The organism is Spiroplasma sp. NBRC 100390, from assembly GCF_001886495.1.
Classification (GTDB): Bacteria; Bacillota_I; Bacilli_A; order Mycoplasmatales; family Mycoplasmataceae; genus Spiroplasma.
The window spans coordinates 865,073-1,095,758 of the sequence record NZ_CP018022.1; the positions used below are offsets into that span (position 1 = coordinate 865,073).

A 230,686-nucleotide genomic window follows, 5' to 3' on the forward strand; every position below is an offset into this window, starting at 1 on the left:
CGGAGTAATAGTAAAAATTGATGTCGCTAACACTAATAACTTTAACATTTTTAATTCACAACCTTTCTATCATCTTTACGTCCTTGTACCGAAGTAATATTCGCATTAATTCATGCCATAAAATCATTTTTGTTAAAAAAAGGTATGCTCACCAAATTGAAAACTATTCATTGTCGCATCAAAATTTAGGGTTTGATAATTAAGATGATTTCATAAATAATTTCGTGCTTGTTGTTCTGACATAAAGTATTTTTGATCACCATAATAATCTAAGACATAAATATCAAACTTAATTCCAAGATAATCGGATAAAGTTTCATAATGTGATGTTGTAATTAAATCACTATTAATTACTTCTTTATTATCAATAATCTCATTGTTATTAATAAAATTAATAATTTCTTCTTTACTATTAGCAAAAAACTCTTTTCCTACTCTGGTTTGATAACGATACGAAACATCAAAGTTAGCTAACGCAACATTCTCCGTTAAACTAGCTAATGCCTCATCTTTACTTAAAAAATAATTTCCAAAACCATCTAGATAAAAACTTTTCTGATTTGGGACAAAATAACTGGTAAAGATTTGATTAATAAACTTATCTTTTTCAACGCTTAGCGTTGAATCATAATCAACTTGATTAATACAATCGTTATCATTAGCTGTTGTTCCACAAATATTAGCATTGCTAATTGTTTCGGGTAATCAATATGGAACATCTTTTGCCATAATACTAATCATTAATTTCTTATTTGTAACATAACGTTCCGGATGCAAATAAATTTGACGAATTAAATCCGCTTTTGCGGCATCTTTTGATAAATAATAATGGTCATTAAATTCATATAGTTTTTGCCCTTTTGCATCTTTACCATCTGGTAACATATAATTTAATGCTGAAGTTGCTAATGGAGTTACCATTGTTTTTGGTTGCGAAGAAGTTAGCGCAATATCAAGAATTGGTAATTTAAATGTTGGTGTCACATAATATATTGAATTATTATGATCAATTTTATATTCCATTGTTTTTAAAGAAATAAAACTAAAAGTTTTACTTAACTCTCATATCCCACTAAAAATACTTGCAATTGGCAATGCTTTACCAACAAGTTTTAACTTACTTAAAATTTTACCAGTCGAACTACCAATAGCCCCTTTTAAATTATGACTTAATTGGTTTCGTCCAGCTTGAATTTGGTTATCACTAGTATTACTATTTTTATAAAGACTTTGATAACCATCAGCAATCTTATTGGCTCCATCAACAACAGACATTATATTATCAATTGATGATTGGATCTTTTGTGCAATATTTCACATTTTACGATTATTACCCCCGTCTTCAAAGAAAGCACCTTGGTTCAAAAACATATTATAAATATCATCAAAAGAAACACCATAGTCAAGAAGTTCATCTGCTCCCTTATTAGAATTGAATAAAACACCCATTGTCTCTTTATTATTATTTAAAATATCAACAATAATTTCCTTAAAAGCATTCCCTAATTTTGTTGCAGCATTGCCAACTGATGAAGTATAAACTTTAGTATAAGTTAACATTCGTTTCATTGCTACTAATAACTTATGAAAATCAGTAAAACTAGAATCATTAATATCTTCTAAATTAGATACTGAATCTTGAATTATATTGTCGGGAAGTTTCAAAAAGTTTACAATATTCATTAAATTTTCATAACTTTTTCTTGAAATAATTTTATTATCTTCATATAAATAAATTAAATATTTTTCAAAATTGTTACTCTTTCACTTAAATTTTTGAACTTTTTCTTCAAAAAGAAAAGTATTAATACGATCAATTGTCTCAAATGCTAATGGTGTAAAGAAAATTGAAGGTGTAAAAGAACTAACTTCTTTAAACTTTAAACTTCCTGGTAACTTCTCTGCTGTTTCAACATATTTTGGACCAATAAAATAACTATTTAAAAAATCAGCATTCTTATCTTGTGAGATTCAATAAGAATTCTTATCCGGATTAACAACTTCTTTGACATATTTATTAACTGTATATTCATCAATATTATTCATTACAGTTAAAAATTCTGAAAAATTATAATCAGAAAAATATTGTCCACGATATTCAAATCCATTTTTAATACCACTACGTAACCAATTCTTAATTTCTTGTTCTGTTTGACAAATTGCTCCTTGTAAATAACAAGTTGTTTTACCTGTTACAGCATCTTCTAATTTTTTCTTAATCGAATTTTCATATAACTCTCTGGCTTCATATTCATTGTAACGGATTTGTCCTTCAATGTTATACACTTTCTGATAATTATAGAAGGTACTTAACGCCTCATCTTTTTTTAAATAAGCACTCCCATCATTTCCACGATATACCATAGTTGGTTTTTCATATGATGCGTTTAGAACATCACGCGATAATTCTCCACCACTGTTAATGGTATATTCCCCTGGGTTACGATTTGTTTTAATTCTACTCATTGGAAATCGCTTTTGAATATGATCATTTAATTTTGATTGCATACTAAAAACTTGCCCCTCAAAAAGATAATTATTAGTATTATAACCAAAATTCCCTTTTTGTGTATTGTTCATTGCATATGTAACAGCTGCTGTCTTAGTACTAAAATATTTATTATTAAATTGATAATAAGTTTGTACATTGTTATTTTGAGTTGCTAAAATACATCCTGTTGTAATACCAGATGCAACTAATAATGTAACGCTAGAAATTAAACCAATAAAACGCTTTGATTTTCAAAGTGATCTTTGTTGTACACCAAAAATTTTATCAACGATTTCTCGCACAGATAATTTTTTTTTGCCATAAATATATCCTTTTCCTTTTCTTACTAAACGTATGAAATATCTAAAGCTAATTGTTCATCAATTGTAACATCTGAAAGAATATCACCCATCTTTAATGTTGTTTTAACATTAACTATCAACATATCATTATGATATGTTCGTGAATCTGACCCATAAACATAATTCATTGCTGCATCTGCTTTAATCTCCGAAGTTAAAACCGCTTTAACTAATGATACATCAATATCAAAATCATCAAAAACAATGGGCATATAATTAAATATATTTTTAATTATATTATCTTCTATAAAATTATTTTTTAAATTCTTTAGAATAATAGTCTTATTTTGATCAAAAATAATATCATTATTGTGAATTTCTTTAACTAAATTTTTAGAGGAAAAATCAGTTTCTCTAAATGTGACACTAGGAATGTACGGACTCATCATTAAAAATTTACGATAGTTTCCATTAAAAGTCTTAATTGCAGTAGTATTATTTAACATTTTTGCCAAATAATTTATTCGTTTTCTATCATCATTAATAAATTTTTTTTGATTAAACAAAATATAATTTTGGATATTCTTGCCTTTAATTTTGTATTGCCCAAAAGTTGAACCTTCATAAAATCTAATTATGCCAGTTTTAACATTAGCACTTAAATTATTGTTATCTAATAAATCTTGAAATGGAATATCTTCCAATTGTTTTAGATTATAACTTACATCATAATTAAATGCTACCTTTTCATTCTTTTGAATAGCACTTTCTAATTGAGAACGGTCGCTAAAAGAAACAACAGCTGAAAAAGAAAAATCAGGATAATGTTTTATTAAATCAGGAATATCCTTTAATAATTGTTGTAAGACCAAATCACTAATCAATTTATTAAAAAATGTTCAATACTTAGAATACATTGTTCTACTTCAACCTTGAATTTTATCTGTTGGTTGCGAATAGTCAGTAATTCAGTCATCATCAAAACTGATTGTATTCTGTAATGATTTTTTAATTTGATCATGAATTGTTAATTCCTTTTGTGCTGGTTCTACACAACTTATAACTGGTATTACACTTGATGCTGTTAACATTGTCATACCTAAAATAGATAAGAGTCTCTTCATTGATTAATATATCCTTTCATATAATAATTTAATTGATATTATTTAACTTTATATTTTAAGACGTTCATCTTATACATAAAAATATTTTTGATACAGACTGATTGATTTTTTGATATATTATTTAAATTAATCCTTATTTTTTCTTATTTGCTAAAGATTACCTTTTAAATGTTATCAAAAGGGCCACAATAATCATAACATAATTTTAAAAATTACAAATTAAAAAATATTTTATTATTAATGAAAATCATATTATCATTCATATAATAAAATATGTTTTTAATTTTTAGAAGCATTAAGATAATTTGAATAATTAGCAATTGTTAAATTAACAGGAATATAATCGGTCATTCCAACAATGAAGTTATTTTCTTTACTAAATATTTTAATAAAGACAACAAAACTATTAACATTTAAATCATGATTTTTAAAAGCTTCGCCTGTTTTGTTTTTAAAAATTTGATAAGAATAATCATTGGTTGTAATATTAATATTAATTTTTTGAAACATTTTTAAAATTACTTCATCTATTTTTTCTCTAATGTCTCCAATACTGATTGTTGCATTTTTAGCTGTAATGGAAATCACTTTTTCATCAAGACCTGTTCATGTACTAATATTTATTTTTTGTTGACGATTAAAAGAACTTGGTTGTAAGCGAGTTGCTGGTGTTTTTGATTTTCACATTGAAACACCCATATATATAAATCATACAATTGTTAGGATAGTACAAATTGTAACTCCTATTTCCATTATAATGCTCCTTTTTGCAAAGTTTACTTGCTTATCTACATTATACTTGAAAAAAATAAAAAATATTATCTCCCGCTTTTTTAACAATTTGCTTGCAACAACTTCTAATTAATGCAAATTATTTGATATTCATATATTTTTATTTTCAAAGTAATATCGATAAAAGATAACGCTATAATATTAATTAAATATTTATTCACTAAAACAAAAAAATATGATGATTTTTTCTCTTAATAAAAATAAATAAAAATTTTTTTAAATCATTATTTAAATATTTATTAAAGAATCATCATATTTTTAAATTAAAAATTTTTTATTTTTGAACTTTAATTTTTAATACGTTAGGAATAAAGTTATCTGGATGGTCAATTAATTGCAAATGATATTTTTTTCAACTATAACATAAAAAGGGAATTAAACATAATGAAGAAACAAAATCAATTGCCCCCATAAAGATAAAGTAATAAATTGAATTATTAAATCAAATACTAACACCATACCCTAAACAAATCATTGGAATTGCAATAAAGATTGCTCGGAAACTAGTTGTCACACTTGCTAAAGTTGTTTTATTAATGCCTTGATAAAGCGTAAAACAAATAAAAGTTGTCGCACAAAATGGATATGAACAAACACAGAGCACTAATCATCATTTATATTTTTCAACATACTGAATTGGAAAAGCAAACATTAACATCATTTCACGATTAAAGATTATTACTAATAAAAGCATTAAACAAAATCAAATAATTAGTAAATAACTAGTAATTTTTAAAACTTGTCAAATTCGATGATACTTTTGCGCGCCATAATTATAAACAATGACCGTTCGTGCTCCTTGCGTCAAACCAATTCCGGCGGATAAAATTAATGTTATTCAAGGATTTAAAGCGCTTAATAATTCCTGTAAGACAGAAACACCATTGTACTGTTCTTGATTAGGTAATAACACAACAAGCACAGTTGATAAATAAGAACTAACAACTAAGGCAAAATTTGAAATAAAGTTAGATAAACCTGCTTTAAAAAAAGCAGTAATATTGGATCATTTAATTTTTACAACATCTTGTCATTTAAATTGTGAATAACTACTTTTTGAACAAAAGACAATAATGAAACCAACAATAATTTGTCATAATCAGGCAACAACTGTTCCTAACATTGCTCCTTCCATTTTTAAATGGCAAACCTTCATAAAGAAAATTCCAGCCCCCATATTAACGAAAACAGAAACTGTAATCAACAACAACACATAATTAGTTCGCCCTTCATTACGAAGTAAAGAAACAAAATAATAACTTAAAAACATTAAAGGTGTTGTTAACAACATTGGATATGAGTATTCTCATGCTAAATGATTAGTAATATTGTTGTACATTCCTCCCATTTGACTTGTGATAAAAACAGCATGTCAAGGTGGAAAAATTAAACAAAACATTAATAACGAACTAACAATTGAAAATAAAATAGTACAAGAAAAACCATTTCCAGCAATTTCACGCATTTGCAAAAGATCTCGACGACCATAAGCTAATGAAAAATTAATAGCACAACCCATCCCGGTAATTAGGGAAAACGATCACAACAAACTATAAATTTGTGTGGTGTATTGTGTTGCAACATTAATAAAAGCTTGCATATCTTTTAAGGGGATGCTTGTAACATTGTGCTTTGTAATTAAATTATATTGCTGAATATACCAAGGATCTTGACGCAAATCAAGGGCAGCAAATTGGAGGGCTAATTCTTTGTCAATAATATTATAAAAACCTTGAATAAGCATTATTAAAACAGTTGGAATTGAAAAATAGGCAATTGCTAGTCATGGTTTAGCATACCGTAACTTTTGTTCACGAATTGTTAAATCGACTGTCTTCATCTTTTTTCCTCCTTTCCGTTTAAGTTAAAATAAAAGATAATAATAAAAACAATGAAACTTTATTATTACCTTTTAGTTTAAGATTTAAATTTGAAATAGATTTTTGGATTAAGATTATAAATATTCTAGTTGTTAGAAAGTTTTAACTATGGTAACTAAAAGGGTCAATTACCAATAAGGTATCTGGTTCTTCTCGCGTTCCTAATTTGGAATCCAAATCATAATAACTATTATTTGCCATTTTAATTCAATCAATAATATCTTTTATTTCTGCTAATTCTTCATAAAAATCAATAATAAATCAATCATAAAATTTATAAGTTACTAAATCATGTTGCTCTTTTGCATTATTTGCTAATTTAGTAGTTAGATTACTAAAATACTGACGATATTTTTGGTAATGTTCCATTAGCATTAATAACGAATCACATTGTTTATTTTCATTATCTATTTTAATATTATTAATACAATAAGTCCCATCACAATCAGCAATAAAATTAATAATTCGACGTTGATGTAAAATTTCATCTTGTGCTTGAACTTTAAAATAATGCGCAAAACCAGGAAAACCTAACCGATTGGCTTCATCGCTTAAATTAAAACATTGTAATTGCATTTTAATATGTTCGGTTAAATATTCTTGTAAATCATTATTACTATTTTGGTTTAATAATTTGGTCATTTCTTCACCTCCTTTTATTTATAAATATTATAATTAAATAAAATTAAAAAGCAAGGTTATTTATACCAATTATAAATAATTATCTTAACACCGCTGTTGCTCATCAGTTAACCTTTCTTCATCATCGATGAAAAAGTCATGTTCTAACTGGGTTAAGATTTGTAACACCGTTTGATAATCTTTTGCATTATTTTTTTGATGATAATATTTTAGATAACGTAATAAAATCTGATAAATGTGTTCATAAACAAGTTTTGATTGACTAATTACTTGAAAATTTTGTTCAATTTTAGCTTGCTGTTCTGGAAAACATAATATGCGTTTACAATATTTCACGCGATAATAAGTAAAATACCAAATTGTAACAAAACTAATTGCTGTTCCAATAAAGATAAACTCAATAAGACCAGAAATTAAAGCACTTTGATAAGTCGCTTTGGTTGCCGTTAAAATATTATTAATTAAAGTATAATAATGTCAAATTAAAACAAAAAACAAAATTAACATTGTAATTGGTACCACAATTCATTCTCATATTTTTAACTTCATTTGTTTTGTTATTCCTAATTTAATCGCAACAGCAAACATCATTGCATAAATAAAAATCGTGATTGCAGAAGAAGCTGCTATTAATGAGGCTCCAGTAAAGGGTTCATGATAAGTTAATGATTGTGCAATCGTACACATAAAACCATATTCTCTTGTTAAGTTAATTCCCTTGATTAGATCTGGAATAATTAATCAAATAAATAAACTAAGAATTGTTAAACTCATATGTAATAAAGAAGCTTTCGTAGAAATATTATCATGATTTAATTTTTGAAACCGATCAGGAAGAAACCCCTCATAAGCTAATGGTTGCAACGAGGTTCCCCCATATAAACTATCTTGCATAATTAAATTAATCTTTAATGTAATTACGAACATAATCATCATAATCGTGCCCCCATAAACAGCAAATTTATTATGAAAACTATTTCAAGTTCCCATATTCATATTTTGCACAAAGTGATTAAAAGCAGCAAAGAAAATAATGGCAATAATTAAATGCGATAGAACATTAATAATTAAAACAATAATAACTCCGATCCCAATGTTTTTACGCGCTGACGCAATATTACGACCAGCAGTTGTAAAAACTTCAAAGCCCGTAAAAAAATAAAAACATGAATTAAAGGCTTTAACAAAACCATTTAAATTTAAATGACTATTAGTACTTCAATATTTGAAATTATCATGGCCATTTTGAAAAGCTAAATAAAGTCCTGCCAAAATTAAAACACTTGCTGCAATTAATTTTAAACTAGCTGTTAAATCATTTAAGCGTTTATATAATTTCATCCCGCCAAAAATAACAAAGGAAAAAAATAAATAAATAACAATTCCAATTAGATCCATCCATAAATCACCAAAAGCACCAAAATTAAAAGCATATCAGGGAATGACAAGATGATGGTGTTGATCATAACCAGCGACCCATGGCGCACTAAAAGTTCCGCGTAATAACATCATAATTTGAAATGTAATTAAAAATGGTAATGTTATGTATTGCATAAAGGCAACAAAAATTCCTCAAAAACGTCCAAAACTAGTGCGCACAAAAATATAAATACCACCATTATTATAACTATGATGAATTCATGCTAACCGCGAACAAATATGCGCACAAACCCCAACAATAAGTCCTTCTAAAACAATGATTCATAAAACATTAATCCCAATTGCATTGGGAGCATCTAAATTTGATAATGTCGCAAAAGTTCCAACAAAAGTAATGCTGACAACATAGTTACAACCAAGTCAAATAAAATAAGATAAACCAAATTTATTATGCGTATTATTCTTCTTAAGCATTTGACACCTCCTTTCTTATTTATAAAGATTATAAATAGTTAACAAAAAAAAGCAACCATATTAAGCAAATAGTTGCAATAAAATTTAACATAGTAACTAAAAAATGATCTGAAAGAATTAATTATCAATTCAGATCAAAACTTATAATATCCTGTTTTTAAAGATTCATAATTATATCAAAAATAACAAAAATTCTTCTTAATTATAATTAACGACAAAATTCTTGAATTCGTTGACTTGGTTTTGTTTTAAAAGCGCCAACAACTTTACAAATTAACTCGTCCTTCCAATTTAAATTTTTTAATGGCATTTCTAGTAAAATTTCGCGAAAAGACTGATTGTTTTTAACCCCATTTTCTGTAAAATTCGCACTACCTGACCAAAAAGCTAACAATTCATTTTGAGCATTATATCAAGCATATAGTTTGGTATGTGTTTTTGCTGTTGTGTTTTTAATAAGACCTTGATCATCTTCAATACTTCCTCGTGGATGTTCACGAATGATATTTAATCGATTACTATACTTTTCATCGGCAATCATTTGTTTTTCCAAAATTGGTTTAAAACCAACCGGGCTATTTCCAACAAAAACATCTAAATTAATATTGTCCGCTGCTGTTTGATCTAAATATTCTTTAATAACTTCAGTTCCCCCATCACCAGATAAAATTAATAACCCCTTTGCCCCTTTTAACTTGGGATTCTGTTGATGCAGATTAACAATATCATTAAATTGTGATTTTACTTTAATAGCATTTTGCCCAGATTGATAAGTTTCTTTTTTATCAATATCAAATCCGGCACAATTTGCTTGATAAATTTGACTAAGTCGGGTTGTCTTTGTCTGTTGTGTTGCATTAATTCCGCCACAAAAAAGATCACGGCCAATCCCTTCATAATTAGTAACATCATATAAAACTTCCTTATATGAAGGTGCATTTAATAATGCGTTGTTAGAAAAATTACCACTCCCAGTTAATGCCCGAATCATTTCCTTCTTATCATTAAATCAAAAATATGATTTCATATGTGATAACTCCATCGCTTTATCAATAACATTCGCATATTTTGTTACATCCCCTTTTAAAAATTGCTGATTATACTTCGCAACTTTTTCCTCTTCATCAGGAGCGTGCCCAGTACTTTTATAACTACGAATAATATCAACAGAAAACTTGCCCTTAACATTTTCCATTAAATATTTTTCAACAATTGAAGTTCCAACAAAACCATTAATAAAAACAGCATGCGCCGTATCAGCTGGAGTTGCTGTAATCATATCCCATAATTTTGTTTTTTCCGCTGAAAAAGCAACATTATCATGGCCACTAACTCTTAACCCAAAAATCAGTCCTAAACTTAATCCTAATACTGCTAATAAACCGGCACTAATTCAACCAATAATTTTACCTTGTTTTTTTATATTTTTTCGCATCTTTTTCACTACTTTCTTTTTAATAACCCTTACTTTAATTGCCAGAAATATTTACCCTTACTTTAATTTATTTAAATTATATCTTGTTATTATAATTTTTTACAAAAAGAAAAAAATAAAATAACAGCAACCTAAGATAAAAATTTTATTATTTTTTAATAAATTAAAAAAGGTAAGCGCCTAGATAATTCCGTGACCCATACCCTACAAATATAAACATCAAGAAACAAAATACACAAATCCTCAATATTTATATAACAATTATTTAATACATAACTAAATATGTTTAAATTAATAAAATTATATTACTTTTAGTATCATTTTTATTTTGCATATATTTTTAATATCAATAATATTTAAAATAACTAAAAAATATTTTTTTCCTTTTTTTCATTAAAATAATTTATCTTAAAAAAATTCCAAGATAAATTATATCTTGCAAATAATTTGATGTTTTTCTTAACCTCTAGTTTTATAGGTTATAATAAATTATGTGTAAAAATTTACACACTCTACACACAAAAACTTTTGAAAATAAGTTATCAAAGGCAACTGATAAATCTTATTTATAAATCAGCCAAGGTTTAAAAATAGAAATTACAAATAGGACCGTAACCACTATTCTTAACGCAATTTAATCTTTACTTGAAAAAGAGATTACTACTTGGCAAAGATTTTGAGTAACAAAAGCACCCTTATTTAATCAATAAAGGTGCTTTTGTTTTATTTTAATTTTAAAGAATCTCCTTTACAATTGAGCACTATTATTTCGAGCAAGAATATTTGCTTTTCATAAATCAATTTTTAAAAATTTTGTTAAAACCTTTTTAACAACATTAACATATGGTCCAGAAATAAAAATAAAGGCCATTGTCCCAAAACTAAAATTAGTAAATAAAAAATTCCACTTATCATCATTTAATGGTAGAAAAGCTCAGAAAATAAATCCCGGAATAACCATCATTACATCTAATAAAATTCGAGCAACAGGAAATTTTAATTTTGTTAATTTAATAAATGCTTCACAAATATGATTATAAGGACCATATCAAGTCTTACTATAAATTCAAATTGCTAACCCAACACAATATAATGAAAAACCACCTAAAAATAATCATGCTGCAATTCCCCCAGAACTCTCCGCTCACTGTTGAATAGCATCCGCAGAAATAATATACTTTCAATTAAAATGAATTAACAATGGTAACAACCACGCTAAAACTAAATCACCAAAAATCATAATTATAAATTTAACTCAAATTTGGCGATCTTTTGTGTTACGATATGCTTTTATGTTTACAATTAACATAAAAATAATTGTAAAAAAAATTAATACCAAATAATACATCAATAAGACTAATGCATAATGTGCAGTTAAAACCGTGTCATTTAAATGACCCGCCGTATAATTACCATACATTAATGCTAATAAAGCAAAAACCGTGAAATCAATTTGACTAGCACCCGTACTAGTTGGAGCATAAATTGCAATCCCTAATGATGTCAAATAGATTCCAACAAAAAACAAAAAACCTTGTAATAAAAAGATATGTCATAACTGTTGTCACTGTCATTTAATTTTACTAAATCATTTTTTCATAATATCCTCAATAGCTTTCTTTTTTTGGTACTTTAATTTTACTAAGCGGACAAAGAAATGCAAGGTTATTTAAAATAAAAAGGATAAAAATCTTATCCTTTTTATTCTTTATAAATAATATTATCTCGATGTCAATACTTATATTTTTTAGATTTATTAATGTTAGAAGTTCTAACTTTGGCCACAATTCATAAAACCCCATCAATATTAATAAATAAAATTGTTTTCTTACCATTATTTAATTCAAACATATGATATGTTTTATTTTGTTTATTTCATATAAATGATAAAATTTTATAAATTACATGATCAACCACATAAACTATGCCTTTAAAAAATGTTAGTAAAACTATTAAACTAAACATTAAATCTGTTAAGTAATGTGTTCTTGAAAGAATTTGCATAAACCCCATCATTGCAATATTTGCTATAAAGAAACCAAATATTAATCATTTTCATCACGTAATATTTTGTTTTCGTTTTTCATTCATGAAATATAATAAGAAACCATAAACGGGCATTGATGATGAATTCATATGACCAGAGGGAAATGCTTTATCACTTCAGTGATGAGTTCCTTCTCCCCCTTTACCTAATAAGAAATTTCAGTACTCAGCTTTAAAGCCTTGAATTTGTCATCAATCTAAATATTCGGCATTAACAATATTCGTTGGTTTGTTTGTTCAGTTATTTGGTAAGTGATCAATAACATATTGATAATCAACATGGACTCAATACGGGCGACCAAAGAAAGTTTTTAAAAGCGGATCAAAAGTAACACCAAAAAGAGCAAACACCACAAATATTTTTAACGCATCAATTCAATAATTATTAGTTAATAGATCATCTCTTTTTGCAAATTTAATTCTTAAAAAGCAAGCAATTCCACACATTAAGATAACTTCAATCCCAAGTTGAATCGTCATTACTACAATGGTATTTGTTCCATCAAGGCCAAATCAATAATCCCTTCCTCTACCACCAAAGGCTTCAAACGTTGATTGTTGATAAATCATTCTACTAATAATTAATGTAAATAAAATGATAAAGAGAACATAAACTATCATAATGATAATTTTAAAAAATTTAAATTTGGATTTAAATTTTATATTGATACTTTCTAATAATACCCCAACTCCGGCGAACATAAACGGTACTGTCATTGTATAAGCTAGTTTATCTCAAAATAAACTTAATCAACTTGCAAATCCATTATCATTTAAATCACCAATCGCCTTTGCGATTTGACGATCTCAAATACTTCCTACTATAAAAAGCGTAATAACAATAGTTAACGCAACAATTTTCAATATTTTAAAAACAAATTTAGATTTATTATTTTTATTGATGAAGGCAGAACCATCAACATAGAATTTTTCATTTGTTTTTCCCATAAAATTTACCATTTTCATAAAAATATTATACCATAGTAAAAAAAGACCCCTCCATATTTCTTGAGATTTTATCTATTTTGTTATCCCAATAGATAACTTACAAAACGCTAAATAAAAACCTTAATCATTTGTTTCTTCAAAAATAGTTTGAATATTATTTAATAAATTTCCTTTAATATAAGTTAATTCATTATCTAATAAATGACAACTTGTTTTGACATCATATCATAAAACATGATCATTAATAGTGGTTTTTCTAAAGTTAATTTTATTAATATTTTCTTTTAATAATTCTAATAGTTTAGCACTTTCAAGATGATCAATAATTAAATTAATTGCTTGTTGATTTGAAGTGAATTTATATCCTTCAAAAAAATTAATAAAATTGATAGCATATTCTTCTTTTCATTTTGGGTTGGTTGAAAAAATATAATCTTTAAATTCAAATAAATGCATTTTTTGGTTAAATGTCCAATAAAAAGTTTTAATTTGATCAATAACATCAGGACTAATTTCCAATTTCTTTTCATTAACATTAAATGTTAACGTTAAAAATTGCATAAATAAATTAATAATAATATTTTCCGCTGCTTTTTTAACCTCTTTATGATATTTATTAAGATTTTTTTGAATTAACGGAATATCATAAAATAAATTATAATCAATTAAAAAAGCATATTTGATTCGATTCCGTAAATAATTATCATAAAAAGCGGCATAAATTTTCTTATTAGTAATTGCCATTTCATAATAATTCGTAATTAATTTATCATTAATTGGTAACGCTAATAAATAATCAATAAAAAACTTATTTAAACCTTGGTATTGAAATTGAGTAATTTGATGATACGATAAAAAATACTTTCGATATTGACTAATACTCATTTTTCGTCAAATTGCTTCCGAACTAGTGGGATTTGAAAGATCAAAAGCTATTTTTTCAGTTTTAACTGGCTCAGGAAATTCATTAGTTTCTTCCACCATCACTTCATCAGACTCATCTTTTAAAATAATATTTCGTTTTGTTGGGTCAATATAATTTTCATCATCATTCACTGTTACATTTTTTCAGCCTTCTTTAGCATATTTTTCTGAAGAATTAAGATTATTAAAAGCCAAATCAGGAATATCAGCTAAAGCAATTTTGGGTTTTTCTTTTTCATTTTTAATTGGATATAACACTTGCATAAAATTACGATAACGGTCAGGAAAAGATAAACTACTAACATCAATTGTTTTTCGAGTCAATATTGTTTTTGGTTTTAATTCCATTTTTGGTTTTTCTTTTTGTTTGGCAGATGGTATCTTTTTTTGACATGCTGCTGGTGGGTCAAGAACCTTTGCTTGTTCATTTTCTTCAGCATCTTGTTGACGACAACCAAATGATTCTAATGTTTCATTGCCAACATAACCATAACCACGCAGAAAAACAACACGATTATCTTTTAATAATGTAATAAATTGATTTGCTTGCTCTGATGTTACAGTTGGAAAATATGTATGAATTAAATTTAATAACTCAGCTTTAATAATTCGATTACCATTTTTTGGCAAATATGTTTTAAATAAATATATTTCTAAATCCTTTAGATTTTTCATTTTCTTAATTTTAGCTAAATCAAATTTCATAAGGCCTCCTATTTACCAATAATCTTTTGTACAATGGTGTTAATAATATCTGCTTGCTGATTTTTTGCCATTCAATTACTAGATAAAATTGATTCAATCTTTCAACCGCGGTCAAACAAATACTTTTGACGATAAAAATCATATTCTTTTTGTTCAACCCCAATTGGATATGTTAAATCATCACAAATAATTCCTAAAACATAATGATCCTTATTTTGATCATAAATTGTAACATCAATTTGATAAGTTCCTTGTACGGTATGCGTTGCAATTTGATAACGATCATATTTGCTTAATGCAGTTCTTAAAGCATCTGCCACTTCTGATACAAATTGTCGATTAAGTTTAGAACCTTGCTGTTCTTGATGATAACTTTTAGCTGTTGTTAACTTTTCTAATACTTTATGTTCTTGATCTTTGCCACGATTTAATTGCTCAACATATTCCAAATAATATTTAAAGTATCGTGGCCCAGGGTGTTTTGAATCCTCTGAAATTAATGATGACGGAAATGATTTAACAATATAAATCTTTTCTTTTGCCCGGGTAACAGCAACATTTAAACGGTTTTCACCTCCTGCTTGTGATAACGGTCCAAAAAATTGCATAAATTTATTACTTTCATCACGAGCAAAACCAATTGAAAAAATAATAATATCACGTTCATCACCCTGAATATTTTCAATATTTTTAACAAATAATCCCTCATTACGTCCATCATACACACGATGTAACTCTTGTTCTAGTTCGGGTGTTCTTTCAAATTCTTCAGTTAAATATTGTCAAATTAAATTTTTTTGAACTTCATTGAAGGTAACAACTCCAATTGTTTCTTGATGTTTTCGCGTTGTAATAATTTCTTTTATTAAAGCAACAACTCGCTTTGCTTCGGGAACATTACCCCGATTTTTTCAAACTCCATCGGGAACTTCAATTAGTTTTAATGGAAAATCTTTTTTTGTTTTATTGGAAATCATAATTAAATTATTATCATAAAAAGCAGCATTTGAAAAATTAATTAATTCACTATATTTTGACCGGTAATGAAACCGCAACATACTAGAATTATATTGTTTGCTAGCAAAGTCAAGTAAACTTTTATCTGTTAAGTTTGTTTCAATTTCTAATAATTCCGCACTATTTTCCAATCCTTCATAATCAAACCGCGATGAAAAAAAGTTTGTTGGTCCTAATTGTTTTTTATCACCAGCCACTAAAATTCGATTAGCACGATAAATAATTGGAATTGCCCGTTCAATAAAAATTTGTGATGCTTCATCAAAAATTAATTGATCAAACTCCTGGTGCTTTAATGGTAATAATTGCGAAGCAATATCAGGAGTTACCATAATTACTGGAAATAATGTTTTAATTAATTCATAGTTGTTTTTAAAAAAATAAGTAATTGATCTTTTTGTTTTCTTTTTACATTCTTCAATAATTTTTGGTAAGGTCTCAATGAAGTTTTCTTTAATAGAATCACGAATTTGTTGATGATATAAATAAGTTAAATATTCTGTAGTATTAAGCATGGATTTATCACTTAAATTAGTTAGTTCTTTCCGTCAATTTAAAGTTCCAACTTTTAATAATGCATCATGTTTAAGTTCATATTGATGAACAAAATAATGTTGATAAAGCAACGGAATATCTTCTTCCCCGGTAATAATTGGTCCTAAATAAGCATATAAATCATAGTTTTTATCTTCGCGTTGTAACTGGTCATTTTGATCAATTAAATCTAATCGATTAACAAAATAATCAATATTTTTAAATTCTGTTGTTAAAGCTGCAATTAATTCTTGTTTTTCAACTTTAAATAAGTTAAATTTATTGTCATCAACACTATTAACGGTGTAACTAACAAGATTATTATTTAATAAATTAAAAATTAGAGCTAAAAATTTTTGTGGTTTTAATCCTTCCGCCCTTTTTAACATTTTTTTAAATTCTTTCGCACTAAACCGATGATAAATTGTACCAAAATTTGGAAAATCATTAAATAACGCCAAAAACTTCTGAACAACCATTGTATTCTGATATATCCGATGACAATGTCGTAAATAATCATCATATTCCAATTCAAAAAAATAAGAGCGACTTAATAACTCAAAATCTAATGTCATTGGGTGCGTTTTAACATTATCTAAAAATTGACGGTAGTCTTGATACTCATTTTGACGCGCAAAAACCTTGTATCTTTTAATATCATCAAACAGAGTGTCCATTTTGTTTAAGAATGTTGCGCTTTCAACTGGTGGGTACAACTGATTAATATTATTAATACTATCTAAAATTTTTTGATAAAAACTTTCTTTTTCTTCTAAGTTCGTAATCATCAAAGCATAATTTTGAATTTTTTTCATATTATTATAAACAACCTTAATTGCGTCCTGTTTTTCAGCACAAAAAAGAACTCGTTCACCACGATATAAATTATTAACAATTAAATTACTAATTGTTTGTGATTTTCCCGTTCCCGGTGGTCCTTGAATAATAGTATTTTTTTCTAAAGCTTTCTTAATCGCCACTTTTTGGGAAATATCATAATTATTAATCGCCATAACGGCACTTTCTGTTAATTCTTCTTGATATCGTAACTGATTTTCTTTTCAATCTTCTTCAACATTATATTCATTTTCAAAAATCCTATTAACAGAATCATCAGGCACTTTTTCTAAATCACAATAATCACGATATAACGTTGTTGAAGAAATGTTATACATTCCAAGATAACCATCAAGAACTAAACCTAAATTATTATTTTGATAATTATTGTTTAAATAACTATCTAAGTTGCCATCAAAATTAAAAAATAACTGTTCTTGTTGTTTATAATAATTCAAATTATATAAATGATTAATTTTATCTTCATTTTTAACCTTAAACCCTAATGTTTTTAAATCAGCAATTGCCTTCATAAAAATATCGTCCGTTAAAGTTAATGAATCAAAACTAAATTCTGCAACATTATAATTACCATCTTTAATTTGACTTAAACGAATAGCAGAATTTAATAAGATTTCATCGTGTTTTGTTGCAATAACAATTTCATTTTTAGTCCGACTAATTTCATTAATTGGTCATAATAATAATGGTGCTCGAAAAACTTTTTGTGATTGTGTTAAACCTTCAATATATGGTCACCCAATATATAGGGGATTAATATTTTTTTCAAATAAATATAATTTAGCATCTTGTAAAATTCGCGCAAATTTATTAAAAGTTTTTGTCGTTTCTTCAGTAATAATTTTTTCTAATTTTAATAAGCTTTCTTCACTGATTTTTTTCCCCTCTTTTTTTATAAACAACGTAAAAATAAACTCAAGAATTTTTGAATAATGCAGAATTGGATACTTACTAAAACCATGTTGTTTTAAATGCAAAGCAAATTCTTCATCGTTTTTACTTTTATTAATAATTCCACCAACATAACCACAAATTTCTTTAATTGTTTCTCCTGATAATTTTGTAATAATTAAATTTTCTTTTTTACTAATATTTTTTCAAACTTTTTCCGGGTTATGATTTGACAAAAATAACAAATCTAACAAATTAATAATATTTTTACTTTTTGTATTGATTTTTGTTAAAAAAATGTCTCCTACTGATTTATCATTTAATAGTCGTTTTTTATACTCACTCAAAATTGTTAAAATATTTTTTTTCATAGTTTTTCTCTTCCTATTAATCTTAATTATACTAGCACATTTGCTAAAAGTTGTAAAATATTAAAAAATATAGAAGCCTTTTTTAAAACAAAAAGTAGTATTTTTGGTTTTAAAAATACTACTTTTTTCTAAATTAAAAGTTATTGAGGTATAAGTTATTATAAAAAATGATCCTATTATAAAGTTAATGGTGAAATAACCTTTGAACTTCACTGCGCAGTGAAGTTAATAATAATACTGGAAAAATAACACCATAAAGAAATGAAAGAGCTAAGAAATAAGAAACCATACTTACAAATAATTGCACTTTTTTACTTTTTGAGTTAATGGCGACTAATCCTAATCAAAAAGAAATTAAACTTGCAATAAAAAGTATTACAATTGTTAAAAATGTTTCAAATGACATTTTTATTACCGGTAAGTCCACCTTTCTTGTGATAAAAAAATTAAGCCCTGATGGTAATAAAATAACATAAAGTAACCATACCAACATTACTAAATTAAAAATTCAAATCCCATGTTTTCCAACTTTGTTATATTTATCATTATAACTTTGTAAATCAAACGTATAACTTTCTTGACAACTAGGATCAAGATATAATAACACACTAGGAAAAAACATTATAATTGAAGGTAGCACACTAATTAAAATCAAGATTGGTCGAATAAATTTTGCTTTTTTAGTTTTAATACAAAAAATAACAATGTTACAAATAAAACCAAAAAAAGTAAAACTAACCAAAATCATGCAATATGCCCACACTAACGAATAATTAAAATAATAACTTGTTATCTGACCACCGCTTGCTACTACTTGATAAAATAAAAAGAATGGAAAAACTGCTAAAACACTAACTTGATAAAGCCCTATTATTCACATGCCTCATAAAAATAAATTATAATTTTTCATTATGACAGTTTTTTACTATTAACGATGTGAAAACCAAACTGGAGTCACCAAATAAAAATGAACTATCATTCCATCATCAGTGTTTCAATCATTACCAATTAAACTTAATATTCCACTAGCAATTGCTATAATTGTACCATACGGTGTTTGTGATAACCCATCAGCAAAAATGCTACTAGCATTACCACCGTTTGTTAATAAATTATAGACTTGGTCACATCTTCATTTTGCAATATGTAGTTTCCAATATCCAAACCAGTATCACTTTGTCTCTTGCATAAAACCATTATGCCAGCCATATGCAATGTCATTAGCAAAAAATGGTCCATTAGCATTAAACTTAAGAATACCCAACTGGTCCATTACTTCTAAATAAGCAAGATACTCTTTACTTGTTAAAAGTTGATAAACGACAGTACTTCATAACCTTTGTTCCAATTGTTCAGGATCAATTTCAATTTTATTTTCTACTTTTCTAATTGCAGTTAATAAATTATTGTGTTGTTCAACACTAATTAAATTATCATCCTGCGCTATCTTTTGATCAGAAGTTATCTCACTTGTTGGTAGGCTCATCCGTTGTTTTGTTTTTGTTTCTTGTTTTTGTAAATTTTCATCTGTTATATTAATTGTTAGGGTTGTTAATGAAATGATACTAAAAATCATTAATAACTTTTTCATTATTAAACTTCCCTTCTCTATAAGCTTAATATTATTTTTTAGGAACTTAAACAATTAATAAACAATTATCATAATTTCTTCTTGATTTTATTGTAGCACAAAAAAATGATTCTTATTGGTTGCTCCAATAAGAATCATCATAATTTATTAAATTATCAATTTTTTTTCTAAAAAATTTAAATCTCATTTTCTAGCAAACGCTAGTGTTTTTTGTTGATATGCCTTCTGATCAACCGCAAGTGCTCCAGAGTGTTCAGCCTTATTTACTAAAAAGATTTCACTCTTCTGGCTTTCCTGCTGTTGTAAATAATACATCACAACGGAATTATGATATTTTACGAAACTATCTTTTGTTCCATGAATAAATAAAATTGGTAAATCTTTTATCCGATCATTTTCTTTTAATAAATTCATATGCTTTAAATCTGTTTTTGAATGCTTACGAAAATTACGATTAATCCCTAACGACATTAATCATCACGGTAACTTAACATATTTTCGTAAAAAAGCACGAATTTGCTGCACTGGTTGTGAAAAAGGACAATCAACAATTAATCAATCAATTTTATTTTCATAATAAAACTGATGCGCAAATCATAATGCTGTTGAAGCACCCATACTAATGCCAAAGACACCAATTACACTTGGGTTTTTATTTTGTTTTAATCATGTAATTAAAAAATTTAAAATAATTGAATTAGTAACACCTAAATCAGATTTATTACCATAAGTATTTCCATGAGCATAAGCATCAAATGTTAAAATATTATATCCCGCTTGATAAAAATGATAAATATTTCGTAACCCAATATATTTATTTCGTTTAAAGCCGTGCAACCCTACAACTCATTTACTTGAAGTTGGATGTTCTAACATTAAGGTACTAATTTTATTATTATTGAACTCAATAAATGATTCTTGTAAATCACTTTCATTAATAACAAAATTTTTTAGTTTTTTTGCTTTAACATCTGCTTCTAATTGTTGCAATGTGTTTAATTCAACATTATTTTGATCAACGCCACTCCGTTTATAATTAAAAAGATATGGAATAAATACTCTTGAACAAATAAAAGACAGTAATAAAACAATTGGGAAAAAGATAATTACTAATAAAATTTTAAGGAAAGTATAATTATATTGTCTTAGTTTTCGTAAGCTTTTTTTGTAATTTGCCTCCATAGTTTCACCACCAATTTGCTATTTAATATATAATCATTAATTATACAACAAAAGAAGAGAAAAATCTTAATTTAGTTAATATTTTTTGCATTATTTAAAATTATTTTTATTAATTTATTTAGAATATTCTTGTTCTTTTTTGTTAAGATACTCTTCAATTTCAAGTGCTTTTTTATATTCTAACTTTTTATTACAAAGTTCATATCATTTTTGCGCATATTCATCTACATGGATTAAATAGGAAATATAATTCTTACACGTTTTTTTATTATCTGCACTATTTTTTAATTTAAAAGAAAAACCTTCTTTATTTTGATAAATCTTAGTATCTAAATTATACATATCTCAAATTTTTTTTGATATGAGAAACAACATTTTATGAAATTGAGATATTTCTAATAAGTCATAAAAATCTTTTTCCTCTTCTAAGATATCTAACATGATTGCTTGTAATGGCATATTTAAAATCTTTGCAATTTTATTAATAATGTTTCTAATTATATACACAAATTTAAAAAAATTTATATTATTATACTTACTATTTATTTTATTGAATAACTTTTCATCATATGTTTCTTCTAAATTATCATAATCTTTAAAAATATAATCAGAATCCCCAACTGAAAATATCGGAACAATATCAACTTTAAATTGGTTTTTCCCAATAATTTGCATTGACCTATTTTTATTTTCTACTTCCTCACCTTTTCGAATATTTTTTTTCAAAAAAATAAAAATATCTGCTTTTATTTTTTTAAATTTTTCAAGATTTAATTTATTTTCAAAATATTTTATTGAAATATCTAAATCGTTATCGTTTAACCTTCTTTTAAAGGTAACAGTTTTTGTTTTTACTGAACCCTTTAAGGCTATTTGATTTTTAGAAATAAAATTATTTTTAGTTAAAATAGATTCAATATCCTTAAATCTTTCTAACATTCTTTTATATTTAAAATTAAAATGACTGTTCTTTTTAAATTCTTTATATAACCATATATATGTCATGAATTTATTCTCCATCTATTTTTAACATTTACCCTTAATATATATAAAATGTTCTTTAAATCAATGTAGAATTTTCATAGTCTTTAAAATAATATTATCATTTATTTATTTTTTAAATAAGATTTTTATCCTACTTATTTTTAAAAATTATTATAATTGAGCTCAACAACCTTACCAAAAATTATCAAAAAATAATACTAAATAACATATTTGTTAATAATTTTTAACACATTATTTGTAAATATGTTGTTTAATATTTATAAAAGGAAGGAATTTATTTATGTTAATTGCGCATCGAGGTTTTCGTAGTCCCACCGGAGAAAATCGTATGGTTGATTTTATTAATGCATTAAAAACTTGTCCTGGAGTTGAATTTGATATTAGGATGACGAAAGACCATCAAATCATTATTTTTCATGATCATAATTTTAAAAGAATTGGAAATGTTAATGAAACTGTTCGTCATTTTACTTATCAAGAAATTAAGAATTTTGAATTCTTTAAAAAAAATCCCGAATTTTTACCACCTTTATTTATTGATGATTTTATCAATAAAATTGCAGAACAATATCAAGTAATTAATGTTGAAATCAAACCAGATCGTTATAATGAACAAGAATTTACTTTAATCAAAAAAGCATTATTATTGTTACAAACAAAAACAAAAGCTGAGATTATTGTTTCTTCGTTTGGCCATGAAGCTTTAAAATTTATTAGTACTTTAAGTAGCCCTTTTAAAAAAGGTTATTTAATTGAGAGTTTAAAAGATATTGATCAAACTTTAATCACCAAGTTTGATTATTTACACCCGTCAATTGCAACAGTAAAACAAAAAAAGAATATTGCAATTATTAAAAACCTTAATCTACCATTAAATATTTGAACTTTTAAAAATGAAAAAGATCTTAAAATTATTAATAATTTATATCCCCAAGATTTTATTCATAGTTATATTAGTGACATTGCAACTTTAAATCCCGCCTTAAAATAATAGTTTTATTTTGAAAGGAAACAAAATGGAAACATCAGAACAACAGAAAAAAATTAGTAGCAAAACAATATGAATTATTGCCCTTTTAGCACTAGCTGATGTCTTAGTAATGGCAGTACCATTCTACTTAAAAAACGTTATTTCTTCGGTAAAAATTTCAGAAGGATTAGGAATTAGCGCATCGCAGTTTTCCCAAGCCAATGCTATTTATGGATACGTAGCATTATTAAGTTATTTTCTTGGCGGTTATTTTGCTGATCGCTTTAATTTAAAAAAGTTAACCTTAATTGGCTTAGCAGGAATTGGAGTTGTTAGTATTTGATATGGCTTAATTCCTTTTATTACTAGTGGAAAAATTATTCAAGTTTATGTTATTTTTTCCTTATGAAGTTTTATTACTTGTTTTATTTTTTGAAGTGCCCTATGAAAATTATTATCAGAACAAGGAACTCCCGCTGAAAACGGTAAACTAAATGGAATTCATGGAAGTTTAAATGGATTAATCGGAACGGTTTTAATTGCGATTGCTTATTTAGTATTTTGATTATTTGAAAATGTTTGAACAGAATCATTAGGGCACTGAGCTTTTAGTGCCCTTGTATTTATTTTCTCGGGGTTGATTTTTATTAATTGTATTTTATTATGAAAATTTGTCCCTGATTTAAATCACAATTCAAATCAAAATAATAATTTTGATATTAGAGAATTAGGTAAAACATTAAAGAATTTTAAATTATGAATTGTTACTTTATTGATTATGGGAGTTTATATGTACCAATCTGGTTTAAGTGTTTTTGTGACTTTTATGCAAGATGCTTTAAAGATTATTCCAATTATTGTCGTTGTTGTGGGAATTCTCCGAACATATTTCTTCCGGTTTTTATTTAGCGCTCCTGCTGGTAAATTAGCTGATCGTACCCAAAAATATATTTTATTTATTGTAATTGGGTTAAGTTTAGCTTCTTTAATCACCATTGCTGCCATCAGTTTACCTGGTTATTATGAAACCTCATTTGAGGAACTGTCATCAACTTGAAAAATTGTTATTCAAACCTTAATTATTATTCTATATTTGACATTAGGAATTATTTGTTGAGCATTAGTTACCAACCGTTGAGCAACAATTTATGAAATTAATATTAGTCAAAAAGAATATGCTGCTTCGGTTGGATTAATCTCCTTTATTGCCTTTTCACCTGATGCCTGGTTTTGACAAATTGATTCAATTCTGTTAAAAAATTATGGTACTGAAGCAGGCTATCTAACTAATAAATTAGCAAACCAAATTAGTTTAGCAATTATTACGGGGATTGGTCTTTTTGCCGCCCTCGCAGGAATGGTATTATTGTTAGTTCTAAAAAAAGAAAAACAAGCAAAGCAACTTGCCACCCTTTAATCTTAAAAATAAAAAGAACTGTAAACGACAGTTCTTTTTATTAAATAACATTTATTTTATTTTGTTTCAACTGGTTCTTGTAAATCTCCTTCGGATTGATACGCTTCCTGGCGAATATGTTTAGCATCCTGATAATTTGAATTATCTTGCGATTGATAAATTTTTTGATTTCGAACTAAATAACGATCTAATTCAGTTTGAATTTCTTTAACAACATAATTTCAATCATCAGTTACAGTAAAGGGAGCATCCAATGCTTCTTGTAATTGTGGGTTTGTTTTTAACCGTGCCTGATATTTTTTTCAATAGTAGGTGTAATATCAAATAACAGCAAACATAATCACCCCAACAATATAAGCAATTTCTAATGTATTAGAAACAATAGTTGCAATTGCTTTTGAAGAGTCAGTATTTAATTGATTAATCGCCGTGTGATATGAACGCCCTAAATCAACAAAGAATTGGACAAATTGTCAAATTAAGAAAACTAACACTAATGATCAAGCAATCATTTCTCAAATTTTTACCCGCATTTTTTTCGTAAATCCTAACTTTAAAGCAACCATTATCACAAACGAATAAATAATAATCATAATTAATGATGCTTCCCCAGTAATTGCAGCATACGAGAATACAGCATTACCACCTGTTGCTCCTTGAATAATATCGGGAATAAATAACCAAATCATGGCAAAGATAAAAGTAATAATTAAATTTAAAAATGAAGCTTTAAAGGGAATCCCATCCTTATTTAACTCTTGATATTTACTTGGCATTAAACCCTCCACTGCAAATGGTTCTAAAATGGCCCCCGAATATAAAGCATTTTGCATTCCAGCATTTGCTTTTAACGAAATGGTACAAATTAACATAATAATAACACCAGCATAATAAATTCACTGCCCAACATGATTACCTAATAAGCGAAAAATCTGTAAATTTGGATTATTGGTAAACGCTCCAGCAATTGCCCCTAACATTAAAATGGTAACAATAACATAAAAGATAATTGCTAATGCCATTGTTCAAATAATACTACGGCCAATATTACGTTCCGGATTACGAACATTTTTTCCAATTGTAGCATATGTCTCAAATCCTAAAAAGAAAAAGAAACACGAGGTAAAAGCAATTGAAAAATTAGTTGGATTTAAGGTGGTGTACTTTGAACTAGCATTAACATCCCAGGCCGAAGTTCCATTAATAATAAATAAGGCAATTAATGCAATAATTAATAATCCCGTTGAACCTCATTTAATATAACTAGAAGCATTTAAATAACGCTTTAATAATAATCGCATTCCTAAAAATAAGGTACATGATACTAACATGTAAACAGCAATTCCAATTGCATCTCAAATTAAGTTTGCCCAATTACCTAACATATCTTTTGTATCAAGAAAGGTTCCTGAACCAACAAAGTTTAAACGAATCATTGACACAATTTGTGATGTAACAATAATTGGTAATGTCGTATATTGTAAAAATGAAATTAATCATCCTCAAAATTTTCCAAAGTTTGTTCGAACATAAATATAACTAGCCCCATTTCCAGCGGGGTGCACTTGTGATAACTTATTAAATGCTCAAGCACAAGTTCCAGCTACTAGTCCTTCTACTAAAAAGATTCAAATCATATGCATTCCTAAAAATTGGCCTGTTTTATCAACTTCTGAAAACATCATTGTTGCATAAACCGAGGTAAAAGCAATTCCACAAGTATAATTAAACCCTAATCAAACTAATTCTGGCAAACTAAACTTCTTGCTCTGAGCAATCGCTTTCTTTTGTTCTTTCATTTTTTGTGGCCTCTTTTCTAGTTTTTCCGAAATATAAAAGCATTATATCGTTTTTTTAAATATTTTTTAATAAAATTAATAATTTTTTAATTATAACAAGTAAATTGTTAACAATTCCTTTACAACTAACAAATTATTTTCCAAATAAAAGTTATTTAGAAAACTTTTTCTGTGCTTTTCTTGTCTTTTTTAATTGCTGTAAATTATGCGCTTCAATTAACATAATGTCTGTTACTTTCTCATGACCATTAAAAATAATTAACGCTGTAATTAAACAGAAGACTGGCCCAACAATTCAAATTCATGTAAAGAACATCAATGCAATCATTAACAATGCTCCGGCAATTCGAGCACCAATTTTACCACGTAAAGCAAAAACAAAACAAGTAATAAATCCAATTAAAGCTAAAATAGAAATAAAAATAAAGGCAACCAAGACACGAGCATCAATTTTGTATTGATTTATAATTTCAATCCCGTTAATTGATTCAATAATGCCTTCATTAATAGAAGCAGAAATAACATAAAGAATATTAATGCCAATATTAAAAGTTAATACAATAATACCAATAATAAAACCCGTAATTGTCACCTTATTAGTTCGCATCACATATTGAATTGGTACAATTTTCACATTCTTATTACGATAATAACGGAAGTATAATAAATTATTAATAAAAATATAAAAGTATTGTAATGACACAGCAACAACACATATCACAACCAACGCGGTTGCAACCATAATATCGCCACCCGGCTGGAAGTAATTTAAGAAAAAGTACGGAAATAATGTGTTTGGATCTTTGCCATCTAAATGTCGATAAGTTCCGCGGAAAAGAATAATTGTTAAATACAGCACCATATATAACATGATTAACCATAATCATTTTTTATGATGATCTTCATAATAGTAATAATGATCACCTGTTGTCAAAACATAACTAGTAATCATTGTTACGGGCATAACTAAATGTAAAATAATTGTTGCAACCCAATGATAAGGACGATATTGATGGGCCTGGTCTTTTTGACCAACAATCCCAATTCAAAAGACCAACATTGTAATGGTAATATATGTTGTAACTGCTAATTGAATAATATAATGTGGTTTTGTATTTTTAAATTTTGATTCAAATAAATATAAGAAAAAGTACAAGGCAACAATATAATTTGTTTGTGTTGTAAAAAATGAATAATAATTTGAAACCCGCTCACCATAACCTAAATGCGCAAATTTTGGTTGTGGATAATAAATTGCCATTATCAAATCAAATAATAAAAATAAACTCAATAAAATTAACGTTGCTAAACGTAAATAAAAATGTACCCGGGGATTTCACTTAAACATGCCAAGACTCCTTCATAGTCAATAATAGTTATATTTTAGCCTTTTTTATCCTAAATCACAAGTAAATACAGGGAAAAATGTAAAGATGTTGCACATTTTAAATTACTTAAATCTTTGAAATAAATTTCGAAAGATTTAAGTAATAATAAGTATTATTTTAGAAAATGAATTATATAAATTACATTATCAATTTAAAAAAATGGTGCATAATTATAAATATGCATTAGTTACTTTGCTTTGCATTAATTAGCAATATATTTTGTTCTTGTGATAAAATAAAAAAATGCAATGAACTCTTTTAAATTAAAAATGATACTAGTTTATCATAAACTAGTATCATTTTTTTAATCCTTATTTAATAAATTCTATTCCTTGTCCAATATTCATTCACATTCCTCCACCACTAAATGAAGAATATGTTTCACCATACTGATAAATTAATACTTGCATATTCCAGTTAGATTCAGCATCTCAATAAAAAGTTAAACCTACATGTTGTTTTGAATTCATTTGAGCACTACCAGCGTAATCATATTTATGTAAAAGATGACTATTAGTATACCTATAAACATCATAGTTTCCTATTGCTTTAAAATTATAAAAGACATCTCTGACTTTAGTATTTTTAAATTTATCAGCAAATGAAGTCCCATAATATGCAACATTACCTCAACTTGTTTTTGTATACGATGCATCATTATTATTAATTACTCTAATTTTAGAATAATCTAATGGCATTATTTTATCAAGTTTTACATTAATTATTTTGTAACTAGTGTTTTCATTCCCATATCCAACATATGATTCATAACTTTGTTTATCATTCGAAAAATAAACTTTTGTTACTTTTTCAATATTTGAATTCATAAAATTTAACATTGTTGGTAAAGCGGCACTAGAACTAATAGCCACAGTTGATAAAGTTATTAAAATTGCTTTCATACTTATCGTTTCCCTCTTTCTTGTCAATATAAAATTTTATAAATTTGCTATTATAGATTTTCATAGTAATTTCAAGACATAAGTTATCAAACTTACTTTTTTATTGTAACAACATAGTAAAAAAAGTAAACAAATATTGTTGTTTTTTTAAGAAATAAAATTACCTTAAATAATTGATTTATTTGAATTGAGCAAAATAAATAAAAAAGACTTAATATAATTATATTTATTAACCAAAATATGTTAAATAATATTAAATCTTAATAAAAAAACTTTTTATGTTTATAAAAAGTGATAAAATTATATTCAATAAAGAGGAGGATTTAAAATGTTTAATTTTAACAATGAAAAATTAAACCAGTTAATTGTGAGTTATATAAATTACAACATTGACCCTAAGCATGATAACAATTTGCAAATAACAAAGTTTGATAACAGTAATTTATTTTACCAAATTGATACTCGTCAACTAAAAGATAGTATTAACGGCGTTGTTAGTTTTCATTTAACAACATCAGAGCAATTCGCAAAAGCAGGTGAAATTATTGATGAATTTTATTCAGAAAAAACACCGTTTATCTGATGTACCATTACAATTGATAATACCCAAGGTGAACGATCATTTTTTGAAAAAAGTGGATTAAGTCATTGGCGAACTGGGAATGGTATGTTGTTGGATCTAGCAAGTTTTACTACAACAGCAGATCTATCAGAAAGCGAAAAATTTATTACTGCAACAGATTTAAAAGCTCTAAAAGAAATTAATGCTACCAAGCTTACCAGTGCTAATAATCTTAAAATTGTTAATGATAATGAATTACCGTTAAAAGATTTACCAGCACCAACAAGTACTTCTGCTTTGGACCAAACTTGCAACCTGTGTTATGTTGCAACATTAACAAAAGATGACATTCCCGTTGTAACTGGTATTATTTATTTTGAAACAGAACTTGCTGTAATTGGTGAAATTGTAAGCTATGATAACGAACATCCTAATGATGAGAAAAAAATGTTAAACCATTTACTAACCCAAGCAAAAAAAGCAAAATATCAAAGTGTTGGGATTGTTGCACCGATTGATAAAGTGCCCCTATACCAAGAACTAGGTTTTAAACCCCAAGATTTATATTTCAACACTTACGTTATGCATTATTCAAAATAATGCATTTTTTATGGAAATAAAGAGATAAGGATGACAGAAAAGATGAAAAGTAACCTCTAATTAGAGGTTACTTTTCATTTAAAACTGATCTTCTGTTGGAATTAATTTTTGCTCAAGCGCATCACGCATTAAAAATGGTTTATTATGGCCAGGTAAAACCTGTCATGTTGGTTCTAAATTCGTAATCCGACGTAATTCTGTTACAAAGTAATTATCATTACACATTGCGCCAGTATACCCTGGACTTGTTTTATCAGGCATTAAACTTGCTCCTGTTGTCACTAAGTTCAATGCTTTAATTCGTAACATTTGTGTCCCAGCAGTATGACCGGGAATATGAAAGATTTCAATTTGATAACCTATTTCTTCCACCACGGTATCACCACTTAACGGAACAAGGTTTGTTAATGGATAAACAATTCCTGGTCCTAGAATTTCACCAGTTGCATCATCAACTTTATGTTGTGATAATAATCGTAAATCGATTTTTTGAATATAAATTTTTAAATCTGGACATTGTTGTAAGACATCGTCAATCCCATCATAATGGTCAATGTGACCGTGAGTAATAAATAAGGCTTTTAAATTCAGATTGTTTTGTTTAATATATTCAATCGCATCTTTTGCCGCATTTGAAGCATCAATCATAATTGCTTCATTTTGATCATTAATGATTAAATAAACATTTTGATTATCATAAGTTGCATCTACAAAATTTTTCATCTTTGCCATTAGCTAATTCTCCCTCCTGTCTTATTCTTCGGTTTCTGTAAACTCTTCAATAAAGTAAGAGTTCGCTTCAATGTAATTCAACAAATCTTCAATTAAAAACAAAACATCATTAATATCATCATGATCTAGACCTTTGATTTTACTAATATTCATAACATATAACTTTTGTAATAATTCGTGACCGTCATCTTGATTTTCAAGGCGATATCCAAATCAACGAGCAATCCCTAATGCAGCACCACCTAATAAATGACTTAAGAAAGATTTAATATTAGGATTATTAATATGTTCATCGTAAAAAGTAGTACGGATATAATTAGTTTTAATTACTTCAGAAATAATTGTTAACAACAAATTAGCATAATCGGTAATCGCAATAATGTTTTCCCCATAGGTTTGAATTTCATCATCAATTTTAACAAAAACATTCATAACTCCTTTATACAATGCTTTAAAAGAAACAACTCCTTTTACTTCATCATTATTTGGAATCATATCATGATAACGATTAAAACCAATTTTTGTTCCTCACACTGCAGCAGAATAAATACTTTCAAAAACTTCCTGGGTTGGACGATATCATTTAAAACGTAAACTAATTTTTGGAGCAGCCACCCCTGTCTCTTTTGTCAAAGCTTCTTGCGTTAATGTCATTGCCTGCTTATAATTTAATTTTGCATCTTTTTTTGCTAATACTTTTATTACGTATGTTTTCTCCATAAAACTTCCTTCATTCTCTTAATTCTATTCTTTTGATATTATACCATTTTTTAAGTAAAAAGTCTTGTTCTAAAATAAAATAAAAACCCGCTAAAGCGGATTTTTATTTTATTTTAGAAAAAACAAGCATTAATTAGTGAATGAAAACTCACGTACACTATAACGCATTTTTCCAGTAAAATCATTAAGATTTTTTCGATAAGTAATGATCACTGATTTAAAATTATCTAAATCAAATTCAGCATTAAATCTTTCTGCTAAATCATTTCACACTACACATTGCACTTCTTCACCATTATCTAAAACTCAAAATTCACATAAATCTCTTGTTTGGCCGTCTTTACTAGTTACTGTTTTTAAAGTAGGTTGTTTATCTGCTAATAAAAACTTTTCATCATTAATAATATCATCAGATCTTTTGGCAAATTTTTGATTCGGTCTATTATTATACACTTTTACGGTCCTCCTTTCTCTTATTCAAATGAATACTTAAAATCATACCTTACATTTTAATTGAAAAAAAGAAAGATTTATTATATTGTCATATGAACAAAACCATTATATCATTAAAATAATTTTAAAAAAAATTATTTTGAAAAAGGTTCATCTTTTTCTATTAAATTATCCTTTATTCGCTGCTGTGAACGCTCTTTTTTAGCATTTCACTTTGTTGCCAACCATTTTTTCAAATAATAGAGGGGATAACCACTAAGCATTATTCCAAACACAATAAAACAATTTCATAATTCTCACATATTTGCAGTTACCGTTGCATAATAATACATCGCTAAAATTGAACCAATAAAAGTGATTGTACATGAACTTAATGCTAGAATAACTAAAATAATGAAAACTGGTTTGGGATAAAGTGGTTGATAATTAACATCTTTCTGTCGTAAATATATCAAACTAATCATGGTAATAAACTTTAAGACACTAACAGCAATAATAAAATAATTTGTTACATTGAGCAGTGATGTTCATAAAATATAAATAATTGCTAACCCTACTAAAAATAGGATTGCTAAATATGGCATATTAGTTCGCTTAGTTGTTCTTTGAAAAAATGCAAAAAAATCCTTTTCTTCACTCATTTTAAAAATTAATCGTGAATGATACACTAAAAATGAATTTAGTGATCCCACAAAAATAAAAATTGCTAAAACTGAAAATACATATTTTAAAAATGATGGAATGGTGCGATTATTACTAATCGCATAATATCATACATTATTAAACTTGCCAGTTGGTCCTAACCATTTTTGTGGTTCATTAATCGTTAAAAGTCCAATTGCTAAAATAATATATAGTAATACAATGGCAATTGTCGAAATAATCATTGCTCGTGGAATGTTTTTACGAGGATTAATGACTTCGCCACTAACATATGTAATCGCTTCCATCCCAGAATAAGCAAACATTGTCATTGCTGTTGCTGGTAATAATAAAAATGATGAAAGATAAATTTGACTTAAATTTTTATTAATCGTATCATCTGTAAAACTAGCAGTATTACCATAAACCATTGCAATAACTAAGACCAAAACAATTGGCAACCCTTTCAATAAAACAAAAACAATTTGTGAATAACCACTACTCTTTTTAAGAAAAATCTGCATAATAACTAATACCAATAAAATTATAATCCCAAACAATTTACCATATCATTCGTTATCTAACTTTAGTAGTGTAATTAAAATATCACCTAGTGCTAAACAAGCAGTTGCAACAGCGGTGGCGCTAACAAATAATACCATAATTCACCCAAATCAAAATGAACAAGCATTTCATTTTGCACGTTTAATTCAATAATAACTTGTACCATTTTCGGGGTACGAAGTGGCTCCTTCGGACAGTAATAACATTTCTGGTAAAACCAATAAACCTCCTAAAATTCAAGCAATAATAATTAAGATGGGATTGAATTGTGCTTGAAAAGCAACTTGACCAAACGACACTAAAATAGAAGAACCTAGTGTCGCTGAAATTGCTAACGCTAAAATCTGTCAAAACCCATATTTTTTCTGTAATTTCATCCTTATTTCCTTTCTTGTTGTGCTAAAAATGCTTTAATAGCTGTAATATAGGTTTGATGTCCCTTTGAAATTGCTTCAACATGGTTAATATTTAATAATGATACTAATTGACTTTGGCCACTTGGCTCAAACTTTGCTTTTTGAGCAAAAAATTCTTTACTCATAAAGTAAGGAACAAAATCATCATGATCACCATGAATAATTAACATTGGAAAATCTTTTAACCGGTTGGTATGCTTTAATAAATTGTATTTTCGTAAATTAATGCCAATTTCTTTGTTAAATTTCTTTGTTAACCCAAAACTAGTTAACCATCATGGATGTTGATAACGATATTGCATTACATACCGAAATTGGACTAATAAATTACTAAAGCCACAATCACTAACTGCTCAATGCACTAGTGAATTTTGATAACCTTCATCAATTAAATATTTTGTCAAGCAAGCAGCTCCCATACTATTTCCAATTAATCCAATTTCTTCAACACAATAATTATCTTGAAGTCATTGAATAACATCACTTAAATTTTGCGCATTTAAATAACCAATCCCAGTATAATCTCCAGCACTTAAACCGTGCGCAACACTATCAAAAGTTAAAACATTATAACCTTGTTGGTAAAAATGAAATACTTGTCGTAACCCTAAATATTTATTTTCTGTTCAACCATGCAACCCAATTACTCATTTTTTTGCATTAGGGTGCTGTAAATAAAGGGCACTAATTGGAGCTTGATGGCGATTTAAAATCGTCATCGTTTGCATTGCTGCTTCTTCTTTTTCACTAAAAACAAAATTAAATTGATCTAATTTTTTTGCAATAACATCCTGACGATATACTTCAAAACTATTAAAATCAAAAGTTGTTGTTTCAATTGTCATTAACCCTTTTCGTTGATAAGTTTGGGTAAATGTAAAAAAATTTTTAACATATTTTTTTGATAAAAAATAAACTAACGGAAATAATACTATCACACATAAAATGCGTCATCAATTTCAACAAAATTTATGATAACCATCATTTAATGTTTGCTTACTCGGCGTTTTTTCAATTACTTTCATTTTTTCTTTCCCTTTTTAATATTCTTACTTTAACAAAACTTTTGCTAAAAAACAATTTAAAATGCTATTTTTGTGTAAAAAAGTTAGCAAAATGAAATTTATTGCTAACTTTAAGACTTTTTAATTATTATTACTCAAAAACTACTGTTTCAATTACTTTTGCAATCCCATCATGGTCATTATCATCAGTTACTAAATTAGCAATTGCTTTGACATCATCGGGGGCATTCCCCATTGCCACCCCAATTCCCGCTCACTGTAACATAGCAACATCATTATGTTCATTCCCAAAAGCCATGACATTCTTTGCTGTTAACCGATATTTTTGACAAATTTGTGCAATACCACTTGCTTTATTAATATTACGACTAGTAATTTCTAACGCTGAACGATCACCACGGATTTCTTGCGAAATTTCAATTTTATCCTTTCATTTTGCAACAAAACGATTAATATCGGAAGTATAACTACTAATATAGATTTTATTAACATTAACCTTAAAATTATTCGTATATAAACACGCTGTTACTTCATCTTGAACTTCAGTAAAAGATGATAAATAATGTTTGGTCATTTTATCTTCAAAACCCTTACAATGTAACAACATTTTATTAAACGAAGAATGATCAGCATCAAACATAATTAAGGTGTCTAAATCAAATGCCAAGACATCAGCATAAAGTTCTCGTAATAATTGTTGATCAAAATAATCACAAAATAAAATTTCTTCAGTGGCATTATTTGCCACAACCGAGCCATTTAAACTAACAGTAAAATCATTCTTATCCGTTAATCCTAAATTTGTGACAATATGCTTTGTCTGATATAATGGCCGCCCAGTCGCAATTACTAATTTAATATCCTTTGCCGCTAGTCCTTGCAAAACTTCTAACGTATGTGGTGACATTTCACCAGTTGAATTTAAAGCTGTTCCATCTAAATCAACAGCAATTAACTTAATTTCTGTCATAATCAATATTCTCCTATATATAATAATTTTAATCTATTTTCTAGTACTTGTAAAAGATATTGCTAAAATTACAATAATTATCGCTTAGTTTTAACCTTATTGATAGGAGTAAATAAAAAAGTAATCTTGAAACCCTTTCCGAGTTAAAATTTTTGGTTTATAATTAAACCGTAAAGCATCACGCTTTCATTTGAATTAGCGGTAAACACTTAAAAATGTTTTGAAAAGGGAATTGAGTTAATATGCTCAAGCTGTCCCAGCAACTGTAATGATGATGAACATTGTATTTACTCACTGAAAAAATTTTTTGGGAAGAGACAATTAGTAAAATGATTCTAAGCCAGTAGACCTGCCGTTAACTCTTGGTAAAATAAATATCCCTGGGATTGTGATATTTGTGAGTAAATAATTTATTATCGTTAAATAATGATTTACCTCTCATAAATATAATAATTTTTTCCTCAAGAATGGGTTTTTATTACCACTATTTTTGAAAGGAATTATTAAAAATGAAAAATTTTTCATGAAAAAAATATTTACGTTATCTTCCCTTAGCGTTAATTCTTTTAGTTGCCATTGTTTTAAACCTTTATTATATTCCAAAATACTACCAAGAACGACACAAAAATAATTACCAAGGTACTTATACAGTAACTGTTCTTGGTCAAAAAGAAGATTTTAGTCTTTATTTTACAAAAGGTTTAAATGTTCAACATGTTGCTAGCCTTGCTGATGTCTTAATAAACTACCCCAATGATTTTGGATTATCTCCTGGCACAATTGGCACCTTTGTTAAACGAGTTGGTCAAATTGAATTAAATCCCAAAGTAAAGTATTTTGACATTCAAAGTGGTGATAATAATCAACCAAGTGCCGAACATATTCATAAGGATTGTCATGGCCCAAACAATTCTTGTAGTGTTGGGATTGACTTGCTGTGATTAACACCAAATACTGACAATGTCTTTCGTTTTGTTATTAGCAACGTAATTTAACCTTAGAAACGAGTGATGAAATATGAAAAAAATTAAGAAAGAAGATATTTGACCTTCAACTTTAAAAATAACCTTAAAAATGACCGTCATTGCTCTTTTTAGTGGTTTAGCTTTAGGGCTAAAAATTGCTTTTGCTTTTTTACCAAACATTGAATTTGTTACCTTTATTTTAATGTTTAGTATTATTTTCTTCAGAATTGAAGTTGGTTTTGGCATTATTAATGTCTTTTGTGCTTTAAATATGGTTTATTTTGGGGTCGCTGATTGGAGTATTATGTACTTTATTATTTTTAACTTATACGGTGTAATTATGTTTCTTTGTAAACCCCTTGTTTACTGAGGGTGATGAATGATAATTATTATTTGTGGTTTAATGGGCTATTTGTTTGGAACATTATATGCCCTTCAAGTAACCATCCTATATGATCAAAGTGTTGGGTTAGCATACTGAATAAAGGGCCTTACCTTTGATGCAATTCATGGTACCAGCAACATTGTTATTTGTGCCGTGTTCTATCCAATTGTTTACAAATTAATGCAAACATTATATCCAAAATGACCTTACTTATTTAATAAGAAATTTATTAAATATCTTCAAAAAGATAAACCCCAAATAGAACCAGCAACAACCGTGCCACTTGATTCTAATAATAAAAAAATACCAGTTGAATAACAACTGGTATTTTTTTGGTTGGTCAATAATCACAAATTTATTTTAAATTTAACTGGCTAATAATATCAATTTATTTTTACTCAAAATAATCAACAGGTAGTAAACATTATTACATTAATATATAGTTTCATCATCTTTACTGATTAATAAATAGAGGTCTAATTAAAAAGGATATTCTATTAAAATATGCAGTTTATCCTTCTTTAAAATAAATTTATAATTATTATATATATTATACTCTTTTTTCTTGGAAAATGAAATATTATTTTGTAAAAATAATATTTCATCTTTTATTTTTTAATTAATAAATCCTAAATAATCACAATTAAATTTAAGCACAAATTTAAAAAAAGCAATTATTATTGCTTTTTTAAAACTTTATTAAATATTATAACCCACATTTTAACTGAACATTGCAGTTATTACATGTAACACAGCCACCAGCATCAATCATTGTTCCTTCTTTACAAATTGGACAAACATCACCAACTTCAGCACCAATGTTACGGTCTTGATTAATTCCACGTAATTTTCCAACTGTTTCAAGATTTTCCGTTACTTTTTTATTTGGACGATTATCAACTTCAACCCCCAAATCATCTAAGTTTAATTGTTCTAATGCTGGGTGGTTTTCATCGGTTGTTAATGATAATACTTGTGAATCACGTGAACCATCAACATAGACCGTTCCCCCTTTGGCACCACCTTTATATAAACGGGTATAAATTTTTTCAACATCTTTTACCGAATATCCTCGTGGAGCATTAACGGTTTTTGAAATTGAGGAATCAACTCAACGTTGAATAATACATTGGGTATCCGCATGATCTTCTGGGGCTAAATCCATTGCGGCAACAAAAATATCTGGTAATGTTTCTGCCGTATATTCCGGATTATATTTTAATCATTCATCAACAATTTTAGCATTAACTTCAATGTTTTTTCCTAATCGTCCTGAACGGTAGAACTTAAAGCCAAAGTATGGTTCTAATCCAGTTGAAACTCCAACCATTGTTCCAGTTGAACCAGTTGGTGCAATTGTTAATAAGTGTGAATTACGAATTCCATGTTTTAGAATTTCTTGACGAATATCTTCTGGCATTTTTTTCATATAACCAGTTTCAATGAATTTTTCACGAGATGATAAAAATGGAAATGACCCTTTTTCTTGAGCTAAAACAATTGATGCTCGATAAGCTTCCGTAGCAATTAATTCAAATATCTTATCAACAATTTTATTTCCTGCTTTGCTTCCATAACGAACACCATGGAAAATTAACAAGTCATGTAATCCCATTACTCCTAATCCAACTCTTCGTTCACCTAGCGCTTGTTTTTGGTTAGCTTCTAAGAAATACGGTGTTGCATCAATTACATCATCTTGCATACGAACACAAGTTTCAACAGTTGTTTTTAGTTTATCATATAAGATTTCTTTTGTTGCTTTATTAACAAAATTAGCTAAGTTAATCGCTGCTAAGTTACATACCGAATAAGGCGCCAATGGTTGTTCTCCACAAGGGTTTGTGGCAACAACTTTCATCCCATAAGCTTTGGCATTTGTCATGTCATTTGCAGTATCCAAGAAGAAAATTCCTGGTTCTGCTGAGTAATTAGCACAGAAATTAATTAAGTCTCATAAATCACGAGCACGCATACGATAATATGTCTTAACTTTATATCCCATTGCTTGTCATTCATTAATATCACCAATTTCAGCTCATTTTTCATCATAAAAAGCTTTTTCTGCTTTGGTATAGTTATCTAAGTCCGGAAATTGTAGTTCTCATTCAACATCATCTTCAACTGCTTTCATAAATTTATGCGTTAAAGTTACTGAAATATTTGCTCCCGATAAGAATGAAGGATTATTAACTTCCCAAGCACCACCTTCTTCTAACTTGATGCGAGCTTCATTAATAACACGATCATTACCAATTTCAGTTTCATTATTTAAAGCATATTCATAAAGATTACGATCTAATTCTGATAATGGCGCAAACTTAATTTTTCGACTTGCTTCATCACGAATTAATTTGTCTTTTGAATTTTCTTTTAATCAACGTAAAATTTTTGGGTTTTGCATTTTAGAAATAATAAATTCAATCACATCTGGATGCCAATCAGCCATCATAATCATTTGAGCACCACGACGTGATCCCCCTTGTTCCACTAAATGGGTTAATGTTGATAAGTCATTTAATCATGATACGGCTCCCGATGAACGACCACCAACACTTTTAGCCACTGTTCCACGGGGACGTAATGTTGAACCATTTGTTCCAACGCCACCCCCATGTGACATAATTTCCATCACTTCTTTTCGATGGATTGAAATTCCTTCCCGTGAATCTTTAATAAATGGCATTACGAAACAGTTAAAAAAAGTAACATCACTATTACTTCCAGCCCCATATAATACCCGTCCGGCAGGAATAATATTTAAATCTTTTAATTCATTAAAAAACTGGTCACGATAAACATTATGCTTTTGTTCATTTTTACTAAGGGCATTCCCCACCCTTCAGGCAATTTGTTCGTAAAAGATTTCTAATGGTTTTTCAACCATATGCAAGTTTTTTCGAATTATATTATTTGAATTATTAATTAATAAATCGGGATCAATGCTATGAGCATAATCATCTTCAATTTGAATATCAACAGTATCGTTTTTACGATCAACAGCAACAACATTCCCAATTCCCCGCGTTGGAAATCAACCATCATCTTTAATTACAGTTAATACTAAATCATTTGCTTTTAATGTTTTTAGTTCATTATCTTTTTGAGCATAACGATCAAGCACGACCATTCTTGAAACCCCAGCAAAAACCATATTATAATTCTCTTCGATTTCTTTTAAATGGGGAAAATGTTCTCTGATATCCTTATTTAAACTATTAATTAATTCTTTTGAGTACATCTTGTTCTTCCTCCTTACTCATTCCATTCCTATTGTCAAAGACATAAAATAAGTATACCAAACTTTACTAATAAATTAATATTTTTTCAAAACGTAATAATAATTTAAACATAATTTAAAAATAGTCACAAAATATATTTATTTTTTGGAAAAAAAAAGACGCCAACAATGTCTTGTTTTGTCTCTTTCTATCTTAAATAAACTTAAGTGCTTTAGAAGGTTCTAATAAATCTATTAAAACTCCTTCCTTTTTCAAATTTATTATTAAATTTGTTTTTTCATTAAGTAACAGTTTTGTTTTTGTTAAATAAATCTCGCCATTATAACGCTGATACAAATAATTATCAATTAATAAACTATAACGTGGAACAACTAACTGATGATTATTCCATGTGTTAATATTTGCATTATTGTTATGTAACCCACGGCTTTCCACAAATCGTAAAACTTGGCTATTAGCATCATTCCGAATATGATAAACCTTGTTTTTTAATAGTGCCGTAATTTGCTCTGGTAAATTATTATAGTCTAATCTAATGGTCAATTCTGGACTGTTATTAATTTCTACTAAGAACTTTAAGTCAGAATCATTAATCATTGTATCACTAATAATACAATTTTCAACCCCAAAATGACGATATCATTGTAATTGCACATATGGTGGAACTTGACGAAATTTTTCAATTGTTGGTAACCCCTGAAATAAAGGACCACGGGGATATTCTAAAGTGGCAAGAAAAACAAAAATTGGAACATCATATTTCTGCAATATTTTTGTTCGAAAAATAAACTCACTAATATCCATACCAGTATATGGTTTTGGATAAAAATTATAAGAAATTGCTAATCGTTTTGTCCCTCGTGCTTCAATAATTTCTGATAAATCTCCTAACTGGTTATCACTGCCATTTAGTTGAATATCACATTGTAAATTATCAATCAGATTAATAATTTCTGATGTTGAAAACCCAAAATCTAATCGTAATGCATCGGGAGCATAATTTTTAACTAAGTCATAGCTAAAATAAGGTTTACTAATATCTAAAATTGTATATAACCCCAATTTACGGGCATATTTAATTAGTTCCTTTAAATCAGTATCATTATGGTCTTTTTCAAAATAATGACCACTATAAAATACAGTTTTAAAACCAGCCTGGGATGCTTTTTGCAAATATTCCTTGTTCTTTTCGACTGTAATCCCTTGGTTTGTATAAATTGAAATCCCTAACATCATATCTCCTCCTCTTTAAAAAATAAAAAACATCTTAAAAATTAAGATGTTAAAGAATATTTGTTACTTATCATTAATTACCTTTGTTACTAAATTATCATATTCTGCTAATAATGTTTCACTTTCCGCATAAGAAACATTTTTTAAAATCATAATAATCGCATTTTTACATGCATAGTTTGCTGCAGTTAATGCTTTAGCAACATCATCATCACTAGCGTTTGTTACTGCTTTGACAATTCGTGCTGTTCGCACTCTTAGTTTTTCATTTGTAGCAATTAAATCAACCATTAAGTTTTGATATACTTTTCCTCATTTAACCATTAGAGTTGTTGAAATCATATTACATACTAATTTCGTTGCTGTTCCCGCTTTCATTCTTGTACTTCCAGTCACAACTTCCGCTCCTGTTTCAATTGCAATAACTTCATCAGCAACCGCTAACATTTCCGAATTTTTTGTCATACATAAACCAACCGCTAAAGCACCAATTGTTTTTGCGTATTCTAAACCAGCTAAAACATAAGGTGTTCGTCCTGACGCTCCAATCCCAACAACAGTATCTAATGGTTGCAAATTTAGCGCTTTTAAATCAGTAACACCTAACTGACGATCATCTTCAGCTCCTTCAGCTGGGGTTCTAATTGCATCATCACCACCAGCAATGATGCCAATAATTTGATCAGATTTAAGACCATAAGTTGGTAACATTTCTGAAGCGTCAAGAATACCAAGTCGCCCTGATGTTCCAGCCCCCATATAAATTAATCTTCCGCCTTGATTAAAACGAGTAAAAATTAAATCAATTACTTTTGTAATTGTTGGCAATTGTGCTTGCACTGCCGCGGCAATCTTAGCATCTTCATTATTAATGATTGTTAAAATGCCCATTGTATCAACTTGATCAAGTTCCATGCTATTTGTATTTCGTTGTTCCGTGTCTATTTTTGACAAATCAATTTTTTGCATAATATCTCTCCCTTACATATTAATTTTATTCAACTTTAACATGGGCCATTTTACTACGTTCTTCTTTTGGTAATTGATAATATGATACTGTTCAGTAAATAAAAATTCCAATAATAGTAATAAAAGCTAATGTTCATAAAATTTTTTGATATAGTTTATATTTTCCATCTTTGCGGTATAGTTCTTTCATATCTTTTCCGCCGGCTTTAACAATTCGGGAATAACCAAACATTGTAATAAGCCATCCAGCGGCAACGGAAATAACCGATCCCACCAAATAAATTCCAACTGCTAATGGAATATTCCCAGTATCAGTTGTCATCATAAAGGTTGCTAAGATTCCTGATGGACCAAACATTGCATTTAATCCAAACGTAACGTGTCCTCACATATAAACAGCACCAATAAAGAATCCCCCAAAACCAGCTCCAATCGATGCTGTTACAAAAGGACGAATTCGTGGTAAAGTTACCCCGTAAATCATTGGTTCACCAATTCCAAAGATTGCGGGGATTAAAGCCCCTTGAATTTGACGACGTAATAAACTTCCTTTTGTTGCCATAATTCATAAAGCAATTCCAGCTCCAACTTGGGCCATTCCCGCCATTCCTAAAATTGGGAATAAACCATTAACCCCAGTTTCTTTAATTAAAATTCCATAAATTGGAATAAACCCCTGATGAACACCAAAGGCAACCGCTATTAAGAATATCGCTGCTAAAACAAATGCTCCAAACGGATTAGTATATAGATGAGCAAAGAATCATGCTACAGCTTGATATAAATATCCTGAAATTGGAATTAATAAGAAAATATTTAATAATAATAGACCAAATAATACCAAGGTTGGTGTTCCAATTGTATCTAAAACCCCTGGCATAAACTTACGAACCCCGCGCTCCATTCATAACGCTGCAGTTGCTGTTAATAATGCCCCTAAAATATTTCCTGATGGATTACCAAACACTAATTTACCATTAACTAGTTCGGGACGAAACCCAACTGTTAATCAGTTTGTTAATGGGTTACTAATGTTAATTCCTAAATAATTAACATGATTAGCATCACCAACAACTAGCATTGGAACAACGCTACTTACAAATACTGGTGAATAAATGGCAGCTGTCATCGCTCCCAAAACACCACTACCACCTCATACTTCACAAGTTCTTCAACCAACAATGATAATAAAGGCGTTTTTTCAAATATTTAAAATTAAATTTAAAGCATTAAATCATGACACTGCAGCTGCTGGAGCGTGATTTGTGTCCATCACTCCCCCGTATACTGATTGCATAATCCCAGCAATCCCTGATAAAATCCCAGCACCAATAAACCCAATAATCATTGGTGAAAAGATTTTTGAAAATTTAGTAAAAAAAGTTTGTACTCAATTTTGCTTTGCTTTCATTTCACCTTTAACTGCTTGAGCTGCTTCTGCTGCTGTCACAAACTGGTCAGTACCATCATTTTCGTTATAAGCTGTTTTACCAGCATTAACTAGTTTCCCAAATGCTTGTGTAACATTTGCAACAAATCCTGGTCCTAAAACAATTTGTAATTCAGTTGGTGAAGGTGTTAAAATTCCCATTACATTAGGAGTTGTTTTTAGTTTTTCTAAATCAACATTTGCTCCTGGCTTTAAATTAAGCCGTAATCTTGTTAAACAATTTGTATATGAAACAACATTATCCGGTTTGACAATATCAGCAATATCTTTGGCTGTCTTTTTCGGATCTTTTGCCATATTACTTTCCTCGCTTTCTCATTAAAAAATATCATTATTTTTAATACATATGTATATCATAAAAGAAAGCATTACAATTACAAGGCAAACCTTATCATCTGTAATTTAATCTCAAAATTTGTAAATTTTAAAATTTAGGCACCAATGTTTGTTCTAAAACATGACGATAATGTTCTAAATCAGTTGCTAACAACGCAAAATAAATCATATCTAACCCAAATAACAACGCAAAACGACTTGTTGTTGAAATTAAACGTTCAATTGATTCATTACTACTAATTGTAATTTCATAATTAGCTAAATTAGATAACGTATTATTTGATTGACGACAAACAACAACAATTGGAGTTTGATTTTGTTGACAAACTTTTGCTAATTTAATTAAATCTAATGTTTCACCAGAATATGAAACAAAAAAAGCTAAATCATCAGCATTTAATTGCTGTGCTAAAAAATAACCATTATGAAAATCATTCACCGCAATAATATTAAATCCAACCCGAAGAAGTTTTTCCTGAAAATCCTTCGCCACATTGTAAGTTCCTCCAACGGCAAAAACAACAATCCGCTGTGCTGTCTTTAAATTAGTTATTACTTTATTAATGGTCTCTTTTTGTTTTAGTCCTAACCGAAAGGTTTCATGTAAACTACGAATAATATTATGATAAGTATTAAACATTAAAGCATTATTACTTTCCCCAGCCATAATACTTTCTTCTCCAGCAAGGTTATGATTAAAATATTTAATAATATGAATTAATTCTTTATACCCGTCTAACTCTAAAAATTTAGTAAAGCGGTTAATTGTTGCAACTGACGTATAAGTATATTCAGCCATTTCTTTAATTGTAATATCTGGGACAATAATTAAATTTTGTAAAATATATTTTGCAATAAAAGAAAAGCGATGATCAGTATCAATACTAATTGCTTTAATTTTACGAATTATTTCATTTTCGGTCATTATTATCTTTCTCCTTGCCCTTTTTTCTTATTATATCTTTCAAATACAAATCAAACAATCATTAACACAAAAAAACCAATCCCAGCAATTGATAATAAAACAATGGCGGGAATTAATAATTTTAAAAAATAAAGCAATAAACCAAGCAATGCCACTAGTGTCAATCCTAAAAGGCCACCATTAATAATTCATTTTTGTTTTCTTGTAAAGTTAAACATTTCAAACCCTCATTAAAAGATAAATTATATTATTTAAAATAATATCTTCTTTTTTAACTATACCTTATTTCTTGTTTTTTGCAACGAATAAGAGTTTAATAAATAATGACAATCAAAAATAAAAACTATGCAAGCAGCATAGTTTTCCTAATTAAATTAACTTTCCATTAACACAATTTCTTGAATATTTAATTTATTAATTTTTTTCATTGAAACAAAGTATGAGAAAACATATAAAATAATAATTCCTCCTAAAATAATTGGCAAGGTAATTAACCCCGTTCCAATCGGAACATAGAGGTTAAAGAACATTAGAACTTTTTGAGTAATTGTTCAGGCTAATCCTCATGTAATGAAATAACCAATTAACCACCCAACAATTGCAAAGGGAATAAAAATTCCTAATGTTAAATTATTAATTTCTCACCGACTATAACCTTGTACTTTCATTGTGGCAATGATCTTAATAAACTTCTTAATAAACAGATCAATTGCAAAGTAAATTGTAATAACTGAAACCATAATGATAATAACAATAAAAATTAGGGCAACGGATAAAGCAATAACAATAACGCGATTCATCACTTGTGATTTAATCCCAACATAATCTGCCGACAAGACAGATGATGTATAAGAAGTTGTAAAGTTATTTAAGGATAAATCACCATTGGTCGATGATAAAGCATAACGATTAATTTGATCAGATGGTTGCAATTCAGTTGTATATTTTCCGTTATACCATTGCATTACATTAGCCTGACCATTTAATTTTGTTGTTGGGAATAAATTAATTTTATTTGCATTTTGCATACTAACAAATAAGCGGGGATTATCATAAGTAGCAATACTTTTTACAATTTTAACTTTCACTGGCAGTGCTGTTAATGACGGTGCAACTTTAATAAAATTATTATCAACCGCTGCTTGATATCACGTTGTTGGAATACCATTTACAAAGTCACCACTATATGAACTATCAAAGTTAAAATCATATGGTTTAATAACTCAATATTCCTGACTATTAACTGTCTCTTTTCGCACTATTTTATTAGTCCCTGTTGATACTTCCAATAATTTCCGTTGTTGACCATTATTCAACGTAATTACTTTATTCGTTCAAATTTGTTCCATTGCCAAATTAGATGGAATCCATAATTCAACATTATTTAAATTATAATATTCACTCTTTCGATCTGTTGAAGCATAATACTTCGTATTAGCACTTGTATTATAAGTAAAATAACTTTTATCTAGAGAATATAGGCTTTGATAATTACTTGGATTTCATGAACCCGAATTACCACTAAGGTTATATTTCCAGCTTTGGTTAACTAAGGTGGTATTATTATTACTAAACTCTGTTCACTGATTTGGACCAACATTATATTGCAAGGTTGATAATTGTGGAGTTAAAGTAATCTCTTGTCCAACCCATAGATTTAGTCGTTGGAGTGCTGTCACATTTGCAATTGCGTTGATAACTTGGCTATTATTAGTTGTTAAAGCAGCGCGATCATCTGCTGATAATTTTAACATTTTTGTATTAGCATTAATCCCGTAAACTGGTAAGTTTTTTTCATTATATGCTGCATCAAAACTCGTGAAAAGATCATCAGTTGCATTGTTATAACTCATTGTCCCAATTCCCAAGGCAAAGTGATTTGCTCGATCAGGATTTTTATTTCAATCTTCTTTGACCGAAGCAGGAATAATTCCATTTGTTGCTTTACTAAAACAAGTATTTCATAAAGCAACATAATCACCTTTATCGGGAAACGGTGGATATGGAATCGCCCCAATTCCAAGCGCTTTTGGCAAAACAGTACATAAAATTTCAGAAATTAAAGCGCGAACACTATCACCGGCTGGTGAATTTTTTACTAGTTCATTAAGATAATTAAAAATTCCTAATGACAGGTTAGTTCCTGATAAAGTAACAAAATTATATGACAACATATCTTTTAAAATTCCAGCTACCGTTGGTTCTTGGCTTACTGCTTTTAATGGTTTAATTGTTTGACCGCCATTAATACTATAGTAATTTGCTAACGGTGTCATTCCCCCAATTGGATATAAATAAGAGTCAACTGGATCACCAGTGTTTGGAACATTATTAATTCCATTTCATGCATAAGTTTTATAATATGACAATGGACTATTACTAATGACATTACTATATTTAACCTCACTACCATACTTAATATTTTTATAATAGTTTGTATTAAAGTTTTTGACATAAACTGGTGCTAATAATGATACCGTTAAAGTAAAGGTCACTAAAGTAAAGATTCCTAAATAAGTAAAGGCTTGTTTTAAGGAGGTTGATAAAACCACCATTCGGAAGCGACCAACAAAGGTTTTAAAGTGTAAACTACGAACAGAACGTGCTAACTTACTATCAACATTTAATTCACGCGTTGGATAAATTAAACTTAATACTTCTGTTTTACTAATTGAAAAATAACAAGTAACAAATGTAATCAACGATAGAAAAGCAACAAAAAACACCAGTAAAAAGATTAGAATCATTCAGTTTCAAGTAAAGGTTCAATTAATAATAAAGAATAAATTAAATAACTTTACAACAAAGAGTTGGAGCGTGATACCGACTAACCAACCGGTCGGAACCGCAATTAAAACACTAACCATTAAAATACTTCAATAAGATAAAGAAATTTCACGAAGATAATATCCACCCGCTTTTAACATTCCAATTTGTGATGATTCGCGTTTAATCATTTCTTTAATAATAATATATGAAACAACAAATAATGTTATCGCAAAGATAATAATGAAAAATAACCCAATATAAATATAAACGTTAATTGTTTTTGCTAGTAAACTATAGCGCCATGTTAATTGGTTTGTTTCATTTTTAGCTTCAAAAGTACCAATTGAAGGATCAGTTCCTTTTTGATTATTACTTATTTGTAATCCTTGCGCATAAACATCTAATTGATTAGGATTGTTAGCATAATATTTTTTAAAAAGAGCTAAATTACCTGCTGGTTGACCAGCTAAACTTTTTAAAAAAACACGTGAATTATCTTTTAAACTAATTAATCCTTTATTATTATCCTCTGATAATAACGACATACCATATGAAGACAAGTACACAACAGTATCTGTTTTAAAATTAGGAATAAAGTCTGTTTCATAAATTGTTGGATAAATATTTAACGTGTCTCCCCCTGTCGCACCAACTGTGAAAGTTTGCTGGCCAATCTTAATATCATCGCGTAACTTCTTCTTCTGAATTTTTAAATAATTTGGACTAACAACAGCATAAGAATTACTTAATATTGATTCATTAAGCGATGGTCCTTCTCACTCCCAAACTTTATCAAAGATCTTCAATTGATTATCTTTTATTAGATCATGTCAACCAATAACCTTATATTTTGAATTATTAACAATATCTCATGTTGTAACTTCTTGACGCATTGAAATCACAAAATTACTAACAATTCCTAGCATCTTGTAATAATTTTGAACAAAATTAATAAACGAACTTCGTTCACTATAATTTCCAAAAAAAGGAACCTTATTAAACAAATCACCAATAACCATTCGCCCTTCGTTAATTCCAGTTTGGTTTAATTTATCAATGTATTGATAAGGAGATTGGCCTAAATATTGAATTCGTTGTTCTACATTACCAGCACTATCTGTTACAGTATAACGTGATGCAACACCAAAACTACCCCGTAAGCCTTCATCAAACAAAGTATTTGTGTTAACAACATCAATCGTTTTATTGTCTTTCCCTAACGTTACCATAACATCTGGCATATCAAAATGTTGAAAATCATTGTTTGTTGTTTTTAAGTTTCAATGTCAACGATTAATCGCTTTCAAATTTTGATCAGCTTGCCCATTAGTAAAAACAGCAATCGCATTTTGAATCTCAGCTGTTGTTGACGTTGGATGCTTTGATAAAAAATCTTTATTAATATAATCAGTAATAATTCCTAAAAAGTTTTTATAAATTTGAGTTGTTTTAAAAGCGGCAAAATATTGGTCAGATAACGCATTCTGCCCCATTGCCCGTAATTTTGCAATTAATGTATTTTGATAATTAGGTGCTGATAACCGAATTTTTAGAGCCAACCCTAAAGCAGTTATTTCTCCAGAAGGTAATTTATCAAACGTAATGTCTTGTGGCGTTAAAGCATAAAAAACATCACTATTTGCGGCTCCAATTGTAATTTTTGGATATGTTAATTTATTATCATTGTTTTCTACAAGAACATATTCTGAATCAAATGCAAAACTCGGCGTAATTGTTTGCATATTTGAATTTTCAAATTCCATTGCTGAATAATGGAAAGAATAATTATAATCAAAACTGCCGTATCCCATTTGACGGTTCGCTGCTTGTAAACTAGTTACCGTTGTAAATAAACAAGAAGTGATAATTGAGCAAATAAAAATTAAAAGGAGCAATGAAATAAATTGTCCTTTTGCTTTAATTATTCCTAAAATTCCTTGCTTCATTAACAATGTCTTTTTCATGCTTAATCTTATACCACTATCTTAATCATTTTGAACAACATCATAATAACGTTTTCATTGTCCGCCATTATCTTTTGCAAATCATTGAATATTAGAAATTACTCAGTATTGATGACTATCATCACCAGGGTTAACATTTGTCCAAGTAATAGTATATTTATAATTAACTTTTTGATAATTATTTCCTAAACCATCATACTTTGCAAATCAGTCTAAATTATTATTTCCTAATGCTTTTAAATAAGCAGCATTTAAATCTTGGTATGTTTTAATGCCGTCTTTTGCCACATATCATTTTTCATGCAGATTTAAATTGGTTGCAACATCAGCATCTCCCATTCCCTTATATTCAAGGTCATATTGCATATTATTTTCATTTAAGAACTTCCCATTATTAATAAATCAATTTTCACCTAATAATAATGTATTCGTATAATCATATAATGCATTATTAATTGCCAATAAGTCCTTACGCGTTTCTGAATTAGGATCAAAATATAATTTATTTAATAATGAACGAACTGGTTTGGTTCCATCATTAAACCACGTAAAGGCTGTGTCCATAAATGAACCAGGGGCTGGTTTGCTTGGATCCTCACTACCTGTTAATAATTTTGCAATTTCGGTTTGATTTTGTTCTTGATTGTTTGGATCAGATCATGAAATTTGACTAACTTTTGTTAATGCATCAGCACTATTTAAAATTCCTTGTGATAAGGCAATAACAAACTGATTCATATCATTAATTGTTAAGGTTCCTAAGCCCCCATTCGCTGGTATCATCATCATTTTGGCCATGGATTGTAAGACTACTTTAAATCCTGGTGTAACTTTTTGTGCTGCAATTGTTAAAAATGTTCCAACTGCATTATTTGCTATCCCTTGTCGTTCTGTTGTTGCCTTTGTATACCAATCATTAACTTCGTTTCCAAATTCAACAAATAATTCAGCTAACGATTTTGAAGTACTATCCTTTTTAAATAATAAATCAGCAAGCTGTAATTTTGGGGTCTTACCATTTCACATTGCATCACGATTTTTATATTGATCTTCTGGTTTTGTTAAATCTAAATCATCTTGCATTGGTTTTGTTAATAATAAGTCAATAAAAACTTGTCCTTGTTCATCAAAAAACTTATTAACTCTTGTTTCAATTTTTTGTTTTTCATTTCCTGTTGCACCCAAATTAGTTAACGCCAATGAAACACCTTTTTTTGCCAATTCATAATTTGGATTCTTTTCATTTGGATTATTTGGCATTGTTGGCGAACCAAAAATTTGAAAATAAATTGCTCCTAAAATACTTCCTAAAAAATTCCCATCCGCGTCTTTTGACAATGGTAAAAATTTGTTTAACTGATTAATATATGTTTTTGATTGTGAACGGTCCGTAAACATATCAGCCATTAAAATTAACTGTAAAATTACCATTAATTTATCTTGTTCTTCTGATTTTTGTGCAGTAATAAATGATTTACCGGTCGCAAATTTTTCGCCATTAATAACAAAGTTTTGATTTGTATCGGTGTCAAATTTAATATCTTTTGTTGCTAACGGATTATAATTCATATTTAAATCGTAAAAGTAAGTTGTTCGTGGTAACTCAAACATTGCTTTATTATAAGCATCCTTAATTGTCTTATGTAACCGCGCATCGCCCTGCTGTGTTGGCAAAATTTCTTTAGCAATTGAATAATTTGATAATGGTCCACCATCATATCAGTAATTTAACATATTACTATTTGCTGCTAAATTAGGCATTGATGGTAATAAATCATTTTCAGAATATCCTGGAATTTTTGGTTTTGCTTGATTTTCCGTATTATATAAGTCATTACTTAAAATATTCATATAATCATAACTTGATGTCAAATTATTTAATGGCACTCCATCTTTTTGATTTAAATAACGACCACGATAATAATCAACGTCAACTAAATTACCATCTTTATCCTTATATGAATCTGGTAATCGTGTTAACATCTGTAAAGTTGATGGTGTATATCCATTTAAATTTTCATGGCGATTAGCAATTGCCATTTTAGAAAATAATGTTGTTTGTAAAATCTTTGATTTTAATGGTCCATTCGGCATTTTTTCAACTTCTGAATCTTTGTATTTATCACCAGTTTGTGATTTTCCCTTGTTTTTACAACTAACAACAGTAATAACTGGAGTTGTTGCTAAAACTGTAGCAGCTAAAATATTAAGTAACTTACGCATTCTTGCTCCCTCTTTCCTTTTTTATTGATAAGTTGTTTTTGTTAATAATTAGTTTTTAAATCATTGAATTAGTTAATTCAAACATTATTTTATTCTTGTAAAGACCCCATTCAGCCATTAATTTCATTTTTTAAAAATTTATTTGGTAAACTTTCTAATCCATTTTTTTGACTAATATTAAAAAAATGAAGGGCATTTAATAATAATGAAAGTTCAATTAGTTCAATTGTGTCATTATCAGTAATTTCTCATAAATTTTGCATTGTTTTTTTGACAGTTTTCATCAAAAAAAACAAATCTAACAAACATAGAACTTTAATTAATTTTAATAAAATTTTTAAAAATAACGAATGTTGTAAAACCTTTAAATCATTTGAGCGACTTTCAAAATTACTAATTGTTATTAAAAAAATTAGCAAATGAAAGGCAAATTCATGTAAAAATGTTGTTTTTAAATCAAATAAGTAAAAAAATGTAACAATAAAGCCGGTTAAAATACTTCATGTTAATCACAAGACTAAGATTTGACGATTATGAATTTTATCAAATCAAATCAATAATTGTTTTCCCATTAAAAATGAAAATAACAGTGAAATAAAAATCAACATTATTAGTTTAAAAAGATAATTTAAAAATTGCTTGTTCATTAAAATAATAATGCCCATCAGAAATTGAAAAACTAAAACTATTTCACCCGCAATATGAGCAGTAATATCATTATTTAATGCATAAATTTTTATGAAAATCATTTGTAAAATTATTGCCATAATAAATTCACTAATAATTAATACGGCATTAAAAAAATATTTTGTTGCCAGTACTCCTAATTTTAATTTAATTGCATAAATTCTAAAAAAACAAGTAACAACTTTTAACATAATATAAAATAAAATAATACTTGCCAGAAAAAATATTGCAACACGTTCTAATGAGAAATTAAAGAAAAAATAAATTGAATTTGGGATATTAAAATTTGACAATCCATTTCATAAATTCATTTTTTTCTCCTCACAAATTTTAAATAGTCCGTTGCTGCTTATTGAATATATTAAAGCAAAAAAAAAAAAAAAACAAGTGGGTACACTTTGTTTTTTTGTAAAAATTAGACTTTTAATTATCGAAAAAGACTTTTATTATAAAAATTTAAGATATCTTGATAAATTTCTTGTTTAATTGGTTCATTTAAAATCTCATGACGGGCATTTGGATATAATTTTACTTTAACTCTTTTCCCTGCTTTTTTATACAATTCAACCGTTTGTAATACTGTCTTCCCATATTTTCCAACCGGATCATCTTGTCCCGCAATAAACAACAGTGGCAAAGTATTTGGTGTTAACTTAATATTTTTTTTATTGGTAATAAACAATAATCCCGTAAACATATCTTTAAAAGCACTTGTTGAAAAAACTTGGCCTGTTAACGGATCATTAGCAAATGCCTCTTGCACAGTTTTATCCGTTGCCAGTCATTCTGTCCCCAAGTTACCTTCATCTTTATAGCGAACATTTAATGGGGCATAAGAAAACTTATAAATAAAATTATCTTTTGATTTTGGTCCCTTAATTTTTTGACCAATTCTAGCCATTTTAATTGAGAATTTTAATAATCTTTTTGGATAATGCGCTGTTCCACAAATTACTAAAGCTGCAATATTTGTTCCATATTTAATAGCATAATGGCGAACCATAAATGACCCCATTGAGTGACCAAACATCACAATTGGTCTGTTCGGATAACAATGTTTAATATAAGTTGTTACTTCATATAAATCATCAATAATTTTTTCTCATCCTTCTTCTTCGGCAAAAAACCCCAAATTTTCAGAACAAGTCGCTGTTTTCCCATGTCCGCGATGATCCTCTGCAACAACAGCATAATTGTTTGCAACTAAAAACTTTGCAAAATCCTCATAACGTAAAGAATGTTCAGCACTACCATGAACTAACTGCACCACTCCCCTAATGTCTTTGTCGTTTGCAGGTTTTCATTCATACATTTGTAATTCTGAACCATCACGTAATTGTTGTTTTCACTCTTTGAATTTCATATTTTTTACCACCCTTTCATTTAAAAACAAATTTGCTATATTTTACCATTTTCATATTGCTATTAAAAGCATCTTATTTAAAAATAGTAATTTCAACTAAACAAAAAGAAAAAGTGTCATTTAACACTTCTCTTTTTAACGGCCTTGATTTCCAGCACGATGAAGTTCACGGAACGGACCATCAATTGTAATTAATTCATCATATTTTCCACTTTGAATAATTCCTTGTCCTTTTCCCAAGACAAAAATTTTATCAACATTTTTAATCGTACTCAATCGGTGGGCAATTGAAATTGTTGTTTTACCAACCATAATTTTTTCTAATTCAGCTTGAATTTCTTTTTCAACAATATTATCTAACGCACTTGTTGCTTCATCTAAAATTAAAATTTGAGGATTTTTTAAAATCATCCGTGCAATAACTAATCGTTGTTTTTGCCCTCCAGACAACATAAATCCACGTTCACCCAGAATAGTATTATAACCATCTTTTCAGCCCATAACTAAATCATGTAAATTAGCTTTTTTACAAGCTTCAATAACTTCTTCTTCGGTTGCATTAAACATTCCATAACGAACATTGTAAATAACATCACCAAATAAAATTTTTGGTTCTTGTTCAACATAACCAACATGTGTTAAATAACTTGCTAAATTTAAATCTTTTAAATTGGTATTGTTAACAATAACTTCTCCACTGGTTGGATCATAAAAACGTAACAATAATTTTGAAATGGTTGATTTTCCACTTCCAGTTTCGCCAACAAAAGCATAACTTTTTCCTTTTTCAAATTTCACCGTTGTTTTTGGTAAAATAATGACTCCCGGTTTTTCTGGATATTCAAAAATAATATCTTTTAAAACAATATCCCCCGTAATTTCATTAACATTAGATGCATCACGGTTTGGGTCAATTGTTGTATCAACACGAATTAGTTGAATAATTCTTTTTGTTGATGCTGTTGCCCGCGCTAATCCTGGCACTAATCCAGTTAATGTTCAAATTGGGAAGGCTAAAGTGTTAACCCCCGTAATAAAAGCTGGTAAAACTTTCATAATGTGGTTAGTACTTTCTGTCCCCTTATTACCATATAAAATAATACTTGATAAAACAACGATAACAGTTAAACTTAATGCACAAAGAATAATAATTGTTGTCATTCGCGCTTGAATGCGGTTTAAACGACGATTAATACGGTAGTATTCCTTATGAATTTGTTCAAAACGAACACGTTCATATTCTTCTGTTCCTGTTGCTTTGATTAAGGCAATTGAAGCAATGCGATCAGTTACATCCCCATTAACATCAGTAATTTTAGCACGAACATTTTCTGTTTCTGATGCTTGTGAACGGAATGTTACAGCAACTGCTGTCATAAATAAACTGGTTGCTCCTAAACAAATTAATGCTAATTTTCAATCAATATTCAACAACACTATTGCACTTCCAATAAAGATAATTGGAATACTAATTAAGTTAGCTGGCGTTAATTGTGATTCATCTCCAATAATTTGCGTATCATTAATTAATTTTGTCATTGTTTCTCCAATTTTTTTATCAGAATAATAACCAATGTTTAAATTAACTAAGTTATTTAAAACGGCATTTCGAACATCAATCTCAATATTCCGTCCCAACATTCCTCCAACCCGTTCACGAATGTTTGTTGTGACAACACCAATTACCAAGACAACACCAATGATGATTAATCAAATTCATCAGTCTAATCCAGTTGTTACTGCCCCCGGGTCATTTCCAAATTCAAATAAAATTTGGGTCATTAACTTATTTATTAAAAGGGTAATTGTTACAATTGATGTTGAACTTAAAACTAAAGTAAATAAAATTGTAAATGAACGTAATAAATATCGACGATAATAAATTGCAACTAACTTAAAAAAACCGATTCGCGGTGCTTTAATCTCCTTCATCATTTCTAATGGCGTTTGCTGCTTACGAGTCTGATTTTTGTGGTCTAATTCGTTATACTCCAAGTTTTTTTCAATCTTATTAATATCAATTAACTCTTTAATTTTACCCATAAACTCACCTCTTATTCTAAATAAGTTTTATCAATAAACTTTCTTATCTTTATATTATAACAAAAAATAAAACTTTTTTAATGTTTTAAAAAAGTTTTTTAGACATATATTCCATATCGATCAACCAACTGTCTTGTTCGTCGTTCTAATAATAAAAATAATGTAGCATTAACAATATATTTTGCGGTAAATATTCCAAAGAAAATTCCAATAAAAATTAAGGTGTGCTGTCATGATTCAAAAATGGAAGCCATTCCACTGTTGTCATGATCATGGTCATGACCAGCATGAGCAACACTAACACCATCTGATCAATTAATAATTTCATTCGGTGTGCTAACTGTTGGTGCTAACATATTAATCCCATGTTTAATCATATGAACATGTTCTTCTTCTAAATGTGAATGACCAGTATTTACTAAAATTTTTGCAACAATTAGAAACGATAATGCTTCAACTAAAGCACATAATGGAATAATAATTACAAATGCTAAAATTTTTTTGGTTCAAGTAATACTAATAATTTTATGATGGTGATCATGGGCTTTTTTAACATGATGATATTCATGAATTGCATGATCACCAACATCTTCAGGAACCTTTACTTTGTAATAAGCATTAAACAAAATATAATAAATAAACCATGTAATAAAAATAACCAGGATGTTAGAAATCATAAAAAACGCCATTTCTATTCAGGTGTGGTGACCATCAATTAGATTATGAATCCAAGGTAAAGCTATCCCCTCTAATAAGGCAAACCCTAATCCAACAATTGAAATTGAATAAATGATCACTAATGTATCAAAAAAGCGTAACCCAAAGGTTGCTCCTCAGGGGGTTGGAATATTAAAAATCTCTAATAAACTCAAACCAACAGCAACTGCTAAAAAAATTGCTGATACTGTAATTTTAAAAGTAATCGACCTTTGATTATATAATTCTTTGTGAAATAATGATTTTTTAATCCGAACCCAAATCTTATCGTTCTTCACGGTTAAATCATTGTTACTATTTTTCTCCATATCTTTTTCCTTTCTTATTTATAAAAATTATAATTTATTTTTTTAAAAAGTCAAGCCCTTAATAAATTTTTAACAAAATAAATTAAAATCAATTTTAATAAAGAAAAAAAATAAAAATAGAAGTCCTATTTTTATTTACAAAGTCATAACATCATAACCCACGTTCTGTTTTTTATTTAATAAAATAAAATACTAGTTATTTATCTATCAATTTGTTAAAATTGATCTTCTTATTTTCTTCTGCTTTGAAAAAAAGAAGTTCCCTTACCAAAATTTAGGTTTCTCGCTTGTGGGGTTTACCCGTTCCATTTTTTAAATTTCTTTAAAAACTCGTTTCTGTGGCACTTTTATAGAAAAAATTCCATATTAATAAATAACTTAGGATTTTTTTCAGCCGTCATAAGGATCCCTTATGCCTAATCTTATGAATTAAATTAGCACAAACACTACAATCATCGCAGATTGTGCGAGCGTGGAGTTTCCTCTATTAACTGTTGTTAATAGCAACTAGTTCTGTTATAACTCATAATAATTATACTATATCTTAAGAATAAAATGCTAATTTTGCTAATAACTAGTTGTTAAAATTTAGTCATTATTTATCTTACCTTCTAAATTATGGATTCGTTTTATTAGATCAGCTTTTGAAAAACCTTCTTCTTCTAACCGTGCTTTTTGGGCTTTTGTTTCATCAAGTTGTGCTCTTAAAACATCATTTTTGTCTTGCAAATCATTTATTTGTTGACGCAAATATTTAATTTCTTTATTAAAATCATTCGTAATTCCTTCAAAAACTCGATAATCAGTGGCAATCATATCTAAAAACATATCAACTTCATTCGGATCATAACCTTGGTAATCAACTTGAAATTCCTTATTAATGACATCAACTGCTCGCAATTTAATTGTTTTCATTTTAACACCTCTTTTACAAGGAACAAGTGTCCTTTTTTGTTAATTATATTATAAGGAGGAAACAATCATGCACCTGCCCAATAATCGTGGAATGTTTTTAGAAACTTTACTTAATTATACTATTCAAAAATATTTTGATCATAATATTGGTCTCTTTTTTAAACGAGTAGTCAATATTATTCCATTGGAAAAAAATCAGCATATAATCACAAAAAGTTATTTTAAAGAAAAAACTGGTTGTGATTATTATGGTCTTTATCAAGGCCATTATATCGAATTTGAAGCAAAAGAAACCAACCAGCAAAAATTCAACTTAAACAATATTAAAGCACATCAGTTAAAACAATTAGCTTTAGTTAAAAAACATCATGGCATTAGTTTTATTATTATTTATTTTCATTACTATGATCGTTATTTCATCTTATCATATCAGAAATTAACAGAATGAATAAAACTAATACCAACAAAACAAATCCCAGTTTCTTTTTTTGAAGAAAATGGTTATGAACTTTTTCTGACCCTGCCTAATTTTCTTGACTTTAAACCAGTTCTTAATCAATTAATCAATTGTATTTAGTTAATGATTTTGGTTTATTTTTAAGATAATTATCAATAAACTTAATAAGTTCTTTAAACGTCATTTTTGTTTCTTGATGATTAGTAATAATTAGGGTTAATTGAAAATCAGAAATTTTATTCTCTAAGTAAGTATTTAAAGTAGCTTTATCGTGTTCATTTAAAGGTTCTTGCAAAATTTGATTGACTTGATCAAACAAAATCTTTTTTTCAACATTTAACTCTAAATTTTCGATTGCAATAATAATTTTGTTAAAAATTGGTGACAAATCCATTTCCAAAACATCTTTTTTCATCTTAATATCAATAAAACCATCTTGTTTTAATTGGTCTAACATATTTTTTGCTTTTGTTTCAGTAAAATTGGAATGATTAGCAATTTCTAACGGAGTGATGAACCTTTTATCAGAAGAAGAACAGTTCATAATCAACATGATTAACACTAACTGTTCTTCTGACAAATTTATTAATTTGTAATGGCTCAACAAAAATCGCCACTTATTAATACTGCCCTTGTTAAATAAATTATTTAACATTACAGTTAAACCTTAACTAACTGCTGATTAGTTTAATGCATCTTTTAATTGTTTAGCTGCTTTGAATTTAGCTGCTTTAGAAGCTGGAATTTTAATTGTTTCCCCAGTAGCTGGATTTCTTCCTTCTCTTGCTGCTCTTGCTGATACAGCAAATTTCCCAAATCCTGCAATTGCGACTTCATTTCCTTTTACTAAAGTTTCTTTAATTTTATCAAAAGCAAAATCAACAATTTCTCCCGCTTGCGATTTTGATAAATTAAATTGGCCTGCAATTAACTCTGCTAGTTCTTTTTTTGACATCATTACACCTCTTCTAATTAAACCTTATAATTTAGGTTTATATTATCTTACCGAATTTTATTTAAAATGTATACCTTTTTCAAAAAAAACATTAATTTTGCAAGACTCCTCTTATCTTAATTAATTTGTCCAGTTTTTAAACTAATCAATGCTACAATATTATAGTAGTAATTGCAGAAATATTAGAATTACTACAAATCAACCAAGAATCAAGGAGAAATAGTTATAAATGACTTTAAAAATAAAATTAATTTGAAAGCAGATTTATAAACTATTTTTTGCAATAGTTGGAATTGCCATCTTAACATGAGCATTTGTCAATGGGATTCTCAATCAAAATGATATTATTAACCGTTACCATGGTGATTACACAGTATATACATTAGATTTTTTTACAACTTTTACTTGTTTATCAAACTTAGGAATCTTATTCTGATTCTTAATTAGTGGAATTCGCCATCATCAAGAAAATAAAAATAAAATTCAATCATATCCAGTTGCGCTAGCCGCCGCTTGTTATATTACCATTACTTTTATTATATATAATTGCTTACTATTACCAACACAACCCTTGCCAGGAAGTGCCTTGGGATGAATTACAACTGTTATTGATCATATGACAAATCCAATTGCATTTGTCGTTTATGTCCTATTTTTTATGGAAAACAAGCAAGAAATTAAATTAAAACAATTTTTTCACACAAACTTTTGAAAATATGTCCTTGTTTTACTAGGATATTGTGCTTACGCAATGATTAGAGGTGAATTACGTCGTCTTTCTGGTGATCATTTTACTTGACCTGGAAACACACCTGGCGTAACTGAAAATCGTTGATATCCATATTTCTTTTTAAATGTCCACGGGACCTTTTTTGGTTTGCCAGGATATGTGTGATTTATCATTGCTTTTATCGCAATTTTAGGAATTTTAATTGGTAGCATGTATTTATATAATTACTGTAATAATAAAATCATTAAAACAAAATTTTACCAAACTTTGCAAAAAATAAGTACTACAAAAAAACCATCATAAGATGGTTTTTATTTTTTTAAAAATGAAAATAATTTCCTAAATTTAACCAATATAATTATTTGATAATTCCGAAACCCTTCAAAAAAGAAAATGATTTTTTACCTTTTTGCGAGATAATAAAAGTGGTGATCAGAACATTATTATTTAAAATTAATTATAAAGAACTACTTACAAAACAAAACCGAATACATTCTTGTTACCTTTTGTTACTTTAAATATTAAATTTTAAATCCTAAAATATTTATTAAATAATAATGTGACACCAATTCATTCTAACGATGCTGCAAGAATGAAGAAAAAATGGTTAATACTTTATAATAAATATTATGCTGCTGAATATTATAAAGTACTGTATCAAAAACAGTAGAAACCTTTTACAATAAAAATCTATTGACAATATTTTCCTACCTAATATTTTCTTTAGGCAACAGGCAATCCCCCTTGCTTGTTTATTGTAACCTTTAAAATAATATTCATTTAATTGATTAAAACCTCTTAATTTCTTAAGAGGTTTTATTTTTTTAATTCAACTTGTAATACATATTCTTTTGTGACGTGTGGTGCAAGATGATTAATTCATGGTTTTTGATCAAATGGTGTTGTAGCATAATTAATATCATCTTGATGTCCATCTCATGGTTCAACACAAATATATTTTGCATCATTTTGACATTTTCAAATCAAGACATTAGGATATCCCTTTGTTGTTAAACGAACAACCCGTGTTGGATCAACAATTAATACTTGTTCGGTTGTTTGATTTAACAAAGCATAACATTGTCCTGTTGTAAAATCATACTCATCTAATTCGATTTCATTTTTGATCTCCGTTGTCATTGCTGTTCCTAAAAAAGATCCACCCGGAATATGGGTAACTGTTTGGGGTTGATCAAATATAATTTTTCCTAAATGATCATCACAAATGAACGCTGGATGCCATCCAAAATTATAAGGTAATGGTTCTGAATCAAGATTAGTAATTTTAACCTTATTAATTAATTCCGTTCCTACTAATTGGTATGTTACTTCTAATTTAAAAGTAAAAGGATATTGTTCATAAAAAGTTTTTGTTGCAACATATTTAACAACTAACATATCAGTTGTTTGTGTCACAACAACTCAATCAGTAATAGCACGAAAAAAACCATGTCCTGTCATGTGATATGTTTTATCAGCAAGTTGATATTGATCATTAATTAGTTTTCCTGTAATTGGAAAACAAATTGGTCATGATTTTTTTCAAGTACTATCTTGCTGATAAACATATTCCTTGCCACTTTTTTTTAACGAAATTAGTTCAAAAGGATTTTTACTGATTTGTGCCTCTAAATTATCATTTTTTAATATGTACATTCTTTCGTCCCCACTGTTCTATTTATTTTAATTAATAACCTACTAAGTGTGTTTTATCTTGCATAATCGCAACACCACCACTAGTTCCAATTCGAGTTGCTCCTGCGGCAATCATTGCTAAAACATCGGCTTTGCTACGAACACCCCCAGCCGCTTTAACTTGTAAACGATCACCAACTGTTTCTTTCATTAATTTAACATTTGCCACTGTTGCTCCTGCTTTACTAAAACCAGTTGACGTTTTAACAAAATCAAGTCCTGCTTGTTCTGCTAATTGACATGCCTTAATAATTTCTGCTTCTGACAATAAACATGTTTCTAAAATAACTTTAACAACAGCTGTTCCCGCCGCTTTTTTACATGCCGCCATATCAGCTGCTACTAAATTATAATTGTTTGACTTAAACTGACTAATATTCATTACCATATCAATTTCATTCGCTCCCTCTTGCAAAGCATTAGTGATTTCTGTTACTTTTGTTGCTGTTGTATTTGCTCCTAATGGAAAGCCAACAACAACACAAACATTAACAGCACTATCTTGCAATAATTTATGAGCTAATGACACATATGTTGGATTAATACAGACTGAAGCAAAATCATATTGTTTTGCTTCAAAACATAACTGCTTAATCTCACTAGTTGTAGTATCTGGTTTTAATAAAGTATGATCAATATATCTATTTAATTTCATTTAATAGTTCTCCCTGTTGTTCTTCGTTAACTTGTACTGCTTCTAAAATGCGAATTGCTGCAATAGAATAATCTAATAACCGCTGCATTTCAGGATAATTCCCTGTATTTATTATATTCACAAAATGTTGTAATTCATAATACATTTTATTCTGATGTTCAGCTGCTAATGGAAGCATCATTGTCTTGTTTGTTAACCGGTTATATATCATAATTGTTTCTAATTTTGTTAAATTAGTAAAATTAATTGTTGCATCATAACTTAAAATTTCACTATCACTAATTCCGACCGCTGCTTTTGAACAAACAATATTTGTTAAAATATTATTGTGATGACGTAAAAGAACAACGTTATTAATATCAACACCATTTTTTAACTTGTGACTCATTGCTTTGACATCTTTAACTGGGCCAAATAAAGCAACTGCTAATTCTACCGGATAAATTAACATATCATACAATGAACCTTTCCCTAAGGTTTCATCAAAAACAGAATTATAATCATCTAATAAAACTTCTTTCATTCGACTTGAATATTGGTTACAATGAAAAGTTGCTAAAAACGGATGTATTCTATTAACATTTTCTTGTAAAACTTGGTATGCTGGTAAATGAAGTGGCTTAAAAGCCTCCATTAAAAAAACATTATTAATAATTGCTACTTCTCTTAATTCAATTAACTCTTGGGCTAAAAAAGTTGCTGGTTTTTCAATTAAAACATGTTTTTGTTGTTGTAAAAAATACTTTGCTTGTTGATAATGTAACCCATTTGGTGATGCAATATAAATAATATCAATATGATCTAACATATCTTCAAAATTATCAACTATTCGTACTGATAAATTATTTTTTAACGCAAAAATTTTAGCTTTTTCTAAACTACGTGAGTAAAGACAACTAACTTCAACTCCCGATACTTCCCGACAAGCTTCAATAAATTCACTAACAATATTCCCAGTTCCAATTGTTCCAATCTTTAACATAAAAGCACCTCACTATGTACCTTTCATTCTTGTTAAGTAGTTGGTAAAATTATTAATTAATAACTGTATTAAAAACAAGATCACTAGTTGCAAAGAATTCACTTGTTGCACCATCGGCTGTAACAGTAAAAGTATTAGTGGCTTTATCATATGTTCCCCTTAAACCAAGTCCTGCTAAATCACTTTTACCTAGTGCATGTCCGCCTAAAGCGTTAAAAGCTGCTGTTTCTAATTCACCTTCTGCTTTAACTTTTAATGTTCTTTGTCCTTCTGGTTGTCAATCTTTTATGTTAGGACGAAGATCAACATATGCTTTTGGTGTTGCTTCTAAGTTTCCCCACATTACTGAACCTTTAATTGATTTTGCCCCATCTTTTGCCTGCATTTTAAGATATACTTGTTTAAAAGTTGCTGGTGTTTTACCAATTGTAACTGTAACATCCACTTCATTTCAAGGCAAATAAATTGGGATAATATTTTGAATTCCTTTTGTTATCCCTGATTCTAAATTAATTTGATCATTTACAATTACATTATCTTTTTTCAAACTAAATTTATTGTTTTGCATTTTATCAAAAGCAAATAAACTTAAATCTAATTTATCTCCAATAGCATCGTTCCCATTTTTTGGTTGAGGTATACATGCAACAACATTGGTACTAACTACTGTTGCTAATGAAATGCTAGTTAGTAGAACTAAAAATTTCTTCATTTTTTCATACTCCTTTATTAATTATCCTTTTACTAATTATAAACTAATTACTATTATTATCATCATCAAAAAAAGGATTTTGTGTTTTTTTTGTAGAATCATCTTTTTCTAATGCTAAGTCAGCATTATCTTTTTGCTGTTCTTTTTCTCATAATTCAGAATCTTGTCAATTTTTCTTGACAATAAAAATTCGTTCTTCAACACGAACAATTGATTCTAAAACTGAGAAAACAATCGTTCCTACAAAAACAGTTGGAAACCAAACATATCAAAAAATACAAATTTGAGCTGGATTTAAAACTTTTGTATTAGCTAAAATTAAAAAAAACAAACTAATAGCAAAAATTAAATATTGTCCAATATAAAAAACTTGCATAAAAATAATATGTTTTCGTAATAATTGAAATGGCGTTTTTTTCAGTTCATGAATTCGAACTAAATGGTAAATAATAAAAATAACAGTTGCAAAACCAATTAAGACATAACCAATTTTATATCCCGTTACTGCCGCAATATTTCATTTTTGTAATCCTAGAATTAAAAAAATTAATACTAAACCGGTATATAATATTACATTTGCGACACTAACTAGTGCTTTAATCGATACTACTTTTGTCATCCTTACCTTCTCCTATAACTCTTTTTCATACATAATCATTGTTAAAATAGCCAATGGCGCTGTCTCTGCCCGTAAAATTCGTTGCCCCAATGAAACTGAATGATAACCATACGTTGTTAAAACCGCAATTTCTTCTTCGCTAAACCCACCTTCTGGTCCAACTACAATCGTAATTGTTGTAAAATCTTGGTGTAAAAAGTTTTTTAATTGTGAATTTGGTGCAGCTTTTTCATAACAAACAAGATTTACATCACTTTGATATTTTTGTAAAACTTTTAAATCACTTTCAACATCTTTTATTAACGGAATCTGATTTCGATATGCTTGTTCACTAGCTTCTTTACAAATTTTTGTTCAACGTTCAATTTTTTTAACGTTATTTTCACCTTTTAATTGTACCACACAACGTTTAAACTGAAAGGGAATGATTTCATTAACCCCTAATTCAGTAGCTTTTTGCAGTAAATAATCTCATTTTGTATTTCGAATTAAACCAGCAATTAAACGAATCTTAATTGGACTTTCATGATTTTGTTTCAATTTTTTTGTTAATTTAAACAAATAATTCTGTGGCGAAACAACTTTAATTGTTGTTAAATAATGTTCAGCATTATAAATACAAATAATTTGTTCATTATCTCTTAAACGTAAAACTTGTTTAATTTGTTTAACATCATCAGCTGTTAAAACAAAATAATCATGGTCTAATGTAGTTGCAAAAAAACGATGCATTATTGTTTATCTCCTAATATTTCTTTCATTATTTTATCTAATTGGTCATATAAAAATTGTAATGATTCAGTGGTTTCAATTTGATAATCTGGTTTAATATCTTTAAATAAATTCTTTTGAATTTTTAATAATTGTTTTGTTTGTCCTGCTGGTTGCTGATCACGAACCGCAATCCGTGCTAAAATGGTTTCCTCCCTAGCAGTAATTAAAATCTTAGCTTTAAAAGTTACAGGTAAAATATTAATTCCCACCGCTTCAATTAAAAAATTTTGCAATGGATTATCATTAATTATTGTTAATATCTTGTCGCTTACTTTTGGCCACAAATAATTATTTAACTTAGTATTAGCTGTTTGATTAGTAAAAATAATTGTTCGTAAATAAGAACGATCTAAAACCTCATTTTTAACAACTCCTGGAAAAGTTTTGTTTAAGAACATTAAAGTTGTTTTTTCTTGCATAATTTCTTTGGCGATTTGATCAGCATTTAAATATGTTAAATGATATTTATTTTGGAGATATTCACAAGCGCTAGTTTTTCCAGTTCCAATATAACCATAAATGCCAATAATCATTCTTATTTATTCCTTTCAAAATGTTTGACAAATATAGATTAATTTACTGCTAACAAATTGTCAGTAACAATAATATCAAAAATGGCTTGTGCTACCGCTAAAGTTTCCGCTGGCGTATAATGAATCCCATCATATTTTGTTTGATCTTCTAAATGCGGATTAGCAGTTAATTGTAAATTAACAATAGGAATCTTTAAATTAGCAAAATGTTCTTGATAAGCCCCTGGTAATGAAGTTAATAATTCACCATCATGCATCGTTAATGCTTTTGGTGGACAAACAACTAATACTTTATAATTAATTTCTTCATGATTATCATGATGAAAATTTTTCATTTGATTAATTAATTGTCCTAATGAACTAACAATCTTTTCTTCAATTGGATAGTCTGGTATTTCTTTTAATTTTGCATATGCATCATAACCAAAATAATCGTTTGTTCCTAAAAAAATAATAAACAAATCAAACGGACTTGCTTTTTGATATAACGCTAATAAATTGTCCATCCCATTATCTTGTGGAAATCCAAAATCAATTAATGGTTTAATAATTGTTCGCCCTGGTTGGGCATCAGTTTGAATTTCAATTTCTGTTGTTTGATAATGTTGAGTTAATAAATTTGTTAATTTTGCTGGTCAATTATCTGTTTCTGACATTTTACCAATGCCCATTGGTAAATAACCAAATGTTAATGAATCCCCTAAAATTGCAATTTTTTTCTTCATTGAAACCACTCTCTCCTCTATACCATTATTTTATCTTACTTATAATTAATTATGCTTTAATTTTTAAAACTTTTTGAAAAAAGGAAATAATTCATGCTAAGCCAAATAAACTTCGTAATGCATTATTTAAATCCTGATAGACTCGCAAATATTGGACTAATGTATAAATTAAAAATATTAGCGCAATAATGATAGAACAAAAAATTCATAATAACATCACAACCATAATATTTACTCACTCAGTCTTATTGTTTTCTAGTTGATCAGAAAATTCATCTGTAGTGTGAAATCGAGCTAAAAAATAGCCTAGTGGCCATAATAAAAGATATCAAAAATATAACAGTGGTGATAACAAAAAAAATAAAATTACTTTTAAAAAAATAAGTCCTGCCGGTTGTTTCACTATTTATCGCTTCTTTCTTATTATTAATTTTATAATGTTCTTAGTAAGAATACAATACAGATTATTTTTTTAAAAGTAATTTTTTTAATAAGATTAAAATTATAAATAAAGTTTTCGTAAAGCATAAGCCACCGGCGGAAAAATTGCAACCGCTAATGCCATCTCGGGTAAGTAATTTGTTGCTAAAATAAGCCAAGTAAAAGTTTTAAAAATAGCTTGTTGATCAGGATTAGTATAAATTAAGGGACCAATAAAATACATAAAAACTAAAACAAAAATAGTATTTAAGGTTGCTGTTGTAAAAGCAATAATTACATTATAAATTTTTAAATAGTGGCGTTGATATCATGTTAATTCAGTAACTTGGTTCGCATAAATTTTTGCTTCAATTTTATCCGAAATCTTTGTTAAAAAATAAGCTAAAAGGCCAACACAAAGTCCCATTAAAACCCGCGGAACAACAGAAAATAACGGATTAATAAAAATAAAAGCTGTTATTCCTGGTGAAATAAATGTTTGGACTAACGAAGACAAACCAAAAACAAGACCATAAATCAAACCTGATCAAATTAAATTTAGATTCATTGTGACATATAAAGCATACATTCCAATTAAAAATAAAATGTGCATTAAAGTCAGATTAACTGGACCAACTGCAATATATCCCAATGAAGGAACTAATGCAAACAATAAAAAAATGGCAATAATAATACTATTAATTGTAATCATTCTTGTTGTAATTTTTTTCATTTATGCCTCCAATAATAATTTCACACTTACTATTATTGTTTAATTATTTTTTTGTTCCTCATTGTCATGTTTTTAATTTTTCCGGATCAGCAATTGCAATATATGGTAAATTTCGTAAACGATCTTCATAATCTAATCCAAAGCCAATTAAGAACGCATGAGGAACATCAAAGCCATATCAATCAGCAACTAAATCCACTTCCCGTCCCGCTTTTTTATCTAATAAAGTAACAACTTTAACACTACGAGCTCCTTTTAAATATAAATATTCTTTAATCATTTTAACTGTTTTACCACTATCAATAATATCTTCTACTAACAAAATATCACGGTTTGTGACTGGAATTGGTAAATCTAGTAAAATTTGTGGAACACTATTACTTTTGACCCCACCAAAATATGATGAAACAACCATATATTCAGTTTCACATTCTACCCCAACTAAATGGGAAATAAATTTTGCCATAAAAGGAATACAACCTTTTAATAACCCTAAACATAAAATAGTATTATCTTGAACTGGATATTCATTAAGATAATAACTACTAATTTCTTGTCCTAATTCTAAGCATCTTTGTTCAATTTCCTCTGCAGTAATTAAAACTTCTTTTACCAGTGGATGTAATTTCATTTTTTTGCCTCACTTAATATTAATAAGTTAATTATAATATAATCAAGTCCTAATTAAAAGGTCCTTAGTTTTAAAATTAAATTTATTATTATTTTTAATTATGATAAATTAGTGTTATTTGAAGGTTTACAAAATGCTATTAATAAAGTTTTGACATCAAAAAAAGAACAGATTTTACCTGTTATGAATAGAGAACACCAGAAATTAGTCCATAAAAATGTTTTAAAGTTTCCGGAGGTAGTTTCAAAATCAATTGGTGCGGAAAACAATCGGGAAATTGTTCTTAAATATAATTATAAGAAATAGGGACTATCTTAACCAAGAGCAAGGCTTATTTTTATGCTTTAAAATTAACTAATATTTTTATTAATTTTTACTTTAGGTTCATAATTATTAGCTTCCGTTTTTGCAGATATGATACCAAATATTGAACCAATTAATAGTAAACTACTGCTAAAACCAAAAAATATGAATAGCATTACTAGAACAAAAATCATTAATTCATCACTAATACTAGCCGTTTTGATAAAGATTAAAGGCAGAAAAGAAACACACAATAAAAGTAGACCACTGCCAATACCGAAAAAATAACCTAATCTTTGTGTAGCTGATTTTCTTGAATTAATTAATATTATTCCAATAAGGATTATTACAATAAAAAACAACGAAAAAACAGTTAAAATAATTCCGACGTTTTGAATTGAAGTTAAACTAGCATGTAAACTATTTTGAATTCACCGAAATAAGCTACCAGAAAATTTTTCAATTTTGCTATTAATAAATCTTTTAATTAATATTAACAAAGTTGCAATAATAAGAAAATGTAGTAATGTTATCATTAATAAATAAATACTTAAATTTGAAATTGTCTTTGAAAATCTGTTCATCCGATACTCTCTCCTTTATTATTTTCATAGTGATTTTAATAATGTAAATTGTAAATGCAAATGCAACAAATTTATTGATTAAATAATAACATATTTTATATAAAACAAAAAATGTTATTTATTCAGAAAACACTTATATCTTAGATTTCAACTTCAATGAAAATCTTTGTATCTATTAATTATTGTTAAAAATTTATCTAAATTTTTCTTATTAACTATTAACATAACTACTATTTTATGTGTTTTTTGTGATTAACCACATTATTTTCTTGTAATTCTTTATCAATTAAATGTTTTTGATAATCAATTTTTTGAACACTTAATTTTTTGAACATTCTTGTATATCCGCGATTAGATCATCATCCCTTATTCATTTATAATACATGATTAGTATAATTTCTAATTGTACTATTGTGTTTGATTTCTTCCATCTCTTTTCTCTTATTTTTTTCAATATATAAATACTTATGCTCTTTTATATAATCATCAATTTTAGTTAAGTTAATAAATAAGAAAATATTATTATATTTTTCTAATAATTTTTCCAAAAAAAAAAAAAAAAAACTTGGTTAAAATAAAGGTAGTAACAAACTTAATAGGAGAATTCTAAAATGAAAATTGAAATTTATCACAAAATTATTGATTGCTTAGAAAGCATTCGCATGCATTTAAAATTAAGTCAATTAAAATTTGCAGCATATTTTTCCTTTACACGGGAAGGATACCGTCTTGCTATTGCAAAAGATACTAATAAAAATAAAACTTATGTTAAAATTGATTTAATCCATATTCTAACAACAATCTTATACAATTTAGAAAATTATGATATATGAAAGAAAAAATCTTCTTTAATTATTAAGGAAATTACATCTTGTTTTACCAAATATTACCAAAAATTAATTACTTTCCAGTAATTTGCTAAAAATTATTAGCAAGTTATCGATAATTCTTTTATTTAAATTAATTGTAGAAAGGGGGAATTTATTATTAACTTAAAACATAATAAAATCTGATTGAAACATCACACTTTACAAATTTGAAAGGAAAATAAATATGACAAATACTCAATTATTTTTTCAACATTTTGGTTTAGAACTGTTTGGAACAATGCTCCTAATTATTTTGGGAAATGGTGTTGTTGCTAACATTTTATTAAAAAAAACAAAAGGAAATGGACAAGGTTTTTTTGCAATTACCGCTGGATGAGGTTTTGCGGTACTGGTTGGGGCAATGGCTAGTAGCGCTTTAAAGGGCGTTGCCCATTTAAACCCCGCCGTAACATTTGCAATGGTTGTTCAACAAACTTGATTTATTAACAATGGCTGATTTTTATTACCAGCCTTATTATTAGGACAAGTTGCTGGTGCTTTAATTGGCCAAATTATTGTTAATATCTTTTATTGAAAACATATCAAAGATACCGTTAGTGATAACCCCGATTTTGTTCTTGCAATACATGCAACTGGACCAACTTATCGTCCTGCCTTCTTTAACTTTTTTGCTGAATTTATTGGAACATTTGTGTTAGTTGCTGCAATTTTAGCAATTGGTAAATATCAGACATTTAGTTTAGGGTCATGAGGACCATTATTTGTTGGTTTAACAGTTTTTGGAATTGGAATATCATTAGGTGGAACAACCGGTTATGCAATTAACCCTGTTCGAGACTTAATTCCACGAATTGTTCATTTTGTCTTACCATTAAAAAATAAAGGACACTCGGATTGGAGTTATAGTTGAATTCCAGTTGTAGCACCAACATGTGCTGGACTTGCTACTGGTGGAATCTTCTTACTATTTTAATCAATTTAATAGAAAGGATATTATAAATATCATGGAAAAAAAATCTAGTTATGATGTTTGTATTATTGGTGGTGGCGTTATTGGCGCGGCAATTAGTCGTGAATTAAGTCGTTATCAATTAACAACCATTACAATTGAAAAAAATAAAAAAGTAGCAATGGAAACCTCCGCTGGAAATTCTGGCGTTATTCATGGAGGTTTTGATCCAACGCCAGGGAAATTAACAGCAAAATTAAATGTCGAGGGACATCACCTTTATCAAACAATTTTTAAGGAACTTACTATTCCCCACCAACAAGTTAATTCACTTGTTATTGCGTTTAATGATGAAGAACAAAAACACTTAGAAATGCTATATCAACGTGGAATTACAAACAATGTTGATCCAAAGCATTTACGTCTTATTAATCAAGCAGAAGTTCATACCTTAGAACCAAATCTAAGTCCTGAAATTCAAGGAGCATTATTATGTACTTCTTCATATGTTGTTGACCCCGTAGTCTTAACACAAAGTCTTTTTTCAAATAGTATTAAAAATAATCAACATTTACGGTTAGATCACCTGGTAACAAATATTCAGTACCACTCTGATCAGAAACACTTTAAAATTACAACTTTGCATCAAGAACAAGAAGTTACTTATTTTGCAAAATATTTAATTAATGCTGCTGGTCATTACTGTGATATTCTTGCTGCAAAAGCTGGTTATCCTGATTATGAATTAGTTACTAAGCGTGGAGAATATCGTGTTTTAGAAAAAAGTGAGGGCAACTTAGTAAAAAATATTATTTTTATGGTCCCAACAATTCATGGCAAAGGTGTTATTGTTGCCCCAATGTTAGATGGCCATCTCTTAGTTGGCCCAACTGCGGAAGACAATATTCCAAAGGCAGAAACGCGCCTTGTAACACCAGCAATGTATGAAAAAATTGGTCAAATTGGAACTAAAATTATTCCAAACCTTAAAATGGAAAAAACATGTCAAACTTTTGCGGGATCACGCCCAATTGAACCTCTATCCAAAGATTTTTATTTAAAACCAGCACATAACAATCCAAAATTTATTAATGTCGCTGGAACAAAATCACCTGGATTAAGTAGTGCTCCCGCGATTGCCAAATATATTTGTCATTTACTAACAGCTGCTGGCTGTGAATTAATCACAAACCCGCATTTTGATCCTATCCAAACTGAAATTATTCCAACAATTTAACGAAAGGAAACGTTTATAATGTCAAAATATATTATAAGTTTAGATGAAGGAACAACAAGTTGTCGTACGCTTGTTATTAATTATAAAGGTGAAATTGTCGCAAGTGATGCATTAGAATTTAGTCAAATTTTCCCAAAAGCTGGTTGAGTTGAACATGATGCTGTTGAAATTTGAAACTCACAACGAACAACATTAGTACAATCAGTTAATAAAGCAAAAATTAAACCCGAAGATATTGTCGGGATTGGAATTACTAACCAACGTGAAACAGTTGTAATGTGAGATAAACGCTCTGGTTTACCAATTTATAATGCTATTGTCTGACAAGATCGCCGTACTACCAAATATTGCGATGAATTAATTGCCCAAGGAAAAAGTGAATTAGTTCAAACAAAAACAGGTTTAATTATTAACCCCTATTTTTCGGCGACAAAAATAAAATGAATTTTAGATAATGTTGAAGGTGCGCGCCAATTGGCAAACGATAATAACTTACTATTTGGGACAATTGATACTTGATTAATTTATCGTTTAACAGGTGGTAAAACACATGTTACCGATTCAACGAACGCTAGTCGAACAATGCTATTTAATATTCATACTAAAGAATGAGATGAAGAATTATTGAACTTAATGGATATTCCAAAAGGAATTTTACCAACAGTAAAATCTTCTTCCGAAGTTTATGGTCATACTTTTCCAGGATTATTAAGTAAAGATACTGACATTCAGATTCCAATTGCTAGTGCCATTGGTGATCAACAAGCAGCCTTGTTTGGACAACTTTGCTTAGAACCAGGAGAAGTTAAAAATACCTATGGAACCGGATGTTTTATTTTAATGAACACTGGACAAACCCCAATTAAATCAAATAACGGTTTATTAACAACAATTGCGCTTGATTATAAAGGAACAACAACTTATGCCTTAGAAGGTTCTGTCTTTGTGGCGGGAGCTGCTGTGCAATGACTACGTGATCAAATTAAGATTATTTATCATGCCAGTGAAACTGATTGATACACAAATCTTGTTAACGATGACCAACAAGTCTATGTTGTTCCTTCCTTTACTGGATTGGGATCGCCATACTGGGATTCTTATTCACGAGGAGCAATCTTTGGTTTAGAACGCGGAACAAAACGTGAACACTTAGTAAAAGCAACATTAGAATCATTAGCTTATCAATCATATGATGTTATTATGGCAATGGCTGAAGATCTGAAAAAACCAATTAAAAGAATTAAGGTTGATGGTGGTGCTAGTCGTAATGAATACTTAATGCAATTCCAAGCTGATATTACGCAAGTGGAAGTAATTCGCCCGAAAAGCATTGAAACAACAGCAATGGGCGCAGCTTTTTTAGCTGGTTTAGCTGTTAATTTCTGAACATCACGTGATGAAATTAAACAAATTCTAATGGTTGATAAAAAATATAATGCTAAGTTAGACCAAACAATTGTTCAAAAATTACTAAAAGGTTGAAAAGTTGCTGTTAATCGAACATTAAATTGACTAAAAGATATTGAATAAAAAAATAACCGTAAGGTTATTTTTTTAAATGTAAAACATGTTTTTTCAAATTATAGAATGTTTTAATTCCATCATATTCAGCAACTGTTCCTAATTCATCTTCAATTGCTAATAAACGATTATATTTTGCAATACGGTCACTTCGTGACATACTTCCCGTTTTAATTTGACCAGTATTTAAAGCAACTGCTAAATCAGCAATTGTTGAATCTTCGGTTTCTCCTGAACGATGTGACACAACTGTTGTTCATCCTGCTTTTTGTGCTAATTGAATTGTATCAATTGTTTCAGTAACTGTTCCAATTTGGTTCAATTTAATTAAAATTGAGTTAGCGGCTTCATTAGCAATTCCTTCCGCCGTAATTTTTGGATTTGTAACAAATAAATCATCTCCAACAATTTGAATTTTGTGTCCCATTGTTTTAACTTGTAACTCAAAACCAGCTCAGTCTGCCTCTGCTAAACCATCTTCGATTGAAATAATTGGATATGTATCAACTAATTTATCAAGATATTTGATTAATTCTTCTGTTGTCATTGCATATTCTTTCCCAGTTACCTTTTCAATTTTTTTAAAGTGGTATTTTTTGTCTTCAAAATACAATTCTGATGATGCACAATCCATTGCAATCATCACACCATCTTCACCCGCTTTATACCCCGCTGCTTTAATTGCTTCAACAATTAAATCTAAGGCAACTTCTGCTGGTGTTTTTGCTTGGAATGATGCTAATGATTGATCTTTATATGCTCAATTAAAATGTGGTGCAAATCCCCCTTCATCACCAACAGCAGTAATATCTCCTTTATCATGTAAGATTTTTTTTAATGTATGGAAAATTTCTGATGCTCATCGTAACGCTTCTTTAAAAGTTGGTGCTCCAACTGGCATAATCATAAATTCTTGGAAATCAATTGCACTATCAGCATGTTCTCCCCCATTAATAATGTTTAACATTGGCACCGGTAGTTTTTTAGCATTAACTCCTCCTAGGTACTTATATAATGGTAATTCAACTTCACAAGCTGCTGCTTTAGCAACCGCCATTGAAACTCCTAACATTGCATTAGCTCCTAAATTCTTTTTAAAATCTGTCCCATCTAAAGCAATCATTGCTTTATCAATTGCAACTTGATCAGTTGCTTCCATTCCAACAAGTTCTTCAGCAATTTTTGTATTAACATTATTGACAGCTTTTAAGACACCTTTCCCTTGGTAACGTCCTTTATCACCATCCCTTAATTCTAATGCTTCACGACTTCCGGTTGAAGCTCCTGATGGTACCATTGCTGAACCATATCCTCCAAATTCTGTTCAAACTTCAACTTGAACAGTTGGATTACCTCGTGAATCAATTACTTCACGAGCATAAATTTTCTCAATTTTTGACATAATTTTGTACTCTCCTTCTAAGTCTATACAGGTATTATATTATTTGTTCAAACAATAGTAAATAAATTACAGAAAAAATTCAAGAAAAAACATCATTTTTCGGTGTTTTTTGATGGCAAAGAGAAAATTATTTGCTATGATATTACTAATATAGTATTAATTTTAGAACAGGACGGAAAAAAGATGGACGGAAAAAAACCAACAATTGTTTCAGGAATTACTGCCACTGGACAATTAACATTAGGAAATTATATTGGCGCAATTAAAAATTTTATTGAACTACAAAAAAATAATAACTTAATTATTTTTGTTGCAAACTTACATGCGATTACAATCCCCATTGGAAAAGAAGAATTACAAAGTAATATTAAAAATATGATTGCGTTATATTATGCTTGTGGATTAGAGCCCAACAATGCAATTATTTATGTCCAATCAGATGTCTTAGAATTAACACAATTAAGTCATATTTTATTATGTAATACCACTGTTGGGGAATTATCACGAATGACTCAATTTAAAGATAAGTCAATTAAAATGAAAGCCGAAAATGGCACGGAATTTATTCCAACTGGTCTATTAACTTATCCAACTTTAATGGCCGCTGATATTTTATTATATGATGCTGACTTAGTTCCGGTTGGAAAAGATCAAAAACAACATATTGAATTAACACGAAACATTGCCGAACGAATGAATAATCGTTACCAACAAGAACTTTTTAAACTCCCTAATGATTTTATTCCCCCAGTTGGTGGTAAAATTATGGATTTACAAAACCCAACTAAAAAAATGAGTAAGTCATCAAATGATCCGAAATCTTTTATTGGACTATTAGATGCACCCGATGTTATTCGTAAAAAAATTCGTTCAGCAATAACTGACTCTGATGGAAAAATTGCTTATGATCCTGAACAAAAACCGGGAGTAAGTAATCTTTTAACAATTTATGCTGTTTTAAAAAACATTACAATTGAATCTACTGTTAAAGAATTAAGTAATTGTGATTATGGACAGTTAAAAGAAGAAGTAGCAACAGCTATTATTACAACCTTAGAGCCAATTCAAACAAAATATCACCAATTAATTAAAGATGACACCATTGACCAATTAATTGATGCTGGCGCAGAAAAAGCCCGTTATCTTGCCAATAAAAAATTAACAAAAGTTAAAAATACAGTTGGTTTAAATTATAAAAGAAAATAAGATACAATAATTATTCTTACCGAATTTCATATTTTAACTTGTTTAATTGTCAACGATAATTATTTTTTTGATCACTAACATTAAAATTAAATTCCCCTTGGTTACCAATTTGTTTAGTATCTAAATTATTAAACTGAAAATTAATTTTATCTGTTAAATAAACAACTAAATCAGAAATATTTTTAATTGTTTTAATATTGCTAATTTTAAAATTATTAGAATCAGTATAAACATTTGTTAACCATCTTGTCATAATTGCTTCGTCAGTTATGTTTTGTGAAAAAATAAAACTTGGATTAGTTTGAATATAATTAATTAAATAATTTGATAAATCTTTATTAATTTCATAATTTCAAAAAACATTACTATTTAAATTAATTGTTAAATAATAAATTATTGTTGTTAAATGCTCTCCTTCAATTGTTGTTTCTTGCATTGTTGTTTCACCCGTTGTATAACTATATGCAGTCGTGTCGCGAATTAAAGGAAACAGTTGAAAATCACGATACAATTGTTCTGGTGCTGGTAACTTTGATGGCATTGTCACAAGATATGTTTTAAATAAAACATTTTGTTTTGGTAATTCAAAAGCTGAAACTGTTTCTGAATTATTAAAGGCATAATTAATAATTGGTGCTAAGGTATGCGCTTCTTTATCTTTATTAAAAGTTGTAAAAATTAAATCATCATTATTATGTTTTACTCAATAATCACCTTCATCGTTAAATGCTTGCAAAGTAAATTGTGATAAAAACTGACTAACATCTGCTTCCATATCGGTATTTCGCGTTGGAACATAATGTTTTACTTCTTGTTGACAACTAATTATTGTTGTAACAGGTGTCACAATCATTGTTATAGTTCCCAATACACTAATTATTTTTTTCATCATATCATTCCTTTTGTTAAGTTATATTGTAAATTATAACAAAAAAATAAAAAAAGATTTTTAAAATTATTGGTTAATAATTTTAAAAATCAACATGATTTGGATCAGGACCCAATCTTTCTTGTGATAATGCAAATAATGTTGTCATATCTTCTTCATCTAACATAAAATCATCTAACTGCGTATTAGCAATCAGACGTTCTTTATGCGTTGATTTTGGAATAACAACAATATTTTGTTGCACTGCTCATTTTAAACAAATTTGTGCCGGGGTTTTTTGATGTTTTTCAGCAATTTTTAGGATTGTTGAATTTGTCGTACATTTTCCTTGCATTAATGTTGCTCATGACTCAACAATAATCCCATTTTGTTGACAAAATTGAACAACAGCAGTATTGTTTAAACCTGGATGTAATTCAATTTGATTAACCATTGGCTTAACTTCACTAATTGCCATTAATTCTTCTAAATGACTAACTTCAAAATTACTCACCCCAATTGCTCGAATTTTTTTTGCCTTATAAGCGGTTTCTAGGGCGCGAAAACATTCATTACGATCAGCAGTTGGCCAATGGACTAAACATAAATCTAGATAATCAGTATCTAATCTTTGTAAAATATTATCAACTTCTTGTAACGCAGCATCATATTTATGATTTGCATTTCAAATTTTACTTGTAATAAAAATTTCACTACGGGGAATCCCACTATCTTTTACTGCCTTTCCAATGATTGCTTCATTGCCATAATACTGCGCTGTGTCAATATGACGATAACCACTCTGTAATGCCGTTAAAATAGTTTGATAAGTTTCGGTTTCATCAGTTAGTTTATAAGTCCCCAAACCAATTAATGGTATTTTAACGCCATTTAAAAGGCTTAATTTTGTTTCAATTAATTTCATTTTTATCTTTTCTCTTTTCCTAGGCCTTTATTATATAAATAAATTATACACTAAATTATTCAAGGATATGAAGGACAGCATTGCCTAAAATATCAAATAAAAAAACAGAACCACTAATAAAGTAGTTCTGTTTTTTTATTTAATTATATAATCTAATACTATTCCCAAGGCTTATTTTACTTTCTAAACTAGCATAAGAAGCTCTTCAATCTAATAAATGAAAAAGAATTAGTTGGAAATAATAATTACCTTTATATCAATAAAAGTTTATCCCAAATTTTTGTTTTGTTCCCATTCAAGCAGAATAGTAATATGTATCAATTTCTTGAATTGTATTTGCTGCTACTTTTTCAATTTCTTGAATTGGTGTTACACCACTAATATTATTGTTATTTGTAATAATATTTTCTAATAAATTATTTTCTGTTTTTAATAAACTATTAAAAGTATGATTTATTTTTGGAATCGTATATTCATATTTTACTTTATCTCTACCTTCATAAGGATAACCATATTTTGTTTTGCCTCAAGATGTAACTGCTTGTGAAGTAACTTTATTAAATTCAATATACTTATAATTTAATGGGTTTATTTTACCAAGGTTAAAGGTAAAAATATCAAATGATTTAATATTATTACTAGCAGTAAAAGATATTGTAACGTCTTCTTTTTTACTATTGAAATAAAGAAATAGTTCTTTTTTCAAATCTCTACTTTTTAAATTTTGCATTAAACTTGAACTTAATTCTTGTGAATCTAAATGATAAATCTCACCAATATTATTAAGAACAAAAGCTCCACCTTTACCATCTTCCACAATATTAACGATTGGAGAATTTAAATTAGTAAATTTATGACTTCTTTCTCCTTTTTGAACATAATTTAAAGTAACACCATTATTTGTTCCAATATAACTATCACCCGCTTGTAAGCGTCCACCTTGTGTGTTTTCATCTAAAACACTAATAACATTTTTAACTTTTTTTCCACCATTAAAATTATCATTATTGTACGTTAAACTTGTTTCTGAAACTGGAATTTGTTGCAAGGCAGTTGCTTCGGGTTGTGGTGTATTATTAAAATTTTGTTGTTCATCTGAATTGTTTGGTGAATCAAATTTTTTATTTTGTGATTGCCCTGAAATATTGTTAGTTACAACCTTAAAATTAAATAAAACTCTTACTGAGCCAAAATATAATTCATTATTATTTGTTGAAACTATCACCTCAGTATGTGAAATGAAAGTAACAAAAAGCGGTAAATTATTTAATAAAGGATTCAACTGATATATTCTTGGCAGAAGTTCTTGTGGAGTAATGGTTCCTAAATCCGTGTTAATAATTATTGAATTTAAATCAATTCTGTTTGGGGTGAAAGTTACGACAATTTCCCCTTCATATTGCGAAAATTTTGGTGCAATAATTGCATCAGAATGACTATAATGTAATAGATAATAATTACCTAAAAAATTACTTCTATTGTGGTTTGATAAATAACGATCAATATTGCTTATAATTGTATCTAACTGATTATCAGGAATTATCCCTAAATTAATACTTGTATGGTCATTAAATAAAGATGAAGTCGGAGTTGAAAAATTTTTAAAAAGCGAGGAACTATCATTGCTTTGTCTTAAATGAACTTGATCAGAACTGCAATAAAATACAGAATTCCCCACTCTAATTTCAACATCACCTTGAGTCTCAAAACTTACTCAAATAAAATTATTTTGATAAAAAGTATTATTTTCCAAGTCTTCTCGCAACACAATTTGCGCTTGATTATCCAATAATCTTGCAATAGCAATATTGTGTCTTCTAGCATTTCTATTTAAGGCAAAAACTCGTTGTAAAATATCTTCTTCACTATTTGTGGAAATTTTTCCTAAATTAGTATTTTTTATTAATTCTGGTAAAAATATGGGGTGATTTTCCCGTTTTATTTTGTGACTTGTTTTAAAATCATTTATTTTTAAAAAATCATCGGTTTTATTTTTGATCTTGGTTTCTCTTTTTCATAAACTAGCAGCAGTTAGAATTGGTAAGGTACTACTTGTAATTGTGGTAACTAATAATAATTGTAAAAGTTTTTTCATTTTATTGGTTGTCCCTTTCTGATATTCTTTTATTAAATTACAAAAAATTATATTTTTACAAATAAAAAATATAAAAATATAAAGTCTATTTTTATAAATGTTCTTTGATACAGGTTATTGATATTTAATATAATTAATATTGTTTAAAATTTATTTATACTATAAAAACAACCTAAACCTTCTTTGATTTAGTAATATTATTTTACCATACATAAGTAAACACAATTAAATTAATTAAGAAATATTGTCCCTTTAATTAACTTGAAAATTGTCGTCCTAAATAATACCTATTTTTTATCCTTTACCTTGTACTAGTTACCTAAACTGTTATGATTCTAAAAATTCTTTTTGAACATAACAACTAGTTCCCAACATTAAATTCGCTAAATACGTTGTTTTAAATTTAATAACGCTACCAACGGTTAATTCCGCATGATAATCAGTAATATCTAAAATAGTATGATCACTTGATTGTCCCAAAATAGTAATACCTTTTTCAAAAGGTGTTAATTCTTCAAAAGGACAATCTTGTCGTCCTAATGCAATGATTGCTTTTACCCGTTCACCAATATCATCAAATTCTTTTATCCGACCAAAAGCATCTAATCCTCGCTCACCAATTGATGCACTTGGTTTTGTTTGTAATTCAATAATTTCAGCTTCTAGTCATAAATTATTTTGTTGTAAAAAAAGAATTGGTTCATCATTTAATCCTAAACCCATTAATAAGGCTGTCCCACTCCGAATTTGATTAATTGCTGGATTCAATTGCGGATTATCCCAAATTGTAATATGGCTTGAGTTACCACAGCTAATAATTGGTAATTTAATATTAAAATGTTGTTCTAATTGTTGTTTTAATTGTACCAATTGATTTAATTTTTGAACGGTGGGAACTGTTGCACCGAAACAAGCAAAATTAGTTCCTAAGCCAGTTAACTTAATATGTGATAACGATAATACCGTTGCAACTGTTTGAAAAATTAATCCTTCATCTCATAATCCTTCTCGAATATCACCAGTTTCAATCATTAAGATTATTTCAAATTTCTTATTAATAACTTGTGCTGCTTGATTTAAAGCCTTAATTGTCACAATTTCAGAAACCAAAGCACAATCAGCATTGTTAACAACCGTTGGAACTTCACTTAACATTGGTAATCGCAACAACATTTTTTTAACTGGCAAATGAGCAAATTGCTGTAAGTTTAAAATTCGAGAATCTGCAATTGTTTTAATTCCACTTTCTATTAATGTTGATACAATTTTTTGTTGGCCTGCCCCTAATTTAACAACGCCAACAAGGTCCAAGTTCCTAGCGGAACATTCTTGCACCATTATCTGACAATTTGTTTTAATACGGGCTAAATTTCATATTAGTTTTGGATACATAGTTTCTATTCTTTCTTTTTATGTTAGTTTTCATCAAGCGGTTGTTCTAATTGTTGGTCATTTAAAATTTTGTTATATTGACTATGAATTTTATGATGAGTAGTATTCAACTGATCAATATTACCATTTAATTTTATAAAGTTTTTTGTAAATTCTTCTCATCGCTCAACTCATCGATCAAATTCACCTTTTATTCGTAATAAATTATTTTTAATAACTTCTAGGTTTTTATTAAAAGCAACTTCACGCATATGTTTTTCGAGCACAAATAAAATAGCCGACAAAGTTGTTGGTGAAGTAACTCATACTTTCTTTCGAAAGGCAAAAGTAATAATTTCTTCTGGAAATTGCCCATAAATAAAAGCAAATAAATCTTCTGAGGGAACAAACATAATTGCACTTGAAATTTCGTTTTCTAAATTAATATATTTTGCAACTTCATTAACACGATCCTTTAAATCCTGTTTAAATAAATTCAAAAATTTATCTTTAATTGTTTTTTCACTAGCTTCTAAATATTTATTATAATTTGTTAACGGAAACTTAGCATCAATCGCAATATTTTCCTTTGCCCCACCAGTTTTAACTAACGCATCAACTAGGGTCCCTGTTGGTAAACGATACTGACGTTCTCACCCTTGGTGCCCTTCACCATACATATCACTCAATACTTTTTCTAACAAATATTCTCCTAAATTACCTCGTTTTTTATTATTTAAAAAAATATCATTTAATGCTTTAACTTTTTCTTCCACTTCTTTTAAAGTTGCTGAGGATTCTTTTAAAACATTTAGATTTGATAAAACATCACTAAACGATCTTGAAATAAATTGACCCTGATTATCTAAGTTATTTTTTAAATCACTGTCTTGCTTTGACAAATTACTTTTAAAACTATTTAAACCCTCATTTAAAATTGCAATATTACGATTAAACTGGCTATCATTGTCTGTTGAAGAGCGTTGAAACTCACTAATTAATTTTAATAACTCCTGTTTTTGTTCTATAAGTTGTGTTTGTAACATTGTTACTTGTTTTTCTAAAATTTCTTTTGATGCTTGAATATCTTTTTGTAATAATGCTGAATCATTATTGGCCATTGTTTTTTTACTTGATTTAAACAAATAAATCCCTAAAAAAACAACTAAAATAAATAAAATAATTCCTAATAAAACATACGAAATTGTTGTCATTATGCTCCCCCTTTAATTTTACAAACGATCATTAATATGTCCTTTTAATTATAAACTGTCTTAACAAAAAAAGAAACTCATTAACACATGCGTTTCTTTTTTTCTTTTAAGAAAAAGTTACATTTAAAGTATACGATGGAATCTTTGTCATCAATGATGCTAATGAATCTGATGCTGCTAAAATTTTTGATCCTGGCTTAGCATTAACCGTTGCCCCAGACTTATCTTCTTTAAAGGTTACTCAAATTTCATCATATCAGATATCTTTATATTGATCTGCAAATTGTTGTCCTAATAATTTTGTCACAAGATCATAACGTAAGTTATCAACTGTTTCTGCACTATAACTTTTATCTAATGTCACATTAATTGTGCTACCACTTGTTGGTTTAGCATCATTGGTATTTAAAAATTTTCGTGGTGTTGAATGAATTGTAAAATTAGCTGTTAATACTGACTTATTAATAACTCCTGCCGCACTTGCTTCAATTTTTAAACTTCCTTCACCATTATTTGTATTAATTGTTAAACTAATTCCATTATTACTCATTGCATCCATCATTACTGCCAGCATTGTACCTTTATATAAAGCGGCAAAACGGTTACGATCACCAACAAATTCCATAATAGCAGCCGTTAAACTTGTTTGTATTGACTCATCGCTCGGTTTGCTTTTATAAGCATTCCATAATTCTTCAGCAATATAAATATCACCAATATTTGTTAAAGGAAATGCTTCTGAAAAGGTAATTGGTTCATTAACAATTGCTATTGCTTCTCCCGTAAAATTTCCACCCGCTTTTGGAGTAATTGTTGAATTATAACTAGTTTGATCAACTTTAACATCAACATCATTAAGCGTAAATTTTGTTCCATTTAAACCATTAACAGCATCTAATACAGTTTGGGCTGGCAAAGTTTTTCCCATTGCAGCATCATATGGCATTGATGTCACTGTAATAATTTTAGTAATATCATTGGTTGGTCATGTTAAATCCATTTTTTTTGTTAAATATGGCTTGTTTGGTGCATCTGGCATGAAACGAATCGTTGCTGTTTTCATTCCTGGTGCTAAATCAACATCTAAATTATCAACATTGTAATTTTCTTGTTTTAATTTTGCTTTAATATTAGAAACTGTTGGAAAAGTTCCGTCCGTTTGCCCACCTTTATTGTTAACATCCTTGCAAGCAACTACAGCCCCCGCAATTGGTGCTGTTAATGCTAAAGAAGTTAAAACTATCATTAATTTTTTCATTTTCTTTATCTCTCCTTTGTTTTCATTTTAATAAATTTAATTATAACTATTAAGTAACATAAATAATAAATCAAGTTTTAATAAAAATATTTCCCTTTATAAAATCAGATTAAGTATTAACATTTGTGGTGGGGTTGTTTCCTTTTTAAAAATAAGTAAACGATAACTTTTAATTATATTGGCAATTAAAAGCGATATAATTATTAATTTCTTTAATAAAAAAATAATTAAATCATTAAATCGATACTTAACAAAAGCATATGACCCTAAAACAATAAAAAACAATGTTAAATCCATCAACGGATTAAAATAAATTAAATCATTAATTTTATATCAATAAACTAAATAAACTCGAAAGATAATCAAAGTAACAAAAAAGGTAATAACAAATAAAGCATAAAAGAAATAAAATGAAATTAAAATTGATTGATAAAACTGATAGTAAAATTTTGTGAATCGATTAAACAAAACTGTTGCAGAAGTATTAACATAAACCTTATATGATAATAATAAAATATTAGCTATTCATAATAATAGTACAATAATATTGATTTTCAAAATATTATCTCATTGCAAAATAATTCGTTTATAATGCTTAAAATTTTGTAAAACTTGAATTAAAATTGCTAAGAAAAATAAAAAAGCACTCGTTATTAAAATAATATAAGTTAAATTTAAGGTCACATTAATAAAAGCCCAATTAGCATAATGACGAATAAAACGAGTTAAAAAAAATGAAATTGCAAAATATAAAATAAATAATATTGAATATATATTAAAAAATGTTTGAAAATACTTTTTAAAATTTGTTTTCATTTTAATCACCTATATAACGTTGCATAGTTAATATTTATTATATCTAACTTTATTTAATTAAAAAACCCTTGTGAACTAATAGTTAAAACCAATTAACAATTATTTTACTTATTAATAATAATGTTCAGAATAATTATACCGTGAAAATTTTTAAAATAAACGAAAAAAATAATTTTTTATGATGCTTTTTTGACATATAATGAAAAAGAATGATAACTTTTTCCTAAAAAAGAATGGAGCCAATATATGCACCAAAAGCAAATAAGTTTTTTTATAAAGAAAAGCGGTATTTTTTGATTTTTTGCCATCCCATTATTAATTATTGTTGTTGTTAGTATTGGTGTTTTAATTGCAACAGGATGATATACTATTGATTATCAAATTGCCAAAGAATTTGCAAAAGGTTTAACAAATGAGTTTGCAAAATATTGAGTCCGTTTTTATGATCAATTAGGAAATACAGAATTAATTGTAGTCGTAATTATTTACCTTGCCATTTTAATTGAAACATGGTTTTTGTTAAAAATTAATCAAAAAAAGATGAAATTTGAAAAATACTATTGAATAACAACTACTTATTATCTTTTTGGTTTAAGCGCCTGAATAATTGGGAATATCGTAAATTTAACATTAATTCCTAGTACTGATGAAGGATTTGGTCCTGGAATTGATTTTATCTTATTTGATAATTACCATTATAAATTAACAAGTGCAATTTTAGTTTTCTTTTATCAAACAATTCTCTTAAGTCTTGGTTTATACTATATTCGTTATTGCTTGGTCAAAAAACAACGATTATTAATTGAACAACATTGATTAAAGGCAGTAAAAGCCTTGAGTTTTTTAATTGTGTCTTATTTTGTCATTGTTATTATGAAGGGGGCAACCCATCGAATTTACTATTATAATGCTATTTTTGGTGATTTAATACAAGAACACCCTCTCTTTTTAGACCACTATTTACAATCATCTTTTCATTATGGTTATAATCTTGGAAATGGATATCTTAATAATATTCCCCCAGAATGACAATATCCATGATGAAAACCAGCATTTTCCTTATTTAATAACCCAAATATGCCAACATTTAAAACACCGTGAGAATATGCTTTTCCTAGTGGCCATATTAATGCAACATACTGCAGTGGTTCAATAATGCTCTTATTTTTAAAAAATAAGAATAATAATAAAATTAATTGAAAAATAAAACTATGCTTTGTCTTATGATTAAGCCATATTTTATCAATGAATTTTGCCCTTATTGTTGAGAGATTTCACTGAATTTCAGACACTGCTTTTACTTTTATTTTCTCAGCGCTCATAATTATTATTATTCATTTTAGCGTTAATAAAATCTTTGCTAAACATCTTATTTTGTAATAAGAAAAAGGGTTTAAAATTTTGTTTAAAATTTTAAACCCTTTTTAATTTTTTATTTATTAATTAAATGATATGTATCTTCACAAATCATCACTTCTTCATTTGTTCGCATTGCATACACTGGACAACTTGCTTGTGGTGTTGAAATTAAATTTTCATTTTCATATGAACTTTGATTTGCTTGTGCTGATAATTCTAAATTTAAAAGTTTAACTTCATTAATTACCAATTGTCGCATATCACTTGAGTTTTCACCAATTCCGGCCGTAAAAACAACTGCATCAAGATTGGTTCCTAAATCATTAGCATAAGCAACAATATACTTTGCAATTCGTTTTGCACTCATTGTTAAAGCTAACTGACTACGGTTATTATCTTTGCTACTTTTAAAAACATCGCGTAAATCTGAAGATACCCCTGAAATTCCTAATAAACCAGATTTTTTATTTAACGTATTAGTAATGTCATCTAATGTAGTACCAGTTTGGTTGGCAATAAACTGATGAATTGAAGGGTCAATATCCCCACTACGTGTTCCCATAATTAACCCCTCTAATGGTGTTAATCCCATTGAAGTATTGAAACTTTTTCCATTTTTAACCGCACAAACAGAAGCCCCATTCCCTAAATGACAAATAATTGTATTAAGGTTAGCAGCAGGTTTTTGTAAAACCTCTCCTAAACGTTTTGTAATGTAACGATATGAAATTCCATGAAAACCATAACGACGAACTTGATGTTCAGTATATCATTCGTATGGCACTGAATATAAGTAGTTTTCCTCTGGAATTGTGGTATGAAACGATGTATCAAAAACAGCCACATTTGGCACTGAAACAATATTACGGAACGCTTCAATTGCCGCAATTGCAGGTGGATTATGCAATGGTGCTAAAGTAACCATTCGTTTAATTTCACCAAACACCTCGTCAGTAATAACTGTTGATTGTGTAAACTTTTCCCCGCCATGAACAATACGGTGTCCAATTCCTTGAATATCAGCAAAATCTTGAATAATCTTATGCTCTTTTAACTTAGCAATTAAAACCTTTGCTGTTGCACTATGGTCTGGTAAATCTTCATTTGTTTGAAACTCTTGGCCATTAAATTTAATTGTAAAAATTCCATCAATATTAATTCGTTCTGCTAAACCTTTACAAATTACTTCATAATTATTATCAATTACTTTATACAGTTGGAATTTCATTGAACTACTTCCAGCATTTATTACTAAAATCATACTATTTTTTCTCCTTCACTTAATTATTTTTATTATTTATGCACACATAAATATGCTGTAACAAGAACAGTATTATAAATATCATTAATTGTTGCTCCCCGTGATAAATCATTAACCGGACGATCTAATCCAATCACAATTGGACCAACTGCTTCAAATCCCCCTAAGCGTTGTACAATTTTATATCCAATATTCCCAGCATCTAAATTTGGAAAAACAAAAATATCGACTGGAGCTGTTAAAGCTGATGTTGGTGCTTTCTTATTACGAATCGCATCATCTCATGCAGCATCAAATTGAAATTCACCATCAATCCGACAATCTTTTAATTCTTTTCCTTTTAAAATTTCATATGCTTCACGAACTTTATCAACAGAAGTTCCACGCCCTGATCCTTTTGTTGAAAATGATAATAAAGCCATTTGTGGCTTTTTAAATTCAAAGACTTGACTTGCTTCATATCCTAAATAAGCAATATCTGCTAGTTCTTCCGCTGTTGGGTCAATATTTAATGCACAGTCAGTAAAAATATAACGTTCATCATTACGAACCATTAAAAAGAATGATGAAACTAATTTAACCCCTGGTTTTGCTTTAATAATTCGTAACGCTGGGCCAATAATATCTTTAGTATCATAAGTAATTCCACCAACCATACCATCAGCTAAACCTTTTTTAACTCATAATACGGCTAAATAATTACATTCACCAACTAACCGTCTTGCTTCAGCAATTGAAACTTTTCCTTTTCGTAAATCAACTAAATATTCAGCTAGTTCTGATATATTTTGTTCTTCGGCAACTAAAACTTCTGCCTGATAATCAGCAATAGCTGTTGGGACTTCCGCACGAGTTTTAAAAATAAGAACTGGTGTAATGTTTGTTCCAATTAAACGTTTTGCAACTTCTTGAATTCGTTCTGAATTTCCTTCCGGAAAAATGATTTTAATTCTTTTTGAAAATTCATTAATTTTTTTAAGTGTATTTTCTAATACATTCATTTTTAACCCTCTTTCTCATTAAATCTTTACCAAATAATTATATTACTTTTTTTAATGATTTTAGAAAAAGTGTGCGATTAATTGGCAATTATAAAATAATTTTTGGTATTTTAATTAAATTTTTGCTCTTTATTGTAGTTGCTGTAATTTTGATAAACTAATCGTTGTTTTTCATGTTTCATCTTCACGAACAGCACTGCCCAAGTGAATGGCATCACAATACTGACTAATTGTTTGATAATTGGTTAAATTAATTCCGCTCCCGCCTTGAATTTGAACACCATAATTTCGCAATGTCTGTAAAGTTGCTAAATTCTCCCCAATTGGCGCAATTCCCCCTTGGGTTAGAATGGTTTTAACCCCTAACCGTGCCAACTGTTGAACCGCTACGATTTTATCGAGAATTAAATCAAATGCCCGATGAAAAGTAACTGCTAACGGATGTGCTAAGGTAATTAACTCTTGCATTCGAACAAGGTCAATTTGATTGTTGGGTGTTAAAATGCCAACAACAATCCCTTCTGCTTTAGTTGTTTTAATATAAGCAATATCCTTTTTAATTTGCTGATATTCATCATCTGGACAATAAAAATCATCATCACGATGACGAACCATGACACGAATTGGAACCTTAATTTTTTCGGTGCTTTCTTTAATAACATCGTATGGTGGGGTTAAACCCCCACGATTTAAATCAGTACATAATTCGATTCGGTTAATATTCCCTGCTTGTGCAATAATTTGACAATCTTGATAATTTGTTGCAATAATTTCAATAAACATTTATTCTTGCTCCCCACTAATAAATTTAATACGATTAATAATTCCGTTAATTTTATTATTATATGTTCCTAATTTAATATTTAATAACAAAATGTTATTTACCTTTAATAAATTTGCATAATCTTTATAAATACCAGCAAAGGCTGTAATACTAATTTCACCACTTTCATCATAACAGTCTAAGAAAGCCATCTTATTATTATTTTTATCAATAATTACTTTAATTCGTTTTACTAACACTAAAACATTTGTTGATCCTAAACTTAATCGTAAATTACTAATTAATGTTGTTTTAGCTTGATAACCTTCCTTTTCACGAATATACTTTAAAGGATGGTTTGATAAATAAAATCCTAAGAATTCATATTCTTTTTCTAAGCAAATAACCTCATCATCTGGCTCAATTACTAACTCTGGCTTTTCAGCTAAAGAAAAATCAACAACTAAGTTTTCATTTTCTTCTTGGGTTTTAATTAATTCAATATAGGTAATAATCTGTTGGTAGTTATTAAACAAAGTAATGCGATTCATTTTAAACAAATCTAATGCTCCCGAAAAACATAATGCTTCATAAGTTTTTCGATTCAACCCTTTTTTATATAAACGAATAAACAAATCATATAAGTCAACAAAAGGACCATTTTTTTGATACTCACTAGCAATTTTTTTAAAGAAAGCAAAACCAATTTGTTTAATAATTAATAAGGGAACACAAATTTGATTATCAACAGTATGATATTGTCGATATGGCGCATTGATATTAGGAGGAACAATTGTTAAATGATTCTTTTTTGCTAAAGCAATATAATCATTTGTTTTATGTTCATCACCAATCACATTTGTTAATAAACTAGCTAAAAACTGGGAAGGATAATTTGCTTTTAAATATGCCATTTGATAACCTAATAATGAATAAGCAACAGCATGACTACGGTTAAAACCATAGGCAGCAAATTTATAAATTAATTCTCAAATTTCTTGGGCTGTTTTTTCAACATAATGGTTTTTAACCGCTTCTTTAATAAATTCAGCTTTCATTTGAACCATAATACTTGCATCTTTTTTCCCCATTGCTCGTCGTAAAACATCCGCTTTGGCTAGTGAAAAATTAGCAACTTTTTGCGCTATTAACATAACTTGTTCTTGATAAACAATGATACCATAAGTTGGTGCTAAAATTTCCGTTAAGCGATCATCAATGTAAGTAACTTTTGTTAAATGTTTTTTTCGTTGAATAAATAGTGGAATATTATCTTGTGGTCCTGGCCGATATAATGAGGAAGTTGCTACAATGTCTTCTAGTTGATCAGGAACCATATCAACTAATACTTTGGTCATTCCTGGTGATTCTAATTGAAAAATTCCTTTCGTATCTCCTTGGGCTAACAGATGATAAGTTTTTTGGTCATTCAATGGTAATTTATTTACATCTAATTTTACTTTTGTCTCTTGATAAATATTATTAATAACATCATGCAAAATCGTTAAATTTCGTAATCCTAATAAATCCATTTTCAAAATCCCTAATTCTTCTAGATAGTTCATTGAATATTGAGTTTGATAAATTCCATTATAACCTTCTTTAACTGGAATAATTGTTTGTAATCGTTGTTGTGTTAACACAACTCCCGCCGCATGGGTTCCTGTTTGTCGTGGTAAACCAATAATTTTTTGTAAATGCAAAAATACTTGGGGGTATTTTTTTTGATAAATTTCAAAAACAGGATTAGAACTAATTGCTTGCTCATAATGATAATTATGTTCCAAAGGAACCGCCTTACTCATCTTATCAGCCTCTTCAATTGCAATATCAAAAATTCGACAAATATCACGAATTGCCATCTTCATTCCAATTGTTTGAAAAGTAACAATATGAGCAACATGATCACTACCATACTTTTCAAACAAATATTCAACAACCATTTCGCGCTTATCATCTTGAAAATCAATATCAATATCAGGCAAACTTTTTCGCTCTGGATTTAGAAAGCGTTCAAAAAGAAGATTATAAGCAATCGGGTCAATTGTTGTAATGTCTAACAAATAACTAACTAAACTTCCAGCCGCGCTTCCTCGTCCTGGACCAACAAAAACATTTTGTTGTTTAGCATAACGAACATAATCTCATACAATTAAAAAATAATCATTAAAACCCATTTTATTAATGACATCTAATTCATAACTTAACCGTGCCTCATATTTTCCATAAAAACCATTTACCTTCTTTGCTTTTAACGCTGTTTGACAAATTTCTGCTAAAAATTGTTGCGCTGTTTGACCACTCGGAATTGGATATTGTAATAAATTATCAAAAATAGTCCCTTTGCTTAATGAAAAAATTTCAATATCAGTAATAAAATGCTTAATATTTTCAAAGTATTGTTGATAACGACTTGGTGGTGCTACTCAACCATATCAATCATTTAATTTACTTTCTTTAAACAAAGTTTGTGTTTTAATCGTATCAACAACTTTATACGCTGTAAAATCATCACTGGTAAAATATTGTACTTTATTATTCCAAATAATTTGTTCTTCTGGTCCTAAAGTTTGAAAGGAATCGATTAAGGTGGCATTACCATTATTAATTCCTAAAAATAAATCACTTGTGTTAACTAAATTATTTTTTAAAGTTTGAAATACTTCTGGCTGATAATTATCAACAGTATAATTAATAATGATTTTTAAGTCTGTTGTTAAGAACTTACTAAGATCATTAAAAGTTAATGTTGTTTTATGTTCAGCGTTAATCATTATTAATGATGAAATTTCAACTAAATTAAAATACCCATTTTGATTACGGGCAAATAAATTCAAATTATAGGGTTCGTTATCAAATAAAATTATAACATTTAATCCAATAATTGGTTTAATGTTATTTTTTTGTGCAAGTTGATGAAACTCATAAACTCCAAACATATTACTATCACAAATTGCTAAAGTTGATAATCCATTCGTCATTGCATAATTAAAATATTTATCAAACGTAATTAAGGATGATAATAAACTATAACTTGTTCGAACATTTAAATGGGGAATCATCATACTTATTACCTCTTTCTACTTTCATTTTAACGAAAAAGAAAATAAAAACCACAGTTGTGGCCTAATTTTATAGTTTAATAACAATAACAATAATCATTACAACAATTAAAACTGCTAAAATTCCAAAAACTAAAAAACGCCATACCCGAGGTTTTTTCTTTGGTGTCATTTCTTGTAACAATTCTTTTTCCAAATCAATTGCATTTTCATTATAAAAATTATTTTTTGTTTTATTCATATTTACAACTTTAATATCATCATCTTTAAAATCACGAATAATTGAAAACTCTTCATCAATTAAAATTGTTTCTTCTAACAAATTAGTTCGTGAACGTTCTGCTGTTCGCAATTCTCGTTCATTAACTAACGTCTTTGTTGCTTCTTTCTTTTTTTGAAAAAGATTAGCTTTCTTCATAAATTTCATCCCTATCAATTACATATGTCTTTATATTCTTCCTAATTATAACATCAATTATTTCCTGTCACATTAAATTTTGTTCTTGAAACTCTGCTTGAGCTATCCGTGGTTTTGTCACGGGATTTTTTGGTACAAAAAGACTGCAACAATCTTCAAACGGTAAAATTGATGTTTGATAAGTATCAATTTCTTTTGCAATTGCAATAATTTCATTTTTATCAAAACATAAGACTGGCCGTAACACTGGTAGTGGTGAAACAGTATTGATAACATTAATACTTTCAATTGTTTGTGATGCAACTTGCCCTAATGATTCACCAGTAATAATTGCCTGACAATTTCATTTTGCCGCTAAAATATTTGCGATTCGATAAAACATGCGGCGCATAATCGTAATCCTGTAACTTGCATCAGGGATATGCATTAGTTCGTGCTGTAACATTGAAAAATTAACAACATGCAAGCGTTGTTGATTTTGACCAGTATAATGATGCAATTTTTGAACTAAAGTTTTAACTTTTTCTAGTGCTTCTTCACTTGTATGGGGTGGTGTTGCAAAATGTAAATATTCAACATTCATTCCCCGTTTCATTGTTAAGAAAGCGGCAACTGGCGAATCAATTCCGCCCGATAACATTACTAACCCTCGTCCAGAAATTCCAACTGGTAAACCACCAATGGTTTTAATTTTATTAATAAAAACATACGTAAATTGGTGCCGAATTTCAACATCAATTTGTAAAACTGGATGATGAACATCAACTTTGACATTTGTTTGTTGTAAAATCTTTGGTGCTAATTGTTGTTTAATTTCAGTTGAAGTTAAGGGAAAAGTCTTATCACTTCGACGAACTTCTAATTTAAAAGTATCTGGTTGATAGTATTGTACTAATGTAATCGCACAATTAGCAATTGTTGTCAAATCACGATCAACACGTTTTGCTAATGACAATGATGACGAACCAAAAACATTTTTAACAATATTAATAATTGGTTGACTAACGGTTGGATCTAATAATTCAATAAATAACCGATCAAATTCTTTCTTTAGTTGATATTGCTTTTCATATTCTCGTAACTTATTTTTAATATTATTAACTAACACTCTTGTAAAATCATTTCGATTTTTACCCTTCGTTGTTAACTCTCCATAACGAACTAATATTACATCAAAATTCATTTTATACTCCATTTCTTATTTCTTTTTTCCTCGTTCTTCATCAATAATTTTTAATGTTAAAAACAATGATCCATCATAATCGCCATCTCGATACGCAATTTGGGCGTTTCGTAACTGGTCATCAACTTCATCATCTGTTAAAATATATTTTTGGGCATAAACTAATGTTTCTTGCGCTAATAAATCTAATAAAATATTATTTTTAATTTTTTCAAATAATTTTAACACTTCTGTTTTTAACCGGTTTAGTTTCCCTGTTACTTCATCAACTTCATAACGATTATTAACATCAAACGAAAGTTGTTTAACCTTTTCAAGGGCTATTCGATAATCATTAATTGATTTCGCATATTTTGTTAATAATTTTTTATATTGTAATTGATTTAACCGTACTTCAGCTTGTAATAAAACAACTTCTAATAAATGAATTGTTTTTCGAATTTCAGTTTCCGCAAAATTACGCTTTTCAATAATTTTCACAACATTTTCTAATGCTTCTTGAACAGCCACCGCATTCTCTAATAAACGAACTAGTTCTTTGTTAAACCCAATATAATCACGCCCATTTCGATTTATTTCTAAAACTAAGCGATTTGTATCATGCGTTAATTCTTTTGTTTTGCCCATCGCTTCACGATAAATGCTTTCTTCATGTTCTGTTAAAATTGATGAACTACGTAAAGCTTCAATTTGTCGTGAAATAACATTAAAACTACGTTCAATTTTATTAATATATTCCATCACAACTTTATAGTATTTTTTAAAACACGAAATAATTGCTTTTTGATGCTCAATTGTTTGATCAAAATCACTAATATTATTAATAATTTCAATTGTTTTTTTTGTTGCTTTTTTATATTGCAAATTATCAATATATTTTGAAATTAAAATTTTTGTTTCATCAATACTTTTTGTTAATTCATCAAAACTATATTTTAATAAATCCCGACTATTTTCATCTTTATTAAATAAAACATATTTATCTTTTAACAAGGATAATTTATTTGGAACTACTTTTGTTAATAGTGTTTTAATTTGTGGAATATTATCTAAAATTTCAACAAAGATTGTTAACGAAGTAGTAATATTCGATAAAATTTGTTCTGTTTTTTCAAAATTACCCGCTGTTAAATAATCTTCAAATTCATCAAACATTCCTTCAATATTTCGTTCAAAGTCATTAATTTTTTTGGTATCTAACGAAACATTCATTTGTAATTTAACGGCATCTTCTTGTAACGAATTAAACATTTTTTTATGTGCTAAAATATAATCACGTTGTAATAATTCAATTTGTAATTGACTGTTAATTTCGTCTAATAAACGACGTGCTTCTTCTTCTAATAAAGTCAACTCTTTTAATAACGGAATAATTTTTTGTGCAGATAATTTTGGCATTTTCTTTGGGGTTGTTTTATTAATTTGATATAGTTTTCGAAATACTTCTAAACAACTTATTAACTTTTTTTCATAAATAATTTCATACTTTGTTCGCCAAACAACCAAATCTTTGGCATAGCGATTATTGTGACGAGCAATTTCTGAAATTCGAAAAACTTTATGTTTTAAAGGTAATCGCTTTAAAATATCAAACTTTTGTAAAATTTTAATTTCAACTGTTTTTAAATGACGTTTTCGTCCCCAAAAGAAAAGCGTAATACTTAATAATAACAAACAAACAAAAAACAAAATAAATAATGTTAATTTAACTGGATTATTAATAATATTACTAATAACATTACCCATTTTGTCTTGCCCCCTACCAAACTATATATCAATTGAATTATAGCACTTGCGAAAAATATTACATTAAAAATTAGAAAAATATTGAATTATCCTTTATTTTATTATACAATAACTTCTAGACAACACAGAGAAGCAGCAGAATTGCATAGTAATGTCCTTAGTTTTTAAACACTTATGATTTAACCATTAAAAAGTAACCCTAGCTGTTAGGGCGAATCAAAAAACTTCCATTATTAGAGCACTTCAATGAATCTTTTTGTATGTCACAATGATATATAGGAGGTTTTTTTAATGGCACGTTATCGTGGAAGTACATTTAAAAAAGCAAGACGATACGGATTTAGTATCTTAGAAAACGATAAAGAATTTTCAAAAGGGAAAAAAAGAACAACAGCGCCAGGACAACATGGCCAACGTCGAACAAAATTATCAAACTACGGGTTACAATTACATGAAAAACAAAAAGTTCGTTACATGTATGGTTTAACAGAACGTCAATTCCGTAATACTTACACTAAATCAAAAAAAATGAAAGGAATTACCGGAACTAACTTCTTAATTATGTTAGAATCACGTTTGGATAACATTGTTCACCGTATGGGATTAGCACAAACAAGAGCTGGAGCTCGTCAATTAGTAAACCATGCCCATATTTTAGTAAATGGGAAAAAGGTTGATATCCCATCATATAGTTGTAAACCAGGTGATGTTATTAGTGTTAAAGAAAGTTCACAAAAAAATGTTAAAATCTTAGAAAGTTTACAAAGTCAAGTTAGCACACTGGAATTTGTAAAATTTGATAAAACTAAGCTGACTGGAACATATCTTCGTTTCCCTGTTCGTGAAGAATTAAATAGTAATATTAATGATGCATTAATCGTTGAATGATACAACCGTTTAGTATAAAAAACATCTCAAAGGAGATGTTTTTTTATTTTTAAATTTATTAAATTAGGCAATATCAATATTAAACATTATTGCTTGTTCTTTTTTAATTTTTTCAACAATGGTTGGATTAAATTTTGATTTTATTTCAAATTCAATATCTGTTACTTTACAACGAAGACCAATTGCTTGTCCTAAATCATTAATATTATTAATTTTTTTTCATTGCTTAGTTGTTTTATCCAAATATTCAAAGATCATTTTTTCAGTAAATGTTGCCGATATTGAAATGCTTTCACTATTAATTAAATCAAGTTTCTTAAAAATAGCTTTCGCCAATAAATTCTTAACTGTTGCAGGATCTAAGATTACAAAATTATGATGATAATCAGTTTTACCAAAAAGAGCCTTTGGGATTGTGATAGTTATTCCTCAATCTTCATTTAAACTCTTCATAAATAAATTACTAAATGAATCCTTAATTTTTTCAATTAAAAATAATTCTGTAATTGCATAACTAATTTTGACCCCATTTTCACTTTGTTCTCATGGTTTGTTGTATTTAACCTTCCCACTTTCAATAGAAGACCCTGATGTTTCTAATAATAACGGTTCACTAACAGATGATCATTCACCTTTTTCATTTTGTCAGCCTTCTAAAATATTATGCAAAAGTGATTCAATATTAGTATTAAACTTTAAAAATTCTTCATCCTTGTTATTAGTAATGTCTTTAATTGTTTTATTTTTAATTTTACTATTAACACCCAAAAAACCATCATTATTGATACTTTGTGGTTTAGCAAATAAATATTTTCCTAATAAAAGCAATTTATTATCCAGGTTACTAGTATCTTTTTCTTGTTGCATAAAATTATTAAAATTAATAATGTTTGGTAATAATGCATTTAAGATATCAAGATACTTTCCTTGATATTTTATTGTAAATTCTTCCAATATTGTTTGTTCACCCGAAAAAACACCCTCACAGTCTTCTCTTAATAAGTTACTAAAATCAGAATTTAATTTTAAATTGTCAATAAATTCATTTCATTGTTTTCAATTTGGATCAGTCTCATTAAATTCTGTTGGTATTACTGTTGGCAAAGTGCCCACGGAACTAACATTAGTTAATAATTTTAATATTTTAGTAAAAAAAGATCTCTGTTCAAGTAATGAAACATTTAACTTTTCACTATCACCATCTAAATTAATAATATTTTCTTTTATTAGTTCAACTTCTTTAATATTTAAATTATTAGTTATAAAGTAAACTGAAAAAATTGTATTTTCTTGTTCAGTTATTTTATTATTTGTTAAATCATAACCTTTAAATTTTGCAGTTAATTGTAAATCACCATGCGCTTTTCATCGCCCTGTTTCATCAACTGTAATTTCCTTAAAGTTAGCAGGCGTTATCACTAATTCATTTTTGATATCAGCAAATTGATCATTGTATAGTTTTTTAATTATATCGTCCGCTTGAATATCGTTATAATTTTCATTATCTAAAATCATTGGATTTGCTTTAGAATAGGAGTTGATTTTTTCATTAAAATTTTTCTCCTGGTTTTCAAGTTCTTTCTTTTCTTTTTCTTTTTGTTCTTTATCTTCTTTTTCATCATCAACTTCTGTTGTCGGATCTATTGATGCAATTTTATTTTGCTTACAAGCAATCGTTCCTAAACCCGTTGTACTAATAAATGTTAAACCACTTAAAAGTGTTAAAAGCTTTTTCATCTTTCCACTCCTTTCTTTTAAGCAAAAAATACAATTTTTATTAAAAATTTTAACATTATTATCAAATTAATAAATTATTATTATGTTAGTAAATAGCAAAATTATTATATCACAAAAAAAAAAAAAAAAAGTTTTAGCAACTTTAATTTCAATAGTTGTTAGAACTTTTCTTAAACATTAACTAATATTAATTCCATGCGTTTGCAATAAAGCAGCAGCTGTCTTATCAACCACAACAGTAACATCTTTATGCATCTGTAAGGCAGTACATGGTCATAGATTATCTATTTCCCCCTCAACTAATTGTTTAATTGCTTGCGCTTTGTTTGAACCATTAGCAATTAAAATAATTTTTTTGGCATTTAAAATTGATTTAATTCCCATTGATACTGCTTGTTTAGGAACTTCATCAACCGAAGCAAAAAAACGGGCATTTGCTTGAATTGTTGTATCTACTAAGTCAACAACACCTGTTAAGGAATTAAAATCAGCTGGTGGTTCATTAAATCCCACATGTCCATTTGTCCCGACACCTAATAATTGTAAATCAATTCCCCCAGTTTTAGCAATTAATGCATCATATTCTTTTGCCCCAGCAACATAATCACCTGTTCCTGATGGCACATAAGTGTTATTTTTATCAATATTAAGATGATCAAATAACTTTTCATTCATAAAATAATGATAACTTTGAAGATGAGTTGGTTCTAAACCAATATATTCATCTAAATTAAAAGTTGTCACTTTACTTCAATCAGTTTTGTTTTTTTGATAATCTTCAATAAGATACTGGTAAATTGGTTCTGGTGAAGAACCGGTTGCTAACCCAAAAATTGCCTTTGGATTTTGTTGTACTGTATTTACAAAAATTTGGCCAACAACTTTCCCAATTGCATTTTTATCTTCAACAACAATTAATTTCATCTTTTAAACCTCATTTCTTACTATTTTATTATTATATACTATAAAATAAAAAGTTCTTTATTACTTTAATTCCAGTTGTGAATAAGCAACTTCACCTTCAGACAATGTCATTAAAACCTTTAATTCTGAATCCAACACGACTAAATCCGCTAATTTTCCAACAGCAATTGAGCCGGTTTTTTCAAAAATTCCTAATTGTTTAGCAATATTAGTACTAGCAACCAACGCCAATTCTTGTAATGAACAATTAGTAAAGTGATAGAAATTACGAACACAATAATCATATGTTGCAACTGACCCCGCAATTGTATCAGTCCCTTTAATAACAACTTTTTGTCCCGTTTTAACAACTGGTAGGGGCCCAAATTGATATTCACCATCAGGAAGACCTTTCGCAAGCATCGCATCAGTAATTAACGCAATCCCAGATGCTCCTTTAATTTTGTAGGTTAAATTAATAATTTTTTCATTAACATGAACGCCATCACTAATTAACTCCCCTACAACTTCATTAAAATTTAAAACAGCTGGAACAATCCCCGGGTGACGATGATCATACTTACTCATTGCATTATATAAATGTGTCACATGTTTAACCCCCATTTTTACCCGTTCTGCCACTAAATCAAACGTCGCATTTGAATGTCCAATTGATGGTAAAATATTATGTTCTAATAAAAACTTTGTAAAACTACCGTCTTCTTCTTCGGGAGCATAGGTCACAATTCGAATATTATCATTTGAAGCTGTTATTCATTTTTTCAAAAGATCAATGTTTGGTGCTTGTAAAAGGGTCTCATCGTGGGCCCCCTTAAAGGTTTTTGAAATAAACGGTCCTTCTAAATGGGCTCCAATTTGGCGCGCTTGTGGTCCTTTATTATAATTTGCCATATAATCTTGATAAACGGTTAAAATTGCTGTTATTGTTTCATCACTACCAGTAATAATTGTTTGACAATATTTTGTTATTCCTTCTTGTGCCACTTCCTGGGCAAATTTTTGAAAACTCGCAATTGTTCCTTTTTCTGTATCTTCACCATAACCACCATGAACATGACAATCAATAAATCCTGGCATAATAATTGCTTCTTGTAAATCATATCCCGGTTCAACAGTACTACCAGCATTAATGCTAATAATTTTATTATCTTTAATTTCTAACCAACCATTTGCAATAACTTCATCTTCACAAACTATTTTTGCATTTTTTAAAATCATCTTCTTTATCTCATCTTTCTATTTTTTAAAAAGTAAAATTTAATGGTAATTTTTTTAAATCAAATGTCACTTTTTTTCGTCCCAAACAACGATACAAGAGCGCTAAAATTAACATATGATTATTTTCTCGAAGTAAATAAGTTTGTTTACCAACAGTAATTTTAACACCAATATCAATATATTCAACGCTATGAATATTGTTTAAATTAAATTGCACAACCTTTGGATTATTATTTTTATCAAGACCGTCAATAATAAACCGTTTATTAGTGATTAACAACACTCCTTTACAAAAAAACTTAATCTCATTTTCGGCCGTAAAAAGATGAATATTAACGGCATTGTTTTTAAAATGACATTTCTCCTTTTGTTCTAAGTCAAAAGCCACCGGCAGGACTTTTAACGGTCGTCACAAGGTAAAATTAACCTCTTCAACATTATAAATAAATTCTTGTTCCCGCCCATTTAAAACTAAATCTAATTTCCGTTGATATTTATAAAAGCGATGAATAAAATCTTGCGTATAAGCAAAATTTTTTAAAATTCATCGTTTAAAAATCCAATATTTAAAACTCCGAAAATTTTGTTCACCCATTTTTTTCTGATAACGGTCTAACACAAACCGTGGTTTGTACTTAAAATTATCTTCATTAAGAGCAAACTTCCACTCTTCGCGTTTTAAATAAAAAGTTACATCTTTTGTCATTCTTGAAAACATTTTCATCACCTTTGTTAATTATATAACAAAATAAAAAAACTCTAAACTAATCAATGATTAATTTAGAGTCTAGGGTTATTTTTAACTAAATTCAATGGTGGTTCAGGACGGAATTGAACCGCCGACACTTTGAGCTTCAATCAAATGCTCTACCGACTGAGCTACTGAACCACGATTGGCGGTCTTGACGGGACTCGAACCCGCGATCTCCTCTGTGACAGAGAGGCATGATAACCACTTCACTACAAGACCATTGGTTGCGGGGGCAGGACTTGAACCTGCGACCTTTGGGTTATGAGCCCAACAAGCTACCACTGCTCCACCCCACAATTTTAATACTATCATATTTTAACTTTTAATTGCAAGTTTTTTCTTTCAAAAAAAATGGCGGAAGATGAGGGATTCGAACCCCCGCGCGGCTTTCACCGCCTGTCGGTTTTCAAGACCGATCCCTTCAACCAGGCTTGGGTAATCTTCCACGATGCTCTAAAAGCAATTAAATATATAAATGGTGGACCCTACTGGACTTGAACCAGTGACCATCCGGTTATGAGCCGGATGCTCTAACCAACTGAGCTAAGGGTCCATGGTAGCGAGAAAGAGACTTGAACTCTTGACCTCCCGGGTATGAGCCGAGCGCTCTAACCAGCTGAGCTATCCCGCCATATAAAAATTTTAATTGCTTTTTGTAAATTAATGGTGGACCCGAACGGGATCGAACCGTCGACCCCCTGCGTGCAAGGCAGGTGCTCTCCCAGCTGAGCTACGGGCCCAAAATTACATAAAAATGGTCGGAAAGACAGGATTCGAACCTGCGACCCCTCGGTCCCAAACCGAGTGCTCTACCAAGCTAAGCTACTTTCCGAAAAAAAATAACATTTAAATAAATGGCGCGCCCAGAAGGATTCGAACCCTCAACCTTTTGATCCGTAGTCAAACGATCTATCCAATTGATCTATGGGCGCATAGAAATAAAACTATTTAAATGTTAGTCCGATTTAAATGGAGGCACTAGTCGGACTCGAACCGACGATCGGGGAGTTGCAGTCCCATGCCTTAGCCACCTTGGCTATAGTGCCATAAAATCTAAACCCTTACTATATTATCATATTCACAATGCATTTCAACTAAAATAGATAAAAAACTTAAAATCATTTTCTTAATAAAATTTTTTACTCAACAGCAATTAAGAATGAGTATAATGGTTGATCACCATCAATAAATTCATATTCAACATCAAAACTTTCATCAAGATATTTTCGAATCGCATTAATATCACGTCTTTCGGCATCTTCTCCCGTGAAAATTGTAACAATTTCAGTTGATTTACTAATTGCACGGTCAAACAAACATTTCATCGTCTTTGATAAGGTCGGATATGAACAAACAATTTTTTTATTCATAATCCCCATATATTCCCCTTTATTAATTTTAACTCCATCAATTGATGTTGTCTTTGCAGAAACAGTAATTCCTAAACTTGTCACGTTTTTTAAACTTGATTTTAAAGTTGAAAAATTCTTTTTCGCAATTTCACCTGGTTCAAACGATAACGTCGCAACCATCCCTTCTTGAATCGAAGTTGTTGGAACAACATAAACATTTGATTTTCGTTCAACTTTTGCTGCTTGTTGAGCTGCTAAAATTGCATTACTATTGTTAGGTAAAATAAAGACATCAACTGCATCAACGGCTTCAATGGCACTTAAATAATCATCTGTTGAAGGATTCATTGACGAACCACCATTAACAGTATATTGAATATTTAAATCACTTTTAAAAAATTGTGCAATTCCATTCGCTGGTGTTACCGCAATAATTGCCGCGGGATTTTTTAATTCCCGTTCAGCCTTAATTGTTTTAACATGTTTTGCTGCTTGTAAATTCATATTTTCAATTTTAATATTTTTAAATTCACCATGTTGTTGTAAAAATGTTAAAGTGTTTCCCGGCATTAAGGTATGAACATGCACTTTTAAAATGTCATTATCAACAACAGCTACAATTGAACGACCACCTTGATCTTCTAATGTCTGGCGAACTTGCGTAACATTAATTTTATTAATATGCTTGCTATCTAAGATAACAATTGCTTCAGTACAATAACCAAATTCTTCGTTTTGTAAATCCATAACAACATTATCACCAGTATTTTCAATTTGTTTTTTTCGTTGTGGCACAATTTTTCCGGTTTTTCAATACGCTGTAATTCCTTCAAAAATTTTTACTAATCCAAAACCACCCGAATCAACAACCCCAACTTCTTTTAAAACCGGTAATAACTCTGGTGTATTATTCAAAGATTCTGTTGCAAAATCAACAATTTTCTGAAATAAATCAGGAAGTGGAATCTCTTGGTCCAATGTTGAAACATGTTCTGCCGTTTCACGAATGACAGTTAAAATTGTCCCTTCAACAGGTTTCATCACAGCTTTATAAGCTACTTCTTTGGCTTCCGAAATTCCTGCTTTAACTGAATCAAAATTTAATTCGTCAAACTCTTTCAAACCATTAGCAAAACCACGAAAAATCTGTGACAAAATAACACCAGAATTCCCCCGTGCCCCCATAATTAATCCTCGAGCAAAAACATCAGCAATTTTGCTAATTGACTCTGAATTAAGGTCATTAATTTCCTTAACAGCATTCGTCATTGTTAAATTCATATTTGTCCCTGTATCACCATCAGGAACTGGAAAAACATTTAATTTATCAATTTCTGGATAAAAGTTATATAAATTGTTATACCCGCTGATTAGTGAATCTTTAAAAGATTTTGCATTAAATTCCATTTCTATCACCTTTACATTTTTCATCTAATTACTTTTCCCTTTTTTAATTCTCTTAAGTGATATAATTGTAAATCTTGCATCGTTCTAATATCTCGTTGTTAATAAATTTGTTAAATTAATAAATCTTGAATATTTACATTAACGTAAATCATAACATCGTTTGAGTAAACATCCAATTTTTCTAATTCATACTTGATTCTAATCTGTATTTCTCGAGCGATATCTTTAATATTCACTCCTTCAAGTAAGATAAGAAAAATATCAATATAAAAATTACGACCATCTTGTCTCAATTTAATTGATTGTGAATAATCTTTAAGAAGCATTGTAACGTTTTCTTCGCTATTTTCTGCTTCATCAGCCTTGGCAAAACCAGCAACACCAGGAACAGTAATCACTGCTGCATAAACTAAGTCTGATATTTCAGTTACATTAACTTTTTCAATCATAAAAATCACCACTAAACTAAATTAACATTAATAATTATAGCGAGAAAATACAATAAAGCAATAAATTTATTATATTTTCTTAATTAAAATTATTAATTTCCGTTTTCTTTCTCTGCTATTATTTAAAAAAATCATCTAGATTAGTCAACATATGACTAGCACTAACAAGCCCATCTAATGTTTTTTCTTCTGCTAATATTAATTCCTTGTTTTTTAATACAAAGTCTTTTGTATCAATTTCTTCTTTTGCTGAAAGATCTTTAATTTTGATACATTCATTAACATCCTCTCAAGAAAAACCATTTTGTACTCTTAAAGAAGCTATTGAATGAGCAATACTATGGTTTAATGCTTTTTGATCACGTTTTCCACCAATTGTATTTTCAAATGATAAAGTTTGTGTAAATGAATAATGATTGTTACCTTGTTCACTTGATTTTTTAACTGTCATCTCAATCATAATAATTTCCTCCTGCATAATATAATTTTACTATAAAATAAGGCTAATTACCATCTTATCATCTGCAATAAAAAGATAATTAAAGCAAAAAATGAAGGGTTTAATTGTTCCTTTTTACTTTTCATAATTATCCCCCTCTTATGAAATGGATTCTATATCTTCTAATCATAATATTTTCTAAGCAATTTTATTTATAATAAAAGAACTGATATTACAATTTAAATTTATTATTTAAATTATTATTACAGATGGCTTTAAAAATTGACACATTTAATGCATTAACTCCATATGATAATTTAGAAAAATAGCTAATCTACTAATACTTTGATGACCATCTTTCCCTGACCATTTTCAAACATAGTTTGAATTTTATCAATTAAGACATTCCGATTATTTTGTAAAATTAACTTAACATCCTTATAAATTCCTTCATTTTTATTTAGTTTATTAATAATTTCCGGATTAAAAATTAACTCATCATTTTTATTAAAAATCCGGATATCCTTTCTTGGATAATCATATAAAGGCAAATATGCACATGATTTCAAATTGATAATACTATTTAATCCTTTTTGCCGCAAAAGTTCGCTAATTGCAAGATATTGTTTTTCTGCTTTATGATAAGGATGCGGATTGCGGTTACGAGCTTGATCTTTTTCCCAATAAATATTTCAACCCGTGGAACGCGCTGATCAATTTTTTATTTCAATTGTCATAATATTGCGTTTATTATTTTTATCAACGCCTAATAAAGTAATATCAATTCGGGTTTGATTTTTTTGAATTCATTCAAAAACAATTAACACATCATCTGGCAATTTACTATCTAATAACAAATTTTGAATAATTAGTAAATTAAATTTCCAAGATTTTTGTTCTTGCTTACTAGTATCAAAATTGGTCATTGTATTGGCACGTTGAATTAATTGTTCTTCAATTTTGTCAATATTTCTTTTAAAATAATAAATTGTATAAATACAAAAAGCATTTAGTTTATCTGCTATATCTCAATAATAATTTTTATTTTTAAAGTCTTGATTTAACGGTTTTTTATTAGTCACAATAATTTGATCTGTCTTGCTATAATTGGTGTTTTTAGGTTCAATTCAACCAAAATAAAAGATAAATCAAAAAACAGCAATCCCAGTAACCCCACCAATAAGAATAAAGACAGCAGTTGCAAACAATTCTTCTTTTGTAACAAACATACTAATCGCAATAATAATTAATAAAATACTACCCAGCGCTAAAAAAACACTAGCTCTTTTCATCTCTATCACCTCAGATTTTAATTTTACTTGTTATTATAGTTTTAATTCATAGTTGGTTTTAATATCTACTAGTATTATAACAATAAAACTACCAATAATTTTGGGTTTAATTTTAAAAACCCTAAAATAAGAAAATTTAAGAAAAAATTAATTTTTTCTTGCTTTTAAATCTAAAATTCGCTATTATTTTATAGTATGTAGATATAAAGGAGTGAAATCATGGCAAGAAAATGTGCAATTACTGGCAAAGGTGCTTTATCAGGAAACAAACGTTCACATGCGTTAAATGCAACACGTCGTAAATGAAATGTTAATTTACAAAAAGTTCGCATTGTTGTTGATGGTGAAGTTAAAACATTACGTGTAGCAACAAGAACGTTAAAAACATTAAAACGTAAAGGACAAATTGCTCAATAACAAAGAACCAGCGAATATTTGAAAAATAATGAAAAAAGTAAGAATAAATTTTAAAATTTATTCTTACTTTTTTTGTAAAATACGATAAAATTAAATTGGTATGTGTAAATGCCCATGTGGCGGAATTGGCAGACGCAGTAGACTCAAAATCTACCGAAGAAATTCGTATCGGTTCGAGCCCGATCATGGGTACCAATTTAAAGCAAAAACAAAAATCGGTAAATATTACCGATTTTTTACTTGCTATAAATTGCCGCAACTTGACCCGCTAGAACATCAACATTACCAGTTGCGCTAACAAATTCATTACTAATTGCATTAGCAGATAATCCAACTAATGTTAAATTTTCAACATTATATTTTAAATTAGTAATTGTTACCGCTGCTGTTTGTAAAGCAAATAATGAAAAATAGCGATAATCTGGTTTTCTGATAATCTCATTCATTCCTGGTTGTAATAAATAAGCATAGGTATGATCATTAATAAAAATAACATTATAACGATAAATAAAGTTAAGGCAGCTCAATTGCATATCAAAACGATGACCTTGTGCAACTAAAACAATTTCGATTGGATTTAACTTTAACGCTTCTTGAATTGCAATTTCACCATCAATATAATCTTTAACTTGTGAAATTTCCATTACTGCTTTGGCCTTGCTAGTAATAAAAGCTAATTCATCATCTTGTAAACTATCTTGATCACAGCATACTAAATCAATCTGATTAAAAGCTTTGATTAAATCCAAACATCCGCGTTCAACCCCAATTTTGTAATAATCATGGTATTGTTTTAAATCTAATTTAGTTTCTGAACAAACAATTAGTACTTTAGTTGGTTTCATTAGCTAATAATCCTTGTAAACGAGTTGGTAAATCGGGGTGACCAAATAAGTAACTCCCCGCCACTAACACATCAACCCCATAGTTTTTACAAATTAATGCTGTTTGTTCATTAATTCCCCCATCAACTTCAATTAAGGTTGCATATTGATGTTGGTCAAGATATGTTCGTAATTCCTTAATTTTTTTTGCTGCTTCAGGAAGAAATTGTTGTCCACCAAAACCAGGTTCAACAGTCATAATTAACACTAAATCTAATTGCGCAAGATACGGTAAAATTACTGCCAATGGTGTTGCTGGTTTAAGGGCCAATCCAATTTTTATTTTTAATTTTGTTCGCAATGCTAAAAATTCTGTTAGTTGTACTGGGGTTAAAGCTTCATAATGTAAGGTAATTGATGACGCCCCAGCTTTAACAAAAGGTGCTAAATAATCTTCGACACTACTATTTTTAATCTTAACCATTAAATGACAGTCAAGATGTAAATCACTATAACTTTTAATATCCGCTAAAATTTTTGGTCCAAATGTTAAATTTGGAACAAAATCTCCATCCATTACATCAAAATGAATTCACTCTGCTCCTGCAGCTGTGATGGCTGTTAAGTCATCTTTTAAAGCTAAATAATTAGCACTTAAAACACTTGGAGCAACAAAATACTTTTTCATCATAACCTCTTTCTATTGTTCTTGCATAATTCGCACATAATCATTATAAAAAAAGTGTGGAATTACTTGTTTTTCTACTAATGATTTTATTTTACAATGTGGCTCGTGCAAGTGCAAACAAGTACGAAACTTGCATTCATTTGCATACTGGGCAAAAAGATGATAAGCCCTTGCCAATCCTGTTTTTTGATAATCTTTTAACTCAAAGGTTGAAAAACCCGGCGTATCAGCAATCATCCCATCTAATAATTCATATAAAGCACTAGTTGTTGTTGTGTGTTTTCCCCGTCCTAATGCTTTTGAGATTTCTTGGGTTTTTATAACCTCATCTTGTAATAAGGTATTTAATGTTGATGATTTCCCACTTCCGGTTTGCCCAGTAAAAACAGAAATCTTATTTTGAAAAATTTGTTCAAATTGATGTCATGTTTTTTTATCATTAACTTTATTACTAATAAAATAAACTTCATAACCTAACTGTGGATACCAGTTAAAATATTTTTGATAAAGTTGATCAGATGTAATTAAATCTTTTTTTGTAAAAACAATTACTGGTTTTAAACCTTTATATTCAATAAAAGCTAAATATTTGTTTAATAAATATGAATTAAAGGTTGGTTCAGCCATTGCCGTAATAATAATGACTTGATCAACATTTGCAATTCGGGGGCGGTATAGTTCATTTTTACGGGGGGCAATTTGATAAATAATTCCTTGCTTGTCATCTTGTTTTTCAAACTGAACATAATCACCAACAACTGGTTTAATTTCTTGATGGCGAAAAATTCCTTTTGCTTTACAAACATAAATTTGGTGGTCAGCATTATTCTTAACATAACAAAATTCACTAATAATTTGAACAATCATTCCTGCTTGATGCATATAATTCTACCTCGGAAATAACAAGCAAAGACATATCATTGCTGTTAAGAATGCGACAAGTAATAAAATTAATCAAAAAGCAACTTTAATTCGTAAAAACCGCGGATAAGAATAATAACGGTCTTGAACTTTACCCCGTTTTCCTTTGACTTCAAGGTAATTACGCAATTTTAATGGTTTATCATGTTGGTGCTCAGGATTTTCAACTGCTTGTAAACTAACATTAAATTCAGCAACCGTTTGAAACCGTTCTGTTGGATCTTTTGCAATAGCCTTTAAAATCACATTTTCTAAACTTTGTGGTAATGCTGGATTTATCAAGCGGGGACGTAAAGGTAATTCTTTAACATGTTTTACGGCAACAAAAGTTGGATTTTTACCAACAAAGGGGGCCATTCCAACCGCTAATTCATACAGCATAATCCCTAAGGCATAAATATCACTCCGACGACTAGCTGGTCTTGATTGCACAATTTCTGGGGCCATATATTTTGATGTTCCAATAATTTTGCCCGATTCTAAGTCCTCACTATTTTCTAAAATTGCTACCCCAAAATCAGCAACTTTAATTTTGCCATCATATGAAATTAAAATATTTTCTGGTTTAATATCCCGATGAATAATATCATTTTGATGCGCTTCAGTAATAGCTAAATTAATTTCATCAAAAAAATATAACAGTTCTTTAACGGTACAAGGCCCTAATGTTAATAAACGGTCTTTTAAAGTATAACCTTTTACTAATTCTAACACTAAACAATGCCGATCATAAGCTTCAAAAGACCCATAAACCTTAACAACATTTTTGTGGGAAAATTGGGCAATAGAATTGTATTCTTTATTAAAACGATCAACAGCTTCCTTATTTTTTGATAACGATAAAGCCATAATTTTAATCGCAACATATCGCTTTAATAACGTATCATATCCTTCAAAAACCTCGGCCATTCCCCCGTCGGCAATTTTAGCTAAAATCTGATAACGATTATATAACATAGTTCCAACTGTAATTTGTTCCATCTTCCGCACCCTTATTTTGAATTATCTTCAACTTGTAAACATCATAACATAAAAACGAACAGTAAGAAAAAAATAACAGGGTTTAATCTGTTATTTCAAAGATAATTCCCGTTAAATTATCCGTTGATAAATTTTCAAGCGCACGATCAATTAAAATTTTAACTTTATCATTTAGTTTATTTGCTGATTTTAAACTTTCAACAATATCACCTTCATCAATATAATCATGAATACCATCAGTTGATAATAAATATTGTCCTTTAATATCTTCAATGACATATGTATCAATTTTTAAAGTCTTAGTTGGCCCTAAGGCACTTGTTAAAACTTTTCAAAAGGTATGCATATTATACTGTTTTTTATATTGACCTTGAAACTCTAATTCTTGTTTCTCACGATATTCCGTTGAATTTTCCATATTTTGATCTGTGGTAATTTGATAAATTTTATCATAATGTAACTTATATAACCGTGAATCACCAATATTAATAACATATACTTTTTCATTCGCAATTAAAGCCGCCACGACAGTTGTTCCCATATCACTTGTATCAGGATAAATTTGCGCATATGCAACCATTTCCTCTTGAATTGATAAAATCGTTTGCCGAAATCATTTATTAATTTCTTCATCTGTTAAATTATTAAAATTTGTTCGTTTAAAATGGGCAACTAAACTATCAACAGCCATTTTACTAGCAACTTCTCCGTGTTGATGCCCCCCCATTCCATCACAAACAATAGCAATATAATTATTAAAACTATTATTTGCAAAATCAAAGTAATCTTGATTACTACTCCGGTAAGCCCCAATATCTGTTTTGTATCCAAAGCGTATTTGCATAATTATTTTCTAATAATCCCTTCATTTTTAGCACGTAACTGACCACAAGCAGCATCAATATCGTGCCCAAATTCTCGACGAACAATACAGTTAATTTTTTGTTGTTGTAATGTTTCAAAAAATTGATTAATTTTAGTACTTCGTTGATAACCATTTTCAGCAACGGTATTATACGGAATTAAGTTAACATAAGCATTCAACCCCCGAATTAATTTTGCTAATTCTAAAGCGACCTCACGACTATCATTAACATCTTCAATTAAAATATATTCAAATGTAACCCGACGATTAGTTTGCTCAATATAATAACGAACAACATCCATTAATTTTTCAACTGGGTACGCTTTATTAATTGGCATTAATTGATTTCGAATTGTATTATTCGGAGCATGTAATGAAATTGCTAAGTTTACTTGCGTTTTTAAATCAGCAAATTGTCTAATTTTTGGAATTAACCCACAAGTTGAAATTGTAATATGACGCGCGCCAATTTGATAACCTTTTGAATCATTAATAATGTTAACGAAATTAATAACATTTTCAAAATTGTCTAATGGTTCACCAATTCCCATTACCACAATATGACTAACACGCTCTCCCGTTGTTGCTAAATAACGATTAACCATCATTACTTGTTGGACAATTTCAGCAGTTGATAAATTCCGCGTTTTTTTCAATAATCCTGATGCACAAAATGTACACGCCATATTACAACCAACTTGAGTTGTAACGCAAACAGAATTCCCATAACTTTGCGGCATTAATACCGTTTCAATTTTATAGCCATCAGCTAATTCAAATAAAAATTTAACTGTCCCATCTTTTGATTGCTGTTGTACGGCAATTTTTAATGGTTCAATTGTATAATGTTCTTGTAACTTAATTCGATCTGGTTTTGAAATATTTGTCATCTCATCAAAAGAATATATGTTTTTAACATATATTCAATCAAAGATTTGCTCTGCTAAATACTTTTTAAAACCATGGGCCACTAAATCTAATTGTAATTCCTGTTTGGGATATTCAAAAATTGATGTCATTATTTTCCACTCCATTTTTACATATTATAATTTTATCATAAAATCAGTTTTGATAAAATAGACAAAAAAATAAATTTTATGAATTCCACTAACTTACAAATCATGTAGTTTATCATAATAAGTGCAAATTTATTTATAAGCAAATACATTATCTTGTCAAAATTTATCATAATGTTTTGAACAAAATGTATGTATTATAATTAAATCATCAATACATATTTTTTTAAATTCAGTTTTTAAATTCGAAATATTCTTATAAGGATCCACAAATTTAATTATTCATTTTGGTACAACAGTTCATTGATTATTAGCAATCTTATCTTTATCCTTAAAATTTAATTTTTCATGATAAAGTGGACATAGATGATATTGACATGCAACTATTAAATTATTGCCAAATTTTGCTTTTCATATAAATTGTTTTAAATTATTTGGAATATCAACTGGAGTAGTAAAGTCACTTAAATTAAAATTCATAAGACCATTATATAAAGAATGCTCTCTGACAGAACTAAATTTTACTTCTAATTCATAACGACTTTGACTAGCATTTGGTACATTTAATACTATTTTGCTACCAACAAATTCACATAATAAAATTTTAGCTCCAGCTAGTTTTATTATTTTATTTTCACCTGTATATTTATAAATTGTTTGATCATTTAATTTAGCACATTCTATTTTAAAACTTTCAATATCAGTTTTATCATAATATCAATAAGTAACTTCAATTTGAATATTTGTACTTCTTTGAATTTCAAAGAGTGTTCGAATTACACCAATGTCATTAATCATATTTAATCCATAAATATTAAAGTTTATTTTATATGAGTTCTTATTTTTTATTCAGTCACTATATATCTTATTAAAAAGTTCATTACCATCTTTTTCTTCTAAATTTAATTGAATATTCTCATAATTTCGATTATCATATTTTGAACTTATATAACCATGTATATATGAAAATTTAATTGCGGGTTTAAAAAATTTACTTTTCTCATATGAATATTCATTATCTCAAATTGTACAAAATTCTTTTACTGTAGAGGTATAGTTTGTAGTAAAAACATAAAATGGTTTAGTTATATTCTTTAAAAAATTAAAATTATTTTTTTTAAAAGTTAAAATTGCAAATAGTTAATCTGTCAATATAATAGCCAAAAATTGTTTTTATCTCATTAAAGACTAAATTATAATCTTCAAAACTATCTTGCGCTTCTATTTTAATAGCACTTCCAACTTTATATAAAAAACTTTCAATTTGGAAATTAGATAAATCATTTAAACCTTCTGTTTTAATTCTTTCGGACAATGCAACAATTGTTGCAGGTTTAACATTATTCCCTGTTACTTCTAAAATTTCTTTTGCAAATAAATCACTATTTTTGCTTTTTTGAAAAAATCATTGAATAAAATTATTATTAAAATCTCTTAAATAATCATTGTAGCTAATTTCGAATCCATTTCCGAAAATATATGCCTCTTTAATTTTACCAATGTCATTGTTCATAACTTCACCTCATATCTTAATTTATTTTATCAAAAATACCTATACAAATTTTAAAATTCAGAATGTGTAAGTTATCATAATATTATAATTAGTCCATTATGTTTATAAGACCTTACACAAAAAAACATTAATTAAAAATATTAATGTTTTTTAAAATTTATTTAGTTTTTGGACTTTGTCCATTCGGAATTGCGGTTTTTTGTTCCTTACGCATTTCCGCTAATAATTCTCGCATGTATGGTTTAATAACTTCTTGTTCTCCACCATATACAATTTGGACTGATTCCCCGCGAACAAGCATTCCGGTACTTCCTCCTAAGGATTTGATCCCATCGCGATCAACAATACTACTATTAACAACTGTTACTCGTAATCGTGAAGCACATGAATCAACAGCAGTAATATTATCTGGTCCTCCTAAAAATTCAATGATTTTACGAGCTTTTTCACGTTTTGCAGCATCACCCTTCGCTGGTGCTGTTCTAGTTCCACTACCACCTTGTTTTGCCTTTAAATCAGCTTTAGTGTATAGTTTTGCACTACCATCACGACCAGGAATTCCAACTTTTCCATATTTAATACAGAAGTAGAATGCCGCAAAGTAAATCGGAATATATGGGACTCCGACGACTAGAATTCAATAGAAGTTTGTTCCTTTTCCAGCCACAAACGGAATAATTCCAAAGACAATAAAGTCAATAAATCCTCCCGATACTGTCATCGATGTATGAACATTTAATAATCCCATTAACATAAATGAAATTGCACATAATGGCATATGAACACCATAAAATAACCATGGTGCAACAAATAAGAATGTAAATTCAATTGGTTCTGTAATTCCAGTTAAGAAACAAGTAAAGGCTGCTGAAAAATAAATCCCCATTACTTGCTTACGATTTTCTTTCGGAACACTAAATCACATTGCTGCTGCGGCAGCTGGTAATCCAAACATCATGAATGGGAATTTTCCAGCCTGGAATCGACCAAGATTTAAGCCCATATGTTCCACCATTTTAAAGGTAATGTTTGGATCAGCAATAACTTTATACATAATTGTTTGATCTCCAACTGCTGAAATGGTTGAAGCATTTAATGATGATACTCAACTATTAATTGCAACTGTTGCATCAGCAGCACTCATTGTTCCAACATCAACACTAGCATCAATATAACCAGCACCTTGTAAATCTTTCAAGAAAGTAATATAACTTAACGGGTCTTTTAAAACATTGGCAATTAAATCGGCCATACTCCCCCCCGCTTGGGTTCACCATAATGGTGAATAGAAAACGTGGTGTAGACCAAATGGTACTAATGAACGTTCAAAAATTTCAAAAATTAATGAATCCAACCCAACCGGTAATTTTCCTGAATTATTTCCAAATCAAGCTAATCCGGTCCCAATTAATGGTCAAATAATCATAAAAATAAATGCTAACGGAATTACCGCTAAAAACATAATAATTGGTACTAACTTAGTTCCACTAAAAAAACTAAGTGCTGAAGGTAATTGTGTTTTATGAAAACGATTAAAAGCAAAAGCAGCAATCGCTCCAACAAAAATTCCTCCAAAAACTCCGGTATTTAATGAATTAACCCCTAAATTAGCAGTTAATAATTTACTTTGTACTGCTCAAGTTTGACCAGTATAAAATAATAAATTAAATTGATCAGCTACCCGTGTTGAACTAACAATCACAATTTTTGCATTCGGATCAGTAACTAATCGTTGATAAATTTCGCTATTTCGCATAAAATCTAATAACTCATTAGCCGTCAATAAGGTTGGACTGGCTGATTTTAAACCATCAACAGTTAATCCTTTAATTGGATTAGTAACCCCCTCAATATCAACAACATATTGAATGTGAGCAAATGCTTCGTTTAATAATGACAACTGAATGGCATTAAAAACTAAAAATCCAACCACTGATGTTAAAGCTGCAACTCCGGCATCTTCTGTATAAGCCATTGCCACTGAAATACAGAATAAAACTGGCAAATTACCAAAAGCAATATCCCCCATTTTGTTTAAAAAATTTCCAAAATATCATGCTGCTGAGGCGGGGTCAACTTTTGATGAAATTGTTGCCCCAACTCCTAAGAAAATTCCGGCAATCGGCAACAACGCAATCGGTAACAAGAACGCTTTACTTAATTTACTTAGCGTTGCCATTGTCCTCTGGTTTGATCGTTTTCATCATGCCCGTGATACAAATGGCTTAAGTTTTGCTTGTTCACTCATTTTTAAATATTTCCTTTCAAAATTAAATTTATAAATAAAATTTTCTCCAATTTTAAAATAATGTTGTCTTCTATGAAACCATTAGAAAAAGTGCTGATATTCCAATAACATAACAAAAAAATGCTCCATATAAAGCAATATTCCGCTTAATATAGGTTCACAAATCTAATTTTGTATTATTTTTAGCATAGTAATCCCCACTATTTGCTAACCGCCTTTTTTGAATAATTCAAACAATTAATAATAATGTTCCGACAATCATACCAAAAAGCATAATTGCTAAATATGTAATATTTTGTGACGATAAACTTAAAATCATTTTGGATGTGCTACTCTTTTCTATTAAAGTAATTTTATCATACTCAGACCTGCTCATAGAATTTCATTATTTTATATTGTTATTATAGAATATTTTTCTTTAAAAATTTATAATTTATTTTTTTTAATTAAATTAGCAAATTATTTTTTACTTTATAATTTATTTAATATGTTGTAAAATAAAAATAGTTGGTATTATGAAAATAATTTTCATGGCAATCATAAAGAAAGGAGTTTCTATGTTATCCCTATTAACATATGATAAAACTAACCTAACCGATACTGAACTATCAGTTATTGAACAAATTATCAAAAATCCTTTATTATTTACCAGTAAGACCATTTCTGAATTAGCTAAAGCTTATTATGTTAGTGAATCAACGATTACTCGGATGGCAAAACATTTAGGTTTTAGAAATATCAAGGAATTACAAATGCATATTTACGAACGATTAAATTTTTTAAACAAAAATTATGAAACTAATGAAACCATGAAATTAAAAGATATTGCTAACAATATGCGTGTCTATTATTCTTATAGTATCCATGAAACAATTGACAATATTGATTTAGACGCCTTAGATCGTTTAATTAATGATATTGTCATTAAAAAGCGAATTTTCGCTTTTGGTATTGGAAGTTCATTCCTCGCCTGTCGTGTTTTACATAGTAATTTAAACATGATTGGTTACAACTGCTTTACAACAGAAAGTATTCATTCGTTAATGGTTACCATGCAAAATGTTGACGAAGATGACTTAATTATTATTTTTAGTAAATCAGGAAAGACCAATGAAATTATTAATGTGATTACTTTAGCAAACAAACTTGGGATTGATGTTGCTCTTGTTACTAACAATCCTAACGCTGACCAACTATACAATATTAAACATAAAATTCTCTTTGAAGTTCATACCAAAGAAAATGAACGTTTTCCAGCTTTATCATCTAAAATTGTGCAAATTTTAATTTCGGATATTATTTTCCGTAGTTTATTAAAAATTCATCCAAATTTAGAAGAAAAGATCAAAGCCGCAAACGCGATTACTGAGGAGTACAACAAAGGAGCAATAAAAAAATAAAGACTCTTAATTTAAAGAGTCTTTATTTTGTTCAAGTTCAAACATTTCCTTGGTATAGTTAAAAACACTACCATACTGTTCAACAACTTTTGCAACTGGTAAATCTGCTTTAATTTCACCAGCTGCTAAATAAATAATTCGATCACAAAACCGCTCAATTTCTTCCATATTATGAGAAACCAAAACCATTGCCCGTTGATTAGTAATAATATTTTGTTCTAAAAACTGAAAAATAACCTCTTTAACAGCAATATCTAATCCTGTTGAAACTTCATCTAAAATTACTAATTGGGGTTGATGAATTACTGATAATAAAATATTTAATCGTTGCTGTTGACCCCCTGATAATTTGGCAATACTTTTTTTCATTACCGCAGTTAATTGATAGGTTTTTAATAGTTCTTTAATTTCACTTGCTGTTAAATTTAATTTAAAAGTATCACAATAATATTTAATCATATCTGCTGGGGTTAATCCCGGGGGATATTGTGAATTTTGAAATTGAATCCCAATCGTTAACTGTTGATGATAAACAATTTCCCCACTACTAGCTTTTCGCACTCCCGCGATAATTTCACTCAAGGTTGTTTTTCCACTACCATTTGCCCCAATTAAACCAATTTTTTCGTGTTGATGCATTGTAAAACTAATATCTTTTAAAACATACTTTTGATGATATTTTTTACTAACCGCCTTTAGTTCTAAAATAACTTCTGCCATAATATTCCCCTTTAACAATCGTGATTAAACTCTTTTTTATTCTACCATTAAATCCAAGCGAAGGTTATTTTTAGGTTAATTTGCAATTAAAAAACTTTTTTATTAAGAAAAAGATAAAAATATTAATTTACCAAAATTTATCATTTTTGAAAAAAAATAATTAAATAATTACTTATCACAAAAAAAAAAAAAAAAAGCAATATAATTAATATGGGAAAAGTAGTTTTTCCCAAACTGTCTGCCAATTTTTTGGTACACTGATTGATAGAATTGTAAGTACAATAAGTAACGTAACATAGTCATAGCGATATATACATAAAATAAAAAAAATGATATTTTTTAAAATATCATTTTTTTTATTTAAAAATTGTAATTTTAATTTGTGGTTTTAAACTTTCAACTACTTCACGAGTAGCAATCCCCGGACTAAAAGCCGTTGCTGAACCAGCACAAATTCCCATTAACAAGGCTGTTTGATAATCTTTTGTTGCTAAATAAGTTCCAACAAAACCAGCGACCATCGAATCGCCAGCGCCAACTGAATTTATTAGTTGTCCTGTTGCGGTATTCGCTAAGTAAACATCTTGTCTGGTAATTAACATACTACCATCTTTACCACTACTAATTAAAACATTTTGGGCACCTTGAGCACGAAGTTTCTGTCCTAACGTAATAATTTCTGTTACTTGTTTAAAGTGGTAATTTGTCCCAAACAGTTCATTTAATTCCGCTAAATTTGGTTTAATCAAAAATGGTTTTGTCGCTAAAGTTGATAATAACACATCGTTTGTTGCATCAACAACAAATAAGATTTGATGGTCATGACAATAAGTACTAATAACTTGATAAAGATTAGGATCACAATTCCGTGGTAATGAACCAGAAATAATTAAACAATCGTTTTTTGTTACTTTTGTTTTAATTAAAGTTAAAATTGCAGTTATATCAGCGGGGGTTATTGCAAATGCAACACCATTTAATTCGGTTTCTTGTTTAACTTCTAAGCTTTTAATTTTCATATTTGTTCGGGTTTTACCACTAACTTCATGAAAATAAGCCGGAATTTGCTGTTCTGTTAAATAATGTTCAAACATTTCCTTGTTATCACGGCCCAAAAACCCCAAGGCAGTGGTTGGATAACCTAAATGCTGTAACATCACAGCAACATTAATTCCTTTCCCCCCAATAATATCATATTCCCCTACTGCTTTATTTGTTTCCCCTATCTGAAAATTAGGAACTTCAATAATTTGATCAATTGCTGGGTTCAACGTTAATGTATAAATCATCTTCTTACTCCTTTATTTCTTATTTTAACATTATAAAAACCCAAATTATTGGGTTTTTAATAATTAATTTAAACTGCTAAAGTAATTTTTTTAGCTTTTAACGCATGCATTCTTCAAAATCCAAGAATTAAGGCACTAATTAAACTACCAATAATTAAAGCAATCACGGAAATTAAAACCGCGACCCCAATCGAAGCACCATGATTACCAATTGTAAACCAGTTTTTACCATTATCTTGAATTTGTAGTAATGGAAAGACAAAGATTCCTCCATGGGGTGCTGCTAAAGTGACACCAAAACCACTAACAATTGCACCTGATACGGCACTTCCAACCATAATTGATGGAATTGTTCGTTTTGGATCTGATGCCGCAAACGGAATAGCACCTTCTGTAATAAAACAAGCGGCTAAGAATCAGTTGGTATTTCCTTGTTCAACATCTTTTTTTGTTCAATATTTTTTAAATATTCTAGTACATAATGCTAATGCTAATGGTGGGACCATTCCCGTTAACATTGCTGCTGCCATAAAGACTGTTCCGCCGTTTGTTGAACGAATTCCAGCATATGCACTTTGCGTTGCATCAATTGTTAATGTTCCAAAGACATAAGCGGCTTTATTAATTGGTCCTCCCATATCAGCCGCCATCATTAACCCAATAATAATCCCAATTAAGGCACTTAAATTATAATCGGCAATTGCTTTTAACCCTAATCCTAGGCCATAGTTTAAGTAACCTAATGGAATATTAAGACCAAACATTAAAACTCCAGCTGCTAATGCTGTTAACACGGGAATTAAGACAATGTCTCGAACCCCACGAACTGATGGATGAAAACGAGCAAATCCTTTTTGACATCCATAAACAACAAAGGCAACAAGATACCCTCCAATTAAGGCTCCAAAAAACCCTGAGTTAAAGTTTGAGATTGAATCAGGGAACAAGCGTCCTCATGTGTTAGCTCATCCTGTTTTTGTGGAAGTATCATATAACATCCCTGGGGCGTTGGCAATTAACCCGGCAGTCATCCCTGGTAATAATCCTTGTGGGCCAACAATTGAGTAACAAACATAAGCCCCCAAAATTGGTACCATCATCCCAAAGATAACTTTTCCTAAACCTGAAAATCAAGCGGCAATATCACGTGTTACTCCAAAATTACCACCAATATTACCAGAATCTAATAAAAATCCAATTCCTAAAATAATTCCTCCAGCAACAACAAAGGGTAACATTCTTGATACCCCCCCCAGCAGGTTTTTGGTAACATCTTTAAAGTTTTTTAAACTTAATTCTCCAACTTCATCACTACCACTTTTGCTGGTTTTTCCAACGGTTAACCGTTTTCCTGCAAGAGCATCACCAATTACCTCTTGGCCATGATAAATAACATCTTTTGTACTTGTTTCTAAATATGAAACACCATTCATTCGGTCCATCCCAGTAATTTTTTTATCAATTCCTAAAATAACTGCTTTCGCATTCGCAATATCTGTTGCGGTTAAAACGTTTTCGTTCCCCCCGCGTCCTTGCGTTTCAACTTTAATTGTTAATCCCATTGCTTTTGCGGCTTCTTCCATTTTTTCTTTTGCCATAAAAGTATGAGCAATTCCTGTTGGACAAGCTGTAATCCCAACAACATCATAATGACCATTAACACCTGGTGAATCATTCGCTGCTTGTGCTGATGTTGGTTCAACAAAAGCTGTGATAATATCATCAAAACTTTTTGCTGCCCGAATTTTTGCAACAACTTCACTTTTTCCTAAGAAACTAGCAAGATGGGCTAATGCTTGTAAATGTTGTTCGCCCCCTTTTTCAGGAGTTGTAATCATAAAAATGACATCAACTGGTTTTTGATCTAAACTTTGTCAATCAACAGCCTTTTTTAAGGTCATAATTGCAATTGCTGGTTTTGTAACACTGCTACTTGAACAATGTGGAATGGCTAAACCATCGCCAACTCCTGTTGGGCCTTCTGTTTCGCGTTTTTCTAACGCTTTAATTAACTGTTCTTCGTTAGTGACAATTTTACTATTTCCTAACGCTGTTGCTAAAGTCTTAAAAACTGCCGTTTTATCACTAGCAGCGGTTTTTAAGAAGGTTGTTGCTTCGGTAAAATAATCAATTATCTTCATAATTATTTCTACTGCTTCCTTTCTCCTAATTTGTAATAATTTCAACTTCCGACCGGGAAGCAAATTTTACTAATGATTTGACGTTAAATTTTGATCTATCTGCTAGAACATAACTCTTATTTGCTTGCTTAATAACCTCTGCTTTAATCATTGCTTCATCCGGATCAGTTGTATATAAATCAGAACCACTAATCCCATTAACACCTAAAAAAGCACAATCAAGGTGATACTTTTGTAAAGTGCTAACTGCTTCTCATCCAATTAAAGCCCCGGTTTGGTGTTTATACTTACCACCCAAGACATACACGTTATTAAATCCTGCTAAGGCTAGTAATTCCACATGAAAAATGGAATTTGTGATAATAACCAAGTCATCCGCTGGTCGCATTAATTTAATCAACGCTAATGTTGATGAACCAGCATCTAAATAAAGACACATTTTTGGTTTAATTTTTCTAACTGCTTGTTGGGCAATTAAATATTTTGCTTCAGCATGGTGCTGAATCTTTTCATTTAATTGTTCTTCTAAGCGAAATTCACGACCCTTTTGCAGTTTAACCCCACCATGGACGCGCTTTAATAACCCTTGATGTTCCATTTCCGTTAAATCACGGCGTAAGGTTGTCGGTGATAACTGTAAGTTAATAATCAAGTCATTAACAAGCACTAAGTGTTGCTCATCTAAACAAGCTAAAATTTTTTCTCATCGTTGTTCTTTTAACATCATTTCACCATTTTTATTATACCTCAATTTTAACCAAAAACAACCAAAAATAACATAAAATAACCAAAAAAAACCGTTACTTTGTAACAGCTTTTTCAATATATGCTTCAATAACATCTTGTTCTTTTAAGTCATTATAATTTTTAATCGTTAGCCCACATTCCGCTCCAACTTTTGCTTCTTTAATGTCATCTTTAACATGTTTTAATGAGGCTAATTCCCCATCATAAACAATAACACCATCACGTAAAATTCGTACTCGCGATTTACGCGGAATTACCCCATCAGTAACATGACAACCAGCAATTGTTCCAATGTCAGAATGACGGAAAATTTGACGAACTTCGGCTTGTCCCAAGACTTCTTCAACCATTTCAGGATCTAACATTCCTTCAGCTGCGGCAATAATTTCTTCGGTTAACTTATAAATGATGGTATGTAAACGAATTTCAACCCCTTCATCTTCCGCTTTTTTCCGTACATGCGCAGTTGGACGAACATTAAAACCAACAATAAAGGCTTGACTTGCTAACCCCAGGGTAACATCACTTTCCGAAATTCCCCCCACGGTTGCTCGTAAAACATTAATTTTAACACCTTGAATATTAATTTTTTGTAAACTTGATTTAACTGCTTCAACCGTTCCTTGAGTATCTGCTTTTAAAATAATGTTAATTTGTTTTAATTGCCCATCTTTAATTTGAGCAGATAAACTTTCTAATGAAAAGACTTGATTTTTATAACGTTTATTAATCGTATCCGTTGCTTTTCGTTTTAGAGCAATTTCACGGGCTAACTTTTCATCCCGAAAGACCATAAAACGGTCCCCTGCATTTGGAACTTCATTTAAACCGTGAATAATAATCGGTGTTGATGGTCCTGCTGTTTTAATTTTTTTACCACTCTCATCCGATAAGTCACGAACATACCCGAAGGTATAACCGGCTACTAAGGCATCTTTGATATTTAAGGTTCCTGATTGAACTAATAACGTTGCAACTGGTCCTAATCCACGATCTAAATGCGATTCAATAACCGTTCCTAAAGCAAAACGATTTGGATTAGCTTTTAACTCCATTAAATCAGCCATTAATAAAATCGTATCTAATAACTCATCAATCCCTTGCTTTTGTTTTGCACTTCCTTTAACATAAGGAACTGACCCCCCTCACTCTTCGGGGGTTAAATCTTCTTGTGATAATTGCATCATAACATTATCTAAGTTTGCACCGACTTTATCAATTTTATTAATAAAGACAATAATTGGTACCCCCGCTGCTTTGGCATGGTCGATTGCTTCTTTTGTTTGTAACATTACCCCATCATCAGCGGCAACAACTAAAACAACAATATCAGTTACCGCACTTCCGCGTGCTCGCATTTGGGTAAAAGCTTCATGCCCTGGGGTATCAACAAAGGTAATTTTTTCACCATTTTTAGTCTTAATTTGATAAGCGCCAATGTGTTGGGTAATTCCTCCGTGTTCAGTACTAACAACATTTGTATTCCGAATTGTATCTAATAACGTTGTTTTTCCATGGTCAACATGCCCCATAATTGTCACAATTGGGGGGCGTTTTTCTAATGATTTATCATCATCATTAACTTCAAAACTTTCAATTAGGTTTTCATGAGTTACTGATTTTTCTCGTTTAAAATCTAATCCAAACTCTAAACATAATTCTCCTAATTGATCTTCACTCAAATAAGTATTTTGATTTAACATAATTCCTTTTGCAAAAAAATACTTAATAATTTCACTAACTGGTTTATTAATTTTTTCCGCAAATTCCACAATTGTTAATGCTTCAGCATAAACAAAAACCCCCTCATTAATATGAGCTTCAACCGTCTTTAATTGGGATTGAATTCGATGGCGCTGATTTTTTGCTAATGATTTTTTATTTGATTTGTTATTTTTTTGATTACTCATCTGTCCCTCCTCCTTTTTTATTCTTCCTGATTTGTTAATAAAGTAAGTAAACTTTGTGCAAGATTGCGATCACTAATCCCAAGGGTTTTAACATTCTCGGTTCCCAATGCTTGCTGGGTTAATTTTGATTCAAGGCATTTGAAATAAGGGATATGATAATAAAAACATTTTTGTTCGTATTTTTTTGCTTGGGTTGCCCCTCCATCAACACTAGTCAACACCAAAAAAATTTTTTGTTGTTGAATTGCTGTTAATAAAAGCGCTCCTGTCACGAGTTTTCCAGCTTTTTTTGCTAAGCCAAGATAACTATAACCTTTGTGATCTAACATTTTTAATCTCACCCTTCATTAATTTCACGATATAACATATCATAAAATTGGTCAGTTAACTTTACTTTTAAAGCACGTTCTAAGGCGTGATTTTTTTTTGCTTTTTCATAATTTTCTAACGTTGGCCGCAAATAGGCTCCTCGCCCATTTGCTTTTCCCGTTGGGTCAATAATGATTTCACCACTTGGGGTTTTCACAACGCGCACCAATTCTTTTTTTGGCAACATTTGTTGTGAAACAACACATTTTCGTAATGGTGTTTGCTTGTGGTTTGCCATTTATATCCCTCCTAATTAATTATTTTTCTTTATCATAATAGTTATCATAATCATCATAATTAATTTCTTCATCCTCATCTTGACTTTCGAATTGTTCATTTTCAAAATAAGAAATGTTCTTTTCAATTTCTTGAATTTCTTCTGCTAATACTTCCGGCGCAGCTTCTGATAAATCATCAACATGATATTCACCTTCATTAAGAATCATCGTTTCTTCTGCCATTTGTTCTTCAATAATTTCAAATTCTTCAACTGGTAAATCTACTGTGACTTCAACCGCTGGAGGTGGTGTACTTGCAGCTTCTTTGCCTTTGATTTTATCTTTTAGTTTAACTTGTAAAGCAGTTAATTCTTCACTTGTTAAATTTCCATTTCATAAAATCTCAATTTGTTTTGTTAACGCTTCACTATAACTCATAATGTTTAGTTTTCATTTTGTTAACTTTGCTACTAATTTAGCAGCACTCCCACCTTTTCCAATTGCTAATGATAATTGTTCATCAGGAACAATAACATCGGCTTCTTTACCTTCATCATTCGTTATAATTGAAATTACTTTTACTGGTGATAAAGAATTAATGATAAATTGTTGACTATTGTCATCATAAATACAAATATCAATTTTTTCATCTTGTAGTTCAGCAGTAACTTTATTAATCCGACTTCCCTTGCTTCCAACACAAGCCCCAATTGGATCAATATTTTCATTTGTACTATAAACGGCAATTTTACTACGTCGACCAGGGTCGCGGGCAATTGCTTTGACTTCAATTACTTGCTCAAAAATTTCGGGAATTTCACGTTCTAATAAACGATATAAAAAATCATTGCTTGTTCGTGAACCGGTAATTTGTCCAGCATTTTTTGATTTAACAATATCTTCTGCTAAAAAAGTAATTTGTTGACCAACTTCATAATTGTCTGAAAAAATTAAATTACGACGTGGAATATAAGCAAAGGTGCGGTCAACTTCCACTAACAAATACTTTTCTTCCGCAGCAATGACAATCCCAGTCATTAAGTGACCCTTTTGAACAATATATTCATCAAAAATTGAATCTTTTTCGGCTTCTTTAATTTGTTGTTTAATAATTTGACCAACTTGAAAAATTGCTAACCGTGAAAATTCTTCTGAATTAACTGGTTCATAAACTTTATCATCAACGGTAATTTGTTCACCATATTTCTCTTTTGCTTCATTTAAACCAATTTCTAACAAGTCATCTTCAACTTTCTTTACTACCGTTAATTCTTTTTCTACTTTAATTTGACCTGTTTTGCGATCAATATCAACGATAATTGTTGCTTCTGGATCAAAATGTTTTTCATAAGCTTTTTTAATTCCTTCTTTAATTGATTCTAAAATTAAATCGCGACTAATTTGTTTTTCATTAACAATTTCATCAATTGTTACTAATAGTTTTGCACCATCAATCATGCTATAATATATCCTTTCTTAAAATTTAACTGCACAACGCGCAAATTTAATGTTTTGATAAGTTGTTTGTAACGTTTTGCGAGCCCCTTTGACAAAATAAGTAACCGTCACTGTTTGTTTTTCATCAACTGCTGTTAATTCTCCACTAATTGCTGGTAAATTATTAACTTTTTCAATAAATTCAAAATAAACATAATGATTAACTTGTTGTTGTAATTCATCTCAATTTCGTAATGGTCGCTCAGCACCTGGTGTTGAGACTTCTAACAAGTATTCTTCTGCAAACAAATCAAGGTCATCAACCAGATGATTAATTTCTTCGCTAATAATTGTTAACCGGTCTAGATCAAGCACCATTGTTTGATCTTCAATTAAAATTTGCACAACATTAGTTTCAAAATCTTGTAAGTAATTAATTGCAAATAATGTTAAGTTTTGCTTTGCTAAGTAATTTTCCAAAGCTGTTTTTAACTGTGCTTGTTGTTTAATAAATTCTTCCATGCAACACCATCCTTTCTTAAACTATCATAATTAAAATTGTTGGCATTAAAGAAAGAGCACAATCGTGCTCTTTCTTGACCCTTTTTAATTACATTAGTATTGTAATACTTTATTAATAAAAATGCAAATATTTATAAAAAACTTTTGTAAAAACCATACACATTTAAGACCACTAAATTCTTTAATATAAGATTGGGAGGAATTAAAATGATAACAAGTATTATTACAGAAAATGAATTATATAAATTACATCGTGGATTTAAAAAATGATATGGGCGGGTTGCTCCTACGAAGGAAACAAATTATATTTATAATTCATATAATTAATCATTTTTTTATTGCATTCATTTTGTAATCTTCCTTCTTGCTTTGTACTGTTAAAATTATATTAAATTGAAAACTATTCTTTTTCATAATCTTTTGCCAACATTTACATCTGAGCATAATATTTTTTAAATGGCACTTTTATGAATTTAATAATTCACTTATTATATTATTTTTATTATTTTTGACATTTATTAATAACTGCACTATCAAAATCATCTTTTATATTATGCAATTTTATTGAAAATTCCTTTGTCATTTCTTTGTTAATATAAAAATTGCCATATTCATTTTTTGATGATAAGGCTTCATAATCTGGTAAATAATCAATTATCATTAAAAGGGTTTTTATAGGCGTATGAAAAAAAGATACCGTATTATCTTTTGATAACTGAATATAGTTATTTAAATCACTAATTCTACTATAACTAGTAATTTCTCCATCTTTCTTAAAATTTGGCGACTTATATGGAAGAATAACTATTTGAAAATATGGGATGTTATTGCATCGAATATTTGCTGTTTCACCCAACATATTTTCAAAATAATTATTTCTGTTTTTAATATAACTACTTAAAATTGATTTTAGGCCAATACCTGCTACTTGTTTACCATTTTTTCTTTCAATAACTATGTCAACTCTCTTATTAATATATCTACCTTTAATTTGTTCTTCTTTACCTGTAGTTAATTTAGTTTTTAAAACATAGTCATTACCCATTAATTTCTGAAGATGTTTTGCAATAACACCATGAATATTATTAACTTTATCAGCGCTTCTTTCGCCACTTTTATCTTTTAAATTTTTCATAAAGACCTTTAAAAAACTAATTTCTAATTCCTTCAATAGTTCACCAGTTTCTAAGCTAAGATTATACATTTCTACCTCCAAAATATTCCAATATTTTATATGATAAGTATCTTTTTAAATCTAATGAAGAATAAAAATAATACTCTCCATTTTTGTCTTTCCCTAAAATTTTAAGAAAATTTATAAAATCATTTTGCTTAATAAGAAACATCAAATCATCATAATTATATTTTTCAGAATAAATATAATAACCACTGTATAATATAATTCCTGAATCAATTTTATTAATTTTTATACTATTTATATTTTTAACTATATTACCTATAGCAATTCTTTTTTTATTAGTATCTGCTATCCCTTGTGTTCTTGCAAATTCATATCATTTCTGATCTTGTAAACTTCTGTTTAATAATCTTTTTTTATTTTTTTGTAAAAGTTCAAATATAGTAGGGTTTTTTTGCTTAATTTTTTCTAATGAAATTAGAACACCATTTTTATCATATGGAAAAAAACTTTAGTCTTTTCCATTTTAGATATTTTTATTGCATCAGAAGTATATTTACCATTATAATTTTTATTAAAAAAAATGAATCTAAGTTTGATGATACACCATTTTTAATATGAATATCTCTATTAAATTCTGTTAACATAATTTTTCGAAATTTATTAAGACTATTCTTAGTTGAAAAATAAAACTGCTTATTAATATAAAAATCAGAATAATTTAATTTTGCTATTTTTTTAGGGATTTTTTTATTTTTATCATATTCAAAATAATAAATACTATTATTTAAACTATTATTTAATAAAGTAATAGTTGTATATGTGGTTACATTTTCAAATGGATTGAAATGTTTTAAATTTACAATAGTATTAATTTTTTTATTCGAATAAATAAAATGTCGTAATTTTTCACCTGCTGTACTAGTAAAATAAGAATTCGGGGTTATATATATTAATTTTCCATTAGAATTTAACATTTTTAAACTAATTTCATAAAAAATTATAAATAAATCAGTCATTCCTTTATTTGCAAAAGCAAATTTTTTATAATTAATACTTTCTAAGTCATGAATACGAATATAAGGTGGATTACCTACTACATAATCCATTTTATTATCATACTTTTCTTCTTTAAGAGAATCTCCAAAAACTATATCTCAATTCACTTTTAAGTTAATATTTCTTTTTATTAATAAATTATTTAAATTAATTATACATTTTTCATAAGCAACCAAATCAAGTTCAATTCCATGAATAAAAATAGATAAATTTTTAACAATTTGTTTTTGATCTAAATGAATATTATAACATTCTGTAATATATCTATCCACTACTTCTATTAAAAAGCACCTTCTCCACAACTATTATCAATTATATGTTTATCAATAATTTTTGCACCAGAATATAAAGTTCTATTTATTTATTTAATAATTTATATTTTTTATTAACATTGCTTTTTTATTTCTTAGCAATTTTTTAATCATATTGCGTTTGTTAAATATAAAATTTTTTAAATTAAGATTATCTAAATTAATAAAAAATATAAAATTATTACATTACAATTACTTATTCTCATAATTTTCTAATAAATTTTACATTTAAGTAGGTACTTTAAAATGCTAATTTATACTAACATATTTTTTAGAAAAAATAAATATTCTTAATTAAAATTTTATTAATTTTATATTCCAAATTTAACTATAAATCTTCCCGATACTTAATTTTCTTTAAGTTTTTGATCAACATCCATTATTTCCTAGTTTTGTTGTCAATCCTTATAAATAAAGGAACCAAACACAATAGCTAACAAAACCGCTAATACTAGTAAAACAACATCAGCAACAAAAACTAATATGATTTAATTTCTTCCTTTATTTTTTTCTTACCATAATAACTATTAAACACCGCAACTAAAATTGGCACTAAAATTCCTAAAACAAAAGCTAAAACCGAAATATATCAGGCATTGACAGTACAACTTATAATAAAATCATAAACAGAAAAACCAACAATAATTCCTAAAATTAAAGGAATTAAATAATACATCATAAATTGATATAGTTTTCCTAACTTAATTCATGATACTTGATTATTATAATTAATTAAAATTTGTAGTTTTTTGGCATGTCAAACAAAAAAGATGATTTGACTTAACGATACTAAAATTAAATCTAACCCCGCAGCTAATAATTGAAATGAATTAATTAACTGATAAGTGTTCTCAAAGACTAACGACAAACCAACAATAATAATTGTTCCGCAAATTCCACAAATCACTTTTTGATTACTAATATTATATTGTGTTTCAATTGCATCAACAATAACTTCAACATTTCCGACAGTAGTACTTAAACCCGCAATAAATAATGCTAAGAAGAATAAAACACCTAAAAAGTTTCCAACACCAACTAAGGTATTTTGATTAATAATATGAAAGGTTTCTGGTAAAACATTAAAGACAAAAACCATTGAATCATTTCCAAATTTATTTGTAATTTGTTCTTGAAATAATAAAATATTATTTTTATCTGAAACTAAATTATTAACAATCGCTCCAGAAGCACCAAAAATAAAGATCAAATTAGTAATTGATAAAAATAAGATTCCAATTACTAATAAATAAGCTTTTGAAGTATTATCCTGGTTTTGAGGACCAACACCAGCAAACCGCATCATCATCCCCATCCCTAATGATGTTGTAAAAAACGCTAGGGAAAAAACACTACTTCAAGTTTGACTCTGCTTTAATTTCTCTAAGTTCTCAACTAGAAATAATGTTGCTAGACCTTGTCTACTACCCGGAACTGTTAAAATATAAATTGCTAAAATTATAATAATTAAAAATAATAACGGCATAAAAAATTTATTAAGTTTTTCAATCCCCTTAATACCAAATAGTAACACTAAACCAACTAATAACACAACAAAAAGAAATGCTAAAAAAACAATTCATTGAAAACCACCGTTATTAGTAACCCCAAAGCCACCATGCTGTAAAATTTGACTATTGAAAATATTACCATTAACATTACTAATCAAAGTGGGACTAAATTCAATCCCAATTGAAATAACAGTATAACCCACTAACACAGCATAATAAATTGGAATAATAATCATTAAAGTTGACTGAAATCAACCAACAAATTTACTAAAACAAACACTTTCTTTATCAAAAATATTAATAACACTTTTGCGGCGAAGATTCCCTAAATTAAACTCAAAAATTAATAACGGGACCCCAACAATTAACATTGCAAAAATATAAATTAAGAAAAAATAAAATCCTCCATTTTTATTAATATAACCAGGTAACCCTCAAATTACCCCTAAACCAATTGCCGCACCTAACGATGAAACAATAAAACCAAATTTTGTCATTTGTTTCTTATTACTCATTCTAATCTCCCTTCTTATTTAAATAAAAAATGCAATTATTGCATTTTTATTACTCTGTTTTTTTACGAATTGCTTTTCTACGAGCAGTGCTTCAAATGATAGCAATAATAATGCTTGCACAAAAAACACCAAAAATAACAATCAAAGCAATTTTCATAGCACTAGCCTTTGTATTATAATTAACAATATTATCATAACCAAAAATATTGCCGCTATATTGCCCTCTAATTCCTAAATCATTTAAAATATTACCAAATTCATTTACCGCATTATTCCGTGCTGAACTTACCATTCCATAATATATATCAGCAGCATGACCCATTTCATGATCTAATGTTGTAAATATGTTTGGTGAACTTCATCAGCCCATTTTGTATTCTCGACTAATACCATCTTTTAAATAATCATTAAACCCTTTTGCTGAAAAAATAATATAAGCAGAAGAAGTTGATAAAATCTGATTTGTGCTCCGAAGTTTTAGAAAACTATATGCTGTGTAAGCGGCTGTACCTCTATCTTGCCCATATAATGGGGCATCTGGTGAAAACAAAAAACCAGTTAAGAAATATTTAAAATTATCGCCAATCATTGTATAAGTGATGTTAAATAAATTTAAAATTTGTTGTTTAAAAACATTAACAGTACTATCTGATCATCCATAATAATTTTGCATTGCATTAACACTATCTTTTAAGAAAATTGTACTACCCGTTTGATAATTAATGGTTTCATATTTTGTTAAGTTTTTTAATTCACTATCTAACTTATCAAATGATGAATAGTGGCTTTGTGTTGCTTGATTAATAAAATCTTGATATTTTTTCAATGATGTAGTTGAAGCCTTGGTATATGAGTCATTCATCATATTTCCTAAATTCTTAGATAAATCAATACCATTAACATTAATAATATTATTGTTTAAAATATTACCATTAAATCTAACAACATCATTATTGACATCTTTAACAGCATTTGTTCCTCACATTATTAAACTTGTTTTAAGAGCGTTATAAGTATAACTTTTATTTCAGAAATTACTATCATCTGGAATTATTTGCTGTAATCCAAAATTTGTCCCAAAGAGTGATTCATATTTTAAATCAACAGCAGCAATTGGTTTCGTCGTTAACGTTGTATCATAAATTGCTGGGGATGATGATGAGAATGAATTAGTAAAATATTTATTAATGTACTGCAAACTGTTTTGTAAAGTATCCGGTCTTGCACCAAAATTATTGGCTTGCAAATATGGATAAATATCTATAAAAAAATTATTTAAAATTTCTCAACTCTTGTTCTTCATTGCGTCAGGAGTTGTAATTCATTTTGAATATGATTCAGCAAAAAACTCTTTTCAATTAGTCATTCCATAAATACTAATATTAACAATTGATGTCATTAACGCTGTTTCGAACACATTCGCGTTTTGCATCGTAACATTATTGGTATTTCCAGCTGTTGAATAAATTATGGCTTTATTGTTAACAATGTTTTGCTCTAATGCTTTAACAGTTGCATTAGTACTAATATTTGAAGATTTGTAAATAAAATAACGTAATAAATAACCAGAATAAACATAATCATCAACATTATCTGAACCAGACGCCGATAACGGTCCCCCATAAGTTCCTGGTTGAATAATAAAACTAGTAGCGGGAATAAATGTTGTAGTAACAGAACCAAACACTAATAAACTACTTATTATTGTATGAAATTTTTTCATAGTTTTTTCTCCTTTTAATATCAATTGGCCTCAAATGTTATTTCAGTTAAATTTAATAAGATACCTATTTATTTTAGCAAAAAAATATATAAAAATAACTAATTTTTAAAAAATTAAATAAATTAATATTCTAAATTATCGAGTGTTTTCTAACTGTAACAACAATGTTCTCAATTCTAACCCGCCACATAACACAAAAACTAACCATAGAATAAATGCTTTCTATTAATTCTATAGTCTAAACATTATTATAAATTCTCTTCTACGTGTTCTTCTTTTATTAATTTTTGATCAACATTTGATGTCTGCTGACTTCGTTGTCAATCCTTATAAATAAAAAAACCAAACGCAATCGCTAACAAAACTGCTAACACTAATAAGACAATACCCGCGACAGTAACTAACATAATTTAATTTCCTCCTTTATTTTTTTCTTCGCATAATAACTATTAAATCCTGCAACTAAAATTGGGACTAAAATTCCTAAAACAAAAGCTAAAACCGAAATATATCAAACATTAATGGTACAGCTTATAATAAAATCATAAACAGAAAAACTAATAATAATAACTAAAATTAAAGGAATTAAATAATACATCATAAATTTATATAGTTTCCCTAACTTAACTCATGATATCTGATTATTATAATTAATTAAAATTCGCATTTTTTTCGATATCAAACAGAAAAAGATAATTTGACTTAATGATACTAAAATTAAATCTAACCCCGCTGCTAATAATTGAAATGAGTTAATTAACTGATAAGTATTTGCGAAAGTTAATGATAAACCAACAGTAATAATTGTTGCACAAATGCCACAAATTACTTTTTGATTGCTAATATCATATTGTGTTTCAATTGCATCAACAGCAAGTTCAAGCATTGCAATAAGACTACTCAATCCCGCAAATAATAATGCAATAAAGAATAAAATTCCTAAAAAATTCCCAACACCAACTAAGGTATTTTGATTAATAATATGAAAGGTTTCTGGTAAAACATTAAAGACAAAAACCATTGAATCATTTCCAAATTTATTTGTAATTTGTTCTTGAAACAATAAAATATTATTTTTATCTGAAACTAAATTATTAACAATCGCTCCAGAAGCCCCAAAAATGAAAATAAAATTAGCGATTGATAAAAATAAGATTCCGATTACTAACAAATAGGCTTTTGAAATATTATCTTGATTTTGGGGGCCAACACCAGCAAATCGCATCATCATCCCCATTCCTAATGATGATGTAAAAAACGCTAAGGAAAAAGCACTACTTCAAGTTTGACTCTGCTTTAGTTTCTCTAAATTGTCAACTAAAAACAATGTTGCTAGACCTTGTCTACTGCCCGGTATTGTTAAAATATAAATTGCTAAAATAAAAATAATTAAAAATAATAACGGCATAAAAAACTTATTAAGTTTTTCAATCCCTTTAATACCAAATAATAGCACCATGCCAACTAATAATACAACAAAAAGAAATGCTAAAAAAACAATCCATTGAAAACCACCGTTATTGGTAACCCCAAAACCGCCATATTCTAAAATCTGACTGTTGAAGATATTACCACTAACATCGCTAATTAAAGTAGGACTAAATTCAATCCCAATTGAAATAACAGTATAACCCACTAACACAGCATAATAAATTGGAATAATAATCATTAAAGTTGTCTGAAATCAACCAACAAATTTACTAAATTGAACACTTTCTTTATCAAAAATATTAATAACACTTTTTCGACGAAGATTTCCTAAATTAAATTCAAAAATTAATAACGGAATTCCAACAATTAACATTGCAAAAATATAAATTAAGAAAAAATAAAATCCTCCGTTTTTAATAATATAACCAGGTAACCCTCAAATTACCCCTAAACCAATTGCCGCACCCAATGATGAAACAATAAACCCAAATTTTGTCATTTGTTTTTTATTCCTCATTCTAATCTCCCTTCTTATTTAAATAAAAAATGCAATTATTGCATTTTTATTAATCTGTTCTTTACGGATTACTTTTCGATAAGGAGGATCTAAAATGAAAGCGATACTAATGCTTGCACAAGAGACGGCAAAATTAACAATCAAGACAATAGAATAAATTATAACTTTATTGTTAATAATATTTTGTTCTAATGTTTTAACAATAACCAATCATCATTTTTCATAAGATCATGATTGAATAATAAAATTAGTAGTAAGAATTAATGTTATAGCAAGAGAACCAAACACTAATAAACTACTTATTATTGTATGAAATTTTGTCATAGTTTTTCCTCCTTTTAATATTAATTGGCCTCAAGTGTTATTTATTATTTTAACAAAAAAATAAAAAAATTACTAATTTTTAATAAAAAAATGCTAAATTATCAAATGTTTTCCAATTGTAACAACGACGCCTTCATTTCCAGCCCGCCACGATAACCTCGTAAGGCATTATTTTTGCCAAGAACACGGTGACATGGCACAATAATTGTCATTGAATTATTCCCAATGGCAGTACCAACAGCACGAACTGCTCGGGGATGACCAATTTTTTGGGCAATATCTGAATAACAAGTTGTCTTCCCATAAGGAATTTTTGCAACTTCACGTCAAACTTTTTGTTGAAACAATGTTCCAATAAAATCAAACGGTAATGTGAAGGTTGTTCGTTTCCCTGCTAAGTATTCTGTTAATTGGGTAACTACTTCTGCTGTTTTTTGGTCTTGATCAGCAACTAAAACAATATTTAATCCCTTTTTCTTTTGCCAATATTCTAACTCACTAAAACCTTTATTATTAGAACCAATAAAAGTAACCCCTTGGTCAGAAACAGCAATATATAAATCTCAATTATTAAATTTTAAATTAGTATAGTATCATTTTATTATTTTTTGTGTAGCCATGTGGATATTCCCTTTCTTGTCATAACTTCTGCATACTAAAATAATTTTTTGTCCTTTAAGTTAATAAAATTATACTATTAATTTTAGTAAAAACAATTTGCAACTAACAAATTTTTAAACCTCATTTTCTTCTTGCTGATGATTGGCAAGTAACTTCTCATAACCATCATTAATTTTTCGCATTACTTCTTCACTATCAAAACTTTTATTTAAATCAGGATGATATTTTTTTGCTAACTGGCGATATGCTCGTTTAATATCATTAATTGAAGCTGATGAACTTAACCCAAACAATTGATATAATTCTTCTAATTCTGAAGCAGTTGCAGATGATTGTCCAAAGTTTTCTCATGTTTGTGAATCAAAAAAGGTATTAAAATCAGTTTCTAATTTTTGAATAAACTCTTGATAAATTTTATTTACCAAAGTAAGATGCTCATTTAAAACAGCAGAAAAAACTGCTTCTAGTTCAGTAAAAATTTGCCGATCTTTCCATCGCAAATAAAATTTAATTTGTTGTAAAATTGAAAAACTATCTGGAATCAATTGGGTTGCTAACATTTCTCTAGTTAATAACACATATGGTTTTAAAAAACATTCAACAAAAGTTTTATCTCATGTTTCTTGATCATATAATGCAACAAATACTGTTGCTAAGGGTTCAATATTGTTACTAATAACTTCTGTTAATAAATTATTTAATTCTTCATTAATTGTTGTGAAATATTCAACAAAAATATCATTTGCAATTGGATCTGTTGTTTTATTTAAATAATGAATTAATTCTCAATAATCAGACATGAATAATCCTAAGTTAAAATCAATTTGGTAGTTTGGAATTGAAGTATCAACATAACGTGGCAGTGGTAACAAATATTTTGCAATTAATGCATCTTCACTAATAATAGTCATCATAAGCTCATAACTTTTATCAGCCTGGTCTTTGCCATTTATAGTATGCTCTTCATTTTTAAGATGATATTTTGCTTTCCGAAACCAAAACCGAACCAAAGCTCCTACTAAAGAAAAACCAACAAGTATCAAAACTATAATTACTCAAGTCATTGTGATATATACTCCTTTTTATAACAATTTTACTATCGCCAATTTACTAATCAATATTACTTATTGTTCTTTTTTCATCACTGCATCAATTTCAATCTTAACAGCTAAACTAACATTACCAAATGGTATAATTACTGTTTGCAAAACAGTATCAATGTGTTTTAGTTTGAATTTTGTTTTTAATAATTCAAAATCAACTTCATCTAAATCCTTTACCGTTACGCGTAAACGAGTCAAAGTTGCTTTAACCATAACAATGTTATTAACTGTTCCTAAAATTGTAATTAAATCATTAACAGAAAAAGAAATTTTTTGCTTTGGAATTAAAGCTTTTTGAAAATTAAAAATTTTTTTTCGAAAAACCATCATTAAAATAAATAATAACATTAAAATCATAGCTACCACAATAATAATGATATATTCTGCCCGCATTTCTAATCATCCCTTCTGTTGTTATTACAATGCGCAAATAAAATTTTCATTTTAGCAATCATACTTAAATTATTTTCTTCATCATAAAATAAATTTAATGTTTTTTGACTAATCTTTAACTCTATTTGTGGGCTTAAAATCTCTGATTCATAAGTATCAATGACTAAACTTTTTCCTGCTAATGCCCCGGTTAAACGAACAACTTGTTCTTGGTCCAAAATGATAGAAGCATTAATTGTTGAAAATGTTGAATTAGCAACTGGGGCAATTTCTTTTAATTGTCATAACGTTGTCATATTTGCCGCAATAATTGACCCGTTAATTGCTCGCATATAACCCGTTGACCCCGTTTTTGTTGCAAATACTAAGCCACTCCCACGAAAATGTTCTAATAAATCATCATTTACATAAATATCAGTTCGAATTGTTTTAACATGGTCAACAACTTTTGCTTCGTTTAAAGCATAGCGAATAATATTATTGTTATATTTAATTTCTAATAAGGGCATTTGACGAATCCGCGCTGTATCCTTAATAATTGCATCAATTGCTCGTGAATATGTTTTTTCATCATAGTTAGCATAAAAACCTAATGACCCCGACTTAATAACAATAAAATAAACTTCATCAATAATATCTTGAAACTCATTAACCGCACGTAACAAAGTACCATCACCGCCAATCACAAAAACATATTCTGGATTGATAATATCTTCTTCCAAACCGTAATTTTGTAATGTTTTTGTAATTTTACTAACCAACTTGGCTGATTCTTGATAGTCATTTGCAATAATTGCATATTTAAACATTGTTATCATCCACCTTTTCTTAGCAATTTAGTTATATTATACCTTTATTTTAAATTGTAAGCCTTATTAATTAAAAAATAGTCAACAAACTTGACTATTTTAACGAGAAAGAGTTAGTAATTCAACATCGGTAAACCGCAATAAGTTAGTTTGATTTAAATGTTGATGAATTTTATTATCTGGTCAAAAAATATAGGTAAAGGTAAAGCCAATATAAGTTAACCCTTCTTTTGTTCGAAACTTATTACATGAACCACGAGAAACGGCTATTAATTCCTTTGTTTTTACATCGTATAAAAAACTTTGTGGAATATAAAATAACACGACATGGGTGAGCGAAACCATCACAATTCCCAAGATAAACATTGGCAATCAGGCAAATGGTCACATGTATTTTGCCCCAATAAAGTTTGTATTTCATCCACCAACGTTAAAACCACCATTATTTCATGGTTCACCACTACTTGGTCCAACAAATAACTGATTAGTTTTAAAAATCCAATCTCAAATTACCGCTATAATTGAAAATAATGTTAATCATAATAATTGTCATTTAAATAATAAACCACTATAAGGACGACCGACCAAACCATATTTATAAACATATAAATAAGCAAAAATGATTAAAGTATGTAAGATAAAGTAATTATAATAAAAGAAATTATCTAAACTTCAATAACCATTAACGGGCGTAATAATTGCTAAGATTGGTAAAATAATTGCTGATGGCGCTACAACTTCAAAAAATTTTCGACTAGGAAAAATTAAAATAAAGCCAGATAATAATTGGTGCATACTACATAAATGCAATGGCATTACTTCACTTAAACCACGAATTTGTGACGGACCAACCGGACCTCAAATTCACTCCGTTTTTAAAACAAGCGCTAAATATGATGCTCAAATTGCATAAGTTAAAAAATAAGTTGCAATTTGATAAGTTCCAATTGAAATTCGAAATCATTTTCAATTGACAGTTTTAGCATAATATTTTTTACAAAAAAACAATGACCCAATAAGTAAGATAAAAATAGCAATTCCAACTAATTGAAAAATATAACTGTGCCCTTTAAAAAATCATTGGTCAGTTCAATCTGCTCCTGGCACATATGAACCTGCTGGATCAAAAAATCCTCAAGGTCCATCACTAGAACGAACAAATTTCATTTTTTCTTTCTCCTTTGTTTAAAATGATAAATTATTAAATTTGTGATATTATTTTACAACAAAATTAACAATTTTATTTTTAATAACAATTTCCTTTATAATTTGATGATTAGCTAAAAAGGTCTCAACATTAGAATTTGCCTTTGCTAAAGTTAACAAGTCTTGCTCGGAAGTATCAATTGCCACTTCTAATTTAGCACGTAATTTCCCATTAACTTGAACCGCAATTACAACTTCCTTTTTTTGTAAGTATTTTTCTTCATAACTTGGTCAAGTCAATAATGCAATTGATGATTCTTGTTGTAAATTAACTCAAATTTCTTCTGCTAAATGTGGTGCAAAAAGACTTAACATTTTAGTAAACCCTTCAAAATATGGTTGGTAAATAGGCGCATCATCTTTATAACAAGCATTAATGAAAACCATCAATTGTGAAATAGCGGTATTAAAACTCAATTTTTCAATCATCTCGGTTCCTTTTTTAACCATATTATGATAAACAAAATCTAATTGGTGATTATTAACTTGCGTAAAATTATGATTTTTAACAAGACGATAAACACGATCTAATCATTTTCGCGCTGAATCTAAACCACTAGGATTTCATGGTAATGATGCTTCAATTGGACCCATAAACATTTCATATAACCGTAAAGTATCAGCGCCATGCGATTTAATAATATCATCAGGATTAATAACATTCCCTTTTGATTTACTCATTTTTGTTCCATCAGGGCCTAAAATCATTCCTTGGTTAACTAATTTATAAAATGGTTCGGAAGTTGGTACTAACTTTTGATCATATAAAAATTTATGTCAGAAACGTGAATATAATAAATGTAAAACAGCATGTTCTTGCCCACCGACATATAAATCAACTGGTAATCATTTTTTTAGTAATTTTTGTGCTTCTGAACTTCGTAAATCTAACATTTCATTATTTTCCATTAAAATGTAGCCTAAGTAATATCAACAACTGCCAGCTCATTGCGGCATCGTATTAGTTTCACGGCGGCCTTTTCTACCAGTGCTATCAACAATCGTTAATCAATCGGTTGCATTAGCTAAGGGTGACTCTCCCGTTTGGGAAGGTTTAATATTTGTCATTTTTGGTAATTCTAATGGTAATTCTTTTTCATCAACTAAACTAATGGCCCCATCTTCTCAATGAATAACGGGAAATGGTTCTCCTCAATAACGTTGTCGAGAAAATAATCAATCACGAAGTTTATAAGTTGTTTTTGCTGTTGCATGCCCTGCTGAGGTTAAAACAGTAATTGCTTTTGTGATTGCTTCACTAGTTGTTAAACCATTTAAAAAGTCAGAATTAATGTGTTTTCCATCTTTATTATGCAACTGTTGATGGTGTTCACCTTCAATAACATAACTAATTGGTAATTGATATTTTAAAGCAAACAAATAGTCACGCTCATCATGACCAGGAACAGCCATTACGGCCCCCGTAGCATAAAATGGCAAGACATAATCAGCAATCCAAATTGGCACAACTTTTTTGTTAACAGGATTAATTGCATAACTACCAATAAACATTCCTGTTTTTTCTTTACTATTATCTTGGCGATCTAAATCACTTTTTGCTTTTGTAGTAACTAAAAATTCTGTTACTTTTCCTTTATATTCTGGTGTTGCTAATTTTGTTACTAACGGATGCTCTGGTGCTAAAACTAAGTATTCAACACCAAAAATAGTATCCGCTCGAGTTGTAAAGACTTCAATAATTTCGGAACTATCTTGAACCGCAAATTTAATTTCAGCACCAACTGATTTTCCAATTCAATTACGTTGCAATTCTTTGACTGATTCTGGTCAATCAACTTCATCTAGTCCTTCTAACAATTTTTCAGCATACGCAGTAATTTTTAAAACTCACTGACGCATTGGTTTCTTATAAACTGGATAATGCCCTCGTTCTGACACCATTTTGCCATTAATATTTAAAATCTCTTCATTTGCTAAAACAGTTCCTAATTCAGGACACCAATTAACATCAACATCACGCATTTCAGCTAAACCATTTTGATATAATAATTCAAAAATTAATTGTGTTGTTTTAAAAAACCCTGGCGAAGAAGTATTAACTTCTTTATTATAATCATAACTAAATCCAAGCGCTTTTAATTGATTACGAAAATTAGCAATATTTTGTAATGTAAATTCAGCAGGATCATTTCCTGTTTGTAAAGCATATTGTTCTGCTGGCAATCCAAAAGCATCTCAACCAATTGGATGTAAGACATCATATCCTTGTAATTTTCGCATACGACTAACAACATCGGTTGCGACATAGCCTTTTGGATGCCCAACATGTAAACCTGCTCCCGAAGGATACGGAAACATATCTAAAATATAAGCTTTTTTATCATAATTATTTGTTGTTTTAAAAGTTTGATGTTTTTCTCAATATTGCTGTCATTTTTGCTCAATTGCTTTATGCGAAAATTCCATTGTTATTATCCTTCCTTAATTTTATCTTTTTTTATTATAACATTGTTCCTACGGTTTGTTAGTAGTTTAAACACTATTAATTTAATTTTATTCACGTATAATAAAATTATTACCAGAACAAGAAAGTGGAGGAAAAACAATGAGTGTACAACAAGCAGCTCAATTTCGAAAAGCCATTAAAATTTATGATAAAACAAAAACGGTTAGCAAAGCTGATTTAAAAACAATTTTAACAACAGGCGCGCTAGCACCTAGTTCAAATGGATTAGAACCAGTTAAAGTTATTATTATTAAAGATCAAAAGTTAAAAGAACAAGCAGCACTAAATTGCTTTATGACAGGAAATCAGCAAAAAGTAAAAGATGCTCCAGTTTTGGCATTATTATTAGGAGCAAACGAAGATTATTTAACTTCAGAACAATTTCTAACAAAACGTTTAGGACGAATTTTTGAAGGAGAAGCATTAAAAAGTAATGTAAAGGGAATGAGCAATTATTTAAAAACTTATCCAAGTCCCGATATGTTTTCTGATGAACAAACACATATTGTTGCTAGTTTTATGGCATTACAAGCGGCAGATTTAAAAATTGGTTCAAGTATTATGGGCGGTGTTACTCCAACCCAAGCTATTCCATTTTTTAAAGAACACAACATTGTTGACTCCACAAAATGACATTTAGCATTAGGAATGCTTTTTGGCTATTATGATGATAACAAAACAGGCACAAGTTTTCCCCGTTTACGAATTCCAGAAGATGAATTTGTTACTATTTTTTAAAAGCTGGCGCACATATAGCAATTAATCAGAAAGCAATAATATAACCATGAAAACATCACTTAAAACATTTTGAATTATTAGTTTGAGCTGTAATGTTATTTTTCTATTAGCACAAATTGCAACAACAATTCCGTTGGTATTATATAAAAATGCCTTACACTTAAGTAATAGCGATTTATCACAAATTTTCTTTGGAATTTTAATCATTATTATTTTAACAATGTTTATTAGTAACTGAATTATAGTTCGAAATCCATTGCGAAAACTAAACAAAACGAAGGAATTAAATCCTGAACAAGCTGATTTAGGATTTAATATTATAACCAAATATTCACATTTGCAAACCGAATATGACGGGTATGTTTGATATTTAAAGAAAAAAGGATTTATTCTACTAACAACCCTTGGAATTAACTTTAGTTATGCTTTAATTACAGCTGTTATTTTTTCTATTTTAGGGTAAATAAAAAAAAGAAAATAATATTATTTTCTTTTTTTATTTTGAAGCTTTTGCTTCCAAGTTATCTTTTTCTTTTACTTTTTTTGCAGCTTCTTTTCGTGCTAAGGCTTTCGCTGTTTTTTTCTCCGCAATTAAACGACGACGCTTTTTCATTGCCATTGCCATTTTATATTCACCTTCTTCTTTTAGGTTGTTATTAAATCTTTTTAACAACTAATTTTAACTTAACAATTCTTGTTCAATTTCATTACGGGTTACAAATCCAGTTTTTCGCTTTAATTCATTTCCATTTTGAAATGTAATTAATGTTGGTATTGATAAAATTCCATAATTTTGGGCAAGATCTTGCAATTCATCAACATTAATTTTAACAAAATTAACATCACCACGGTCTTTTGCTAATTCACTAATTACCGGTGCAATCATTTTACATGGTCCACATCAATCAGCATAAAAATCAACTAATGTTAATTTATTTTCAGCAATTACTTTTTCAAACTCATCAACAGTTTTTAATTCATTTACAGCCATTTTTTCTCTCCTTTACTGAACTCTCTTGCTTTTTTTATCATATCACAAAAGTTCTATTTTTTTAAGAAAAACTGCTGTAAATATTTTGCCGGTCCATCCTCCCGATTTGATAAAGTTACTTCATTAGCCATCGCCTTTAATTCATCAATTGCATTACCAACGGCAATTCCAACGCCAGCTTGTCGAATTAATTCAAGATCATTGTAAGAATCACCAAACGAATAAGTTTGACTAATATCAATTCCAATATGATGCGATAAAAACTGTAATGCACTTCCCTTTGAAATTCCTTTACAAGAAATTTCAAAAACACGATTATTATACTGTGTAATATCTAATTGTGGTAATAATTGCCGTAACTCTTGCATCAATATTTCAGCATCATTATCATTTAATGACTGATGAGCAATAACACTCGCATGCGTAATATCTTCAATAATTTCTTCTGGTTTAGTAATAACCTTATATTTAGTTCGCATTATTTTTGATCAATAATAAGAATTTTCACCATATTCATAAACATACGTACTATTATTACTAAAAAAATGCACTTTATATTTTTGATACGTAAATTTAAAAATAGTATTAATTTCAGCAGTTGTAAAAATCATCATTCATAAAAAACTATTTGTTTTAAATGAATAGGCGCTTGCCCCATTGTTTGATAAAACATAGCCATTATATTTATGAACCTTTAGTTTACGAGCTTGACGAATGGCATCATTTGCTAATCGACCTGTTGTCACCACAAACGGAATTCCTTTTTTTTGCACTGAATTAACGGTTTTCTTTGTTAACTTACTAAAACGGTGATTATCTTTTAATAAGGTTCCATCTAAATCTGAAAAAACAGCTTTTTTCATTTGTATCCTTCTTTCTAACCAAAGTTGTATGATCAATTATTTAAGATATGTATCAGACACTATTTTATAGTTTTATTAATTATAGTAGAAAAATAATAAAATTAAACAAATTTTTGCAAAATAAAAAACACTTATAAAGTGTTGTTTTGTTTCTCTTTATGGTCCGGGTGAAGGGACTTGAACCCCCACGAGTTACCCCGCCAGATCCTAAGTCTGGTGCGTCTGCCAGTTCCGCCACACCCGGGTATTTGATTTTTAAAATTGGTCTCCTGTAAAGGACTTGAACCTTTGACCCACTGGTTAAAAGCCAGATGCTCTACCAACTGAGCTAACAGGAGACAGCCAATGGTGCTGGCTAGAAGAATTGAACTCCCAACCTACTGATTACAAGTCAGTTGCTCTACCAGTTGAGCTAAGCCAGCCTATCATTAAAAATGGTCCGGTGTAACGGACTTGAACCGCTGACCACCTGCTTGTAAGGCAGGCGCTCTCCCAACTGAGCTAACACCGGAAAATGGTGACCTGTACGGGGTTTGAACCCGTGAATGCATGCGTGAAAGGCATGTGTGTTAACCGCTTCACCAACAGGCCGATAAATATTTGTAAAAATTGTCAAAAAAAATAATGGCGCCTAGTGCAGGACTCGAACCTGCGACCGATCGGTTAACAGCCGAGTGCTCTACCGACTGAGCTAACTAGGCATGGCATATTTTTTAGCCTTATTCATTATATACTAAATATTAAAAAACAAGCAACTATTTTTAGCCATTTTTTTAATTTTATAAAATTTTTAGGCAAATCACATTAATAATAAAACAACAAATACAATAAATTTACAATGTAAAAAATTAAACAAATTATTGAAACTTCAGTTTATTTTGCAACATCAAGTTCCCTATGAAAAAAAACAAAAACAAATATAACTAAAAAATAATTGTTCACAATGGTATTTAATTATAATGAAATATTTTTAATAAGAAATACTTTAAAATAAGATTAGAATAATATATTAAATAAACATTTTTTACTTTAAATTAGTATCTTTTAATTTTAATGGTTTAAATAGTATTTCAACTAATTCTTCTATTCTTGTTTTCTTTCTTGCTCCAAAAACATTTTTAATTATTTGATTAAAAAGCAATTCATAATTTGAATCAGTTTTTAAAAAATTTGAAGAGGGCTTATTACTTAATTCAATAATTCTAGCCGCTTCCTCAGCTATTTCATCAAATAATTCTTTTACAAGTTCATCTTTTTCATTATTATGTTTTATAAAGGATGATAATTGTAATTTTGTTTCATAGTGTCTATAAATTTCTATATCATTTTCTATATGCTTTGATTTTAATGTTAAATAATAAATCGTTGCGCCAATTATTGCAAAAATAGCATGTTTCCCATTTTTCACAAATTCAAATTCATTATTATCTTTGGTAATAATTTTCCCAATATTTTTATAAGTATTTTTTAAAGAATGCAAAAAAAGTTCAAACATTTCATTTATATACATTAAATTTAAAAAGAAATTATATCCATCATCCTTTGCAATATTCATTCTTTGAAAAACAAAATCTGCATTAGCTTTTATTTCAATTATTTTTTTAAATCCACTTCGTGCAGTTCCGGGCTGCTGTTTTACAAATGAATAATACATTTTCATTAATTCTTCTGTTTGAATTGCTTTTTTATTTTTAATTTTTATATCTTTTTTTAATCTGTCAGATCTTTTATAAATTAATGCATAATTTGAATTTTTATTTTCTAAATGTTTTGCAAATCTTCTTACACCATCATTATTTGCAATTAAATCAACTGGTTTTATTGGTTTTTGATTGTTAGAAGCTTCTGAAATAGCATCTACTAATTTCACATTACTATTATCAATGATTTTTACAAAAACATTTACATCATTCAACGATTTATTTTCTTCGATTTCCCCAATTAATGATGTTGTTTGTGCTCCATTAACTATAAATAACTCTTCAAATGTTAAAAAACCACTATTTTTTGTAACATTTTGCCCTATTATCGTTAAACCGTTATTTAAAATTAAAAATTTCTCAGGACTAAATAATAATGTACTATTAATTTCCTCATCAATTTTTTTATATTTAATATATCCTCTGACATTTTTTTCAAATAATTGTCCTTTACGCTCTTGATTCTTATATATTGTTCTTAATGATTCTCCTTTAATTACTGCCAAAGTAACTTTGCCAAAATCTTTAGTATCAATGGAAATCAGTGAATCTTCATTACATAATTCAAGAAAAACATTTTTTACACCCGGTTTTGCTTGTTTTGAAATTAATATTTTTTCTATCTCTTTTTCATCAATAACTTTTATAATTATATGATGCTCATTGCCAATAATTTTATTTAATTTTTTTTCTAAATTTTGTAATAAATCTTTATATTTAAAATTAGCATCTGCAGAAGTATATAATACAAGTTCAACATTCAAGTTTTCTTCAATATAATTATTTCAATTAGCACCAATATCTTTTATATCTTCATTTTTATCATAAAATTTATCTTTATAAAATGAATCAATGGTAGTTATTATTTTATCAAAACTATCTTGAACATCAAGCTTATTAATTTCTTTTTTATATTTGCAATGACCTATTTTAATTGTTTGAGTTTCTTCATCAATTTCAAACAGATTAATTCCACCGTTTTTTACAGAACCAATTACTCTTTTTTCAGAATCAATATCATCAAGATCCATTAAATATTTTGCACAAAATAATTCAAAACATTCAAAGTCTGCTATTTCCTTTTCCTCTAAAAGATCAAAAAACATTTGTTTTGAATATTCTTTTGAAAAGTATTCTTTATTCGTATCATTATAAATACTTTCGTTAAAATTAATAACATGTGTTTCTTTATACTCACTAATAATATCAAACATTCTATTTAACATATCCTTTTTTAATTCAAAAGATACTTTTGTATAATCATTTCCAGAATGTGAATAGGGTTTTACACTATTATTTAATTCAGATACTTTATTTAATATAGAATCATTTAACATATTTTTTTGTTTAATATAATTAATTTTTGGACCCACACTTTTTATTTCGCAAACATCATTAAATTCAAAATCTAAAAAATACTCTAAAGCTTTTCTTATTTCATTTGGAAAATTAAATTTCCTAGAATTTATATTCGATTCTATCCTCTCTATTTCAGAAATAAAATCATTGTTATTATATTTTTTGTAAAAATTAAAGTTTGACATTTTTTCCTCCTTAAAAATATTAGACATTGAGGCAACTTGTCTATATAATAAATTATATATTACTATGGTAAATTATTAAGTTAAACTATAAAAATATTTTATATTTTAAAAATTTAATCATATCCTAATTTTACACAATGTGTAAATTATCCTATATAAACTTGTGATAGTCCAGCTTTTATATTAAATTTTTGTGCTACATCAAGTAATAAAATTTTTAAAGTCTTCAAATAATTTTTTGAATTTATTATATTTCTTTTTTGAGCTTTCAGTTTTTAAAATAGCATAAAATGATTCAACTATCGCATTGTCCAAACAATTTCCAATTTATATGATTTACATTCTGAGCCATTATCACTATGAATATTTAAATTAAAATTATTATAAAGATTTTAAGAATAGTTTTAAAATAAAACTTAAAATAGCAAAAATATTTAAAAAACAAAAAATTTGAATTAACAATCTTTTCTTATTTTTATTAAGGGTATTAAAATCCAATAAATAAAATAATATTAGTTGCATAAGTCATGTTAAAAAAAGGAGAATTAAAAAATTATGCAAAATAATATGAATATAATTATATGATGTAAAGAAAACTCAAATTCCATTCCTATTTGTTGCAGCAATTATCTTATTAAAAGGTTGATCATATAAATAATTTAAAGTTATATACGATATAACAATATTAGCAATTAACCCAAAAAAACCTAGATAAAGTGGAATAAAATTTATAATTTTTTTAATAAAATATTTTATATTCTTTTTTGTTTTTAATGCTATAAAAATTTCATTTTTCACATTTTCAACTTGATACTCATCATCTTTTAATACAATATGCTGATTATTATAATTTATTTCATATAAATTTAACAATAAAAAATAAATGAAAATAAATATGAGCGACAATAATTTGCCAGTTAAAATTAAATTATTTAATAGCATTAAAAATAAAGGCATAAATATAATCACAAAAACATTTAAAACTGAGCAATAAAATATTCACTCTTTTTTTAAGTTAACTATAATATTTGCTTGTTTTGTTAAGTTAAAATTTCGAGAATAACTACGATTTTTCATTATTTTTACTAAAATTTTTTGTTGACAATGTTTAACAATATACATTTGAAAATATCAATCAATAATATTAACAATCACACTTGTACCTATTAATATAGAAATATTAATAATAAGTCAACGCCAATCAATATCTCAAGTATAATACATACAAAGTGAAAAAAACAGAATTATTAATGTTGTTGTAACAAGACGTGAGCATAAACTATTTTTAAACTTATTTTGACTAATAATCATCATTTAAAACATATTACTGATCTCAACACCCAGTCATAATTGGTGGAAATCATATCATTCTAAAAATTATACCAGTTTTTAATCAAAATTGACGCCCTAATAAACAACCTGCAACTTGAACACCTAATGTACCGCCTATTATTAAACCAATTTTAGGAATTGCTAAAACTCAAGGATATTTAATTGCTAAAAATTGAGCTACATACCCTGCTAATTTTGCAGTTGAAATGCTACTAATACTATCACGTGCAATATTATTACCCGCATTATTTAAAGTAGTAATAAAACTGTCTCAAGTAATTCATCATTTAAAACCCCATCAAAAGTTTTCAAATGCTGTGACACCATAATGTTTTTCATTTTTTAAGTAACTAATATACGAATCAATTAATTGATCTTTATTCATTAAATTAACATTAGGATTTTCTTCTAAAAATAATTTAATATTATTAACTAAGTTTTTTAAGAATACTTTAAACTTTTTACTATCAATACTATATTCTTTTTCTTTATTAAAGTTATAATTTTTATAATAAAATAATTTATTGTTTATAGATAGTTTTCTATTTTTAGTATATTCCCCCACTTTAGTGACATCTAAATGTTTATTTGTTTGTACTTCAGTTCTAACAAAATTTTCAACAGTTATTTTTACCTGTAAAATAGCGATTAAAATTATATTAAAAATAGTTAATAACTTTTTCATCATTAATCTTCCTTTCAATTTAAATTTAATATTATTTTAAAAAATTATTGTGTTAGTAAAATACTTAGCATAACTTTCTCTTAATTTTATTGTAGCAAATCTAAGTGAAATATAACAAAAAACAATATTTTTTGTTAAGATATATTTATAAATTTAAAAAGATCGACAGAAGAAAGTTCAAGATAGTTATCTAAAATGGAAAATAAACAGCAGAAATGATTTATAATTACCCGACCAATTAATTTTCTAGGTGTAAAAACAATATGAAAAGATATTAAAGAATTACCCAAGACTTTTAAGATTCTTTTAATTTGTCTTGGAGTTATTGTTACCTTATTATCCTTTTTTGATTTTAATCATTTTATTGATCCTTATAATAATCCTTCTTTCTTTAGTATTATAAATGTTTTAAACACACCCAAACCTTATTTGGGTAATATGCCAAAATGAATTGATGCCACGTTATATTCATTAAGCGGGTTAGTTAGTTTTACTGGGGTCTTAAATGTTTTTTTAATTAGTTTTGGAAAAATGAGTAACTTTTTCTGAGGTTTAATTAATGTTACAACTTTTGGATTATTTGCATTTGATTTTGGTTATACCGGTGATGCGCAATTAAACTTATTCTTTTATTTACCCTTTCAATTTATTGGTTGATACATTTGACAGAAAACATTAGTATTTGAACAAAATTCTTCTTTAAACATTAGATCATCAAAATGATGAATTATAATTCCAATTGCCCTTAGTGCCTGTGCTATTTTAACGGTTGCTTGATATTATGAAATTCCCGCCTTTCATTATGCGGTTGTAAAGCAGGACTATGCCTATTTGCATCAACCAGTTCCCCGTATTTTTGATAGCATTACAAATAGCATCGCCATTATTGCTTCAATTCTAATGTTTTTACGATTAAAAGAACAATGAATTTTATGATTAATTTCTAATATTCTCCAATTTTCAATGTTTGCTGGCGTAAATAGTATTGGTGGTAATCATCCGATATCAATTAATATTAATATGTTAATTCAAATGAGTTTCTTTATTATTAATACAATTATTGGTTTTTTAATATGAAGTGGCTATTTAAACAAAGAAAAAGCAGAATAACAATTCTGCTTTTTCTAAATTACTTCTAATAATTTCATTAATAAGACTTTTAAATCAACTGCCATTTTATGCGTTTGTTTCATAATATAATCATCATCTACAAAATCAGGATTATCTCCAATCGAACAAACTGTTGCGGTTGCTAAACCAGCAACTTTCATTCCGCTATGAAATGCTGCAATTGCTTCAGGAACAATACTCATTCCAATCATTTGTGCATATGGTTTATACATTCTTGCTTCACTAACTGTTTCAAAGATTCCACCAGGATAACCAACATATACTCCTGTTTTTAATTTAATATTGTTTTTTTCAGCAACTGTTAAGAGTAATTGTCGTAATTTATCATCATATAAATTTTGCGGAATTGGTCAACGAATTCCTAACCGAGAGTTATTCAACCCGATAATTGGATTATCCCCAAAAGCATTAATATGATCTGTTATTGCACATATTTCACCAATTTTAATTGCCTGTGCATTTAAACTAGCTGCAGCATTAGATGCGATCATTATTTGCACATTTAATAATGACAACGTATAAATTGGAAAAGCAATTTCACTCATGCTATATCCCTCACAATAATGGTGTCGTCCTTGCATAAAAACTACTTTTTTCCCATTATGTTCAGCAAAAACTAAGTTTCCAAAATGATATGGTGCTGTACAAACTGGTCAAAACGGAATATCCGCATATTTAATACTGTGGTTAATTTTAAATGAATCAGCAAGAGGATTATAACCCGAACCAAGTACCATTAAAAAGTGGTAGTCTTCTCAATCAGTTACTTTTTGTTTCAAAAAATTAACTGCCATTGTTAAGTTTTCATCGTAAAGTTTATTATCTAAACGCATATTATTGGTCTCCTTATCTTCTTTTTTACATTTTAAAATAAACTTGTTATCAATACAATCATTCTTTTATATTATTTTTAACAAAAAAACTCTTTTTTTAAAGAGTTTTTTTGTAAATTTATCTTTTTAATTTTACTGGACAAAGGCAAAAGCAATAAAATAGCCAATAAAACAGAGATCTAAAATATAAATTGGAATTGCAACAGTCTTAGCTTTTTTTGTAATTAAACAAATTAAGGCATATGCAATAAAGCCAAGTGCTAAACCATTTGTAATTGAAAAAGTAACAATCATTGTAATAATTGTAAAGAACGCAGCAATTCCAAATTCGGGTTTTGCTCATTCAATATCTTTAATTTGACTAACCATTAATGTTCCAACAAAGATAACGGCCGCTCCAGCAATCGCGGGAGTAATTAATTTAAAAATTGGAAATAATGGAATTGCAACTAAAAACATGACTCCTGTAATAATAGCTGAAAAACCAGTTTGTGCTCCTTGCGAAACTCCTGTTGTTGATTCAACAAAACTTGTAACAGGTGAACATCCTAATGTTCCCCCCACTAAAGTTCCAACCGAATCAGCAATTAAAGCCCGTGGTTTTAATTCATATCGTTGTCCTGTTGCCGTTGAAATTTGCGTTGAAACCGAATATAACGTTCCTGTCGTATCAAAGAAATCTACAAATAGAAAAACGAAAATCGAAATATACATAATTGGGGATGTTCAAATTTTTGGATTAGTAAATGTTGTAAAAGTTGACTTTAAATTAGTACCAAAACCATTAAAATCACTATAACTTCAACCCTTTCAATAGGCAAAATTTGTGCGAATAAAATCACTGTCAATAACATTGCCAATAATTAATGACACACCTAGTCCCCCTAAAATTGCAATTGCAATTGCTCCCGGGACTTTATTAAAGTGTAAAATAAAAATTAAAATTAATACACCAAACCCCATTAAAATCATTGGTCAATTAGTTTTTAAATTCCCTAATGTTGCAACAGGAATCCCGCCATTAACAACAATGCCACCTGATGTAACAGCATTGTCACCAACAAAACCAATATTGTGCAAACCAATATAAGCAATAAAAAATCCTATCCCAGCTCCAATTGCTAATTTTAATGAATTTGGAATTGCATTAATAACAATTGTTCGTAATTTTGTTACTGAAATAAGACAAAAAATAATCGCAGACAGCATTACTGCAATTAAAGCCCCTTGATAACCCAAACCATTATTAGCAACGTTAAAAGTAAAAACAGCATTTAACCCCATTCCTGGTGCTAACCCAACCGGCATATTAGCTGATAATCCCATAATTAATGTTGCAATAAAAGATGCAAGTGCTGTTGCAATAAAAATTCCCCCAAATGCCATATTCTGACTTGGATCTGTTGGATGATTAATATCTGGGGCAGTAGATAACATATTTGGTTGTACGGACAAAATATATAACATTGCTAAAAAAGTTGTTAAACCACCAATAATTTCTTTCTTAAAAGTAGTTTTTAAATCACCAAAGCGAAAAAAAGTTTCAATCTTTTTTTTAAACATATAGATAACTCTCCATTCAAATTTATGTAAAAATAAAAAACATTAACCTTGTTTATAAACATAAGTTAATGCAAAAAAGAAAAGCATTAACCTATAGAGTCCTTATTCCAGTGGTAAGACGTAGAAACGCTAGACCATATTACTAGCATATACAGGTGGTGTTTAATATATTTACTCTTTAAATATACCGAATTAAATTCTAAAATTCAATCCCTCTAAGAAAAACAAATAACATTTTCTGAAAATGGGAAAAAAGCTTTAAAACTAGTATAAATTTTAAAAGCTTTTAAGTCTTTATCTGATAAATATTCTGTTGCTAATGTTATTAAATCTTGGCGATAATGTTCTACTAAGTTTGTTCAACAGAACCAACCAAGAATTAAAAAAATAATACCCATAATTGACAAAACCTGAATTGCAATTCCAACTCCATTAATAACATCATTGTCTTTTAAATATTGGGTTAAGACAACTAAAATTGTTGTACCAATAAATAACAATAAAACAAACACTAAAAATCATGATAAAAATTTTAATCAAAAAAAACATTTTGATTCTTTTGTTTTTTTATTATAAACATAATAAAAATGAAAAATTATATCATAAATTTTAGCAATACTTTGATCTTTATAATCATTTTGTTGAATAACTACGGCATTGCTTATTTTAGAAAAATTACGCGCTTTAATAATATGTTTTCGTTCCCCAATGTTAACATCTTGAAAATCATTATCATTTAACATTTTTCGCAATAATTTTCGTGGTTCTAAATCTGTTTTACGTTTCTTATATCCAAGTAGAACAAAACCAAAAGTCAATCACCCCAAAAGAAACAAACCTGTAATTACAATAAAAACAAAATAAACTAATCCCGTTATTTGTGCTAATCCAAACATTTTTAATCACATTCTTCCTACATATAAATCTTACCTTATTTTTTAGATTCTTGGACTGGTTCTTCTGTAATTAGTTTGCCATTTTCATCAAATGACTTCGCACAAAATCCAACACCGTCTAAAACTTCTGGGACACATTTAAAATTATTTTCAATTTCTTGTAATTTTTGTTGAATTTCTGCTTCTGTTAATTGATTATCTTTTTGTTCTTTTTTCATAATTTTAATTCCTCACTATAAATAATTATAACACTTTATTTTACAAGCAATAAGAAGATGTCCTTAATTTAATTTTCTTGATATTTTAGTATTCTTTTTTATATAAAAATACATAATAAAAACAAAGAAAAAATTTTCTTTGTTTTAACATAAGTTACAATTAATTATTCTAAATAAGCAATTGCTTCGATTTCAACTAAAGCATCTTTCGGCAATCCTGCAACAGCCACTGCTGAACGAGCTGGGAAGTCTTCAGTAAAATATGTCCTATAAACTTCATTCATTGCAGCAAAATCATTGATATCTTTTAAGAAAATGGTAACTTTTACAACATTTGCTAAACTATAACCAGCTGATTGAACAATTGCTTTTAAATTTTCCAATGATCATTTTGTTTGATCAGTAATTGTTGTTCCACCAAAAGTCATTGTTGATGGATCTAATGGTAATTGCCCCGAGATATATAAAAAGTTGCCAACTTTAATTGCTTGTGAATATGGGCCAATTGCCTGAGGAGCTAAGGTCGTTGCGATAATTCTTTTACTCATCTTAAATTTTCCTTTCTTATTTAGTAAAAATTGTTATTAGAATGTTAATTAATTTTACTACCATCGCAAAGGATGTACCAATATTAATTCTAAAACATGTTGATGGAGTTTCAACAAAGTCATCATCTTTACTAACAATCAATTTGTATTTTAATAATAATTTATTAACTTCTTGCGAAGTTCGATTAGTTTCTGCATAATTAATTCAAACCAAATACGATGCTTCTAACTTCATAACTTTCAAACCTGAAATAGCCGTTAGTTTTTCGGCAACATACCGGTAATTCTTTGCAATATAACTTAACATTGCTGTCTTTCACATAATTACTTCCGAATTATTATAGGCAGCAAGATAAGCTGGAATAGTAAACACATTGGGTGACGTAATTGAAGCGCGTTGATATTGTTCATCAATTTTAGTTCTTAACATTTTATTATGCGTAATTAAATATGATGATTTTAAACCGCCAAGGTTAAAAGCTTTATTTGGTGAATTACAAACAATTAGATAATTATCTGAAATTGTAAATGATAGTAACGAATGAAATTCAACATTTGGTAATGCCAAATCGCCGTGTACTTCATCTGATATTATTAAAACATGATATTGTTCACAAATAGTAATTATTTTTTGTAATTCGGTCCTTGTTCAAACACGCCCCCCGGGGTTATGTGGATTACACAAGATAAATAATTTTGGTTGATATTTTTTAATTGTTGCCTCAAACATTGAAAAATCAATTTGGTAAGTATCACCTACTCATTGTAATTGATTTGCAAGAAGCCGCCGGTTATTGTTAACAATAGCTTGTCCAAATGGACCATAAACTGGCGTTTGAATTAAAACATAATCGTTAACATCGGTTAAACATTGAATTAATTGATGCAAAGCATTAACGGTCCCATGTACTAACTTAATTTTATCAACTGGAACCACCACTTTGTGTTGATGACAATATCAATTACTAATTGCCTGATAAAGCTCATCACTAACATAACTATAACTATAAACACCTTTTTTTGCACGTGCTAAAATAGCGTCCACAATTGGTGATGGTGTAGTAAAATCTAAATCAGCGATTGATGAATTAATGATATTATCACCAGTTAGATGATAGTTTTTTGCAATGTAAGCTTGGTCTCATTTTCGCTCTAAATTTTGACTACGATCAATGATAATATCAAAGTCATATTTCATTATAATCACTGTTACCTTTCTACCTTAAGATTACTTTTTTTCTGTTTTCGATTTAAATATTGTTCTTGTTCATCGGTTGATAATTGGTTAAATTTTTTTAAATGTTGTTTTTTAACCGCTGGAACAATTCCTAATGATAAAATATTAACTGTTCAAGTCTGTACTTTTTTCTCGATTATTGGTTTTGTCTTAATATATTTTAAACCTAATAATAAACTTGTTGATATTGCACATCCAATAATAGCAAAGATTAATCATAGTAAGATTGCAACACCAATGGAAACCGCCCCTGTTGCAGATTGCATTCCGGCCATTGTAATAAAACCACCACCAGTAATTGTTGATCCTAAATTAAATGCGGCACATAATCCCCCTGAAACAGCACCACCTAACATGAAAGAAGGAATTACTCGGAATGGATCAGATAAGGCAAATGGGATTGCCCCCTCTGTAATTCCTAATGATGATAAAATTCACGACATTTTTCCGGCTTCTTTTTCATATTGGTTTGAAAAACGACGACCAATAAGCGTTACTAATGCTGTAGTTCAACCAGTTCCAATTCCAGCTGCTCAAAAGCAAGCATACGGTACTAATAATGCTGGATTAGTTAATTGTCCACCAGTAAAGGCTTGTGAAAATGATGCAAATGAGAAAGCCCAAGCCACTTTATTAAACGGCCCACCTAAATCAAAGACACACATCATTCCAATAATAATTCCTAACAAGGCGGCTAAATTAGATGTCTGTAAAGTTGTTAACCCACTAAAAATAACATTAATTAATAAAGCGATTGGTTGTCCAATAACAAATAAAATTACACACATACTAATTAATGACCCCAAAACCGGATAAACAAACCATGTTAAGACTCCTTGCATTTTTTGACTAACTAAATATTTTTTAAATAGTTTCATCATATATCCAACCAGAATCCCAGTAATTAGACCCCCCAAGAATCCAAGACCATCAACAATTACTGTTCCATCAGCAGCAGTTTTTGTAACATAGACACATGCTAAACCACCAAGAAAACCTGGTGTTAACCCTGGTTTATCAGCCATTGCATAAGCAATATAAGCCGCTAAAACTGGCGCTAATAAAATACTTAAACTTTTTCCAGCAACATTGCTTAAAGTGTTTAACCAATTAGCATGTTGTACAATATAATCCGCTCCAGCAATTTGAATGATAATTGTAATTAAAGCTTGAATTGCTGTTCCAGCAACAATAACAGGAACCGCATAAGAAATTCCAGTTAAAACCGCATTTTTTAAACTAACAGCCCCTCCTTTAAAATGTAACTTAAATCAACCTTTTTCTTTTTTAATTTTAGTTTGTTTTGTTGTTGGAATATGTTGATTTGGAAGTTGCCGCATAATTTGAAATGCTTTTTTAAAAACACCATCAACATCATGTAATGGTTCACTAACCGCTATTTTTAAAATTGGAATATCAACAAACCGTTCTTGCTCACCAATAGCAATATCAGCAGCAATAATTAGCACATTAGCATTTTGAATATCTTCTGTTGTTAATTTATCTTCAAAACCATTTGCTCCTTGTTTTTCAACTTTGACAGCATATCCCAATCGTTTTGCTTCATCTTCAATTTTTTTAGCAGCCATGTATGTATGTGCTACTCCAGCTGGACAAGCTGTAATTCCTAAAACATATCCCTTATAATCTTCGTTTGCGCCAATTGTTGTTTCATCTTCTGCTTGTAACAATGCTAGAATTTTTGTTTTATCACTTTCTGTTTTTAAAGTTTGACGAAGATCAGCATTTAATAATTTTTTTGCAACATTACTTAATACTTCCAAATGAACATCATTTTTCTTATTCGTTGGAATAATTAAAGCAATTGCAACTTGCACAGGACTATTATCAAATGTTGGTCATGATAGCCCCGTTTGATAACGAACAAAAATAACAGCTGGTTTTTTAATATCTTTCATGCGGGCATGTGGGACTGCAAAACCATCTTCTAATCCCGTTGATGTTTCATGTTCGCGTGCTCACAATGCTTTTGCTAACTTGTCAATATTATCAATGCACCCTGCTTTGTAAGCAATTGATGCTAATTCTTGAAATGCCTCATCTTGTGTTGTGGCTGATGAATCTAAAATAATTTGTTCAATTGCAAAAAGACCATCTTTATTTTTAATACTCATTTTATCCTCCTTACTTCAATAAAACTCTGTTGTCCTTTCATTAATTAAAACAAAAAAAGAAATTTAAACAATAAAAAAACTATATTTTGGAATATAGTTCTAAAAAATGAAATGAATTTTATTAAAAATATTTTCGAATAATTTTAGCATATAAGTAATCTAAAAATTGCATTACCGTTTGTGATCGAATTGAAAAAACATCTCAAATTTCATTTTCCCGTGAATTAACAACAAAATAATCTGTTAAATGATCTGTTAAAGCAGTTTTTTTGCCAATAATTCCAAATGAATATACATCTGGATTAACTTGTTTAGCAATTGTGGCAATAAAGTTTGATTGTCCACTCAAAGTTATATAAAGGACCATATCATCACTTGTAATCATTGGTAAATAAGACTCAATTGAGTTTAAATCATTTTGATGAATAACATTTTTATTAATTCAGCGTAACCGTTGGACAAAATTTCGAGAAACATTATATGCTAAATTAAAAGCAAAGATGAAAACACTTTTGGCAATTGTGATTTTTTTAATTAAAGTTGACCAATCATTTTGAAAAAAATTAGTATGTAATAATTGCGCTGATTCAATTTTGATTTTTAAATATTCGTTAAAAAAGGCCATTTCATCTTGCACTAATTGTTTATTAGCATTAAATTGTTGAACATCTAATGAAACATGTTCTGTTAAATACTTGACCTTAAATTTTAACTCATTAATTCCTTCCAAACCAAGCTTTTGACAAAACCGAATAATCCCCGCCGCTGAAGTAAAACAATTACTAGCTAGTTCACTTGTTGTTAATTTATTAATCGTAGCAAGATTCGTTAAAATATAACGGGCAATGGTTTGATTTGTCAAATTCTTTTGATCAACTGCTAACATTTGTAATTGCTTTAATAAATTTGTATCCATTTTGGAGACCTCCTTGGAATTATTGTCACTAGGATCTATCTCAACAGTTAATTGTTTAAACTCAGTTCATTGTTTTTAAGATTGGATAACGTCGATTCATAAATCGTTTATTCAACACAAAAGCAACAATAAACATTACTAATAACCCTAAAAAGCTAATTAAATAGTCACCAATATTAACCGTTCCTGAAACATAAGATAACATATTATAGACAATTTGATAACGAATTAAACTGATAACCATCGCCCCAATTGGAATTGAAATTACTCAACTAATTAAAATAATTGGTAAATAAATTAAAAACATTCGGTTAAAGATTCAAAGATCAGAGTATCCTAACGCTTTAAAACTATTTAAAACTTTTAAATTGTCTTTTAAAATAATATTAGTAATAATAAAGATTTGGAAAATACAAGCAATAATTGATGCAACAAGAATTAATAAATAAATTAAGAACAAAATAATTTGTAAATTAACTGTTTGTTGCAATAATATTTTTAAATTTTGAGTTCCATTGTAAATTGGTGACGGTTGATATTGGGAAGGATCAGGTAAAACATTATAATTATTATTTTTTTCATAAACCCCAATATAATGATATGTTTCATTTTGAACTAACGATGAATATAATGTTGTTAACCATTTTGGTGTTAAATGTTGATTATTATACCGATTAATTAGAAACATATTTTTCATCCCATTATCAAACTGATCAGTAACAACATAGAAAGTAACGGCTTTATCGTTAAAATTACTTACTAAAATATCACCAATATTAATTCCATTTAAAAACTGATACGCTTTGTTAATAATAATTGGATATAGTTGAACACGGTACTTAGTTGGGTCTCAACTTGGGTCCTTACTATGGAACCAGTTTTTACTTTGAATTAGTTTTTTCATTTCATTAACTTGTAAAATAGCGTAATTAACTTTTGAACTAAAACGATCAGTTTGGGCTGCTCGTAATAAACTATCTGGATCACCGCTTTGATCAAAACTTGTTATTTTATTAAAGAATCAACTAATATCTGTTTTCTTTTCAACATTTGGATAAAATAAATTAGTATTATTTTTATAATCATAAAACTCAATGGCATTACCTGATAAAGATTTTAGCTTTTCACCACTAATAAAATTACGATAAAAAGTTGGAATTGATAAATCAATTGTTGACCCACTATTTTCCGTTTGATAACTTGTTAAGAATTGTTCTAGATTATGATAGTTAATTGCTTCTTGAGCATAAAGACTTTGTGTATCAGCAAAAATTTCGGATTGATATGGTCCATAAATAATTGGTTGATAACCTATTGTAATAATTCCATCTTCATGACTTAACTCGTTAATAAAATACTCATAAACTGACCCTTGAATAAACTTTGTAATTTGATCATAATATTTTGTATTTTTACAATTTTGTAAATATCATTCATAGGAATTAGCTTTAAACCATAAATGTTTTAAAGAAGGAATCACAGCACTACCACCAACAAATGGCCCACACACAGGTGGTGATGTTCCAACACTAGCATATTTTTTTAAAACCATTTCTTGGGTAAAAACTCTTTGTTGCGGGTTTAACAAAAGATAACCCGAGACATTAGGGTCTTTAACCGTCGTTGGATTCTCATACACCAAGTAATCGTATGGTGGTGTTTGATTAGCAGTATAATTATAGTTTGTATCATAACGATAAACATATTTTCAATTTGTATCTGCTTTTAAATTAAGATTAATTTGACTAAAATTAATAATAGTTGTTAAACCAGTAAATAGCATTGCTCCTGTCAAAGTTGTTACAACAATCGTTAATAATAATTTTCATTTTGCATCTAAGGCAAATTTAAGACTAATCTTATATTTAAAATTTAAATGTAAAAAATTAATTTTTGGAATGTGTGTTTTCACCACTTTTGGTTTCAACAAGACTAAGGTTGGCCGTGACACTTCAATAATGATAAATAAAAAAGCATAAGCACAAACAACTAAACTCGGAAATAAATATGTTCCAACAATTAGTCACCAAGGTGGAATCGAAATATAAGTAGTAAATTCTAAGAACCCTTGGTATGTAATATTTAAAATGAAAGCAAAAATCCAACTAGTTATTAGTGATAAAGAAGCAATCACAAACATTAGTAATAGGAAACAAGATAAAAGTAAAAAGGCAATTGTTCCTGTTCCATATCCTTGGGCTTTTAAATTTCCAATAATGCCACGGTTAACAAATAACAATTTATTTACAATCATACTAATCATAATAAACGATGAAATTACCAATAATAATGAAATCGCAACTAAAATTGACCAAATAATTTCCTCTTTATTTGTAATCAATTCTTTCATATGATTTAATGGGCTATAAGTCCCCGTCGAATATGAAAAATTAGCATTATCATAAACATTTGCCATATCACTTCAACTATTTTTTGTTGTTAAAAAATTATTGTTTCATTGGTCTTTTACAAGCGCGGCATTAATTGTTACCCCGCTACTCATAATCCGCGCCGCTGCTGCCATATTCTGTTGTAAACGATCATATTCATCACCACGAATTCATAAGTACGGATTATAAATAAATGATGATTCATTTGAAGCACTATTAACATAAGCATTAGTTCCAAATCCAACAACGCGATATTTAAACCCATAAATTGTAAAAAGATCACCAATTTTAATTTTATTATGCGAAGCATAAGAATTATTAATAATAATTGGGGGATAATCACTTGCTGCATCATAATTTAAAAAAGTTTGATAGTCACCCTTAACCATAATTGGGGTTGTTCAATAATATGGCCGATCACTTTGAATATAAAAGTTTTCTGCTTTAAAAATATCATAAACTTGCATTGTTTCATTCATAATTGCCCGATCAGCAACCGAACCAATAATTACCGAATTTAATAACCGTAATTCTAACTGATAAATCCGCGCTTGATTTTGCGCAAAATTTTGATAAGCATTAGTAAAAACATTAGTATCAGTCGCTAAATGTGGATTATCCGGAGAACTAACAAAGGGAATTAACCCATCACGATTGGTTAAATATCCTAGTAGTTCAACATAGTCGGCTTGACTTAAAAAATAATCACTACTAGGTAAAATATTACTCGTAAAATTTAAAACAACATTCCCCGTTGCTTTTAGTTGCTCAACAAAATAAGGATTCGAACTATTTGACGCAAGTCATTTCCCGTTATATGCGGGATCTTGTGTTGAATCTAAATAAATTTGATAACTATCATTTGTTCCTCTTAATGAAAAATAAGAACTCTCTGCTTTAGTAACATCAATGGTTTGATTAGGATTAATATAATTAATATTATTTAATCCATATGATAAATTTTTATTATTTGAAGCAATTTTTAATTGCTCACTAAATCGAAAAGAAATATTGGTATTATATAAGTTTTTCCCAATCACAGCTAATTGACTAGTACTTAAATCATTTGACATAATCATTCCCCCAAAAAGAGTAATGACAACACCTAACATTAAAAACAATCCCAAAACCTGCAAACTATTCTTGGTAAAACTTAATCAAAAATTCTTGAATAAATGTCTTATCATTAGTTTTCATCTCCATATAATTTAATCATAATACATTATTGTTTATTTTTCAAAGTTATATTTTGGATTTTTTGCTAATTTTTGTAACGCGTCTCGCGCTGCTAATTGTTCTGCTTCTTTATGCGTATAACCATGGCCTTCCCCATAACGAATTCCATCAATTTCTGCTATCACAGTATATAATACTCGATTGCCCTCTAATGGTGGTGATTCTTTTACTAACTTATATTCTAATGTTCGCACATCACCAGCTTGTAAAAATTCTTGTAACTCAGTTTTATAATCTCGAATTTGATCAAAAAAACCCGGATTGGAAACCATTTTAATTAAAGTTTGATCAATAAAAGCACGAACTGTTTCTTCTCCTAAATCAAGGTACAATGCTGCTAACATTGATTCATAAATATCTGCTAAAATTCGATTTTTTTCGTACCCTTTTGTTTTAATCTCTCCTTTCCCTAACAACAAAAAAGGAGCTCAGTTCATTTGACGGACTAATTCTGCTAATGTCCCTTCACGAACTACTTTACTACGTAAATTAGTAATTTCTCCCTCATTTTTGTCAGGAAAAGTTAAAAATAGATATAATGAAATTTCTTTTGCTAAAATAGCATCACCCAAAAATTCCATGCGTTGATAAGTATAATTTAAATTATTTTCATTAGCATAAGAATTATGTGTTAACGCTTCTAAATAATATTTTTTTTCTTTAATTCGAATATTATATTGTTTAAAAAAATCTTTTAATTCAGCAAATAATTGCTCGGGTTTTTTATTTATAAACTGCATCGTAAAATTAATCCTCCTTTAGCAATTTTACTGTCATTTTTTGGACAAAGTCATTAACAATTGCAGTACGCGCCATTTCTAATGTACTAATTCATGATTTCTCATCACTGCTACCATGCGTTTTAATGGCAATTGCCTTTAATCCTAGAACTAACGCTGAAGCATTATTTCGATAATCAAATGTTTCGCGAACACCGCGGAATGCTTTACGAAGCGATAATGCTTTTAATTTACGATAAAGATTTTTAGTTAATTCGTGTTTAATAACGCCCATTAAGTTTTTTGCCATTCCTTCTAAGGTTTTTAAAGTAATGTTACCCGTAAAACCATCCGTTACAATAATATCAACAAGATTACTTGTAATATCTCGTGGTTCAATATTTCCTTTAAAGTTAACTTTATTATTTTCTGCTAACAATTTATAAGCTTCCTTATGATAATCTTTCCCTTTTGATGCCTCTTCTCCAATATTTAAAATAGCAACTGTTGGCGCTGGATTATTCATAATTGCTTGCGCATAAACACTAGCCATAATGGCAAAATTAACAAGATCCTGTGCATCATTTTCCAAATTAGCCCCCACATCTAACATTAAAACTGATTTTCCTTTTTTAATGGTTGGAATAAAGGGCATAAAAGCTGGGCGAGAAATTCCAGGAATTTCACCAACAATAAAGTGACACGCCGCTAAGAAAGCTGCAGTTGACCCACCCGAAAGAAACGCATCTACTTTTTGATCACGTAATAATTCAGCAGCACGAACCATTGAACTACCTGGTTTACGACGAACTTCCATTAAACCTTCTGTCATTAAAATAACTTCCGTTGTTGCAACAATTTCATATCTTGTTGCATCTAATTTTGCTTTAGTTGCTGCCATTTGAATTTCACTTTCACTTCCAACTAGAACAAATGTAACATCTTGATATTTTTTCATAAAGATTTTTAAAGCCCCAATAATTGGATCAATTCCTAAATCGGTTCCCATCATATCAATCGCAATTTTACTCATAAACTAAATCTCCTAACTTACCTTTATTATAACAAATAATTAAATAGTTTTTTCTTTGAAAAGTTTGGGGAAATTAATAATTATTTTTTTGGTAAAACTTCAAGTAATTGTAACTTAATCTTTCCTTTACTATCAACTTCTAAAACTTTAACTTTAACAAAATCATTCAATTGCACAATATCTTCTGTTTTTTCAACCCGTTTTTCTGCTAATTTTGAAATATGAATTAAACCATCAACATTTTCTTTTAAATTAACAAAGGCCCCAAACTTTTCAATTTTAACAACAGGTCCTGTTATTTCAGTTCCAATTTCAACTGGCATCGCAATCGCTTTTATTAATTCATAAGCTTTTTCAATTGCAGGATAATCCTTATGATAAATTGTTACCTGTCCATCATCTTCAATGTCAATTTTAACATCATCGGCTTTTTCAATAATGGCTGTAATCATCTTACCACCAGGACCAATCACTTCTCGAATTTTATCAACTGGAATCATAAATGTTTTCATCTTCGGTGCCGTTGGTGCTAACTGTGTTCGTGGCACAGCAATCGTTGCTAAAACATTATCAAGAATTTGTAGGCGCGCTTTTTTTGCTGCTAATAACGCTTCTTGTAAAATTGCTTCATTAATACCCGCAATTTTAATATCCATTTGCAAGGCACAAATCCCTTTTGCTGTTCCTGCTACTTTAAAATCCATATCGCCAAGATGATCTTCCATCCCTTGAATATCAGTTAAAATAGTATAATTATCATCTTCTTTTACTAACCCCATTGCAATTCCTACCACTGGTGCTGTAATCGGAACCCCCGCCGCCATTAAAGCCAAGGTTGCCGCACAAATTGAAGCTTGCGAAGTACTACCATTTGATTCTAATACTTCTGAAACAATTCGAATTGTATATGGAAAGACCTTTTCACTAGGAATAATTTGTAACAATGCTTTTTCTCCTAAGGCCCCATGGCCAATTTCACGCCGCGATGGTGGCCCCATTCGTCCTGTTTCACCAACAGAAAAGGGGGGGAAATTATAATGGTGCATAAAGCGTTTGCCATCTTCATCAGTAATACCATCAATAATTTGATTTTCCCCTAAGGCCCCTAATGTCACAACCGACAAGACCTGTGTTTCACCCCGGGCAAATAAAGCACTCCCATGAACAACTGGTAAGACATCAATTTCACTAGTTAAAGGTCGAATTTCATCAAGATGGCGACCATCTAATCTTGTTTTATCAATTAAAATTTGACGACGAACTTCTTGACGAACAACAGCATGCAATGCTGTTTTTAATTCTGAAATAATTCGTTGCTGTTCTTTTTCGGTCATCTCCTTTGCAATAGGATAGTGTTCCAAGGCTTGTTCTGTTAAAACTTGAATTGTTTCATAACGGACAACTTTTTCCTTAATTTGTGCCGCAGCAATTAATTTTGTCGCATAATGTTCCTTAACATAATCAATAATTTCGCGACGAACAGTAAATAATGTGACATCCATTTTTGGTTGACCAACTTTAGCAATTATTTCATGTTGAAAGGCAACTAATTCAGCAATTACCTTATGCCCCCTTAAAATTGCTTCTAACATTATTGTTTCTGAAACTTCTTTCGCCCCAGCTTCTACCATATTAATTGCATCAGCAGTTCCTGCTACAATTAATTCCATTTGGCCAGTATTTAACTGTTCTAAGGTTGGATCAACAATAATATTCTGATTTTGATCAACTGTTAACAATGCTCCTGCTACTGGTCCAGCAAACGGAATTTTTGAAATTCCAAGTGCTAATGATGCCCCAAATAAACTAGCAATTCGAACATCACTATCGTTATCAACAGCTAAAACATTAATAACAATTTGGACTTCATTTCGAAAATTTTCTGAAAATAATGGTCGTAAAGCACGATCAATCACCCGTGCTGACAAGGTTCCATATTCTGATGGTTTCCCTTCTCGTTTTAAAAATCCCCCTGGGATTTTTCCAACCGAATATAATTTTTCTTGAAAAACAACTGTTAATGGAAAAAAATCAGTTTCACTAACCTTATTACTAACTGTTGCGGTTACTAAGACTACTGTTTCACCATAACGGATTAAAACAGCCCCACTTGCCTGTTTTGCTAATTGCCCATATTCAACAATCAACGGACGATTATTAATTATCTTTTTAAATACTTGTTTTGCCATCAAAACCCTTAATTCCTCTCTGTTATTTTAAACCTTTTTAATTTTATCACACATTATTTTGATATTTACGATATGATATAAATATAGCGAAAAAGTTGAGGAACCTAATATGAAACAGCACTCAGTTTATATTGATAATCAAACCTTTGAAACATTAAAAGAACAGGCCTACTTGTTAGATGTTCGAACTAATGTCGAATTTAAAACTTTGTCTCAAATACCAAATTCAACAAATGTTTATATCTTTGACTTATTACAACGCCCAAATTATTATTTACCAAATAAAGAACAACTAATCATTACCTTGTGCAACGGTGGTAACCGTAGTAGTGAAGCAGCATTAGAATTACGCCAGCTTGGTTATTCTAATGTTTATGTTTTAACAACTGGCATTTATGGTTATTATCGCTGAAAAGAACATAAAAAGAATAAATAAAAAGGATTTAAAATTAATTTTAAATCCTTTTTATTTACTATAAATCTTCATAGAAATTATCGGTAATTTGAAATGAACTAATATCTTTTAATTCTTGCAGTTTTGTTTTTTCCTCAGTAGATAGTTTAGTAGGAATTGCAACGATAACATTAACAATTAAATCACCACGTCTACTAGATGTTGGACTTTTAAAAAAACCATGGTTTGGAATACTAAAAACACTATTTGTTTTTGTGTTTGCTGGTAATTTTAAATGAACATCACCATCAAAAGTTGGCACTTTAATTTCAGCCCCCAATAATGCATCTAAATAAGAAACCGGTAAATCTAAGTGTAAATTATCATTAACTCGTTTAAAATATTTATTTGGTTTAACGGAAATTTCTAAATAAAGATCGCCACGAGGGCCACTATTTAAACCATAATTTCCTTTTTCCCGAATTCGTAATTGTTGGTTTTCATAAATTGATTTTGGTAGTTCAATTTCAACAACTTCTTTCCCACGATAATGACCTTGCCCTTTACATTTTGGACATTTACTTGTAACAACTTTTCCACGCCCCTTACAATCAGGACAAGGTTGTTGGGATTGAATTACTCCAAACAAACTACGTTGTTCAATATTGACATATCCATATCCATCACAAGTTGTACAAGTGTGAATATCTTTTTTCGGATCTTTTGCCCCTGTCCCATCACAGGCTTCACAAGTTTTATCAACATTCAAATCAAGTTTGACTGTTTTTCCAAACATTTGTTCCTTTAAAGTAACTGTAACACGTGCTGCAACATTTTCTCCTTTAATTGGTTGGTTACTAAATCCACGACGTTTCTTAGCACCACCACCAAAAAAGTTTTCAAAAATATCACCAAAACCACCAGAAAAAATATCTTCAAAATCACCACCACTACTAAAGCCTTGACTAAAGCCACCAAAACCACCAAAACTATTTGGATCATTTCCAGCATGGCCAAACTGATCATAGTTCCGACGTTTATTTGGATCAGATAATACTTCATAAGCTTCATTAACTTCTTTAAATTTTGCTTCAGCGTCTTTTTCTTTTGAAACATCCGGGTGGTATTTTTTTGCTAGTTGCCGAAATGCCCGCTTAATTTCATCATCGGTTGCATTTCGGTTTACACCTAGTACATCATAATAGTCTCGTTTCCCCATTTTACCATCTTCCTACTTTCCTTTTTAAAGAAAAGATAACTAAAATAATTTTAGTCATCATTATTGTTATTTATCTTTCTTTTCATCATCATCAGTAATTTCTGGTTCAGATTGTTCACCTTGGTGATCATTCATATATTTTGAAGCATCAGCCATTGCTTGTTCAAGCCCCGCCATTTTTGCTTCTAATCCGGCATAATCTTCTTTTTCTAATAACTCTTTAATTTCTTTAACCATTTCTTCAGATGTTTTTAATTGTTCAGCATCCATTTTATCTTTGTTTGTTTCTAATGCTTGACTAATTATCGCAACATATGATTCAGCTTTATTACGTAATTCAATGTTTTTTAATTTTTGTTCATCTTTATCTTTATTTTTTTCAGCTTCATCAACCATACGTTGAATTTCTTCATCGGTTAATCCACCACCATTAGTAATTGTAACAGATTGTTCTTTGTTTGTTTTTAAATCTTTTGCTGTTACTGACACAATTCCGTTAGCATCAATTGAGAACTTAACTTCAATTTGTGGCATTCCTTTTGGTGCGGGGTCAATTCCTGATAATTGGAAACGACCCAATGTTTTATTATCACCAGCCATTTTACGTTCTCCTTGTAAAACATGAATGTCAACCGCCGGTTGGTTATCAGCAGCAGTTGAAAACACTTGTGCTTTTGAAGTTGGAATTGTTGTATTTCGAGGGATTAACACAGTTGATACTCCTCCTAATGTTTCAATTCCTAATGATAATGGTGTTACATCTAATAATAAAACATCTTTTACATCACCCGCTAAAACTCCTCCTTGAATTGCTGCTCCAATTGCAACAACTTCATCAGGATTAATCGTACGGTTTGGTTCTTTTCCTAATTCACGTTTAATAACTTCTTGTACAGCTGGAATTCTTGTACTTCCACCAACTAATAATACTTGGTCTAGCTCACTAGCTTTTAATTTTGCATCAGTTAATGCTTTACGAACAGGTTCAACGGTACGGTCAACAAGGCTTTTTGTCATTTCGTCAAATTTTGCTCTTGTTAAAGTTAAATTTAAGTGTAATGGATTTCCATCACGAGCAGTAATAAAAGGTGCCGCAATTTCTGTTTGTAATTGTGAAGACAGATTTTTCTTTGCCTTTTCAGCTTCTTCTTTTAACCGTTGCATTGCCATTTTATCTGTTTTTAAATCAATGTTATTATCCTTTTTAAATTCTTCAACCATTCATTTAATGATAACATCATCAAAGTCATCCCCTCCTAAATGGTTATCACCAGCAGTTGATAAAACCTCAAAAGTTCCGTCAGCTAAATCTAAGATTGAAACGTCAAATGTTCCTCCTCCTAAGTCATAAACTAACACTTTTTGTTCTTTATCAACTTTATCAATTCCATAAGCTAACGCCGCTGCGGTTGGCTCGTTAATAATTCGTTCAACATCTAATCCCGCAATTTTTCCGGCATCTTTTGTTGCTTGGCGTTGCGCATCATTAAAATATGCTGGAACAGTAATAACTGCTTTTGATACTTTTTGCCCTAATTTTTTTTCAGCATAACTTTTTAAGTAACGTAAGATTTCTGCTGAAATTTGTTCCGGACTGTAATCTTTGCTATTAACATGAACTTTATCAGCTGTCCCCATCTTTCTTTTAATTGAACTAATTGTGTTTGGGTTAGTTACTGCTTGACGTTTCGCAGCATCTCCAACAATAATTTCATCATTTTTAAATGAAACAACCGATGGTGTTGTACGTTGCCCTTCTGGGTTTTCTAAAACTTTAAATTCGTTTCCTTCCATAACAGCAACACATGAATTTGTTGTTCCTAAATCAATTCCAATAATTTTTGACATAATATCTCTTTCCTTTCTCTCTCCAATATTGTTATTTTGCTACTTGCACTGATGCATGTCGTAAGACACGATCATGAATCATATATCCTTTTTGCATAATTTGAACAATGCATCCTGAATCAACATCATTTGATTCAACAATCTCAATTGCCGCATGGAGGTTAGAATTAAAACGTTCTCCCACTTTTGTCTCCATTGCTGTAATTCCTTCTTCTTCAAAAACCGTTTTAAACATACGGTGAATCATTTCAAATCCAGTTAAAAAGTTTTTGACCTCCGGTGTAACATTTGTAACTTGTAATGCTCGCTCAAAGTTATCTAATGTTGGCAATAATTTTTCTGCCATTCCTGCGGCACGATAAAGCTTAATATCTGCTACTTCAGCATGAATTCTTTTCTTTAAGTTTTCCCCATCGGCTAATGCTAATAACTTTTCTTCTCGTAATCGCATATTATCTTTTAATAATAAATCAATTTCTTGTTCTAAATCTTCAATAATAGCCAAGTTATTTGCCTCAACTGTTGGTGTTTCAGCTTCTGATGATGCTGAATCCGAGGTTGCCGCTTGAGTATTAGCTAATTCTTTCCGTAGTTTTTCAATTTTTTCTTTTAATTGGTTTGGTGAAGATTTGTCATTTTTTTCATTACTCATTAATCTCAACCTTTCTATCTTCTTTTTGATATGCTTCTCTAATGCGGTTTGCTAATCACTCTAATACTTCGTAGAGCTTATCATATTCCAAGCGCTTTGGTCCCACCAAAGCAATTCCCCCTTCTTGCATATCATCAACTTTATATGTTGTTGTTAATAATGCCATATCGTCATTATTAAATCCTGTTTCATTTCCAATTTGAATGGAAACCAAATCTTCATTTGGATTATCTTGTTGTTTTTTAAAATAATCAAACGGGGAAATTGTTTCAATAAAGCGAATGATTTGTTTAATTCGTTCTGGATTATTATACTCAGGATTTTGTAACATATATTGTAAACCATGAGTTGAATAACTTGGCTTAACAATGCTTGTTACAGCATTCGCAAATTGTTTTAAAATATATTCATAGTGTTTAACTTGTTGTTCTAACACTGGCCGAATAACATCAAACTTAGCAGTAATATCAGTTATTTTGGTGTTTTCTAACCGACTATTGAATAATTCAATTGAAATTTGTAAATCATTAATTGAACTATTGTCATCAATATTAAATAATTTGTTTTCAACATGGCCATTTGTTAAAACAAAGACAACAACAGCTTGGGTCGCAGAAATTGGCAATAACTCAATTTTCTTTAGCATCTCTTCTTTAAAATTTGGACCAACAACAACCGTTGTTAAATTTGTCATTTCACTTAAAATTTGACCTGTTTGATCAAGAATATCATTAATTGACATATTACGATCAACAAATAATGCTTCAATGCGGTCTTTAATATCATCAATATTTTTTTCATCCATTAGATTATCAACATAATAACGATATCCTCTTGTTGATGGAATTCGTCCCGATGAAGCATGTTCTTTTTCTAAAAAACCTTCTTTTTCTAAAATTGCACATTCATTCCGAATTGTGGCAGAAGAAGAATCTATTAAGGGTGAAGCCATAATAGCTTTACTTCCAACAGGCTGCGCTGTTTTTGTGTATTCTTCCACAATTACTTTTAAGATGTTTTCTTGTCGTTGGGTTAACATCACCAGCACCTCCTAATTCCAATTCTTATTTAAATTTGGCAATTAACACTAAATAGTGCTAACAATAATATTATAAATTATCATTCTTAGAATGCAAGTGCTAATTTAATTTTGTACTGTTTTTAATAACCATTTTGTTATTGGCAACATCAATCGTATATGATTTTCCTTCTTGAATTTCTTCAGAAATAATAGCATGTGCAATTAATGATTCAAGGTTCCGTTGAATATAACGTTTGATTGGTCGAGCACCAAATTCACGATCATATCCTTCATTTAAAATTTTTTCTAAAACAGCTTCTGAATAAGTAATACGAATATTTTTACTATTTTCAATTCGTTGCGTTAATTCCGATAATTCTTTTTCAATAATTTCTTTAATCACTTCTTTAGATAAAGCATTAAAGGTTACAACATTGTCAATTCGGTTTAAAAATTCTGGTTTAAATTTTTTAGCTAATTCTTTTTGAATTAATAAACCAACTCCCTCATTGTTTTCATTTAATAAATATTCCGACCCAATGTTTGAAGTCATAATAATAATTGTATTTTTAAAATCAACTGTTTTTCCTAGCGAATCAGTTAAACGACCATCTTCTAAAATCTGTAAAAGAATATTCAGGATATCGGGGTGGGCCTTTTCAATTTCATCAAATAAAACAATTGAATATGGATTACGACGAACAGCTTCTGTCAATTGTCCCCCTTGTTCATAACCAACATAACCTGGCGGCGCGCCAATTAACTTACTAACAGAATGCTTTTCCATATATTCTGACATATCTAATCGTACCATCTGTTTTTCTGAGTTAAACAAAACATAAGCTAAGCTACGAGCAACTTCAGTTTTTCCAACCCCAGTTGGACCCAAAAATAAGAAACTACCAATTGGTTTGTTGGGATCTTTAATACCACTACGACTACGAATAATTGCATCGGAAACTGCATCAATTGCCTCGTTTTGACCACGAACACGACGACATAAAATCTTATTTAAATTCATTAGTTTTGCTTTTTCGGTTTCAACTAAGCGGTCAACAGGAATTCCTGTTCATTTTCCAACAATTGCTGCAATTTCACGTTCAGTTACATCTTCTTTTAACAAGTGTGACTCAGAAGCACTTTTTTCTTGCTCATGTAATTGTTGTTCTAACTTTGGCAATAAGGCGTATTGAATTTCTCCCGCACGATTAAAATCACCGCGTAATTGAGTTTGTTCTAATTCTTTTTTTAATTGTTCAACTTCTGATTTTAAATTTTTTAATTTAGTAATACTTTCTTTTTCGGAATTTCACTGAATTTCTAATTTTTCTTGTTTTGCTTTTAATGGTTTTAATTCATTTGCAATATCAACTAACCGTTCATTAGAAGCTTTATCGGTTTCTTTTTGTAAAGCAGCTTTTTCAATTTCTAATTGAACAACACGGCGATTTAAATTATCTAACTCAGTTGGCACTGATGCAATTTCTGTTTTGATTGTTGCTGATGCCTCATCAATTAAGTCAATTGCTTTATCTGGCAAAAAACGATCAGTAATATAACGTGATGATAAATTAACAGCAGCTACTAAGGCATTATCATGAATTTTAACGCCATGAAAAGTTTCAAAGCGTTCTTTTAAGCCACGCAAAATTGAAATACTTTCATCAATTGTTGATTCAGCAACCATGACTTTTTGAAAACGACGTTCTAAAGCAGCATCTTTTTCAATATATAAACGATGTTCATCTAATGTTGTGGCACCAATACAATGTAACTCACCACGAGCTAACATTGGCTTTAGTAAATTACTAGCATCCATACTTCCTTGGGTTTTTCCAGCACCAATAATTAAATGTAATTCATCAATAAATAAAATAATATCACCATTTGATTCTTTTACTTTATTCATTACCGCTTTTAAACGTTCTTCAAATTCTCCTTGGAATTTAGCTCCCGCAATTAAGGCCCCCATATCTAATTCATAAATGGTTTTATTTTGTAAATTACTAGGGATATCACCTTTAACAATTCGTTGTGCTAATCCTTCAACAATCGCAGTTTTCCCAACTCCCGGTTCTCCAATTAAGACCGGATTATTTTTTGTTCTACGAGATAAAATTCGGACTACCCGGTTAATTTCGTCTTCACGTCCAATAATTGGATCTAATTTTCCAGCAATTGCTTCTTTATTAAGATTTTTAGTAAATTTTTCAAGAACCTTTGGATCTTTCCCTGGCTCATATTGTTGTGCAAATTCCATAAAGTACCCTCCTCTTTTAGCACTCTCACTCTTTGTCTGCTAATTTAATATTTATATCTTATCATAGTTGTTAGCAAAGTCAACTAAATAGTGCTAAAATTTTAAAAATAATTTAATTACAAAAATATTAGATATAATAAGAGATAAAGGGAAAAGAAAAAACTTATTTTTAGAAAGGAGTACCAATGAAATTACAACACTTAGATAAAAAACGTTTAATTTTAATTGATTTAGATGGTACAACATTAATGAACGATGGTAAAACAATCCATCCAAAAACCCAAGAAGTAATTAAAAAAGCTGTTAATGTTGGCCATAAAGTATGTATTATTACTGGTCGTCCGCACCGAGCAAGTATTCGCTTTTATCGCGAATTAGGGTTAGATACATTATTAACAAATTTTGATGGTGGTCATATTCATGACCCTTTAAAACGTGAGTTTAAACGGTTAGTTTTCTCAATTGCATATGATGTAATTATAAGTATTATTAATCACCCCGATGTTAAGGACAATGTTGAAAATGTTTTAATCGAACATTATGATAAAGCAATTTGTTGAAAAAAAGATGAGGCAATTGAAAACTACTTCCATCTTGATGACGTTGCTGATGATGAATATTTTATTGCTGACCCTTATAATTCTTGAAAAGGTCCCGCTAGTAATATGGCGTTATATTTGAGCGGCACTAATAAAACAGACGAAGTATTAAGAATGTTTGAAAACTTCAAAAACTCTGTTCGAATTAATATTGGTCACTATAGTAGTAAGCAAAGCCAAACAATGATTAATATTACAAATAAACTTGTTTCAAAAGGATTTGCCGCTGATATTTTAGCGCAATACTATAATGTTGATATTCGCGATGTTATTGCCTTTGGTGATGAAATGAATGACTTAGAATTATTACAAAATGTTGGTTATGGCGTTGCAATGAAAAATGGTAATGATAATTTAAAAACTAATGCTCGTGGGATTACCCACTTAACTAATGATGAAGGTGGCGTTGGGGATTATTTAGAAAAATTACTAAACGGTGAAAACGTTTAAAAAAGGGCTAATGCCCTTTTTTAAATTAAATAATAATTTTTAAAATACGTCCCATAAAATTCATTAAGAATTTGTCAATTTAAACCTTTTTGATTATCTGGAGTTAGTAACCATTGGGCAAAACCTTCTGCAAACAATTCCGCGTTTCCTCCGGTGCGACCATAACCAGATTGAATAAATGATCAAGCCGCTAATTGTTGTTGAAACGGTGCATTGTTACTAATTCCAACTCGTTTTCCTAAGTAGCGAACTAATACATCATTTGGACTATAAATAAATCCCCTAATAAAACTTGATGTTTTATCTTTAACTGGAGTACAGCGCCCAGTTGTTGGAGTAATATTATGGTTAAAACGAAGACGATTATTTGGTCAAACTCAAGCATAATTTGAAATTGCATGCCCTATTTCATGAACAAAGGTTGAAATATTAGTTGCTGTTGAATGAAACCCAATTTGATATTGAACCTTACTCATTTGTGCTTGTAACGAATGCTCAGTAAACATTAAACATTGTGCTAAATCATTTCCATTCTCTTTTAATTTTGTAATCGCTATAATTCGGTTATTATATGCTGCATCATATTTTGCAATACTATTATCAATTTCTAAATTATATATTAATTTTTGAAAAACCGATGCTCCAAAAATATTAACAAACAAGTTAGCAAAACTAATTAAATTATTACGAAATGGTAATTGTTCTTTATCATCTAAAGCTAACACCATCTCTTCTAATTGATATGGATAAAACTTGTTATTTGTTAAACCATTAACTACATCCGCAATTGTATTAAATTGAATCACTGCTTTTTTCTGATTAAATGCCGCTACAATTTTAGCATCTGCTTGATAAAGCATATTATTTTCACAGCGGTCAATGAAAGCTCAATCATTAGCACTAAGTTGTCTCATTTTACTAGTTGTCTGAGCTAAATTTTTAAATGTTGCACTTACTAATTGACTATTATTATGGCGAGTTAAATCTATTTTTTGTTTGCTATGATCAGAATATAATAAACAGTCACTATATTCAGCATAATTAATTTCATTATTGCTTTTTAGAACACTTCAAAATAATCATGTAAACAATACTGCTAACCCTAAACTCACAATTAAAATTGCAATCATTGTAATATTTTTCGTTCTTCTCATAACCATTCCCCTTTAATAAGATTAAGTTTATTATTCATAAAATTGATAAAATATTACATTATACTTTATATAATTATACCAAAAAATGCTTTAAATTGGAATACCTTGTTGGTATGTAGTGCTCTTAACCATCTAAAAAAGTTTTAATGCAAAAAAAACATCCGAAACAAAACGGATGTTAAAACATTAATATAAACAAGATGATAGTGGCTATTAGAGTGCTCTAATAACCATTTTGATTGTAGCATTTGAGGTTAAAAAACTATTTTCTAATAAAGAAAAATATTAATCATTATTTTCTTCATCATCTTCTGACAAGTTTTTGATTTTCTTTTTATCAATTTTAACTCACCCAGAAGTTTGTTTTTCTTGATTCATTTGTAATCAGATATGATAATTTGGATCTGTTGGATTATTTGCTGCTTTTCGTAACTTTAATTTTTGCTCTAATGTTAGATTACTAGGATCAAAATATTCACCTTCACCTGCATATTGATCACCATCAATTGCTGCTTTTGCTTTTTTAGCTGCTGCTAAAATTTCAGCCATCGTTTTTTCTGCCATTATATCCCTCCAGTATGATACCATTAATAGTAATATTATAACATTCTTTAAAGATAACCCCTTAGTTACCTACGTAATTATTAAAAAAGAAAAATAACTTTATTACTTTTCTTGTTTCAAATTATCAACTAATAATTTCAATATTACCGTTGAATTAAATTCCATCAAATGTTTCAGCATAAACATTATCATACATATTTAAGTTTTGTAACAATTGAATTGTCTTTTTTGTTAACTTAATTTTTTCAATACTATTATTTTCTTTAATATGTTCTAATGTTTCTGCTTTCACAATTGGTTGAATACTAAAATATTTAATTCACACTAAAACCAATTGGGCAACGGTACAATTATATTTTTTTGCTTCCGTAATTAAAATTTGATTTTCTAAAACCTTCGTAATTGGCGAATATGCCTGGACTAAAATATTTTTATCCTGACAATATTGTACCCGATCTCAGCGTTGATTAAAGGGACTAAATTCAATTTGATTAATGTTAGGATAAATCCCTGTTTTCTCAAATAAAACTTCAATCATATCTTTATCAAAGTTGCTAACACCAACGACACGAATTAAACCCTGTGCCTTACATTTTAATAATTCAACATAGGCTTTAATTGTTTTGTGAAAATTCATATTTGGACGATGAATTAAAACAATATCTAAATAATTAACATCTAGTCGTTTTAAAGCCCCCAGTACCGCATTTGTTGTATTCTCTGTTTCAATATCATCACATCAAATTTTTGTTTCAATAATAACATCTTCTCTTTTTGCATTATTAGTAATTAAATATTTTTTAATTGCTTGGCCAACCATTTCTTCATTCTGATAAACTTTAGCAGTATCAATAATTTTATAACCATTTTGTAAGGCATTAATAATTGCCTCTTCTTTTTTTAAAAACAAAGTCCCAAATGCAATTTTTTCTAAACGAAATGGCATCTTTACAACCTCCTCTAAATTATTTACTATATTTGTTTAATAAATCCTGAACATTATTTGTTATTGGATATTTTGAAATAATTTGATGATAAATATTATTGTAACCAATAAAAGAATGGACAACATATTCATGATCAATGATTTGTAATGGTTTTAAAACAGTTCCACCCGTTAAACTAGCTGCAAAAAACATTGCTTCTTCATCAGCAACTAAGTCCCGTTCGGAAAAAATTGTATCATAACTAATTTTCTTGTGTGCTAATGCTTGTTGTTCAATCTTCATCCGATCTTTAGTTTCACTTTCATTTGGTCAAACTTGTTCATATGCTGTTAAACGTGCAAACATTTTATAGTTAGTTGCAATTGCTAATGCTCCCATTAGAACACCTTCTGGCGCACCACCAATTCCATATAAAAAATCCGCTTTTTTTAGTACAACATCAATTGCCCCCAAAACATCACCCTCATTAATTAATTCAACATGAATTCCTAATGCTTGCATTGTCTTAATAATTGCTTGATGACGAGGTTTATTTAGAATAATACATGATAAATTTTGTTTGATACTTAATAAAGTTAATAGGATTTTCTCAATTGGTTGAGAAAAATCAATCGTTGCTCCTAAGTCTTCTGATAAAAATAATTTTTCCATATACATTTCTGGAATTTGTAACATTGTATCAATTTTAGCAATAGCAATACACGAGATTGAACCCGGTTCGTTTTTACTGGCTGGAGCTGTTCCTTCAATTGGGTCAACAGCAATATCAAAAGTAATTGCTTGTTGATGAGAAAAAGTCTGCCCTTGATACAACATTGGTGCTGCATCAAGTTCACCTTCGCCAATTGCGATTTTGGCCTTAACATCATTATTTGTTAATAACTTATTGATGATATCAACCGCTTTTTGATCTAACATATTTTTATCATTCTTGCCAACTAATTCATATGCAGCAATCACAGCTAACTGGACTGCGCGTAAAAATAAAAGACTATTTGTTTCCATTGTTCATTCCTTTGCTTGCTATTAATATTTAATCACATAATTGCAAAAATAAAAATGTAAAGTAACTTACATTTTTATTTTTATAATTTTTTTGTGTCTGATTCTTTTGGGATCTTTCCAAACAGTTCGTGAAAGGCCCGCTTCCAACCAACCTTGCCAGCATACATCAGAAACTCATTGCTGGAAATAACAAAAGTACAAAAAACAATTGGAATAACATATACTCAATAATATCAAGTTGGTTCTAAAATTTCATTTGGAACGCCAGTAGCAATAAAGATATACTGTCAAATTGGAGTTCAAAAGAACATTAATAATTGTGTTGATGTTGTATAAGTTGGTCCTGACATTACTAAACAAGCATAATATAACATACGTGAACTACCCATAATGATTCCACCAACAATAAAAATTAAGGCATATTGATAATATTGAAAATTAGCAAACACTTTATAACCTTCAACAAAACTTTGATGTGAAGCAACAGCAGCAATTGGTGTTCCTAATAATAACATCAATAATGCTGAAGAACCTGTTTTAATTGAAACTGTTTCATGATTAGTAAAATTAATTTTTGAAGAACTCATTAAGTGCGACATTCCTAATGCTTCCATCGCATATAAAGCGGCTGTTATTAAAGCTAAACACATCCCACCAATTGATTTTCATGTTAACCCTTCATTAATAGCAAAATGAATTGACATTCCTAGAATTAAACAAGTTGAAATAGCTAATGCTGTTCAAGTGTATTTACTCTGGCGAGCACGAAAGAAAATTGCACTTCCAACTCCAGCTAAAATAACATTTAAGTTTAATAATAAACCAGGAACTGTTCCATCAGTTTGCCCTATATTGTTAATTGTTAATAATACTGATAACTGGAAAAAAACCATTGCGAACGGTCCACCTAAAAATCCGTATAAAACAACTAATCATGTTTCCTTATGACGTAGCATTTTAAAAAAACTAATAAAATTCTTTGGCTTATAAAAAATAAACATCACAAATGCTGCCATTATTTCTTGAATGGTAACATAAAATGTTGCATTAATTGGTGACGCTAAATTTCCGTAAGGTCCTTGTTCGGGAATCATGTATAACATCAGGGGGACAAATGAATATCCAACTGCTGATATTAATCCATATAGAATCCCTAAAATAATTCGGCGTTTTGACCGAATCAAATCTAAATCATTTTTTGTTTCTTCTGATTTTAACAAATGTTCATCTGCATTATTGCTTTCTTTTGCATTCATCATTTTTATAACTACCTAATCCCATCTTTTTACTACATATTTTTATTACATATTATGTATCATTTTATAATTTTCTTCAAAATTATTTAGTTATATCTTACACTAAATAGCACTAAATGTTAAATTTTTTCAACTTTTTTTTATTTTTTTTAAAGTAGGAATATAATAATAATGAATATATATATGATATGGGAGATTCATAAGTAATGAAAAATAAAGGAAATAAAATTAGTAACTATGAAGAATATGAAATAATTAAAAAAAATATTAAACAAGCAGAAAAATTATTAAAACACTATACCCAACAAACACACGAATCACGTCAACAATTATTAATAAAATTAGAACGGTTAAAAAAACATCCTGATCAAACAAAAGAATTTAAATTAAAATTGCAACTAGAACAATTAAACTCAAAAGAAATCGCAATGGTACATCGTTTTGTTAATAAAATTGTTAGCTATGAAGAACAATTAATTAATGTCGAAGATAAATTAGGACTTGCCGATGATGTTCGGATTACCAAGATTCGTAACATTAATAAAAAAGAAATGATCAAACAAGAAACTTCTTTAGAACTAAGAAACTATTTGAAAAAAACACAAATTAGAGGTTATATGTACCTTGTTTTGGCCGGATTGATTTGTACAATTGCTTTTGATTATTTCTTGTCACCATCAAAAGTTTTACCACCTGGAATTGGAGCATTAGGAAGAATTTTTGCACAATATATTTTTCCACCATTAAATAGCAATAATATTAATAATGCAAACTTAATGTATTATGTTTTTTACATTGTTAATAATATTCCCTTAATTATTTTTAGTTGATTCTTTGTAAGTCATCGTTTTACCATTAATACTATTATTTTTATGGTTGCTCAAGCAATCTTTCATATTATTTTAAATGGTGTTGGATCTTATCACGGCATCCCTTATATTAACGCTAATGATTTTCATTTTTTACAAGACTTAAATAAAATTACCGACCCAACAATTCATGATTTATGAATTTTCTTCTTTGGATTAATTGCTGCAATCTTAAATGGAATTGCCTTTGGTTTCTTATACATCGCTGATGCTTGCCCTGGTGGAACTGACATTGTTAATAATTATATTTCACGCAAAAAGAAAAAACCAGTTGGTAATATTTCAATTATTGTTAATACAGTTTTAATGCTTATTACTTGAGCCATGAGTTATGCAATAAAGACACCTACCCCAAATCCATCTTTTGCAACCTATTACTTCTCAGCGCCATTCTTTGCTGCCTTTATGGTAATTATTATTTGTGGTATTGTTTCAAACAAAGTTTTCCCTCGTTACAGAAACACATCATTACTAATTATAAGTGACAAACCAGAAGTTATTATTACCCGTTTAAAAGAAAATGGTTTCGCCCATAATGCATTATGAAAAGTTACTACTAATTATAATGGTGAATATAAAGACAATGCTTATATGGTAATGATTACCATTCCCCTAACAATGTTTAAACGGATTGCAGAAACGATTTTATTAGCTGACAATGATGCCATTATTCGTGCCCAAACAACCTTTAAAATTAAACACATGCCTCATAATGATAATTAAATTATTTCTTAAAATAAAATATCACCTTACTGGTGATATTTTATTTCCTTTAAAAATTACAATAATATTTTAACTATGATCCATAAATTTATAACGGTTGAATAAATAACATAATAATCACGTTGCAAAAGTATTTACAACAAACAATGTTGTTAACGTACCAATTAGACTTCTTTTATTATTAGGAGCCATTGTTTTAAAATCATATTCATAATAATTGTTATTTACTTTGTGCACATCATATAAAACTTGAGTCGGAAAAGAGCCCTGTGCAAATGTCCACAATGTATAAGGATCAATTAATTGTTTTAATGTAATTTCAAAGTGATCAACAAAATAAACATTTTTAACAATTTTGCTAATATAACCCCCTCATCCTTCTCAAACACTTCTTTTATTATAAACATGTTTTTCTAGGTTTTTTTCTTGTATTTCTGCTTCCTTAATAAAAGTATCATTTATAGTATTAAAAATATTTCTTAAAAAAGCAGAGTGATTAATAATTAAATAGGAAAAATATTGTGCAAAAAATGAAGAATTATTTTCAATAATTAAGTTATTAATTTCCAAAAATTTTAATTTTAATTGTTCACCTTTTTCTAAAAAATTATTTAACTGATTAGATTCTTTTTCTTTTTCAAAAGTTTCTAATAATTGTTTTTCTATAATGCTGACATAAGTGTTTTGATTTAAAACTGGTTCCTTATTAAGATAACCATTTCTATATAATGGAATCAATAACTGATTATTAAATCTAGTATTTGAGGGATTAATATTTAATTTTATGCCAAAATCAGATGCCTTTAACATGTTGTTTTCAATGAAAATAAAATTATAAACTTTTTCTTCATTACTATATTCTAAACTATCTTTAACATTTTGAACAAACGTATTAATAATATTTTCATCATTAATTAACGGTGAATTAATAATATAACTACTCATTTGATAAAATGCCTTAATATTCTTATCTAAATTATTTTCTTCTAAACTATCTAATAAATCTAAATAATATTGATTCTGTGAAATTAGAAAATAATTTGTATCAATATAACTTAAGTCCAATACTTTTAATTTATTAGTCTCATAACCGCTTTTATATGGTAGGTGTTCCTTTAAAAAAAATTGCCCCTGATTAGTAGTATACGGTATTAAAGGCAAAATTCAGTATAAGGCAGTAAAAAATAAGCTAAGAAAAGTAATAAAAGTTAAGGCAAAAAGTTTTGATGTAATAAAACAAAAAAGAAAAATAATTGGAACCAATAATATTAAATATAATAAAATTACAAAATAAAATTTTAAATAAATAAAATAATCATAACTAAAAATTCCACTATTTAATATTGTAATTGTTAAAATAACACTGGGTAAAAATAATAATATGGTAAAAAATAATGCACTAAAACAATAAAAAAAGGTTAATTTAAAAAGAATTAAATTACTACGATATTTAAAATTAAGAACATATGAATAAAGAATACCATTATTTTGTTCTTCCTTAAAGTTAATAATAATTAAATATGTAACAAAAATAGGAGTAAAAATCAGATACATTATTCGAAAAAAACCATGATAAGAGTAGCAGAACCGCTTTTAATTACTTGTGCATAATTTAAAAAGAAAAAAGAAAAAAAAGTCATAGTGATAACAAAACCAAAAAGTAATCATAATCACATTATTTTTGATTTAAAATTTTTTTTAAATAGAAATAATCATAATCACATTAAAAAACAACTCCCTTTCTTCATTTTCTTTTTTAGCCCCTTCAATTTGACCATAATATAATTGTTCAAGACTTTCTTGTTTATAATCAAAATTTTTATTATATAAAATTTGACCTTCATTAAGAATAACAACAAAATTAATTAAGGATTCCAATTCTGACAAAATATGGGAAGCAATAACAATTGTCATTTTAGGATTTCTTTGGTGTAACTTAAAAATTAACTCACAAACTTGTTTTCTAGTATCAGGATCTAAATTAGCGGTTGGTTCATCTAAAACTAATAAATCTGGATCATTAAGTAAACTTAAAGCTAATAAAAACTTTTTTTTCATTCCACTTGAAAATTTAGCAAAACTTTTATGTGCATGTTCAGTTAAATCAAAATATTCTAGTACTCTTGGAATTAATTTTTTTGCTTTCTGATAATTAATTTTTGTAATAAAAGCTTGATAAAATAAAAGGTCTCTTGCACTTGTATTACGATCAAAAAAACTATTGGCGGGGGCAAAACCAGTTTTTTTTACATTAATAAAAAAATCATCATATGTTAAGGACTGATCTTTTCTAATCAGTCCCAAAATAATTTTAATTAAGGTTGTTTTGCCTGCTCCATTAGGTCCAATCAAGCCAATAATTTGCCCATCATCAATATTTAAATTAATACCACTAAGAATTTTTTTATGTTTATATCCAAAAGATAATTCTTGGCATCTAACTTTTACCATTTTTAAAATTCCTTTCCTATAAACCTTAGTTTTCTAATAATCTAATTTCATTTTCTAATTTGTTAATATAAATAAATGTTTTTTTCAATTGCTCTTGTAAATTTTTTAATGTATCTTCAGTATATTTTTCATTTAAATGAAATGTTGTTTTAAAATTTTTAATTTCTAAATATTGGTTTCATCAAATACCAATATCATTCACATTTTCAATAATAAGGCCTCCAACTTTTTTTGTTAAATTATCTTTATTTTTAAATTTAGTGCTAGCCTGTTCATATACTCATCAACCACGAGAATTTTTCTCTGTTTCACCTAAATCAATTGAAATTGAACTATTTGTAAAATCATCACTAAGGTCATCATAAAACGCTGGTAGATTACTATAGTATATTTCATGATAACTATCAGACATCACTTCCACTCAACGCACCCACAAATTTTGACCATGATAAACATCATAAGTAAAACTTATTTTTTTTAGTCTTGTTTAATAATATTGCAATCAATTAAAATTAGTTTTTCTCTCTGCATGAAAATCATCTCAATAATAGGCTTCTGATTTTGTCATTCCAATTTGCACAATAGCAATTTCGGTTTTTAAATCTTTAACTTTATTTTGTAAAATCTTGATTTGTTCTAATTTAATTTTAATAATATTATATTTTTCATCACTAGCAATATTAATTAAATTATTTATCATATTAGTTAATTGAATAATAACTGCATCTTTGAATTGAATTACTTCAAATAAAAAACTAATAATACTATCCTTGTTATCAAGTTCAAAACTACTTATACGATTAATTAAGGTATGACAACGAGAAATTAAATGTGATATTTGTGCCGGATCTCTTTTGCGCATTTTTTCTAATATTAAAATCATATTTTGTAAATTATTTTTAACTTTATCACGAATATCACTACTATATCTATGTAATGAATCAATCATAATTGCTTTATCATCAGTTGCCATTAATTCATTTTTTAATTCATATAAGCGCGTGATTATTCCAATATTCTTATAATCACCTTCTGTTAATACTTCATCAATCTTACTAATTAATTCTGTTTTAACAGAAATACTATTAATATTATGGTCTTTTAACTTTATAAATGTATTAATATATGTTTCAAGAAAACTTAAAGCATCATTCGTTAATGTTATTTGTTCCTTGGCGGTAATTATATTATTTAAATCATTATTTTGTTGAGATTGATAATTTAAAGGAACCCCATTTAATGATGTCACCATAATAATGGCTGTTAACAACATCTTTTTCATAATATCTGTCCTTTCATTTACTTGTTAATATTGAATATATCTTCATAGTAAATTCCTTGAAAGTTAGTATTAATGTAAAATTATTTTTTCATTGTTAGTTCTAAGTTACATTTAAATTCTTTAAATGGTAATTTAATCTTATCACATATTTCCTTATATTTAAAATCTAAAACCCAGAACTTTCTAGTACAATGTTTATAACATAAGGAGGTAATTATGCAAAAAAAAGGTTACTGTCATATTTATTATGGTGACGGAAAAGGAAAAACATCGATTTTAAATGGAATGACAATTCGTGCTCTAGGGTACCAGTGAAAGGTTAAATATTTGCGCTTTTTAAAAAATCGTACTTCTGGTGAAATGTTATTTTTTCAAAAATTAGCTGACCCTAATTTGGAAGTAATTAACTACTATTCATCAAGCACAAAGTTTTTTTGAGAAATGGATGATCAAGAAAAAATAGTTCTTCGGAAAGAAATGCGCGTTGGTTTTGAAGAACTTAAAAAACTAAGCCAAGATTCAACAGTTGATTTAATTATTGTTGATGAACTTCTTGGATGTATTTATAACGAATTAATTACCGAAGCAGAATTAATTGAAGTTATTAGAAATAAAAGCCCCAACATCGAAATGGCTTTTTCTGGGCACCATATTACCGATAATTTAATTAATGCTGTTGATTTAGTGAGTCATGTCCAAGCAACAAAACATTATTTTTACCAAAAAGTTCCTGCCCGGAAAGGGATTGAATTTTAATTAAATTATTTGTTAAATTAACATTCTTATGATTATAATATTGAAAAACCTTAGTCTTTGCCTAATAATAACTGTTCTAAATCATTAATCATTGCTGTTAGTTTTGTAATTAAACCTGCATAAACATTTGCATCAGTATAATCAATCCCAATATCTTTTAAGATTAATAATGGTTCTTTTTGCCCACCTTGTTTTAAAAATTTTAATAACTGTTCTGGTTTACCATTAATAACATCATTATAAAGTTTAAAAGAAGCAACAATACATGTGGCATATTTATAAACATAATATGGCGAATTAAAGAAATGTAAAATCCGTGGTCATCCATATGTTTTTTTTGTTGCATCATACTTATCAAATACCGTATAACCAAATTCATTTGCTTTTTGTTCAAAAAGATCAGCTAATTTATCAGCATCTAATGGCTCATTATTTTCAACCAATTTATGTGCTGTTCATTCAAAATCAGCAAAATGAATTTGGCGGAAAAAAGTAGCCATAATTTCATCAATGCGATTTTGCAATAAATAAATTTTTTCTTCTTTGCTTGTTGCATGCTTATATAAATAATCAAACAATAAATGTTCATTAACTGTTGAAGCAACTTCTGCCAAGATAATTGGGTAATTATTTAACGGATACTTGTTATTTAAATCTGCCAATAAAGTATGCACCGAATGTCCTGCTTCGTGTGCTAATGTATTAACTGACCCAATGGTGTCATCTCAATTCATTAAAATAATTGGATCAACCCCCGAGCCACCCGATGAATAAGCTCCACTGCGCTTATTAGTATCCTCAAAGTAATCAATGCGATGATCGCTTCACGCTACTTCTAATTGCGCTAGATAATCAGAACCTAATGGTTGTAATGATTCACGGATCATTGCTTTTGCTTCTTCGACCGTATATTTTTTATCTAACGAGGCAACATTAGTTACTAATTTTAAACTACGATCTGTTGCATAAAATTTTTTAAATTTAAAATGTTTTTTTAATAATTCATTATAACGAACAAACAAGTGGCTATTTTCACGACCATATTTAATTAAACTTTCATAAATTTCTTCTGAAACATCATCACCACTTAATGCCGCTTGTAAGGTATTTTGATAACCTCGTAAACGAACCGCTTCAACACTATGTTGAATAATTCCCTCATAAACACGAGCAAAAGAATGTTTTTTGTCAGTTAAATGCTCTGTAAACAATTTTGCTGCTTGAATCCGAAACTCTTGTTCAGTTAACGGGTCAGATTTCTCCATAATTTCACTATAAACAGCACTTGTTAATTCAGTATTTTTGCCGTGATAATCAATAAATACTGGTTTTTTGTCAGCATATGCTAATAAATCATATAAATCATAGGCCACACCACGAGAACGAGTAACCAACGCTAATACTTCTTCATCTCGTTCTGATAAAATATATTTCGCATTTTTAAAAAACTTCCGATAACTATATTCATATGCACTAAGTGCTGAATCAGCTTTAATTCACATCATTATGGTTTCTTCACCAATCGCTTTTAATTCTGGAGCAATAAAAGCTAATTGACTTGAAATTTGATTTAAAGTATTTGAATAAATCCCAGCTAATTCTTGGTATGATAAATCGGTTGTATCAATATCTCCCATATGCAAGTATTGTCCCATTTTACTAGCAATTAAATCAATTTCTTCATCCAATAAAACATATTTTTTAAAAACAACTGGATCATGTAACTTTCCTTTAAAAGTAATAATTTCCTCTAATTTTTTTACAATTTTAGCTAAATCAGCTTTTCACGCTTTATTATCCTGATATAAATGGCTAAAATCTCATTTATATTGGGCCGAGGCATCTTTTCGCTTCATTATTTTCCCTTCTCTCTATCAAAACTATACCTCATATTATAACGGAAAAACAAAATATTTTTGTCGTTATCCTAGATAATGTTATAATAATACTTATATAATAATCTATATAGAAAGAGGGAAATTTACAATGATATTATTAAATGACAAAAAACAAGATTTAACATTAAAAGCAGTCTTTAAGGGAGATGATATTAATCCATTGGTTGTGCAAGAAAATGGCGTTACAACATTAATTTCAGACCAAAAAACAATTTATGTTTATTTTGAAAAGGCACTAACTTTTAAAACTGCAGAAGATTTTATTAAAAAATTTATGAGCACAATAAAATATAATTTAAATATTGAGGTTGATACTTTTAAAAAAGGAGCTGAACCAAATAGTCATATCTTTAAAGCCCTAGCAGAAGGAACATTGTATGCTTTAAATGATAGTTATACTTTGAAAACAACAAAAAAAGAACCAAAAACTTATACAATTAACTTAATTCATAATTGTGATAAAGCAGCAACTGTTTTTGCAGAAATTAAAATTAAAATGGAATTTGTTAATTTTGCCCGTATGTTACAAGATACACCACCAAACTTAATGTATCCAGAAATTTTTGCAGAAAAAATTACAAATGCTGCTAAAGGAATTGCCAATTTAAAAGTTACTGTTTTAGATAAAAAAGAAATTGAAAAGGAAAAAATGGGATTATTATTATCTGTTAATGCTGGTAGTTACTTAGAACCACGAGTTGTTGTCTTAGAATACACCGGTGATAGTAGTAACAAGAAAAAAGTTGGTTTAATCGGAAAAGGAATTACTTTTGATAGTGGTGGATATAATCTAAAACCTTCAAATGCTATGACAGGAATGAAATTTGATATGTCTGGAGCAGCTATTGTTTGTTCAACAGTTTTAGCTTTAGCAAAAGCGCAAGTTAAAACAAATATTGCTGCTGTTGCTTGTTTAACTGAAAACCGTATTGGGGGAAAAGCAACGCTAACTGAATCAGTTGTTACTTCAATGAACGGAAAAACAGTTCAAATTGACAATACCGATGCAGAAGGAAGATTAGTATTAGCTGATGGAATTACTTATGCAATTCGTAAATTAAATGTTGACAAACTAATTGAAGCATCAACTTTAACAGGCGCAATTCTAGTTGCCTTAGGAAAATGATTAACTGGAGTCTTTGCTAATAATGATGGTTGATATGATCAATTTGCTAATGCAGCAACAAATGCACACGAAGGAATTTGAAGAATGCCAATCTTAGAAGAACATACTGCCGTAATGCGTAAAACACCAATTGCTGATTTAACTAATGCTGAGAGTTCACGCTTTGCTGGAAGTTCAACTGCTGCCGCTTTCCTATGTGAGTTTGTTGAAGAAAAACCATATCTTCATTTAGACATTGCTGGCACAGCTGACACTAGCGATGGTCGTGGAACTGGTGTAATGATTAAAACATTATTTGAAATGTTTAAAGGATAACATTAAACATCTTGCAAGGGCAAGATGTTTTTTTATTTGATAAAAAATAGATTTACAATTAGTAAATCTATAATCATCGTTTAAATATTTTAATATACAATACTTTGACGCCCTGACTCATAAAACAGTAACCACCCACTAATAAGGCAAATCAAGCAAAGTACATTGCTGGTAATGGCGCTAAACTTAATTGTGGTCCCAATGATGTGTATGGTAAAGCAATTCCCACCGCAATAACAGCAGCCCCTGCCACCAATAGTTGCCATGATGACATTGATTGAAAGAATGGAATTTTTCTTGTTCGATATAGCTGAACAATTAAAGTTTGTGTTACTAATCCTTCAACAAATCATCCTGTTTGGAATAAAGTTACTTGTTCAGCAGTAATATGCTGTGGATTGCTTAACACACCAAAGTAGTAGCCCATAACAACAAACGTTAAAATATCAAAAATTGAGGAGACTGGTCCGTTAATAAAGACAAATGGTAAAATATCTTTTGTCGTCCATGTTTGCGGTTTTGATAAGAAATCAGCATCAACTTTATCAAAAGCAACCGCTAATTGTGACATATCATATAATAAGTTTTGAAATAAAATTTGAATCGGCATCATTGGTTGAAACGGCAACCACGCTGATGCTACTAAAATACTTAGGACATTTCCAAAGTTAGAAGCAATGGTAATTTTAATGTATTTTAAAATATTTCCAAAAATTTGTCGTCCTTGAACAATTCCTTTTTCCAATACTAGTAATGATTTTTCTAATAAAATAATATCTGAGGCTTCTTTCGCAATATCAGTTGCATTATCAACTGAAATGGCAACATCACTTTGTCGTAATACCGGAGCATCATTAATACCATCACCCATAAAACCAACAATATGCTTATTTTGCTTTAAGGCAGTAATAATTTTTGCTTTCTGCAATGGATTTAATTTTACAAAAACATTATTTTGTTCAACAACATCACGAAGTTCAAATTCACTTAGTTTTTCAATATAATCACCCGTGACAACCCCCTTAATTTTTAAATGAACACGATCACAAATTGCCCGTGTTACTTGTTCATTATCACCAGTTAAAATTTTTAACTGAACACCATTTTTACGTAATAATTGAATCATCTTTGCCGCTGATGGTTTTGGTTTATCTAAAAACGAAGCAAAACCATAGAAAATTAAATCTTTTTCATCAGCTGATGAATAATAAGTATCAGCGTCATGCCCGTGACTATATGCTAATCCAACAACACGTAAACCCTGACTATTCATTCGTTCTGTTGTTGCATTAATCATTCGTAAATGCTCTTCAGTTAAATCTTCAACTTGACCATTATATTCAATCTTTGTACAATTTTTCACAATTTCTTCAATTGCACCTTTGCAAATTAAAGTATGATGTTCATCTTTGCCACGAACAACAACCGTTAATTTCCGACGATTAAAATCAAACGGAATTTCATCAATTTTTTGATAATTATTTTTAAAATTTGATAAATGATGCTCATCAATATAATGAATAATTGCTTTATCCATGGGATTTTTTAACCCCGTTTGAAAATAACTATTTAAATATAAATACGTTAATAACCGATCATCTTTCTTCTTATCTAATAGTTGATAATCAACTAGTTCAATCTTATCATTTGTTAATGTTCCGGTTTTATCAGTACATAAAACATCAATTGCTCCTAAATTTTGAATCGCTTCTAATTTTTTGACAACAACTTTAGCTTTACTCATCCGACTTGCGCCACGGGCTAAATTAGAAGTCACAATCATTGGCAACATCTCTGGTGTCAACCCAACTGCAACGGAAATTGCAAATAATAACGCTGTTAATCAATCATTTTTCGTAACACCATTAATAACAAAAACAATTGGTACCATTACAAACATAAAAGATAATAGTAATCATGTTGTTCTTTTAATTCCACGGTTAAAACTATTTTCTGGGGGCTTAACTTGTAATGTTTTTGAAATTGTCGCATAATATGTATCTTGACCAACGCCAACAACAATTGCAATGGCGCTTCCCGAAATAACACTAGTTCCTGTGTAACAAATATTTTCTAATTCTAATAAACTTGGTTTATGTGGGTTGTAACTAGCATGTTTCTCAATTGGCATTGATTCACCAGTCAAACTTGACTGGTTAATAAAAAGATCATTACTTCATAATACACGAACATCAGCGGGAACCATATCTCCACTTGATAAATAAATCAAATCTCCTTGTACTAATTCATGAATTTCTAATTCCTTTGCTTCACGAATTAAACTTGTATTATTATTAACTGAAACCTCCGCAACTTTTTCATCATGTTCTAATCGAATTACTGTAATTGTATTACTAACTAAGTCCGTTAATTTTTTTGTGACCAAAAAACTCCGAATATCTTGAATATAAGCAATTGTAGTACTAATAATAATCATAATAGCAATAATAATAACACCAATTACTTCAAAGCTATCACCACCCAAAGTAAAATAACTTACTAAATTATAAGTTGCAATTGCTGCTAAAACAATATTAAAGGGATTTAATAAGACTTTTAAAAAATGTTTAAATCAATGAAACTTTGTTTTTTGTTGCGAATTATCTCCATATTTTTTTCCCATCTCTTTTGCTTCATCATAATCTAAGCCAAAATTTTTAAGATCAAAATGTTCTAAAATTTCAGTTTGCGAAAATTGGGAAATCTGCTTAATTTCATCTGTTTTTAAAAAACCAATTTCTTTTTTGCGTCCTTTAAAGTCTTTATTATCACCTTTAAATTTAGTTATTATTTTCGCCATTACAAAACTCCTTTCTCTGATAAAAATTACACCCAAACCATTATAAATTTAGGACTTTTAACACAATTTAAATTAATAATTGTTAAATTAAATCTTTAAAGTAATAAAATTCCTAAATCCATAATAACTTTTTCTTTTGCATAATTTTTATACATTTGAATAGGTCATACCATAGCCTTCCTTTATTATTCTTACATATTAATTATAACGAAAATAACACAAAAAAGTCCATAATATTAGTTAATAAAAAATGATATATTGAAATAAATTATATGGTTTAAATATAACTAGTTGATTAATTCCAATTAAAATTGCCTATAACTTATTTTATAGGCAATTTAGTTCTAGTTTATAATATTTAGTTTATAATTAAGTGTTCTTAAATTTATTACAGGTTAATAAATTCTGATACCCATGCATAGATAACTGCAATTGCTCCAATAGCTGCAAAAGCGCCCGGAACGGCTCATGATGATGCTGTTACTGTTGTTTCTGATGCAATTAAAACTGGGTACACAATTTCTTTGAAAGATGATGCAATTGTTCGAATATTTCATGCTCAACTTGCAGAAGAAAGTATTCCTGGATCTAAATTAGTTTTATGACGGTAAAATCCAATTCCAGCTGCAGCAACACCTAAACTAGCTGAAATAGCAGTAGCAGCAATTGCTCAAGGAATGCTAATTCCGAACCATCATGCAGCAGCTCAAAAACCGGCTGCAGCAACACCAGCAATTACAGCAAGAGTTGATAAAGTATTTTGTGCAATCATTAAATCTTTGTCAAATTTAGCTAAAGCTTCTTTAGCATCATTTAGATCATCAATTTTTTGATTACTACTAAAAGTACTATAAAAATAATTATTCTTACTTGATAAAATGCTATTAAATTCTGATGTAACATTTATATTACTTGGAGTTTTATAATTATCTTTTTTATCAAAATCTTGTGCTTTTTTATTAACCTCTTGAAGGAATTGATCAAATGTTAAATTTTTATCTTTAATACTATCAATAAATTCAAGTGACTTTTCTTGTGCTTTTTTAAGCATTTCTTCTGAACTACTTATTGAATCAATACTTCGTTCAAATTGACGATATGAACTTGAATCTTTTAAAGTAAAATGATTTTTAACACTATTTCAATCAATGGTTGAAAGATTAAAATTTGTTTTTTGTACTTCTTTAGTTTTATTTTCTGTTTCAGTTTGTACAGCTGCTAATATTCCTGATGTAGCAATTGTTAAAGACGATAGAATAATTAATAGTGATTTCATACTTTTTTATACTTTCTTTACTCCGCCCACCCTTAATGTCGGTAATATTTAAGATACCCTGATAAGAAGTATATTATTGAAACCATAATTTAATTATATTAAAAAAATAATAAAATGCAAAATTTATTATTTAAATCATTATCAATAACTATGTACAAACATAAAATATATTTAATCTTTTGCATAAACTTACCAAGATTTATATATGGGTGCTTTGCAACAAAAAAAGACTGATTTCATTCAGTCTTTTTAATTTCTATTAAATTTATGCCCATTTTATTGGGCACATTTATTTTATTATGTTAATGATATTAATTATAAAATTAACGTCATTTTCAATAGTTTTTGGAAAATTTTTTTAAATAATATATTATCTTGTAGCATAGTAGATTGATAAATAACATTCTAGTTTGGCATTTACTAAAAAATTAACAAATATTCAGTACTTGTACTTCAGACTTACCGATTATTGATAATTGTTTAGTAACTAGACATTATCTTTTTTCTTAAAAATATCAAGAGTAGTGTATTGTTTATTTTAATATTTTCATTAGAAATAAAATGCTGGCGGAACATATTTCTTCCTAAATAACAAAATATACTTTGTATTCAAGAAAGTAATTCAAAGTAAAATCGGACAAAAAGACATAACATTACAAACAAGAATCATTAATTAATCACACACCTTTAATGTTGCTACTTTGGTACGAGTGATAAAAAGAGTTCTAAAAAACTAAAACTCTCATAAATTACCAACAAAATATGTGTATTATTATGAAAGCATAGTTATTATTTGTATAATCGCGATCTGGAGTATACTTTCATTAATATCTTTTACTTTAATAAAATTTATATTTTTATTATATCACTAAAACAATAAAAAGTAATTTTAATTTTAACATTAATATTGCTTATTCTTTTTATTGCTATTATGTAGGGGATTCTACATAAAAAATTAATTCTTGTCTTTTTTAACGAATACACTACCAAAAACTCCCCTATTAAAAAGATTTATTCCCCTATCGAAAGGGGACTTTATTACCAATAAAAAAACATATCTAAGAAAATATGTTTACTTTTTTTGTTACCTACGTTTTATTATCTTTAATTTCTTCAATATTATTATCATCTGTGTCAACACTAATATTTTTATTATCACCATTATTTTGGTTATCTATGCTTTTAATAGCCCTAATATTTTTCCCTTTTGTTTCATTGTCTTTCATTCATAACCCAAGTCATGGTAAAACTAAAATTAGCATTAATAAAACAATTGCTAAAATTGGTCCTGTTTTCTCTAACATTACAATTGCATTTAAGAAATATGAATAAACATTATAACTAATAATTGTTACAATACAAATCACACTAATAATAGCTGCCGGGATAAAATATCAATTCTTAGTTGTTTTAATCCGCTGATGATAACGATTGTAAATTCCTAAGCCAATAATTGCTCCATACATCAAAAAGGCCATAACAACACCAGCATTACTAATAAAATCATAAAAATTATAAGTCTCTTTTGCAAAAACAGTTGGAATTCCCATAATTAGTCCTCATACTAATGTTATGATGACTGCAGCAACAAAATTTGCTAAATTAAGACTACGTTTGGCAACAATTTTATTACATCATTTTGCCCCAATAATAAAATTATCCTCAATTGATGACCGACTTAATTTTACCATTGAAAAACTATAGCCATTTAAAGTTCCAAAAGCACTAATTAAAATAAAGACAAAGATAACCCGTTCAAAAACTTTGTTCGTAACAGGATTACTAAAAATCTTTCCGGCAGCAGCAGCAACACTTCCACTAGAATCTAAGTTTAAAGTTCCAATTGAAACAATTAGATAAAGAATCGTCACTGATGTTAATCCTAGTACCAATGCTAATGGAATATTACGTTCTGGTTTTTTAACATCTTTTTGAATATATGTTGTTGATAAAAACCCATCAAATGAAAATAAAATCCCCGGTAAAGCCATTAAAATCATTTCAAATCCACTTTTATTTGATACTAACTTATATTTGTCAGGATCCCCTAAGCCCGATTCACTAAAAGCATTTGGATCATTTTTAAAAAAGAACATTCCAATTAAACCAACTAAAACTAACGGAATTAACTTTAAAACAACTGTTGTCATTTGGATATATTTCCCAGTTTTTTCTAAATAAGTACAAATATACATTAATAAAATAGTATAAAAAATTGCAAAAAAAGTTAAAATTAATTGATAATTTCCATAACCACCAACTCTTGAACTAAACGCAATTTCAGCATCTAATCCACCACCAAAAGCTCAAATTGATGCTTTTGTTGTATAATAAGCTACAGTAAAAGTAGTTAAGGGAATATAAATATGATTCATTGCATTTCGTACAACACGGCCAAAACGTTGCCCACCAAATAATTTTGCATATAAGGCAATCCCTGAATTAGAATCTTGTTTTGCTGATGAAATTTCCATAAATGACAATCCAAATGAAAGTGCCATCACACCCCCGATAATTCAAGCAATTAATCCTAAAATTCCATTACCATTTGTTAATCCATAAACACCCTCATTTTTAAAGAAGATTCCCGTTCCAACAACTGTTCCAACAACCATACAAAAACACATAAAAAATCCATATTTTTGAGCAGCCTTCTTCTGCATAATTCAATCTCACCCTTTCCATTAATTTATTTTTCAGTTCTCAAAATTATGAAACGCTAAATAATAATTTTTAGTATATTATTTAATATCAAAATTTTAACACAAGTATATTTAAAATTTTAACATTAAAATGATAATTCCAATAAAAAATAAAAGGAATGGTTAATTTTGTTAACACATTCCCTCTAAATACTTCATTATACTATTTTATAATCAATTTTTAACCACTTTAATATAACCAACTTTTGACAATTGCGCGGTAATACAATATGCCGCAATGACACCCAAAACAATTGGAATATATACCAATGGTGGGGCGGTCATCGGAAAGACATTGTTAAAGACATATGGAATTAAGAATCCCAACACCATAACAAGTGCTGTTGACACATTAACTGGTCAAGTTGGTCTTGATTGAATAAATGGAATTTGTTTTGTTCTGAACATTAACATTACTACTGATTGTGTAATTAAGCCTTCAATAAATCATCCTGATTGGAAAATGGCAACATGGTAAGCAGCATTTGCTGAATTTGGATCAGCAGCATATGCATTAAAGACACCAAAGCCATAACCTAAAATAACAAAGGTAATTATGTCAAAGACACTACTAATCGGACCATTAACAAAGGTAAACGACAACATTCCCTTTGTTCGTCAACGCTGTGGTTGTAATAAGAAATCTTTATCAACCCGGTCAAACACAATTGCAAACTGTGAAAAATCATAAATTAAATTTTGGAATAACATTTGTACTGGCAGCATCGGAGTAAATGGTATTCATCATGCCACAACAATTAAGGAAAAAACATTTCCAAATTGTGACGCCATTGTTATTTTAATATATTTTAAAATATTTCCAAATGTTAAACGTCCTTGTTCAATTCCATGTTCAATTACATCTAATGATTTTTCTAATAAAATAATATCTGATGCTTCTTTAGCAACATCAGTTGCATTATTAACTGAAATTGCAATATCACTTTGTCGTAAGACAGGAACATCATTAATTCCATCACCCATAAAACCAACAACGTGATTATTAGCTTTTAATAAAGCAATAATTCTTGATTTTTCAATTGGATTTAGCTTAACAAATACATTATTAATTTCAACGGCACGTTTTAATTCATAATCAGTTAATTTGTCTAATTCTTCTCCAGAAATAATCCCTTTAATTTGCATTCCAACACGGTCACAAATTGAACGAGTTACAGCAGCATTATCCCCTGTTAAAATTTTTAAGTCAACACCACGAGCCGCTAATACTTTTACCATTTTTGCTGCTGATGGTTTAGGTACATCTAAAAATGTTACATATCCATAAAAAATTAAATCTTTCTCATCACTAACACTATATGCTTTTTTATCATCATTAACAACTTTATAACCAATTCCTAAAACACGATATCCCTGATTGTTCAAACGCGTTACAGTACTAGTAATTTGTTTTTTCATTTCATCATCTAAATCAACAATTTTATTTTGATAGTAGATTTTATTTGAGACATTAATAATTTCTTCAATTGCTCCCTTTGAAATTAATTTTGTTTCCTCCTCGTTTTTAACAATTATTGTTAAGCGACGACGTTCAAAATCAAAAGGAATTTCATCAATTTTTTGATATTTATCAGGAGTAAAATAATGTGAACTATCCTTAACATGATCTATAATTGCTGTATCTAATGGATTTTTAATTCCAGTTTGAAAGTAGCTATTTAAGTATAAAAGTTTCAATAAATTTGTTTCTTTTTTATTATCTAAACTTGCATAATTAATTAACTCAATTTTATCATTTGTTAATGTTCCGGTTTTATCCGTGCATAAAACATCAATTGCTCCTAAATTTTGAATTGCTCCTAAATTTTTAAAAACAAGTTTACTCCGACTCATTTTCCGAGCTCCCCGTGCTAAGTTACTTGTCACAATCATTGGCAACATTTCTGGAACAATTCCGACTGCTGCCGCTGCTGTTCATGTAAGTCCCCCCAATCAATCATTTTTAGTTCCCGAATAAATTAGGTAAATAATTGGGGCCATAATTAACACAAACATAATTAATAAAAATGTTACCCGTTGTACTCCTGTTTGAAAATTTGTTAATGGGCGTTTTTCTTGTAATGCACTTGAAATTGATGAAAAATATGTTTTAATTCCAGTTTGAATCACCATTGCAATTGCACTTCCTGAAACAACACTTGTCCCCATTAAACAAATATTTTCTAATTCTAATAAATTAGAATTACTTGTTATTGCATGTTTTTCAATTGGCATTGATTCTCCCGTTAGTGAAGCATGGTTAATAAATAAATCCCGGCTAACTAAGATTCGAACATCCGCAGGAACCATATCCCCACTTGATAAGTAAACCAAATCACCAGGCACTAAATCACGAACATCAATATCTTCTCCTTTTTTAATTAGTTCAAACATATTATCATGATTAATGTTCCCATATCCTTCAATATCACGAATCACCATTGCCTTATTGCTTACAATACTAATTAATTTTTTTGTGACAAAGTGGGCTTTAATCGTTTGAATATAAACAACTGTCCCACTTGCAAAAATCATTATTGCAACAATAATTGCTGGTAAAACATCGGCAATTCCCCGTTCAGCAACAGGAGTAGAGAAAAATTCATAAAAGTTTCAAACACTAATTGCCATTAAAACTAAGTTAAATGGTCCAAAAAATGATTTAAAGAAATTTAAAACTCAGTTGAATTTTGTCGTATCTACTTTATTATATCCATATTCTTTTTGTAAATTTTCTACATCAGTAGTTTTTACCCCAAACTGATTATCTTTAAATTTAGTTAATAATTCAGTTTGGTTCAGTTTTGAACATGATTTTAATTTTTTATCATTAAAATTCAGCTTCTTTAATAAAGCTTCTTTTGTTCTATCTCTCCCAAACATGTTCTGCTTCCTTTCCTACTTTGTTTCTTGACACAACAAAATAAGAAGATAAATTAACGCAAGCAAAAAATTTAGCAATTATGCACAATTACGGTGATTATCTCTTTGATGGTCAGAAACAATATTAAATAATAATGTATTACTTTTATTAAAATTAATACCCCTTGTTAACCGGTCCATACTGGTTCCGGACTGTTCCTGTTGTCCAAGCATAGAAATATCACCACTCTTTCTTTAGTCAAAAATAATACACATATATTTTAACATAAAAAGGAAGGGATATGGTTTTTATATAAAAAATATTTTTATTGTATAAAATAAATAAATAAAAAGTTTGATAAAAATAATGCAAAGATAGTCTTTGCATTATTTTGCTTAATCTAATCAAATAATGTATTAACAAAATTAATAATCCCTTCTGAATCATTGTTAATATATAATTCAGATGGTAACACAACAACTTTACTATTTTTTAAAATAGCTCTAATTTTTGTTGTTAAATATTCAACTTGCGGGGCTAATAAAATAATATCATAATCATCATTTTCTAATTCTTCTGGCGTTATTGCAAAAAACTGCATATCATAATTATTTTTTGCAATAACATCATTAATCTTATCTAAAATTCGATTAGTACTAATCCCCGCTGAACAAATTAAACTAATCTTCTTCATATAGAGCCTCCATTTTTTACTATTCATAATTATATTAAATTATACTGATTATAAATTAAAAATGCAATAATTTAAAAAATGACTTTGGTAATAATACCAAAGTCATTTATATTTATTATTTATCCCTGTTTAACTTAAAAGAAATCTATAGCAACTTTCTCAAAAATTATGACCCTAAAATTTTTGAGTTAATATCCGGAATAAAAATCATATGTAAGTCTTCATTGGTTGTTTTAAATAAAATTGTCTTATCATTAATTGATTTTACAGTAAAACCAATACCATCAATGTTAATTCGCACATCAAATGCTGTTGCTAAATCATCAACACCATTGGCTAATTTTCATTCACCATTTGGTTGATCTTGATATTCAATATGCCATTTACCACTAGTTAATTTAACCTTACTATTAGCAATTGCTGTTTCACTGTGACCATTTATTTTTAACATCGTTGGAATTAATTGTTGAATTTCTTTGCTCAGCGGAATTGAAAAATTAAAATCTCATTTAACAATATGAGCTGTTAATTTTAAATCTGAATTTAAATCATAATTAAATAATTGATTAATAAAAGATTTAACATGTTTTACCGGAAGAATATCAATAATTCCTTCTGTTCCTGATGTTACTTGGTATCAACGTGGCGGAATTTGCTCATATTTAATATTAATAGTTGTTGTAACAAAAAGTACTTTTACCGCAATCACAACTGAAATTGGTGTTCTAACAGCCGATCACTCATTACTTTTGTTTTTTCAACCATCAAATAAATTATGTAAAATACGTTCTAAATTAGTACCAAATTTAATTTTGCCACCATTATTACTATCAATATCTTTATTAACATCTAGAAAACCATCATCATTAATATTTCGTGGTGTATCAAATAAATATTGAATTAATAGTAACAATAAATTTTGTGATTTTTGTTGTTGGCGTTGTTCAACTACAAAATTACGAAAATGAATGATATCTGATGCTAAACTATTTAGAATATCAAGATATTTTGCTTTAATCGTAATTGTTGCTGTTGTTCCAATAATAATATTTTGTTCTATTGTTTTATCAATTGCTCCATCTTTTAGGAAATCACCAACACCTGGTAAATTAGTTAATAAATTAATAAAATTTTGTCATTTTTTTCAATTTAAATCACTATTATCAAATTTTGTTGGAATAACAGTTGGTAAATTATCAAATAAACCAACCTGAGTAACTATGCCTAAAATAGTTTCAATTGGTAAACTACTTCCCGAAATTGGAAGGTCCATTTTTGAAAAAATAATTGTTAAACTTTGATTTAATTTTTGAATTGTTTCGTTAGTTAATTTCAAATCATTAGTAGTAACCGCAACAGCAAAATTATTATCTTCTGTTTTCGGATTAACTAATTCTTCTCCCTTAAAATCAGCAGTTAACTCCAGTTGCCCACAATGCATTACTGATTCATCAACAACTTCAATTTTACTAAAATTAGTTTGTTTTAATGTTAAATCATCACCAAATTCAGTAAAATTATTTTTTAAAATATTAAAAGCATCATCAGCATTAACTGTTTGAAAATCATTACTATCAATAATCATCGGCGTTAATTCAGAAAAACGATTTAATTTATTAATAATTTTAGTTTTTGCCGCTTGGACAGGATCTTTAACAGTAGTTGGATCATCTACTTGATCATGCTTAGTATTTGAATCATTGTCTGGCTTTACCCCAGAAGGTTGATTCTGACATGCTGTACCACTTAAAGCCGCTGAACTAGTTAAAACAAAGCTCCCTAAAATAGTTAAAAGTTTTTTCATTTCTTTATTTCCTTTACACTCTCTACTATCAATAAAAACTTTTATTTAATTAAAAATAACTACCCGAGAACATTCTAATTTAATAACTCCCGTTGATAACCATTAACAATGATTTTTAATTCTTTTTCACTACGTTTATTAACTAACATATACATTTGTAACCATTTAATAATATTATCTAATTCGATTAATAAAACAAAGTTAAAGTTTTGTTTAATGTTATGTTTTTTGAAAATTAATAAAATCTTACGAATCATAATTGAACTATCAACTGAAAAAGCAATTGAGAATAATACAAAAACACTCTGTGAAAACAAAACAACAGATAGATTATTTTCAAACAAATCACTATGAATTGCTTTCATTGCATTAATGTAAGTTAAAATCTTATTAATTAAGATTATTTTTAAATATTTTGTTCACAGTTGTCTGAAAAAATATAATGTTACAATAACTGAAACAAAACCTAAAAACCCAAAAATAACAACACTATCACCTGTTCTAACTTTAACTTTGTCAATTGCATACACTACAATTAGGATAAATTCAAAAACAATAGAAACAATACATATTATGGAATCAGTATAATAATTTGGAAAATGATGCTTGCCTATTAAAACTCATCAACTAATAGTAAAGGTCATTAAATGTAGTAAATTATGAATAATTAGTAATCGTGACATATTTAATAAAAAATAAAAACTAATTTGAATTATAACTAAAAAAATAATTGCCAAGGTTTTTTTAACTTTTATTTTTAAAACAGAAAGATTAGTAATATATGAAGCAAGATAAAGAACCGCAAAAAAAACTAATATTTTAGCAATAAAAATTAATAATGCTAAATCAATATATTTAAACCCAAAAAATGTAAAAATTAATTTGTCCATCTGTTCTCATACCTTTGCTTTTTTAAAATTATTTCCGGTACTTTGAACTATTATATATATTTATTTACAAAAATGCAAAAATTTTTTTTAAAAAATAAATGTTATAATTAAAACGAAGTTGATAATTTAAAGAAAAAATTATTAACATTAAAAAGATTCAGGAGGTAAAAAAGATAAATGTTACCAGAAAAAATTGATATTTTTATTGATGAACATATTGATAAACCTTTATCAGAATACATTAAAGAAAATCCACGGTTTATTTTAGAATTTGTTAATAGTTTAACTTGAGAAGAAAAATTTGAATTAATTTCTGATTATGTTGCAACAAACGAAGAAATTGAAAAAGCAATTAATACCTTGAATAAATATATATCACTATTTATTGAAGATGAGATTAAGGAACGTGTGATTCAAAATATTTCTGAAGAAGAATATCTACGTCATAAAGCAATTGTTGAAATATATGAAAAAGCTAAAAATGAATTAGAATTGAGTAAAAAGAAAACTCCTAATTAATAAATAAAAAATAATACTAAATGTATTATTTTTTATTTATTAATTCAAGATAATCGCAACCCATTTCTTTTAAATTTTGTTCCAAATAACTAAAGTTATCAGTTAATGATAATAACTTATTAAAATAATCAACCTTTTTTTGTTTATAATTAGATCCTAATTGTTCTTTAATAAAGATTTTATCATCTTTTGAACTGTTATAATCAGAAAAATGCAATTTTAAATAATATTCAAATGTTTTACCTAAAGGTAGTTCAATTAAAAATATATTTTTTTCAGTAATATCTAAAATATCAGCAATACTATTAACAATTTTATCTTTATATTTTTTAACATTATTAATCGCTTCATTATCATTATCTAAAATGATAAAGACCTTAAGACTTAGATTGTTGGGTGTCACTGAAAGTAATAAAGTTTCCAATTTTCTTTTATAATTACCATCACTCTTAATTTTTAAACTTTTAAATGTCAGATGAGTTATAGCAAAAATTTCAGCTTTGATTTTTTCACTACTGTTAACACCTTTAAAATATGTTCTCTCTGTATTAGCTTCCTTTCCTTCAAAACAAATAATGATATATTTTTACAATGATAACATTAAATAATTTCCTCACAAAAATGTTCAAAATCATCATTAGAAGGATGTGAACCAATAACTTCATCAAAATAATTTTTAGAAAATTTAAAATCATTTCGAATTGGTTTATCATTTCAACGTAATTCGTTAAAAGAAGTAACATCATTATATTGGTTAATTACATAAATAGCATCTTTTCTAACTTCTTCAAAGATATAAGGATTATGTGCAGTAAAAACCAAAATAATATTTTTAAAGAAGTTTGCTTTAAAAAGCCTAATAAAAAATCGTGTTAAATTTGGATGTCATGAATTATCTAACTCATCAATAAAAATATAACTATAAGTTTCTAATTTTTCTGTAATTCTTAACAACATTAATATTTTTGACATAAATTTTAATGTTCCTTCAGACAAAAGAGAAAAAGGGATTTTAGCATCATCTTTTAATTCAACATATTGAATTGATACTTGTTTTATAGTTTTATTAAAATTATACGGATCCGGAATTTTTTTAACTTGAAAAAACACTTTTTTAACATTAGAATCAATTGTTGAAATAATTATATTAATTTTTTTCTGTAAAAGTTGTTGTGTTTTATCATTTGTAGTGCTATGCAATAATAATTCATTTAAACTTTCATCAATTAAATATTGCTTTTCTAAAATAACATCAAAACTAAAAAACGATTTAGACATTTTTAATAACATTTCACCAAATGTATTAGTTTCATCAGTTAATAAACTTATAAATTGATTATTTTCACTTTTTTCAATTTGTGAATTTGCTAATAAATAAAAACGTAAGAAATTTAATTTATTTAAATCACCATTAGTTTGCTGTCAAATTATTTTTTTATCTTTCAAAATTGTTTCTTCAAAAAAATTTGGATTTTGAAATACTATTTCATGCATATAATCTCCATAATCAGTTGTAAAAATAACAGTAATTTTAATGCACTTACTATTAGCATTAAAATCCGCTTGATCAAATGTTTTTTGTTGTCTACTATATTTCATACCAAAAGGAGTAATCATTTCCTTATTAAAAATTAAACCTAATTCGTTAAACTGTTGATATTTTAAAAATAATTCTAAAATTGTTGATTTTCCCGAAGCATTGGCACCAATAACTCCAATAACCGAATTAAAATCTTCTGTCTTATTATTTTTAAATTCTACTTCTTTAACCGAATATTGATAATTATATAAGTTTTTATTAGTATTAAACTTTATTTCTACTTCTTTATCAAATTTTCGAAAGCCACTAAATTTTATTGTTTTAATTAAAAAATTTCTCATAATAATATGCTCCCTTATATTTCTATATATTTAATTATATATTAAAAATGAGAAAAAATCTCATTATAATGCATAATTATTTGGTTTTTATTTTGAGTAAATAAAAACCAATTTCAATTAAATTAAGAAAAATAATTTAAAAATTAAAAAATAAAAGACATAATTTCAGATTTTTAAGTTAAAATAATACTAAGTGTATTTTACACAGATATAAATGGTCAGACATACCAGAAAGGTTCTAAACATGAAAAAAACTGAGAAAAGAAAATTAAAATTATGACATAAAATTATAATTTGAGGAACGTTAAATGCTTATGCTTTAGCATTGTTAATTGCTGTTTTAGCATTACCACAAACACCTTGACATTGTCGTTTATTTGCATTTATTAATATCTTTGTTGTATTATTAATCCAAGTGATTTATTATACTCGTCTTTATGTTAAAAATAAAAATAAAGCTGCCAAGAACAAAACCGTTGAATTAAAATAATTTTATATCTTAAAAAGACACACTTATAAAAGTGTGTCTTTTTATTTTAAATACATAATTATTCACAAGAAATTAAATGGTATTTTCGTTTTCCACGACGAACAATTAAATATTTATTAAATAAAAATTTATCTTTTGTAACAACCCATGCTTCATCATTAACAACATTCCCGTTTATTGTGATTGCCCCTTGTTCTAAGAACTCACGCCCTTCTCGTTTTGATGTCACAATTTCAGCTTGAACTAATAAATCAAGAATTGGCAAATCAAAAGTTGTTAATGAAAAAGATGATAAACTACCTTGCAATTGATCCAATTGCTGTTTCGATAATTGGTGCAAATTACCATTAAATAATGCTTCACTTACAATTTGTGCTGTTGCTAATCCATCAGTTTGATGCACAAATAATGTTACTGCTTCAGCTAATTTTCTTTGTGCAATACGCTTTGCTGGTTCCTTTTGATGTTCTTTTTCAATTGCAATAATTTCTGCTTCCGTCAACATTGTTAAATAACGTAATAATTTTCCAGTTTCTTGATCATCTTGATTAAAGAAAAATTGATAAAATTCATATGGTGATGTTTTTTTTGGATCTAATCAAACCGCTCCTGATTCTGTTTTTCCAAATTTTGACCCATCAGCTTTAGTTAATAAATTCATTGTTAAACCACATGCTAAATTATCTTCGCCGATTTGTTTATGAATATAGTCTGTCCCTGAAGTAATATTTCCCCATTGGTCACTTCCCCCCGTTTGAACAGCACAATCATAATTTACATATAATTGATAAAAATCATACGCTTGCAATAAAGTATAAGCAAACTCGGTATATGATAACCCAACCTCAATTCTTGTTGCAATATTTTCTTTTGCTAACAAGTAACTAATATTAAAGTCTTTCCCCACATTTCGTAAAAAATCAATTAAAGTCATTTTTTGTAACCAATCAGCATTATTAACCATTCGTACATTTTTTCCAATTAATTGTTGCATTTGGGTACTTATTGCTTGAACATTATGCATAATCGTCTGGTCATCTAATAATATCCGTTCTGCTTTTTTACCACTTGGATCACCAATCATTCCGGTTCCACCACCAATAATAGCAATTGGCTGAAAACCAAACATTTCAAAACGTTTTAACAACATAATTTGAATTAAATGACCAACATGTAATGAATCACCTGTTGGATCAAACCCACAATAAACTCCCTTTTTTAAAGCTTGGGCTTTTAATAATTTTGTTTCATTAGTTACTTGCTTTAATAGACCTCGTCATTTTAATTCTTCTATAATATCTTTTACCATCATTTATTCCCTCTACTATTTAAAAAACTCTAAAATGTTAGAGTTATTCTTTATCGACTTTTGCGATTTTTTTAAGTTGATTAGGTTTTTCCTCTTCAATAATTTTTTCTGAAATTGACGCTGATGTTTTTTTCAAATCTTCCGTTACCTTAATTCCGGCATCAATTGCAGAAACTGTTATTTTAGCTAAATCTTTCGCAACTGCCCGAACATTTGGTGATTTTGCCGCAGCTTTAATTAATTTTACAGCCCCAACATCAATTTTTTTTAATGCTTTATAGGCCATTTCTTTCGTTGAAGCAGAATCTAAAATTTCTACAGCACCCTTAACATCTTTAATTCGTAATTCAATATCCGCTGCTACTTCATCTGATTCGATTCCTTGTGATTTTTCTCACACAATTTCAATTTTATTAACCATTTTTTTCAATTGTGGATTATATTTTTTAACTAAATTAATAAAATCTTGCCGTAATTCTGATCCTTTTTTAGGAGCAATAAGCATCCCCGTTACCATAATTGCTAATGTTTTAACAAACTTAAAAGCCATAATTATTCCTTCTCATCAGAATTAGCAAAATCTTTTAATTTATCAACAATTCGATAAGCAATATCTTTATTACGAGCAATAACTTTTACTCATGCCTTAACATTCCGTTTAGCAAAGGCTTCAAATACATCAATATAATTTGAAACTTTAACAACTGTGTCAACAGTAGAGTTTAACATTTCTGATTTATAAGTTAAGTCTTCAACAAAATAATCAAATTTCTTAGCAGCAATTGCAACTTTCCGAGCGGCAATAATTCCATAACAACAAAATACAATCGCTAAACATAATAAAACAATAATTAAAATTGTTTGTGAAATTAATAAATCGTCACTAGTTGCTAAGATATATATCATTTCTTCCACCCTTTTTTCTAATCAAATTAAATATTACTTTTACATTATAACTTATTTTATTTAATATCAAAATAAAAATCCTTATTTATTCTCATCTTTATCAAGATTTTTACTTTCATTAATTTGAGCCTTAACTCGTTCTTTTCGTTTTTCCTCAGCTTCTCGCGCAGTACGTTCTTCCAATTCTAACATACGTGATAAATATGGATTACGTTTAGTATAATAATCATTAACATGTTTTGTTTCTGAATTTGAATCATCTTTTCGTAAATCATGCAAATTTTGATGATATTGTGCGATTGGTTTTGAACGACGTAAGAATTGATTATTTAAATTACTCTCTTGTAAATTAAGTAGGGTCTTAAATCGAACTGCTCCTGCTTTAGTTGAGTTGTGTTGAATCAAGCGACGGCGTTGTTCTAATGGCATATTTTCGGAAAAATTATCATCAATATGATAAGCTTCTGCAACCGCTTGACGAATTTGTTCATTAATTAGTTTTTGTTCTTCTAATCCTTCGAACAATGCCGTTTGTTCATACTCATCAACTTGATAACGTGGTTTGGGATTACTAATTTTTTGTTTAATTTGTTCTAACTCCAATGTTAATTCAGCTGTTCGTTCCCCAAAAACATTTTCCCCATTTTTACGTGGTTTAAATAAAAATGATACGGTTTGGGCTGCTTGTTCTGATAATTTATTGCGATTTTTTAAAGTTGACTTAATTGTGCCACCATCTGTCAATGGATTATATTTTTTAAAATATTGTTCAATATTAACTTTTTCAGCATCTGAAACTTTTTCTTTAACAATATGAATTTTTGCTAACTCAGCTTTTTTCTCAACAATTTTTTGTTCAATAATTTCATTAATTGAATTAGAAGCAGCACTTTCTAATTCATCATGCAAATTATGTTCATAACTACTCATCGTACTTTTAAAATCATTAGCCCCATCAAGTTTTTTCCCATACAATGGTGAAATAACTTCTCCCAATGAATTTAAAGAAGGTTTTTCCTCAGCTGGAGGTTCAATATTAGTTGCTTCTGATACTTCTTCTTGTTGTCGTTTTTGTTCACGCTTTAGATGAGGATAAGCATCATCATGATTATAATAAGATTCGATTTTTTGGTTTTTATTTTCACTCATCATGAAAACCCCCTTTATTTACCTATATTATAAAACATTTCTTACTTTTTAACTAGTCGATTTGAAATAATGTTATGCCGACCAAATTTGGCTTGATCAACACCATTTAATTGCACAGCATCACCAGTAAAACCAATATTAATTTTTGCCAAAGATTGACCAACCCCATAAATATCTACTGGCACTCCTTCCTTCTCAAATTCAATAATTTTTTGAACATTAAATCCTGAAGAAACAATGATTTTAACATAATCATAACCTTGTTGATCTAATTGTTGGCGTAAGGCACAAACTAAATGTTTATTTACCCCGTTAATTTCACCAAGTGGGTATTGTTTTTCTTTCCCAAGAAAATATTTGTCAACTAAAGCTTGCGATGTATCAACACGAACCGCATATAAATTTGGGAATTCAACTGCCACTTTTAAAGTATCAGTAATAACATCATTATTATAATCAACTAAGGCCACTAATTTATCAGTTGGATAAAATCGTTGATAAGCATGTAGTGCCACAATTAAATCTCCATTAAATGCTTGAATTAAAGCGTGCGGGACAGTTCCCATTGGTTCATAATTCCCTGTCAATTTTGTTACCTGAGCTGTTGTCACAAAATTGGTAATTCCCCCAACTTTAGCAGCATAACCATCATTTTCTTGATTATAATAATAATCACTACGATCGTTCATATAAATAACTGGTTTATTATTTGCTACCTGTAAAATTCGATGACAGTTAGTCGCAATACTAGTTTGTCGTGCTAAAATACCATCAATGATTCCTTCTAAATGACCAAATTGATAATAATGCCCCGTAACTTTTAACACCGGCTCACTTGGTTGAATTACATCACCATCAGTCAAAGCTGTAATTTCAAGTGTCTCTGGGTTAAAAGCTTCCGTTTTTAATAATTCAACACACTCATTAACCCCCGCCAAAATAACATTTTCTTCCCGCTGAAAAAATTGCATTGTTATAATATCATTTGGTTTCTCATTTTTTAAAATATTAGCTGTTTTTAAAAAATAAACGGCACTATAATATCCTGTTTTAATTTTACTCATTATAATATTCCTTTCAAAAACTATTTCCAAGATGATATTGTTTTGGTGATAATAACATAATTTTTTTACCAACACTAGAAGATGATAATCCTAATTCTCGTTCTGAACATAACATTCCATTTGACATAACACCTCGTAATTCACTAGGAACAATTTGTAATGTTGAGGGCATAATTGCACCAACTCGTGCGACAACAACTAACTGACCAACCTCACAGTTATCTGCTCCACAAATAATTTGAAGAATTTCAGAACCAATCGTAACTTGACAAATATTTAATTTATCAGAATTAGGGTGTTGCTTACGTTCTAAAATTTGACCAACAATAAATTGGGGTTTATTATTAATATTATGAAATAGATACCCTTGTTTTTTAAACATTGTTGCTAACTCTGTTAATAATAATTGATTATCACTATTAATACCTGGTCTTAATTTTGTTGTTAAATGCTGACTAGCATTTAACAAATTAAAACTATGACATTGAATATTTTTATTATGAAAGAAAACCCATTCTTTCTTAATCGTATGTTCTCCTTGCGTAACGATTGGTTCATACCCAACTAAAACATCAAAATCCGGCTGATAGAATAAACCAATTAATGCTGTCTCCATTTTTACCTCTTCTCACTTCAATTAAAATTCTTAATCTTTGTCTCATTTAAATCTTCAATAATAGTTGTTACCAACTTAATTGTTTCATTAAAATCATCTAAATCAATAATACCACTAATTGTATGTAAATTACGAGCAATTAAACAAGCCTGAATTGTCGGAATTCCACAATCCACTAAATGAACACGTCCAGCATCAGTACCGCCTGGGGAAATATAAAATTGATACTTAATTTGATGTTGCTGCATTAAATCAAGTTGATATTTGATCAAATCATGCCGAGTAACATAACCATTATCCATTCCTCGTAACATTACACCTTGCCCCAACTGACCAAAGGTATTTGTTGATTCATAATCTTGCCCCGGTGAAACATCTGTTACAATTGCAAAATCTGGTTTAATTAATGTTGTCGCAGTTGCTGCGCCACGAGTTCCAACTTCTTCTTGAGCACTAAAACCAACATATAAATCAAAATCTAATCCCTTATTTTTAATTTGTTCTAATACTTCTAATCCTAAAATCATACCCATTCGATTATCAATTGCCTTTGATAACAATCGTTTGTCATTTAAAAAAACAGTTGGTCCTTCACAAATAACAAAATTGCCTTCCCGAACACCAGCAGCATATACTTCTGCTTTTGAAGTAAATCCAAAATCAACTAGCATATTACTAATTGGCGTTGGTTTTAAGCGTGCTTCTGGTGATAACAAATGGGGAGCAATTGCCGAAATTGCTCCGGTTATAAAAGTTCCATCATCTTTTAATAATTTTACCCGCTTAGCTAATAATGTTTGTTCTCAAATTCCTCCTAATGGATTAATTCTAATTAATCCTTTTTCATTAATTTGACTAACCATAAAACCAACTTCATCACCATGCGCCATTAGCATTACCCTTTTAGCATTTTTAATTCCTTTTTGATTACGAATAACCGCAAAACAACTTCCTAAATTATCTTGAATTATTTCTGTTGTATACTTTTGATAATATTGTTTCATTAATGTAACAACTTGCTCTTCACACCCTGATGGCCCAAATGCTTGCAAAATATTTTCATACATTATTTTCTTTTCGTTAGTAATTTTCATTTTTATCTTCCTTTCGTTCTTGAAATTATTATATCAAAGTTTATAATTATTATATTGTTAAGAGTTTAACAATATAATAACTAAAATTCAATGATAATTAAATTTATAGAAAATAAATGGAGGGCAATTATGCGTAAGGTTGCATTAATAATAGATTCATCGTCAGGAATCAAGAAGGACGAATTAAAAAAATATGAAGACACCTATTTACTACCATTATTATTAAATTTCCCAGATGGGAGTGAAGTTGAAGATGATGAAGATATTATTTCATTTAATGAATTTTATGATATCTTAGAACACCAAGTAATTAAAACAAGCCAAATTCCAATGGGAAAAATGTTAAATACTTGAAATGAATTATTGAAAAAGTACGATAATATTGTTTTTGTAGGACTGTCAAAAGGTTTATCGGGCCAGCATGAAAATATCTCAATGTTGGCACAAGGTGAAGAATATAAAGGAAAGGTCTTTGTTATTGATACTGATGGCGTTAGTGAACTATTAGTTTTTATGATTGATTTAATTTACAGTTGAATTCAAGAAGGTGTTGAATTAACAGAATTTCAACCAAGAATTGATGTAATTAAAACAAAATTTAGTGCATTTATTATTCCAAAGAGTTTAGAAACACTAAAACGAGGTGGCCGAATTACTGCTGCCGCAGCAGCACTAGCATCATTATTAAAAATAACACCAATTTTAAGATATGATGGGCGAATTGATAAATTTGACAAAACAAGAACATTTAAAAAAGCTGTTGAAACAGCTCTTGGTCAAATTAAAAAAGAACGCGAAAATTGAAAAAATATTATTTTACTACATTCTAAAACAGATAACGAAACTTTAAACGAAGTTTATCAAATAATTGAGAATGCTGGTGCTATAATTACTTCAACATACATTCTAGCAAACGTTATTGCTGCTCACACCGGCCCTAATACCGTGGTCCTAGTATGTTGAGATAAATAAAGGAGAATAACTTTATGAATAAAAAAATTGCAATTCTAACTGACTCATCAGCCGGTTTTACAACAGCAGAAATTAAAGAATTAGGAATCCACGTTATTCCTTTACATATTATTTTAAATAACGAAACCGATATTTTAGATACTGAAGAAGAAATAAAAAAATATCACTTCTATGATATTGTTAAAACAGGAAGTACTAAAACAAGCCAAGCTTCAACGGGAGAATTAATGGCAAAATATGATGAAATTTTGAAAACATATGACGAAATTATTCATTATCCTATTGCCGAAAAACTATCAAGTCAATATGCAACTGCTTATACTTTAAGCCAAGAAAAACAATATCGCGGAAAAGTCCACGTTATTCGTAACCACACGGCCGCTTTTGCTTTAAAAACATTAGTTATTTATGCCAATGAATTAGCACAACAAAATCTCACTGTTCAAGAAATTATTGCAAAAACAAATGCCTTAGAACAAAAAACATATATGGCAATGATCCCCGGTAGTTTAGAACGCTTATCAAAAGGGGGACGCGTTGGAAAAGTGTTATTATCATTGATTAATCTATTTAAAATTAAAATTTTAATTCAATGAGGTGAATATCCCAAAAAAATTGCTTCATCACGAACATTAAATAATTTAATTGAAGCACTAGTTGAAACATGAGATAAATTTAAAAAAACAGTCAAAGAAAAATTTCAGTTATTTGTTTTAAAAACAAATCAATGTACTGATAAAATTTGAGATAATGTTACTCAAAAATTAGACGAATTAAAAATAAATTATCATACCGAACAATTAGCTAATATTTTTGTTGCTCATGCTGGCTTAGATACAATTGCCTTTGTTGCAATTCCAGAAAATAAATAAAAGGAAAAACCATTTCTAAATTAGAAATGGTTTTTTTGTTTTCTTTTTATGGCGGAAGTAAAGAGATTCGAACTCTTGCATGGATCACTCCACCTAACGGTTTTCGAGACCGCCCCCTTCAACCAGACTTGGGTATACTTCCATTTTATTATCCTGGCAGGGGTGATAGGACTTGAACCCACAACGTACGGTTTTGGAGACCGCTGTTCTACCATTAAACTACACCCCTAAATTCTTTTAAATCATAACACAAATATTATATAAAAGAATAATAGTTCTAAAATAAAAAAAGTATCTTCATACTTTCATCTTATAAAACATCATGGCAGGGGTAGCAGGACTTGAACCCACAACACTCGGATTTGAAGTCCGATGTTCTACCACTTGAACTATACCCCTAAAATAAAAAGTTAAGTATCAGAATTGACACTTAACTATTTTAACAAAATAATTTGAAATAGCAAATAATTTTATTTATTTTCTAAATTTTAGTTTATGGCACAATACCAAATTTTTTTAAAGAAAACCACGATTTAATATAAAAATAAATTACTATAACAAAAAAACAATTACCTTCTTAAATAAAAAATTAAAAAAGCTAAACTTTAAAACACTTTTAAGTGTGTTTAAAATGTCTAGCTCAAATTTTAATTTCTTAAAAACTTGCCTTTAATTTGACAATTTACAAGCTTTCTAATCACTACCTTTAGGCGATACTTCAAAGTCAACTATTTCATCAGAATTTTGATTTGATGCAAAAGAATAATATAAACCAGCATCAAAACTTTTACCAAATGTAAACATGACTGCTCATTTTTCTTCTATTTCTTTATCCCAAACTAATATATTTGGTTCATATCTTCTTGAATGACCAATTGGATTTGATAATAAAGGATGTGTTATTAAATTAAATAATTCAAGATCTTCTAAATCTTTTGCTTCATCTGAGTTTTTAAAACCATCAATGATAATTTTAACAACACTTTTTAAACCATTCTTTTGATTTTTTATTACCATTTGTTTAAAATCTTGCTTAGAAACAGTTAAAAGATTAAAAATATTAGAAACAATAACTCTTGTGTGTTCTCCTAAATCATCTGAGTATTTAAGAAATTGAACAACTATTTTTCCTCAATTAGTTAATTTTTTATCAATTGCTTTACCAGATAAATTTAATGCAATTGTTAAATCTTCATCATTTTTATCTTTAACATTACCAGATAAACCAAGACCAAAAACATTTAAATAATTTAAATTAATTTTGAAAGTACCTAGATTTAAGTTATCATCTTTATCAATATTAAAAACATCACCAATTTTGGTTTTATAAAAATTAACAAAATTTTCTACAGTTGCACCTGATAATCTTTTTCACGGATCGTTTTTACTAGTATTGGGGTCAACTCAATTTGCTAGTGATAAATCTCTTGCTTTTTTGGTTTTAGATAATCCATTAAAACCTTTGTTATCAGCGGTTAATTGACCATCTTGTTCTTTTTTAATTAAATCAGTATCATTATAAGTTATACTAATATTTTTAAATTCAGTTTTACTAGCAATATATTCCTTAAATGAATTTTTTAAAACACCATTTAATTCAGTGGTATCTTTTGAAAAATCTCAAATCATTTGATCATATAATGGTTTAAAAATTTTATTTTCTGAAAGATCAACAGTTTCTAATTCTAAGAAATAATCCTTAATATTTTCAATTAGAAAAACTACTGCTTTATCAGAAAAAGCTCGTAAAGTGTCCACATTTTCGGTAACATTATAAATATTTGTTATTTCAAAACTAGCATACATTTGTTTAAATTTTAATTGAATGGTTGCTTTGTAATCAACCCGAACAGCTGAAAATGGTTCTGGATTAACATCGCTAGGAAATTTATTGCGTAAATTTTCTACATCAATAAAACTAACTTTCACAATGTTTTTTTGATCATCTAAAGTTAATGGCAACTCATTAGTAAAATAATTTGAATATTCGTTTTGTAAGTCACGATTAACATCGTCAAAAATTTTTGTAAAATTATTAATAAAATAAGTGGCTAATTTATTATCATCCGAATTATTTAATTTTAATTGATAAGGCTCAATATCACCTTTATTTACTTTGGAATAGATTTTTGATAAATTATTTTTCATACTATCTACATATGGAATATTTTTAATTTTTTGATTAATTTTCTCAATAGCTTTTGCTTGAATTTCATTAAAAACCTCAATGTCTTTTGCTGTAATACTTTCGTTGCCAATAATTTTTTTGTTATGACAGGCAACAACATTTGGTGCAACGGTTCCAACTAATGTTATTGTTCCTAAAATACTTAATAGTTTTTTCATTGTTTTTTCCTCTTTTACTTTAGTTATATTTATTCAAAATTTAAAAACTAAAATGTTGGAGGAATATGTGTTTTACGAAACAAACATAAACATTTTGTATGCAAAAAATTAATTAGAAGAATAATTTTACAATAAAACCTAATTTTACAAACAATTAACATAAATTTTTCCCCCTTATTCTATTTGCTTTTTGTGTTAATAAAAAGAGTATAAGATTTAATCATTATATCAAATTATTGACCTTATTTTTAGTAGTTAATTTAGATTTTCTAAATGAATTGTTTTACTCAAAATTGATTACTGTTATCATTGGAAAAATATAGGACCATAAAAAATAACTAGTATATAACTAGCTATCTTATTGCTTATATTTATCATATTTCATTTATTTTACTTTAACTATTATTTTTAATAATATATGTTTTTCTATAGTTGTACCAATCAAACTAATTAGTTTTCTACAATTACTAGAAAAATTATTACCATTTTTTAAAACACCTTTTACTTTTTTAAAAAATTATAATTGTTCTTGAACAATTGGATTGTGCTCAGTTATTGGTTCAGCAATATTATTTCAAATTGGTTTTGTTAATGGTTTTAAAACACCAATAATATTTTTTGTTTCTACAGTTAGTTGTATTCCCCATTCATTAAAAAATTGTGTTAAATTATAACCACTTACTCGCGAAGAAATTCTAATAAACTCTTGGGTTTTTTTGTCATCATTATCAAAACGCTTACTTGAATTAGGTTCTTGATTAATTCTACGATATGTTTGATTTAATAACGGGTAAAAATTATTACCAAATGCCATATGCAATTGTCAAAACATTCCTAATTTAGTTCAAAGACCAAGATCACCACCAAGTTTATTAAAATCTTTTTTCTCATTTGGTTGTGCTAAATATTCCTTAATTGCTTGTTGTTTTTCATTTTCTTTATAAATTCTTAATTGAATCCCTAATTTTTGTTGAATATATAATGAATTAATATTATTAACAACTTCAGTAATAGAATATTGTGGAATAGCATAACTGTGCCCTGTTTCGTGTCACAATGATCATTGATCAGAAATTTTATCTAAAAATAAATTTTGTCCCGCAGAAGTACTATTTTGAAAAATCATACGAGCAGCAGTAGTACTTGCATAACCGCCACCAGCATCAGGATTAACAATATGAATATACTGTGTATATTTTTTATTGATATCGGTATAATTTTCATTTAAACCAAGAAGTTCGTTGCTTCAATTTCAAACATTATCTCAATGATTTAATGTTATATTAAAAGAATGTTGTAAACGTGGTATAACCACGTTTTTAATCATATCTGTTTGCATTGTCGCAAAATAATTTTTTGCAACAAATTCAACAAATGGTGATTTTGTTGTCTTAACTTGTTCAATAAATTCAGTTTGATCTGTTTTATTTACTTTAAAAGTTGGTATTTTAATAATACCATTATGTTTTTCTGCTATTACGCTAGTTACTCTTAAATTAGTCTGATTATTATCAGCAAGATAAAGCACCCCATTAATTTTTAAAGAAAAAGTAACAATATTGGTTTTTGTTGAAATCAAAACCTCCATGAAAACATCTTCTCTGTTTTCGTTTATATTTTTATATTTTCCCCATTGCCCAATGGATAATTTAATCTTCCCCAATTCATTGTCCATTAAACTACGATTTAATGTAACTGTATAACTATTGTGACCTTCTAAATAGTATCCTGTTGGCTTAAATTCAGAATATGTTAAAGAACCACGGTCTTCACGATTTGCCATTTCCTCAGAAGTTATTAAAGGACCATGGTTATCTTTTTCATCATCATCACCTTTATCCCCTTTGTTACCATCATTGCCCTTGTCACCTTTTTCACCTTTGTCACCCTTTTCACCTTTGTCACCCTTTTCACCTTTATCTCCCCTGTCACCTTTGTCACCTTTTGCACCCTTTTTTTCGTTTGTTCAACCTTCATATAAATTTCTAATTCGCTCATTATTGTTGTAAACATAAATTATAAAAAATAATACTAAAAAAGTTAAAGCAAGAAAAATAAAAACATTTCAAACTATAAAAAATATTTTTTTCATTAGATTTTATCTCTCCTTATGCTTTAATTTTAAAAAATTAAATATACGAAGGTGGGCGTTTTTTATTAAGAAAAGAAAGACATTTTGTGTGTAAAAAATTAATTAAAAGAATAACTTCATAATAAAATCTAATATTATAAATAATTAACATAAATCTTTCATCCCTATTCTATTTGTTTTTTCGGGTTAATAAAAAACCATAACATTTAATTATTATATCAAATTATTGTTTTTATTTTTAGTAATTAACTTTACAAAAAAATGTAAAAATAAAAAAATTACCTTCCCTTTAAAAAGTTTATGGTAATTTTCATTTTATTCATTTTCATCAAAATGAAGATGTTCATTTTTTTTGTTATGGCATTGATCACAAATTCCATGTCCTTCAATTTTAAAATGAACTGGTTTTCAATTAGTATTTGTCATCACTTCTTTTAAGTTATCTAACTTAATTTCTTGTAAAATTTTTGAATCTTTAATATGAACAACATTTTTACAAATGTCACAAACCATATGAAATGATGGGTTTTCAGCTAAATCATATCAAATTTGCTTACCATCAAAAGAATTGGTAAAAACAACATGTTCACTAATCAATAAGTCGATTGTATTGTAAACTGACATTAAATTAACATTTTTAAATTCTTGTTCTAACAACTCAACAATTTCTGATAAAGTTAAATGTTGTTTTTCTGTTAAAATTTTAATAATTGCCAATCTAATTTCAGTAATTCGATAATTTTTGTTTTTTAATAACTGTACAATACTTTCATATGATAATGCCATTTTTGCCAGCTCCTTTATTTTTTAACTTCTTCAATAATTTTAACTAAATCTGCCACCGTTTTAATATCCATTAATTTATCATCTGATATTTTTATCCCAAATTTTTTTTCGGCTTCAATCACTAAATCCATCAAATCTAATGAATCTAACCCTAATGCTTTAAATTCTGTATTCAAATCAACTTGTTTTGAAACTCCACGTTCTTTTAAAACTTTTCTAATTTCAGTCAACACATCCATTTGAAATCCCTCGCCTTCTTTTTTCATTAGTATTATTATATCAAGTTTAACAATAAAATAATAGACTCTCTGTTAACCTCTTCTAAAGGGTTATTTTTCAAACCTGATATAATTGTTCCTTATCGTGATAATGATAAATTAAGATTAGTTTAGAATAACCAAGTTGTTCATTACTATAATAAAAGCTAAGATAACTAGTAGACGACCGAAACAAGACCATCTGACGAATCCATCATTTTAAAAAATAATAATGCAAACGTTCATTATTAAAATAATATTCGCCATAAACATAATTAATTTTTAATCGTAACCGTTTTTGTTCTAATAAAACCTTGTTAGAATTTGGTTCTAATATTGTTTCTCCTTCTTTATTAAAAACTTGTAATTTGGGTTCAGGTTTATTACTACTGATTAAAATATTTTTATAAATAAAAACAAAAATAACACTTAAAAAAACAACAATTGGTAACAAAAAACCAAGAATAATAATGACTCTTCTAATAAGAACTTTTTTTATTGTTCTCATTTTTTTCTGGTAATAAAAAATCGAATTCGAATTGAGTAAATAATTCTTGGTTAAATTCTTTATTATAATAATTTGTTAATTTTTGTGAATAAATATAATATGTCGTTGTCAAATTATTGAATCAATTAATTTCCGGAATAAAATTAGTATTAACGTTTGGTCTAGAAATAATTGGTCTAAAGATAAGATGCTGGGTAAAATTAATATTAAATCCTTCTAACCTTGTAATAAAAGTTACTTTTGTCTGTTGCAAAAAAGGGTGCACTAAAAAATTTTTAGTGGAAAAATTATCATTTGTTGTAACTTCAATTTGGTTTTTGGTTTGATTATAAATCATATTATCAAGAAAAAAATGTTCATACAGTTTTTGCTGCGAATTATATTTTAAATAACCATTTAGTGTTTTAAAATTATATTTTGTTTCTTTACTAATTATTGTTGTTATCGTTGGAATTAAGAGATAACGATTATTAAAAAATGTTCATAACTTTGTTATTTTTGTATAAAAATCAATTGGAAAATTTGATACATGATCAGAATAAAGAATACTAAAACTTCGTACAGAAAATAAAGACGCTATTTGTTCACCACGTGGCAAAGCTGCAATAAATTCAAAATAATGCTCAAAAACATTTTGTAAGGTTTGAAACTGTTTCTTTTTTTCATCATAATTTTTATACTGAATAACACCTGTTATTTTTGTTGTTTGATTATAACTTTGCTTCTTATTGTTAAAATTCAAATAAACTTCTTGATAAGAATTTTTTGTAATTAAAACATCATTTCTTATATTGGGAACACTAATAACAAGACTAATTTTATTAATTTTATTTTCATCAAGACATTGCCCAGGAACAACAACTTTTCCTCAATTTGAATATTTAATTTCAGTTTCAGAAATTTGCAAAACTGTTTGACTATATCCCGTTTGTAATTTAGTTGTTATCTTACAATTTTTTTATTATTAAAATTTCAATATATTTCTAACATTGAAAAACTATAATTAAATTGAAAAAAATGTTTTTGTAAAATATTGGTAATATTTTTTGCCTGTTTGTGATCAATTTGATAATCTATTGTTGTTCGTCCACTCTTGGTGAATCAGGGTTTAATATTGCCAATATTTGGACGAATATAAAAAGCATATGCTTGATTGTTATCGCTATTATCAAAACTAAACAATGGGATAGTAAAATCTAACGCTAAATTAATTTCATTGTTAGGAGCAAACTGAAATGAATTAAGTACTGCCAATGGTTGATTAAGAAAATTTTCACCAAACAAATTAAAAACCTCCTTAATTAGTATTTACCAAAAATTAAAGAGGTTTCCTTGAAATTAATAAGCACGCGCAAAGTAAACTAAATTAGTTGCTGGTTGACCACAATGAAAACAAACTGTTTTTTGTGATTCTATATCAAAAGGAATACAACGAGAAGTTGTTTGTGTTTCTGCTTTAATAACATCTTCACATTCAACCCGACCACAGAATGGTACTAAAAATAAACCGTTTCCCTTTGCTAATGCTTTTAAATAATCATCATAAGTTGTAATTTTTTGCGTACGTTGTTGGCGATTATCTAATGCTCTTTGATATAAGTTTGTTGCAACTTCAGATAGCAGCTTTGCAACAGTTTCTTTCACTGCTGCTAATGGTATAGAAAATTTTTCAAAAGTATCACGACGAGCAATTGTAACTTGATTTTGTTCTAAATCACGAGGTCCCACTTCAATTCGTAATGGAACCCCTTTAATTTCAGCATTTGCAACTCGAAAACCAAAACTTTTATCTGATTGGTCAATTTCACAACGATATTCTTGTAATTCAGTTTGTAACTTCTGAACAGCTTGTAACTGTTGATGTTCATTGCTAATTGGCAAAATCATAATTTGTGTTGGCGCAATGGCCGGTGGTAAAACAAGACCATTATCATCACTATGAGTCATAATGATACCCCCTATTAAACGAGTTGAAACTCCTCAAGATGTTGAGTAAGCATTTTCTAATTCATTTTGCTGATTTGCAAATTTAATGTCAAAAGCTTTTGAAAAATTTTGGCCAAAATAATGACTAGTCCCACATTGTAGAGCTTGGCCATCATGCATTAACGATTCAATAGTATATGTTTCTTCTGCTCCAGCAAATTTTTCCCGTTCTGTTTTTTGCCCTTTAATAACTGGTAATAATAATTTTTTTTGGACAAATTCAGCATAAATATCTAAAATCTTTAAAGTAAAATCACGCGCTTCTTGTTTTGTTGCATGAATTGTATGTCCTTCTTGTCATAAAAATTCACTAGTACGTAAAAAAGGACGCGTTGTTTTTTCTCACCGTAAAACATTTACTCATTGGTTATATAATAAGGGTAAATCACGATAACCTTGAATTTCTTTACTAAAAAAAGTTCCAAATAAAACTTCTGATGTCGGTCTAATATAAAGTTCTTCATCCAAAATTTTATCCCCAACCTTTGTAACAGTTGCAATTTCGGGTGAAAAACCTTCAATATGATCTTTTTCTTTATTAAAAAGAGTTTTTGGAATCAACAAAGGAAAATAAACATTTTTAACTCCAACTTTTTTAAATTCTACATCTAAAAATCTTTGAATATTTTCCCAAATCGCATAACCATAAGGTTTAAAAATCATTGTTCCTTTAACAACACCATAACTAATTAAATCAGCATTTAAAACAATATCAGTATATCATTGAGCAAAATCAACTTCTCGTGGTGTAATTTTATCTAACTTTTTCTTCATAATTTACTTCTTTCTATTTTCTGTTAAAAGATCAGAAATATTTCCTTTTTCACCCTGAAAAACTTTAATGCTTAAACGATTACTTTTAACATAAGTTTGAATTCGATTTAAATACTGATTATTTTTCATTAAAATCCAACGAATAGCTTCAGGTTTAACATCTTCAAAAATTTTTATTCGGCGGGTAACATCATCATATTCCCAATCCTTCTTTGTTAAAAGAAATAACTTTTTAATATCAATTGCGATAACAGCAATTTGCGATGGATCAACTTTTTGCTCTGCCACTCAACTTCAAAAATAATGCCGTGTTGAATTGTCTAATTCAAATTCCAAATGATCAGGCTTTTCTAAATAAGTTCAAACAACATATTCACTTTCTTTTGCCAAATGAATGTTTTGTACTGGTTGTAATCCAAATTCTAATTGACGTAAAACATTACTAGTATCAGTATAAAATAATAACGATTTAATCCGTTGGTGATTTAATTCTTTAATAATTTTATGTGTTTTACGACGTTTAAAACTAAAACCAGTTTTAATCTTGCCTTCGTCTTCATCATCTTCAAATAAGCTTGTTTCCAAATTATCGGTTACTAATAATTCTTCTTGTAATAAATTTCGTTTTTTTGTTTTTTTAGTTTCCGCCGCGGTTTCTTGCTCATCTTTCTTTTTTAACTTATCAAATAACATCATTAACCCTCCTTAAATATAATTATACAAAAAAATTATACTTGATTTTTGCACAAGTTATAAGATTGGTGCAACTAATTTTAAACATGTTAGTAATAACCGGTAACTTAATGGTTTATATTTAATCGGCCATTCATGTCATAAAATGGCATGTTTATAATCTCATTCCCATCGCGGAATAAAGTTTGCAACAACTACGGGGTCATAAATAACCGCTGTTGTTTGATGATCAGAAAAGAAACTGCGATAATCTAAATTGCATGTTCCAATTACCGCAACTTCATCATCAAAAATTGCAATCTTATTATGATTAAACATATTATTCATCTCATAAATTTTTACACCATTAGCAATTAAATCTTTACAATAACTTTTCGTTAAATCTAACACAAAGATTTTATCTGTTAAACCAGGAATTGTTAAACGAACATCAACTCCTGCTCGTGCTGCTAAAATCAAGGCTTGAATAACTTCATTTGGCGGAATAAAATATGGTGTTGATAATCAAATTCTTTTTCGTGCTTTATTAATTAACGAAATATATAATTCTTCAGTAATTGAATGATCAATACTAGGACTATGATTAACAATTTGCAAATGTGATTTTCCACTAATATTATATTTTTTTTCAGCAAGAATATTTGGTTCTAATTCGGTAATTTTTTCATGCCGTTTTGTCGCAAAGTACCAATCATCTGCAAAAATAACTTCTAAACCACGAACAGCTTCTCCTTCAATACGGACCTGCGTATCATGAAAAATCCCAAATTTTCATGATTGATCAGCGTACAAATCAGCTAAATTAATTCCCCCCGTGTAGCCAATTAAACCATCAATAATAACATCTTTTCGATGATTACGATAATTCGCATTCCCGCTAATAAAAGGCGTAATAATTGGTAAATACTTATGAACACGAACCCCGGTTTTCATTAATTTTTTAATACTTTTTTTACTAATTTTAAAATAACTACCAACATGATCATAAATCATATAAACACGAACCCCGGTTGTAATTCGTTCTTTTAAAACTGCTAAAAATGATTCAAATAGTTCACCATCAGCAACAATAAAATAAGTTAACAAAATATATTCTTGGGCTTCTTGCAAATCAGTTAGTAATGATTTAAAAACTCGTGTCCCATTCGTTAGAATTTCAATTTTATTATTTTGATATAATGGTTTACTGGCACTATGCATTAATAACTCAACAACATTACCAAATTTTTGTTCAGGACTGGTGTATGCTGCTAAGCTCTTTTTGTTTTTTTCAGTATACATATCATATTCTATTTTATTTAAATGATTGTATAATAATGATTTTTTATTTGAATAGTGATATTTTCGACCAAAAAAAACATATGAGCACAACCCAATAAAGGGAACAAAATTAATAAAAATAATTCAAGAAAATTTAACTTCATAACGCCGTTTTGAAAAGAAGAAAAAGAATGAAAAAATTAAATCAATAATAACAATTGCTAAAAAAATATATAAAAATTTTAGGTTAAGAATAACAGTTACCACAATTAAGCCCATAATTGCCATCCCAAATAAAAAAATCATTGATAAAATAATTTTTAATCAATTTTTCATTATGTTTCCCCTTTATTGCACAATCTTAATATGTACATTATACCAATAATTTAAAAAGAGTTATAGACATTATAACTCTTTTTTGTTTCTTTTTAGTTTAAAATCAATAATTAATGGCGGAACAGGAGAGACTCGAACTCTCGCGCCGGTTACCCGACCTAACACCTTAGCAGGGTGCCCTCTTCACCAACTTGAGTACTGTTCCAAATCGATACCTTATATATTATACAAAAGATATCATTTTAAACAAGTAAAAATAGTTATTTTCTAAAAAACTAACCAATTAAGATATTTTCTTCAACATAACTATATTCTTTTTCCCCAGTTCCACGAATTGAAACTAATAATGTTGATGAAACTCCCAATTGTCCAATAAACATTAGTAAAATTAACACTAAAGTACTTAAAACCCCTAAATGATATAACTCAGTAAAGCCTAAAGTACTTAATCCCGTTGTTCCAAAAGCACTACAAATTGTAAAGAAGGCGTTTAAAACATCAATATTAGGATTCTCAGCACTAATGCAAATAATAGCCCCCATAATTAGAGCACCTGAAATTGTTGTTACAACTAATGCTCGTTTGACGGTTTCATTTGGAATTTTCCGTTTAAAAACATTAACACTATTATTATTCCGAATGATGGATCAAATCGTAATAATAATAACCGCTAAAGTTGTTGTTCGAATCCCACCAGCAGTTGATGATGGTGCTGACCCAATAAACATCATAACGGACATTACAATTCTTGATCCTGGTAAAAATTTACTCATATCAACTGTTGAATATCCAGCATTTCTAGTTGACATTGTATTAAAGAAAATATTCATAAACCCATTTCAATTAGAAGTTGAATTTCGTAAAATGGTTTCAATGTATGGTCCGTTAACCCCCGCGGTTGCATTAAGATTAGTAAACTCAATTAATCAAACACTTAAAACCCCCACAATTGATAATCCGACATAAGTTATTAAATTAATTTTTGTAAATAAAGTAAATTTAGCATGTTCTTTGCGTCGTCAAGCCACAAACTTACGTTTTAAATCGTAAAAAGTTGGAAAACCTAATCCACCAATAACAAATTGAAACATAAAGACAAATTGCATAAAATAATTACTATTATAAGGCATTAATGATGAATTCCCAATAATATCAAATCCCGCATTATTAATTGAAGATATTGAGTGAAAAATTCCACTTCATAAACTTCGTCAAAAATTATGGTAGGTCACATTATCAATCATATATTTTCCTTCAATTGATGCTGATGAAAAATAAAAATTACAAAATAATAAGATGGCACCAAAACACTCCAAAATAATTAGAAAAATAAAACTATTTTTAATTAAATCAATGGTATGTCCAAAATTACTACTTCCACGTTCACCTTGTACCAACATTTTATCTTTAATTGAAATACGTCGTCCTAATCAAACAAAAATCATGATTTTAAAAGTAACAATCCCAAAACCACCAGTTTGAATTAAAATTAAAATTATTAATTGTCCTCAAAAACTATAATCTGCCGCTGGATTACTAATTGTAATTCCTGTATCAGAAAAAGCACTTAAAGCAGTAAATAATCCCACTAAATAATTTCATGAAAAATTATAGGTTCCTAAAATATTTCCATATCCATCACGAACCACCCGATTAACATTATTAACAAAACCCGGAATTGATAACAACAATCCCCCTAAAAAAACAATTAAAATATAAACTAAAAACAATTTTCCCGCTATCTTTGAGAAAGGTAACCAATGGCGACGACGTGTTAATGGTGCTCCTGGGTCATTACTACGTTGCCGCTTACTATCGTTTTTTCTTTTAAAAATATTTTTAAAATATAACTGAGAAAACACCCTTTACGCCCCTCTTTCATTAATATTATATACTACAAGTACTAATTATTGCTAATAATAAAAAAAATAGTATAATTAAAGTTGCAATAAGGGGGGCATTTAATGGCACGAAGAAAAAGTTTTGCAATTATTGGACTAAATAACTTTGGTCGTTCAATTATTGAAACATTAATTGTACGAAAACAACATATTATGGTTTTTGATGTTGATCAAGCCAAAGTTAATAATATGATTGCTAGTTATGACCAAGTTGATGGTGTTGCACTAGATTCAACGGTTAAAGCAAATTTAATTGAACAAGGATTAGATCAATATGATACCATAATTGTTACCATGGCAAGTAATATTGAAGCTAGTGTTTTAACCATCATTGGATTGCAAGATATTGGCATTACAAATATTATTGCAAAATCAAAAGATATTCGTCATACACGAATTTTAAAAGCACTAGGAATTACTAATATTGTCCAGCCTGATACTATGGCTGGAAGTATTACTGCAACTAAAGCAATGTTTGATATTGAAATTGAAATCCAAACTGTTGATGAAAACTATGCATCATTAACTATTCAAGTAAGTGACCCAAGTATTGAAGGACAATCACTATCTGATTTACGTTTCATTAATAATAAAGATTATAATATTGTTTATGTTAAACGTAAAGGACGAGTTATTTTACCAGGAGATGTTGACACAATTAAATTAGATGATGAATTATTATTTATTGCTAAAATCAGTGCAATTAATGATTTAACTATTAAACTACAAAAAATTGATCATGAATATGAAAAAGATGGTAAATAACCATCTTTTTTTATTTCCCTAGTTTTCCGATAATTAATTCAAGCACTACTTGTTGACCAATTTCAGGAGCAACTTGCCCTTTCGTTAATTTCATTAATTCCCCCATAAAGAACTTAATAACCCGTTCTGGTCGTTGGTCATATTGTTCTAACATCGCCAAATTACGATCAAAAACTGGTTTAATAATTGCTTTAATTTCTGCTGGGTCACTAACTTGTTTTAATCCTAAATCAGCAACAATTTTTGCTGGTGGATAATCCTCTGCTAAAATTCGTTGTAGTACTGTTTTTGCTTGTTTATTAGAAATTACATTTTTGGTAATTAGATTAATCATTGCTACTAAATTTTGTGGTGTTAATGCTGTTTCTATTAATGTTAAATTTTTTTGATTTAAATAAGCCGCAACTTCACCAGTTAAATAATGAACAATTGTTTCATACTGTGATGATAGTTTGATTGCTGCTTCAAAAAAAGTCATTAAATCATAATCTTGTAAAATAATATCGACATCAGTCGCCTTTAAATTTAATTCGGTTAAATAACGTTGGCGTTTTGTTGCTGGTAACTCTGGCATCTTACTTAAAACATTTTTAATTCAAGTTGCAGATAATTGAATTGGAAAAATATTTGGTTCTGAAAAATACTTATAATCAGTTGCATCAGTTTTTTTTCGCATTAAAATAGTTGTTTTTGTTTTTTCATCAAAACGACGAGTCTCTTGTTCAACTGTTTGTCCCATTAATAGAATTTCAGTTTGTCGTTTAATTTCATATTCAATTGCTTTTTCAACATTAGCAATTGAATTTAGATTTTTTAACTCTACCTTATTTCCAAAGGTTGAAACACCAACCGGGCGTAATGAAATATTAACATCACAACGAAGTGAACCTTCATTCATTTTGGCATCACTAACTTGGGTATAAATTAAAATTTCTCGTAGCGCTTCTAAATACTTTCGAACTTGGAATCCTGATCGTAGCACTGGCTCTGTAACAATTTCAATTAAACCAATCCCAGCACGGTTATAGTCTAATAAAGTTCCAACATCTTCGTGTAATTGCTTGGCCGTATCTTCTTCAATGTGCAAACGTTCAATTGCAATTCGTAATTGTGTTCCATCCTCATCAATAATTGTTAAATGACCATTACGCCCAATTGGATAGTACTGTTGAGTAATCTGAAATCCTTTTGCCAAATCGGGGTAATAATAATTTTTTCGATCAAATTGAACAATTGGATCAATCGTTAAATTCAGGGCTTGACAAGCAAGCAATGCTAATTCAACGCCTTTTTTATTAACTGTTGGCATCACACCGGGATAACCCGCATCCATTATATTAACCATACTATTAGGTTTTGCACCATAAGTAACGGGTCCCGCTGAAAACATTTTTGTTTTAGTTTTTAACTCAACATGATTTTCAATTCCAATTATTACTTCAAAATTAACCATTGTTTTTCCCTCCTTCTGGAGCAACGTTATTCTTAATTCCAATTATTTCTTCTATTAGTAAACTAGCATTAAAGACCTTTTGGTCGGCAAAAGGAGCAGCATTAACATTAATTCCAATTGGCATATGATCAACAAAAGCAAGTGGTAACGTCAAAGAAGGATTCCCCATTAAATTAGCTAAAACCAATAAATCATCAACATAATTTTCCAACTCCGCTTCAGTTAAAATTTGATCTTTAATAGCACTAATCTTTGGTGCAATACTTGATGCTGTTGGTAATAATAAAATATCATATTCCTTAAAAACTGCCATTAAAGCGTCAACAATTAACCGGCGAACTCGTTTTGCTTTTAAAAACAAAAGAGTTTGGTTCTCTTTTGATAAGGCATATGAACCAATTACATATCGACGTTTAACAACATGCCCAAAACCTTCTGTTCGCGAATTCATCATTACTGCTTCATAACTATCCCCATCAACTCGTGTTCCAAAATTGATTCCATCCAACATTGAATGACTACTTACTGCTTCAGCAAAGGAAATTACCATGTAAACCGGTAATAATGCTTTTAACAAATCTTCTGAAAAATCAATTGCATTAACGACAATTCCTTGTGCTGCTAATTGGGCGTATAAATTATCAAAATGAGTTTTAATTTCTACTGGTAACACTGAATGTGCATTTTTTAAATAAGCAAATTTTTGGTTTTTAACTGCTGGTGATAAATTTTTAAAATAGTTTTGTTCCTTACTTTTTAATGAAGTAGCATCTTGATGATCCTCTTGCGCTAAATAGTCAAAAACAATTGCGCTGTCTTCCACAGTTCGGGTAAAATAGCCCACTGTATCTAATGATGGCGCATAAGGAAAAACACCATAACGTGAAATTAGTCCGTAAGTTGGTTTAAAACCAACAATCCCACAATAACCTGCTGGTTTACGAACCGAATCACCAGTATCTGTTCCTAAAGCAAAAGGGACTACTCCCGCAGCAACCAGTGCTGCTGAACCTGATGATGATCCCCCTGTGATGCGGGTTAAATCTCACGGATTTAAAACATCACCAGTTAGCGCATATAGTCCATGTCCTCCCATACCAAGTTCATCTAGTGCACTTTTCCCTAACAAAATACTATTATTTTGTTTTAAAATATTAGTTACTGTTGACTCATAAGTTGGTACAAAATTTTCTAAAATTTTTGAACTTGCTGTTGTTTTAATTCCTTTTGTTGCAAAATTATCTTTTGCAAAATATGGTAAGGCAAATAAATAATTATCTGTTGGAACTGGCAATTGATCTAATTCTAACGCTAAAGCTGTTGCTTCTGCTGTTAATTCAGTGACTGTTGCATTTAAAACTTGGTGTTTAGCTAAATTAGCAAAAGCTTCTTTAACAATTTGTGAAGGTGTAATTTTTTTAGTTACCAAAAGTTGATGTAATTCTTTTATTGAATAATGTGTCATGTTATTTTACCACCTTATTAATTACAATATAATCATTCATTGTTTTTGGTGCCACCGCTAAAATTTCCGTTTGGGAAGAAACAATAACTTCCTCATCTTCACGTAAATAATCAACAGTTAATTCAAACGGAAAATGCATTGAATGAACATTTGTTGTATCAATTTTTTGTACTAAATCCATTTGTTGTAAGATAACATCAAACTCTTTACTTAACTTTGTTAACTCTTCATCTTTTAAATCTAACATAATATCATTTGCTAATAAACGTAAGTCCTCTTTCGTAATTCTTGCCATACTATTCCTCCTTTATTAATAAATTATTAAATTCTTCCTCATTAATAATTTTAACATTTAATTTTTGTGCTTTTACTAATTTACTACCTGCATCGCTACCAGCTAACAAATAAGTTGTTTTGACACTAACAC

General features: G+C 28.6%; 202 protein-coding genes, 21 tRNA genes, 1 other RNA gene and 2 riboswitches (2 of these 226 cut by a window edge). Of the genes, 31 read left to right on the top strand and 193 right to left on the bottom strand.

Going from position 1 to position 230,686, the window contains the following annotated elements; genetic code table 4:
- From S100390_RS05600 to S100390_RS03920, 16 genes are all read right to left on the bottom strand, one after another.
- On the bottom strand, nt 1–48 hold the 5' portion of the coding sequence (locus S100390_RS05600) for a hypothetical protein (RefSeq protein ID WP_231918031.1). 111 nt of this gene lie to the left of the window's left edge; 48 of the gene's 159 nt are visible here — the first part of the coding sequence; the start codon lies at nt 46–48; its stop codon lies beyond the left edge, outside the window.
- A gap of 84 nt (nt 49–132) precedes the next feature.
- The gene (locus tag S100390_RS03850) at nt 133–2,793 is read right to left on the bottom strand and encodes a hypothetical protein (protein ID WP_231918032.1); all 2,661 of its coding nucleotides are present in this window, start codon (nt 2,791–2,793) and stop codon (nt 133–135) included.
- 44 nt (nt 2,794–2,837) lie between these two features.
- Entirely contained in the window at nt 2,838–3,917 is a 1,080-nt protein-coding gene (locus S100390_RS03855) for a lipoprotein (RefSeq protein ID WP_070406973.1), read from the bottom strand.
- 279 nt (nt 3,918–4,196) lie between these two features.
- Nucleotides 4,197–4,670, bottom strand: a complete 474-nt coding sequence (locus S100390_RS03860) for a hypothetical protein (protein WP_070406974.1) — start codon at nt 4,668–4,670, stop codon at nt 4,197–4,199.
- Between the two features lie 313 nt (nt 4,671–4,983).
- Nucleotides 4,984–6,549 (bottom strand): MATE family efflux transporter, encoded by a 1,566-nt coding sequence (locus tag S100390_RS03865; RefSeq protein ID WP_070406975.1) that lies wholly within the window; start codon nt 6,547–6,549, stop codon nt 4,984–4,986.
- Nucleotides 6,550–6,691: 142 nt separating this feature from the next.
- Entirely contained in the window at nt 6,692–7,231 is a 540-nt protein-coding gene (locus S100390_RS03870; protein ID WP_231918033.1) for a ferritin-like domain-containing protein, read from the bottom strand.
- 84 nt (nt 7,232–7,315) lie between these two features.
- On the bottom strand, nt 7,316–9,085 hold the full coding sequence (locus tag S100390_RS03875) for an amino acid permease (RefSeq protein ID WP_070406976.1): 1,770 nt from the start codon (nt 9,083–9,085) through the stop codon (nt 7,316–7,318).
- A 208-nt stretch (nt 9,086–9,293) separates the two neighbouring features.
- Nucleotides 9,294–10,520, bottom strand: a complete 1,227-nt coding sequence (locus tag S100390_RS03880; protein WP_070406977.1) for a restriction endonuclease PLD domain-containing protein — start codon at nt 10,518–10,520, stop codon at nt 9,294–9,296.
- Nucleotides 10,521–11,268: 748 nt separating this feature from the next.
- Nucleotides 11,269–12,120, bottom strand: coding sequence for an SPE_1075/MLC_0560 family membrane protein (locus tag S100390_RS03885; RefSeq protein WP_070406978.1), 852 nt, complete (start codon nt 12,118–12,120; stop codon nt 11,269–11,271).
- A gap of 101 nt (nt 12,121–12,221) precedes the next feature.
- Nucleotides 12,222–13,532 (bottom strand): phosphatase PAP2 family protein, encoded by a 1,311-nt coding sequence (locus S100390_RS03890; RefSeq protein ID WP_070406979.1) that lies wholly within the window; start codon nt 13,530–13,532, stop codon nt 12,222–12,224.
- A gap of 102 nt (nt 13,533–13,634) precedes the next feature.
- Nucleotides 13,635–15,143, bottom strand: coding sequence for a hypothetical protein (locus tag S100390_RS03895; RefSeq protein ID WP_070406980.1), 1,509 nt, complete (start codon nt 15,141–15,143; stop codon nt 13,635–13,637).
- A gap of 8 nt (nt 15,144–15,151) precedes the next feature.
- Entirely contained in the window at nt 15,152–18,814 is a 3,663-nt protein-coding gene (locus S100390_RS03900; RefSeq protein WP_070406981.1) for an AAA domain-containing protein, read from the bottom strand.
- 184 nt (nt 18,815–18,998) lie between these two features.
- Complete coding sequence (locus S100390_RS03905) at nt 18,999–19,724, bottom strand: hypothetical protein (protein WP_070406982.1); 726 nt, start codon at nt 19,722–19,724, stop codon at nt 18,999–19,001.
- An 18-nt stretch (nt 19,725–19,742) separates the two neighbouring features.
- Entirely contained in the window at nt 19,743–20,405 is a 663-nt protein-coding gene (locus S100390_RS03910; RefSeq protein ID WP_070406983.1) for a hypothetical protein, read from the bottom strand.
- A 147-nt stretch (nt 20,406–20,552) separates the two neighbouring features.
- Nucleotides 20,553–21,587, bottom strand: coding sequence for an alpha/beta hydrolase (locus S100390_RS03915; protein ID WP_070406984.1), 1,035 nt, complete (start codon nt 21,585–21,587; stop codon nt 20,553–20,555).
- Between the two features lie 114 nt (nt 21,588–21,701).
- Nucleotides 21,702–22,526: a hypothetical protein gene (locus S100390_RS03920; RefSeq protein WP_156768784.1), complete on the bottom strand. Its 825-nt coding sequence runs from the start codon at nt 22,524–22,526 to the stop codon at nt 21,702–21,704.
- 346 nt (nt 22,527–22,872) lie between these two features.
- Between S100390_RS03920 and S100390_RS03925 the strand changes: the two genes are divergently transcribed.
- On the top strand, nt 22,873–23,583 hold the full coding sequence (locus S100390_RS03925) for a glycerophosphodiester phosphodiesterase (RefSeq protein ID WP_070406986.1): 711 nt from the start codon (nt 22,873–22,875) through the stop codon (nt 23,581–23,583).
- Between the two features lie 25 nt (nt 23,584–23,608).
- Nucleotides 23,609–24,979 carry an MFS transporter gene (locus S100390_RS03930; protein ID WP_231918034.1) on the top strand — a complete coding sequence of 457 codons (1,371 nt, stop codon included), beginning with the start codon at nt 23,609–23,611 and terminating at the stop codon, nt 24,977–24,979.
- 56 nt (nt 24,980–25,035) lie between these two features.
- Here the strand turns inward: S100390_RS03930 and S100390_RS03935 are convergent, their stop codons facing one another.
- The 3 genes from S100390_RS03935 to S100390_RS03945 all read right to left on the bottom strand — a co-directional run bounded on the left by S100390_RS03935 (nt 25,036) and on the right by S100390_RS03945 (nt 29,068).
- Nucleotides 25,036–26,778 carry an APC family permease gene (locus tag S100390_RS03935; RefSeq protein WP_070406987.1) on the bottom strand — a complete coding sequence of 581 codons (1,743 nt, stop codon included), beginning with the start codon at nt 26,776–26,778 and terminating at the stop codon, nt 25,036–25,038.
- Between the two features lie 151 nt (nt 26,779–26,929).
- Nucleotides 26,930–28,126 carry a hypothetical protein gene (locus tag S100390_RS03940; protein ID WP_070406988.1) on the bottom strand — a complete coding sequence of 399 codons (1,197 nt, stop codon included), beginning with the start codon at nt 28,124–28,126 and terminating at the stop codon, nt 26,930–26,932.
- 351 nt (nt 28,127–28,477) lie between these two features.
- Nucleotides 28,478–29,068 (bottom strand): hypothetical protein, encoded by a 591-nt coding sequence (locus S100390_RS03945; RefSeq protein ID WP_070406989.1) that lies wholly within the window; start codon nt 29,066–29,068, stop codon nt 28,478–28,480.
- A gap of 328 nt (nt 29,069–29,396) precedes the next feature.
- Between S100390_RS03945 and S100390_RS03950 the strand changes: the two genes are divergently transcribed.
- Nucleotides 29,397–30,230 (top strand): hypothetical protein, encoded by an 834-nt coding sequence (locus S100390_RS03950; protein WP_070406990.1) that lies wholly within the window; start codon nt 29,397–29,399, stop codon nt 30,228–30,230.
- 78 nt (nt 30,231–30,308) lie between these two features.
- Here the strand turns inward: S100390_RS03950 and S100390_RS03955 are convergent, their stop codons facing one another.
- The 6 genes from S100390_RS03955 to S100390_RS03980 form a co-directional block, all read right to left on the bottom strand.
- Complete coding sequence (locus S100390_RS03955; protein ID WP_070406991.1) at nt 30,309–30,962, bottom strand: MBL fold metallo-hydrolase; 654 nt, start codon at nt 30,960–30,962, stop codon at nt 30,309–30,311.
- Nucleotides 30,963–30,983: 21 nt separating this feature from the next.
- Nucleotides 30,984–31,682, bottom strand: coding sequence for a hypothetical protein (locus tag S100390_RS03960; protein ID WP_070406992.1), 699 nt, complete (start codon nt 31,680–31,682; stop codon nt 30,984–30,986).
- A gap of 129 nt (nt 31,683–31,811) precedes the next feature.
- Nucleotides 31,812–32,135, bottom strand: a complete 324-nt coding sequence (locus tag S100390_RS03965) for an OB-fold nucleic acid binding domain-containing protein (protein ID WP_070406993.1) — start codon at nt 32,133–32,135, stop codon at nt 31,812–31,814.
- A 134-nt stretch (nt 32,136–32,269) separates the two neighbouring features.
- On the bottom strand, nt 32,270–33,718 hold the full coding sequence (locus S100390_RS03970; RefSeq protein ID WP_070406994.1) for an APC family permease: 1,449 nt from the start codon (nt 33,716–33,718) through the stop codon (nt 32,270–32,272).
- A gap of 2 nt (nt 33,719–33,720) precedes the next feature.
- A complete protein-coding gene (locus tag S100390_RS03975) occupies nt 33,721–34,782 on the bottom strand; it encodes an alpha/beta hydrolase (protein ID WP_070406995.1) in 1,062 nt (353 codons plus the stop codon).
- A 130-nt stretch (nt 34,783–34,912) separates the two neighbouring features.
- Nucleotides 34,913–35,752 (bottom strand): Cof-type HAD-IIB family hydrolase, encoded by an 840-nt coding sequence (locus tag S100390_RS03980; protein WP_070406996.1) that lies wholly within the window; start codon nt 35,750–35,752, stop codon nt 34,913–34,915.
- A 182-nt stretch (nt 35,753–35,934) separates the two neighbouring features.
- Nucleotides 35,935–36,123: riboswitch (cobalamin riboswitch) on the top strand.
- Between the two features lie 138 nt (nt 36,124–36,261).
- Between S100390_RS03980 and S100390_RS03985 the strand changes: the two genes are divergently transcribed.
- Both S100390_RS03985 and S100390_RS03990 read left to right on the top strand, forming a co-directional pair.
- Nucleotides 36,262–36,747 carry a hypothetical protein gene (locus tag S100390_RS03985; RefSeq protein WP_070406997.1) on the top strand — a complete coding sequence of 162 codons (486 nt, stop codon included), beginning with the start codon at nt 36,262–36,264 and terminating at the stop codon, nt 36,745–36,747.
- Between the two features lie 22 nt (nt 36,748–36,769).
- Complete coding sequence (locus S100390_RS03990; RefSeq protein ID WP_070406998.1) at nt 36,770–37,420, top strand: hypothetical protein; 651 nt, start codon at nt 36,770–36,772, stop codon at nt 37,418–37,420.
- Between the two features lie 388 nt (nt 37,421–37,808).
- On the opposite strand, the gene S100390_RS03995 is transcribed toward S100390_RS03990, so the two are convergent.
- From S100390_RS03995 to S100390_RS04060, 14 genes are all read right to left on the bottom strand, one after another.
- Nucleotides 37,809–40,343, bottom strand: a complete 2,535-nt coding sequence (locus S100390_RS03995; protein ID WP_070406999.1) for a vitamin B12-dependent ribonucleotide reductase — start codon at nt 40,341–40,343, stop codon at nt 37,809–37,811.
- A 193-nt stretch (nt 40,344–40,536) separates the two neighbouring features.
- Nucleotides 40,537–41,577: a MupG family TIM beta-alpha barrel fold protein gene (locus S100390_RS04000; protein ID WP_070407000.1), complete on the bottom strand. Its 1,041-nt coding sequence runs from the start codon at nt 41,575–41,577 to the stop codon at nt 40,537–40,539.
- 63 nt (nt 41,578–41,640) lie between these two features.
- The gene (gene murQ, locus S100390_RS04005; protein WP_070407001.1) at nt 41,641–42,546 is read right to left on the bottom strand and encodes an N-acetylmuramic acid 6-phosphate etherase; all 906 of its coding nucleotides are present in this window, start codon (nt 42,544–42,546) and stop codon (nt 41,641–41,643) included.
- 25 nt (nt 42,547–42,571) lie between these two features.
- The gene (locus S100390_RS04010) at nt 42,572–44,293 is read right to left on the bottom strand and encodes a PTS transporter subunit EIIC (protein ID WP_070407002.1); all 1,722 of its coding nucleotides are present in this window, start codon (nt 44,291–44,293) and stop codon (nt 42,572–42,574) included.
- A gap of 127 nt (nt 44,294–44,420) precedes the next feature.
- The gene (locus S100390_RS04015) at nt 44,421–45,257 is read right to left on the bottom strand and encodes a MurR/RpiR family transcriptional regulator (RefSeq protein ID WP_070407003.1); all 837 of its coding nucleotides are present in this window, start codon (nt 45,255–45,257) and stop codon (nt 44,421–44,423) included.
- A 2-nt stretch (nt 45,258–45,259) separates the two neighbouring features.
- Nucleotides 45,260–45,475: a hypothetical protein gene (locus S100390_RS04020; protein ID WP_070407004.1), complete on the bottom strand. Its 216-nt coding sequence runs from the start codon at nt 45,473–45,475 to the stop codon at nt 45,260–45,262.
- A gap of 156 nt (nt 45,476–45,631) precedes the next feature.
- Nucleotides 45,632–49,972 carry an ABC transporter permease gene (locus tag S100390_RS04025; RefSeq protein ID WP_070407005.1) on the bottom strand — a complete coding sequence of 1,447 codons (4,341 nt, stop codon included), beginning with the start codon at nt 49,970–49,972 and terminating at the stop codon, nt 45,632–45,634.
- A gap of 39 nt (nt 49,973–50,011) precedes the next feature.
- The gene (locus S100390_RS04030; RefSeq protein ID WP_070407006.1) at nt 50,012–52,213 is read right to left on the bottom strand and encodes a lipoprotein; all 2,202 of its coding nucleotides are present in this window, start codon (nt 52,211–52,213) and stop codon (nt 50,012–50,014) included.
- A gap of 89 nt (nt 52,214–52,302) precedes the next feature.
- Nucleotides 52,303–53,211, bottom strand: coding sequence for a hypothetical protein (locus S100390_RS04035; protein ID WP_070407007.1), 909 nt, complete (start codon nt 53,209–53,211; stop codon nt 52,303–52,305).
- 116 nt (nt 53,212–53,327) lie between these two features.
- Entirely contained in the window at nt 53,328–54,263 is a 936-nt protein-coding gene (locus tag S100390_RS04040; protein ID WP_070407008.1) for an alpha/beta hydrolase, read from the bottom strand.
- A gap of 135 nt (nt 54,264–54,398) precedes the next feature.
- Nucleotides 54,399–56,306: an ABC transporter ATP-binding protein gene (locus tag S100390_RS04045; RefSeq protein ID WP_070407009.1), complete on the bottom strand. Its 1,908-nt coding sequence runs from the start codon at nt 56,304–56,306 to the stop codon at nt 54,399–54,401.
- 98 nt (nt 56,307–56,404) lie between these two features.
- The gene (locus tag S100390_RS04050; RefSeq protein ID WP_070407010.1) at nt 56,405–57,331 is read right to left on the bottom strand and encodes an ECF transporter S component; all 927 of its coding nucleotides are present in this window, start codon (nt 57,329–57,331) and stop codon (nt 56,405–56,407) included.
- 149 nt (nt 57,332–57,480) lie between these two features.
- Nucleotides 57,481–57,850, bottom strand: an RNA gene (gene rnpB / locus S100390_RS04055) — RNase P RNA component class B.
- Between the two features lie 69 nt (nt 57,851–57,919).
- Nucleotides 57,920–58,246: a DivIVA domain-containing protein gene (locus tag S100390_RS04060; RefSeq protein ID WP_070407011.1), complete on the bottom strand. Its 327-nt coding sequence runs from the start codon at nt 58,244–58,246 to the stop codon at nt 57,920–57,922.
- A 67-nt stretch (nt 58,247–58,313) separates the two neighbouring features.
- Between S100390_RS04060 and S100390_RS04065 the strand changes: the two genes are divergently transcribed.
- Nucleotides 58,314–58,823 carry a Holliday junction resolvase RecU gene (locus tag S100390_RS04065; protein ID WP_070407012.1) on the top strand — a complete coding sequence of 170 codons (510 nt, stop codon included), beginning with the start codon at nt 58,314–58,316 and terminating at the stop codon, nt 58,821–58,823.
- Here S100390_RS04065 and S100390_RS04070 read toward each other — a convergent pair.
- Together S100390_RS04070 and S100390_RS04075 are read right to left on the bottom strand one after the other, a co-directional pair.
- Nucleotides 58,798–59,358 carry a DnaD family protein gene (locus S100390_RS04070; protein ID WP_070407013.1) on the bottom strand — a complete coding sequence of 187 codons (561 nt, stop codon included), beginning with the start codon at nt 59,356–59,358 and terminating at the stop codon, nt 58,798–58,800. The genes S100390_RS04065 and S100390_RS04070 overlap by 26 nt on opposite strands.
- 27 nt (nt 59,359–59,385) lie before the next feature.
- On the bottom strand, nt 59,386–59,658 hold the full coding sequence (locus S100390_RS04075) for an HU family DNA-binding protein (protein WP_070407014.1): 273 nt from the start codon (nt 59,656–59,658) through the stop codon (nt 59,386–59,388).
- A 229-nt stretch (nt 59,659–59,887) separates the two neighbouring features.
- On the opposite strand from S100390_RS04075, the gene S100390_RS04080 reads away from it, so the two are divergent.
- A complete protein-coding gene (locus tag S100390_RS04080) occupies nt 59,888–60,691 on the top strand; it encodes a Pr6Pr family membrane protein (RefSeq protein ID WP_070407015.1) in 804 nt (267 codons plus the stop codon).
- A gap of 513 nt (nt 60,692–61,204) precedes the next feature.
- Here S100390_RS04080 and S100390_RS04085 read toward each other — a convergent pair.
- From S100390_RS04085 to hpt, 11 genes are all read right to left on the bottom strand, one after another.
- Nucleotides 61,205–62,044, bottom strand: coding sequence for an aldose epimerase family protein (locus S100390_RS04085; protein ID WP_070407016.1), 840 nt, complete (start codon nt 62,042–62,044; stop codon nt 61,205–61,207).
- 31 nt (nt 62,045–62,075) lie between these two features.
- Nucleotides 62,076–62,738, bottom strand: coding sequence for a deoxyribose-phosphate aldolase (gene deoC, locus S100390_RS04090; RefSeq protein ID WP_070407017.1), 663 nt, complete (start codon nt 62,736–62,738; stop codon nt 62,076–62,078).
- On the bottom strand, nt 62,725–63,720 hold the full coding sequence (locus tag S100390_RS04095) for a Gfo/Idh/MocA family protein (RefSeq protein WP_070407018.1): 996 nt from the start codon (nt 63,718–63,720) through the stop codon (nt 62,725–62,727). The genes deoC and S100390_RS04095 overlap by 14 nt, the downstream gene beginning before the upstream one ends.
- Nucleotides 63,721–63,772: 52 nt before the next feature.
- Entirely contained in the window at nt 63,773–64,432 is a 660-nt protein-coding gene (locus S100390_RS04100) for a hypothetical protein (protein WP_070407019.1), read from the bottom strand.
- A gap of 43 nt (nt 64,433–64,475) precedes the next feature.
- On the bottom strand, nt 64,476–65,051 hold the full coding sequence (locus S100390_RS04105; RefSeq protein WP_070407020.1) for a hypothetical protein: 576 nt from the start codon (nt 65,049–65,051) through the stop codon (nt 64,476–64,478).
- A gap of 12 nt (nt 65,052–65,063) precedes the next feature.
- The gene (locus S100390_RS04110; protein ID WP_070407021.1) at nt 65,064–65,783 is read right to left on the bottom strand and encodes an RsmE family RNA methyltransferase; all 720 of its coding nucleotides are present in this window, start codon (nt 65,781–65,783) and stop codon (nt 65,064–65,066) included.
- The gene (coaE, locus tag S100390_RS04115) at nt 65,783–66,358 is read right to left on the bottom strand and encodes a dephospho-CoA kinase (protein ID WP_070407022.1); all 576 of its coding nucleotides are present in this window, start codon (nt 66,356–66,358) and stop codon (nt 65,783–65,785) included. The genes S100390_RS04110 and coaE overlap by 1 nt, the downstream gene beginning before the upstream one ends.
- 38 nt (nt 66,359–66,396) lie before the next feature.
- The gene (locus S100390_RS04120) at nt 66,397–67,083 is read right to left on the bottom strand and encodes an SGNH/GDSL hydrolase family protein (RefSeq protein ID WP_070407023.1); all 687 of its coding nucleotides are present in this window, start codon (nt 67,081–67,083) and stop codon (nt 66,397–66,399) included.
- A gap of 49 nt (nt 67,084–67,132) precedes the next feature.
- Nucleotides 67,133–67,486: a hypothetical protein gene (locus S100390_RS04125; RefSeq protein ID WP_070407024.1), complete on the bottom strand. Its 354-nt coding sequence runs from the start codon at nt 67,484–67,486 to the stop codon at nt 67,133–67,135.
- 99 nt (nt 67,487–67,585) lie between these two features.
- Entirely contained in the window at nt 67,586–68,236 is a 651-nt protein-coding gene (locus tag S100390_RS04130) for an ECF transporter S component (RefSeq protein ID WP_070407025.1), read from the bottom strand.
- 43 nt (nt 68,237–68,279) lie between these two features.
- Complete coding sequence (gene hpt / locus S100390_RS04135) at nt 68,280–68,867, bottom strand: hypoxanthine phosphoribosyltransferase (protein WP_070407026.1); 588 nt, start codon at nt 68,865–68,867, stop codon at nt 68,280–68,282.
- 111 nt (nt 68,868–68,978) lie between these two features.
- On the opposite strand from hpt, the gene S100390_RS05635 reads away from it, so the two are divergent.
- Nucleotides 68,979–69,173: a R3H domain-containing nucleic acid-binding protein gene (locus S100390_RS05635; RefSeq protein ID WP_257784773.1), complete on the top strand. Its 195-nt coding sequence runs from the start codon at nt 68,979–68,981 to the stop codon at nt 69,171–69,173.
- Nucleotides 69,174–69,217: 44 nt separating this feature from the next.
- Here the strand turns inward: S100390_RS05635 and S100390_RS04145 are convergent, their stop codons facing one another.
- Both S100390_RS04145 and S100390_RS05610 read right to left on the bottom strand, forming a co-directional pair.
- Nucleotides 69,218–69,754 carry a hypothetical protein gene (locus S100390_RS04145; protein WP_070407027.1) on the bottom strand — a complete coding sequence of 179 codons (537 nt, stop codon included), beginning with the start codon at nt 69,752–69,754 and terminating at the stop codon, nt 69,218–69,220.
- 230 nt (nt 69,755–69,984) lie between these two features.
- Nucleotides 69,985–70,128 carry a hypothetical protein gene (locus S100390_RS05610; RefSeq protein WP_231918036.1) on the bottom strand — a complete coding sequence of 48 codons (144 nt, stop codon included), beginning with the start codon at nt 70,126–70,128 and terminating at the stop codon, nt 69,985–69,987.
- A 237-nt stretch (nt 70,129–70,365) separates the two neighbouring features.
- Here S100390_RS05610 and S100390_RS04150 point away from each other — a divergent pair, with 237 nt between their 5' ends.
- From S100390_RS04150 to glpK, 4 genes are all read left to right on the top strand, one after another.
- Nucleotides 70,366–70,668 (top strand): hypothetical protein, encoded by a 303-nt coding sequence (locus S100390_RS04150; RefSeq protein ID WP_070407028.1) that lies wholly within the window; start codon nt 70,366–70,368, stop codon nt 70,666–70,668.
- Nucleotides 70,669–70,807: 139 nt separating this feature from the next.
- Nucleotides 70,808–71,557, top strand: coding sequence for an MIP/aquaporin family protein (locus S100390_RS04155; RefSeq protein WP_070407029.1), 750 nt, complete (start codon nt 70,808–70,810; stop codon nt 71,555–71,557).
- A gap of 31 nt (nt 71,558–71,588) precedes the next feature.
- Nucleotides 71,589–72,770, top strand: coding sequence for a type 2 glycerol-3-phosphate oxidase (glpO, locus tag S100390_RS04160; RefSeq protein WP_070407030.1), 1,182 nt, complete (start codon nt 71,589–71,591; stop codon nt 72,768–72,770).
- Nucleotides 72,771–72,788: 18 nt separating this feature from the next.
- A complete protein-coding gene (glpK, locus tag S100390_RS04165) occupies nt 72,789–74,300 on the top strand; it encodes a glycerol kinase GlpK (protein WP_070407031.1) in 1,512 nt (503 codons plus the stop codon).
- Nucleotides 74,301–74,316: 16 nt separating this feature from the next.
- Here glpK and eno read toward each other — a convergent pair whose 3' ends face one another.
- The gene (gene eno, locus S100390_RS04170; RefSeq protein ID WP_070407032.1) at nt 74,317–75,693 is read right to left on the bottom strand and encodes a phosphopyruvate hydratase; all 1,377 of its coding nucleotides are present in this window, start codon (nt 75,691–75,693) and stop codon (nt 74,317–74,319) included.
- Between the two features lie 183 nt (nt 75,694–75,876).
- On the opposite strand from eno, the gene trpS reads away from it, so the two are divergent.
- Complete coding sequence (gene trpS / locus S100390_RS04175; protein WP_070407033.1) at nt 75,877–76,899, top strand: tryptophan--tRNA ligase; 1,023 nt, start codon at nt 75,877–75,879, stop codon at nt 76,897–76,899.
- Between the two features lie 16 nt (nt 76,900–76,915).
- On the opposite strand, the gene S100390_RS04180 is transcribed toward trpS, so the two are convergent.
- The 7 genes from S100390_RS04180 to S100390_RS04210 all read right to left on the bottom strand — a co-directional run bounded on the left by S100390_RS04180 (nt 76,916) and on the right by S100390_RS04210 (nt 85,446).
- Nucleotides 76,916–77,791, bottom strand: a complete 876-nt coding sequence (locus S100390_RS04180) for a lipoprotein (RefSeq protein WP_070407034.1) — start codon at nt 77,789–77,791, stop codon at nt 76,916–76,918.
- A gap of 79 nt (nt 77,792–77,870) precedes the next feature.
- A complete protein-coding gene (locus S100390_RS04185; RefSeq protein ID WP_070407035.1) occupies nt 77,871–78,692 on the bottom strand; it encodes an aldo/keto reductase in 822 nt (273 codons plus the stop codon).
- Nucleotides 78,693–78,831: 139 nt separating this feature from the next.
- Nucleotides 78,832–80,787, bottom strand: coding sequence for a hypothetical protein (locus tag S100390_RS04190; RefSeq protein ID WP_070407036.1), 1,956 nt, complete (start codon nt 80,785–80,787; stop codon nt 78,832–78,834).
- 327 nt (nt 80,788–81,114) lie between these two features.
- Nucleotides 81,115–82,179, bottom strand: a complete 1,065-nt coding sequence (locus S100390_RS04195; protein WP_070407037.1) for an alanine racemase — start codon at nt 82,177–82,179, stop codon at nt 81,115–81,117.
- A 23-nt stretch (nt 82,180–82,202) separates the two neighbouring features.
- Nucleotides 82,203–83,372, bottom strand: coding sequence for a DNA recombination protein RmuC (rmuC, locus tag S100390_RS04200; RefSeq protein ID WP_070407038.1), 1,170 nt, complete (start codon nt 83,370–83,372; stop codon nt 82,203–82,205).
- 106 nt (nt 83,373–83,478) lie between these two features.
- The gene (locus tag S100390_RS04205) at nt 83,479–84,630 is read right to left on the bottom strand and encodes a Vmc-like lipoprotein signal peptide domain-containing protein (protein ID WP_070407039.1); all 1,152 of its coding nucleotides are present in this window, start codon (nt 84,628–84,630) and stop codon (nt 83,479–83,481) included.
- A gap of 96 nt (nt 84,631–84,726) precedes the next feature.
- Entirely contained in the window at nt 84,727–85,446 is a 720-nt protein-coding gene (locus S100390_RS04210) for a hypothetical protein (protein WP_070407040.1), read from the bottom strand.
- A gap of 246 nt (nt 85,447–85,692) precedes the next feature.
- Between S100390_RS04210 and S100390_RS04215 the strand changes: the two genes are divergently transcribed.
- A complete protein-coding gene (locus tag S100390_RS04215) occupies nt 85,693–86,826 on the top strand; it encodes a phosphatase PAP2 family protein (protein ID WP_070407041.1) in 1,134 nt (377 codons plus the stop codon).
- Nucleotides 86,827–86,878: 52 nt separating this feature from the next.
- Here S100390_RS04215 and S100390_RS04220 read toward each other — a convergent pair whose 3' ends face one another.
- The 7 genes from S100390_RS04220 to S100390_RS04250 form a co-directional block, all read right to left on the bottom strand.
- A complete protein-coding gene (locus S100390_RS04220) occupies nt 86,879–88,066 on the bottom strand; it encodes an acetate kinase (RefSeq protein ID WP_070407042.1) in 1,188 nt (395 codons plus the stop codon).
- A 32-nt stretch (nt 88,067–88,098) separates the two neighbouring features.
- Nucleotides 88,099–89,067 carry a phosphate acetyltransferase gene (pta, locus tag S100390_RS04225; RefSeq protein ID WP_070407043.1) on the bottom strand — a complete coding sequence of 323 codons (969 nt, stop codon included), beginning with the start codon at nt 89,065–89,067 and terminating at the stop codon, nt 88,099–88,101.
- Between the two features lie 129 nt (nt 89,068–89,196).
- Nucleotides 89,197–89,850 carry a copper homeostasis protein CutC gene (locus S100390_RS04230; RefSeq protein ID WP_070407044.1) on the bottom strand — a complete coding sequence of 218 codons (654 nt, stop codon included), beginning with the start codon at nt 89,848–89,850 and terminating at the stop codon, nt 89,197–89,199.
- Nucleotides 89,851–92,895 carry a DNA polymerase III subunit alpha gene (locus S100390_RS04235; RefSeq protein WP_070407045.1) on the bottom strand — a complete coding sequence of 1,015 codons (3,045 nt, stop codon included), beginning with the start codon at nt 92,893–92,895 and terminating at the stop codon, nt 89,851–89,853. It abuts the gene before it with no gap.
- Nucleotides 92,896–92,962: 67 nt separating this feature from the next.
- Nucleotides 92,963–93,310, bottom strand: coding sequence for a hypothetical protein (locus tag S100390_RS04240; protein WP_070407268.1), 348 nt, complete (start codon nt 93,308–93,310; stop codon nt 92,963–92,965).
- Entirely contained in the window at nt 93,297–94,493 is a 1,197-nt protein-coding gene (gene thiI, locus S100390_RS04245) for a tRNA uracil 4-sulfurtransferase ThiI (protein WP_070407046.1), read from the bottom strand. Before thiI ends, S100390_RS04240 begins: the two co-directional genes overlap by 14 nt.
- Nucleotides 94,494–94,508: 15 nt before the next feature.
- On the bottom strand, nt 94,509–96,239 hold the full coding sequence (locus S100390_RS04250; RefSeq protein WP_070407047.1) for a septation ring formation regulator EzrA: 1,731 nt from the start codon (nt 96,237–96,239) through the stop codon (nt 94,509–94,511).
- A gap of 291 nt (nt 96,240–96,530) precedes the next feature.
- Here S100390_RS04250 and rpsD point away from each other — a divergent pair, with 291 nt between their 5' ends.
- A complete protein-coding gene (gene rpsD / locus S100390_RS04255) occupies nt 96,531–97,145 on the top strand; it encodes a 30S ribosomal protein S4 (protein WP_070407048.1) in 615 nt (204 codons plus the stop codon).
- Nucleotides 97,146–97,190: 45 nt separating this feature from the next.
- On the opposite strand, the gene S100390_RS04260 is transcribed toward rpsD, so the two are convergent.
- The 18 genes from S100390_RS04260 to S100390_RS04345 form a co-directional block, all read right to left on the bottom strand.
- Nucleotides 97,191–98,864, bottom strand: a complete 1,674-nt coding sequence (locus S100390_RS04260; RefSeq protein ID WP_070407049.1) for a hypothetical protein — start codon at nt 98,862–98,864, stop codon at nt 97,191–97,193.
- 177 nt (nt 98,865–99,041) lie between these two features.
- On the bottom strand, nt 99,042–99,788 hold the full coding sequence (nagB, locus tag S100390_RS04265; RefSeq protein ID WP_070407050.1) for a glucosamine-6-phosphate deaminase: 747 nt from the start codon (nt 99,786–99,788) through the stop codon (nt 99,042–99,044).
- 60 nt (nt 99,789–99,848) lie between these two features.
- The gene (nagA, locus tag S100390_RS04270) at nt 99,849–101,006 is read right to left on the bottom strand and encodes an N-acetylglucosamine-6-phosphate deacetylase (RefSeq protein ID WP_070407051.1); all 1,158 of its coding nucleotides are present in this window, start codon (nt 101,004–101,006) and stop codon (nt 99,849–99,851) included.
- Nucleotides 101,007–101,031: 25 nt separating this feature from the next.
- The gene (locus S100390_RS04275; RefSeq protein WP_070407052.1) at nt 101,032–101,724 is read right to left on the bottom strand and encodes a hypothetical protein; all 693 of its coding nucleotides are present in this window, start codon (nt 101,722–101,724) and stop codon (nt 101,032–101,034) included.
- A gap of 95 nt (nt 101,725–101,819) precedes the next feature.
- Nucleotides 101,820–101,895 (bottom strand) — tRNA-Phe (locus tag S100390_RS04280).
- A gap of 5 nt (nt 101,896–101,900) precedes the next feature.
- Nucleotides 101,901–101,976: transfer RNA gene (locus S100390_RS04285), tRNA-Asp, on the bottom strand.
- A gap of 2 nt (nt 101,977–101,978) precedes the next feature.
- Nucleotides 101,979–102,053, bottom strand: a tRNA-Met gene (locus S100390_RS04290).
- A gap of 56 nt (nt 102,054–102,109) precedes the next feature.
- Nucleotides 102,110–102,202 (bottom strand) — tRNA-Ser (locus S100390_RS04295).
- A 31-nt stretch (nt 102,203–102,233) separates the two neighbouring features.
- Nucleotides 102,234–102,310 (bottom strand) — tRNA-Ile (locus S100390_RS04300).
- A 1-nt stretch (nt 102,311) separates the two neighbouring features.
- A tRNA-Met gene (locus tag S100390_RS04305) sits at nt 102,312–102,388 on the bottom strand.
- A 33-nt stretch (nt 102,389–102,421) separates the two neighbouring features.
- Nucleotides 102,422–102,497 (bottom strand) — tRNA-Ala (locus tag S100390_RS04310).
- Between the two features lie 15 nt (nt 102,498–102,512).
- Nucleotides 102,513–102,589: transfer RNA gene (locus S100390_RS04315), tRNA-Pro, on the bottom strand.
- A 23-nt stretch (nt 102,590–102,612) separates the two neighbouring features.
- A tRNA-Arg gene (locus S100390_RS04320) sits at nt 102,613–102,689 on the bottom strand.
- 38 nt (nt 102,690–102,727) lie between these two features.
- Nucleotides 102,728–102,803, bottom strand: a tRNA-Cys gene (locus S100390_RS04325).
- A gap of 93 nt (nt 102,804–102,896) precedes the next feature.
- Nucleotides 102,897–104,516, bottom strand: coding sequence for a DAK2 domain-containing protein (locus S100390_RS04330; protein WP_070407053.1), 1,620 nt, complete (start codon nt 104,514–104,516; stop codon nt 102,897–102,899).
- A 110-nt stretch (nt 104,517–104,626) separates the two neighbouring features.
- Entirely contained in the window at nt 104,627–104,965 is a 339-nt protein-coding gene (locus tag S100390_RS04335; RefSeq protein ID WP_070407054.1) for an Asp23/Gls24 family envelope stress response protein, read from the bottom strand.
- A gap of 118 nt (nt 104,966–105,083) precedes the next feature.
- The gene (locus tag S100390_RS04340; protein ID WP_070407055.1) at nt 105,084–105,425 is read right to left on the bottom strand and encodes a hypothetical protein; all 342 of its coding nucleotides are present in this window, start codon (nt 105,423–105,425) and stop codon (nt 105,084–105,086) included.
- Between the two features lie 308 nt (nt 105,426–105,733).
- On the bottom strand, nt 105,734–106,696 hold the full coding sequence (locus S100390_RS04345; protein ID WP_070407056.1) for a hypothetical protein: 963 nt from the start codon (nt 106,694–106,696) through the stop codon (nt 105,734–105,736).
- Nucleotides 106,697–106,915: 219 nt separating this feature from the next.
- Here S100390_RS04345 and rpmB point away from each other — a divergent pair, with 219 nt between their 5' ends.
- Complete coding sequence (gene rpmB, locus S100390_RS04350) at nt 106,916–107,113, top strand: 50S ribosomal protein L28 (protein WP_070407057.1); 198 nt, start codon at nt 106,916–106,918, stop codon at nt 107,111–107,113.
- A 110-nt stretch (nt 107,114–107,223) separates the two neighbouring features.
- Nucleotides 107,224–107,308: transfer RNA gene (locus S100390_RS04355), tRNA-Leu, on the top strand.
- A 41-nt stretch (nt 107,309–107,349) separates the two neighbouring features.
- Here the strand turns inward: S100390_RS04355 and S100390_RS04360 are convergent.
- The 10 genes from S100390_RS04360 to S100390_RS04405 all read right to left on the bottom strand — a co-directional run bounded on the left by S100390_RS04360 (nt 107,350) and on the right by S100390_RS04405 (nt 116,488).
- Nucleotides 107,350–107,958, bottom strand: a complete 609-nt coding sequence (locus S100390_RS04360; RefSeq protein ID WP_070407058.1) for a thiamine diphosphokinase — start codon at nt 107,956–107,958, stop codon at nt 107,350–107,352.
- Complete coding sequence (gene rpe, locus S100390_RS04365; protein WP_070407059.1) at nt 107,945–108,625, bottom strand: ribulose-phosphate 3-epimerase; 681 nt, start codon at nt 108,623–108,625, stop codon at nt 107,945–107,947. Before rpe ends, S100390_RS04360 begins: the two co-directional genes overlap by 14 nt.
- A 12-nt stretch (nt 108,626–108,637) precedes the next feature.
- Nucleotides 108,638–109,507, bottom strand: coding sequence for a ribosome small subunit-dependent GTPase A (gene rsgA, locus S100390_RS04370; RefSeq protein ID WP_070407060.1), 870 nt, complete (start codon nt 109,505–109,507; stop codon nt 108,638–108,640).
- 6 nt (nt 109,508–109,513) lie between these two features.
- A complete protein-coding gene (locus tag S100390_RS04375; RefSeq protein ID WP_070407061.1) occupies nt 109,514–110,527 on the bottom strand; it encodes a serine/threonine protein kinase in 1,014 nt (337 codons plus the stop codon).
- Between the two features lie 82 nt (nt 110,528–110,609).
- Entirely contained in the window at nt 110,610–111,371 is a 762-nt protein-coding gene (locus S100390_RS04380; protein WP_070407062.1) for a PP2C family protein-serine/threonine phosphatase, read from the bottom strand.
- Between the two features lie 2 nt (nt 111,372–111,373).
- On the bottom strand, nt 111,374–112,411 hold the full coding sequence (gene rlmN / locus S100390_RS04385) for a 23S rRNA (adenine(2503)-C(2))-methyltransferase RlmN (RefSeq protein ID WP_070407063.1): 1,038 nt from the start codon (nt 112,409–112,411) through the stop codon (nt 111,374–111,376).
- A gap of 129 nt (nt 112,412–112,540) precedes the next feature.
- The gene (locus tag S100390_RS04390; protein ID WP_070407064.1) at nt 112,541–113,206 is read right to left on the bottom strand and encodes a hypothetical protein; all 666 of its coding nucleotides are present in this window, start codon (nt 113,204–113,206) and stop codon (nt 112,541–112,543) included.
- 319 nt (nt 113,207–113,525) lie between these two features.
- On the bottom strand, nt 113,526–113,921 hold the full coding sequence (locus S100390_RS04395; protein ID WP_070407065.1) for a hypothetical protein: 396 nt from the start codon (nt 113,919–113,921) through the stop codon (nt 113,526–113,528).
- 157 nt (nt 113,922–114,078) lie between these two features.
- Entirely contained in the window at nt 114,079–116,169 is a 2,091-nt protein-coding gene (locus S100390_RS04400) for a PTS transporter subunit EIIC (protein WP_070407066.1), read from the bottom strand.
- Nucleotides 116,170–116,239: 70 nt separating this feature from the next.
- The gene (locus tag S100390_RS04405; RefSeq protein WP_070407067.1) at nt 116,240–116,488 is read right to left on the bottom strand and encodes a hypothetical protein; all 249 of its coding nucleotides are present in this window, start codon (nt 116,486–116,488) and stop codon (nt 116,240–116,242) included.
- A 238-nt stretch (nt 116,489–116,726) separates the two neighbouring features.
- Between S100390_RS04405 and S100390_RS04410 the strand changes: the two genes are divergently transcribed.
- Nucleotides 116,727–117,569 (top strand): MurR/RpiR family transcriptional regulator, encoded by an 843-nt coding sequence (locus S100390_RS04410; RefSeq protein WP_070407068.1) that lies wholly within the window; start codon nt 116,727–116,729, stop codon nt 117,567–117,569.
- Between the two features lie 6 nt (nt 117,570–117,575).
- Here S100390_RS04410 and S100390_RS04415 read toward each other — a convergent pair whose 3' ends face one another.
- The 22 genes from S100390_RS04415 to leuS all read right to left on the bottom strand — a co-directional run bounded on the left by S100390_RS04415 (nt 117,576) and on the right by leuS (nt 142,010).
- Complete coding sequence (locus S100390_RS04415) at nt 117,576–118,289, bottom strand: ABC transporter ATP-binding protein (RefSeq protein WP_070407069.1); 714 nt, start codon at nt 118,287–118,289, stop codon at nt 117,576–117,578.
- Nucleotides 118,290–118,645: 356 nt separating this feature from the next.
- Nucleotides 118,646–119,578, bottom strand: a complete 933-nt coding sequence (gene pfkB / locus S100390_RS04420) for a 1-phosphofructokinase (RefSeq protein WP_070407070.1) — start codon at nt 119,576–119,578, stop codon at nt 118,646–118,648.
- A 68-nt stretch (nt 119,579–119,646) separates the two neighbouring features.
- The gene (locus S100390_RS04425) at nt 119,647–121,719 is read right to left on the bottom strand and encodes a fructose-specific PTS transporter subunit EIIC (protein WP_070407071.1); all 2,073 of its coding nucleotides are present in this window, start codon (nt 121,717–121,719) and stop codon (nt 119,647–119,649) included.
- A 25-nt stretch (nt 121,720–121,744) separates the two neighbouring features.
- Nucleotides 121,745–122,470 (bottom strand): DeoR/GlpR family DNA-binding transcription regulator, encoded by a 726-nt coding sequence (locus tag S100390_RS04430; protein WP_231918039.1) that lies wholly within the window; start codon nt 122,468–122,470, stop codon nt 121,745–121,747.
- 49 nt (nt 122,471–122,519) lie between these two features.
- Nucleotides 122,520–124,376: a translation initiation factor IF-2 gene (gene infB, locus S100390_RS04435; RefSeq protein ID WP_070407073.1), complete on the bottom strand. Its 1,857-nt coding sequence runs from the start codon at nt 124,374–124,376 to the stop codon at nt 122,520–122,522.
- Nucleotides 124,377–124,393: 17 nt separating this feature from the next.
- The gene (locus S100390_RS04440) at nt 124,394–124,705 is read right to left on the bottom strand and encodes a L7Ae/L30e/S12e/Gadd45 family ribosomal protein (protein WP_197490507.1); all 312 of its coding nucleotides are present in this window, start codon (nt 124,703–124,705) and stop codon (nt 124,394–124,396) included.
- Nucleotides 124,706–124,707: 2 nt separating this feature from the next.
- Nucleotides 124,708–124,983: an RNase P modulator RnpM gene (gene rnpM / locus S100390_RS04445; protein WP_070407074.1), complete on the bottom strand. Its 276-nt coding sequence runs from the start codon at nt 124,981–124,983 to the stop codon at nt 124,708–124,710.
- 19 nt (nt 124,984–125,002) lie between these two features.
- The gene (gene nusA / locus S100390_RS04450) at nt 125,003–126,421 is read right to left on the bottom strand and encodes a transcription termination factor NusA (RefSeq protein WP_070407075.1); all 1,419 of its coding nucleotides are present in this window, start codon (nt 126,419–126,421) and stop codon (nt 125,003–125,005) included.
- A gap of 18 nt (nt 126,422–126,439) precedes the next feature.
- On the bottom strand, nt 126,440–126,922 hold the full coding sequence (locus S100390_RS04455; RefSeq protein ID WP_070407076.1) for a ribosome maturation factor RimP: 483 nt from the start codon (nt 126,920–126,922) through the stop codon (nt 126,440–126,442).
- 502 nt (nt 126,923–127,424) lie between these two features.
- Nucleotides 127,425–128,126: a hypothetical protein gene (locus S100390_RS04460; protein WP_070407077.1), complete on the bottom strand. Its 702-nt coding sequence runs from the start codon at nt 128,124–128,126 to the stop codon at nt 127,425–127,427.
- A 470-nt stretch (nt 128,127–128,596) separates the two neighbouring features.
- On the bottom strand, nt 128,597–129,391 hold the full coding sequence (locus S100390_RS04465) for an Eco57I restriction-modification methylase domain-containing protein (RefSeq protein WP_083258401.1): 795 nt from the start codon (nt 129,389–129,391) through the stop codon (nt 128,597–128,599).
- A gap of 517 nt (nt 129,392–129,908) precedes the next feature.
- Nucleotides 129,909–131,456 carry a sodium-dependent transporter gene (locus tag S100390_RS04470; protein WP_070407078.1) on the bottom strand — a complete coding sequence of 516 codons (1,548 nt, stop codon included), beginning with the start codon at nt 131,454–131,456 and terminating at the stop codon, nt 129,909–129,911.
- A gap of 49 nt (nt 131,457–131,505) precedes the next feature.
- Nucleotides 131,506–133,179 carry a hypothetical protein gene (locus tag S100390_RS04475; protein ID WP_070407079.1) on the bottom strand — a complete coding sequence of 558 codons (1,674 nt, stop codon included), beginning with the start codon at nt 133,177–133,179 and terminating at the stop codon, nt 131,506–131,508.
- A gap of 248 nt (nt 133,180–133,427) precedes the next feature.
- Entirely contained in the window at nt 133,428–133,586 is a 159-nt protein-coding gene (locus S100390_RS05495) for a hypothetical protein (RefSeq protein ID WP_197490508.1), read from the bottom strand.
- A complete protein-coding gene (locus S100390_RS04480) occupies nt 133,580–135,127 on the bottom strand; it encodes a sodium-dependent transporter (RefSeq protein WP_070407080.1) in 1,548 nt (515 codons plus the stop codon). The genes S100390_RS05495 and S100390_RS04480 overlap by 7 nt, the downstream gene beginning before the upstream one ends.
- Before the next feature lie 18 nt (nt 135,128–135,145).
- On the bottom strand, nt 135,146–135,451 hold the full coding sequence (locus tag S100390_RS04485) for a hypothetical protein (protein WP_070407081.1): 306 nt from the start codon (nt 135,449–135,451) through the stop codon (nt 135,146–135,148).
- A 98-nt stretch (nt 135,452–135,549) separates the two neighbouring features.
- Nucleotides 135,550–136,071 carry a methylated-DNA--[protein]-cysteine S-methyltransferase gene (locus S100390_RS04490; RefSeq protein ID WP_070407082.1) on the bottom strand — a complete coding sequence of 174 codons (522 nt, stop codon included), beginning with the start codon at nt 136,069–136,071 and terminating at the stop codon, nt 135,550–135,552.
- 114 nt (nt 136,072–136,185) lie between these two features.
- A complete protein-coding gene (locus S100390_RS04495) occupies nt 136,186–137,136 on the bottom strand; it encodes a J domain-containing protein (RefSeq protein WP_070407083.1) in 951 nt (316 codons plus the stop codon).
- 60 nt (nt 137,137–137,196) lie between these two features.
- Nucleotides 137,197–137,568, bottom strand: a complete 372-nt coding sequence (locus tag S100390_RS04500) for a PTS transporter subunit EIIB (protein ID WP_070407084.1) — start codon at nt 137,566–137,568, stop codon at nt 137,197–137,199.
- A 2-nt stretch (nt 137,569–137,570) separates the two neighbouring features.
- Nucleotides 137,571–138,377: an NAD(+)/NADH kinase gene (locus tag S100390_RS04505; protein WP_070407085.1), complete on the bottom strand. Its 807-nt coding sequence runs from the start codon at nt 138,375–138,377 to the stop codon at nt 137,571–137,573.
- A 99-nt stretch (nt 138,378–138,476) separates the two neighbouring features.
- Nucleotides 138,477–139,544 (bottom strand): TMEM164 family acyltransferase, encoded by a 1,068-nt coding sequence (locus S100390_RS05615; protein WP_070407086.1) that lies wholly within the window; start codon nt 139,542–139,544, stop codon nt 138,477–138,479.
- A gap of 48 nt (nt 139,545–139,592) precedes the next feature.
- Entirely contained in the window at nt 139,593–142,010 is a 2,418-nt protein-coding gene (leuS, locus tag S100390_RS04515) for a leucine--tRNA ligase (RefSeq protein ID WP_070407087.1), read from the bottom strand.
- A gap of 139 nt (nt 142,011–142,149) precedes the next feature.
- Here leuS and S100390_RS04520 point away from each other — a divergent pair, with 139 nt between their 5' ends.
- Entirely contained in the window at nt 142,150–142,788 is a 639-nt protein-coding gene (locus S100390_RS04520) for a nitroreductase family protein (protein ID WP_070407088.1), read from the top strand.
- 46 nt (nt 142,789–142,834) lie between these two features.
- On the top strand, nt 142,835–143,251 hold the full coding sequence (locus S100390_RS04525; protein ID WP_070407089.1) for a hypothetical protein: 417 nt from the start codon (nt 142,835–142,837) through the stop codon (nt 143,249–143,251).
- A gap of 33 nt (nt 143,252–143,284) precedes the next feature.
- Here S100390_RS04525 and S100390_RS05640 read toward each other — a convergent pair whose 3' ends face one another.
- From S100390_RS05640 to S100390_RS04580, 11 genes are all read right to left on the bottom strand, one after another.
- On the bottom strand, nt 143,285–143,413 hold the full coding sequence (locus tag S100390_RS05640; protein ID WP_257785284.1) for a hypothetical protein: 129 nt from the start codon (nt 143,411–143,413) through the stop codon (nt 143,285–143,287).
- Between the two features lie 54 nt (nt 143,414–143,467).
- The gene (gene trxA, locus S100390_RS04530; RefSeq protein WP_070407090.1) at nt 143,468–143,779 is read right to left on the bottom strand and encodes a thioredoxin; all 312 of its coding nucleotides are present in this window, start codon (nt 143,777–143,779) and stop codon (nt 143,468–143,470) included.
- Nucleotides 143,780–143,832: 53 nt separating this feature from the next.
- On the bottom strand, nt 143,833–144,642 hold the full coding sequence (locus S100390_RS04535) for a Cof-type HAD-IIB family hydrolase (RefSeq protein ID WP_070407091.1): 810 nt from the start codon (nt 144,640–144,642) through the stop codon (nt 143,833–143,835).
- A 159-nt stretch (nt 144,643–144,801) separates the two neighbouring features.
- A tRNA-Leu gene (locus S100390_RS04540) sits at nt 144,802–144,886 on the bottom strand.
- A gap of 18 nt (nt 144,887–144,904) precedes the next feature.
- A tRNA-Lys gene (locus S100390_RS04545) sits at nt 144,905–144,980 on the bottom strand.
- Nucleotides 144,981–144,988: 8 nt separating this feature from the next.
- Nucleotides 144,989–145,064, bottom strand: a tRNA-Thr gene (locus S100390_RS04550).
- 13 nt (nt 145,065–145,077) lie between these two features.
- A tRNA-Val gene (locus S100390_RS04555) sits at nt 145,078–145,153 on the bottom strand.
- 4 nt (nt 145,154–145,157) lie between these two features.
- A tRNA-Glu gene (locus S100390_RS04560) sits at nt 145,158–145,233 on the bottom strand.
- Between the two features lie 34 nt (nt 145,234–145,267).
- Nucleotides 145,268–145,343 (bottom strand) — tRNA-Asn (locus S100390_RS04565).
- A 323-nt stretch (nt 145,344–145,666) separates the two neighbouring features.
- Nucleotides 145,667–147,886 carry an AIPR family protein gene (locus S100390_RS04570; RefSeq protein ID WP_070407092.1) on the bottom strand — a complete coding sequence of 740 codons (2,220 nt, stop codon included), beginning with the start codon at nt 147,884–147,886 and terminating at the stop codon, nt 145,667–145,669.
- Between the two features lie 1,324 nt (nt 147,887–149,210).
- Complete coding sequence (locus tag S100390_RS04580) at nt 149,211–149,903, bottom strand: hypothetical protein (RefSeq protein ID WP_156768788.1); 693 nt, start codon at nt 149,901–149,903, stop codon at nt 149,211–149,213.
- Nucleotides 149,904–150,098: 195 nt separating this feature from the next.
- Here S100390_RS04580 and pnuC point away from each other — a divergent pair, with 195 nt between their 5' ends.
- Nucleotides 150,099–151,013: a nicotinamide riboside transporter PnuC gene (gene pnuC, locus S100390_RS04585; RefSeq protein WP_070407095.1), complete on the top strand. Its 915-nt coding sequence runs from the start codon at nt 150,099–150,101 to the stop codon at nt 151,011–151,013.
- A 14-nt stretch (nt 151,014–151,027) separates the two neighbouring features.
- Here the strand turns inward: pnuC and S100390_RS04590 are convergent, their stop codons facing one another.
- The 12 genes from S100390_RS04590 to S100390_RS04645 form a co-directional block, all read right to left on the bottom strand.
- Complete coding sequence (locus S100390_RS04590; RefSeq protein WP_070407096.1) at nt 151,028–151,867, bottom strand: purine-nucleoside phosphorylase; 840 nt, start codon at nt 151,865–151,867, stop codon at nt 151,028–151,030.
- A gap of 132 nt (nt 151,868–151,999) precedes the next feature.
- Nucleotides 152,000–153,430, bottom strand: coding sequence for an NCS2 family permease (locus S100390_RS04595; RefSeq protein ID WP_070407097.1), 1,431 nt, complete (start codon nt 153,428–153,430; stop codon nt 152,000–152,002).
- 74 nt (nt 153,431–153,504) lie between these two features.
- A riboswitch (purine riboswitch) is annotated at nt 153,505–153,605 on the bottom strand.
- A gap of 40 nt (nt 153,606–153,645) precedes the next feature.
- A complete protein-coding gene (locus S100390_RS04600; protein WP_070407098.1) occupies nt 153,646–154,326 on the bottom strand; it encodes a hypothetical protein in 681 nt (226 codons plus the stop codon).
- A gap of 35 nt (nt 154,327–154,361) precedes the next feature.
- Nucleotides 154,362–154,544: a hypothetical protein gene (locus S100390_RS04605; RefSeq protein ID WP_070407099.1), complete on the bottom strand. Its 183-nt coding sequence runs from the start codon at nt 154,542–154,544 to the stop codon at nt 154,362–154,364.
- A 164-nt stretch (nt 154,545–154,708) separates the two neighbouring features.
- The gene (locus tag S100390_RS04610; RefSeq protein WP_070407100.1) at nt 154,709–155,092 is read right to left on the bottom strand and encodes a RidA family protein; all 384 of its coding nucleotides are present in this window, start codon (nt 155,090–155,092) and stop codon (nt 154,709–154,711) included.
- Between the two features lie 16 nt (nt 155,093–155,108).
- Nucleotides 155,109–156,290: a MalY/PatB family protein gene (locus tag S100390_RS04615; RefSeq protein WP_070407101.1), complete on the bottom strand. Its 1,182-nt coding sequence runs from the start codon at nt 156,288–156,290 to the stop codon at nt 155,109–155,111.
- A gap of 11 nt (nt 156,291–156,301) precedes the next feature.
- Nucleotides 156,302–158,464, bottom strand: a complete 2,163-nt coding sequence (locus S100390_RS04620) for a fructose-specific PTS transporter subunit EIIC (RefSeq protein ID WP_070407102.1) — start codon at nt 158,462–158,464, stop codon at nt 156,302–156,304.
- A gap of 121 nt (nt 158,465–158,585) precedes the next feature.
- Nucleotides 158,586–159,380 carry a MurR/RpiR family transcriptional regulator gene (locus S100390_RS04625; RefSeq protein WP_070407103.1) on the bottom strand — a complete coding sequence of 265 codons (795 nt, stop codon included), beginning with the start codon at nt 159,378–159,380 and terminating at the stop codon, nt 158,586–158,588.
- Between the two features lie 55 nt (nt 159,381–159,435).
- Nucleotides 159,436–162,843, bottom strand: coding sequence for an ABC transporter permease (locus S100390_RS04630; protein ID WP_231918040.1), 3,408 nt, complete (start codon nt 162,841–162,843; stop codon nt 159,436–159,438).
- A gap of 156 nt (nt 162,844–162,999) precedes the next feature.
- Entirely contained in the window at nt 163,000–163,746 is a 747-nt protein-coding gene (gene rnc / locus S100390_RS04635) for a ribonuclease III (protein ID WP_070407105.1), read from the bottom strand.
- 7 nt (nt 163,747–163,753) lie between these two features.
- Entirely contained in the window at nt 163,754–164,758 is a 1,005-nt protein-coding gene (plsX, locus tag S100390_RS04640; RefSeq protein ID WP_070407106.1) for a phosphate acyltransferase PlsX, read from the bottom strand.
- Nucleotides 164,759–164,838: 80 nt separating this feature from the next.
- Nucleotides 164,839–166,947, bottom strand: a complete 2,109-nt coding sequence (locus tag S100390_RS04645; RefSeq protein ID WP_070407107.1) for a polyribonucleotide nucleotidyltransferase — start codon at nt 166,945–166,947, stop codon at nt 164,839–164,841.
- Nucleotides 166,948–167,056: 109 nt separating this feature from the next.
- On the opposite strand from S100390_RS04645, the gene S100390_RS04650 reads away from it, so the two are divergent.
- On the top strand, nt 167,057–167,383 hold the full coding sequence (locus S100390_RS04650; RefSeq protein ID WP_070407108.1) for a rhodanese-like domain-containing protein: 327 nt from the start codon (nt 167,057–167,059) through the stop codon (nt 167,381–167,383).
- Between the two features lie 37 nt (nt 167,384–167,420).
- Here the strand turns inward: S100390_RS04650 and dnaJ are convergent, their stop codons facing one another.
- The 5 genes from dnaJ to S100390_RS04675 form a co-directional block, all read right to left on the bottom strand.
- Nucleotides 167,421–168,560: a molecular chaperone DnaJ gene (gene dnaJ / locus S100390_RS04655; protein ID WP_070407109.1), complete on the bottom strand. Its 1,140-nt coding sequence runs from the start codon at nt 168,558–168,560 to the stop codon at nt 167,421–167,423.
- Nucleotides 168,561–168,626: 66 nt separating this feature from the next.
- Nucleotides 168,627–170,408 carry a molecular chaperone DnaK gene (gene dnaK / locus S100390_RS04660; protein WP_070407110.1) on the bottom strand — a complete coding sequence of 594 codons (1,782 nt, stop codon included), beginning with the start codon at nt 170,406–170,408 and terminating at the stop codon, nt 168,627–168,629.
- Between the two features lie 31 nt (nt 170,409–170,439).
- Nucleotides 170,440–171,060: a nucleotide exchange factor GrpE gene (locus S100390_RS04665; protein WP_070407111.1), complete on the bottom strand. Its 621-nt coding sequence runs from the start codon at nt 171,058–171,060 to the stop codon at nt 170,440–170,442.
- Nucleotides 171,053–172,099 carry a heat-inducible transcriptional repressor HrcA gene (hrcA, locus tag S100390_RS04670; RefSeq protein ID WP_070407112.1) on the bottom strand — a complete coding sequence of 349 codons (1,047 nt, stop codon included), beginning with the start codon at nt 172,097–172,099 and terminating at the stop codon, nt 171,053–171,055. The genes S100390_RS04665 and hrcA overlap by 8 nt, the downstream gene beginning before the upstream one ends.
- A 100-nt stretch (nt 172,100–172,199) precedes the next feature.
- Complete coding sequence (locus tag S100390_RS04675) at nt 172,200–174,341, bottom strand: ATP-dependent Clp protease ATP-binding subunit (RefSeq protein WP_070407113.1); 2,142 nt, start codon at nt 174,339–174,341, stop codon at nt 172,200–172,202.
- Nucleotides 174,342–174,526: 185 nt separating this feature from the next.
- Between S100390_RS04675 and S100390_RS04680 the strand changes: the two genes are divergently transcribed.
- Nucleotides 174,527–175,390, top strand: a complete 864-nt coding sequence (locus tag S100390_RS04680; protein WP_070407114.1) for a Cof-type HAD-IIB family hydrolase — start codon at nt 174,527–174,529, stop codon at nt 175,388–175,390.
- Nucleotides 175,391–175,410: 20 nt separating this feature from the next.
- On the opposite strand, the gene S100390_RS04685 is transcribed toward S100390_RS04680, so the two are convergent.
- The 5 genes from S100390_RS04685 to S100390_RS04705 form a co-directional block, all read right to left on the bottom strand.
- Entirely contained in the window at nt 175,411–176,544 is a 1,134-nt protein-coding gene (locus S100390_RS04685) for a hypothetical protein (protein ID WP_070407115.1), read from the bottom strand.
- A 285-nt stretch (nt 176,545–176,829) separates the two neighbouring features.
- The gene (locus S100390_RS04690) at nt 176,830–177,108 is read right to left on the bottom strand and encodes a hypothetical protein (RefSeq protein WP_070407116.1); all 279 of its coding nucleotides are present in this window, start codon (nt 177,106–177,108) and stop codon (nt 176,830–176,832) included.
- A gap of 154 nt (nt 177,109–177,262) precedes the next feature.
- The gene (locus tag S100390_RS04695; RefSeq protein WP_070407117.1) at nt 177,263–178,054 is read right to left on the bottom strand and encodes an aldo/keto reductase family protein; all 792 of its coding nucleotides are present in this window, start codon (nt 178,052–178,054) and stop codon (nt 177,263–177,265) included.
- Nucleotides 178,055–178,073: 19 nt separating this feature from the next.
- Nucleotides 178,074–179,060 carry a fructose-bisphosphatase class II gene (locus S100390_RS04700; protein WP_070407118.1) on the bottom strand — a complete coding sequence of 329 codons (987 nt, stop codon included), beginning with the start codon at nt 179,058–179,060 and terminating at the stop codon, nt 178,074–178,076.
- 80 nt (nt 179,061–179,140) lie between these two features.
- On the bottom strand, nt 179,141–180,319 hold the full coding sequence (locus S100390_RS04705; RefSeq protein ID WP_231918041.1) for a hypothetical protein: 1,179 nt from the start codon (nt 180,317–180,319) through the stop codon (nt 179,141–179,143).
- A 203-nt stretch (nt 180,320–180,522) separates the two neighbouring features.
- Between S100390_RS04705 and S100390_RS04710 the strand changes: the two genes are divergently transcribed.
- On the top strand, nt 180,523–181,908 hold the full coding sequence (locus tag S100390_RS04710) for a YitT family protein (RefSeq protein WP_070407120.1): 1,386 nt from the start codon (nt 180,523–180,525) through the stop codon (nt 181,906–181,908).
- Nucleotides 181,909–181,977: 69 nt separating this feature from the next.
- On the opposite strand, the gene S100390_RS04715 is transcribed toward S100390_RS04710, so the two are convergent.
- The 4 genes from S100390_RS04715 to S100390_RS04730 all read right to left on the bottom strand — a co-directional run bounded on the left by S100390_RS04715 (nt 181,978) and on the right by S100390_RS04730 (nt 185,641).
- On the bottom strand, nt 181,978–183,462 hold the full coding sequence (locus S100390_RS04715; RefSeq protein ID WP_070407121.1) for a hypothetical protein: 1,485 nt from the start codon (nt 183,460–183,462) through the stop codon (nt 181,978–181,980).
- 144 nt (nt 183,463–183,606) lie between these two features.
- Nucleotides 183,607–184,359 carry an ABC transporter ATP-binding protein gene (locus tag S100390_RS04720; protein WP_070407122.1) on the bottom strand — a complete coding sequence of 251 codons (753 nt, stop codon included), beginning with the start codon at nt 184,357–184,359 and terminating at the stop codon, nt 183,607–183,609.
- Nucleotides 184,360–184,384: 25 nt separating this feature from the next.
- Nucleotides 184,385–184,774: a hypothetical protein gene (locus S100390_RS04725; RefSeq protein ID WP_197490509.1), complete on the bottom strand. Its 390-nt coding sequence runs from the start codon at nt 184,772–184,774 to the stop codon at nt 184,385–184,387.
- A gap of 72 nt (nt 184,775–184,846) precedes the next feature.
- Entirely contained in the window at nt 184,847–185,641 is a 795-nt protein-coding gene (locus S100390_RS04730) for a hypothetical protein (protein WP_070407124.1), read from the bottom strand.
- A gap of 216 nt (nt 185,642–185,857) precedes the next feature.
- On the opposite strand from S100390_RS04730, the gene S100390_RS04735 reads away from it, so the two are divergent.
- Nucleotides 185,858–186,397 carry a cob(I)yrinic acid a,c-diamide adenosyltransferase gene (locus S100390_RS04735; RefSeq protein WP_070407125.1) on the top strand — a complete coding sequence of 180 codons (540 nt, stop codon included), beginning with the start codon at nt 185,858–185,860 and terminating at the stop codon, nt 186,395–186,397.
- Nucleotides 186,398–186,447: 50 nt separating this feature from the next.
- On the opposite strand, the gene pepF is transcribed toward S100390_RS04735, so the two are convergent.
- Nucleotides 186,448–188,253, bottom strand: a complete 1,806-nt coding sequence (gene pepF / locus S100390_RS04740) for an oligoendopeptidase F (protein WP_070407126.1) — start codon at nt 188,251–188,253, stop codon at nt 186,448–186,450.
- Between the two features lie 130 nt (nt 188,254–188,383).
- On the opposite strand from pepF, the gene S100390_RS04745 reads away from it, so the two are divergent.
- A complete protein-coding gene (locus tag S100390_RS04745) occupies nt 188,384–189,736 on the top strand; it encodes a M17 family metallopeptidase (RefSeq protein ID WP_070407127.1) in 1,353 nt (450 codons plus the stop codon).
- Nucleotides 189,737–189,803: 67 nt separating this feature from the next.
- Here S100390_RS04745 and mgtA (S100390_RS04750) read toward each other — a convergent pair whose 3' ends face one another.
- From mgtA (S100390_RS04750) to S100390_RS04780, 8 genes are all read right to left on the bottom strand, one after another.
- Nucleotides 189,804–192,536: a magnesium-translocating P-type ATPase gene (mgtA, locus tag S100390_RS04750; RefSeq protein WP_070407128.1), complete on the bottom strand. Its 2,733-nt coding sequence runs from the start codon at nt 192,534–192,536 to the stop codon at nt 189,804–189,806.
- A gap of 388 nt (nt 192,537–192,924) precedes the next feature.
- Nucleotides 192,925–193,812: a hypothetical protein gene (locus S100390_RS04755; RefSeq protein WP_070407129.1), complete on the bottom strand. Its 888-nt coding sequence runs from the start codon at nt 193,810–193,812 to the stop codon at nt 192,925–192,927.
- Between the two features lie 1,088 nt (nt 193,813–194,900).
- Nucleotides 194,901–196,475, bottom strand: coding sequence for an APC family permease (locus tag S100390_RS04760; protein WP_070407130.1), 1,575 nt, complete (start codon nt 196,473–196,475; stop codon nt 194,901–194,903).
- Nucleotides 196,476–196,682: 207 nt separating this feature from the next.
- Nucleotides 196,683–199,397 (bottom strand): magnesium-translocating P-type ATPase, encoded by a 2,715-nt coding sequence (gene mgtA, locus S100390_RS04765; protein WP_070407131.1) that lies wholly within the window; start codon nt 199,395–199,397, stop codon nt 196,683–196,685.
- 78 nt (nt 199,398–199,475) lie between these two features.
- On the bottom strand, nt 199,476–199,610 hold the full coding sequence (locus S100390_RS05645; protein WP_257784775.1) for a hypothetical protein: 135 nt from the start codon (nt 199,608–199,610) through the stop codon (nt 199,476–199,478).
- Nucleotides 199,611–199,777: 167 nt separating this feature from the next.
- A complete protein-coding gene (locus tag S100390_RS04770; RefSeq protein ID WP_070407132.1) occupies nt 199,778–200,071 on the bottom strand; it encodes a PTS sugar transporter subunit IIB in 294 nt (97 codons plus the stop codon).
- 166 nt (nt 200,072–200,237) lie between these two features.
- Nucleotides 200,238–201,875, bottom strand: coding sequence for a lipoprotein (locus tag S100390_RS04775; RefSeq protein WP_070407133.1), 1,638 nt, complete (start codon nt 201,873–201,875; stop codon nt 200,238–200,240).
- Between the two features lie 74 nt (nt 201,876–201,949).
- Nucleotides 201,950–202,765 (bottom strand): hypothetical protein, encoded by an 816-nt coding sequence (locus S100390_RS04780; RefSeq protein WP_070407134.1) that lies wholly within the window; start codon nt 202,763–202,765, stop codon nt 201,950–201,952.
- 177 nt (nt 202,766–202,942) lie between these two features.
- Between S100390_RS04780 and S100390_RS04785 the strand changes: the two genes are divergently transcribed.
- Complete coding sequence (locus tag S100390_RS04785) at nt 202,943–203,284, top strand: hypothetical protein (protein ID WP_070407135.1); 342 nt, start codon at nt 202,943–202,945, stop codon at nt 203,282–203,284.
- 25 nt (nt 203,285–203,309) lie between these two features.
- On the opposite strand, the gene S100390_RS04790 is transcribed toward S100390_RS04785, so the two are convergent.
- Nucleotides 203,310–203,708, bottom strand: coding sequence for a hypothetical protein (locus tag S100390_RS04790; protein WP_070407136.1), 399 nt, complete (start codon nt 203,706–203,708; stop codon nt 203,310–203,312).
- A gap of 176 nt (nt 203,709–203,884) precedes the next feature.
- The gene (locus tag S100390_RS04795; RefSeq protein WP_070407137.1) at nt 203,885–205,165 is read right to left on the bottom strand and encodes an ATP-binding protein; all 1,281 of its coding nucleotides are present in this window, start codon (nt 205,163–205,165) and stop codon (nt 203,885–203,887) included.
- 244 nt (nt 205,166–205,409) lie between these two features.
- Here S100390_RS04795 and S100390_RS04800 point away from each other — a divergent pair, with 244 nt between their 5' ends.
- A complete protein-coding gene (locus S100390_RS04800) occupies nt 205,410–205,655 on the top strand; it encodes a hypothetical protein (RefSeq protein ID WP_070407138.1) in 246 nt (81 codons plus the stop codon).
- Between the two features lie 58 nt (nt 205,656–205,713).
- Here the strand turns inward: S100390_RS04800 and tyrS are convergent, their stop codons facing one another.
- The 7 genes from tyrS to S100390_RS04835 form a co-directional block, all read right to left on the bottom strand.
- Nucleotides 205,714–206,964 (bottom strand): tyrosine--tRNA ligase, encoded by a 1,251-nt coding sequence (gene tyrS / locus S100390_RS04805; RefSeq protein WP_070407139.1) that lies wholly within the window; start codon nt 206,962–206,964, stop codon nt 205,714–205,716.
- A 43-nt stretch (nt 206,965–207,007) separates the two neighbouring features.
- Entirely contained in the window at nt 207,008–207,514 is a 507-nt protein-coding gene (locus tag S100390_RS04810) for a hypothetical protein (protein ID WP_070407140.1), read from the bottom strand.
- Nucleotides 207,515–207,516: 2 nt separating this feature from the next.
- Complete coding sequence (locus tag S100390_RS04815) at nt 207,517–207,870, bottom strand: hypothetical protein (protein ID WP_070407141.1); 354 nt, start codon at nt 207,868–207,870, stop codon at nt 207,517–207,519.
- Nucleotides 207,871–207,951: 81 nt separating this feature from the next.
- A complete protein-coding gene (locus S100390_RS04820) occupies nt 207,952–209,019 on the bottom strand; it encodes a hypothetical protein (RefSeq protein WP_070407142.1) in 1,068 nt (355 codons plus the stop codon).
- 41 nt (nt 209,020–209,060) lie between these two features.
- Nucleotides 209,061–210,083: a nicotinate phosphoribosyltransferase gene (locus S100390_RS04825; RefSeq protein ID WP_070407143.1), complete on the bottom strand. Its 1,023-nt coding sequence runs from the start codon at nt 210,081–210,083 to the stop codon at nt 209,061–209,063.
- The gene (gene ytpR, locus S100390_RS04830; RefSeq protein ID WP_070407144.1) at nt 210,076–210,699 is read right to left on the bottom strand and encodes a YtpR family tRNA-binding protein; all 624 of its coding nucleotides are present in this window, start codon (nt 210,697–210,699) and stop codon (nt 210,076–210,078) included. Before ytpR ends, S100390_RS04825 begins: the two co-directional genes overlap by 8 nt.
- 2 nt (nt 210,700–210,701) lie before the next feature.
- Nucleotides 210,702–211,793, bottom strand: a complete 1,092-nt coding sequence (locus tag S100390_RS04835) for a M42 family metallopeptidase (RefSeq protein WP_070407145.1) — start codon at nt 211,791–211,793, stop codon at nt 210,702–210,704.
- A 129-nt stretch (nt 211,794–211,922) separates the two neighbouring features.
- On the opposite strand from S100390_RS04835, the gene S100390_RS04840 reads away from it, so the two are divergent.
- Complete coding sequence (locus S100390_RS04840; protein ID WP_070407146.1) at nt 211,923–212,765, top strand: DegV family protein; 843 nt, start codon at nt 211,923–211,925, stop codon at nt 212,763–212,765.
- A 14-nt stretch (nt 212,766–212,779) separates the two neighbouring features.
- The gene (locus tag S100390_RS04845) at nt 212,780–213,637 is read left to right on the top strand and encodes a DegV family protein (RefSeq protein ID WP_070407147.1); all 858 of its coding nucleotides are present in this window, start codon (nt 212,780–212,782) and stop codon (nt 213,635–213,637) included.
- A 49-nt stretch (nt 213,638–213,686) separates the two neighbouring features.
- On the opposite strand, the gene S100390_RS04850 is transcribed toward S100390_RS04845, so the two are convergent.
- From S100390_RS04850 to S100390_RS04915, 15 genes are all read right to left on the bottom strand, one after another.
- A tRNA-Ser gene (locus tag S100390_RS04850) sits at nt 213,687–213,779 on the bottom strand.
- 12 nt (nt 213,780–213,791) lie between these two features.
- Nucleotides 213,792–213,866 (bottom strand) — tRNA-Trp (locus tag S100390_RS04855).
- Between the two features lie 94 nt (nt 213,867–213,960).
- Nucleotides 213,961–214,036: transfer RNA gene (locus tag S100390_RS04860), tRNA-Trp, on the bottom strand.
- A gap of 294 nt (nt 214,037–214,330) precedes the next feature.
- Nucleotides 214,331–215,983 carry a lipoprotein gene (locus S100390_RS04865; protein WP_070407148.1) on the bottom strand — a complete coding sequence of 551 codons (1,653 nt, stop codon included), beginning with the start codon at nt 215,981–215,983 and terminating at the stop codon, nt 214,331–214,333.
- Nucleotides 215,984–216,500: 517 nt separating this feature from the next.
- Complete coding sequence (locus S100390_RS04870; RefSeq protein ID WP_070407149.1) at nt 216,501–218,075, bottom strand: M60 family metallopeptidase; 1,575 nt, start codon at nt 218,073–218,075, stop codon at nt 216,501–216,503.
- 315 nt (nt 218,076–218,390) lie between these two features.
- Nucleotides 218,391–218,861 carry a Fur family transcriptional regulator gene (locus S100390_RS04875; protein WP_070407150.1) on the bottom strand — a complete coding sequence of 157 codons (471 nt, stop codon included), beginning with the start codon at nt 218,859–218,861 and terminating at the stop codon, nt 218,391–218,393.
- A 14-nt stretch (nt 218,862–218,875) separates the two neighbouring features.
- Nucleotides 218,876–219,127, bottom strand: coding sequence for an acyl carrier protein (locus S100390_RS04880; RefSeq protein ID WP_231918043.1), 252 nt, complete (start codon nt 219,125–219,127; stop codon nt 218,876–218,878).
- A gap of 55 nt (nt 219,128–219,182) precedes the next feature.
- Nucleotides 219,183–219,626: a hypothetical protein gene (locus S100390_RS04885; protein ID WP_231918044.1), complete on the bottom strand. Its 444-nt coding sequence runs from the start codon at nt 219,624–219,626 to the stop codon at nt 219,183–219,185.
- The gene (locus S100390_RS04890) at nt 219,598–220,533 is read right to left on the bottom strand and encodes a hypothetical protein (protein ID WP_231918045.1); all 936 of its coding nucleotides are present in this window, start codon (nt 220,531–220,533) and stop codon (nt 219,598–219,600) included. Before S100390_RS04890 ends, S100390_RS04885 begins: the two co-directional genes overlap by 29 nt.
- A 35-nt stretch (nt 220,534–220,568) precedes the next feature.
- A complete protein-coding gene (locus tag S100390_RS05620) occupies nt 220,569–220,910 on the bottom strand; it encodes a hypothetical protein (RefSeq protein ID WP_231918046.1) in 342 nt (113 codons plus the stop codon).
- Between the two features lie 54 nt (nt 220,911–220,964).
- Nucleotides 220,965–222,386, bottom strand: coding sequence for a proline--tRNA ligase (gene proS, locus S100390_RS04895; protein WP_070407152.1), 1,422 nt, complete (start codon nt 222,384–222,386; stop codon nt 220,965–220,967).
- A gap of 3 nt (nt 222,387–222,389) precedes the next feature.
- Complete coding sequence (locus tag S100390_RS04900) at nt 222,390–223,079, bottom strand: acetyltransferase (RefSeq protein ID WP_070407153.1); 690 nt, start codon at nt 223,077–223,079, stop codon at nt 222,390–222,392.
- Nucleotides 223,080–223,136: 57 nt separating this feature from the next.
- Entirely contained in the window at nt 223,137–224,675 is a 1,539-nt protein-coding gene (cls, locus tag S100390_RS04905; protein WP_070407154.1) for a cardiolipin synthase, read from the bottom strand.
- Nucleotides 224,676–224,789: 114 nt separating this feature from the next.
- A tRNA-Ser gene (locus S100390_RS04910) sits at nt 224,790–224,880 on the bottom strand.
- Nucleotides 224,881–224,950: 70 nt separating this feature from the next.
- Nucleotides 224,951–226,537, bottom strand: a complete 1,587-nt coding sequence (locus tag S100390_RS04915) for a TrkH family potassium uptake protein (RefSeq protein WP_071890220.1) — start codon at nt 226,535–226,537, stop codon at nt 224,951–224,953.
- A 102-nt stretch (nt 226,538–226,639) separates the two neighbouring features.
- Here S100390_RS04915 and S100390_RS04920 point away from each other — a divergent pair, with 102 nt between their 5' ends.
- A complete protein-coding gene (locus S100390_RS04920; protein WP_070407156.1) occupies nt 226,640–227,341 on the top strand; it encodes a potassium channel family protein in 702 nt (233 codons plus the stop codon).
- A 10-nt stretch (nt 227,342–227,351) separates the two neighbouring features.
- On the opposite strand, the gene gatB is transcribed toward S100390_RS04920, so the two are convergent.
- The 4 genes in view from gatB to ligA are tightly spaced (at most 1 nt apart) and all read right to left on the bottom strand, a layout consistent with a single transcriptional unit that may run on beyond the window.
- Nucleotides 227,352–228,794, bottom strand: coding sequence for an Asp-tRNA(Asn)/Glu-tRNA(Gln) amidotransferase subunit GatB (gene gatB / locus S100390_RS04925; protein WP_070407157.1), 1,443 nt, complete (start codon nt 228,792–228,794; stop codon nt 227,352–227,354).
- Nucleotides 228,787–230,259: an amidase family protein gene (locus S100390_RS04930; protein WP_070407158.1), complete on the bottom strand. Its 1,473-nt coding sequence runs from the start codon at nt 230,257–230,259 to the stop codon at nt 228,787–228,789. Before S100390_RS04930 ends, gatB begins: the two co-directional genes overlap by 8 nt.
- 1 nt (nt 230,260) lies before the next feature.
- Nucleotides 230,261–230,554: an Asp-tRNA(Asn)/Glu-tRNA(Gln) amidotransferase subunit GatC gene (gene gatC, locus S100390_RS04935; protein ID WP_070407159.1), complete on the bottom strand. Its 294-nt coding sequence runs from the start codon at nt 230,552–230,554 to the stop codon at nt 230,261–230,263.
- A 1-nt stretch (nt 230,555) separates the two neighbouring features.
- Nucleotides 230,556–230,686: the 3' portion of an NAD-dependent DNA ligase LigA gene (gene ligA, locus S100390_RS04940; protein ID WP_070407160.1), read on the bottom strand. 1,873 nt of this gene lie beyond the right edge of the window; the window shows 131 of its 2,004 coding nt (coding positions 1,874–2,004); its start codon lies off the right edge, out of view; the stop codon is at nt 230,556–230,558.